The following is a 189,038-nucleotide window of genomic DNA, read 5'->3' as shown; positions in this document are numbered from 1 at the left end:
GAATGTCGATCAGTCCTAGTCCCCGTCCAGTTTCCCCAGACGCTGGCCGATCTCGCCGATCTCGCCCGACAACCGGTCAAGACGGCCAGACAGGCTGTCCCTGACCGCAGCCGCCGACGCCGGAAACTCGACCAGCACGCGCCGAACCATGTCGCGGGACAGAACCATCACCGTGGTTGCTTCTGCAGCCTCGGCCCGCACGGCGCGCTCCGTGTCCACATACATGGCCATTTCATCGAGCAGATCGCCAGGCCTCGCTTCCGCGCGAACATCCAGAGCCAGATCAGCAAGAATCACGCGGCCGGAGAGGATAGCGACGGCGCCCTCCGCCACTTCGCCCACGTCGAACAGCAGATCTCCTGGCTGAAGCGTGGCGTGCGTCGCCGCGAACGCCAGCAGACGCAGGGCGTCCGGCTCAAAACCATGCAGTGCAGGCATTCGCGCCAATATGGCGACGTCCTGGTCCAGTGACATCAGCTACCAGCCGCCCGCTTCCTGAAACTGCCACAGCCCGGGCAAAATCCGTTCAAGCCGGATGGGATTTTGCCCTATCTCTCTGACCGGATATTTTTTTGAATGCAAAGTTGCGTCAACCCTGCCGGATACCGCGCTCACTGCGCAGCCGGCATTCTCTCACATCGCCACTATGGCGCCAGCCTGTATCCCCCAGCTTCGGTGACAAGGATCCGCGCCCGCGCCGGATCTTCCTCAATTTTCTGACGCAACCGGTAAATGTGGGTTTCCAGAGTGTGCGTGGTGACGGTCGCATTGTAACCCCACACTTCCTGAAGCAGGGTCTCGCGGCTGACCACCTTGCGGTCGGCGCGATACAGGAACCGCAAAATCGCCGTCTCTTTCTCCGTCAGCTTCAGCTTGGAGCCGCGATTGTTGACCAGGAGCTTGGCGCTGGGCCGGAAGGTGTAAGGGCCGATGGTAAAAACCGCGTCCTCACTGGCCTCATGCTGTCGCAGCTGGGCCCGGATCCGCGCCAGCAGCACCGCGAACTTGAATGGCTTGACGACGAAGTCATTCGCGCCCGCGTCAAGGCTCAAAACCGTGTCGGTATCCGTATCGTAACCGGTGAGTACGATAATCGGGCTCTTGAACCCGTTCTGGCGCATCACCTTGACAGCATCGCGGCCGTCCATGTCGGGAAGCCCCAGATCCATGACGACGAGGTCGACCCGACGGTCCCTGACCCGTTCGATCGCGGCGCTGGCCGTTTCGGCGCCCTCCACGGTAAACTCGTCATTGAGCAGCAACTGCTCCGACAGGGTGTCCCGCAGATCCTTCTCGTCATCGACGATGAGAATGTGGCTACGATGGCTCAAACGATTCTCTCCCAGACGGCGTCAGCCCACAGGTAGACCAGGTGGCGACCTTCAGGCAACATCGTCCCCGCAGGTCAGCCGGGCTGCGGCTGTTGCTACTCAAGACGTCCAGCATGAAAAAAATTACGCGCGTCGTTGTTTATCAAACTCCAGGTAATCACAAAAACGCAACCCTGATTGCAGGTTTCATGCGCTTTCCATGCGTAATAGGCCGGCGCGGCCGGCGACCTCAGGCGCTGAAAACTGAAGGTGATGGCGTAACGCCCCAGGGACGCTTCCGCGCCCGCAAGATTTTCTACCGGGCCGATCGGGTCCAGAGACCCATTACCACCCTCCCCCTTGCCCCGTTGCGGCGGAGTGACGGCTGGTGCGATGCGGCGGGAGCCGGGGCCTACAACCGCCATGTCAGACTGCCATGCAGATATGGTTGTGAACAGATGTGGCGGGAGGATCATCTCTATGATCTTGTTGTTGAAATCGACCACAACCTGCGCCCGCGCGTCCAGGGAAGAGGCAGCGCCGTGTTCATCCACCTGATGCATCCGGAGCGATCGCCCACCCAGGGGTGCGTCGCCCTGCGTCCACGCGATCTGCGCCTGCTGTTACGCCTGATATCCCCGGAAACGGTGATTGAAATCCGCTAGTTCACCTGTCGACGGCCGCGGTGGTCGCCTGGTCCTTCATCGACAGGTGAATGTTCACATCTTCGCGAATCGGCTGGGGATAGCTGCTGCACGAACGAAAACGCTCAGCCCCTGGACCCGAAGATGGCGCTGCCAACGCGCACATGGGTCGCGCCAAGCATGATAGCCTGTTCGTAATCACCGCTCATGCCCATTGAGAGCCGGGACAGACCATTGCGCGCGGCAATCTTGCCGAGCAAGGCAAAGTGTGGGCTCGGCGGATCCTGCACCGGCGGTATGCACATCAGCCCGGCAACCTCCAGACCAAACTCCCCCCGGCAGCGGGCGATAAAGCTGTCAGCTTCGGCAGGCGTCACGCCGGCTTTCTGCGGCTCCTCGCCAGTGTTTACCTGGATGAACAATTCCGGCTTGCGGCCCGCCCGGTCGATTTCCCGCGCCAGCGCTTCAGCGAGACTTGGCCGGTCCAGGGTGTGAATGACATCGAACAACGCCACGGCTTCCCGCGCCTTGTTGCTCTGCAGCGGCCCGATCAGGTGAAGGGAAACGCCATCAAACTGTTCCCTGAGCGCCGGCCACTTGCCCTGGGCTTCCTGGACGCGATTTTCGCCGAACACGCGATGTCCGGCTTGCAGCACCGGAATGATCTCCCCCTGACCAAAGGTCTTGGAAACGCAGATCAGGGTGACGTCCTGCCTGTTGCGGCCGCTTTCCGCCGCGGCGCGGTCGCAGGCATGGCGGACGAACGCCAGACGCTCCGCCGCAGACTTGAGTGAAATGGAGGCCGGGGGTTCAGTGTTCATGAATGGTCTCTGGTCCGGTCTGAAGCGCCCTGGGACGCTACCTCCGCGATTGCGGCGGCTGCACCTGCGCGCGGGGTTGCAACAGATGTCGGGAACGGGGGACTCCCGCCAATACGCCAAGGCATGCCGGGAGCGCTGTGATCTTCGTACACCAGCCCCTCCCACGAGGGAAATATCGGGCCAGGCAAACGGACGTGTGGCGCCGGACGGGACCCGGCTGGCCTTTCCCTTGCAATCCCTGCAGCGCCTGTCGCGGCCTTGCGCCCGCGCCGCATTGACCCCTGCGTGCAATCATGTCCTAGTCCGCGCCAGTTTGACCCGAGCGCCCGTGAGCGCTTGCCGGGGCGGGACGCCGTCTCTGGCAGATGATGAACTGGACCAGGCTGCAAGATGACGCGCGAGCGCTACAACCCGAAGGAAACCGAACCACGCTGGCAGGCAGCCTGGGAAGAAAGACAGCTCTTCTCAACGTCGAACGACGACGGCCGCCCGGCGTATTACGTGCTCGAGATGTTCCCCTACCCTTCCGGGCGCATCCATATGGGCCACGTCCGGAACTACACGCTTGGCGATGTTCTGGCGCGTTACAAGCGCGCCAAAGGCTTTTCGGTGCTGCACCCGATGGGTTGGGACGCCTTTGGCATGCCGGCCGAAAACGCCGCGATGCAGAACAAGGTCCACCCCGGCGAGTGGACCTGGGCCAATATCGCCAGCATGCGCAACCAGCTGAAGCCAATAGGTCTGTCGCTCGACTGGGCGCGCGAGTTCGCCACCTGCGACCCCAGTTACTACAAGCACCAGCAGCGCCTGTTCATCGACTTCTACAAGGCCGGCCTGGTCGATCGCAAGACCGCCAAGGTCAACTGGGATCCGGTCGACCACACCGTGCTGGCCAATGAACAGGTCATTGATGGCCGTGGCTGGCGCTCCGGAGCCGTGGTCGAGCAGCGCGAACTGACGCAATGGTTCCTGCGCATCACAAAGTTTGCCGACCAACTGGATAGCGCCCTGGACAGCCTCGACCGCTGGCCCGAAAAGGTGCGCACCATGCAGCGCAACTGGATTGGCCGCTCGGAAGGTCTGCTGCTGCGCTTTGCCGTCGCCAATGCAGCAGCGACGCCGGGCGCGGAAGACCAGCGCGATCTGCAGGTTTATACAACCCGTCCTGACACGCTGTTTGGCGCCTCATTCATCGGCATCGCCGCCGACCATCCGCTGGCCAAGTCGCTGGCGGCGCAGAACCCGGCGCTGGCCAGCTTTATCGAAGATATCCGCAAGACCGGTACCGCCCAGGAGGCGATCGACAAGGCCGAGAAGCGCGGCTTCGACACCGGCCTGCGCGTCGCCCATCCGTTCGACCCCGATTGGACCCTGCCAGTTTACGTGGCCAATTTCGTCCTGCTGGAATACGGCACAGGCGCCATTTTCGGCTGCCCGGCCCATGACCAGCGCGACCTGGATTTCGCCCGCGCCTATGGCCTTCCGGTAACGCCAGTGGTTTGCCCACCAAACGTTGAGCCGGCTACGTTTATAATTGGGGCCGAAGCCTATGATGGCGAAGGCCGGCTGATCAATTCGCGTTTCCTTGACGGCATGTCGGCCCGCGACGCCTATGAAGAGGTAGCCCGACGCCTGGAGGCCACGCAGCTCGACGGCGCGCCAGTGGGCGAACGCAAGGTCAACTTCCGCCTGCGCGACTGGGGCATTTCCCGCCAGCGCTACTGGGGCTGCCCGATCCCGATGATCCACTGCGACGCCTGCGGCGTGACGCCAGTTCCGGTGGATCAGCTGCCAGTGACGCTGCCGGAGGACGTGAGCTTCGACAAGCCCGGCAATCCGCTCGACCGGCACCCGACCTGGGGCAAGGTTGACTGTCCGAACTGCGGCGCTCCCGCCCGTCGGGAAACCGACACCATGGACACCTTCGTTGACTCGTCCTGGTACTTTGCCCGCTTCACCGATCCCTGGAATGCTGGCGCGCCAACGACCGGGACCGCTGTGGCCAGGTTCATGCCCGTCGACCAGTACATTGGCGGCGTCGAGCATGCCATTTTGCACCTGCTGTATTCGCGCTTCTTCACCCGCGCGATGAAGGAAACCGGGCACGTCAACCTGGACGAACCGTTCACCGGCCTGTTCACCCAGGGCATGGTGGTGCATGAGACCTATCGCGACGCCAGCGGCGCCTGGACCGAGCCTGGCGACGTCCGCATTGAAGGCTCCGGCGCTGACCGCCACGCGATTCACGTGAAAACCGGCGAACCCGTCTCGATCGGCCCGATCGAGAAGATGTCCAAGTCCAAGAAGAACACGGTGGACCCGGACGACATTATCGCCGCCTATGGCGCCGATACGGCGCGCTGGTTCATGCTTTCGGACTCACCGCCCGAGCGCGATGTGATCTGGACCGATGATGGGGTGCAGGGCGCCTGGCGCTTCATCCAGCGGGTCTGGCGCGTCACCCAGGAGGTGGCTTCGCTGGACGCTGGAACCGGCACCGCCCCCTCCCCGGTCGCCAGGGCCCTGCGCAAGGCCGCCCACCATGCCATCGCCACGGTGAGCGATGACGTGGAGAAGTTGCGCTTCAACCGCTGCGTGGCCCAGATCTATGAACTTGCGAACGCAATTCAGGCGGCCATCAATAATGCCTCGGAAGCAGGCGATGGCTCGGCTGATGCGATCAATGCCCTGCGCGAAGCCAACACGGTTCTCATCCAGTTGCTGGCGCCGATGATGCCTCACCTGGCGGAAAGCTGCTGGGAGGCGCTGGGACATGAAGGGCTGGTGGCCACCGCCTCATGGCCGGTTCACGATCCGGCCATGTTGGTGGAGGATGAGATAACCTTGCCGGTCCAGGTAAACGGCAAGCGACGCGCCGACATCACCGTTGCCAGGGACGCAGACCGCGCTACCATCGAGCAGGCTGCGCTGGCGGAAGACGGGGTGAAGCGCGCCATAGGCGATGCCGCTGTGAAGAAGATCATCATCGTGCCGCAGAGGATTGTGAATGTCGTCATCTGATACCCGACGCACGGTTCGCAGCCGCCTTTGGCCCGCGCGCGCGCTGCCCTTGCTGGCGGTTGGCGTTTCCCTGGCGCTGGGCGGCTGCTTCCGTCCGCTCTACGGGACCTCAGCCACAGGCCAGAATGTCGCCGACAAACTGGCCTCCGTAGAGGTGGTGGTCGTGCCAAAAACCGCGCAGGAGCGCCTTGCCCATTACGTTGAGCAGGAATTGCGCTTCAACCTGAACGGCAGTGGACGCCCGGCCACCAAGGCATACCGGTTTGAACTGGACCTGAGCCAGGAGGTGCTGACCTCCTCGGTGAACCAGACAACAGGCCAGGCGGTCGCCGCGATTCTGCGCATCAAGGCCAACTACAAGCTGATCGAAGGCGGCTCCACCAAGGTGCTCGCCGAAGGCAGCGCCAGCGCTTCGGCCGGCTATGATCGCACGCCGCAGCGCTACTCCAACCTGCGGGCGGCGCGCGACGCGGAGATCCGGGCGTCGAAAGTTCTGGCCGAACAGTTGCAAACCAAACTGGCCGGATGGTTCGTTGCACGCCCCTGAAGGGCTTCAGGTCAGGGTGTGAACAGGTTTCGGATGGAAGCGCGCCAACAGATTGGCTGGTGCGCTTTCTCCGTGCTTAAAAGCTGTTGCGGGGGATGTTCGGGATCGACTTGCGCTGCTTTGGCGCTCCAGGAAAGTTCCTGCGCACAACCGGTCCGCTTTGGCAGTTCCTCCCTGCCCGCCCGGACCCAGATGCCCGCGATCCTGATTTCCAAAACGTTCAGACGCTTAAGACGCTGACCCGGCAGGCAGGTACTAATGGTTGCGGTCAAGCCAGCAGACATCAACGCCGTCCTGAGCCGCACGCCAGATGCCGCGGCAGTGCTTGTCTATGGTCCGGACGCAGGCCTTGTTGCCGAGCGCGTCAGCAGGCTGGTAGCTCTCGTCATCAATAATGACGACGACCCCTTTCGCCTGGTGCGTCTGGATGGGGAGACTGTTGCGGCTGATGCGATGCGGCTGGCTGATGAAGCCAATACCATCAGCCTCTTCGGCGGCAAGCGCGCTATCGTTGTTCGCGCCGGCTCAAAGAATATGGTTCCGTCCCTGAAGCCGGTTCTCGATGCGCCACCGTCCGACGCGCTGATTATTGTTCAGGCCGGAGACCTGGCGCGCACGTCACCGCTCAGAACGCTCTGTGAGCGCTCCAGAGCGGCTTTGGCCATTCCCTGCTACCCAGATGGCCCGCGCGAACTCGCTGCCCTTGTAGACGAGATTATGGCCGGCCATGGCCTGCGCATGCAAAGCGAAGCGCGGGCGCATCTTCTGTCCCTGCTGGGGGCTGACAGGCAAACTACGCGTAATGAAGTCGAGAAGTTGGCGCTCTACGCGCGCGGCGGCGGCAGCGTAAGCATCGAGGATGTTGATGCGATCTGTGGCGACGCGGCTTCACTAGCTGTCGATTCCCTTATCGACGCCACGTTTCTCGGCGATATCCAGCGTCTTGATGCGGACAGCGCCCGCCTGTTCGCAGATGGCAGTGATCCCGGCGTGCTGGTGGGTTTCCTGCTCAGGCACGGCCTGATGCTGCTGTCGGCCCGCACCCAGCTCGAGAATGGCGCTCCAGCCAGCCAGACACTTGACAGGATGCGCCTTCACTTCAAGCGCAAGGACGCCGTTGAGCGCCAGTTACGCACCTGGCCTGCCCGCGATCTGCTGCAGATTACGGGAGATCTGGGGCAGGCTGTTGCGAAATGCCGGCAGAACGCCCAGATGCGCCATGAGATCGCGCGTGTATCCATGTGGGCAGTCGCCATGCGGGCAGCGCGTCATCGTTCCCGAAACTGACAGCGCGGCTCCCGCGACCAATTCCCGGATATGCAGGGGCAGCATGCGAAAACGTGGGAACAGGTAGCTCCCGAGCCGTTCACCCCCGCAAGCGCTGGCAGATCATATCCAGCTGCTGCAACGAACTGTAGCGCAAGCGCAACTCGCCGTTATCACCATTGTGGGAAATACGGACGCGCGCGCCGAGAACATCCTCCAGAACCTTCTCAAGCGCCCGCGTATCGGCATCCTTGGGCGCGCGGGCCCGGGACCTCGCAGGGGTCGTTTCTGCCGCCTGTTCGGCCTCCTCTTGCGCGATGCGTTCCGCCTCGCGCACGTTCAGACCATTCTCGATGATTGTCTGGGCTACGGCTTCCGGATCGGCAACCGCCAGCAGGGCCCTTGCGTGCCCAGCTGTCAGATCGCCATTATTGACCAGCTTCTGGATGGAGTCAGGCAGCTTCAGCAACCGCAGCGTGTTCGCGACGTGGCTGCGGCTTTTGCCAATAATCTTGGCAAGATCGTTCTGGGTATAGCTGAAATCCTGCATGAGCTGATCGTAACCCATCGCTTCCTCGATGGGATTCAGATCGGAACGCTGCACGTTCTCGACAATGGCCAGCTCAAGCGACAGCTTGTCGTCGGCCTCAATGACGACAACGGGGATATCGCTCAGTCCGGCGCGCTGCGCCGCGCGCCCCCCCCCCCCCCCCCCCCCAGCGACGCTCACCGGCAATCAGCTCAAAAACATCGGGCAGGTTCGGCAGTTGCCGGACGACGACCGGCTGGATGACACCGCGCTCGGCAATCGAGGCGGCCAGTTCCTCCAGGTCACTTTCGGCAAAATTCCGTCGCGGATTGCGGGGATTCGGGCGCACAAATTCAATCGCGACCCGCCGCTGCCCGCGCACGCCGCTGACATCGCCCAGGGCCACGTCATTGCTGGCTTCACCGATCAGCGCCGCCAGACCACGGCCCAGCCGCGGGCGAGGTTCATCCGCCATTTCCGCCGTCCTGTAACATGTTCAAAAACCAACTGACAGCAGGCCGTCAAGCAGCCCGAATCAGACGCTCACGCGCAATCACTTCGGAAGCCAGCTTGAGATACGCCTGCGAACCTGCGCATTTGAAATCATACAGCAACGCAGGCTTGCCATGAGACGGTGCCTCGGACACGCGAACATTGCGCGGGATCACCGTGTCATAAACCTTCGGCCCCATATAGCGCCTTACGTCGTCGACCACCTGATTGGACAGATTGTTACGTGGATCGAACATGGTCAGCACAACGCCATGAATGGCCAGGCGCGGATTGAGCGCGGCCTTCACCTGCTCAACGGTTTTCAGCAACTGGCTCAATCCCTCAAGCGCAAAAAATTCGCACTGGAGGGGAACCACAACCGCATCGGACGCCGTCAGGGCATTGATGGTCAGCAGATTGAAGGACGGCGGACAATCGACCAACACATAGGTAAACGCTTCCGCGCCGTCGGCAACCACCATGGCGGCAATGGCATTCTTCAAACGCTGCGCGCGATCCCGTTCTGCGGCAATGCCAAGCTCCACGCCAAGCAGGTCCAGCGTAGAAGGAGCCACCCAAAGCCCTGGAACTGCGGTCTCCTGAGCACAATCGGACAGGGATACACCGTCCATCAGCACGTCATAGGTCGAAAGCCGCCGCGCCCGAACATCAATTCCGAGGCCGGTAGAGGCATTACCCTGGGGATCCAGATCAACAATCAGAACCCGCTCGCCGATAGCAGCAAGCGCCGTGCCAAGATTGATCGCGGTCGTCGTCTTGCCAACCCCACCCTTCTGGTTAGCCAAAGCAAGCACGCGTGGCATTGCTCGCGCACTGGAATCAGTCGTAGCCCCATCGGGCAGAGTGAGAGCTGGTTTATCCGAGACAACCGTCGTCATGGCGTCGTTTCCCTGATTGACCTGACCTGCACAATCCGCGCCGCACTGTCTGTCCGACTCGTAATCAAATCGTGCTCCATACTCCAGGATATGGATGCATGGGTCAACTCCGACACAACATCTTGTCCCTTTGGAAACAGTGCGATAGCGCCACTTCTCAACACGTCTTTCGACCATTCGATGAGTTGCGAGAGCGGCGCCAACGCCCGGGCGGTCACCACATCCGTGACGCCGACAAACTCCCCAATGCAGGCCTCAACCCGCTTCTGATGAACCGTAGCTGAAGCTCCGGTCAGCCTGATGACATGGCGCAGAAAGGCGCATTTTCTGGCGTTGGCCTCGACCAGGTGAATATGCCCGCCAGCCTCGGCAAGCAGAATCCCAAGCATCACGCCCGGGGCTCCACCTCCGGAACCAAGATCAATCCAACGTCGAGCATCTGGAGCCAGCGTGAACAGCTGTACTGAATCGATAACGTGGCGACGCCAGGCATCCTGGAGCGTCGAGTTGCTGACCAGATTCTTGGCCTTTTGCCACCGGAACAGTTCATCGACATAAATGCCGAACCTGGTTATCGTTTCACGTGAAACAATTCCAAGAGCAGACAACGCTTCAAGATCAGCTTCGCTAGCCTGATGAACTGGCGTCATGCAACTGGCCCCTGAGATGAAAACTTCCGGACCATAGCAGACAGCAACGTCAGCGCGGCAGGCGTAATGCCTTCAATACGGGCGGCCTGACCGATCGTCCCCGGCTTAACAGCATCCAGCTTCGCCTGAATTTCCGCTGACAGACCGGGAATGGAGAAGCTCATATCCCGAGGGATGACAATCGCCTCCGAACGTCGGAATGCCGAAATATCCGCCTGTTGCCGATCCAGATAGACCGCATAAGTCGCATCGGTCTTGAGACGTTCCCTTGATGCTTCCGGCGCTGTCAAAAGGCGGGAATCAATCGCAGCAATCTGTTCAAAAGAACAATCCGGCCGTGACAGAAGCTCCATGGCGCTTCGGCGAACACCGTCACGATTCACCCTGATGCCGATCTGTTCGGCCTCATTCGGCGTCAGGGTCGTCGCTTGCAATATCTGGCGAAGCTCATCCAGGCGTCGCTGCTTCTCGCCAAAATGCCGGGCTCTGCTTGCTCCCACACACCCAATTTCCATCCCAAACGACGTCAGCCGTTCATCGGCGTTGTCTGCCCGCAGGCTCAACCGATACTCCGCCCGGGACGTAAACATGCGATATGGCTCAGTGACCCCATTCGTCACAAGGTCATCTATGAGCACACCAATGTATGATCGACTGCGGTCAAAATACACAGGATCCAGAGCGCCAGCGGTACGCGCTGCATTGATACCAGCAACAAGCCCCTGCGCAGCTGCTTCCTCATACCCAGTCGTGCCGTTAATCTGTCCCGCAAGATAGAGACCCGGAACAGACCGAACGGCGAGCGTTGCATCCAGTGATCGTGGGTCGACAAAATCATACTCGACAGCATAGCCAGGCCGAACGATACGCGCCTGTTCCAGACCATCCATAGTGCGAATAAAGGCTTCCTGAACATCAGCAGGAAGCGAGGTGGAAATGCCGTTGGGATACACAAGGGGGCTATCAAGTCCTTCCGGCTCAAGAAAAACCTGATGGCTCTCCCGATCGCCAAAACGGACAACCTTGTCCTCGATTGATGGGCAGTACCGCGGTCCCCTACCGGTAATATCGCCGGAATACATCGGCGCCCGATGCAGGTTCTCCCGAATGAAATCGTGGGTCCGGCTATTTGTCCGGGTAACACCGCACGCCACCTGAGGATTGCGAATGGCCTCGGTCAGTTCGGAGAATGGCTCTGGCGGCGCATCCCCTTCCTGTAACTCCAGGTTATGCCATGCAATCGAACTGGTATCGATGCGGGCTGGCGTGCCAGTCTTGAGACGCCCCATCGACAATCCTAATGAGCGCAGGCTATCAGCCAGTGCGACAGACGGCTTCTCACCTATCCGGCCGGCGGCATGCTTCTCATCACCAATATGGATCCGCCCGTTCAGGAACGTCCCCGTCGTCAGGATGCAAGCTTCACAGCGAAGAGTCCGGCCATCAGCAAGCTGCACGCCAGCGACGCGCCCGTCACGAAGCAAGAGTTGACTCGCCTCGCCAATCACAACATCCAGATTGGATCCATAGGCGCCGAGCAGAGATCTCACAGCTTGTGAATACAACTTCCGGTCCGCCTGAGCACGGGGCCCACGCACGGCGGGACCTTTCCGTCGATTCAGGACGCGGAACTGAATGCCGCCAAGGTCAGCAGCCAAACCCATCAGACCGTCAAGGGCATCGATTTCGCGAACCAGATGTCCCTTGCCCAAACCGCCGATAGCCGGATTGCAGGACATGACGCCGATATTATCTTCGGCCAGCGTGACAATGGCGGTTCTTGCGCCTACGCGTGCAGAAGCTGCAGCAGCCTCCGCTCCCGCATGCCCTCCACCAATTACCAAAACATCATAGGAAACCGTATGCACGATAACTCCTGTTTCACGTGAAACACGTAAAACCACCTGAAAAACCTGAAGGACCTTATCACTTTCCGATGCAGAACGCTGTAAAAATTCGATCCAACACGTCATCGGGGCGTGCATGCCCTGTAATGCATCCGAGCTGAAATATCGATTGGCGCAAATCCTCAGCCCACAGTACGAGCGAGGACCAATCACCGGTCCCCTCCCCTGCAGCGCCCGGCAGCCGACCCAAAGCATCTACTGCCAACGTAAGCGCGTCCCTATGCCTGCGGCGGGTAATGCAAATCGACTCGGTCGAAACTGAATCGGGAAGCGTCTGTTGAATCAAAGATATAAGCGCATCTATGCCGTTGCCAGTAACAGCCGAGATCGAAACCGCGCCATCAGAAGTCAAGGTCAAGGGCTCCGGCGTCGGAACACGATCGATCTGGGTCAGAACACGAATAACTTTCGACCTTGAGATAACTTCCGGCTCAGGACCATCGAAATTCCTCTGTGCAACCGCCGATTGAAGCCAGAGAACGACGTCTGCCGCCGCAAGTTCGTCGTTGGCGCGCGCTATTCCCATCTGCTCCACGACGTCATCCGACTCATGCAATCCTGCCGTATCGAAAAGCCGAACAGGCAATCCGTCGAGATCCAGACGGACTTCCAGCACATCCCTGGTGGTGCCAGGAATGTCAGTGACGATTGCCACATCCCTACCCGAAAGACAGTTCAAAAGTGTCGACTTGCCCGCGTTGGGTGGACCAGCGATAACAACCCGAAAGCCGTCCCGCACCCGTTCACCTAACTGCTGATCCCGTAGCATCCCCCGAATTTCACTCCGGACATCGGATGCTGTTGCCAACGCGGAAACGTACTGTCCCTCGCCGACGTCATCTTCGTCTGAAAAGTCGATATCCGCTTCAATGAGCGCAAGCGCGTCCAGCAACTGATCCCGCCACTTCAGCACCGGATCCCCGAGAGATCCGTAGAGCTGGGACATTGCCTGCCGACGCTGGATGGTCGTTTCGGCCTCAACGAGATCGGCCAACGCCTCCGCCTGTGTCAGGTCAAGTTTTCCCGCCAGTACAGCGCGTCTCGTAAACTCGCCTGGCTGCGCCAGACGAAGGCCAAAATGCTCCAGCTCATGCGCCAATGCTTCCACCAGGAGCATGTTGCCATGCAGATGAAACTCTCCGGCCTCCTGACCCGTTGGGCTGCTTGCGGCAGGAAAATATAGCGCCAGCACCTGATCAATGGCAGCGCCTGCACTGTCCTTCAGAATCGCAAGGGTAGCTTGGCGTGGCTCTGGCGTACGTCCGCACAGCGCAGAGAAAACGTCGGGAACACGCGGACCTGACATTCGGACAATGGCCAGTGCGCTCTTTCCTGCCGGGGTAGCTGGCGCATAAATCGTGTCCGTCTTAGAACCATACGAGAATTTCATGCCTCGAAACCCATGATTACGTGTTTCACGTGAATCACATTTAACTCCGGCGGAGCGCGCCAGGTCCCGCTCTCCTGCCAGTGACGACTATACCGGAAGTTTCCAGCCCACATTGGCATCAGCCCAAACGCAAAAACGCCAGGCCGAAGCCTGGCGCTGTTTCACGTGAATCACACCGCCATGCTTCAGGTATTCATCGAATCGAAGAATTCCGAATTCGATTTTGTCTGACGCAGCTTGTCGAGCAGGAACTCAATGGCGTCCACCGTACCCATCGGGTTCAATATCCGCCGCAACACATACATCTTCTTCAGCACATCGGCGGGAACCAGCAGTTCCTCCTTACGCGTGCCAGAGCGGGTGATGTCGATCGCCGGGAAGACGCGCTTGTCGGAAACCTTCCGGTCAAGGATGATTTCGGAATTGCCCGTTCCCTTGAATTCTTCAAAGATGACCTCATCCATGCGGCTGCCGGTGTCAATCAGCGCTGTCGCAATGATGGTGAGTGATCCGCCTTCCTCGATATTACGGGCCGCGCCAAAAAAGCGCTTCGGCCGCTGCAGGGCATTGGCGTCCACGCCACCTGTCAGCACCTTACCAGATGACGGCACGACCGTGTTGTAAGCGCGACCAAGCCTGGTAATCGAGTCAAGCAGGATGACGACATCACGGCCATGCTCAACCAGACGCTTGGCCTTTTCAATCACCATCTCCGCAACCTGAACGTGGCGGGCTGCGGGTTCATCGAATGTCGAGGAAATAACCTCGCCATTCACTGAGCGCTGCATGTCCGTGACTTCTTCCGGCCGCTCGTCAATCAGCAGAACAATCAGATAGCATTCGGGATGATTGGTCGTAATCGCCTGCGCCACGTTCTGCAGCAGAACCGTTTTACCGGTGCGTGGCGGCGCCACAATCAGACCGCGCTGACCCTTGCCGATCGGCGAGACGATATCGATAATTCGCGCCGAATAGTCCTTGCGCGTCGGATCCTCGATCTCAAGGCGGAGGCGTTCCGACGGATACAGCGGCGTCAGGTTATCGAAATGAACCTTGTGCCGGATCTTCTCGGGATCCTCAAAATTGATCGTATTGACCTTCAGAAGCGCGAAGTACCGCTCACCCTCTTTCGGGCCACGAATGGGCCCTTCAACGGTGTCGCCGGTTCTCAAGCCAAAACGCCGTATCTGCGATGGCGAGATGTAGATATCGTCAGGACCCGGCAGATAGTTCGAATCTGGCGAGCGCAGGAAGCCAAATCCGTCCTGCAAAACCTCCACAACGCCCTCACCGATGATATCGGTTTCCTGTGCGGCCAGCTGCTTCAGGATCGCAAACATCAGCTCCTGCTTGCGCATGATTGATGCGTTTTCGACCTGAAGTTCTTCCGCAGAAGCAAGCAATTCAGTAGGGGTTTTGGATTTGAGATCCTGAAGCTTGATCTCCCGCATGGGGGAATCTCTCACGAATTACAACTCCGGATGGAGTTCTTTATGGAAGGAAAATTGGCCCGCCGCCAGGTGGCGCAGGCGTCGCGGCTCGCGAACATCAAGCCATGACGCAACAATTCGGATGGCCCGGATGCGCTGGATTTCCCGTGAAACCGGTACTCACTCACACGCTGCGCGGCTTGGAGAGGAGGCTATCCATAACGCAATGCCTTAACGATAACAAGCCCATCCAGCTCATTCAAAGCCACGGCTTGATGACGACCAGCGCGACGATGCCAAGCATCAGCACCGCGGGAAGTTCATTGATGAGACGATAGAACCGGCTGGAATGGTCGTTTCGGTCCTCCTGGAATGCCTTCACCTGACGGGAAAGGAACAGGTGGAAACCGAGCAACACAACCACCAATGCAACTTTCGCGTGAAACCAGCCGTCAGTCCAGAGTTTCGCGTCCCAGGCAAGCCATGCGCCGGCAAGAACCGACGCTGTGGCGGCGGGGTTCATGATGCCCCTCAGCAGCCTGCGCTCCATGACTTTGAACGTACCGGCAGCCTCCCCATTTCGTTCAGCGTCAGCGTGATAAACAAACAGGCGCGGCAGATAAAGCATGCCGGCCATCCACGAGATGACCGCAGCAATATGGAGCGTCTTGATCCAGAGATACAACACGGGATCCTCCGTATCAGGGGCTCCTGACCAGGCGAACGAGTTCCTCGACATGCGCCACGGGCGTTGCAGGCTGGATGCCGTGGCCAAGATTGAAGATGTGTGGACCATCCCCCAGGGCGCCAAGGATGCGCCTGACGCCCTCAGCCAGCGCCTCACCGCCCGCCATTAGCGCCAGAGGGTCGAGGTTGCCCTGCACTGTCTTCTTCGGCTGTAGAGCCTTCGCAGCCCAGTTCACGTCCACGCCCCAGTCGAGCCCTAGCGCATCAACCCCGGCGATGTCCGTGAACGCCGTCAGGTTCTGGCCGACGCCACGGGCAAACACGATCACCCGCGCATGGGGCCGCTGCGACTTCACGCTGCGGACGATCCGCGTAACCGGTTCATGGCACCAGCGCTGGAACAACGCTGGCGGCAGGGCGCCGCCAAAGCTTTCGAAAATCTGGACGGCCTGGGCGCCGGCATCAATCTGCGCAATGAGATAGTTGGTCGAGGCCTCGACCAGCAAATCGATCATTGCCTGCAGGAAGTCCGGATCCTGATAGGCGATCAATCTGATCGGCGCCTGGTCCGGGGTGCCCTTTCCGGCAATCATATAGCTGGCAACTGTCCAGGGCGCGCCGCAAAAGCCAATCAGGGCGGTTGCCGCGCCTGTTTCATCCAGAAGCTGTTTCCTGACGCGCACCACCGTCTCCAGAACCGGATCCAGCTTGCCAAGATTTGCCGGAGAACCGAGAGCCGACAATCCGCCATGCCCAACGACTGGCTCAAGACGCGGACCTTCTCCCTCAGCGAACCAGACATTTTGTCCAAGCGCATGGGGGATCACCAGGATGTCGCTGAACAGGATTGCCGCATCGAAGCCGAAGCGGCGAATCGGCTGCATCGTGACTTCGGCTGCAAGCGCTGGATTGTAGCAGAGATCAAGGAAACTGCCGGCGGTTGCCCGGATCTCGCGATACTCCGGCAGATAGCGGCCTGCCTGTCGCATGAGCCAGAGCGGGGGTCTTTGCGTTTTTGCTCCGGACAATGCCTGCATGAAGAGCGATGCATCCTGGCCCATGCGCACAGCGGTCCTTTAAAAAAGAGAGATATGAATCTTTGAATCTGTTTTTTCTTTTTGGGCAGGGGATTTCCGATGCCCAATCCCGTCCACATACCATCCCCAGGCCTGGCTCCAAAGCCATCGGGACCGGACAAATGGTTAATGCATCGTAAACCCAGACGCGTTAACGGTCCGTTAATAATTATGGCGCTTTCCAGGCAAAGTTATGCACCTCCCGCGATCGCGAGATGGATTCAGCGCACAGGCGGGGCGGTGTTGAGAAAAACGTGTATGGAATCGCGCGGTCGTCAGCGCGCCTGAAAAAATGCCCGTTCATGCACAGGCGTCCACATCTATCCCCGCCGGCTGGAGGCGTGGGGGGCCAGCGCGAGGGCTCCCGGTCAGGCGCAGGCGTTGAAGATTGCTGTGGCGTGGGGTTGCCGGCGCGGTCACAATGTCGCCGCCATCGAGATCGGGAGCAGTCAATTGGGCAACCGGAGCTTTTTCCACCTTCATCTGATATCGGATTCGACCGGCGAAACCCTTATAGCGGTGGCGCGGGCCGTTTCGGCCCAATACGACGGCATATCGGCGATAGAGCACGTTTACCCGCTGGTGCGTTCGCGCTCGCAACTGGAGCGCGTTACGGACGGCATTCAGGCCGCGCCGGGAATGGTGCTTTACACCCTCGTGGATCCTGATCTGGCGCTGGAAGTGGAGAAGGTCTGCCTCGAAACCGGTTCGCCGTGTCTCTCGGTCCTATCACCAGTGGTGAACATGTTTGAAGCCTATCTGGGCGCGGCCTCACGCGGGCGTCCAGGGGCGCAGCACACCCTCAACGCCGACTATTTCAAGCGCATCGACGCCATGAACTATACGATGATGCATGACGATGGTCAGTTGGTCAGCGGTCTTGCTGACGCAGACGTCATCCTGTTTGGCGTCAGCAGAACCTCAAAGACCCCAACAAGCATCTATCTGGCCAATCGCGGCGTTAAAACCGCCAACGTACCTTATGTGCCTGGCGTTCCGGTTCCCCAGGACATGACCGAATTCCGCGGGCCGCTGGTCGTCGGACTGGTGGCCAGCGCCGAGCGCATCGTCCAGATCCGCCAGAACCGGTTGCTCAGCCTGAACGCCTCTGACAGTTCGTCCTATGTGGATGAGGACGCGGTCGCCGCCGAGATCACCGAAACCCGCAGGATCTGTGCGCGGAACCGCTGGCCGGTGATTGACGTCACGCGCCGGTCAATTGAAGAGACGGCGGCGGCTATCATGGACCTGTATCGCGATCACCGGATGCGCCAGACAAGTTCGTGGGAAGCCCGGGGCAGGGGCGCTGCGACAGGACAGACCCCATGATGACACGAGGGAATGGATGACAAACGGGCTCTGGCTTGCTGACGCGCCGCTGGTGCTGGCGTCAGGCAGCGCAACGCGTCGCGAGATGCTGGAAGCGGCTGGCATCCCTGTGGAAACCAGCCCGGCCCTGATTGATGAGCGCGAGGTGGATGGCGCGGCGCGGCGCGCTGGCGCTTCGGCGGTGACCGTCGCGTCATTGCTGGCCCGGGCCAAGGCCATGGAGGTTTCGGCCCGTTATCCGGGACGGCTGGTGCTCGGCGCCGACCAGACCCTGGCGTGTGCGGGGCGGCAGTATGACAAGCCGGCGGATGCGGCTGAGGGGAGGGCGCATCTGGCCGCATTCTCCGGACGCGCCCATCAGCTCCATTCCGCTGCGGCTCTGGTCAAGGATGGCAAGGTTGTTGCAGAAGCCCGGTCATCTGCCGAATTGACCATGCGGCGCCTGGGGGCCGAATTCATTGCCGCTTACGTGGCTGCTGTTGGCCCGAAAGTCATGACGAGTGTTGGCGGTTATCAGCTGGAGGGACTTGGCTCCCAGCTGTTTGATCACATTGATGGTGATCATTTCACCATTCTTGGCCTGCCGCTGCTGCCCCTGATGGGGCATCTGCGGGCGGCGGGCTACCTGGCGGAGTAAGACGTGGAACAGGCAGACAATGTTGCGCGGGCATGCGTTATCGGCGACCCGATTTCCCATTCGCGCTCGCCGCTGATTCACGGCCACTGGCTGGAGCGCCTGGGGATTTCAGGCGCTTATGACCGGCGCCGCGTGGCCGTCGGCGAGGTCGCGGCATTTTTGCAGGAGGTCCGCGCCGGCAGGCTGCGCGGTGGCAACGTGACGGTTCCCAACAAGGAGGAGGCGGCGCGCCATGTCGACGCCCTCACAGAAACAGCCCGGCGTCTTGGCGCCGTCAATACCGTCTGGGAAGACAACGGCAAGGTTTGGGGTGACAACACCGATGTCACCGGCTTTCTCGCCAATCTTGATGAGCGCAGTCCTGGATGGGACCGCAAGCCGGAAAAAGCGATTGTGCTCGGCGCCGGGGGCGCGGCGCGCGCCATCATTTACGGATTGCAGACGCGCGGCTTTCGCGAGATCGGCATAGCCAACCGTTCGCTTTCGCGCGCCCGCGAAATAGCCGGCGAATTGCAGTCGCCAGGTGAACGGCAACTCGTCCCGATTGATTGGGAGGCGCGATCCGGCGCACTGGAAGGGGCGACTTTTCTGGTTAACACCACGTCGCTGGGCATGACCGGTCAGCCGCCGCTGGATATTTCCCTGGATGCCTTGCCCATCGGGGCGGTCGTGCACGATATCGTCTATGCGCCGCTGGAAACGGACCTGCTGCGCGCTGCGCGGCAGCGCGGCAATCCAGTCGTGGATGGCCTTGGCATGCTGTTGCATCAGGCCGCGCCTGGTTTCGCCCGCTGGTTTGGTCAGAAACCGCAGGTGACCGATGAACTTCGCCAGCTGATTATCAACGACGTGAACAGGAGCGCGGCATGACCTTCATTCTCGGACTCACCGGCTCAATTGGTATGGGCAAATCGGCGACCTCCGCCATGTTCCGTGAAATGGGCGCATGGGTGTACGATGCCGATGCGGCGGTGCACGCCATTTACGCCGGCCCGGCGACGCCGCTGGTTGAAGCCGCGTTTCCAGGTGTGGCCGATGCAAATGGCGTGGTGAATCGCGAGCGGCTTGGCGCCGCCGTTCTGGGTGATCCTGTGGCGCTGAAGCGTCTTGAGGGCATTGTCCATCCGCTATTGCGTCAACACCAGCTTGATCTGGTTCAGCAGGCTGTTGATGCCAGTGTCGCGGTGTTGGTGATGGATGTGCCGCTGCTGTTCGAGACTGGCGGAGACCGCCGCTGCGATGCGGTGGCCGTGGTCAGCGCCGATCCAGAAATCCAGCGCGAGCGGGTTCTGGCGCGTCCGGGCATGACAGCCGAAAAATTTGAAATGATTCACGTGAAACAGATGCCTGACGCCGAGAAGCGACGCAGGGCCCATTTCATCATCGACACAGGACATGGGTTCGACCATGCCCGGCTCCAGGTGAATGATATCCTCAAAGCCATCGCCGGACGCGAAGGCGCCGCAGCAAAGCAGTTGCTTGCCGCCGCCTGAGGTTAGCCGCCGCCGAAGGCCTTGAAGATGGACACGGGCGCGGGGCAGGCTTTCGCGAAGCCGCCGTCAGCGCCCTTCCGATCAGACGGGACCGTCTGATCGACCAGAATTTGCTCACAATAAGGATGCAGGAGCCTTTTCCGACCCATCCTCATCGGAAACGGCTCTAATGCCAGTTCGCAATCCGGAGATCAGCCTTGAAGCTCAGGGAGATCGTTTTCGATACGGAAACCACGGGCGTTGACCCCAACAAGGGCGATCGCATCGTCGAGATTGGCTGCGTTGAAATTCTCGATCATCTCCCGACCGGCAAGACCTATCATTGCTATATCAACCCGCAGCGTGACATGCCGGCCGAAGCGTTCGCCGTCCATGGATTGAGCGCGGAGTTTCTGTCGGACAAGCCGGTTTTCGCGCTGGTGGCCGACGATTTTCGCGCCTTCATTGGCGATGCGCCGCTGGTCGCCCACAACGCCCAGTTCGACGTGAATTTCATCAACGCCGAGTTTGCGAGACTCGGCGTTCCGGCGCTCGACCCGGGGCGCATTGTCGACACGCTGGTCATCGCCCGCCGCAAGCACCCAGGCGCCAACAACTCGCTTGATGGCCTCTGCTCGCGTTATGGCATCGATAATAGCCGGCGCACAAAACACGGCGCCTTGATGGACGCCGAAATCCTGGCGGAAGTATATCTGGAGTTGCGTGGCGGCCGGCAGACCGGTCTGGATCTCAGCGTGGCTGAGGTCTCGCCCCGCGCCAGAACTGTCATGCAGACGAGCGCTTCTGAAACGGAGCTTCTGGTGCGCAGCGCTCCATTGCCGTCCCTTCTCACAGAGGACGATGTCACGGCTCACCGCGCCCTCGTCGCCAGCATGAAGGACAAGGCCATCTGGCTGGACTATATCCAGCCAGATGAAGGAGCCTCTGAAAACTGACAGGAATTCCCCAGCCTGTTCTGCGAATTTTTCCGGCAAACAAAAAGGGCGGTGACCATGTCACCGCCCACTTCACTCTGATTTGAAAGACCGTTTGTCTTACTGGGCTTGCGCCGGAGCCTCGGCAAACTGCTGGGCGCGCTCGCGATACAGGGCGGCGAAGTCGATCGGATCAACGTACAGCGGCGGGAAGCCGCCGCCGCGCACCGCGTCAGCCACGATCTGGCGGGCGAACGGGAACAGCAGGCGCGGGCATTCGATCATGATAACCGGATGCAGGTCTTCCGCCGGAATGTTCTGGGCGCGGAAGATGCCGCAATAGGTCAGGTCGAAGGCGAACAGGGTCTCGTTGTCGATCTTGGCGTTGCCTTCGAGCTTGAGTTCGACCTCAAAGTCCGTTTCAGACAGCTGCTGGGCGCCGACGTTGACCTGAATGGAGATCTGCGGAGCCTTCTCCTGGGGCGTCAGGGACCGGGGAGCGTTCGGGTTTTCGAACGACAGGTCGCGGGTGTACTGCGCCAGGCCATTGAGCAGCGGGGCGCCGTCTTGCGGCTGCGGGCCGCCGTTTACAGACGTGTCTGACATGAAAGAACCCTCTCCAGGATGCGTCGCGTATACTCGGGGCGCCGGTTAACTGTCGGCGAATGATTCGTGACGGACGTCAGAAGCCATGACGCCATGCGGGCGGAAGCGGCGCGCTAACATGGAACTGGCTCCCATACAAGCGCGGCCTGTCCGTTGCCGAAATGATGAAAAGGCTAGATGTTCGAGGATAGCACACCATATTATCCGGAACATTCGCTAACACGGGGTTCTGGCGGTTCCCGATACCGCCAGCCGCGTCTTGAAGCAGTCCGCCGCAGGTTGCCCATCATGTGACCAGCGGCGGTTCTTACCGGCTAATTTTTACAGGCTTCCAGGGACCATGCAGGATTCGTTCGACCCGCTTACCATTATCTTTCTGGCCCTGGCGGTTTTCATTATCTGGAAACTCAGGTCAGTGCTCGGCCAGCGCACCGGCAGCGAGCGCCAGCCCTATGATCCGTTTACCCGCAAGGACGCGCCGAAACCGGATGAAAAAGTTTCGCAGCCGGATGGCGGCGGCAATATCATCCATCTGCCTGGCAGTGGTCCGGCATCGAGCAATAACCAGCCGTCGTTGGACCGCTGGGCGGGGATCGCCGAAAAGGGCACGCCGGTTGCCGCCGCTCTGGACAGCATTGTCGCTTCCGAACCCCAGTTCGACGCCAGACAATTTCTGGAAGGAGCCAAATCCGCTTACGAGACCATTGTTCTGGCATTTTCGCGGGGAGATCGCATCACGCTGAAATCTCTGCTGTCGCAGGATGTCTATGAGGGTTTTGAGCGGGTGATCGCCGAGCGCGAGAAAGAGGGCCAGCGGGCGGAAACGACATTTGTCGCCATCTCGCAGCCGGTGATCTCCGACGCTGAAGTCAGCGGCAAAAACGCCCAGCTGACGCTGCGCTTCACCTCAAAACTGATCGCCGCCACCCGTAACCGGGCCGGCGAGGTTGTTGATGGTGATCCGGAAGGCGTGGTCGATGTCACCGACGTCTGGACGTTCGCCCGCACCCTGGGCAGCCGCGATCCCAACTGGCGGCTGGTGGCGACCGAAGCCGGGGGCTGAGATTATTTGGCTGTCGCCGTGCGCGGCAGTGTGGCGCGCCAGTCGATTGACAGATTGAGTCGGGAGCGTTTCCAGGTCATGGAAGCGCTCCATTTCATTGGCGTGGTCCTGTGCCTGGAACCCCATGCAGGCGGTTGAAATGGTGAAGGCCGCCGTTCGGCGACCATGATTCACGTGAAGCATTCCTGTTGCGCGGGAAATGCCTGCTGGCGGACCAGGTGGTCCAGCTTTGGGCCGGCCGCACATGACCTGGCTGGAGTTCCGCATGACGCGCAAACGCTCACGGGAGCTTGACCGGCAGGAGCGCCTCCTGTGGGAAACTGTTGCGCGAACCGTGACGCCGCTCCCCGGCCGGACACAACTGGTGGCTCCGGTTGATCCGCCGCCTGCGGATCAGATCGATTCGTCGTCGTCACAGTCCCAGGAAACGACCTCGGGGCCCGCGAGAAAGACCAGGGGACGGCGCGATTCGCCCGCTGGAAAACTGGCGCAGACCCTGCCGCCCATGGTCGTCATGGCCCGCAAGGAGCGCCGGGCCGTGGTCCGGGGTGTGGCCCAGATTGACGCCAAGCTTGACCTGCATGGGGTGCGACAGGATGAAGCCCAGCATATTTTGCGAGCCTTTCTGCTGCGCTCCGCCGCCGCGGGTTGCCGCACTGTGCTGGTGGTCACCGGCAAGGGCGCGCCGGCCCGAGACGATGCGCCGCTTTGGCATGGCGATCGCAGCGAGCGCGGCGTATTGCGCCGGCTGGCCCCCTTCATTCTGGAATCCACCGAACTCAGGGACATCGTCCTGGGCTATGAGGCGGCGGACCAGCGCCATGGCGGCCTCGGAGCCTTGTATGTGCGTTTGCGCCGCCGCAGCCGCTGACGGACGATCCTTTATCTGTGGGGTCGCGCGCGGAGGCCCCATCCAGGAATGCCGCCGCCGATCCAGATAATCGCTCCATAAATCGCTGCGCCTGCGGCGCACGCCAACAGCAGGGCGGCGAGGCGGCGGAAGCCACTTTCGTGATCGAGCAACGGCCCATTTCCAACGAAAACCAGCACCGCCGTCATGATTGCCGTCGCCAGCCCCTGGACAAGAACGGGGCGGGCGATTGCCTGTGACGGCCGCCACCAGTTCCGGGATGCTAGGATCAGCGCAATGGCCGCGCATTGGGCCCACAGGCCCGCCGCGACCGCAGCGCTGGCGCCGCCAACGCCCCAGCGCGGCGTCAGCAGAACGGCAACTACGGCGGTGACCGCAATGCCGGCGAGACCACAAGCTGCCGACGCCCAGGCCTGCTCGCGAACCAGAAGCTCCTGCAACAGAACCCGCGCCACGACGCCAGCGGGCAGACCAGGCGCCATCGCCATCAGCGCCAGGGCCGTCCCTGTGACGTCGCTGGAGGAAAAGGCGCCGCGTCCGAATAGGATCCGGATGATTGGCTCGGCCAGCACAAATAGCGCCGCTGCCGCCGGCAAACCAATGGCAAGCGCAGAGGCAAGCGCATGGTTCAGCATTTGATCGCCCGGCGGCGCATGTGCTCCCGAAGCGCCAATTCGATTGGCCCCAAGCTCGGTTAGCACAACAGAGCCTATTACGACGCCGGCTAATGAGAGTGGTAGCTGGAACAGCCGATCCGCATAGTAGAACCAGGCCAAAGCCGCCGGCTCCTGGGAGGCAATCGCTGAAGCAACGATGGCGATGATCTGGAAACTTGCCGTTGCAACCAGCGCTGGCGCGGCAAGCCGCAGCGCTTTGCCGATGCCGGCCATGACGCCGGGCTGCCGGCTGCCTGAGGCGCGGCGCAGCACGGGCAGCAGCGGCCACAGGGCGAGCCCAAGCTGCAGCAACCCACCTACGCTGAGGGACAGCGCCATCAGTGTCCCCATGGTCTGGGGATTGCCGGTCATGTGCGGGATCGCCAGATAGGCCCCCACCAGCGCCGCGTTGACGATGGCGGGCGCCAGGGCCGCGATGACATAGCGCCGCTCGGCGTTGAGAAACGCGGCGGCAATTGACGCCAGCGATGCAGCGCCAATGAACGGCGTCATCAGCACGAACCACCAGCGCGCCAGCTCGAAATCCTGGGGGCGGCTTTCGAGACCAGGCGCGGACAGATGGATGACCGCGCCGGCCCCCAGCGCCAGCACGGCGCCGAGGACGCCCAGCGCCAGGGTTGCCAGCGCTAGCGTGGTCCGGGCGAAGGCGGCGGCGTGGGCCTGGCCCTCCTGCATGCGCAGGCGCAGATAAATCGGGGTGAAGGCCGCGTTGAGCCCGCCTTCGCCGAGCGTGCGGCGCAGGGCATTGGGCGCGCGCAGGGCAGCCAGCAATGCTTCAGCCATAGGCCCGGCGCCCAGCAGGTTCGCCACCAGCATATCGCGGGCATAGCCGAGCAGGCGGGAAATGATGGCGGCAAAACCCACCGCCGCCGCTGGTGACGCCAGTTTCATGCGAGCCCCGCCATGACATACTGCCTGCCGGCGCGAGAGTTGCGGCGCCCTGCAACGCATGACTGGGCTTCACGCCAGCGCTTGCATATGGTCGATTGACCTGAGGCCACTGCCCTTTGTGCAGACCTGCTCACCGAACGACCACCCCATCAGAACCTGCATTCATGACCGATATGGCTTCAGATCACCCGCAAGCGCCAGTCCACAATCCCGCACAACCCGCTGGCTCACCGTCCGCGCCGGGCCGGGCGATCCTGTTTCTCGCCATGGCGTCGTTCGTCAGCGCCGCAACCGCCCGCGTCGCCGATCCGCTGTTGCCGGAAATCGGCCGGGAATTCGGCGCCACGCCCGGCCAGGCCGGGCTGATTGTCGCCGCCTTCTCCATATCCTACGGGTTGCTTCAGGCTGTCTATGGTCCCGTGGGCGATGCCTTCGGCAAATATCGCCTGGTGGCCATCGCCACGTTCATGTCGTCGCTCGGGGTTATCGCCAGCGCCTTCGCTGGCTCGCTCCAGGTGCTGGCGTTGACCAGGCTGCTGTCCGGGGCCACCGCCGCCGCCATCATCCCGTTGTCGATGGCGTGGATTGGCGACGTCGTGCCCTATGAGCAGCGTCAGTCGGTGCTGGCGAAATTCATGAGCGGCCAGATTCTGGGGCTGGTGTTCGGCCAGGCGTTTGGCGGCATGCTCAGCGAGATCATGGGCTGGCGGCAGGTATTTGTGGTGCTGGCGCTGCTGTATGTGCTGGCCTCGGCCGGCCTGACCGCTGACATGTTCCGCAAGGACCACCCGCCGCCGGTGCGCTCGGGCAGTGGCGGGGTGGGGCGCGGCGTATTGCAGATGCTGGGGCTGCTGACGCGCCCCTGGCCGCGCACCGTCATCGTCATGGTGTTTCTTGAAGGGGCGATCGTCTTCGGCTGCTGGGCCTATGTCGGTTCGGAATTGCAACGCCGTTTCGCCATTGGTCCTGGAACCGCAGGCGCCATCCTCGCCGTTTTTGGTTTTGGCGGACTGGCTTATGCCCTGAACGCCCGGACCATGGTCAAACGCTTCGGTGAGCGTGGCCTGGTGATCTGGGGCGGCGTCGGCCTGGCCATCGCCTTCACGCTGATTGCCATCACGCCGGTGCTGTGGAGCGCCATCATCGCCTCAGCCATCTGCGGGCTGTCATTCTACATGCTCCACAACACCCTGCAGACCAACGCCACGCAGATGGCGCCGGAGGCGCGTGGATCGGCGGTGTCGCTGTTCGCTTCGGCGCTATTCATTGGCCAGACGGCGGGGGTGGCTGTTATCGGCCCGATGTTCGACCGCTGGGGCGGTCAGCCGGGACTGATCATTGCCGCCATTCTGACGCCGCTGTTGGTGGTTTGGTTTGCCGGGCGGCTGCGCTACCGCCCGGAGTGAGTCGCAACCGAAGCCGTTACAGGATGAAGCGGCTGAGATCGGTGTTGCGCGCCAGCTCGCCGAGGCGGGCTTCCACATAGGCGGCGTCGATCCGGACAGTTTCGCCGGCGCGATCTGCTGCAGTGAAGGAAATATCGTCGAGCACGCGTTCAACTACCGTTTGCAGACGCCGGGCGCCGATGTTCTCGACCGAAGCATTCACCTCCACCGCAATGCGCGCCAGCGCCTCAATGGCGTCGCCCGTGAACTCCAGGGTCACGCCCTCCGTCGCCATCATGGCGATGGACTGGCGGATGAGGTTGGCCTCGGTCTCGGTGAGAATGCGCCGGAAATCGCTCTCATCCAGCGAGGTCAGCTCAACGCGGATCGGCAGACGCCCCTGCAATTCCGGCAGCAGGTCAGACGGTTTGGCGACGTGGAAGGCGCCGGAGGCGATGAACAGGATATGATCCGTCTTCACTGGCCCGTGCTTGGTGGAGACGGTGGTGCCCTCAATCAGCGGCAGCAGATCGCGTTGCACGCCCTCTCGTGAAACATCGCCGCCGCCGCGATGTTCGCGCACGCAGATCTTGTCGATCTCGTCGAGGAAGACGATGCCGTCGTTCTCGACCTGGCGGATGGCTTCCTGGACCAGCTGTTCCTGATCGAGCAGCTTGTCGCTTTCCTCGCTCATCAGCGGCTCAAAGGCTTCGCGCACGGTGGTGCGGCGAGACCTGGTGCGGCCGCCCATGGCCTTGCCAAAGATGTCGCCGATATTGATGGCGCCGACGGAGGCGCCCGGCATGCCTGGCAATTCGAACATCGGCATTCCCCCAGAAGGGGCCTGCAACTCGATATCGATTTCCTTGTCATCGAGCAGGCCGTCGCGCAGCTTGCGGCGGAACGAATCGCGCGTGGCGGCGCCTGACGTGGAGCCGACCAGGGCGTCGAGCACCCGCTCTTCGGCGGCGAGTTGCGCCCGGGCCTGCACGTCCTTGCGCCGGGTTTCCCGCACCAGGGAAATTGCCACTTCCACCAGGTCGCGGACGATCTGCTCCACGTCGCGGCCGACATAGCCGACTTCGGTGAACTTGGTGGCTTCCACCTTGAGGAACGGCGCGCCGGCCAGCCGCGCCAGCCGGCGCGCAATCTCGGTCTTGCCGCAGCCGGTGGGGCCGATCATCAGGATATTCTTCGGCATCACTTCGTCACGTAACGCCGGGTCGAGTTGCTGTCGGCGCCAGCGGTTGCGCAGGGCGATGGCCACGGCGCGCTTGGCGTCGCGCTGGCCAACGATATGCCGGTCCAGCTCCGAAACGGTTTCACGGGGAGAAAAATTGGTCATGGCGGCATCATGCTAGGGCGCTTTCCAGAAAAGTGGACGCCACTTTGCGTCAGGAAAACGCGTTAAACCAACTGGAAAGGGCAAAATATCAGTTCAGTGCGAACGGATATTGCCCCAGGCATTCCCGGACGAAGCAGTGTCTGGTTCGCAGCGGAATGCGTGAATGGCGAAGCGAATAAACTGCTTAGCGCGCGGTCTCGAGGCTTTCGAGGACAAGGTTGCGATTGGTGTAAACGCAGATGTCGCCGGCAATCGCCATCGATTTGCGCACGATCGCCTCGGCGTCCCGGTCAGTGTCGAGCAGGGCGAGCGCCGCGGACAGGGCGAAATTGCCTCCCGAGCCGATCGCCATAACCGAACCTTCCGGGTGGGCTTCCGGCTCGACCACATCGCCGGTGCCCGACAGCAGCAGGCTGACGTTTTTGTCGGCGACCAGCATCATCGCCTCCAGCCGGCGCAGATAGCGGTCGGTGCGCCAGTCCTTGGCCAGTTCGACACAGGCGCGGGTAAGCTGCGCCGGGTATTGCTCCAGCTTCGCTTCAAGCCGCTCAAACAGGGTGAACGCATCAGCCGTCGCGCCGGCAAAGCCGCCGAGCACGCCGCCGCCGGCCAGACGCCGGACCTTGCGGGCGTTGCCCTTGATAACGGTTTGGCCAAGGCTGACCTGACCATCGCCGCCCATGACGACCCTGTCGCCCTTGCGGACCATGAGAATGGTGGTGGCGTGAAAAACGGCGGGGCCGTCACTGGGCATGGAAGCATCCGTCTGCATGCTGGAACATTGCTCCAGCATGTAGGACTTCCAGGGCCGGCAATCCAGTGTCGCGGGGGAATTGGGCTCGCCAGCTTCCCGGCGGGCCCCATGGTCTGCGGCGGCCGAGCCACGCCCGCGCCGCCTGCGGCGATTATTCCGCGGCCATCGGCAAGCGCTGGTAGCGGCTGGCGCGGGCATTCAGATCGGCCAGCGCAGCCGCGTACTCGCTGCGGAACCGGGCGATCAGTTCGCCGGCGCCGAGCACGTCCTTGATCGAACCAACGCCCTGGCCTGAGCCCCAGATGTCGCGCCATGGCTTCACCTGCTTGCCGTCGTCGCCGAAATTCATCTTCGACGGGTCGGAGGTCGGCAGATTGTCCGGATCAAGGCCGGCGCGCTCGATTGATTTGCGCAGGTAGTTGCCATGCACGCCGGTGAACAGGTTACTGTAGACGATGCCGGACGAGTCGGCGTCGACAATACCCTGCTTGTAGGCTTCGTTGGCGTTGGCCTCGCGCGTGGCGATGAATGCGGAGCCGATATAGGCGAGGTCCGCGCCCATGGCCTGCGCCGCCAGAATGGCCCGGCCGCTGGCAATGGCGCCCGACAGGGCCAGAGGACCGTCAAACCATTCGCGAATGTCCTGAATCAGCGCCATTGGCGAAATGGTTCCGGCGTGACCGCCAGCGCCAGCCGCCACGGCGATCAGGCCGTCGGCGCCCTTTTCCACCGCCTTGCGGGCGAAGCGATTGTCAATGACGTCATGCAGCGTCACGCCGCCATAGCCATGGATGGCCTGATTCAGGTCTTCCCTGGCGCCCAGCGAGGTGATGATGACCGGGACCTTGTGCTTCACGCACATTTCGACGTCGTGATCGAGCCGGTTGTTGGAGCGGTGGACGATCTGGTTGACTGCGAATGGCGCCGACGGCTGGTCCGGATGATCGCGGTCATGGGCGGCCAGTTCTTCGCGAATCTGGTGAAGCCATTCGTCGAGCAGCTCCTTGGGACGGGCGTTGAGCGCCGGAAAGCTGCCGACGATGCCGGCCTTGCACTGGGCGATGACCAGTTCGGGTCCCGAGACGATGAACAGGGGCGAGGCGATCGCCGGCAATGACAGGCGTTCCGACAGGACCTTGGGCAAACTCATTTATTCCTCCTGAACCGGCCGGTGGCGGCCAGTCTGTCTCTTGCCCGGGGAACAGGCGTCGAAGCGTGCGCTCCCCTGGCGCCGATATGCCGACAGCAAGCCCGCATAACGCGCTGGCGACAATGCGGGATTGCGCCACAGACTTGTCAGAATGCGCCATGCGGAGCCCTGTTGGACTGATGTCACAACCGTTTGACATTCCGCCGCCGACGCGAGAGCTTTTCCCAAACCAATATTGAATAAATCCGGGAGGGAACAAAAGATGGCGCATTGGCGCAAGAAAACACCTGTTCGGACAATATCTGCCGGGATGCGGCGAACCAGCGTCGCCGCGCTGGCGGCTGCGCTGCTCGCTCCGCTTGTCGTGCAGGGCGCGAAGGCCGAGGAAAAACCGGCGATCTCCGGCGACGCCGTCAAAATCGGGCTGCTGCTCGATATGTCCGGCCCCTATGCCGATATTACCGGTCCCAGCAGCGTCACCGCGGCGCAGATGGCCATTGATGATTTCGGCGGCAAGGTTCTCGGCAAGAACATCGAGCTTTTGAGCGCGGACACCCTCAACAAGCCCGACATCACCGCCGCGCTGGCGCGGGAGTGGTTCGATTCCAAAAACGTCGACGCCATCATGGACGTTGCCGCGACCGCGCCGTCGCTGGCAGTGCTGGAGGTTGCCCGGCCGCGCAACAAGATCGTAGTGCTGACCAGCCCGGCCTCGGCGCGTCTGACCAACGAAGCCTGCACACCCACGTCGATCCACTGGACCTACGACACCTATGCCCTGGCTCACGGCACCGGCAAGGCGGCCGTCAAACAGGGCTTCGACAGCTGGTTTTTCGTGACGGCTGACTACGCTTTCGGCACGGATCTGGAGAAGGACGTCACCCGGGTCGTCCGAGAGGGCGGCGGCAAGGTGCTCGGCTCGGTGCGGGCGCCGCTCAACACCCTCGATTTCTCGTCGTTCCTGCTGCAGGCGCAGGCCTCAAAAGCGAAGATCATCGCGCTGGCGAATGGCGGCAACGACACCGTAAACTCCATCAAGCAGGCGCAGGAGTTTGGCGTGGTTCAGGGCGGCCAGAAGCTCGCCGGCATGCTGATTTTCCTGTCCGACATCCACAGCCTTGGCATCGACAAGGCCCAGGGACTGGTGCTCACCACCGCATTCTACTGGGATCGCGACGAGGCTTCCCGCGCCTGGTCAAAGCGCTACTTCGAGAAGACCGGACGTATGCCCAGCATGTCCCAGGCGGGAACCTACTCGGCCACCATGCACTATCTGAAGGCGGTGCAGGCGGCCGGCACGGACGCGACCGACGCCGTGATGAAAAAAATGCGCGAGACGCCGGTCAATGATTTCTTCGCGACCAATGGCAAAATTCGCGAGGATGGCCGCATGGTGCATGACATGTACCTGGCCGAGGTGAAATCGCCATCCGGGAGCAAGGGACCGTGGGATTATTACAAGATCCTGCAGACCATTCCAGGCGACGAGGCGTTCCAGCCCCTGTCCGAATCGCGCTGCCCGCTGGTGAAGAAGCCATAGGCCCGCAGACCGGCAGCGATTGACCGTTGATGTGCGAGCATTCCATGCTTCCGCATCAACGCGTCGCTCGTCGCGGGACCGCCGTTACGAACGGTTTCTCCTGGACGGTGTTTCGCGTGAAACATAAAAAATCCGGGAGAGAAACGTCATGACGCAATCCAGCCGCTGGAAGCAGCGGCCTGAAGGCTCCACCTGGGGTGACTTCGGGCCGGACGATCAGCTGGGACGGCTGAACCTGATCACGCCGGAAAAGGTGAGGCAGGGTGCGGCGGAAATTCGCGAAGGCCTGTCATTCTGCTTGAGTCTGCCGCTGGAATATCCGGGTGGCAATGTGCTGAATCCGCGCCGCTTCCCACCCGTGCTGCGGCCGACGCGGCGCGGCGACGCCGTCAACATGAACTACCAGCTGGGTCGCGATCACGCTGGAGCCACCGACGTGTTGTGCGACGATCTGGTGCTTTTGCACCTGCAATATTCGACCCAATGGGACAGTTTCGCTCACGTCGGCTCCATGTTCGACGCCGATGGCGACGGCGTGCCGAAGCCTTTGTATTATAACGGCTTTCGCGCCGGGGAAGACGTGGTCGGCCCCAGGGATCTGGCGGACGCTGGCGCGCCAGAAGGATACGGGCCCAGCACGTCCGGAGCCCGACGCCTTGGGGTCGAGAACATGGCGGTGAAGGGCATGCAGGGCCGCGCCGTGATGATCGATCTGCACGCCCATGTCGGCCGGGCGCGCGAGATTATCGGTTATGACCAGCTGATGGCGATCCTTGAGAAGGATGGGGTCGAGATTGAAACCGGCGATATGGTCTGCCTGCATACAGGTTTCGCCGAGTTTCTGCTGGAGCTTGGCGGGGCGCCAACCCATTTCGCCGTCGAAAATGCCTGCGCCCTGCTCGATGGCCGCGACCAACGTCTGCTGCAATGGATTACGGACAGCGGTCTGGCTGCGCTGATCGCCGATAATTATTCCGTGGAGGCCTATCCGGCGCGTCCAGGGGGCGATTGCTGCGCGCAGTTGCCCTTGCACGAGCATTGTCTGTTCAAGCTCGGCGTGCATCTGGGCGAGCTATGGCATCTGACGCCGCTGGCCAGCTGGCTGCGCGAACATGGCCGTAACCGTTGCATGCTGACCGCGCCGCCCTTGCGACTGACCGGAGCCGTCGGTTCGCCGACGACGCCGGTCGCGACGGTCTGATCCCGCCCTGAGGTTGCGTCAGCCGGTTGAAACCACCGTCCCTGACGCCGCGCCGTCCGGGTTGCGCAGATAAGCCAGCATTGGCTCGGCATTGATGCGGATGTCCTCTTCCGCGCCCTGCCGCGCCAGTTCGGGGTTTTTCTGCCGCAGTCCGTCAAGCAGCGTGTGGTGCGGATGGCGGCGGGGCAGGGTCGTCGGGCGGTGAACCAGCAGCGCGTTCATCAGAGGGCCGATCTGCAACCACAGGGTTTCTGCAATGCGATAGTGCAGCGGCATGTCGGCGATGGCGCAGAACGCGGCGTGAAAGCGTTGGTTCTCCGCAAAAGATTCTTTGAAGTCGCGCGCTTTTTTCAGCGCGATCATGCGGTCATGGATCGCTTCCAGCTCCGCCACCTGGTCCTCGGAGGCGATTTCTGCGGCGCGCGCAGCGCAGCGGCCCTCTATATCCGTGCGCAACACGCAGATCTCGCTGAACCGCTCCGGATCAATATGCGGGATGCGCACCGAGCGGTGGTCAAGCTGGGCCACCGCCATATCGGCGACGAGCCGCGCCAGCGCCTCGCGCACCGGCGTCGGGCTGACGCCGAGTTCCGCCGCGATATCGCGGAGCTTCAGTTTTTCGCCTGGTGAGAACCGGCCGCTCATGATGTCGCGGCGCAGACGGAAATACGCCTGGTTGCTCAGGCTTTCCCGGGCCAAGGGTTCATCGGACTGCTTTTGGAGTGCGGACATCATGGCTTTTCTCCCGCCCGGTGGGCGGGATGTCATTTCATATATGCGATGCGAAGCGGGTGTGGGCGCTACATGCACCGCCACCGCCGCCAGCACAAGCCCTGGTCAGCGGGAAGCTGCAAGCAATGAAGAATTTTATAAGCTGTTACAATAATTGAAGGCCGCCGCCATCAGGCGCGACGAAGCCGCCGATCTGGAAAATTGCGCGCGCTAGCCCCGAAAGGCAACCAGGCGGAATTGCTACTTGGCATGATGCAAACCGCCGCTTAACACTGGCCCGCGCGCCTCATTCACGGTGCGCGACGGCAATTCCGCCCGCCGCCGCCTGTCGAAAAGGCGTCCCGGCCGTCCGGGGATGTTCTCCGGGACGGCAGGGCAACCTGGGCTCTCTCGCGTCACACAGGGAGAGAAGCGCAGCGGTGTTAGTCGGGCGTGATGAAATATGGGCGGAAAAGGTGTTTGACGGGCTGAACCTGCGGTTCGCCGCGGACAAACTCCCGCAACGGAATGCTCTTCTGGCGTGAGCCACAAGGGATGCAGAAACAGATTGCCGTTGCACTTGAGGCATGCGGCGACATGGCGCACGGGAAGGACAAGAGGATGGATCTGAGCTTTACCCCCGAAGAACAGGCCTTCCGCGAGGAAGTGCGGGCGTTTTTCCGGACGGCTCTGCCGGAACAGCTGCGCGCCAAGCTTCGCGCTGGCCATCACGTCAGCAAGGACGAGCAGGTGGCGTGGCAGCGCACCCTGAACAAAAAGGGTTGGGCTGTTCCGCACTGGCCGGTTGAGTGGGGCGGCACGGGTTGGGACCCGGTGCGCCAGTACATCTTCCGCGAAGAGCTGATGGCGGCCCCCGCGCCTGAGCCGCTGGCCTTCAACGCGAGCATGTGTGGCCCGGTCATCATCCAGTTTGGCTCGGAGAAGCAGAAGAAGCACTTCCTGCCGCGCATGGCCAATCTTGACGACTGGTGGTGTCAGGGTTTCTCCGAGCCTGGTTCCGGCTCCGACCTCGCCTCGCTGAAGACCTCGGCGCGCCGCGACGGCGATGTCTATGTGGTCAATGGCCAGAAAACCTGGACGACCCTCGCCCAGCACGCTGACTGGATCTTCTGCCTTGTCCGCACCGATCCGTCGGCCAAGCCCCAGCGCGGCATCAGCTTTCTGCTGATCGACATGAAGACGCCGGGCATCACCGTGCGCCCCATCATCACCATCGAGGGTGGCCACGAGGTCAACGAAGTCTTCTTTGACGATGTGCGCGTGCCAGCCGAAAATCTCGTTGGCGAAGAAAATCGCGGTTGGGACTACGCCAAGTTCCTGCTTGGCAACGAACGCGTCGGCATCGCCCGCGTCGGCGCCTCCAAGGAGCGCGTGCGCCGCATCAAGCTGCTTGCGTCTGAATCCCGCCACGGCAACCCGCCGATGATCGAAAACGCCCGTTTCCGCGAAAAGCTCGCCGCCGTTGAGGTGGAGCTGAAGGCGCTGGAAATGACCCAGATGCGCGTGGTCGCCAATATGGCGAACCTCGATGGCAAGCCCGACCCGGCCTCGTCGATTCTCAAGATCAAAGGCTCGGAAATCCAGCAGACGCTGACCGAGATGATGGTCGAGCTGGCTGGCCCGGAAGCCCTTGCCTACCAGCCTCATGGCGCGGATGGCCGCAACGAACCGGCGGCGGCGCCGGAATGGGCCCTGACCTCGGCGCCCAACTTCTTCAATTATCGCAAGGTCTCCATCTACGGCGGCTCGAACGAGATCCAGAAGAACATCATCAGCAAGCAGGTGCTGGGCCTCTGAGAGGCAGGCTCCGCTTCCCGGCCCTTCGTGGCCGGGGGGCTTCCGTTATTCAGGCTCCGGCGCGAAGGCGCTGTTGAGCCGGCGAAGGAATAGTCAGTCATGGATTTTGACCTCAGCGAAGAGCAGCGCCTGCTGAAGGACAGCGTCGACCGTCTGGTCGCCGACAAGTACGATTTCGAATCGCGCAAGCGTTATGGCGCCGAGCCGAAGGGCCACAGCGACGCGCTCTGGGCGCAATACGCTGAACTTGGCATTCTCGGCCTGCCATTCGCGGAAGAAGACGGCGGTTTTGGTGGTGGCGCCGTCGATACCATGATCGTCATGGAAGCGCTTGGCCGCGCCCTTGTGCTTGAGCCCTATCTGGCGACGGTCGTGCTGGGTGGCGGCGCCTTGCGGCGCGCCGGCAGCGCGGCGCAGAAGCAGAAATTCATCCCGCAGATTGCCGAGGGCAGCCTCAGGCTTGCTCTTGCACACGCCGAACCTCAGGCCCGCTATAACCTCGCCAATGTCGCGGCGACGGCGAAGCGTGATGGCGACGGCTGGGTGCTCAACGGAACCAAGTCCGGCATCCTGCATGGCGACAGCGCAGACCTGCTGGTGGTCAGCGCCCGCGTCTCCGGCGAGCAGACCGCGGAGAAGGGCGTCGCGCTGTTCCTCGTGCCTGCGGACGCCAGCGGGCTGACCCGCCGTGGTTACGCCACTCAGGATGGCCTGCGCGCCGCTGATATCGATCTGGCCAATGTCCGCGTTGGCGCAGACGCCCTGCTTGGCGGTGAGGACAACGGCCTTGCCGTTATCCGCCGCGTCTATGACGAGGCTGTCGCCGCGACGTCGGCGGAAGCGGTTGGCGCCATGCAGCGGGCGCTCGAACTGACGGTTGAGTACATCAAGACGCGCAACCAGTTTGGTCAGGCGATTGGCAACTTCCAGTCGCTGCAGCATCAGGCCGTTGACATGTTCACCGCGCTTGAGCAGGCGCGCAGCATGGCCATGTACGCCACGATGATGGCCCAGGAGGAGGATGCGAACGAACGCGCCCGCGCCATGGCCGCCACCCGCGTCCAGGTTGGCCGCTCAGGCCGCGTCGTCGGCAAGAATGGCGTGCAGCTTCATGGCGGCGTGGGCGTCACCATCGAGTTCGCCATCGGCCATTACTTCAAGCGCCTCACCATGATCGACGCCATGTTCGGCGACGCCGACCATCATCTCGGCATCCTGTCAGACCTCGGCGGTCTGCTTCCGGCCGCCTGAAACCGGCGGTAACGTCGACATTCTGAAACCCGGCCTGTCGCTCCGGCAGGCCGGGTTTTCCATTCTGGCGTCCGAAATCCGGTGAGCCTGGTTTCTTCATGCGCCCTGGCGCCGCCCAGCCGCTTTCCGGAATTGCGGGCCGCGAATGCGGCGTCATCTGCATGACCCGTCGCGCCGCCATGAATTCCCCGCCTTCTGGCGGCAACCTCCTGATCGTTTCCCTGCAGCAATTGTCCGGGCTGGTAGCGCGCCATGACTGACGTCCGTATGCTTCTGGCGGCTCTGTTGTTTTGCGTCGCCGCCATCAGCGGCGTCATCTACATCGCTATCCAGCCGACGCAGTTGCGGGTTGGCGTGACGGCGGACGACGCCATCAGCCGGCATGTCATGCAGATCGCTGATCAGGCGTTCCGCGAACGCAAGAAAGAAATCCGCCTGAAAACGGTGGTGTTGCGCAACGCGGCCGAGGTGGCGACGGCGCTGAACGCCGGCTCCATTGATCTGGGCGTGGCGCGCTCGGACAATATTGCCGTCACCGCCGCCGAGGCCGTGCTTGTGCTCCGCCGCGAAGCCCTGGTCATTGTCGCCCGCGGTGTGGACGACGTCACCGATGTCAGCGCTCTGGCTGGCAAACGCATCGGCATTCTGGCGTTCGGCGGCCCTGAGCCCGGCAACCGCCTGAATGCGCTCTTCGATTACTACGGCCTGGTGGGCGCCTCGCAGAAGAGCGCTGTCATTCAGCCGGCGGATCTGGCCGAGGCCCTGTCGTCCCGCCGGTTTGACGCGTTTGCATTGCTTGGTTCGGTAACCGCGCCGGCCGTTGCCGCCAGCGTGCGCCGCATAGCTGAAGGCAATCCCGGCGGCATTGCCATTATCGATATGGCGGAGGCCGAGGCTCTGGCGCAACGCGTCGGTGATCTGGAAACGGTGTCCATCCCCGCCGGCATTTTTCGCGGTAGCCCGCCGCTGCCCGCGAAAAAGAAGGACACCGTGGCCGCTCCGGTGCGGATGATGGCCCGGGCGGACCTGGATGAAGGCAAGGTTTCACTGCTGTTGCAGCAGTTTTTGTCCGTTCGCTCCGCCATTCGCCGCGCCGCGCCGGGCTATGACCACTATGAAGTTCCGGACCCGGAAGATTCGCCGGTGCTGGTGCATCAGGGCGCCCGGGCTTTTCGGGATGGTGAAAGCACCGGCCTGCTCGAGCGCTACAGCGACGTGCTCTATCTCGGCCTGTTTGTGATTGGCGGCGTCGCCTCCGTCGCCACCGCTATCGCCGCGCGGTTTGCACTGGGCCGCCGTCGCCGTCTGATGCAGGTGCTGGGCGAGCTCAGGGATATCGGCTCAAGCCTGGCGACCGCCACGTCCCTGCCGCAACTGGATCAGGCGGAGGCCCGGGTCGAGCACCTGCTGGCGTCGGTGTTCGAGCGCGCCGCCAATTGCGAACTGTCCGCCGACGATCTCGCCGCCATCAACCTGGCGTTTGACTGGTGGCGCACCCAGATCACGGATGCTCGCGCCCGCTTTTCAACCACCCGGACCGGAGGAGCCGGTGACCGATTCCAGCCGGCGCAGGCGTCTGGCAGTTGATCGGCGGCGGTTTATGCGTCAAACGAACCTGAACCGGCTGCAATGGCCCTGTCATTTCGCCGGCCATACCAGGTCACGAAGATGCTGACGCATCCGTAACCAGAAAAGCACAAGCGTCGCTTGGGCTTCACCCAAACCCGCTGGGTCGGACTCGTCGGGCCTGGGTATCAGTCATTGGGTAGCCGCTGAATAATGCGCAGGCTACGGGACAGGAGAACGCTCCATGCGTGCGGGCGAAGTTGCGCGATCGACCAACGAGACCAAAATCTCCGTTTCCATCAATCTGGACGGGGATGGCAAGGCCGACGTCGCCACTGGCGTTGGGTTCTTCGATCACATGCTGGACCTGTTTGCCCGTCATGGCCTGTTTGACGTCAGGGTTCACGCGGACGGCGACCTGCACGTCGATGACCATCACACCGTGGAAGATTGCGGCATTGCGCTTGGCGAAGCCTTCCGCAAGGCGTTGGGCGACAAGCGCGGCGTCGTGCGTTACGCCGACGCCCACGTTCCCATGGACGAAACCCTGTCCCGCGTCTGCGTCGACATTTCCGGTCGCCCGTTCCTGGTGTTCCGCACGGAATTCCCTGCCGGGAAGATCGGAACCTTCGATACCGAACTGGTGAGGGAGTTTTTTCAGGCTTTCGCCATGAATGCCGGACTCACGCTGCATGTCGAGACATTCTACGGTCTCAACAGCCACCATATCGCCGAGAGCTGCTTCAAGGGGCTCGGCCGCGCCCTGCGCAAGGCCGTGGCGATCGACGCCCGCGAAGGCGACCGGATTCCGTCCACCAAGGGCGCCCTCTGACGCGCCGCCGCGCGGGCGGAAATTCCATTTCGTGAGACGCCTGGGGTATTTTTCAGGCTGGGCAGGCGATATGCGTCCATGGACCGTTGCCGCTTCAGGTCTGGAAGGGAGCGCTCCCGGGATCTGCCGAAGCCAGGGATTTGCGCCTGTGCGCCATGGGTGACCTGACATGAAGTCGTTTCTGTTGTTTGCGCCGCAAGGCGCGATGCCCGGAGATGCCGGGGCGCTCGAGAATGCGGTGGTGGTCAGGGATGCATTCAGCTGGCTGGCGTTTCTCGCGCCGACGCTGTGGTTTCTCTATTTCCGGCTGTGGCTGGCGGCGCTCCTCGCCCTGCTCATCACGCCGGTGGTGCTGGCGCTGGCCCACTATACCCCTGTTGGATCAGGCGTCGTTCTGATGGTCCTGCTGGCGGTACGCCTGTTCATTGGGCTTGAGGCCGGGGCCCTGCGCGCGCGATCCTTGCGGGGCAGGGGCTATCGCCTGGCGGACGCCGTTGTCGCCCGCAATGGAGCGGAAGCGGAGAATCTGATGTTCAGGCGGTGGTTGTCACAGTCGGCGGACGTTTCCCCGACCATTGTCGCCGCGCCTGCCATGCAGCCGGAGCGTCGCGCCATGGCGGGTATTGTAGGTTTGTTCCCCGAGCCGGAGGGCGGTCGTTGAATACCGTTGTTGTCGTTGATTATGGCTCGGGCAATCTGCACTCCGCCTGCAAGGCCCTGGAGCGCGCTGGCAATGACGTCGCTGGCGAAGTCACCGTCCGGCTGTCGTCCGACCCTGGGGAAGTGCTGAAGGCCGATCGCGTGGTGTTGCCGGGCGTCGGCGCCTTCGCCGATTGCCGTCGCGGTCTCGATGCGGTTCCTGGTTTGACCGGGGCGCTGACCGAACTGGTGCGGGAGAAGGGCCGACCCTTCTTTGGCATCTGCGTCGGCATGCAACTGCTGGCCTCGCGCGGCCTGGAATATGAGACCACGGCTGGTCTCGACTGGATAGGCGGCGATGTGGCGCCGATCCGTCCGGCGGATCCGGCGCTGAAAATTCCCCACATGGGCTGGAATGATCTCACCCTGGTCCGCCCCCATCCGCTGCTGGATAATCTGCTGGGTTCCGATCGCAGCCGCGATGCGTATTTTGTCCATTCCTATGCACTGACTGCGGCCCGGTCCGAAGACGTTGTCGCCACGACCGACTACGGTGGACCGATCACCGCTTTCGTCGCCCGGGACAATGTGGCCGGCAGTCAGTTTCACCCCGAGAAAAGCCAGGGCTTCGGCCTTGCGCTGCTTTCCAATTTCATCAGGTGGCGTCCGTGATCCTGTTCCCCGCAATCGACCTCAAGGAAGGCCAGTGCGTCCGTCTGGTTCATGGCGACATGAATCAGGCCACCGTGTTCAACGATGATCCGGGAGCCCAGGCAGACGCGTTCCGCAGTCAGGGCTTCGAATGGCTCCATATCGTCGATCTGGACGGCGCCTTCGCCGGTCGGCCGGTTAATGCGGATGCGGTTGAATCGATCCTCGCCCGCACCCCTGGCATGTCCGTGCAACTCGGCGGCGGCATCCGCGACATGCGCACCGTTGATGGCTGGCTGTCGCGCGGCGTGTCGCGCGTCATCATCGGCACTGCCGCGGTGCGCGACCCGGCGTTCGTGCGTGAGGCGGCGCGGCTGCATCCGGGCCGCATCGCCGTCGGTATCGACGCGCGCGATGGCCGCGTGGCCGTCGAGGGCTGGGCCAGCCTGTCGGAGATCGGCGCGGAAGAGCTTGGCAAGAAGTTTGAGGACGCGGGCGTCGCTGCCATCATCTTCACCGACATCAGCCGCGACGGGGCCATGGGAGGTCTCAATATCGAGTCGACGCTTGCTTTGGCCCGCGCCGTATCGATTCCGGTGATTGCCTCCGGGGGGCTGGCGTCCATCGCCGACGTCCAGCGCCTGACGCAACCCGATTGCGCGATTCTGGAGGGCGCGATTTCCGGCCGCGCCCTGTATGACGGCCGTCTCGACCCGGCGGAAGCGCTGGCGTTGCTGAAGAACGCGGGACGTTGAGCCGATGTTGAAGGTTCGCATCATCCCTTGCCTCGACGTGAAGGACGGGCGGGTCGTCAAGGGCGTCAAGTTCGTCGATCTGGTCGACGCCGGCGATCCGGTTGAAGCGGCGCGCGCCTATGACGCGGCGGGCGCTGACGAACTCTGCTTCCTGGACATCACCGCCAGTCACGAAGCCCGCAGCACCTTGCTGGACGTGGTGCAGCGCACGGCGGAGGCCTGTTTTACGCCCCTGACCGTCGGCGGCGGTGTGCGCACTGTCGAGGATATCCGCAGGCTGTTGCTGGCTGGCGCCGACAAGGTGTCGATCAACACCGCGGCGGTGAACAACCGCCAGTTTGTTCGTGAAGCGGCGGAGAAATTTGGCGACCAGTGCATCGTCGTGGCCATCGACGCCAAACGGGTGTCGCCCGATGGCGCGCCGCCGCGCTGGGAGATCTTTACCCACGGCGGCCGACGTGAAACCGGCATCGACGCCATTGATTTTGCCCGTGAAGTTGTTTCGCTGGGCGCTGGCGAACTGCTGGTCACCTCGATGGATCGCGACGGCACCCGCGCCGGTTACGATCTGCCGCTGATGAAAGCGATTTCCAGTGCTGTCAGCGCGCCAGTGATTGCTTCTGGCGGCGTTGGCTCGCTGGACGATCTGGTCAATGGCGTGACGGAAGGCGGGGTCAGCGCTGTGCTGGCCGCGTCGATTTTTCATTTTGGGACCTACACGGTCAGCCAGGCCAAAGCACATATGGCCGCCGCCGGCATACCGGTGCGGATGGTCTGACATGGGCAAACACATGGGTGAATTGATGGGCAAATTCACGCTTGAGGATCTTGAAGCCATCGTGGCGACGCGCGCCGCCGCCAGTCCAGAGACGTCGTACACAGCGAAACTGCTTGCCGATGGCCCCATGAAAGCTGCAAAGAAGCTGGGGGAAGAGGGGGTGGAAGCCGCTCTCGCCGCCGTGGCGCGCGACAGGGAAAATCTGACGGGCGAAGCGGCCGATGTTCTCTACCACCTGCTGGTGGTGTTGCGTGGCGCCGATATTCCGCTCAGCGCTGTGATGGAGGAACTGCAACGCCGGACGGGTCAGTCCGGATTGCAGGAGAAGGCGTCCCGCCAGACCTGAACAACGCGGCGGGAGACAGGAACGATAATGACGCCAGCAGATTTCGCCATGCCGCTTGAGCTGATCGAGCGCTCCGTCTCTCCGTTCCGCGAATTCACCCGGGCGGAATGGGCGAGGTTGCGCGCCGATACGCCGTTAACGCTGACCGGCGATGAAGTCATGAAGCTGCAGTCGCTCAATGACCCGATTTCGCTCGAAGAGGTCATCGCGATCTATCTGCCTTTATCGCGTTTGCTGTCCTTGTATGTCGCGGCGACGCAGGGTCTGTTCAAGGCGACGCAACGGTTCCTGCTGGCCGAGCAGGAAACAAAGGCGCCCTATATCATTGGCATCGCCGGTTCGGTCGCCGTGGGCAAATCGACGACGGCCCGCATCCTGCAGGCCTTGCTGGCGCGCTGGCCCAATACGCCCAAGGTGGCGCTCGTGACGACTGACGGCTTCCTGTATCCCAACGCCGAACTGGAGCGTCAGGGATTGATGGAGCGCAAGGGCTTTCCGGAGAGCTATGACACGCAGCAGCTCCTGCATTTCCTCTCCGACATCAAGTCCGGCAAGCGCAATGTCGCGGGGCCAGTCTACTCCCACCTCGTTTATGACGTGGTGCCTGGCGAGCATGTCTATGTCGACCAGCCGGACATCCTCATCGTCGAGGGGCTGAATGTTCTGCAGCCGGCGCGTCTGCCGAAGGATGGCAGCGATATTCCGTTCGTGTCGGATTTCTTCGACTTTTCCATTTATCTGGATGCGGACGAGGACCTGCTGCACGAATGGTATGTGACGCGCTTCATGCGGCTGCGTGAAACGGCGTTCCGCGATCCCCAGTCCTATTTCCGCAAATACGCCAGCGTGACTGAGGGTGAGGCGTTGCAGATGGCCGAGCGGCTGTGGAGCCGCATCAATCTGACCAATTTGCGCGAGAACGTCCTGCCAACCCGCCGGCGCGCCGATCTGGTGCTGCGCAAGGGCGGCAGCCATCTGATCGAGGAAGTGTCGCTGCGCCGGCTGTAAGTTGTCCGCCACAGCTTTTCGCTGCAGCAAACGGGGCGGCCTGAACCGCCCCGATTTTTTCAGAGCTTCAGACCCGATTGCGCGACCAGCTGCCTGAGATCAGCCACAGGTCGCGCGCCCATGTGCTGGATGACCTCGGCGGCGGCGATGGCGCCGAGCTGTCCGCAGGTCTCAAGCGGCAAATTGCGGGCGAGACCGAACAGGAAGCCCGCGGCGAACAGATCGCCGGCGCCGGTGGTGTCGACAAGCGTCTCGATTGGCGCGGCAGGCACGGCGATGCGCTCGCCGCCGTTCAGAATAATGCAGCCCTTTTCCGAGCGGGTGACCACGCCCAGCACGTCGCGTTGCGCCAGCTCGGCCAGCGCCGTGTCGAAATCCGCCGTCTGATACAGGCTGATCAGCTCATGGGCATTGGCGAAAACGATATCGACCACCTTGCGGTCGATGAGGTCGTTGAATTCGTCACGATAGCGATCGACGCAGAATGCGTCCGACAGGGTCAAAGCGACGCGTCCGCCGTTGGCGTGCGCCACTTCAGCAGCGCGCAGGAACGCCGCCTTGGCCTGCGGCGGGTCCCAGAGATAACCTTCGAGATAGATGATGTCTGATGCGGCGATCATCGCCTCGTCCAGATCGGCCGGGCTGAGGTTCTGGCCGGCGCCCAGATAGGTGCTCATGCTGCGTTCGCCATCCGGCGTCACCAGCACGAAGCAGCGCCCGGTGCCTGGTCCATCACCAGCTGGCGCCGTTGGAAAGGCGACGCCCATGGCGCGCAGATCATGGGCAAAGGCTGCCCCGAGATCGTCCTGACGCACCCGGGCGATCAGGGCGCCGCGGCCGCCAAGGGCGGCGATGCCGGCGATGGTGTTGGAAGCCGAGCCGCCTGACACCGTGGTGGTGGGACCCATGGCCGCATACAGGGCGTCGGCGCGGGCTTCGTCCACGAGTTGCATGGCGCCCTTGGCGATGTGATGCCGGCCAAGGAAGGCCTCATCGGCGCGCGCCAGAATGTCGACGAGCGCATTGCCGATGCCAAGCACATCGTGCCGTTTTGCGGACATGGAGATCTCCTGATGGATGCGCCAGGATGCAGGCGTTCTGGCGGGCGGTTGGCCGGAATGCTGCTGGAGCGCTGTCCTGCTTCAATGAAACAGGGCAACGGCTTTGGGACAGCCCCGGAATAACGGTCAGCACCTGATACCAGAACGCGAGACATCCTGCTCGCCCGGATTTGGGCCAGACCGGGAGACGCAACGGCCCTTGATCGGCGCCTGAATCCCGTTGCGCTTGCGTGAAGGCGTGCCCGGCGTCATAACGCGCCCTTGCGACGCATGTTCACGCGGGGCGCTTCCCGATCCGGTTGGCGCTGTGCATCTGCCAGGAGCATGCCCGATCTTCCGACATGTGATTTACGTCCGTTCCGGCGCCGCCGCCCGGGCGACGCGGATCGCACCTGACGTCAACCACCGGGTGATGGTGAAGCAGTATGGCGACAATCGGCCAGCGCGTGTTCTCAGGCGTGCAACCCACGGGCAATCTGCACCTCGGCAATTATCTCGGCGCCATCCAGCGCTTTGTCGGGCTCCAGGACCAGTACGAGTGCATCTATTGCGTGGTGGACATGCATGCGATCACCGTCCCGCAGAAGCCGCAGGAACTGACGCGCCAGATTCGCGAGGTCACCGCCGCCTTTCTGGCCTGCGGCATCGACCCGAAGCGGCACATCGTTTTCAACCAGAGCCAGGTTAGCGGCCATGCTGAACTGGCGTGGGTGTTCAATTGCGTCGCCCGCATGGGGTGGCTCAACCGCATGACCCAGTTCAAGGAGAAGGCGGGCAAGGACCGGGAGAACGCCTCCGTTGGCCTGTTCACCTATCCGGACCTGATGGCCGCCGACATTCTCGTCTATCGCGCCACCCATGTGCCGGTGGGCGAGGACCAGAAGCAGCATCTGGAGCTGACCCGCGACATCGCCCAGAAGTTCAACAATGACTTCGCCGAATCGATCGCGCGCAATGGCTTCGGCGAGACCTATTTCCCGCTGGCCGAACCGCTGATCCAGGGGCCTGCCCGCCGCGTTATGAGCCTGCGCGACGGCGCGAAGAAAATGTCCAAGTCGGACCCGTCCGATTATTCGCGCATCAACCTCACCGACGGTCCGGACGCCATCGCCCAGAAGGTGCGCAAGGCCAAGACCGACGCCGAGCCGTTGCCCTCCGAGGAGGCGGGCCTTGCCAATCGCCCCGAGGCGGACAATCTGGTCGGCATCTACGCGGCGCTGTCCGGCCGCGCCAAAGCTGACGTCCTGTCCGAATTCGGCGGTTCGCAGTTCTCGATCTTCAAGAGCGCTCTGGTCGATCTCTCCGTATCGCATCTGGGACCAATCGGTTCCGAGATGCAGCGCCTGGTGGCGGATGCGGACTACATTGATTCCGTGCTGGTCGATGGCGCCGACCGGGCCCGCGTTCTGGCCGACCAGACCATGCGCGACGTCAAGGATATCCTGGGTTTTATCCGCGCCCGCTGATCCCGCGCCACATCAGCGACGCTCCGCCCTCATGTCAGGGCGGCGCCGCTGCTGTTTGTTGCCATTGCCAGGCGCCGCCGCCATATTTGGTCACAGGGCCGGCATGACTGGCCTGGAAAGCATTTTCGCGAACAGCGCATGCGCCGGAGCGAAAACACAGAGCGGAAACTCCGGGCAGTCCGGACGGATTTCGCTCCAGCCGACCCGCCGGCCTTGAACCGGCGCGTGAGGAGTTGACAATGTTTATCCAGACAGAAGCGACGCCCAATCCGGCAACGCTCAAGTTTTTGCCCGGTCGCACGGTGCTGGCCGATGGCACGCTCGATTTCCGTAGCCGTGATGATGCCTCGGCCTCGCCGCTGGCTGAACGGCTGTTCAATGTGGACGGCGTCGCGGCGGTGTTTTTCGGCAATGACTTCATCACCGTCACCAAGGCGGGCGGCGAGTGGGCGCACCTGAAGCCGGCGGTGCTGGGCGCGATCATGGAACATTTCATGTCCGGCGCGCCGGTGGTGGCGGACCGGGCGGCCCTGCCAGCGGATGATGGCGAAGAATTCTTTGATGAAAAGGACGCCGGCATCGTCGATACCATCAAGGACCTGCTGGAAACCCGCGTGCGGCCTGCTGTGGCCAATGATGGCGGCGACATCACCTTTGTCGGCTATCGCGACGGCACCGTTTATCTGTCCATGAAGGGCGCCTGCGCCGGTTGTCCGTCGTCAACCGCCACCCTGCAGCACGGCATCCAGAACCTGTTCCGGCACTTCCTGCCGGACGTTCAGGCCGTGGAAGCTGTATAAGCCTCCCGTGGGATATCGGGCGGCGAAGGGAGATGTGATTGCGCGTTCTGGCGATTGATACGGCCCTCGGCGCCTGCTCGGCATGCGTGGCTGAGCGTGGGGCTTCGACGGCGATTTCGACCGAAACCATGGTCATGGAGCGTGGCCATGCCGAGGCGTTGCTGCCGTTGCTGGAGCGCGTGATGGCCCATGCGCCGGGCGGGTTTGGCGCCATTGATCGCGTGGTGGTGACCGTCGGGCCTGGCAGCTTCACCGGGCTTCGCATTGGCATCTCGGCCGCAAGGGCCATCGGCCTTGCCCTCAAGGTTCCGGTTGTGGGCGTCACCAGCCTCTCGGCCCTGTTGAGCCCCATTGTCGCGACCGCCGGAGATCGGGTTGCCGTCGCCGCCATCGACGCTCGCCATGGTCAGGTTTTCATTCAGGCCGTGGCGCCCGGTGGCCGCGTCGTGGTGCCGGCGCGGCTGGCGCCCGCCCGCGAGGCGGCGCGTCTGCTTGGTTCCGGCAATATCATGATCGCAGGCTCGGGAGCTGGTTTGCTGGCGACAGAGGCGTGGTCTGTGGGCGTCAACGCCACGGTTGCGCCGGATGGCCTGTTTCCCGATCCGCTATGGGTGGCGCGATTGGGCGCATTGGCCGACCCTGAGACGGCGCTGCCCAAGCCTTACTATTTGCGCGCGCCAGACGCGAAGCCGCAGGAAGGCGGCGCGCTGCCGCGGGCCTGATATCCCGTCAATGGCTTCCGGAGGCCGTATGAGCGTGTTGCGATGGCCTTGGAGTGGTGGCGAGGATCTGACGGCGCAGCGGCTGCAGCCGGCCCACGCAGCGGCCCTGGCGCATATCCACGCCGCCAGCTTCGCCCATGGCTGGGATGAAGAAGCCATGGCGGCGATGATTCTCGACGACATGATCCAGAGTGACGGTCTGTTTGCCGCCGGCCAGCCTGGCGGCGCTCCCGTGGCGTTCGTGCTCAGCCGCTGCGTGCTCGATGAGGCCGAGATTCTCACCATCGCTGTTGCTGACCGCTGGCGCGGCCGCCGGGCTTCGCTCCGGCTGTTGCAGCATCACTTGCAGTGTCTGGCTGCAAGGGGCGTCAAAACGGTGCACCTTGAAGTCGAGGAGGGCAACGTCCCGGCTCTGCGCCTGTACGACCGTTTTGGCTTCATCAGGACGGGCGAACGCAAGGGGTACTACGCCAGGGCGGACGGCTCGCGCGCCACGGCGGCGCTGATGAGCCGGGATCTGTAAGACACTCCCGGCAGGGCAAGGCGCAGCCTTGCGTCAGGAGGGGGCGACAGATCAAAAAATATGCGGATTGTCACGTTCATCTGAGCAGCAGTCCGCCGGGCCGAGGTCATCCCCCCAAGTGGGCAAAAACACGGCATGCAGAAACAGGCACGGCCCGCGCCAGATCTGGCGCGGGCCGCTGCATTTTGGCGCTTCGGCAGGGCAAGGCGCCTGCCGGGATCATTGTGACTTACTTCTGGCCAGGGGCCGCCGCGCGGATTTCTGCGTCCACATGCGGCTCAAAAGTCTTGAAGTTGTCATGGAACATGCCGACGAGGCGCTGCGCCGTGGCGGCGAAATCCGCCTTGTCGGCCCATGTCTTCACCGGGTTGAGAATGTCGCCGTCGATGCCGGGCACAGCGACGGGAACCTCGAAGCCGAAGTTCTGATCGGTGCGGAACGCAACCTTGTTCAGCGAGCCGTCAAGGGCGGCGCCGAGCAGGGCGCGGGTGACGCGGATCGGCATGCGGCTGCCGACGCCAGGCTTGCCGCCCGTCCAGCCGGTGTTCACCAGCCAGCAGGTCACGCCGTACTTCGCGATCAGCTCACGCAGCAGATTGCCATATTCGGAAGGATGGCGCGGCATGAATGGGGCGCCGAAGCAGGTGGAGAAGGTTGCCTGCGGCTCGGTCACGCCCTTCTCGGTGCCGGCGACCTTGGCGGTGTAGCCGGACAGGAAGTGATACATGGCCTGGGCCGGCGTCATGCGGGCGATCGGCGGCATCACGCCGAAGGCGTCGGCCGTCAGCATGATGATGTTCTTCGGAATGCCGGCGCGGCCGGTGGCCGAGGCGTTCGGAATGAAATCCAGCGGATAGGCGCAGCGGGTGTTTTCCGTCTTCGACGTGTCGTCGAAGTCAGGCTCGCGGGTAAGCGGGTCAACGACCACGTTCTCCAGCACCGTGCCGAAGCGCTCGGTGGTGGCGTAGATCTCAGGCTCGGCCTCGCGCGACAGCCGCACGGTCTTGGCGTAGCAGCCGCCTTCGAAGTTGAACACGCCTTCGGGCGACCAGCCGTGCTCGTCGTCGCCGATCAGGGTGCGCTTCGGATCAGCCGACAGGGTGGTCTTGCCGGTGCCGGAAAGGCCGAAGAACACCGCCACATCGCCGTCAGGGCCAGCGTTGGCCGAGCAGTGCATCGGCATGACGCCGACGGTCGGCAGCACGTAGTTGAGGTAGGTGAACACCGACTTCTTCATCTCACCGGCGTAGCTGGTGCCGCCAATGAGCACGATCCTGCGCGTGAAGTCGATGGCGATGACGGTCTCGGTGCGCACGCCATGACGGGCCGGATCGGCCTTGAACGATGGCAGGTCGACAATCGTCATGTCGGGAACATAGCTGCTCACCTCACCGCGATCCGGGCGGATCAGCAGGTTGCGGATGAACAGGGAGTGCCAGGCAAACTCGGTGAAGACGCGGGCGCGCACGCGGTGGGCCGGGTCGGCGCCGCCGTAAAGGTCCTGCGCGAACAGTTCCTTGCCTTCGGCGTGGGCGAGAAAATCGGCGAGGAGCGTCTCGAACTGGGCCGGCGTGATGGCGCCGTTATTGTCCCACCACACCGCGTTTTCGGTGTTGGCGTCGCGGACGACAAACTTGTCCTTGGGGGAACGGCCGGTGTGCACGCCTGTTTCGGCGAGCAGGGCGCCGCCCCGAACCAGCTGCGCCTCATCCCTTTTCAGGGCTTCTTCATACAGGCGGGGGGCTTCGAGGTTCCAGTTTACCCGTTTGAGCTTGCGAAAACCGAAGCTCTCAGCGCCATGCGCTGCATTGAATACGCCCACGTTCTCCACGAAACGTCCTCCTTGGGGCCGTCCGGGGGGCTTGAGAAGCCTGCAACGGCCGCCAGCGGTCAATCAGATGTGCGGTTCCTATGACAGAAATCTGTCAGGGTTTCTACGTGGCAATGTAAGTACAATGCAACGGTGAGAAACGCGCGGATCGCGCGTTATCCCGGGAGACTGGCCCTTTCCGGGACATCGGACGCGTCGCCCGGCGGGCGGGCGCCTTCCGCGTCGCTTGGACGCATGGGCTCGCGCGCATGCCGGCCAGATCAGGTCAGGCTGGCTACTCTTCCTCGCCGAACCGGTCAGCCAGCAACGCTTCGATGGCGTTCAGGGCTTCTTCCGCATCATGGCCGCTGGCCGAAACGATAACGGATGTGCCCTTGGCGGCGGCGAGCGTCAGGAGGCCCATGATCGAGCGACCGCCCACTGTTTCTCCGCAACGCGTCACCATGACATCGGCTTCGTAGCGGTCGACGGTCTGGACAAATTTGGCGGACGCGCGGGCATGAAGCCCCTTGCGGTTAATAATCGGCAACTCGCGCGACAGCGCGCCCGGCGGCAGATCGGGAGGCGGGAAATCTGGCTCGCAGTCCAAGCGGCGCGCCTCCTACTTTCCAGCCAGAACGCGGCTGGCGACATTGATATATTTGCGTCCGGCCTCCTGCGCCTGAAGCACGGCGTCGGCCAGCGGCAGATCTTCACGAACGCTCGCGAGCTTGATCAGCATGGGCAGATTGATGCCGGCGATCACCTCGACCTGCAAACCCGCCATGCATGAGATGGCGAGATTGGAGGGCGTGCCGCCGAACATGTCCGTGAGGACAACCACGCCCGAGCCGCTGTCCACATGGCGCACCGCCGTCAGGATATCCTGGCGGCGACTGTCCATGTCGTCTTCCGGTCCGATGGTGATTGTTTCTACCTGTTGCTGTGGGCCGACGACATGCTCCAGTGCGGAGCGAAATTCCGTGGCCAGACACCCGTGCGTCACAAGCACAAGACCGATCATTTAGCTTCCCATTGACGACGCCGGTCCCTGGAGGTCTCTGCAGCCTCCGGAGCGTCCACAAGAGCAGTCATTTTGAGCATCATGCGCACAAGCGCAAGATGGGTGCGACCTTTTCGCTCAAAATACCGATGTTCCCCGGTCTTGCCCACCGGCGTCGTCCGCGCCGGAATGGTCCAGAAAAGCCATGACCAGCAATTCGCGCTGATGGTTTTGACCAAGACGGATCATTGGCAACGACATGGCGCCGTGACGCCATTGCAGGAGCGGATTTTCGGGGTGGCGGGGCCCATCATCCCTCTGGCACCACACGGCGGCGCGGATGACGGCGGCGCGTTCACAGACGGTTTTCCGGATCCCGTAGCCATACAGCTCGTAGTCGCCGGCGATGCGCGGGTGCGAACGTCCGAGCACCCGGCGCCCGGATGTCCACACCATGGTGCGATCATCGGCGACCAAACGGGCGAAGCGGCCAGCGCGCCGCCACCGGTCGACCAGCCCGAGCGCCAGCGTTGTCTTGCCGGCGCCGCTGTCGCCAAGGATAAGCAGGCCCCTGTCGTCCAGGAGCACGCAAGAGGCGTGAACCGACGCCATTTTATCAGCCGCGCCCCGCGTCGCCGGCGTGGGAAGGGGCGACATCAGGCCGCGACCAGCGCAGGCAGGCGGACAACGAAAGTTGCCCCCAGGAAAATGGGATCGTCGTCGTCCGCATCCGTGGGATCAAGCCGGTTGCGCGCGGTGATCGTGCCCTTGTGCGCCGAAATGATCTGACGGGAAATCGACAGGCCAAGACCGGAATTCTGCCCAAACCCCTGCTCGGGACGGTCCGTATAGAAGCGCTCGAAGATGCGCTCCAGCGCGTGTTCGGGAATGCCAGGGCCGTCATCCTCGACCCGAATTTCCACATCCTGCCTGAGGCGTCGCAAATGGATGCGCACGCTCGCCCCGTCTGGGGAGAACGAACGCGCATTGTCCACGAGATTGTTGATCACCTGGCTGAGGCGTCCGTCATGTCCCATGACAACGAAGGCGTCCTTGCCGAGGGGATGCGCATCAACCGTCACCTCGACCGGCGCCTGGCCCTCGCGGCGCACTTCGTTGGCGATGGACGAAACGCCCTGCACCAGGCGGGCGACGTCGACCGGCTCGGCGTCTTCGCGCGACAGCTCCGCATCAAGGCGCGAGGCGTCGGAAATGTCGCTGATAAGCCGGTCGAGCCGCTTTACGTCATGCTGGATGACTTCCATTAGCCGGCCGCGCGATTCGTCATTCTTCGCCAGCGGCAGGGTTTCCACGGCGCTGCGCAACGACGTCAGGGGGTTCTTCAGCTCATGGGCGACATCGGCGGCGAAGCTCTCGATCGCGTCGATGCGGTTGTACATGGCCGTGGTCATGTCGCGCAGGGCGCCTGACAGGTGGCCAATTTCATCCGCCCTGTTGGTGAAATCAGGAATGCTGTGGCGCGACCTGGCCCCCTTGCGCACCCGGTCGGCCGCCTCGGCCAGACGTCGCATCGGGCCGGCGATGGCGCCGGCCAGCAGGAATGACAGCAATACCATGACGAGGGCGGCGATCAGGAACACCTGCAAAAGCCCGAGGCGCTCCTTGGCGATGATCTGGTCGATGTCGCCGCCCTGGGTCGACAGCAGCAGAACGCCGCGCACGGACTTGAGCCGCTGGATTGGCACGGCCACCGAGACAATCGTTTCGCCATTGCTGTTGACGCGAACGACAGAGGCAGGCTTGCCGGCAATGGCGCTGGAAACCTCGGGCAAGGCGCGGCCGCTGCTTGTGGTGAGCACCTCCGCTGGAAGCCCCTTGGACTGCGTCCAGCGGCGCACGGTTTCCCACAGGCGTTCCAGCAGGCCAGGCGGCTCGCGCGGAATTGGCGGCAGGTCAAGCCGCAGCACGTCGCCACGCGCAAGGTGCGACTGGGAGTCCAGCAACAGCTGGCCTTCCCGGTCAAACACCCGCGCACGGGTGCCCGTCGGCGTCACCAGGTGGCGCAGCAACGGGGCGACGCGCTCCGGGTTGATCGAAAACTCAAGCGGCGACAGGGCCTCCTCGCCGAAGCCGGAGCTTTCCCCGGCCTGAAGCTGCAGCAGCTTGTCGGGGTCGATGAGAATCGCGTCGGTTTCGACCGTCGCCGAAGTGGCGATGGCGCCCGCGATAATCTCGCCCTGGGTCAGCAGGCTCTGAACCCGCGCCTCGATCAGCCCCTCGCGAAACTGGTTGAGGTACAGAAAGCCGATCAACAGGACGACGAGACCGGCGAGATTCAACATGACGATGCGGCGCGTCAGGCTGGATGACATGCGCGTCAGCATGACGCGTGCGAATCGCCTGATGCGCATTCCCAGACCCCGGGTGGCCTCTTCGGCGGCCGGATCAGCCTGGTCGTCAGATACAGTGTCAGTCATTCGCGCGCATCGCCCGCCCGGGCGTCTTGAGAGGCGGCTTTACCGCCTGCATCGAAAAAACGGCGCGCCTTCACAGGCGCGGCGTCAGGCTCCATTCCCACCCGGCATGGGTGTGATCAGGCTTCCTTGAAGCGATAACCAACGCCATACAGGGTTTCGATCATGTCGAAATTGTCGTCGACAGCCTTGAACTTCTTGCGCAGGCGCTTGATGTGGCTGTCGATGGTGCGGTCGTCCACATAGACCTGATCGTCATAGGCCGCGTCCATCAGGGCGTTGCGGCTCTTCACGACGCCCGGGCGCTGGGCCAGCGCCTGCAGGATGAGAAACTCCGTCACGGTCAGCGTCACGGGTTCGTTCCGCCACGTGCAGGTATGGCGCTCCGGGTCCATCTTGAGCGCGCCGCGCTCCAGGGCGCGCGCATCGCTCTCCCGCACCGCCGTCTGATCGCGAGGGCTGGCGCGCCGCAACACGGCCTTCACGCGCTCCACCAGCAGTCGCTGGGAAAACGGTTTGCGGATGAAATCATCGGCGCCCATCTTCAGGCCGAAAAGCTCGTCGATCTCCTCATCCTTCGAGGTGAGGAAGATAACCGGAAGATCGCTCTTCTGACGCAGCCGCCGCAACAGCTCCATGCCATCCATGCGGGGCATCTTGATGTCGAGGATGGCCAGGTCCGGCGGATTCGTCTTGAATCCGTCCAACGCTGAGGCGCCGTCCGTATAGGTGAGGATCCGATAGCCTTCCGATTCCAGGGCGATGGAAACGGAAGTCAAAATGTTCCGGTCGTCATCAACGAGAGCGATCGTTGGCATTGTGGCGTGGTTTTCCCGGATAGCGCGATGGCGACCATCACTGGCCGCATGCGGGTTGAACTCGGGTGAAGTCTGCTTCCCAACACGGCCGAATAATGGCGGCGGGCCGCAGCGAATGCTTTCATAGCATAATGTTTTCCCGAGAATTGCGCCAGCCTTCGCTTTGCCAGGCTGGTTCGTCGCGGCGGCGAAGTCCGGTTAACACAGGTTTGGGATCAGTCACGAAGGGCAGAAAAGCTTGAGCGTCGCGCCCGTTGCGGAACCTGGAGCGTCATGGAGCGGCAATGCAACCCCAGAGTTTTGCCGGTGGTTGCGCGGTATCAGCGGACCACGTCAGGCGGGTTCTTCGCATCACCAGCATCACCGGGTGGGCGCCAGAACGGCGGACGCCGCTTTGCCGCGACATGGAGCCTGAGCCGGAAAATTCTGGCGCTGGAAACAGGCAAGCCGCCCAGGGATCACCGGGCGGCTCGTTTTCTCGACAGGCGACATGAAGGAGCGACGCGTGCGCATCGCTCCGAAATATCAGTCGTTGGATTCAGCCTTCTCGGCCTTCTGCTTCGCCTCGAGGTCTTCGCCGGTGGTCTGGTCGACCACGCGCATCGACAGGCGCACCTTGCCGCGGTCGTCGAAGCCCAGCAGCTTCACCTTGACCTTCTGGCCTTCCTTGACCACGTCCGTCACCTTGGCGACGCGCTGCTGCGCCAGCTGCGAGATGTGGACCAGACCGTCCTTGGCGCCAAAGAAATTGACGAAGGCGCCGAAGTCGGTGGTCTTCACGACGGTGCCGTCATAGATCACGCCGACTTCCGGCTCGGAGGCGATCGACTTGATCCAGTTCATGGCCGCTTCGATCGACTTCAGGTCGGCCGAGGCGATCTTGATGGTGCCATCGTCGCTGATGTCCACCTTGGCGCCGGTCTTTTCGACGATCTCGCGGATGACCTTGCCGCCCGAACCGATGACTTCGCGGATCTTGTCCTGCGGAATCTTCATGGTCTCGATGCGCGGCGCGTACTGGCCGAGCTCGCTGCGCGCCGAGGTCAGGGCGTTGGCCATTTCGCCGAGGATGTGGTCACGGCCGCCCTTCGCCTGATCAAGCGCCACGCGCATGATTTCTTCGGTGATGCCGGCGATCTTGATGTCCATCTGCAGCGAGGTGATGCCCGACGCCGAGCCGGCCACCTTGAAGTCCATGTCGCCGAGGTGGTCCTCGTCGCCCAGGATGTCCGAGAGAACGGCGAAACGGTCGCCTTCCAGGATCAGACCCATGGCGATGCCGGCCACCGGCGCGCGCAGCGGCACGCCCGCGTCCATCAGCGCCAGCGATGAACCGCACACGGTGGCCATCGACGACGAGCCATTGGACTCGGTGATCTCCGACACCAGACGGATGGTGTAGGGGAACTCGTGCTTGGCCGGCAGCATCGGACGCACGGCGCGCCAGGCGAGCTTGCCGTGACCGATCTCGCGACGGCCCGGCGAACCCATGCGGCCGGTCTCGCCGACGGAGTAGGGCGGGAAGTTGTAGTGGAGCAGGAAGTGCTCCTTGTAGGTGCCTTCCAGCGAGTCGATGAACTGCTCGTCATCGGCGGTGCCCAGCGTGGCCACGACCATGGCCTGGGTCTCGCCGCGGGTGAACAGCGCCGAACCGTGGGTGCGCGGCAGGAAGCCGACTTCCGAGACGATCGGGCGGACGGTGCGCACATCGCGACCATCAATACGGACGCCGGTGTCCAGGATGTTCCAGCGAACGATCTTGGCCTGCAGCTCCTTGAACACGCCCTTCACGGTCTCTGCCGGGAAGCGCGGCTCCTCGCCTTCAGGGAACAGGGCGGCGAACACGCGGCCCTTGACGGCGTCGACAGCGGCGTAGCGGGCCTGCTTGTCGGTGATCATGTAGGCCTTGCGCAGATCAGCCTCGGCGATCCCAAGCACAACCTTTTCGATATCGGACGTGTCAGCGACGACCAGGTCGCGCGGCTCCTTGGCGGCGCGCTCAGCCAGACGGATGATGGCCTCGATCACCGGCTGGAAGTGCTTGTGGCCGAACATCACGGCGCCAAGCATGACGTCCTCGGACAGTTCCTTCGCTTCCGATTCCACCATCAGCACGGCGTCGGTGGTGCCGGCGACGACGAGATCGAGTTCGGAGCCTTCACGCTCGGCGAAGGTCGGGTTCAGCTTGTACTGACCGTTGGCGTAACCGACGCGCGCGGCGCCGATCGGGCCCATGAAGGGCGCGCCGGACAGGGTAAGCGCGGCGGAAGCCGCGACCATGGAGACGATATCCGGATCGTTCTCCAGATCGTGCGACAGCACGGTGATGATAACCTGGGTGTCGCAGCGCCAGCCGTCAGCGAACAGCGGACGGATCGGACGGTCGATCAGACGGGAAACCAGGGTTTCCTTCTCGCTCGGACGGCCTTCGCGCTTGAAATAACCGCCAGGGATGCGGCCGGCGGCGAAGGTCTTTTCCTGGTAGTTGACCGTCAGCGGCATGAAGTCGATGCCAGGCTTCGGCTCTTTCGCGGCGACGACCGTGGCCAGCACGGTGGTTTCGCCATAGGTGGCGAGCACTGCGCCGTCGGCCTGGCGGGCGATGCGGCCGGTTTCAAGCGTCAGCTTCGAACCTGCCCAGATCAACTCTTCGCGTTGAATATCGAACATGTATTCTCTTTCCATGGGTATGCGGTCCGGCCACCGGGTACGCCATGAGCAAGATGGCGGGGGGCTCGCGCTTCAGGGCTGCGAGCCGCCGGCTATCCTGCTCCGGCCTGGCCGGAACATCATCTGTGGGACCTGGGTCCCGGCGTCGCCAGCCATTCCCTGGCTGACGTTGCTGAAGGGGCCTGGCCGCCTCTCTGGCGGCGGCAGTTCAGCGGGGGCGTGGCTTCAACTCCTGAAACCGCCCGGCGCTGGCGCCCTGCGCCAGCGCGTAAATCTGTTGTCGCCGCGCAACCTGGCGCTCGCACTCAGATCGCGCGGACGGCGATATGCGCCTTCGGTCAGAATGGCGGCGCCAGATAGCCGGCGCGCGCCTGTTTGCAAGGGCTGGCTGGCGGATGGCGCTCCTGGCGCCCATCCGGATCGCCGCCCGATGCCTGCAAAGCAATCAGCGGCGAATGCCGAGACGCTCGATCAGCGAACGGTAGCGGGCTTCGTCCTTGCCCTTGACGTAGTCAAGCAGCTTGCGACGCTGGGAAACCATCTTGAGCAGGCCACGACGGGAGTGGTTGTCCTTGTTGTGGGCCTTGAAGTGCTCGGTGAGGTTGACGATGCGCTCGGTGAGGATCGCCACCTGGACTTCCGGGGAACCGCTGTCGCCGTTCGACGTCGCGTATTCCTTGATCAGTTCCTGCTTGCGCTCAGGCGTAATCGACATCGGTATTTCCTTTCAGCTGGAATATGGCCCGGCCGGGATGTCGTCCAGCAGGGTCGGGAGGTGCGCGCCTGCCCACGGACAGGAGCGCACGGCGCGCTTATGCACCAATCGGGCTGATTTGGCCATAACATTTTCACGCCAGCAATGATCGCCTGCCGGGAAGAAATATCGTCAAATCAAACGGATAGGGCGTTATTACGTTGTGCGTTCACCCACCCGCGCGGATGGTGCGCAGGGGGCGTGGCCGCGCCGGCCGGCCCTAGCCGCGCTCGCCCAGATTAAAAATCCGCTTCGGATGCAGTTCGCCCCGGTCGAAATCCGCCAGCGCCACCAGCCGGCCAGCCAGCATCACGGCGACCGTGCCTTCGAACACTGGCGCGTCGCGACCGCGCAGCAACACGCTCTGCCCGCGCGTCAGACGACCGGCGCCGGTGCGATCGACGGCGACCGCAGGCAAATCGCACAGGGCGGTAGCGACCGGCAGCAAGGCTGCGTCAGGCAGTCCGTCCGGCGCTTCGGAGGCGAGGGCTTCTATCGCCTCAAGGGTTACTGAATTGCCGAGATTGAATGGTCCGACCCGGGTGCGCCGCAGCGCCGCCACATGGCCGAAGCAGCCGAGATTGCGTCCCAGATCGCGGGCAATGGCGCGCACATAGGTGCCCTTGCCGCATTCTGCCTCGAACAGGGCCCGCTCGTCGGTGCGGCCGACCAGCCGGAGTTGTTCAATGGTCACGGCGCGCGGTTGCAGTTCGACAGCCTCGCCCTCGCGCGCCCGGTCATAAGCGCGTTCGCCATCGATCTTGATGGCCGAGAACTTGGGGGGAACCTGCAGGATGGTGCCGGTGAAGCGCGGCAGCAGTTCAGCGATGGCGTCCGGTTCCGGCCGTTCGTCGGAGCTGGCGACCACATGGCCTTCGGCGTCGTCGGTATTGGTTTCCTCGCCCCAGGCGACGGTGAACGCATAAGCCTTGCGGCCATCCATGACGTAGGGAACCGTCTTGGTGGCTTCGCCAAGAGCGATGGGCAGGATGCCCGAGGCCAGCGGATCGAGCGTGCCGGCATGGCCGGCCTTGCGCGCCCGGAACAACCGCTTGATGACGGCGACGGCATGGGTCGACGTCATGCCGACGGGCTTGTCCAGCACCACCCAGCCGTTCACATCGCGTTTCTTCGGGCGCGGTGCGGCAGAGGCCACGATCCGGGCTTCAGCTTCCTCTGTCATTGGTCTTCCATTCCGGAGCATCCGGCAGTGCGGCCGGTCCGGCGTCGGGGTGGCGGCTATCCCGTCCGGGCGACAGGGCCCTGGACCGGAACGGTCATGGCAATCCCGGGGGGCATGGAGGCCCGGCGCGGGAATTGCATCAGATCAGGGCGATGGAGCGCTTCGCGTCCGGAATGGTGCGGAACCGTCCGGAGGCAATTGCGGGCGAAAGGGCAGGTCGCCGCGCTGAAACATCACCCGGCTGGTCACGTCTCGTCGTCGTCAGAGTCCTGCGGCCTGGCGAGATCGGCCTGAACCTTTTCAGACTGTAGCAACCGCTCAATGCGGCCAGCTTCATCAAAGGTTTCGTCGCGACGAAAGCGCAGGTCGGGCGCATAACGCAGGTTGATGCGCCGCGCCAGCTCCGTGCGGATATGCTTCTTGTGCCGGTCCAGCGCGGCGATCACTGGCTTCTCGTCCTTGCCGCCGAGCGGCATGACATAGCAGGTGGCCAGCTTGAGATCGGGCGACATGCGGACTTCCGGAACCGTCACGACATTGCCGCTGAGGGCATCGTCCTGGATCTCGCCGCGGGCAAGAATCTCCGCCAGGGCATGACGGACGAGTTCACCCACGCGCAACTGACGTTGCGAGGGACCGGAAGTGGGGGAGGCGGCGCGTTTTGCCATTGGGGTCACTGTCTTCGCAGGGCGGAGCCCGGTCAGATTGGGCCGGATCTTACCCTGTCGTTCTGAATTTACGCAGTTTCCTGACTCAGAGCGGCGGCCGCCCGGCTGGAAAATGCTCCACAACATGTCCGCCGAAGCAGACGTCAGCTCCTCCTGGCGACACGCCCGGGCCGGCGCCGCCGGTCAGCCTTTGCCCGGCTATCCGGGCGGCTGTCCAGAAGCGCGAAGACCACGCGAACGGGCGTGGTCGCGCTGGCGGATCTGGAGAGGCTGGCGCGCATGTGGTTCACGCGCGCCATGGCCATCACAGCGTGCGACGGATTTCCTCGACGCGGTAGCATTCGATGACGTCGCCCTTGCGCATGTCCTCGAAGCGCTCGAAGGACATACCGCACTCCTGGCCGGAGCCGACTTCCTTCGCGTCGTCCTTGAAGCGCTTGAGCTGGCTGAGCTTGCCTTCGTGGATGACGATGCTGTCGCGGATGATGCGCACATGGGCGCCGCGCTCGACCACGCCGTCCGTGACGCGGCAACCGGCGACCTTGCCAACCTTCGACACGTCGAAGACTTCCTGGACCACAGCTTCGCCAAGGCGGTGCTCGCGCAGGGTCGGCGCCAGCAGGCCCGACATCGCGTCACGCACATCATCAATGAGGTCATAGATGATGTTGTAGTAACGGATCTCGATGCCGGCCCGATCGGCCGCTTCCCGTGCTTCCTTGTTGGCGCGGACGTTGAAGCCCATGACGGTCGCCTTCGAGGCGCCGGCAAGGGTCACGTCGGACTCGGTGATGCCGCCGACGCCAGCGTGCAGGATGCGCGCGGTGACTTCGTCATTGCCAAGCTTTTCGACCGCGCCGCGAATGGCTTCGACCGAACCGTGCACGTCGCCCTTGACGACGAGCGCCAGTTCCTTCTTGCCGCCGCCTTCGCGCAGATCGCGCATCATGTCGGCCAGCGAGCGTCCAGCGCCGGCGCCGCGCGCCGCCAGCTTCTCGCGACGCTGACGCGTCCGGAAGTCGGTGATTTCACGGGCGCGGGCTTCGTTCTCGACCACGGCGACGCGATCGCCAGCTTCCGGCGTGCCGTTGAAGCCAAGCACCTCGGCCGGCACTGACGGGCCCGCCTCCTTGATCTGCGAACCGTTGTCGGCCACCAGCGCGCGCACGCGGCCCCATTCGCAACCGGCGACGACAATGTCGCCAACCCGCAGGGTGCCGCGGTCGACCAGCACGGTTGCCACCGGGCCACGACCACGATCAAGCTTGGCCTCGATCACGTTGCCTTCGGCCGAGCGCTCCGGGTTGGCGCGCAGGTCGAGGATTTCCGACTGCAGCTGCAGACCTTCGAGCAGCTTGTCGAGATTGGTTCCGGCCTTTGCGGAAACCTCAAACTCCAGCGTCTCGCCGCCCATGGACTCGACCACAACCTCGTGGCGCAGCAGTTCGGTGCGCACGCGCTGCGGATCTGCCGACGGCTTGTCGATCTTGTTGATGGCGACGATCAGCGGCACGCCAGCGGCGCGGGCATGGTCGATAGCCTCAATGGTCTGCGGCATGACGCCGTCATCGGCGGCGACAACCAGCACGACAATGTCCGTCACCTTGGCGCCGCGGGCGCGCATGGAGGTGAAGGCGGCGTGGCCGGGCGTGTCGATGAAGGTGATCTTGCCGCCGAGCGGCGAGGTCACCTGATAGGCGCCGATGTGCTGGGTGATGCCGCCGGCTTCGCCAGACACAACGGTGGTCTTGCGCAGGGCGTCGAGCAGCGAGGTCTTGCCGTGGTCGACGTGACCCATGATGGTCACAACCGGCGGACGGGGCAGCTTCACTTCATCCGCGTCGTCGGCGCTGAACAGGCCTTCCTCAACGTCGGATTCGGCAACGCGGCGAACCGTATGACCAAGTTCCTCAGCGATCAGCTGCGCGGTGTCAGCGTCGATCACGTCGGTGATCTTGTGCATCTGGCCCTGGCGCATGAGCAGACGGATGACGTCCACGCCGCGCTCGGACATGCGGTTGGCCAGTTCCTGAATCGTGATCGTCTCAGGAATGGTCACTTCGCGCGCCAGGCGCTCCTTCTGCTCGTTCGCCGCGCCGCGGTTCATACGCTGCATGCGGCGGCGGAAGGCGGCCACCGAGTGGGTCCGCTCCTCACCGGCGTTGTGCGCGGTGCTGATGGTCAGGCGGCCACGACGACGCTCGTCGCCAGCGCCGGACTTGCCGGGCTTTGGCGCAGCGGCCGGGCGCAGCGCGCCAGGACGACGGGCGCGGGGCGCATCGTCCTCGGTCGCAGCGGCGGGCCGTCCGGCCGGAGCAGCGGACGCGGGACGCGGACTGGCGGGCTGTGCGGTCGCCGTCGTTGCTGCGGGCTTGGCTGGCTCAGCCGGCTTGGGAGGCGCCGGCGGCCGCGGCGACAACAGGACAGGCGGCCGGGAGCCGGCGGGGCGGGGACGCGCCACGAGGGCGGTCGGCGTCGCCGGGCCGGTTTCATAACGGGGGGTAGGCTCTGGAGCCGGCGGCGCTTTCGCAGCCGGTTCCGCCTTCTGGGGCGCCGGCGCTACCTTTGAGACGGCCGCTGCGGCCTTGCTGGCCGCCTCTTCCTCGGCGCGCTGACGGGCGGCTTCCTCGCGCTGACGCGCTTCAGCGGCTTCACGCTCGGCCTTCTCGGCGGCTTCGCGCTCGGCGCGACGAAGCTCTTCCTGCTCGGCCTGCTTGCGTTCCTCGACTTCGCGGCCCTTGGCCAGAGCCAGGGCGCGGATGCGCGCCTCCCGCTCATCGTCGGTCAGCGTGCGCAAGACGACGCCAGTGGTGGGGCGCTGGCCCGCGGCCGGGCGCTTGGGGGCGGAGGTCGCAGACGCGGCGGGGCGCGGCGCGGCGGGGGCTGCAGGCGCGGCCTCTTTCGCCTCGCCCGGCCCGACGGCGCGACGCTTCACTTTCTCAACCACAACCGCCTTGCTGCGGCCGTGGGAGAAACTCTGCCTCACCGTCCCATGCTCGACCGGGCGCTTGAGCGTCAGCGTCTTGTTCTGTCCTCCGCTGATCGTCTTGTCGCCCGGGTTCTTGCTATCGCTCATTCCGTTCCTGCCGCTCGCATGCCGGATCAGCTGATCCGCATATACCTCGTGCAGGTCCATGGCGTTGAACCATGGGCCTGTCAATCTGCCGGACGCGTGGTCCGCGTGGGGACCGCCGGCAGGCTTCTCAAATCCGGCGGCTGACGGCGCTCATGCTGCGCGCCGTTCGGGCCTGCACGGTTGCTCCAGGGCATTGGGCCCAGGGGCGCATCAGGGGGAAAACGCTGCAATCAATCGGGCGCGCTGTCGCCCGGCTGGTCTGTCGGAAGCGTCGCCGCGCTGGCTGTTGCTCCCCGATACGCGTTCAACCTGCCCCAGCACGCCAGGAATCCTGTGCTGGCGGGACCGGCCTCCAGGGCAGCATGTATCACATGTACCCCACCTAATGCCAAACTCAAATCGTTTGAGTCAAATGCATCGATCACATGGACTGGCCGCTGGTCCGTCAGCTGGCGCCGGCGCAATACCTGTCCAACCTTGCGCACGCCGTCTGGCGCGGCGTCGCTCGCATGCAACAAAGCCACAATATTGGCCTTGTTTATTGCGCTTTCAACCTTTGTGAAGCCGGTGACAGCTTCGCCAGCCTTGCTCGTGAACGACAACGCCTGAATGGCGTCCTTCACGAGCAACGCGTCGATTTCCTGAACGAGGTCCGGCGAAACCTCAACGGTCTGCTTCAGGCTTCTGGCGAAGGCCTTCCGCTTCACCGCCTGCGCCACCAGGTCGCCGGACAGCGAAACCCAGACGCCGCGCCCCGGCAGCTTGCGCTTCAGATCAGGCGTCAGACGCCCGTCGGGAGCAGCGACAAAGCGCAGCATCTCTTCAGGCGGCCGCGAGCAGCGCGTCACGATGCAGAGCCGCTCCGGTCCCCGATCATCTTCTTCGCGCCGGTGCGCCACGGTGTCCTCATCCAGTCAAAAAATCGGGATCCCCGGCGAACCGGCCAGGGCCACGGTCGATCTGCCTGCCCGGCAGCCTGTCGCCCGCTTGCCACGCCGTCAGCGGCGCAGCAACTGTGGGACTTGCCCGCCGGGCCGGACGCCCGGACGTCGGTTCAGGCGCGTGCGTCTCTGCTCTGCCCTGCTTCGGTTGAAGCCCCGGCGTCATCACCAGTCTGATCGTCCGCCTCTTCCAGAGCATCGGCGGCTTCAGCCTCAATCTCCGGTTCAGGCGCCTCAATCCAGCCGGCGAGCACGCGGGCATCCATGATCATGGCTTCCGCTTCAACGCGCGAAACCTCGAAGCCATCCAGCGCGCCCTTGTGACGGACAACTTCGCCGTCCTTGCGCTCGGCCCAGCCGCAAAGATCGTCCGGCACGGCGCCGGCCAGGTCCTCCAGCGAACGGATGTCGTTCTCACCGAACGCGACCAGCATGGCGGTGGTCACGCCGTCGATCTGGCGCAGGTCTTCGGAAACGCCCAGCTCGGCGCGCCTGGCGTCCTGTTCGGCTTCCAGCTGGTCCAGGTATTCCTGGGCGCGAGTCTGGATTTCCTGGGCGGTGCCTTCGTCAAAGCCTTCGATCGACGCCAGTTCCGGCAGGTCGACGACGGCGAGTTCCTCCACCGAGCTGAAGCCTTCCGACGCCAGCAGCTGGCCGACGACCTCATCGACATCCAGGGCTTCCATGAACAGGGTCGTGCGCTCGGCGAACTCCTTCTGCCGGCGCTCGGATTCCTCGGCCTCGGTCATGATGTCGATGTCCCAGCCGGTCAGCTGGGAGGCGAGGCGCACGTTCTGGCCGCGCCGGCCGATCGCCAGCGACAGCTGGTCATCGGGGACCACAACCTCGATGCGCTCGCTCTCTTCGTCCAGAACGACCTTCACCACCTCGGCCGGCTGCAGGGCGTTGACGATGAACGTGGCGTTGTCGGGCGACCACGGGATGATGTCGATCTTCTCGCCCTGCAACTCGCCGACCACAGCCTGAACGCGCGAGCCGCGCATGCCGACGCAGGCGCCGACCGGATCGATCGAGCTGTCGCGCGAGACGACGGCGATCTTGGCGCGAGAGCCGGGGTCGCGCGCCACCGCCTTGATCTCGACGACGCCGTCATAGATCTCGGGAACTTCCTGGGCGAACAGTTTCGCCATGAACTGCGGATGGGTGCGCGACAGGAAAATCTGCGGGCCGCGGGTTTCGCGGCGCACGTCATAAACGTAGGCCCGCACGCGATCGCCGGGACGGAACGCCTCGCGCGGGATCAGTTCGTCGCGGCGGATGATGCCTTCGGTGCGACCCAGGTCGACAACGACGTTGCCATATTCGGCGCGCTTGACGAGGCCATTGATGATCTCGCCAATGCGGTCCTTGAATTCCTCGTATTGCCGGTCACGCTCGGCCTCGCGCACCTTCTGCACGATCACCTGCTTGGCCGACTGGGCGGCGATGCGGCCAAAATCGAAGGGCGGCAGCGTCTCGGCGATATAGTCGCCGGGCTGCGCGGCGGGATTGCGCTTGCGGGCGTCGGCGACCGAAATGTGGATGGCGTCGTTCTCGACCTCGTCGGTCACCAGCAACAGGCGCGACAGGCGGATTTCGCCGCTCTTGGGGTTGATCTCGGCCCGCACCTCGGTCTCGCTGCCATAGCGCGAGCGGGCGGCTTTCTGGATCGCGTCCTCCATGGCGGCGAGCACGATCTGACGATCAATAACCTTCTCGCGGGCCACAGCATCGGCGATCTGCAGCAATTCGAGCCTGTTGGCGCTGATGGCCATGGGTCTCTCCCTCTTTCAACCACCTGGAGCATTTCTGGCGAGGCGCGATCCGCCTGGCTTGCAGAAATGCGTCATCCCAAAAAACGAAACACCTTCATGGGAAGCCGCTGCTTCGCGTCAGGAAAATGCATCGCCCAAATCTGGCGGGAAAGAATCAAGGCCATGATGGCCGGCTTCCCGCCGCAAAAATCAGTGCGGACGGCCCTGACCGGACGTGTCCGTCAGGTCGTCGCCATCAAACCCCGCATCAACATCCGCGTCTTCTTCTTCATCGGCAGGTTCCCCGCGCGCATGGCGGGCGGCCTTGTCGCGCCGCAACGCCTCGGCAATGACCGCGTCGGTCAGCAGGAGGCGCGCTTCCAGGATATCGGACAGGGGCAGGCGCGCCATCCGGTCCTCGTCGGCCGCAGCATCCAGCCGTTCGATCAGCACATGGCCGTCGTCCACGCCGCGCAGCACGCCGCGATATTTGCGCCGGCCCGAGACAAGGGCATTGAGCTCCACCTTGGCTTCATAGTCGGCCCAGCGCGTGAAATCGGAGGCGCGCACCAGCGGACGGTCGATGCCCGGTGAGGAAATTTCCAGGTGATAGGCCCGGTCGACAGGATCATCCACGTCCAGCGCCAGCGACACTGCCCGGCTGATCGTTTCGCAATCGTCGACGGTCATTGTGCCGTCCGGCCGCTCCGCCATGATCTGCACCGTGCAGCCATTCAGACCCGTGACCTTCACGCGCACCAGCACGTATCCCAGGTCCTCAATAACCGGCTCGACGATCGCTGCGACCCGCGCCGCGACGCCAGATTCGGTGACAACCCGCCTGTCGGCTGTATCCGCCATGGAAACTGCGACCCCATGAAGCCCCCTGTCAGGCAAAGCCTGCCGGCCGGGCTGGCGCGCCTTCCCGCGAGGCAAAAGCTGCATCGCATCAGGAAAGCGCCTCATTGCAAACGATAGGGCGGAATCCGCCATTGCGGACTTCGCTCTGTGATCATGTGCGGACCATGCCGCACTGATAAGACAAAAAAGAGCGGACCCCGGCTGGAGCCCACTCTCCGGTCCGGTTTGTAACAAACCGTTCTGGAATGTCGGAATAACCGGAAGATAGCCTTCGCCGGCGTCATTGACAAGGCGCCGGCGGATTTTCTTCAGGTCTGGCTGCTGGCGTCGCGCCGGACGAAGGTCAGATAGGCCGGCGTTCGCCCTTCGCGAAACGCTTTCTGTTCGTAGCGGGTGCCCGGCCAGTCAGTCCACGGCAGCCGCCAGTCGTCAGCCCGTTCAGCCGTCCAGTCGAACTGACCCGAGGCCATCACCCGCGCCAGTGTCCACGCCGCGTAATCGTCGATGTCGGTGGCGAACCGGAAAATCGCGCCAGGCTTCAGCACGCGCGCCAGATTGCTGACGGTTTCGGGGGAGATAATGCGGCGTTTGCGCTGGCGGCGCTTCGGCCATGGATCGGGATAGAGGACGAAAGCGCGGTCGATGGAGGCTGCGGGAAGCCGGGGCAGCAATTCAGTAGCGTCTGCGTCGTGCAGGGCAAGGCACCGTGCATCCGGTTCACCGGCCAGCAGCTTGGCCATGCCGTTGATGAATGGCTCGCAGCCGATGAAGCCGACGTCCGGATTGAGCTGCATCTGGTGCAGGAGGTGCTCGCCGCCGCCAAAGCCGATCTCGAGCCAGACCTGTGAAACGGACCGGGCGAACAGGGCGTTGACGTCGCTCACGCTGTCAGGACCGATGCGCAGGCGCGGCAGCGTCTCCTCCATCAGGCGGGACTGCTGTTCGCGCAGGCGGTGTCCTTTCCTGCGGCCATAGAAGGAGCCGGCGCGGGGCTGTTCGGTCGTCATCGCCTGTCTGGTCTTTCAAAAACAAACGCCGCCCTGTCCAGGGCGGCGTAAAATAGCCTGTTGGTCCGGTTCAGCCAGCGACAGCCTTGCGGATGGCGTCGGCCAGATCGGTCCGCTCCCAGGAGAAGCCGCCATCGTCTTCCGGAGCGCGGCCGAAGTGACCATAAGCCGCTGTGCGCGCATAAATTGGGCGGTTCAGGCCAAGGTGCTGACGGATGCCGCGCGGCGACAGGTCCATCACGTCCATCAGCACGCTTTCCAGCTTCGCTTCATCCGCCTGTCCCGCGCCGTGCAGATCGACATAGAGCGACAGCGGACGCGACACGCCAATGGCGTAGGAAAGCTGAATGGTGCAACGGTCTGAGAGCCCGGCGGCCACTACGTTCTTGGCCAGATAGCGCGCGGCATAGGCAGCCGAGCGGTCAACCTTGGTCGGGTCCTTGCCCGAGAACGCGCCGCCGCCGTGCGGCGCCGCGCCGCCATAGGTGTCAACGATGATCTTGCGGCCGGTCAGGCCGCAGTCGCCGTCCGGACCGCCGATGACGAACTTTCCGGTCGGATTGACGTGCCAGATAGTCGAATCAGAGATCCAGCCTTCCGGCAGGGTTTCGCGCACATATGGTTCAACGATGGCCTGCACGTCATGCGAGGTCAGCGTGTCGTCCAGATGCTGGGTCGACACGACGATCTGCGTTGCGGCGACCGGCTTGCCGTTCTCATAACGGACTGTGACCTGGCTTTTGGCGTCTGGTCCCAGAACGCCTGATTCGCCTGATTTGCGCGCTTCGGTCAGACGCTTGAGGATTTTGTGCGCGTAATAGATCGGCGCCGGCATCAGCTCAGGCGTTTCCCGGCAGGCGTAACCGAACATGATGCCCTGGTCGCCAGCGCCTTCATCCTTGTTGCCCGCAGCGTCAACGCCAACGGCGATGTCGGCGGACTGGGCGTGCAACAGTACGTCGATCTGGCTTTTTTCCCAGTGGAAGCCGTCCTGCTCGTAGCCGATATCGCGGATGGCGAGACGGGCGAGATGAGCCAGATACTCAGGCGTCAGCGTCGCAGGACCACGGGTCTCGCCCGCAATCACCACCTGGTTCGTCGTGGCGAGCGTCTCGCAAGCGACGCGCGCTTCGGGGTCAGCGGCGAGGAAAGCGTCGACAATGGTGTCGGAGATGCGGTCACATACCTTGTCCGGATGACCTTCTGACACAGATTCACTGGTGAACAGGTAATTCTGACGCGACACCCGAGCCTCCGGACGAATAGATGAATAACAGCTTGCGCTTGCGTAGGTTACCGGCCTGCCGGCGTCAAGCGCCGGAACGGGGCTGGCGGATTCAGGATCATTCAGGGAAATTCAGTCTCCGCCGCCTTTGACCGTGGGCTGGGCGTTCGCCATGGCCTCGACAAGCGCCACCAGCTTCCGGCGCACGCCGGCGTCCTGGATGCGGACGAACGCCTTGTTGAGATGCAGCCCCTCGGAGGTGGCCAGAAAATCGGCGACATGATCCAGCACCGGCGCTTCCGCAAAGCCGGTAGTGACGCCTTCAGCTGGCGCCGCGCCATCGTAGAAGAACGAAACCGGCACCCCGAGCACCTGGGCGATCTGGTGCAGGCGGCTGGCGCCGATGCGATTGGCGCCTTTCTCGTATTTCTGGATCTGCTGGAATGTGACGCCCAGCGCGTCGCCCAGTTTTTCCTGGCTCAGGCCGACAAGCATGCGTCGCATGCGAACCCTGCCGCCGACGTACAGGTCTATGGGGTTGCGGGCCTTGCTCACTGTGAATCTCCGTTGGCATGGTCAACCAACTGTCTGCTGTCTGCTGTCTGTGGCGGCATCGCGGCGCCAACCGGCGCGCGCGCTGCAGCCAAAGCAGAAAATCAGAAGCAGGACAAAAAACAAGTCGCCGCTTTTGGCGTATACCGTTGGCTGAAGCGCTGATGGCAAGGCTGAATCGGCGTAACCAACTTTTCCCAATGGAAGGAAAGTATTCGTCCGGCCCCATGAGTCAACTACAACCGATATGCCGGTATTGGCCACGCGCACCAGCGGCAAACCCTGCTCGATGGCGCGCAATCGCGCCTGGGCCAGATGCTGCCAGGGGCCTGGCGTCTGCCCAAACCAGCCATCGTTGGTGACATTCAGGATCACGCCGCGCGCGCTTCTGGCCGGCCCGAAGCCAGGAAAAATTGCTTCATAGCAAATCAGCGGCGTCACCGGGGGCAGGCCAGGAACATCAAGGCCGCCGCCGGGCGCCCCTGGGGCGAAACCGCCGGGGATATGGACGAATTGCCTCAGACCGAGAGCATCCAGAGCGCCGGAAAACGGCAGGTATTCGCCAAACGGCACCAGATGGGATTTGTCGTAGACGGCGGTAATCCGCCCCTGGTGATCAACAACCTGCATCGAATTGTAGAAGCGGTTGGGACGCCCGCCTGGGGCAAGCGCCTCCCCACGGGCGGCGCCGGTTATCAGCACCGCGCCCGGGGGCAACATGTCGCCGATGGCGGCCAGCGCTTGCGGATGATCCGCCAGCAGGAATGGCAAGGCTGATTCGGGCCAGATAACGTGGGTGATGTTCTGTTGCGCCAGGCCCGTCTCCGCACCTTGACCGGCCCCCTGGCTCGCCGTCGGGCCCGCGCCTTCGCCCTCACTCAGCCTGATGTACTGGCTGAGTATTTTTTCGCGATTTTCCCAGTTGAATACGGTCGTGTCCTGGGAAACCCCAGGCTGCACGAGGCGAAGTCTTATGCCTGGCTCCACCATCGCGGGGGCGCCAGGAATTCTGCCATGGCCGTAAACAACGAGCGCGGCGAGGGCAATGGCCGCCATGCCCGTCGGAGCGAGGCGACGCAGCCAGCTGTCGCGTGGGGCTCCCGTCGTTTCGCCTGCAGCCGGCGCCAGGGTGGCCGGGGCGGCGCAGATGGCCACCGTGAGGACGGTCAGCCCATACATGCCAACGATCGAGGCGATCTGCGCCGTCAGCGAATGTCCGCCAAGGGCCATGCCAAACGTGTTCCAGGGAAAGCCGGAAAACAGGACGCCGCGCAGATATTCAGAGACGCCGAGAGCGCCGGCCAGGGTCAGGATGCGGACCGGGCCCCGGCTCCACAGCGCCCCGGCCAGGCCAAAGCCGGCTGCGGTGAAAAACGCCAGGCCAGCGGGCAGCCCAAGCACGCCCAGCGGCAGGGCCCAGGCGAATTCGTCTGCTTCGACCAGAAAAGCTGCGCCAAGCCACCACAGGCCCGCGACGAAATAGCCAAAACCGAACCACCAGCCCAGGGCGGCGGCGGCGCGGGCGCGCTGGCCGGCGCGGCGCCCGGGGCTGCCTTCCCCCGATGCGCTGCCCTGGACAGCAGCATCCACAAGCCACACAGCCGTGGTCAGGGCGATGAACATGGCGGGCAGGAAATCGACTGGCGCCAGTGACAACGCCCCAATGGCGCCAGCGACAAGCGCGGTCATGCGCCGGCGCCAGCGCCCGCCCATGAAAATATGGGCGGCGGCGCGAAATCCGCGCCCCTGCTCCAAAGGCCCACCCACCTGTCGCGTCATCTGGCGTCAGGTTCGCGTGGAGAAAGCGATCGCGGGTCGCCCGGCGCCGACGCAACGTCGTCAGTGGACGAAGGCCGGAAGATGCGGATGCGCTTCAGGCGGCGGGGGTCGGCTTCCAGCACCTCGAAGACCAGTCCCTGCGGGCCGTCGATCCGTTCGCCCGTTGCGGGAACGCGCCCCGCGAGGTGCGCCACCAACCCGCCGATGGTGTCGATCTCGTCCGCCAGGGTGTCGTCGACCAGCGGGCCTCCCAGGGCTTGCGCCACATCTTCCAGATCAGCCCGGGCGTTGGCGTCGAAAGCGTTGTGACCGGCCGGGGCGATCATTGGCCCGGCGTCGTGGTCATGCTCGTCCTCAATATCTCCGACGATCAGCTCCACCACGTCTTCCATGGAGACGATGCCGTCCGTGCCGCCATATTCATCAATGACCAGCGCCATATGGGTGCGGCTGGCCTGCATGCGCGCCAGCAGGTCGATGGCCGGCATGGACGGCGGCACGAACAGCACCGGGCGCAGGATGTCCGCTTCATTCAGCGGCAGCGACAGGTCGACGCCGGAAAAGCTGGGCATGGAATTCGTTTCATCGATCACGACGCGGGGCGTGCAGCCCGCCAGATAGTCCAGAAAGTCCCGGATATGGACCATGCCGCGCGGATCATCGAGTGATTCGCCGTAGACCGGCAGGCGCGAGTGTCCCGCCGACCGGAACAGGTCGAGGACGTCGGCAAGCTGGGCGTCCTCGCGAATCGCGACAATATCGGCGCGCGGCACCATCGCATCTTCAACGCGGCGTTCATGCAGCGCCAGGACGTTGCGGACAAGCGACCGCTCTGTTGCGGAAAATTCTTCTGTCGGCGCGCTGTGTTCCAGAACGTCTTCCAGGTCATGGCGCACGGAGGCGCCATTGCGCGGCCGGGTCAGCGCCAGCAGGCGGTCAAACCATCCCGGGGCATCCTGCCTGCCTGTCGATGACTGGGGCTGACGCCCAGGGCGCGTACTTCGATCCTCGCTCATCTCTCCAGCGCTTCCCCCGCCACATTGTTCACGCTGGCGCCATCCGCTCCATAAGGGTCGGCGACGCCGAGGCCGGCCAGAATTTCCGTCTCCAGCGCCTCCATTTCCTCCGCCTCGTCGTCGGTCTCATGATCGTAGCCAAGCAGATGCAGCACGCCATGAACCACGAGATGGGTAAAATGATCCGCGACCGTTTTTCCCTCGTCTGCGGCCTCGCGCGCAAGGGTTTCGTAGGCGACGGCGATGTCGCCGCAGTGCGGCGAGCGGGCGAGATCGTCCGGATCCGCCGCTGGCCACGACAGTACGTTGGTCGGCTTGTCCTTGTCGCGCCACGTGCGGTTCAGCTCCCGCACGGCCGCATCGTCGGCCAGCATCAGCGACAGCTCGGCGCCATCCATCACGGCGACGCCGCCAGCGGCGACGGCGGCCAGCGCCGCCCGTCCAGCCAGGGTCTCCGCCTCCGGCAGCGCCTCCCACAAGGGGCTTTCGATCACCACGTCAACGAATGGAGAAGCGCTCATTCCCGGGTTCCGGTGAGAGTGACGGGCCTGCCGGCTGGCCTGGCGCCGCCGCTGGCGTCGCGCTCGGCCAAAGCGCGGGTTTCGGCGTCATAGGCGGCGACGATCCGGCGCACCAGATCGTGACGCACCACGTCGCCCTCGGCGAAGCGCACATGGCCGACGCTCTCGACGCCGCGCAGGATGCGCGAGGCCTGAATGAGGCCGGACTGCTGGCCTGGCGGCAGATCAATCTGCGACGGGTCGCCGGTAACGATCATCCGCGATCCCTCGCCGAGGCGGGTCAGGAACATCTTCATCTGCATGGTGGTGGTGTTCTGCGCTTCGTCCAGCAGCACGGCGGCGCGGGTGAGGGTGCGGCCGCGCATGAAGGCGAGGGGGGCGATCTCGATCATGCCGGTGGCGAGGCCGCGTTCGACCGTGCGCGCCTCCATGAAATCGTAAAGCGCGTCGTAGACCGGGCGCAGGTAGGGATCGATCTTCTCGCGCATGTCGCCAGGCAGGAAGCCGAGGCGCTCGCCCGCTTCAACAGCTGGTCGCGACAGCACCAGCCGCTCCACCACGCCCTGCTCGAGCAGCGAAACCGCGTGACCGACGGCCAGCCAGGTTTTGCCCGTGCCCGCCGGGCCTTCGGCGATCACCAGTTCATTGGTCTGCAACGTGCGCAGGTAATCATCCTGCGCCTTGTTGCGGGCGCGCACGCCGCCGCGCTTGCGGGTGACAATCTGGCGGAAGTTGCCAGGCGCGACCGAGCTGTCGTCGCCCGGGAAAAGATTGCCCTGCAGGGCGATTTCCTGAATGACGCCATCAATGTCGCCGGGCGTGATGGCCTCGCCGGCCCGGGCGCGCTCATACAGGGCCAGAATCACCTGACGGGCCTTGGCCGCAGCCGGCTGTTCGCCATGGATGATCACCCGGTTGCCCCGCGCCGTCGCCAGCACGTCGAGCCTGCGCTCGATATGGGCGAGGTGCTGGTCGAACTGGCCGAAAACCAGGCCGGCCAGCCGGTTGTCATCCAGCGTCAGCACCAGTTCGGTTTGCGACGGCGCATGGCGTGCTGGCTGTGCGCCGCGGCCGCCCGGTTTTGCCGGGCCGGAGCCGCGAAACTGTTCGGGGGAGAGCTCGCCTTCGTCACGCGGCATTCGCGTTCCTTTGTTGCGGGGAGAGAGGCTGTTCCGCCGGCGTCGGGAGAGCCCCCGCGGCGTGGCCAGAGGCAGATTGGGCCAGGCCCAGATAACGGCCAAGCAGACTGCCTGCGGTGGCCTCAATCACTTCCACGGTCGCCATCTGGCCCAGGATGTCGGCCGGCGCGTCGAAATGTACGCCCTGCAAATAAGGCGACTTGCCGGCCATCTGCCCTGGCTGGCGCCCCTGGCGCTCGACCAGCACGTCGATGACGCGGCCCGCCATGGCCTTGTTGAACGCGGCGCGGTCCCGCTCCAGCGCCGCCTGCAACTGGGCCAGCCGGTCGGCTTTCACCTGCTCGGGGATCTGGTCGGCCTGTTCGGCGGCGGGGGTGCCGGGCCGCGGGCTGTATTTGAAGGAGAACGCGCTGGCGAAACCAATATCGTCGACAAGGCGCATGGTCGCGGCGAAGTCGGCGTCGGTCTCGCCAGGGAAGCCGACAATGAAATCGGACGACAGGGCGATATCCGGGCGGGCGTCGCGCATGCGGTCGATGATCCGCCGGTATTCGTCAGCGGTATGGCGCCGGTTCATGGCGGCGAGGATGCGGTCGGAGCCAGCCTGCACCGGCAGGTGCAGATAAGGCATCACCTGCGGCAGGTCGCGATGGGCGGCGATCAGCTCGTCATCCATGTCGCGCGGGTGGCTGGTGGTATAGCGCAGGCGCTCCACCCCATCCATTTCGGCCAGATGGCGCAACAGGCGGCCCAGCGTCCAGGTTTTGCCATCAGGGCCTTCGCCGTGCCAGGCGTTGACGTTCTGGCCGAGCAGCGTGAACTCGCGCACTCCGAGGCCTGCGAGCCGGCGCGCTTCCTTCATCAGCGCCTCGACGGAGCGGGAGCTTTCCGCGCCCCGGGTATAGGGCACGACGCAAAATGTGCAGAACTTGTCGCAGCCTTCCTGGATGGTCAGGAAGGCAGAAATATTGCGTTGCGGCGCGATGCGCCGCGCCGGCAGCTGCCGGAACTTGTCCTCGACGGGAAATTCCGTATCGACCGCCTGGTCGCGGCTTTTCGCGGCGAGCAGCTCCGGCAGGCGGTGATAGCTCTGCGGACCAACCACCACGTCGACCACCGGGGCGCGGCGCATGATCTCGGCGCCTTCCGCCTGGGCGACGCATCCGGCCACCACGACCCGCGTCTCCTTGCCGTCGCGGGCGCGCTCCGCCTTGTTCTCGCGCACCCGGCCGAGTTCGGAATAGACCTTCTCGACGGCTTTCTCGCGGATGTGGCAGGTGTTGAGAATCACCAGATCGGCGTCATCGATACTGGGGGTCTCCACGTACCCCTGGTCCGCCAGCACGTCCGCCATGCGTTCGGCGTCGTAGACGTTCATCTGGCAGCCGTATGATTTGACGTGAACCTTTTTCACGTTGGTCCGACACTTTCACCTGGGCCGGCGCACCCTGAAGTCCCATGGGAAATCGTGGTCACGCCATCAATTGATACACAGACGGCGCCCTTCCGTGGGGAAAGGCGCGCCAACAAACCATTCTAGCGCATTTCGGGACGGAAGGCACAGGGCTTCGCGCCGCATCTTCCCGTCATGCATACCGCTTCGCGTGCAAGCATACCGCTTCGCGTGAAAGAAATACGACGGCGCGAGCCCGGTCAGAGTCAGGGTCATGATCGCCGCAACCGCCGGACGGCGGCGCGGGCAAAATTCTCGGCCATGCGCGTGGCGATCTTGCGATTGACGTCGTTCCCCAGCATTGGCTCACCGAACGAAATCACCGCTTCATAGCGGTCGCCGCTGCGCAGCAGCTCCATCAAATGCGGCGCCAGGTCCATATCGCCATACCAGGCGATCTGCGGCAGGCCATTGCGTCCCAATGGCAGTCCGTTGCGCGCCACGTAGCAGATGCACATCGGTTGCAGGCGCACCGTCTGTGCGCCCGCCGCGTCCTTCACCGCGCCCACCAGCGCCGAGCGGAACGGCAGCACCCGCAGGCCTTCGCCGGTGGTGCCTTCGGCGAACAGCACCATCGCCTCATTGTCGGCGAGCCGCCTGGCGATGGCGCCGTTGACCTCCGCCGTGGCGGTGCGCCGGGCGCGGTCAACGAACACCGAGCGTTGCAGACGGGCGAACGCGCCGAATACCGGCCAGCCTCCCACCTCGGATTTGGCGATGAATGACAGGGGCGTGACGCTGGCGATGGCGGTGATGTCCGCCCAGGAAACGTGGTTGGAGACCAGTAGCGTCGGCTGGCCGCGCGGCGGCTCGCCCTCGACCCGCACGCGCACGCCGATGATCCGGCAGACCAGCCGGTGGAACAGCACAGGGAGGCGTTGATAGACTGGCCGCGCGCCGACGCGCAGCGCCGCCCATTGCACGGGCACGCCGACCAGCGTGATGATGGTCAGGGCGCCGATGCGGCTCCAGGCGCGCAGATTGCCCCGCAGACTTTCCATGATCAGCTGGTCGCGCTGTCGTCGGGCGTCTCGCCGTCCACCGGACCGTCGTCGCCAAGCGGCGCCCCATACAGTTCCAGCCGGTGGCGCACCAGACGATAACCGAGCTTGCGGGCAATTTCGGCTTGCAGGCGTTCGATTTCCTCGGACTGGAACTCGATCACCGCGCCGGTGCGCACGTCGATCAGGTGGTCATGGTGCTGGCGCTCGGCCCGCTCGTAGCGGGCGCGGCCGTCTCCGAATTCGTGCCGGGCCAGAATGCCCTCGTCCTCGAGCAGGCGCACGGTGCGGTAGACGGTGGAAAGCGAAATGCGCGGATCGATCAGCGCCGCCCGCCGGTGCAGTTCCTCCACGTCCGGATGATCGTCCAGATTGCCCAGAACCTGCGCGATGGTGCGTCGCTGCCCGGTCATGCGCAGGCCGCGCTCCTTGCAGGCGCGTTCGATATCGGACGTTCGCGCGCGCCTGGGCTGGCCTTTCTGCATCTGCGCCACGTCAACTCCTCCATGGGCCTCAGGCCAGGCGCCGTGGTCCCGCCTGAAGAACGCGCGTCACCAAAAACGCCAGGGCGTTCCGCCTGTCTGGAGGGGAGCGCCAGCATTACCTTGCGGGTTCGCCCGATGGGGCGGGGCCAGGCTGTCTCCAGGTATGCGTCACGCCATGGCGTCAGCCGGTTGGCTGGCGTCGGGCCGGCCTGCCACCGCAGGATTTACATGCCCTGGCATATCCGGGGCAAGCGCGCCAGAACCACGATCAGGCGCGTCCGTCCGCTCCGCACGGCCAACCAGTTCACAGGCCGCGATGCGTTCGCTGGCTCCGCGCACGCCCGCGAGGCCCACATCATGGAAAATGAACCCATCGCCGGCGCCGTCCCGGACGGCGCTGGAGGCCAGGATCGTGGTGCCGAATTCCTTGTTCAGCGCTTCAAGACGGGAGGCGATGTTCACCGTATGACCCAGCACGGTATAGCTCAGGCGGTCGAAGGAGCCGACATGGCCGATTACCGCCTCGCCGGTGTGCACGCCGAAACGGGTGTGCAGTTCCGGCAGGCCCTCGCTGCGGAAGGTCGCGTTCAGTTCTTCGAGGCTCCGCGCCGCGTCAAGCACGCCGTTGCAAGCCCGGGCCACATGGTCCGGCTGTGGATCGGGCGCGTTCCAGAACGCCATGACGCTGTCGCCGATAAATTTGTCGATGGTGGCGCCTGAATCCACCAGGGCGCTGCTGATGACCGCGAAGTAGCGCGACACCAGACCGGTGAGCGCCTCGGGCGGCAACTGCTCGGCGATGCCGGTGAAATTGGCGATATCGGAGAAAACCACCGTGGTCTGCTGGCGGACCCCGCCCAGGCTGGGCTGGACGCCGTCCCTGACGATGCCGCGCACAATCTGCTGTGGCACGTAGCGCATGAAATTGTTCATCGCCAGCTGCAGCCCGCCAACCGCGCCGGAGAGCGCGTCGATCTCGGTGATGTGCGAGGGCGGCGGCCGGGCGCCGTCGCCCTGGAACGAAACAATCCTGCTGACCGCGCCGGTGAGGGTGTGGAGCGGCCGGGTGATCCTGCGCGCCGCCAGCGCCACGATTGGCAGGGCGATGAGCAGCGCCAGGAGGCCCATGGTCAGCAACCGGCGCGCCATGTCGTTGGCCGCGCCCATGATCGCTGATTGCGGAATGGCGATTGCCGTTATCATGCCGGTGTCAGCAAGGCCGGGCTCATACCGGACCAGATAGTCTTCGCTGCCGGTGTGAACGATGCGGCTGCCGGCCTTGCCGTCCTGCTGATAGGCCTCGGCGATCGCCCGCAGCAGGGGCGAGGGCAGGCCCGACATCAGGGGCAGCCCATGGGGACCGACCGGCCCATCCCCCTGTCGGTAGCGCCGTCCATCGGGATGGGCGGCAAGTTCGCCCTCGGCGGTGAACAGCACCAGCTCCTGACGAGGATGCGTGCGCATCCGGCTCAAGACGTCATCGAGATCGGAGAGCAGGACATCAATGCCGAAAACGACGCCAGGATTGACGGCGGAGCGCTGCGCGACAGTCACGCCGATTTCCGGAAAAGTGGCGAAACGGTAGGGCGCCGGCGTTACCGGTTGCCGGCTTTCGACGGCCATCTGGTACCAGGTGCGCTTGCGCGCGTCATAGTCCGACAATACGGGCGCGTTGCGCCGGATCACTTCTCCCTGGGCGTTCAGAAAAATCGACCGGCGAAGAAACCGCCCCGATCCGCCGTCTGGCGTGCTGACAACGATCTCATAGGCGGCGCCAGGCGCTGCGGCGTCATTCACCAGGCGCTGGCTGAGAACCAGGGACCCGTCAGGCCAGCCCGCCAGAACGCCCAGCACCGAAGGCGTGGTTTCCTGCAGCGTGCGCAGCAGGGTGACGAGCAGGCGTCCCATGTCGTCGTCGGGGCGCGATGGCGTCGCGGTTTCGCCGATGGTTTTCAGGAAAATATGGGCGCTTGCCAGCTGGTCGCGCGCCTCATCGCGAATCTGGCGGGCCAGATCGGTAAAGCGCTCCTGGGCCTCGCGATGGGCGAGCTGGGCCATGCTCCGGTGATTGAACCAGGTCAGGCCGCCCAGAATCAGCGCGATGATGGCCACGAACGTCACCGCCACAACGATTTGCAGGCTGTATCTGTGTGGTGTCGGCTTGGCCATTCTGTCCGGCGCTGTTTGCAACGGTTCGCGACGCCGTCGCAGGACACGTCTGTGATCGCGACTCCCCTTGTATGGCCAGTCTGGCGCTTTGAAAACCTGGGGGCGGGACGGCGCCTGCCGTTGCGGCGGTCACCCGCTCCCGCGCCGCGTTGTCGTCGGCGGGCGACGTCGCATCGTCCCGGCGCCGACGGCAGGCGTTTGGCGCGGGCGTCTCAGGGTTCGCGGGAAATCGTCACCGGCGGCGGCGTCTCGCCATTCTGCAGCACCAGCTTCACCGAAACGCTGCGGGCATCGTGGGGGGCCGGCAAGCTGTTCTGGGCTCCGGTGGGTGGCGGCGCATTGTCGTCGCAGCCCTCCGCCGGCAGGGGCAGGGCGATGTCCGGATCGGCGCCGTCGAACCCGACATGGGCGCTGCGGATGGCGCAGCGGTAGGTGAGCAGATACGGAAAATAAATCTCATCCCGGTCCGTCGCCCACGTCAGCCACGAACCCGATGTGGTCATCAGGATGCTGCGTTGCCGCTCGCTGTTAAGCTCCGCGGAATCGAACCGGTAGGCGAACGGGCCGGCGGTGAGACCAGCCGAATCCACGTAGCTGACATAGATGTTGGTCTTGCCGGCCCGCGACGGGATGGTGAAGGCGGCGGCGCGGGCCGTTTTGCCGTCTCCGGACAGGTTGAGTTCAGCGCGCGAGAAACCGCCCCGGTCGCCCAGGCGGTATTGCGCCGCCGTGGCGTCCTCGGGCAGGGCGATGTTCACTGTCCAGTGGCTTGAACCGGCCTGATAGGTCAGCAACGGCCGGGTCTGACGGCTGGTGAAGGCGGCGTCGATTTCCGGGACGCGCCGCCCGGCGCGCTCCACCCACTCCTGAAGCACGGCGGAATCGATGAAAAACCGTTTCAGCGCGCCGGTCTTGTTCGCCGTGAGGAACTGGTCCAGGGCGGCGTGCTCGGCCCGCAGCCGCGTCAGCGTCTCGCGGCCCGCGCGGGTATCGCCGAGCGCTTGCGCCAGCGCATACCATGCGGGCGCAAAGGCGGGGGTCTCATCGAGCAGCCGCCGAAGCCGCGTGGTCTGCTCCGCCTGGCCGAGTTGCTGGGCGTAAACCATCCGGATCGCCGGGCCTGGCGCTACCGTATTCAGGTCTGCGAACAGATCGCGGGCGGCGGAAGAGCCATCCTGCAATCGCACCAGCGCGGCCAGGCGCAGGAGCGGATCGATGAAGCCCGCGCCGGCGCGCGCGGCTTCCACATAAGCGGTGCGGGCGCCAGCCAGATCTCCGCTGGCTTCGAGGGCGCGCCCCTTCTGGTACAGATCCCGCGCTCCCGCCGCCGCATCCGGCGCCGTGGAATCGGGAAGGGCGCCAATGGCCCGTTGCGCTGGCGTCTTCACGGCCTGCTCTGGCGGCGGCGCAGGGAGTTTCAGGCCAAGCTGGGCTTCCAGCAAACGCTTGGCGTGCCGCACGGTTGGCGCCACGATTATAATGGCCAGGGTGATCAGGATAATCCGCACCCAGCGTCGCCGTCGCCGCGCCGCGCGGTCCGGCCTGTCGCCACGTCGGCCGCGTCCACTGTCTTGCGCGGGCTCCCGCCGTTCGCCGGTTTCAGCGGAGTCAGCGGAGAGGGTCACCAGGAACGCTTCAACTGGCGCAGGGATATTCTTGAGCGTCTGGGGACCGATGCTGCGGAATGACGCCGACACCTTGCCCGCCACCGCGTCGTGGACGATCCGCGACACGCACACGCCGCCGGGGTGAGCGACCGATTCCAGACGGGCGGCAATGTTGACGCCATCGCCAAGCAGATCGCCATCGCGTTCGATGACATCGCCGATGGTAACGCCAATGCGAAAGCGCACGCGCCGGTCCTCCGGCCAGGGCTGGTTGACGGCCTGGAGCGCATGCTGGATGGCGATGGCCGCCCGCACCGCTTCCACCGCCGAGGCGAATTCGGACATGACCGAATCGCCAGCGGTATTGAAAATCCGCCCACCATATCGCGCCACTTCCGCGTCGAAGACGCTCCGGCACTGGTGAAACAGCTGCAGGGCGTCCTCTTCGCCGGTGGCGAGCAGGCGTGAGTAGCCGGCAACGTCCGCCGCCATGATAACGGCCATCCGGCGCCGGAACATGCTCGGACCATCGGGCTCTTCGGAACGGGCGCCCGACGTTTCAGTCATACTGGTCATCCGCCATAGCCATGTGGGCCCAGATATCTGCAGCCGCCATCAGCCAGGAAGTCACACCCGCAATCATCGATCAAGCCCTGTTCATGTGGCGCCTGCCATCCGGCTGGCGTCGCCCTGTTGATCTGGGCATCGCGACATCGATACGCCAAATTGGGCGATACAAAGTCATGTCAACGCGTGGTCGGCCCTGTTGGTCCGTCTGGCGCGGCGCAAACCCGTCCCGCCGGACGACAGGAAACCGCAAGCAAAGCCGTTCATGCCATTTCCGGGCCTCCGTAGTATCGTTGCCCGCAAGTGGGGCCTGATCCCGGCAAACAGGCAAGGGAGTTCAGTTCATGTCCATGCAGGACAAAATTTATCCCGTCCAGCACACGGACGCGGAGTGGCGGCGGCTCCTGACGCCGGACCAGTACGCTGTGCTGCGTGGTCACGGCACGGAGCGCCCAGGCAGTTGCGCCTTGCTCCATGAGACGCGGGACGGCGCATTTGTCTGCGCTGGATGCGGCCAAAAATTGTTCTCATCAGCAAAAAAGTTTGACAGCGGCACGGGATGGCCGAGTTTTGACAGTCCTGAGCCAGATTCCATCGATATCAGCCGCGATGAAAGCTATGGAATGGTGCGAACTGAAGTGCATTGCAGCAGATGTGGCGGTCATCTTGGGCACGTTTTTCCTGATGGACCGCCGCCGACCGGCCTGAGATACTGTATAAATGGCGTCGCCACGACCTTCGTGCCGGACTGACGCGCCATTTGGCCCGCTTGTCTGTGGCCAATGGCTGGAGGCTGCCGCGAGATCTGGAGCCAAAATTTGCGGCGGGTGGCGGCGGCGTTGCTGCCCGCCCCGCCGCGCGCCCCCATGGCGGTGGGGACGACCAGGAATATTTTCAGCAATGGCAGGCGAGCCATAAAATACAAATTTATTAAGTATAATTATATATGTTACCGATTCGCTGCTGCCGGGTTGGCGATGGCAAATGGCCAGAGGCGGTGCGCCTGAACTTTGTGCGACCGGCGGGAGCCGCCTCAAGGTAATGCCGCGCGGGCAACAACAGGTCTGAGCCTGGCTCCAGCACGCCATGCGTATTCTGGATGCGCATCCTGGAGCCGATGCGCCGTGTGCCTCGTCGCATGTCAGCCGTGAACTTTTCCGGATCTCGTGCGTTCAACGAAACGTGAACTGGCGCGATGGGCGCCGGTTGCGGATGGCGACCGCACATCATGTCGGGGGCGAGGCATTGAACAATTTTGACATGCGCATTCCTGTCCGGGAGCTGAAAGTGCTGCGATGGCAGGATGGGCGCGTCGTACTGGAATTGCGTTCAGCTTTTGGGTCGGTTGATCCGATCGTCATTGAGGTTTCCGAGGCTGCGATGTCCAGCTTCCGTGAGGAAATAGCTGCTTTCCAACGCCCTGCGCCGGAACGCGCCTCCCTGGCGCCTGCCGCCCGGTCGCTTCCGGCGCAGCCGCCTTCCGGTCAGGCAAGCCATGATGGCGATGGCGAGGCCGGCGCCGATCGGGCCCACCGGGCGCCGTTGGGCGACAGCCGCTTTACCTGGGGCGAGGCGGGCGCCACTGTCCCGGGGACGCCGCCTGATGACAATGATCTCACCGAAGAAGAACTGAACTGGCTGGCCCGTTCAGCGGGCTGATTTTGGCGGGGCCATGTGCGCTGCCGCGCGCGCCCCTGATCCACGCCGCCTGAAAGCGGCCCGCCCAATGTCTCGAAAGCCGTTCCGCGCCAGGCGAGACAATGTTTTCGTGGAGTTGCCCGGAAACCAGGATGCAACGCGCCGCAGCCCACGCCAGCGGCTGCGCGCCAGCGGATCTTCACGCTCCCGACCCGGTTCCCGTGATCTCTGGCCTGTCGCCGGAAATGACGCATGACACTGAAACGCCAGTCTCATGCGCCGGACATTGTCGGGGTCTTACTCGTCCATCTTGAGCGCGGCGATGAAGGCTTCCTGCGGAATCTCCACCTTGCCGAACTGGCGCATGCGCTTTTTGCCTTCCTTCTGCTTGTCGAGCAGCTTGCGCTTGCGCGAGGCGTCGCCGCCATAGCACTTCGCCGTCACGTCCTTGCGCAGGGCGCGGATGGTTTCGCGGGCGATGATCTTGCCGCCGATCGCCGCCTGGATGGGGATCTGGAACAGGTGCTGCGGAATGAGTTCGCGCAGTTTCTCGCACATGGCGCGGCCGCGCATTTCCGCCCGGGTGCGGTGCACCAGCATGGCCAGGGCGTCCACCGGCTCGGCGTTGACCAGCAGCGACATCTTGACCAGATCGCCCTGGCGGTATCCGGAAATGGCGTAGTCGAACGAGGCGTAGCCCTTCGACACGGACTTCAGCCGGTCGTAGAAGTCGAACACCACTTCGTTCAGGGGCAGGTCGTAGACGACCATGGCGCGCTTGCCGACGTAGTTCAGATCCACCTGTTCGCCGCGCCGGTCCTGACACAGCTTGATGATGGCGCCGAGATAGTCGTCAGGCGTCATGATGGTGGCGCGGATCCACGGCTCCTCGATCGACGAGATTTTCATCACGTCGGGCATGTCGGCCGGGTTGTGCAGCTCGATCTGCTCTCCGTCCGCCATGTTGAGCTTGTAGACCACCGACGGCGCCGTCGAGATCAGATCGAGATTGAATTCGCGCTCCAGCCGCTCCTGGATGATCTCCAGGTGGAGCAGGCCCAGGAAGCCGCAGCGGAAGCCGAAGCCCAGCGCCGCCGAGGTTTCCATCTCATAGGAGAAGCTGGCGTCGTTGAGGCGCAGCTTGCCCATGGCGGCGCGCAGGTTTTCAAAATCGGCGGCGTCAACCGGGAACAGGCCGCAGAACACCACCGGCTGCGCCGGTTTGAAGCCGGGCAGGGCGGCCGCCGTCAGGCGGCGCTCCTCGGTGATGGTGTCGCCGACGCGGGTGTCGGCCACCTCCTTGATCGAGCCGGTGAAGAAGCCGACCTCGCCGGGGCCGAGCTGGGCCATGTCGGTCATTTTCGGGCGGAACACGCCGACCTTGTCGACGCCGTAATTCGCGCCCGAGCCCATCATGCGGATGGTCATGCCCTTCTTCAGCACGCCGTCGATGATGCGCACCAGCACAACCACGCCGAGATAGGAATCATACCAGCTGTCGACCAGCATCGCCTTCAGCGGAGCCGTCTCGTCGCCCTTCGGCGGCGGCAGCCTTTTGACGATGGCTTCGAGCACGTCCGGAATGCCAAGGCCGGTCTTGGCCGAGACCGGGATCGCCTCCGAGGCGTCGATGCCGATGACGTCCTCGATCTGCTCCTTGACGCGCTCCGGTTCGGCGGCGGGCAGGTCGATCTTGTTCAGAACCGGCACAATCTCATGGTTGGCGTCGAGCGCCTGATAGACGTTGGCCAGGGTCTGCGCCTCGACTCCCTGGGAGGCGTCGACCACCAGGATGGAGCCCTCGCAGGCAGCCAGCGAACGCGACACTTCGTAAGCGAAGTCAACGTGGCCGGGGGTGTCCATCAGGTTGAGGATGTAATCGCGACCGTCCTGCGCCTTGTACTCCAGCCGCACGGTCTGCGCCTTGATGGTGATGCCGCGCTCTTTCTCGATATCCATGGAATCGAGCATCTGCTCGCCCATGTCGCGCGCCGCCACCGTGCCGGTTTCCTGGATCAACCGGTCCGCGAGCGTGGATTTGCCATGGTCGATGTGCGCAACGATCGAGAAGTTGCGAATGTTGTCAAAGGGATGCGTCGCCATGCTCTCTCTGGGGCGGCTGTCCCGGCGGCAAAAACGCGCCGGCCGGCAATGCGGGGCTCGATGGCCTTTGCATGGGCAATACCAGCGTCGGGCGGCTTCGCCAAGGGCCGCCGCACCAGACGCGCGGCAAAAGAGACCTGGTCAAAGGAGATCTGCCAAAACCGGATGTTACGCCGGTGGCGCGGCTGGAAGGCGTTTGCGCCCCGGGCGGAAACGCTGCTGCGCTTCCGCCCGGGACATCCGGCGCAAGGCGGGCGCTGGCTGCTTACCAGCGGTACTGCAGCGCGAGCGCGCCCTGCCAGGAGGCCAGGCGGTGGGAGAGGGTCGCGCCGCCGCGCAGGTTCAGCGACAACGCGTCGCCAAATTGCGCCGTCACGCCCATCTCGATGCGCGCCTGGTCCTTTGCCGCCGCCGCGCCGATCGCGCCGAAACCGAAGCCGGGCGCGCTGCGGAATGCCGCCGCAAGGTTGCGCCGGGGCGAGAACTCGTGCGCCCACGTCGCCCGCAGCCAGGGCGTCAGCACGCCATTGCCTCCCATGGGCAGGCTGGCGCTGAACTGAAGTCCCGCCAGGCTTTCCATTGAGCGACTCCACTGGCTGCGCACCGCCAGGGCCATGGGCCCGGGCTGACCGTCCAGCAGCGTGGCGCGCTCCCGGAAGGCGTCCACATGCAGCAGCTTGTAGTCGACCCCGACGAATGGCGAGACGCGCAATGCTTCGGTTCCGAAGTTGTAACCGGCTTCGGTTCGCAGATTCAGGCTTTCGGCGTTGAACCTGGCCTGAGCCCGCTCCGTCGGACCGATGCCGGCGAGTGTGCGCTGGCTCTGGAACTGGTGCGCGCCGGCCGAAGCCGTTGCCGCCAGCCAGGCGTCGCCGCGCGCCACGCGGCCATAGATGGCGCCCTGGATGTGCTGGCTGCTGGCGGAGCCGCCCCGTTCGCGCACGCTGAAGCCACCCTGGGCGCTGTTCACCGCCACGCCAAGCAGCCCGCCATTGCCAAACTGGCAGTCGACGCCAGCCGAGAGCGCGCTGTGAAAATTGCGCTGGCTGGCGCTCCCGCCATGGACCCGGTCGCCAGCCTGGCGCGCGCCGCCGCCGCCGGCGCTGGCCCATATCCGGCCGCCGGCGCGCACGCCATGCGCCGCCTGGCCAGCGTCCGTTACGGGGTTGCCGCCGCCAGCGCTGTTTTGCGCCGCCGCCAGCACCTGCTCGCCAAAACCGCTCATGGTCGTGAAGGCGGCCGACTGGCTTGCCGTCAGACTTTCGCCAGACAGGGCGCCGTAGGCCGAGGCCAGTCGCGACAGGGTGGGAATGACGAACAGGCCCGCGGTCACCGGCGAGAATGGCGACCGGTTGGCCTCTGCCTGGATGCGGTTGACCGTCGCGCCGATGGCCTGCTGGTTGAGCGCCAGGCCGCCGGGGAGGAAGTCCACGTCATAGGCGATCGCCATGTCGCCTGTGGCGGGGCGGGTCATACGGAACGCGGCCACCGCGCTGGGGATCGGCTCCAGCGTCAGATCCGTCGCGTCGGAATTGCCCTCCACATGCAGCACGGGCGGCGTCTCGAAGGTTCCAGGACGCGCCGCGCCCGGGTCAAACGGCAAGAGCCGTATGGCGCCCTGCAAGTGAGCCTGGCCTTTCACGTTGATGCGGTCCGCCGCAGCGTCGCCGGGCGACAGCTTGGCGGCGATCAGGCCGCCCTGCATCTGCTCCAGATCGGCGATCAGGTCGGTTGTCATCAACTGGCCAGGGCCGCCCGGCATGATCTCGCCCTGGTTGACCAGGGTTGAACCGGCCGGCATGGCGATGCTGCGCCCTGACCGGAGCACGCCGCTGGCCGCATTCTCAAGCAGGACGGCGCCGCCCTTCAGGTCAATGCTGCCGGTGATGGTTCCGTGGTTGGCGAATTTCAGGTCGCTGGCGTCAATGGAGATCGCGACCCCAGCCGCGCCGTCGCGGGTGAGCAGGTGACCGGCGTTCACGAGCTTGCCGACGCCGCGCGTCGCAATTTCGATGGCCCGGCCGCCCGCGCCGCCTTCGACAGTTCCGCGATCAATGGTGACCGCGACATCGCCGTCAACGCCCGCCCCGCCCTGCGAGATGGCGCGGATGGCAACGCCGCCCGCGCCGGTTGCGCGCACGTCGGCGCTGGTTGTCACGTCGACCGCCGCCGCTCCGGTTCCGCCGGCGCTCTGGGCGAAAATGCCCGTGGCGTCAGCGCCGGTGACGGCGATGGCGCCGCTGTTGCGCACGATGACATCGCCGCCGCTCCCCGCGCCGCCGACGCTGCCGGCGAACCCCGCCGCCAGGCCGCCGCCGCCGCCTGCAGACTGGGCGACAATGCCGTCGCTCCGGTTGCCGGCGGCGCTTATGGCGCCAGCGTTGGCGATGCTGACCGCGCCGCCGTTACCGGCGAGTTGTGCGCCCGTCGCGGCGACGGGTTTTAGTGACGCGACGTCGCGCGACAGGTGCAGGCCGCCGCCGCCGCCGATGGACTGGGCGATGAGGCCGGCGGCCCTGTCGCCAAGGGTGGCGATGGTTGCGGCGTTGTTCACGCTGACCGCGCCGCCGTCGCCACCGCCATTGCCGGTTGCGCCAATCCGCCAGCCAGCCATGGAGGTCGCGCCGGTGGCGACGAGCAGGCCGCCGCCGCCGCCGATCGACTGGGCGAGCAATCCGGTGGCCGCGAAGCCGTCCGTTGCGATGGCGCCGCCCTGAACGATGCTGACCGCGCCGCCCGCGCCGCGCACGCCATCCGCGCCGAGGCGGGCAATGGCCAGCGTCATGTCGCTGCCAGCATGGGTCATTCCAATGACGCCGCCGCCGCCGCCGATGGATTGGGCGATGACGCCCATGGCGCCGGCGCCGGTTGTGCGGATGCGGTTGGCGCTGCGCAGGTCGACGGTCCCGCCGTCCTGCGATCCGGCGGCGGTGCGTCCATCGCTGCCTTCGCCGCCGCCCGCGACCAGATACAGCTCCTGGGCCTCCAGCGTCTGGCTGGCGGTGAGCGCGGTGACGCCGCCGCCGCCGCCGATGGATTGGGCAACAAGGCCGTGGGCCAGCGCGCCGCTGGTATCGAGCGCGCCATTGCCCGGCTCGGCTGTTACCTTGCCGCCGGCGCCGCTGCTGACGCCTTCGCCGCCCGCGAGCAGGACGCCGCCGGACATCAGCGATTTGAGATCAAGGGTATGGGAATTCACCCCGCCGCCGCCGCCGATCGACTGGGCGATCATGGCGGGCGCGTTGTCGCCACTGGTTGTGACGTTGCCGTCGCCGCTGAGCGAAACGCCGCCGCCGTTGCCGCCGGCGCCGCCCTTCCCGCCGGTCGCGCCGGTCAGCAGGCCATTGCTCCCCAGGGAAAGGCCGCCGGTGAAGCTGGCAACTCCACCACCGCCGCCAATGGATTGCGCCATGACGCCGGCAGCGCCTTTTCCGGCCGTCCTGACTGTTCCGCCAAGGTGCAGCGCGACATCGCCGCCACTGCCGCCGACTGCTCCCGAGCCGCCGGTGGTGGAGGTTTCGCCCTTGTCGCCAGTGCTGAGACCGCCAGCGACGGCCACGCCGCCACTGCCGCCGCCGCCGCCGATGGACTGGGCCATCAGCCCCCATGCGATGTCGCCGCTGGTGACAATGCGGCCGGAATTGCGCACCGTGACCGCGGCCGCGTCTCCGCCTGCGCCGCCGGTTCCACCGACGCTGTTCGCCGCGCCTTCCCCGGCCGAGATCGCGCCGGCAACCGTCAGCCCGCCCTGACCGCCGCCGCCGCCAATCGATTGGGCAATGACGCCAGCGCTGGCGGCCCCGGCTGTGGTGATTGCTCCGCTGTTTTCGACATCAACCACGCCGCCGCCGCCGCCCGCGCCGCTGGCCCCGCCGGTAATCTGGCTGAGACTCTTGCCCGCGGCGATGCTGAGACCGCTCGCGAAGCCGCCACTTCCACCGCCCGCGCCGACCGATTGCGCCAGCAGGGCAGTGGCGTGATTGCCTGACGTGATGATGGCGCCGGCGTTGGCGACATTGACAGCATCGCCGTGGCCGCCGCGCCCGGCGGCGCCGCCGCCAACTTCGTTTCTGACGTCGCCGGATGTATTGAATGCCGCCCCGAGGGCAAAGCCGCCGTCGCCGCCGCCGCCGCCAATCGATTGGGCGACCAGCCCTCTGGCCATGTCGCCGTGGGTTTCGATCTGGCCATCGGCGTCCTGAACCACCCGGACCGCGCCAGCATTGCCGCCGCTGGATCCCGCGCCGCCGACCACGCCGTGCGCGTCGCCTGCGAGATTGCCGGCGCCGGCGATGACAAAGCCGCCCTGACCGCCGCCGCCGCCGATGGATTGCGCCATCAGTCCGGTGGCGGCTTTGCCACGGGTGAGAATGTGGCCGCCGTTGCGCGCCAGCACGGCTCCGCCCTGGCCACCGCCGCCGCCGGCCCCCCCGACGCGGGCGGTTGCGGCGTCCTGTTTTGCTTCGCCGTTCTGTTCGCTGGCGGCTGCCTTGCCTCCATGGTCGGCGCCGGACCGCCCGTCCGCATGGGCATCCTGGGGACCGTCAGCTGGCGCGTCATGGCTGGCGCTGGAAAACGCGCCGCTGATGACAAAGCCGCCCGCCCCGCCGGCGCCGCCGATGGATTGCGCCAGCACTCCCATGGAGCCGTCGCCAGTCGTGACGATCCGGGCTGTGTTGATGAGGTTTGCCGCGCCGCCATCGCCGCTGGCGCCGCCAGCGCCAGCCCCCGCGCTGGCGTTCGCCGCCCCATCAAGCGCGACACTGGCGTTGATGACGAAGCCGCCTTTGCCGCCGCCGCCGCCAATCGACTGCGCCATGGCGCCGTGGGCGAGCGCCCCATGGGTTTCGATGCTTCCGCCCGGCAGGTTGAGCGTGACGACGCCCCCCTGGCCGCCGCTTCCGCCGGCGCCGCCTGTCGTGGCGGCGGCCGATTCCGCCGCGAAGGCGAGGCCACCGCCAATGGCGAAGCCGCCCACGCCGCCGCCGCCGCCGATGGACTGGGCGATGACGCCGCCGCCATTGTCGCCGCGCGCCAGCAGCTCCCCGGTGCTGGTGAGCGTGACGGCGCCGCCGTCATTGCCTGCGCCGCCCTGGCCGCCCGTTGTGTCGGTCACGCCCTTTTTGGCGCTGCTGACGGCAAGAGCGCCGGCAAACCCGCCAGCACCGCCGCCGCCGCCGATGGATTGGGCCATGATGGCGGCGGCTCCCGCGCCGGCCACGTTGACATTGCCGGCATTGGCGACGTCAACCGCGCCGCCACGCTGGCCCTGGCCGCCGGCGCCGCCAGTGGCGTTGCTCGCCGCGTCGTCGCCGAGCGACAGGGTTCCGGCGATGGCCAGACCACCCGCGCCGCCGCCGCCGCCGATGGATTGGGCCATAATTCCGTGTGAGGCCTGGCCCAGGGTCGCAATCGTTGCCGCGTTGTCAACGCTGACGTTGCCGCCGTGGCCGCCACTGCCGCCAATTCCGCCGGTGGCGTTGCTGGCGCCCTTCGCCGATGAACTGAAGCCGGCGGCAATGGCCATGGCGCCCGCGCCGCCGCCGCCGCCAATGGACTGGGCCATCACGCCGGATGCATTGGCGCCCCGGGTGTTGACCGCGCCGCGCGTCGAGACGGTGACCGCCTCGCCGCTCGAGCCAGCGCCGCCCTTGCCGCCGGTGGCGTTGGCGGTTCCATCGCCATCGCGACCAAACGCCAGCGCCGCGGCGAAGCCGCCCGCGCCGCCGCCGCCGCCGATCGACTGGGCGAGGACGCCTGCGGCGCCATCGCCTGCGGTCTGGATGGTTCCCTCATGCGTCAGCGTCACCACGCCGCCGCTGCTGTCGGTGACGCCGTCGCCGCCCGTGACTTTGGCCATGCCCTTGCCGCTGGGCGATAGCGCGCCGGCGAGGCTGAGGCCGCCGTCGCCGCCGCCGCCGCCGATGGATTGCGCCGCCACGCCCCACGACAGCGCGCCCTGGGTGCTGATGTTCGCAGTGTTGTTGACAGCAACGCGTCCGCCCCTGCCGCCGCTGACGCCGGAGCCGCCGACATTGTAGGTCATGGCGTTCTGACCGGCGCCGGTGACATTGACAGCCACGCCGCCGCTGCCGCCGCCGCCGCCGATGGACTGGGCCAGAATGCCCGCCGACTGGGCGCCTTCGGTGCTGATGGCGCCGGAGGTGGAGATGGTGACGTCTGAGCTGGCGCCGCCAGCGCCGCCCTTGCCGCCCAAATTCAGCGATATGGCGCGATATTCGCCGCCGCTTCCCGAGCCGGTGAGCCCGCCCGCGCCGCCGCCGCCGCCAATGGATTGCGCCATGACCCCGTGGGCGCGTGCGCCACGCGTGACGAGGACGCCATCTGACGAAACGCTGACGGCGCCGCCCAGGCCACCGGCGCCGCCGGCGCCGCCCAGGTTGAGCGTGACGGCCGTTTCACCGCCGGTCGCGGTGATGGTGAAGGCGCCATTGCCGCCGCCGCCGCCAACCGATTGGGCGAGAATCGCGCCGGAGGCATCGCCGCGCGTGACGATCCGGCCGAAGCTGCTGACAGCGGTCTTGCCGGCGTCGCCGCCCGATCCGCCGGCGCCGCCGAGCGAGACGGACAGGGCGGCGTTTGAACCGAAGCCGCCGGTGCCAGAAAATGCGCCGTTGCCGCCGCCGCCGCCGACGGACTGGGCCAGGATGCCGGCGGCGTTCGGCCCCGCCGTGGCGATCATGTTGTCCATGTGCGCGGCGTCATTGCTGGTGACGCTGACGTCGCCGCCGGCCGCGCCGGTCGCGCCCGCGCCCCCAAGCGACAGCTGTGCGCCAGCCAGCGTGCTGGCGCCTGCGGCCACGCTGAAACCGCCATTGCCGCCGCCGCCGCCAACCGACTGGGCGAGAATGCCGGTGGAACCCGCGCCCGCGCCAGCTTCCACGACGCCGGTGCGGATCGAGCCGGTATTGCGAACCTGCACGGCGCCGCTTGTGTCGCCGGCGCCGCCAGCCGCGCCGAAGGACAGGGCGACCGCCGGACCAGCGGCCAGCGCGGCATCGACCGAAAAGCCGGCGTTGCCGCCGCCGCCGCCAATGCTGGCGGCGGAAATGCCCGCAGCGTGATCGCCTCGCGTGACGATGTCGAGGCGCGTGTTCATGGTGACGGCGCCGGCGCGCCCGCCAGCGCCGCCCTTGCCGCCGAGCGAAACGGCGATGGCCCCGAGGTCTGTCGCCGCCGCCGCCGCGACGGAAAATCCGCCCCGTCCGCCGCCGCCGCCAATCGAGCTGGCGTCTACGCCAGTTGAAAAGGCGCCGGAGGTGAAGATCGTTCCTTGTGAGCCGACAAAGATATCGCCGCCCGCGCCGCCCACGCCGCCATTGGCGCCCAGCGCCACGGCGATTGCCGGCAGCTTGACGCCCGCCGCCGCCGCGATGGCGAAGCCGCCGGCGCCGCCGCCGCCGCCGATCGATTGGGCGGTGACGCCAGCTGAACGGTCCCCGCTGGTGCGGATGGCGGCAATGGCCGCCCCGGCCGGGGCCGAGCAGGTTGCATCGCCGTTGATGCAGACGGCGCCGGCCGACCCGCCGTTGCCGCCCTGGCCGCCCATGGCGATGGCGCCGAGCAGGTTGACGGATATGGCGGCGCCGCCCGCGCCGCCGCCGCCGCCAATCGACTGGGCGGTGACGCCGCCGGAATCGTCGCCGCCGGTGGTGATGTCGCCGGCGTTGGTCACCCAGACCTTGCCACCCTGGCCGCCGTCGCCGCCCGCGCCGCCACGGGGGAAAATGAGACCGCCCGCCGCGCCGCCACTGCCGCCGCCGCCGCCAATTGACTGGGCGACAAGTCCGCCGGCGCCCGCGCCGGTGGTTGTCAGCGTCGCCGCGTTATTGACAATGACGCTGCCAGTCGCGCTGCCGTCCGCGCCGCCGCCGCCGGAGGGAATGACGCCGCCGGCGCTGCCGCCGCTCCCGGCTTTTCCACTGGCGCTTTGCGCCAGGATCGCGGAGGCGCCGGCGCCGGATGTGCTGATGCTGCTGCCCTTTTGGGTATGCACGACCACGGACGAGCCGCGGCTGGCGTCCGCCCCGCGTCCGCCTGTCGGGACGAAGCTGCTGGCGCCGCCGCCGTCGCCGGCGCGTCCGCCCCGGCTGCGCGCCAGGATGCCATAGGCGTTGTCGCCGGAGGTCGTGATCCGGCCCGCATGGCGCACGGTGACGGCGCCGCCGTCTGTCGCCCCGGCGCCGGCGCCGCCGAAGCTGGCGACGCTGAAGCCGGAAGCCTTGCCGCCGGCGCCGCCATCGCCGCCGGCGCTTTCGGCCCAGATGCCGGCGCTGTTGGCCCCGGTGGTGGTGATATCGAATTCATTGTTGACGGCAACGTCGCCCGCCGCGCCGCCGGCGCCGCCATTGCCCGCCTTGTTCAGCCCCAGACCAAGCGAAAAGATGTCGCCGCCATCGCCGCCATTGCCGCCGGCGCTGACGGCAACAATGCCGTGATGGCCATCGCCGTTGACCGTGATGGAGCCCCGGCCCGTTGTGGTCACAGTGACAGCGCCGCCCTTGCCGCCGGCTCCGCCATCGCCGCCGCTGGCGGTAAACATGCCATGTGCGCCGTTGCCGCCGCGGCCGCCCGCCTGGCCCAGATTGCGCGCCTCGACGCCATGGCCGTCGCTGACAATGTGCACGGGCGCCTCGGGAGACCCGTCAAGCCCGATCTGCAGGTCCTGCGCCGTTGTCGCGCCATCGGCTCCGGCGCGGCCCCACAGCAGGAACAGCCCGCCATCCGCCGCCGCCTGCGGCGCGATGACCTTCGAAATGCTGGCGGTTGTTTTCGGGATGGCGGCGCTGACGTTCTCCGGCGTTACGAGCACCGCGCCCAGAACGACAGATGCAACGTGCTTGCGCCCGCGACCGCGCCGCGACTTGCCGGAATTGCTGCCCATGCCAGAACTCTTTCCAGAATACGGGCAGCGACGGGTGAGTGACGAAGATCAGCGTCTCACGTCATCCCGAGTATTTCGCGTGGCCGTAGTATGAATTAAATAAAAGGAATATTTTCTTACAATTTGAACAGTCGATTTTCGCAAATATATTTTGTAAATCATCATGATAATTACTAAATGGATACTATTATTTATTTGATGCTCCGGCGTGACGTTGCGCGACTTCCGGATCACTCTGGAGGTTCTGGCGCCGTGAGGCGTTGTGACATCACGCAAACAAAACGGGCGGGGACATGCCCCGCCCGCGCTGTTGCGCCATGATTTCCGTTGTTTCTCTGGAAACGGCCGGGTTGTCTCGCCGCAGCCATCGCCCGCTTGGGGGCGCGCTGGCCCGCCGCCGGCGCCTTCCAGGTTTCAGCTGTCCTCAGACCAGCTGTCGCCCTCAAAACCTGGGCGGGCGAAGGCGACGCCGCCGTCAACGGTCAGCGTCGAGCCCACCACATAATCGCCGGCGCGCGACGCCAGAAAGATGGCGGCGCCGGCCATGTCGTCGTCATCGCCAATGCGGCCGGCGGGCACGCGCCTGGCCACGCCCTCGGCGCTGTCGCGCGCGGCGGTGTTCATGTTGGAGCTGAACGGGCCAGGCGCGATGGCCGTGACGACGACATGATCGGCGATGAGCTGCGCCGCCATCCGCCGGGTGAGGTGAATCAGGCCGGCCTTGGAGGCGGCGTAGGGATACGTCTCCAGCGGATTGACGAAAATGCCGTCGATGGAGGCGATGTTGATGACCTTTGCCGGCTTTTCTGCGCTGGCGGCCTTGCGCAGCAGCGGCGCCAGCGCCTGTGTCAGGAAGAACGGCGTTTTCAGGTTGAGGTCCACCACCTTGTCCCAGCCGCTCTCCGGGAACGTATCGAACTCCGCCGCCCACGCGGCGCCAGCGTTGTTCACCAGGATATCAAGCCTGTCCTCGCGTCCGGCGATCTGCTGCGCCAGCGCCTGCGCCCCTTCGACGGTGGAGATGTCGCCAGGCAGCGAGATGCACTGGCCGCCGTTCTGCGACAGCTCGGCCGCCGTGGCGTCGCAGGCGGCGGCCTTGCGCGCGGTGATATAGACCTTCGCGCCGCTGTCGATATAACCGCGCGCGATCATCTTGCCGATGCCGCGCGAGCCGCCGGTGATCAGGGCCACGCGACCTTCGAGTGAAAACAGTCCGCTCATGTGTCCTCCCGCCCTTCACCTCCTGGTTTTGCGCCGGGCGAGGGGCCGTCTGTATTGGCGATTTGTTGGCGGCGGCAATGTTCGCCGTTCGGTACCCGGGGTTCAAGCCCGTTTGCGTTGCCGCAAACCGCTGGCGCGGGTTTTTCTGGTGGTTTGTCGGGAAAGCGCGGCCAGATCATCGCCCGGGGGGCGCCATGCGGCTGCACAATGCCTCTTGCGAACTGGCGCTGGCCGGAGGCAGATGGCCCGCGTCAACGGTGGAAGGAGCAGGCGATGGCGGAGGCACGGGCGGCGGAGGAACAGGCGGCGGCGGGACGTGAGGCGCCCAGGGTGCGGCCAGCCACAACGGCGGACGCTCCAGCCATTCTCGACATCTATAATTACGCGGTGCGCGAAACCACCGCCGTCTGGACCGAGACGCCGGCCTCGCTCGACAACCGGCTGGCGCTGATGGCTGAGCGGGCCGCGCGCGGCTATCCGTTTCTGGTGGCCGAACTGGCTGACGGCGCCGTTGCCGGCTACGCCACCTTCGGCGATTTCCGCCATTTCGACGGCTACGCCGCCACCGTCGAGCACTCGGTTTATGTCGGGCCGCAGTTTCACCGGCGCGGCGTCGCCCGGGCGCTGATGCCGCCGCTGATCGACGCCGCCCGCGCCTGCGGCAAGCATGTCATGGTCGGCGCCATCGCCGCTGACAACGACGCCTCGATCCGCCTGCATGCGGCGTTTGGCTTTGAGAAAACCGGCCTGATGCCCCAGGTTGGCCGCAAGTTCGGCCGCTGGCTCGATCTGCTGTGGATGCAGAAAATCCTCGCGGAGGACTGAGCCGGCGGCCGCCGGGCCTCAGCGTCGCCGGTAAAGCTGCGACACCACCCGCGCCGTGTAATCGACCATCGGAATGATGCGCGAATAGTTGAGCCGCGTCGGGCCGATGACGCCGACGACGCCGACGATGCGCTCCTCAGCGTCGCGAAATGGCGCGGCAATGGTTGAGGAGCCGGACAGCGAGAACAGCTGGTTCTCCGAGCCGATGTAGATGCGCACGCCTTCGCCGTCCTCGGCGCGGGACAGCAGGTCGATGACTTCTTTTTGGGTTTCCAGATCGGCGAACAGCAGCCGCATGCGCTCCAGGTCAGCGCCGACGCTGACATCTTCCAGCAGGTTGGCCTGGCCGCGCACGATGAGCTGGCGGGTATCCGATGAGCCGCCGACAGCGATGGCCAGTCCGGCTTCCACCAGCCGCGCCGTCAGCACGTCCAGTTCCCGCTCCATGGCGGTGCGCTGGCTGGCCACGTCCTGGCGCAACTCGTCCAGGGTGCGGCCGCTGATGCGGGCGTTGAGGAAGTTCGCCGCCTCGACCAGCGCCGAGGAGGGCAGACCGGCGGGCAAATCGAGCAGCCGGTTTTCCACATTGCCGTCGTCGCTGACCAGGACTACCAGGCCGCGTTGCGGGCCGAGCCGCACGAATTCGATCTGCCGCAGCCGGGCGTTGGTCTTGGTAGTCAGCACCACGCCGGCGCCGCGCGACAGGCCGGAGAGCAGTTGCGTTGCCTGGGCCAGCGCCGTGTCGAGCGAGCTGTCGGCGGCGGCGGCGCGCATTTCCGTCTCGATGCGCCGGCGCTCCTCATCGGCCAGATGGCCGGTCTCCAGCATGGCGTCGACGAAAAACCGCAGGCCGGTTTCGGTGGGCAGGCGGCCGGCCGATGTATGCGGCGCATAGATCAGCCCGGCGTGCTCCAGGTCCGACATCACATTGCGAATGGAGGCCGGCGACAGGTGCATGGGAATGATGCGCGACAGGTTGCGCGAGCCGACGGGTTCGCCCGTGGCCAGATAACTCTCGACGATCTGGCGGAAAATTTCGCGAGACCGTTCGTTCAGGGTCGTGTGCGCGCCCCTTTCCTGGAATGGCCCCAATGCTGTCGCGCTCCTGTCGATGCGGGGGCTGGCTGCCCCTGCCGCATAATGTAGCGGGCCCCCGTTCGCCTTGCCAGAGGCGGCGCTGCGCTGGCCTGGGCCAAAGCACTGGCCTGGGGCAAAGCACTGGTCTGGGGCAAACGCCGTACCGCGCTCCGATACATTCTGGCCGCTGCGGACGCGCCTGGCCGGCGCCGCCCCTGCGCCGGTGAAGGCCGCGCAGGGGCTTACGCCTCGCGCCTGGATCGTTATAGCTCTCTGCAACGTCTCAAACCGACATTTTGAACCCACACAACCCAGGACAGACAGATGCGCCCTTCAAAACGCGCCCCTGATGAAATGCGCAAGGTCACGCTGGAGCGCGGCGTGGCGCGCTACGCGGAAGGCTCCTGCCTCGTGCGCTTCGGCGACACCCATGTGTTCTGCACCGCCTCGCTCGAGGATCGCGCCCCAGGCTGGCTGCGCGGCCAGGGCCGGGGCTGGGTCACGGCGGAATATTCCATGCTGCCCCGCGCCACCGCCGAACGCACCCGGCGCGAGGTCAATTCCGGCAAGCCGTCTGGCCGCACCCAGGAGATCCAGCGCCTGATCGGCCGTTCGCTGCGCGCCGTGGTTGATCTGCCGGCCCTCGGCGAGCGGCAGATTTCCATCGATTGCGACGTGCTCCAGGCCGACGGCGGCACCCGCACCGCCGCCATCACCGGCGCCTGGGTCGCCCTGCACGATTGCATCGCCTGGATGCGCGCCCGCTCGATCATCAACACCCATCCGCTGAAGGACCATGTCTCCGCCGTTTCCTGCGGCATCGTTCAGGGCGCGCCCGTGCTCGATCTCGACTATGCGGAAGATTCCACCGCCGAGACCGACGCCAATTTCGTGTTGACCGGCTCCGGCGGCATCGTCGAGGTGCAGGGCACGGCGGAAGGCAAGCCATTCAGCGATGAAGAGCTGCTGGAACTGCTGCGTCTCGCCCGCGTCGGCGCCAATGGCCTCGTGGCGCTGCAGAAGCAGGCGGTTGGCCAGTGAGCGCCCCGGTGAACGCGTCGCGGCGCCTGTCGGGCAAGGTGGTGATCGCCACCCATAACTCCGGCAAGCTGGTGGAAATGCGCGAACTGCTGGCGCCGTTTGGCGTCGCGGCGGTGTCGGCGGGCGAGCTTGGCCTGGCGGAGCCGGAGGAAACCGGAACCACGTTTGCCGAGAACGCGGCGATCAAGGCCCATGCGGCGGCAAAGGCGTCAGGCCTGCCGGCGCTGGCCGATGATTCGGGCATCTGCGTCGCGGCGCTGGATGGCGCGCCGGGCATTTTCTCGGCGCGCTGGGGCGGCCCCGCGAAGGATTTCCCGGGCGCCATGGCGCGCATCAATGACGAACTGAACCTGCGCGGCGTTGGCCCTGACGCGCGCCGCCGCGGCCATTTTGTCTCCGCCCTGGTGGTGGCCTGGCCCGATGGCGCGGAGGCGCTGTTCGAGGGGCGGGTGTTCGGCGATCTGGTCTGGCCGCCGCGCGGCGATCGCGGCTTTGGCTACGATCCGATCTTCCGGCCCGATGGTCACGAACTGACGTTCGGCGAGATGGATTCCGACGCCAAGCACGGCGTCGACTGGGACGCGGCGGCGCAGGGCGGCGCCGGCGGCCTGTCGCACCGGGCCCGCGCTTTTGTCACTTTGGCCAAGGCGCTGTTGCAAAAAGCCTGACGGCGCTGAACGAAACAAAAAAGCCCGGGCGCGAACCCGGGCTTTTCTTTTGTCATGACGCTGGCCCACGTCACCAGGACCACGTCGCCAGGAGCCGGTCATCAGACCCAGATCTTCGGGCCTCAGACCTCGGTCGTCGGGCTCACGGACCGGCGCTTGCGCATGTAGGCGTCAAACTCCTCGCGGTCCTTGGCGCGCTTCAGCTCTTCAACGAACGCGCCAAACTCGCGGACCTCATCGTCAAGGCGGCGGCGCTCGGCTTCAAGGCGCTCGATCTCGGCGCGGCGATAGTCATCAAAATGACTGTTGCCGGTGGGGCCGTTGGCCGGGCGCGCATCCGCGCTCCGTCCGCCGCCGAAGGGAAAGTCGCCGAGGCGGGTAAAATTGCGCTCCATGAACGCCCGGAATTCATTCGGCACGGGGTATCCCATCAGTTTCCACGCGATATAGGCCACGGCAAGCGGCCAGAACCAGATAAAGGCAAAGACAATGCCGACGATTTCCAGCGCGCGCCGGGGCGGGCGCCCGCATTTGCCTCCGGCCCGCGCGCCATCCCACTGGGGCGAGGTGGTGGAGGTCGAGGCGGTGTGGGACATCTTCATCTCCAGAGACAGTCTCCGCGTCAGGACACCGCGTCCCGCCGCAGGTAAAACGTTGCCCAAGGCCTGGCCATGGACATCGGTCTCTCCGGAAAGCGCGCATGCTTCCCGGTCCGAAACATTAACATCGAAACGGCGCCGGGCGGATTCAAGGCGTTGATTTCAAAAAACATTGTCGGACAATTGTTCGGCAAAGCGGGGGGCGGCCGTCTGGTGCGCGCGAGCCGTTGTGCCAGCGCCATCTCCGGGCCGGCGCGGCCCGCATACGCGGAACGCCCTGTGCGGACGGGTGATTTGGCGCTATAACCCCGACGCCTGAAAACTGGCGCTCACGATCCAGGACGACGCAGTGACCACCGCCCCGTTGCCGATTTCCCCATCCGACTGTCCCGCCGGTCTTCCGGCGACGCAGGATCCCGATATCGCAGGTCCCGCGCCGCGCCGGCCGACGGTCGGCGTCATGGTGGGCGACGTCCAGGTTGGCGGCGGCGCGCCCATCGTTGTCCAGTCGATGACCAATACGGACACGGCTGATATCGACGCCACGGTTCGCCAGGTGGCGGCGCTCGCCAACGCCGGCTCGGAGCTGGTGCGCATCACCGTCGACCGCGACGAGGCCGCCGCCGCCGTGCCGCGCATCCGCGACCGGCTGGCGCGCATCGGCGTCACCGTGCCGCTGGTCGGCGATTTCCATTATATCGGTCACAAGCTGCTGGCTGATCATCCGGCCTGCGCCGAGGCGCTGGCCAAATACCGCATCAATCCGGGCAATGTTGGTTTCAAGGACAAGCGGGACCGGCAGTTCGGCGCCATCATCGAAATGGCGATGCGTTTTGACAAGCCCGTGCGCATCGGCGCCAACTGGGGTTCGCTGGACCAGGAGCTGCTGACGGCGCTGATGGACGAAAACGCCGCATCGGCCACGCCGCGCGACGCCCGGGCCATCACCCGCGAGGCGATGATCCAGTCGGCGCTGCGCTCCGCCGAACGGGCGGAGGAGATGGGGCTTGGCCGCGACCGCATCATCCTGTCGGCCAAGGTATCGGCGGTGCAGGACCTGATCGCCGTCTACCGCGAGCTGTCGCGCCGCGCCGATTACGCCATTCACCTCGGTCTCACCGAGGCGGGCATGGGCAGCAAGGGCATCGTCGCCTCGTCCGCCGCCATTGGCATCCTGCTGCAGGAGGGCATCGGCGACACCATCCGCTTCTCGCTGACGCCGGAGCCGGGCGGCGACCGTACGGTTGAGGTGCGCACCGCCCAGGAACTGCTTCAGACCATGGGCTTCCGCACCTTCGTGCCGCTGGTGGCCGCTTGTCCAGGCTGCGGCCGCACCACCTCCACCGTGTTCCAGGAGCTGGCCCGCGATATCCAGGACTGGATCGTCACTTCGATGCCGGCGTGGAAGCAGAGCTATCCGGGCGTTGAGAATCTGAACGTCGCGGTGATGGGCTGCATCGTCAACGGCCCGGGCGAATCCAAGCACGCCGACATCGGCATTTCCCTGCCGGGCACCGGCGAGAGCCCGGCGGCGCCGGTGTTCATCGACGGCGCCAAGGCAACCACGTTGCGCGGCCCCGGCATCGCCACGGATTTCCGGGTGATGGTCGAGGATTATATCGAGCGGCGGTTTGGCGCCGGCGCCAGGGCATCTTCGGGCTGAGGCGCCTGTGGGCTGACTGGCGGAAACCGCGTCCCGGGTTCTGACGTCGTCATGGGGCGCCAAGCCAGCCATGACATGCCATGGCGCCGGGCCGCCAATTGCGCGGGCGGCGCGCCGCGTCTCCTGATCTGGCGATCAAAGATCAAAAAGGCCCGGAGCAACTGCCCCGGGCCAGAGTGTCTTTGTGTGGTTTGGCCCTTGCCTTGCCTTGCCTTGCCTTGCCTTGCGTGGCTTGGCCTGGCGCGGGCGCTTTCGCGCCCTGTCGCCTCAGGCGTTGCCGGTCTGCGGCGGCTCGGCGCCGGCTTTCGGCCCACCCTTGGAAACGCCCACCAGCGCCGGGCGCAGCACCCGGTCGCCGATGCTGAAGCCGACTTGCAGCACCTGCACCACCGTGCCGTTTGGCACGGACGGATCGGGCGCCTCGAACATCGCCTGATGCAGATTGGGATCGAAACGCTCGCCAAGCGGCGACACCAGCTTCACGCCATGCCGCTCCAGGGTCTTCAGCATGTCGCGCTGGGTCAGCTCGATGCCCTCGATCAGGCCGCGCGCCCGCTCGTCCAGCGCCGCCCGGTCGGCCTCCGGCACAGCTTCAAGCGCCCGGCTGATATTGTCGACGACCGTCAGCATGTCGCGGGCAAAGTTGGTCGCGCCATAGGCGCGGGCGTCCGCCACCTCTTTCTGGGTGCGGCGGCGCATGTTTTCCACGTCCGCCAGGGCGCGCAGCGACCTGTCCTTCAGTTCGGCGTTCTCTGCGGCCAGGGCGGCGATCACCTCGCCCGGGTCGCGTTGCGCGCCTTCGGCGCCGGCTTCGGCGGAGACGGGGATTTCCTGATCTGGCGTGGCGACCGGATCATCGCGGTCTTCATTCGGCTTCTGGTTCATGTCACCCGGCTGGTTGAAAAGGGAAAAGGAATTGACAGCCATATCAGATGGCCTGCCCGCAAAATCAAGGCGCGGCCGTGCGGCCGCCGGTTTTGCGCGGCCCCTGGCCACCTGCCGCCCCAGGCGCCTTCAACGCCTCCAGCAGCCGGCGCCGGATGGCTGTCTGGCGTGATGGCGCAACGATTTTGGCGTTGGTCAGGTCGGTGACATAGAAGGTGTCGACCGCATGCTCGCCGAAGGTGACAATGTGGGCGGATGAAATGTTGAGGTTGAGGCCGCCGATCGCCGTGGTCAGGTCGTAGAGCAGGCCGGTGCGGTCCAGGCAGGACACCTCCAGCACCGTCTCGCGGTTCGACAGGCTGTTGTCGATGATGACCTCCGGGTCGATGTGGAACGGTCGGGTGCGGGTTTTCGAACCGCGCGCCGCCACCAGATCGGCTATCTTCACCTCGCCCTTCAGCGCCCGCACCATGGCCTCGCCAATCCGTTCGCCGCGCCGCAATTCATCCGCGTCCTCGACAAAGGCCCGCGAGATGAAAATCGTGTCGAGGGCGATGCCGTCGGCGGTGGTGAAAATCTGCGCGTCGACGATATTGCCGCCCGCCGCGGCGCAGGCGCCGGTGATAATCGCCAGCAGGCGCGGGTGGTCCGGCGCCATGACCGTGAGTTCGGTGACGCCGCGAAACTGGTCGGTGACCACGGCGGTGGCGGTGGTATGGCCGTCCGCCGCCGTCTTGCGGAACAGCTCCGCCTGGCGCGCCTTGCGCTCGGGGTTCACCTTCAGCCAGTAAGCGGGATAATGTCGGGCGGCGTAGGCCTCGAAGTCCGCGTCGCTCCACGCTGGCAGCAGCATGCGCAGCGCCTCCTGGGCATTGCGCATGCGCTCGCTGCGCGCCGCGTCGCCATGACCGCCGGTGATGTAGCTCTCGGTTTCGAAATACAGCGTCCGCAACAGCTCGCCCTTCCAGCCGTTCCAGACGCCTGGCCCCACCGCCTTGATGTCGGCGACGGTCAGGATCATCAGCAGCTTCAGGCGCTCCATGGTCTGGACGACCTTGCCGAAGGTGTCGATGGTCACCGGGTCGGCGAGGTCGCGGCTCTGCGCCGTCATCGACATCAGCAGATGATGCTCGATCAACCAGGCGACCAGTTCGGTTTCCGTGCGCGTCAGGCCGAGGCGCGGACACAGCCGCCGGGCGACGCGCGCCCCGGCGATGGAGTGGTCCTCCGGCCGGCCCTTGGCGATATCGTGCAGGAACACCGCCACATACAGCACGCGCCGGTGCTGCAGCGCGCCGATGATGCGGTTGGACACCGGGTGCTCGTCCTGCATGCGCCCCGCGTCGATCTCCGCCAGCACGCCCACCGCCCGCAGCAGATGCTCATCCACCGTGTAATGGTGATACATGTTGAACTGCATCATCGCGACGACCCGGCCGAACTCCGGGATGAACCGGCCGAGCACGCCGGTTTCATTCATGGCGCGCAACACCGCTTCTGGTGAGTTTTTTGACGTCAGGATGTCAAGGAACAGCCGGTTGGCCTCCCTGTCCTCGCGGATCGCCTTGGTCATCAGCTTCAGCGAGCGGGTGACGAGGCGGCTGGCGTGGGGGTGCAGCGGCAGGTCGTACTGCTGCGCCAGCCAGAACAGCCGCACCAGATTGACCGGGTCGTTGCGGAACACGTCCTCGGAACGGACGGTGATGCGGTCGCCTTCCAGCAGGAAGTCGGTGGATTTCAGCCGCGCCGCCGGCTTCAGCCGCTTTATGAAGCGGTCCAGCATCGGCCGCTTCTTGGCGTGCTGCGCCTCCATGGCGGCGCAGACGATGGCGGTGAGATCGCCCACGTCCTTGGCGATGAGGAAGTAGCGCTTCATGAAGCGCTCGACGCCGGAGAGGGCGCCGTGGTCGGTGTAGCCGAGCTCCGCCGCCAGCTGGGGTTGCAGATCGAACGACAGCCGCTCCTCGGCGCGGCCGGTGATGAAGTGCATGTGGCAGCGCACCCGCCACAGAAATTCCTCGCACTCGTTGAAGCGGGCGTACTCCTGGCGCAGGAACAGCCCCGCCCGCACCAGCTCGCGCGCGTCGCGGACGCGGTAGACATATTTGCCGATCCAGAACAGCGTGTTCAGATCGCGCAGGCCGCCCTTGCCTTCCTTGACGTTGGGCTCGACCACATAGCGCGACGCGCCGCCAAGCTGGCGCAGGCGGGCGTCCCGCTCGCCGAGCTTGCCCTCGACGAACTCCGCCGCCGTGCCTTCCACCACCTCGGCGTCGAACCGCCGGGCCATGTCGTCGAACAGCGCCGCGTCGCCGGCCACCAGCCGCGCCTCAAGCACCGAGGTGCGGATGGTCAGATCGCCGCGGCTCTCCCGGATGCACTCGTCGATGGAGCGGGTGGCGTGGCCGACCTTCAGCTTCAGGTCCCACAGCAGGTAGAGCACCGCCTCGACAATGCTCTCGCTCCACGGCGTCGGCTTCCACGGCGTCAGGAACAGCAGGTCCACGTCGGAGCCGGGCGCCATGGTGCCCCGGCCGTAGCCGCCGGTGGCGACGATGGCCAGCCGCTCGCTGGTAGAGGGGTTGCTGACCGGGAAAAACCGCCGGGTGAACACCGCGTGCAGCGCCTGCACGATGGAATCCATCAGCCATGACAGCCGGCGGGCGCAGCGCAGTCCGTCTCGCTCCTCCAGCAGCTTGACCCGCGCCGCCGCGCGCCCGTCCGCCAGCGTCTGCCGCAGCAGGGCCAGCAGGGCGCGGCGCAGGCGGTCGAGGTCGTCGCTGTGTGCATCGGCCAGCGCCATCACGGCTTCGGTCAGCGCCGCGCCATCCGCCGGCGCGTCGGGCAGGGCTGGAACAGCAACGGTTTCGGCGGCCTGGTTCAAGCGAAAGCTCCCACGACAGGTCGCGACGCGACGCGCCGCGACCGACCATGCATTCCTGACAGGCCGGACCTGATCGTCAGGCCCGGCGCGCCTCAATGGCGTCCCACATGGCGGAAGCAAGATCCGGGCCGCCGATGCGGCGGATCGCCCGGATGCCGGTGGGCGAGGTGACGTTGATTTCGGTGAGATTGCCGTCGATCACATCGATGCCGACAAAGATCAGGCCGCGTTTCGCCAACTCGGGTCCGATGGTCTCGCAGATCTCACGTTCGCGCCCGGTCAGTTCGGTGGCGTTGGCGGCGCCGCCGCGCACCATGTTGGAGCGGATGTCATTGGCGGCGGGCACCCGGTTGACCGCGCCCAGCGCTTTGCCCTCGACGAGGATGATGCGCTTGTCGCCCTGGACGACCTCCGGCAGGAAGCGCTGGATCACCCATGGCTCGCGGAACGTCACCGAAAACAGGTCGAACATCGAGCCGAAGTTCGGGTCCTCCGGCAGCACGCGCAGCACCGCCGCGCCGCCGTGGCCGTGCAGCGGCTTCATGACGATGGCGCCGTATTCGCGACGGAACGCCTCAATTTCCGCCTTGTCGCGGCTGATCAGCGTCGGCGGCATCAGCTGCGGAAAATGTGTGACGAAGAGCTTTTCCGGCGCATTGCGCACCTCGGCCGGGTTGTTGACCACCAGCACCTTCGGGTGAATGCGCTCCAGCAGGTGCGTCGCGGTGATGTAGGCCAGGTCGAACGGCGGGTCCTGGCGCATCAGCACCACGTCCATCTGCTCCAGCGGCGTGCGTTCGGCGTCGCCGACGGTGAAATGGTCGCCGGCCACATCGCGCACCTGCAGCGTGCGCATCGGCGCGCTGACTTCGCCATTGCGCATCGAGAGCTGGTCCGGCGTGTAGTAGAACAGCCGGTGCCCCCGGGCCTGCGCTTCAAGCAGCATGGCGAAGGTGGAGTCGCCGGTGATGTTGATGCGCGCGATCGGGTCCATCTGGACCGCAACATTCAGGACCATGGGGGCCTCGTCTCAGGGCGCATCCGGCCAGGCGACCTGCACGGCGCCGGAAACGCGACAATTCAGGATGCCGGAGACCTGTGATGTCCGTCTGACTGCGGACCCGCTCCGGCGGCGCGAGAACCGCCCCTGCCCAACAGGGCCTGGGCGGTTTCCCATCGTGCCCGGGTCTGGCGCGGCCAGACCCCTGCGCCTGTCAATTTATGGCGGCGAGGGGCCCGGGCGCAACGGCGCGCATTGGCGTTCTGCAATGCGTTTTACAGCATTAGCGGCGCGATATTGCTGAGATGCCGCGGCCAACTGGAAGCGCCGCGGCGCGAGCCGCGCCAGAAGACGCCCCAAATGGCTCCCCAAAAGCCCTCTCTGGACATCTCGCCGATGAACACCGCGTCCAGCCGCAGGGTGCGCCCGGCGAAGCCCGGGTGGCGCGCCAGCCAGATGCGGGCGGCGCTGGCGATGCGCCGCTGCTTGTCGGGCGTGATGGCGACCACCGCGTCGTCCATGCGCCGGCGCGCCTTCACTTCCACAAAGGCGATGACATCGCCGCGCGCCGCGATCAGGTCGATTTCCCCGGCGCCGGCGCGAAACCGCCGCGCCAGGATGCGATAACCTTTCAGGCGCAGCAGCCACGCCGCCATTGCCTCGGCGCGGTTGCCGCGCGCGCTGCTGGCCAGATGGCGGTTGGGGGGCGGGACGCCGTGCATGCGCCGGCGCTCAGCCGTCGCTGTCGGCGCGGCCCAGCAGCAGGGCGCGGGCGTAGACCTCCTTGCGCGGCAGGCCGGTTTGCGCCGTCACCAGCGCCACCGCCTCCTTCATGGAATGGGCCGGGAGCAGGGCGCGCAGGCGCTCGTCAACCGTGGCGCCGGCGTCGGCGGCGGCCTGGGCCCGGTCCGGTCCGCCAATCATCACCACGATCTCGCCGCGCGGCGGTCCTTCCTGCGCATATTGCGCAGCCAGTTCGCTGAGCGAGCCGCGCCGCACATTCTCGAACATCTTGGTCAGTTCGCGGGCCACGGCGGCCGGGCGATCGCCGAGCACCTCGGCGGCGTCGGCCAGCATGTCGCCGACCCGCTGGGGTGATTCGAAGAACGCCAGCGTGCCCGGCACATGGGCCAGCTCAAGCAAACGATGTTTGCGCGCCGCCTGTTTCGTGGGCAGGAAGCCGCCGAAAAAGAAGGCGTCCATCGGCAGGCCGGAGAGCACCAGCCCGGTGAGCACCGCAGAGGGGCCGGGGGCGGTGGTGATGGCATGGCCATGCGCCAGCGCCTCCTCCACCAGCTTGTGGCCGGGGTCGGACACCAGCGGCGTGCCGGCGTCGGAAACCAGCGCCAGCGCCTGCCCCTCCGCCAGCCGCGCCATGATTTTGGGGCGCATCTGGGCGGCGTTGTGCTCGTGATAGTTCAGCAGCGGCGTGGTCACGCCATAATGGGCCAGCAGCACGCGGGTGACGCGGGTGTCCTCGGCGAGGATGGCGTCGGCGGCGGCCAGCGTCGACAGGGCGCGGAAGGAAATGTCCTTCAGGTTGCCAATTGGCGTCGCCACCAGATGCAGGCCGGGCGCGATGCGCTCCGCCTCCGCCGCCATGCCGAAGGCGGTGAAGCGGGAGGGCTGCGCCTCGCGTCGCCCGGAACCGCCATGGCCGCCAGATCCGCCCTGCTGTCGGTGCTCCTGGTCCGGCCGCCGGTTTTTGAGCGTCTCAGCCATTGTCCAGCTCCCCCGCCGCGTTACGTCGTATCTCAAAGCAGTTTCCGGCGAAGTCAAAACCGCTTCGCCTGAAGAAATGCGCCAGCCAAAAAATGGATTGTTTCCGCAATCCGTACGGAAACGCCGCCGCCATTATAGCACGCCGCCCCGGGAACGCCGTCTCATGACAGGCGGAGCGACGACAATTTCCGGTTGGCGACAGAAAATGTCAGGAAATTTTACGCCGCCAGCTGGCTGATCACGGCGTTGAGCACCGGAAAGCCGGCGGGCGTGATGGCCAGCCGTTCGCCGTCGCGGCGGATCAGACCGTGCTCCGTGAGGTCGCGAATGCGGCCAGCGTCGAGCGGCCGGCCGGCAAGGGCTGCATAGCGGGCCGGAACAATGCCCTCGGCAAGGCGCAGGCCCATCACCAGATATTCGTCGCCCTGGGCCTCAGCCGTCAGGCTTTCCGTTTCGGTGAGGCCGTGACCCTGGCGCTCCACCTGCTCCAGCCATTTCTCCGGCGCCAGTTCGGTGGCCATGGCCAGGCGTCCGTCCGGGCCAACCAGCCGGCCGTGGGCGCCCGGGCCGACGCCAGCGTATTCGCCATAGCGCCAGTACACCAGGTTGTGCCGGCTTTCCGCCCCGGGGCGCGCATGGTTCGACACCTCATAGGCCGGCATGCCGTGGCGGTCGCAAACCTCCTGGGTCACGTCCCACAGCGCCCGCGCCAGATCCTCGTCCGGCGTCGTCAGCTTGCCGGCGCGATACAGCCGGTCGAACCAGGTGCCGGGTTCGATGGTCAGCTGGTACAGCGACAGGTGCTCGACGGCGCGCGCGATCGCCTGTTCCAGCTCGGCCCGCCAGGCGGCTGCGGTCTGGTGCGGGCGGGCGTAGATCAGGTCGAACGAATAGCGCTCGAAAATTTCCCCGGCCACGCGCACAGCCGCCAGCGCTTCTTCAGCGCTGTGCAGGCGGCCAAGCCGTTTCAGGTCGGGATCATTGAGCGCCTGGACGCCGAGCGAGACGCGGTTGACCCCGGCGGCGCGGTAATCGCGGAACCGGCCGGCCTCGACGCTGGTGGGGTTGGCCTCCAGGGTGATTTCCGCATCCGGCGCCACCGGCCACAAACCCGCGATGGCGTCGAGGATGGCGCCAACCGTCGCGCCCTGCATCAGCGACGGGGTGCCGCCGCCGAAGAAGATGCTGGTCACCGTGCGGTCCGGGGCGATGGCGGCGCGATGCGCCAGCTCGGTCCTGAACGCCGCCACATAACGCGCCTCATCCACGGGCGCTCGGCGCACATGGCTGTTGAAGTCGCAATAGGGGCATTTGGAGGCGCAGAACGGCCAGTGCACATAAACGCCGAAGCCGGCGTCAAACGGCGCGCGCGCGGGAACGGCGGGGACAGCGGCGGGCGCCTGGGAGGCAGGGGACTGTTGCATGATGTGGTGTGGGCCTGAATGCGTTATGCCGCGCCGCCCGGCGTCCCGGCCGATCCGTGGCAATGGGCGCAGATGCCGTCAATCTCGACGATCTTCGCCGCCGGCGTGAATTGCGAGGTCTTCAGCAGGTCGCCGATCGCCGTATTGATCGCCGGGGATTCCAGCTCATCGACCCCGCCGCAGCGGGCGCAGATCAGGAACACGGTGACGTCGCCGGCGTCGTGCTGGTGTGGGCAGGCGATGAAGGCGTTGCGCGTCACCAGCCGGTGCACGAATCCCTGCCCGGTCAAAAATTCGAGCACCCGGTAGACGGTCACCGGAGCGATCCGCTTGCCCGACTGGCCGGCCAGGATCTCGGCCAGGTCATAGGCGCCCAGCGGCCGGTGGGTTTCATACAGGGCCGCCAGCACCGAGCGGCGCAGATCGGTCAGCCGCACGCCGCGCTCGCGGCACAGGCGGTCAGCCTCGGCCATGGCGATGGGCGCCTGCCTGCGGCGGGCGTCGGCATGGGCGCACTGCGCGTGATCATGCGCGCCGTGCGCATGCTGTGCGTGCGTCGGCTGGCCATGGTCGTGGCGGCCATCATCGCCCTGCTGGTGGGCGCCGTGCTGTGCGTGGCCGTGCCTGATGGTCATGATCCTGGTCCTGGCGAACCCTCCGTCGCCGCTCCATCCGTATTGTGGGCGCCGGCGCCCGCCGGCGCAACCCGGCGAGGGTTGCGATGGCCCGCCGGCCGTCCGCAAATGTTTCAGTTCCGCCGCAGCCGCCAGACGCAGGTGCGCTTCACCTCGCTGTCCTCCAGCTCCCGCGTCACCGGCACCTCATAGACAGCGATCTGGGTGAGACGGGCTTTCGGCAGGTAGCTGCGGCCCGGATCGCCAATCACCACGGCGGCGCCGCGCCCGGCCAGGGCTTCCAGCCAGCTGATGACCCGCGCCGCCAGATCGCGCTCATAGCAGATATCGCCGGCAAGCACGACGTCCCAGCCCTCATCGCGCCAGTCACTGGCGGGCCATGCGCCGTCCTGCTGTTCGCCAAGCAGATTGTCGGTCCGCACCGCGATGCGGGCGTTGTTGAGCGCCGCGTTGATGCCGATGGCGCTGGCGGAAAACGGATCGATGTCCACCGCTTCCACATGCGCCGCGCCGGCCCGCGCCGCCGCGATGGCCACCAGACCGGAGCCGGAGGCAAAATCCAGAACCCGTTTGCCGGCTACCGTTTCAGGGTTGTCGAGGATGTAGCGCGCCAGCGCCTGGCCGCCGGCCCAGGCAAAGGCCCAAAATGGCGGAGGCAGCCCGATTTCGCCCAGCTCTTCCTCGGTTTTCTTCCACAACTCCGTCGCTTCGGTGGCGAGGCAAAGGGAAATCTCCGGGGCGTGCGGCGTCGCCGTGATGGCGGTGTGGGCGCGAATGAAGGCGTCGTGGTCGTCGATCATTTCAGCGGGCGTCCAGCAGGCTGGCGTACATGGCTTTGACGCGCGCCATCACATGCCGTTCGGTAAAGCCGGACAGCAGGCGGGCGCGCGCCGCTTCGCCACAGGCAAGGACGAGGTCGCGGTCACTGGCAAGGCGCACGAGAACATCGGCCAGCGCAGCCGCATCGTCGGGCGGGGCGATGAAGCCGTCAACGCCGTCGCGGGCGAAATGGCGGCAGCCTGGCACGTCGGTGGTGACGATGGCGCGGCCGCAGGCCGCCGCCTCCAGCAGGGTGCGCGGCAGGCCCTCGCCACCGCGCGACGGCAGCAGCGCCACATGGTGATCGCGCCAGACGCCGGCGATGTCGCTGGTGCGGCCATGCCAGGTCACGCCGGGGCGCGCGTTCCATTCACGCAGCGTGTTTTCCGGAATGGCGCGCGGATTGGACGGATCGGGCGCGCCAAACAGCGACAGGCTGACGTCGGCCCCGCGCGCCCGGGCGAGCCGCACCGCTTCCACCGCCAGATCGACGCCCTTCGACCACAACATCCGCGCCACCACGGCGACGCGTAGCGTCGGGCCTTGCGGTTGTGGCGCCGGGGTAAACTGCTCCGGGTCGACGCCGGCGCCGCCAACGATCACCACGCGCGGATCGTCCGGCGCCAGATCGAGGCCGGCGGCGTCGTCCGGGTTCTCGAACAGATAACGGGTGGTGGCGTTCTCCAGCGGCCCGCGCACGAAGGCGCGGATTGCCCGCGCCGCGTTGGCGCCCAGCGCATCCTTGCGGGCGCCGAGGAAGCCGAGGCCGGTCAGGGCGAACACCCGGCGGGCGATGCCGGCGCGGCGCGCCGCGACGCCGCCGATCAGGATCGGCCGCAGCGCCACCATATGCAGGATGTCGGGCTGCTCGCGTTTCAGGATGGCGGCGAGGCGCGCCACATTGGCCAGCACGGCGAACGGGTTCAGGCTCTTGCGCTCGGCCTCCAGGGCGATGACGCGCGCCCCGGTTGCCTCAAGCACGCCCTGGTGCTCGCGGACCCGGGTGATGATGACCACGTCGAGGCCCATCTCCCGCGCCGCCCGCGCCATGGGCAGGAAGTGCGAGGCGAAAAACCAGTCCTCGGTGATCAGGAAGGCGAGCAGCGGCGCGCGCCGGGCGGGCGCCGCGCCGGCGGTCACGGACGTCGCTGCCATGGCGGCGGCGATGTCAGAACGCCTTGAAGGTGATGAGCGTCCGGGTGTCGGCGATGCCGGGGATCGGCTGCACCTTCTCGGCGACGAAATGGCCGATGTCCACGTCCCGGTCCACATGGAATTTGGCGATAATGTCGAAGTCGCCGGCGATCGAATAGATCTCGGAGGCGATCTCGCGGTCGGCGAGGGCGCTGGCCACGGCGTAGGTCTGGCCGAGTTTGCACTTGATCTGGACGAAGAAGGTCTGCATGGGCGCCGCTCATACCGGAGCGTCTTCCAGAAAGGCGGAGGCCGCCTTACGTCAGGAAAACGCACCCAATCAAAGGGATGAAGCAAAATTCCGGTTCAGCGTGAACCGATCCTGCCACAAGCCGTTTCAAGGAAAATGTCCGCCACTTTCCCGGAGAAATGCGGCGGGAGCGCGCCAGGCCCTGAGGCGCGGACAGGCTCCCGCTCCGCTCCGCTTGTTAGCACGCCGGCGCGCCGCGCCCAAACGCCTTCTGGGCCCGCGTGAAACTCACGTCCGTTCGAGCGCGTCCGTGAGGTCGGCGATCAGGTCGTCGGCATGCTCGAGGCCGACCGAAAGCCGCAACAGGCCGTCGGAGACGCCCATGGCCGCCCGCGCCGCGTCGTCGAAACGCTGGTGCGTGGTGGTGGCGGGATGGGTGATCAGGCTTTTGGCGTCGCCCAGATTGTTGGAAATCTTCACCAGCGACAGGGCGTTCATGAAGCGGAACGCCGCCGCCTTGCCGCCTTTCACCTCCAGCGCCACCAGCGTCGAGCCGGCCCGCATCTGCCGGGCGATCAGCTCCGCCTGCGGATGGTCGGCGCGGCCGGGATAGATCAGCTTCGACACCCTGGGGTGACTCGCCAAAGCGTCGGCGACAGCGCCGGCGTTGGCGGTCTGCTGGCGCACGCGCACGGCGAGCGTCTCAAGCCCCTTCAGCATCACCCAGGCGTTGAACGGCGACATCGCCGGCCCGGTCTGGCGCAGGAAGTTGAAGATGTGGGCCTGGATGAAGGCCTGGCTGCCCAGAATGACGCCGCCAAGACAGCGCCCCTGGCCGTCGATGTGCTTGGTGGTCGAATAGACCACGCAATCGGCGCCCAGTTCCAGCGGGCTTTGCCACAGCGGCGTGGCGAACACATTGTCCACCACCAGCGAGGCGCCGACGGAATGCACGATCTCCGCCACGCCGGCGATGTCGACAATGCTCAGGGTCGGGTTGGCCGGGCTCTCGATCAGCGCCGTCCTGGTGTTGGGTCGCACGGCGGCGCGCCACTGGTCGAGGTCCTCGCCGTCGACCAGCGTCGTTTCCACGCCATAGCGCGGCAGCAACTCATCGGTCAGCCAGCGCGAGGAGCCGAACAGCGCCCGGGCGGCCACCACATGGTCGCCAGCGCTGACCTGGGCGAGAATGGCGGCGGTGACGGCGGCCATGCCGGAGGCGGTGGCGCGCGCCGCCTCGGCGCCTTCCAGCGCCGCCATGCGCTGCTCGAACATCTCGACCGTGGGATTGGAAAACCGCGAGTAGAGATAGCCTGGTGATTCACCCTTGAAGCGGGCTTCGCATTCCTCGGCGGTTTCGTAGACATGCCCCTGGGTGAGGAACATGGCTTCCGAGGTCTCGCCGAACTGCGAGCGCAGCGAACCGGCGTGAACCAGACGTGATTCCGGATGAAGAGGGCGGTTGATGGCCACGATCGTCTCCCCGACAACAGCGCCGCGCGGCGGCGCGTCATGCCCCACGCCGGCGATCCGGGCGGACATGAAAAAACCCGGCCAGAAAGCCGGGTCGCTCAAAAAACGTCCGCGGCCCTTTAGCGAATTATTTAACGTGGCTGCAAGCCGGCCGGCCAAATCACCACGGATGTGAAAGACTTACGCCCGGGTTTCCCGTCCGTCAAGCCGCCGCGTCGCCCCGGCGGGAGACGCGGCGGGCCCTGTCCTGAAAACGGGCCGGGGCGCGCCGTGCAGGCGATCCGCTCCGGCCCGTCTGGTCAATAGGCCGGCGCCGAGATCACGCCCCTGTCGGTGGTGACGACCCAGCGCTGCCCGCGTCGCTCGATGCCGGCGATGCGGCCGAGCCCCGGCACGCTCTGGCCGCGCCGCACCTCGACGACGCCAGCGCTGCGGCCTTCCAGCACCGCGACGCCGCCATAGACATTATGCAGCACCCAGCCCCGCACCGGACCCGTCGGCCGGGGCGGTTGCGCCGGTTCCGGAATCAGTCCTGGAGGACGCAGGCCGTCCTGGGGCTCATCGTTTGGCGCATAGGCCTGCTGCGCCGGCTCCTGACGCAAGGGCGCTTCCTGACGCGGCGCCCGCTCCGCCGGCATCGCGGAGCTTACGGACGGATCAATCTGGCTCCGTCCGCCGCCGTTCGCGGCAAGACGCTGTTCGAGGCCGGCGATGCGGCGCTCGAGGCCGGCAACCGCCGCATCCTCGCGTCCGTTCGCGGCGGTCTGCGGGCGGCCAGCCTGGGCGGCGTCCAGACCGGCGATTTTCTGCTCAAGCGTCTTGAGGCGGTTCTCGACAGCGTCCGGCAGAACGGTGGAGGCGCCAGCCTTCTGCTCCAGGGCGTCCAGGCGGGCGCTCAAGCCGGCGGCGGCTTTTTCCACTGTTTCAACAGCCGAGCTGCGGGCGGTCGCGGCGGCGCGCTCCTTTTCCAGTTCTTCCATCGCTGTGGCGATCTTGCCGTCGCTGGCGGCCGGGGCCGGGGGGCCGCCGGTTCTGGACCCGGTTCCGGCAATGGCGACAACCAGCAGCGCGGCAAACGCGCCGCCGGCCGCGCCCAGCAGCAGCGGGCGCAGGGCGGATGGCTTTGTTGGCGTGGCGGCGCCATCGGGCCGCCAGTCCGATTTTGGCTGGCGGGGCTGGTATGCGGAGGTGGTTGCGGCGGCTGCGGGCGTCGGGCCAGCGCCAGCCGCGGCCGCAGCGGTGGTCGTCGCTGTTCCTGCGGCCGGCCTGTCTGGCTGCGCCGCCGTGGCGCCAACCCTGTCAGAAGGCGAGGCCACCGGCGTGGGCGCGCTTCTGGCGATCGCGGACGTGGCCGCGGTGGATTGCGTGACGGCCGCGCCAGCTCCAGGCGCGCCAGATGCAGGGGTCCCCGGGCCGGTCGTCTTTCCTGCGTCAGAATTGCCTGCGCCAGAATTGCCGGCGCCAGAGCTGCCGTTACCTGGATTGCCGTCGCCCGGATTGCCGTTCGCCGTCGTCGCGGCCGCCAGGGGCGCGCTGTCTTTCACCGGCTGCGAAGCGGCTGTCTGCACGGGCATCTTGCCAGCGGTTCCTGTGGCGGTTGCGGCTGCCTTTCCGGCCTTCGCCGCGACTGGCGCAACCGCGGGGGGCTCAGGCGCTTTCGGCGTGGCGGCGCCCGGCGCAGGATCGCCTTTTGGCGGAGCTTTTGTATCCGCAGGCGTCTGTTTCCCGGGGCCCGCGTCGGTCTTGCCGGTTTTGGGCGCATTTGCATCCGGCCTGGCGGCGTCTGCCATGTCGCAATCCTTTCGAGACTGGTCGAGCCTTCATTCTGGAGCGCAGTTAGAGGCACATCATGATGATGACGTGGCGGCGCTGTGACCTGGCCCGGGCAAAAAGTGCAAGCCGTCAGAATGTCGAATTGTGGCAAACATCAAAAAGCGACAGCATGTTGACACTTCGTAGGAGGCGTCGCTCCGATTCGCGTGAACAGCCTTGACAAGTCGCTGTAGGGCAAGGTCATTAGCGTTCAGAGCGAAAAATTGACCTATGCACTGAAAGCATCGCAGGGCAGACTGTAGCGATGGACACAGTGTGTTCAGGAGGCGAAATATGGCTGGAATTGTGACGATACGCGGCCGAATCAGGCGCGTCGCCATGGCCGCCGCGGCGGTCTCGGCGCTTGTCGCCAATGGCGCCCATGCGCAGGAAAAGCCGGGCGCCGCCCCAGGCAAGATTTCGGATGGCGTCGTCCGTATCGGCGTACTCAACGACCAGTCAGGCGTTTACGCCGACTTCGGCGGCAAGGGCTCGGTCGCCGCCGCCCGTCTCGCCATCGAGGATTTCGGCGGCAAGGTGCTGGGCGCGCCGGTGGAGCTGATCGACGCCGACCACCAGAACAAGGCCGACATCGCCGCCGGCATCGCCCGCCGCTGGTATGACGCTGACAAGGTCGACGCCATTGTCGAGTTGACCTCCTCGTCCGCCGCTCTCGCCGTGCAGCAGCTCACGCGTGAGAAAAAACGCATCAATATCGTCACCGGCGCCGCCACCTCGGAACTGACCGGCAAGCAGTGCTCGCCCTATGGCTTCCACTGGGCGTTCGACACCCACGCCATGGCCAAGGCTGTCGGCGGCGCGCTGGTCGAGCAGGGCGGCAAGGACTGGTTCTTCCTGACCGCGGACTATGCTTTCGGTCATTCGCTTGAGGAACAGACCGCGAAATTCGTCAAATCAAAGGGCGGCAATGTCATTGGCCAGGTGCGGCATCCGCTGAACGCCTCCGATTTCTCGTCCTTCCTGCTTCAGGCCCAGAATTCCGGCGCCAAGGTCATTGGTCTGGCCAACGCCGGCATGGACACCTCCAACGCCATCAAGCAGGCGGCCGAGTTTGGCATCGTCCAGGGCGGCCAGCGCCTGGCGTCGCTGCTGATCACCCTGTCGGAAGTACATGGCCTCGGTCTGCCGGCCGCCAACGGGCTGGTGCTGAGCGAGGGCTTCTACTGGGACCTGGACGACAAGGCGCGCGCCTTCGGCCAGCGTTACCAGAAGGTGACAGGCCGGATGCCCAACATGATCCAGGCCGGCACCTATTCCGCCGTGCTGCAGTACCTGAAGGCCATCGAGGCGGCGGGTACGGATGACGCCGACGCCGTGGCGGCGAAGCTGCGCGCCATGCCTGTCGAGGACGCCTTCAGCCGCAAGGGCAAGGTCCTCGCCAACGGGCGCATGATCCACGACATGTACCTGTTTGAAGTCAAGAAGCCCTCGGAGAGCAAGCAAGCTTTTGATTACTATAAACTCCTGGCCACCATCCCCGGGAACCAGGCCTTCATGACCGTAGAGGAAAGCGGTTGCCCGCTGGCGAACTGAAAATGACAATGCCAACAAATCAAAATACTGGCGCCCCGGCCTCCGGCGGCGCCGCCGGAGGGAGCATCGTCCTGTCCGCGAAGGGACTGACCAAGGAGTTCAAGGGCTTCGTGGCGGTCAAGGACGTCGATCTGTCGGTGCGCGAAGGTTCGATCCACGCCCTGATTGGACCAAACGGCGCCGGCAAGACCACCTGCTTCAATCTGCTGACGAAATTCCTGCAGCCGACGCGCGGCGTGATCACCTATCGCGGCAAGGACATCACAGGCCTGGCCCCGGCGGAGATCGCCCGTCTCGGCGTGGTGCGTTCGTTCCAGATTTCAGCGGTGTTTCCGAGCCTGTCAGTGCTGGAGAACGTGCGCATCGCCCTGCAGCGTCCCCGGCATCTGGCGACGCAGTTCTGGAAGCCGGACACCGCCCTTTCCGTGCTGAACGACCGCGCCGCCGACCTGATCCGTTCGGTTGGTCTCGACGCGTTCATCAATCACACGGCTGGCGAGTTGCCCTATGGCCGCAAACGCGCCCTGGAGCTGGCCGCCACCCTGGCGCTGGAGCCGGACGTGATGCTGCTCGATGAGCCCATGGCCGGCATGGCCCATGAGGACATCGGCCACATCGCCGACCTGATCCGCCAGGCCGCCGCCGGCCGCACCGTCGTCATGGTCGAGCACAACCTTCACGTGGTGGAAGACCTGTGCGACGCGGTGACCGTGCTGCAGCGCGGCGAAATTCTCGCCGAAGGCGATTACCAGACCGTCAGCCAGGACCCGCGCGTCCGCGAAGCATACATGGGGTCCGAACATGACTGAGCCATTGCTCGAGGTGAAGGGCCTCCAGGCCTGGTATGGCGAGAGCCATGTGCTGCATGGCGTCGACCTTCAGGTTCACAGGGGCGAGACGGTGACGCTGCTTGGCCGCAATGGGGCCGGCAAGACCACCACCCTCAAGTCGATCATGGGCGTGCTGCGCAAGCGCCAGGGCGAGATCCGCCTCAGCGGCAAGGATCTGATGAGCCTGCCGCTGCATCATATCGCTTACGCCGGCCTTGGTTTCGTGCCGGAAGAGCGCGGCATTTTCTCCGGACTGAGCGTCCACGAGAACCTGATGCTGCCGCCGAAGGTCGCTGATGGCGGCTTTACCCTGGACGAGATCTATCACCTGTTCCCCAATCTGGCGGAGCGGCGCAACAGCCAGGGCACCAAGCTTTCCGGCGGCGAGCAGCAGATGCTGGCCATCGCGCGCATCCTGCGCACCGGCGCCAATATCCTGCTGCTGGACGAGCCCACCGAAGGCCTCGCGCCGGTGATCGTGCAGCGCATCGGCGACGTCATTCGCGCCCTCAAGGCGAAGGGCATGACCATCCTCCTCGTTGAGCAGAATTTCCGTTTTGCCCGCAAGGTGGCTGACCGCTTCTATGTGATGGAAGACGGCCACATGATCGATACGTTCCGCGCGGACGAACTCGAGGGCCGGATGGACAGCCTCAACGAAACTCTCGGTCTGTAAGGCGCTTCCGCATGGTCACCGTCTTTGGAATCTCATTGCCGGCCCTGATGGGCCAGCTCCTCATCGGGCTGATCAACGGCTCGTTCTACGCCATGCTGAGCCTCGGCCTCGCCGTCATTTTCGGCATGCTGCGGGTCATCAACTTCGCCCATGGCGCGCAATACATGCTGGGCGCGTTCTTCGCCTGGTTCCTGCTGCGTTACGCCGGCATCGGCTTCTGGCCGGCGCTGGTGCTGGCGCCGCTTGGCGTCGCCCTTGTCGGCGTGGTTATCGAGAAGGTGCTGCTGTCGCGCATCTATAACCTCGATCACCTCTACGGCCTGCTGCTCACCTTCGGCCTCGCCCTGGTGATCGAAGGCCTGTTCCGCCACTGGTATGGCACTTCGGGTCAGCCCTATTCGATCCCCTCGACCTTCCAGGGTGCGTTCAACCTCGGCTTCATGATCCTGCCGAAGTACCGCGCTTTCGTGATTGTCGCGTCGGTTGTCGTCTGTCTGGCGACGTGGCTGCTGATCGAGAAGACCAAGTTCGGCGCCTATCTGCGCGCCGCCACCGAGAACCCCACCCTGGTCCAGGCCTTCGGCGTCAACGTGCCCCGGCTGCTCACCCTGACCTACGCCATTGGCGCCGGTCTCGCCGGCCTTGCCGGCGTGCTCGCCGCTCCGGTCTACCAGGTCAGCCCGTTGATGGGACAGAACATCGTCATCATCGTCTTCGCGGTGGTGGTGATTGGCGGCATGGGCTCGATCATGGGCGCTGTCGTCACAGGTTACGTGCTGGGTCTCGTTGAAGGCCTGACCAAGGTTTTCTACCCGGAAGCTTCGAGCACGGTCATCTTCGTCATCATGGTGCTGGTGCTGCTCGTGCGCCCGGCCGGCCTGTTCGGGAAGGAATAAACCATGGCTACAAAAGCCGCTTCACCGAACGTCGCTGACGTGACCGTCGGTCACAAGACGTCGCCGCGCACCATCGCGCTGATGATCATCGGCCTCGCGCTGATCCTTGTCGCGCCGTTCCTGATCTACCCCGTCTTCGTCATGAAGGTGTTGTGCTTCGCCCTGTTCGCGGCGGCGTTCAATCTGCTTCTTGGCTACGTGGGCCTGCTCTCCTTCGGCCACGCCGCCTTCTTCGGCGGCGCCGCTTACATCACCGCTTACGCCATCAAGGCGTGGGGCTATCCGCCGGAGCTGGCGATCCTGCTCGGCACCGCCTTCGCGGCGGTGATGGGCCTGGTGTTCGGCTATGTGGCGATCAAGCGGCAGGGCATCTACTTCGCCATGATCACCATGGCGCTGGCGCAGATGTTCTTCTTCTTCTGCCTGCAGGCCCCGTTCACCGGCGGCGAGGATGGCATCCAGGGCGTGCCGCGCGGCAAGCTGTTCGGTTTCATCGACCTGTCGAACTCGCTGAACATGTATTACTTCGTGGCGGCGGTGTTCATTATCGGCTTCCTGTTCATCTGGCGGGTGGTGCATTCGCCCTTCGGCTCGATCCTGAAGGCGATCCGCGAGAACGAGCAGCGGGCCATTTCGCTTGGCTACCGCGTTTCCCGCTACAAGCTGGGCGCCTTCGTGATCTCGGCGTCGCTGGCGGGTCTCGCCGGTTCGGTGAAGGCCATCGTCTTCCAGCTCGCCTCGCTGACCGACGTGGGCTTCCAGATGTCCGGCGAAGTTGTGCTGATGACGCTGCTCGGCGGCATTGGCACCCTGATGGGCCCGGTTGTCGGCGCCGTGCTGGTGGTGAGCCTGGAGAATTATCTGGCGACCTCCTCGCTGCCGGTCCCGGTGGTCATCGGCTCCATCTTCGTGGCGTGCGTGCTGCTGTTCCGTCGCGGCATCGTTGGCGAGTTCAACGCCTGGATGGACCGCAAGCGCGGCTGAAGTCGCCGGTCAATCCGGCCTGAGACAAACGAAGCCCGGCGGCGACGCCGGGCTTTTTTCATGTCCCCGAGCCGCCTCAAGGCAGGCCTGAGCCAGGTGGGATCCGCGCCAGGTCAGGCGCGGCCCCGGAGGTGGCCGGGGCAGGGGCCATGGCCTGCTCCAGACGCACACGTTCTATTGCGTTGACGCAAGATGCGCCCCCTTCCATCCACATTCGTACATGCGCATATGCCGGCAAGACGATATGCGGCCGGCGCGACCGGTTCGCATCACAGGGGGTTCGGGGGGCTTGCCCGGAGCGCCCGACAGGAGATGCGCCATGACCTTCAACGGCATCCATCATGTCACCGCAATTGCCGGCGACGCCGCCCGTAACCGCGGCTTTTATGCCGACGTTCTGGGCCTGCGGCTGGTGAAGCGGACGGTCAATTTCGACGATCCGGGAACCTGGCACCTGTACTTTGGCGACGATGCCGGCGCGCCGGGTTCGCTGATCACCTTCTTCCCCTGGCCGCACGCGACGAAGGGGCGGGCCGGCGTTGGCGACGTCCTGCGCACCACCTTCCGGGTTCCGGCCGGATCGATCGGCTTCTGGGCGCATCGCTTCGTTGAGAAGGGCGTGCGCCATGACGGCGTCGCCCGCAGGTTCGGCGACAGCGTCATCGATTTCGAAGATCCGGACGGGACCCTGCTGTCGCTAGTCGCTTTCGGGGATGCGCCGCCGCCCGCCGATGGCGCCAGGGGAGCCGGCGCGGGCGTTCCGGCAGCGCAGGCCATCACCGGGATCGACGGCGTGACCTTGCTGCTGCGCGAAGCCGGGCCCACTGCCGCCATCCTGACCTCGGCGTTCGGCTTCCAGGAAAGAGGTCGCGAGGGCGCCGTCACCCGGCTGGCGCTGGGCGACGGGGCCGGCCGTTCGGTGGTTGACCTGCATGTCGCGGGCAATTTTCCGGGTGGTCACCTGGGACGCGGCAGCGTCCACCACGTGGCGTTCCGGGCGGCGGGCGACGCCGAGCAGGCGGAACTGGCCGCCCGGCTGCTCCAGGATCACGGCCTCAGGCCGACGGAGCAGCGCGACCGGCAGTACTTCCGCTCGATCTACTTTCGCGAGCCGGGCGGCGTGCTGTTCGAAATCGCCACTGATGAGCCCGGCTTTGCCATCGATGAGCCGGCGGGAAGCATGGGCGAGCATCTGAAGCTGCCGCCCCAGTACGAGGCGCATCGCGCCCAGATTGAAGCGGCCCTGCCGCCGCTCGGAGACTGAGCGCCATCAAACCAGACTGTCGCCGCCCGCGCGCGGCGGCGACAGGGGAAGGGAGACAGGCCATGACTGGTGTTTCCATCACCGATTTTGTTCACCGCTTCGAGCCAGGCCGCAATCAGGCCGGGCGGCCGCTGCTGCTGCTGCATGGCACCGGCGGCGACGAAAACGACCTCGTGCCGCTGGGCCGCATGCTGGCGCCGGACGCGCCCTTGCTCTCCGTGCGCGGCAAGGTGCTGGAAGGCGGCGCCCGCCGCTTCTTCCGCCGCTTCGCCGAAGGGGTGCTGGACGAGGACGATCTGCGCTTCCGGACTGACGAACTGGCGGAATTTATCGCCGCGGCGCGGGACCACTATGGCCTCGCCGCCCCGGTGGCGCTGGGCTTTTCCAACGGCGCCAATATCGCCGCCGCCATGCTGCTGCGGCGGCCCGGCGCCCTTGCTGGCGCGGCGCTGTTCCGCGCCATGGCGCCGTTCACGGGCCCGGCCTTTGCGCCGGGCGAGCCGGCTCCGCCTCTGGCGTCACAGGGCCATCCGCTCCGGGCGCTGGTGGCGTCAGGCGCCATGGATCCGGTGGTCACGTCCGACAGCCGGCAGCGGCTGGCGCGGGACCTGCGGGCCGCCGGCGTCGCGGTGCGGGATGAAACCGTGCTGGCCGGCCACGGCCTCGTCAAGGCCGATCTTGATATCGCGGGCCCCTGGCTGGCGGAAGCTCTGAAGACCTGAGGTTCAGGCTGGCGGCGGCGGCAGGCGCGCCACGCCGCCGCGGCGGAACGCCATCGGCGTCTGCGCCCAGGGAATGACGCCGTCCGGCGTCCGGGCATAAATCAGGGCGGCGTCGACAATGGCGTCGACGTCGCCCGCCAGGGTCAGATCGCCAATGATCTGGCTCCATTTGCCAGGCGCCTGCAGGGCGATCGTGCAGGGGCGGTTGCAGACGGCGAAGCACTGCACGCCGCGCACGACGATGTCGCCGCCCGCCAGACGCTGCTCCAGCGCCGCAAGCAGCGCCCGGCCCGGTTCGACATAACCCGGCGCGACGTTGACGCGCTGCCGGCAGGTCACGCAGACGGACAGGGTCGTCGCGGGCCGCGCGGCGGCGGGGGAGGGGGCGATAGCGCTCATGTCCCCGCCATAGAACATTTTTCGGTGAAACCGAACGCCGCTTTTGTCCTGACGGGTGTGCGCCAGACCCCGGGCGGCGCTTCCGTCGACGCCCTGTCCACATCATCGGGCGCAGGATCGTGTGCCCAGGATCGTGTGACAAAGCCGCTTGAGCGGCGACGGCTGGCGCCTATCATGGCGGGCAACGACAGAGCGACAGGGATGGAACATGCCTCACTTCGGCGACTTTCAGAACGAGATTTACTTCGGCGGCCTGCATGGGCACATGCCGAAATTCCCCATGTGCTACCGCGATCTGGAAGCGCGGGCCGCGCAGGCCATGTCGCCTGGCATACTGTCCTATGTGGCTGGCGGTTGTGGCGATGAACGCACCCAGGACCTGAACGCCGAAGCCTTCAACCATTGGGGCGTCATTCCGCGCATGTTCGTCGGCGCGGCGAAGCGCGACCTGTCCGTCAACCTGTTCGGCATGCAAATGCCGTCGCCGCTGTTCCTGTCGCCGGTCGGCGTCATCGGCATCTGCGATCAGGACGGCCATGGCGACATCGCCACGGCGAAAGCTGCGGCGCAGAGCAAGGTGACCATGATCAGCTCCACGCTGATGCAGGACCCCATGGAGCGCGTGGCGCAGGAGTTCGGCGACACGCCCAATTTCTTCCAGCTGTACACGCCCACCAATCGCGAGTTCGCCGCCAGCCTCGTCTCCCGCGCCGAGGCGGCGGGCTACAAGGCGATTGTCGTCACCCTCGACACCTGGGTCACCGGCTGGCGGCCGCGTGATCTCACCACGTCGAACTTCCCGCAGCTGCGCGGCCTTTGCCTGGCCAATTATTTCTCCGATCCGGTGTTCCGCAAGCTGCTGGACAGGCCGGTGGAGGAGGATCCGGTCGCCGCCGTGCAGATGTTCGGCCGCGTCTTTGGCAATCCGCTGACATGGGAGGATCTGCCCTGGCTGCGCTCGCTGACGAAGCTGCCGTTGATCTTCAAGGGCATCTGCCATCCTGATGACGCCCGTCGCGCCATCGATGGCGGCGCCGACGGCATCTACTGCTCCAACCACGGCGGCCGCCAGGCCAACGGCGGCATCGCCGCCATCGACATGCTGCCGGCGGTGGTGAAGGCCTCGGGCAATACGCCGGTGCTGTTCGATTCCGGCGTGCGCAGCGGCTCGGACGTGGCCAAGGCGCTGGCGCTGGGCGCGGCGGCGGTCGGCATTGGCCGACCCTACGCCTATGGCCTGGCCATCGGCGGCGCGGCCGGCGTTTCCCATGTCATTCGCTGCATCCTGGCCGAGGCCGACCTGCTGATGGCGGTGAATGGTTTCCCCACCATCGCCGATCTGCGCGGCGCGGCGATCCCGGCGCCGCCTTACGGGCGGATTGGCTGAGATCCGGCCGCATCGGCAACCACCGGCTCCGGCGCGGTCAAAATGGCGAGGCAGGCCATGACCACGTCGGCGACGGCGTGGGGATCGCGCCACATATGTTCGGGCGGCGCCGCGCCGGCCAGCGCCGTCTCACGCAGCGACAGCATGGCGCCGAGCGATGCCTCGATGAATACCAGCCGCCGGTTGCGCAGCCGCTCGTCCATGCCAGGCGTCAGCCGCCGCAGCAGATCGAGGCAGCGCAGATAGCCGGAGTTGAGGTCGCCGGCCAGGGAGGCCATGAACAGGCGCCGGTGCGTCAGCGACAGCAGGGTGATGAAGCGCATGTAGCTGCCGGCCCCGTCCTCCGAATCACCGGACGGGACGAACGACGGCAGCACCAGCGCCTGCATCGCCTCATGCAGGGTTGGCCCTTCCGGCCTGCGCTCCAGCGCATCAAGCATGGCGTTGCGCGCTTCATTGATGGCGCGCGCGCCCTCCGCCACCAGCTCGCGCACCAGCTCTTCCTTCGAGCCGAAATAATAGGTGAGCGAGCCGTGATTCTTCTGTCCCGAAGCCGCGACAATCTCGCGAACGGTCACGCCGTCGACGCCACGCCGCGCGAACAGGTCGCGCGCTGATCGCTTGATTGCCTCGCGGGCGCCTTCCCGCGCCGCTTCCGACGCCTGGTCCTGCTTCTCCGCCATCTTGACGACTGCCCCCACTCGCGTTTAGGTCATCTGGATAAACCATTTGACGCCGTCTGTCGTTGCGTCAAAAGTCACATACAACAGACACGGGGCCACCAGGCTGTCCCCGACGGGAGCGGACGCGTGAGCGGATTTGATTTTTCAGGACGCAATGTGCTGGTTGTCGGCGGCTCCAGCGGCATCGGCAATGGCGTCGCCCAGCAGTTCCGGGCGCATGGCGCCAATGTGCATGTGTGGGGCACGCGCGCCAGCGCCGCTGACTACGCGAAGGAAGACGGCTCCGACCTTGAGGGGCTGGGTTATACAAAGGTTGACGTGTCAGACCCGGCTGCCGTGGACGCGGCGCCGGCGCCGTTCGCGAAACTGGATGTGCTGGTGCTCTGTCAGGGCATCGTCGCCTACAAGCGCGCCGAGTTCGAGCGTGACGGCTGGGATCGCGTCATGAACGTCAATATCGACAGCGTCATGGACTGCTCCCGCAAGTTCCGCCAGACCCTGGGCGAGAACGCCGGCAGCCTGATCATCGTCAGCTCGGTTTCCGGCCAGCGCGCCAATATTGGCAATCCGGCCTACGCCGCCTCCAAGGCGGCGGCCATCAGCCTCACCAAGACGCTGGGCGCCGCCTGGGCGCCGGAGGGCATCCGCGTCAACGGCATCGCCCCTGGCCTGGTCGACACCAAGCTGACCCATGTCACCACGCGCAATCCGAAGCGTCTGGAAGCGTCGCTGGCCAAAATTCCCGCCGGCCGCATGGGCCAGCCGGAGGATATGGCGGGCGCGGCCCTGTTCCTGGCCTCGCCTTACGCATCCTATGTCTGCGGCCAGACGCTCACCGTCGACGGCGGCCTGACGCTTTATTGAGCCGGCTTATTTGACGCAGATGGATGCGGCCGCCGCCTCGCGCGTCCGCATCCGGCCGGAGCAACCGGCGCGCACGGGAGGATGAAACGTGGAACACGGCATTGATCTGGCGGCGCTCGCCGGATGGATGGACAGCCAGGGTCTTGGCTCTGGCCCCCTGACGGATGTGACCAGCCTGAGCGGCGGCACGCAGAACATTCTGTTGCGGTTCCAGCGCGATGGCAGGGGCTATGTGTTGCGCCGGCCGCCGCTGCATCTGCGCGGCAATTCCAACAAGACCATGCAGCGCGAGGCGCGCATGCTGGCGGCGATCGCCGACAGCGATGTTCCGCATCCGCGCTTCATCGCCGCCTGCGCCGACGACACCGTGCTGGGGGCGTTTTTCTACCTGATGCAGCCAATCGATGGCTTCAACGCCACCACCGGCCTGCCGCCGTTTCACGCGGGCTCGGAGGCGGTGCGCCGCCGCATGGGCTTCTCCATGGTTGAAGCCGTGGCCAAACTCGGCGCGCTCGACTATCGCGCCCTTGGCCTCGCGGATTTCGGCAAGGTCGACAACTACCTGGAGCGCCAGGTCGACCGCTGGCGCTCGCAGCTGGAAAGCTACCGCGAATATGTCGGCTGGCCCGGGCCGGAGTGCCTGCCAGGGGTTGACCGCGTGGCCGCGTGGCTGGCCGCCAATGTGCCGCCGGTGTTCGAGCCAGGCATCATCCACGGCGACTACCACCTCGCCAATGTCATGTTCCGCAACGACAGCCCGGAAATGGCGGCGATCATCGACTGGGAGCTGACCACCATCGGCGACCCGCTGCTCGATCTTGGCTGGATGATGGCCACCTGGTCCGAAACCGAAACGCCGCGCCCGGACGATATCGCCGTGCAGCCATGGACGGGCTTCCCGACCATCCCGGAACTGGTCGGGCACTACGGCAAGCATTCACGCCGCGATCTCACGCACATCAAATGGTACGGCGTGCTGGCCTGCTACAAGCTGGCGCTGATTATTGAAGGCACCCACGCCCGCGCCTGCGCCGGCAAGGCTCCGGTGGAAACCGGCGACAAGCTGCATGCCCACGCCGTCAGCCTGCTGGCCCGCGCCCTGCGCTGGATCGACGGGGAATAGGGCATGATGCGGACAGGTGGATGCCGCTTGTCCGATAAAAATCATGCGAAACCAAAAGCTGGAGCGGGGTTCATTTCTGTTTGAAGCCATCCCGCTCCAGGCGGCGGCCGTCGCCGGGGCGGCATGGCGCATGACACCCTGTACGTTCGCCCCTTCATCCCCTCCTCAATTCTCGGGGGCATGAATTCCCGGGGGGCATCCCCGGACCTGCGCCGGGCATTCACGCCTTCACGTCCCGATCCATCGCAAGACGCGGAGAAAACGGGAAACGGAAGGCAACCGGCCGCAACCGCGCGCCTTCAGATAAACGCCTCTCATCCTGTCGCTTGCCGCCGCCCGCCTGCCGGAAGCGCCTCAGCCCGCGAATTCCGCCCGCAGCGCCGGACCCTGCTCATCAACCTCCGGCACCCGGGCCGCGACGGGCGAGACGCCGTCGTGCAGCGCGCCGGGGCCGAGCAGGGTCACGCGGCCTTTCGGGGTCTCCACTTCCACGAAGCGCGCCTGGGCGTGGCTGGCCAGATCGTCGAGGCCGTTGATGCGGCCCCAGGCGATGCGCGCCGCCTCCAGCCGCTCCGAGACATCCGCGCGGGACAAATTGCCGAACACGGCGTTGATCGCCGCATCCAGCGCCGGGCGGTTGTGCACGCGGGCGGTGTTGTCGGCGAAGCGCGGATCGTCGGCCAGCGCCGGCTGGCCGAGCACCTCGTCGCACAGCTTGCGCCATTCCCGCTCGTTCTGGATGGAGAACAGGATTTCCTTGCCGCCGGCGCAGGCGTAGGCCCCATAAGGCGCGATGGTGGGGTGGTTGAGCCCCATGCGCGTTGGCGCCGCGCCGCCCATGACGAACTGCAGATAGGGCACGTTCATCCAGTCGGCGAGGGCGTGGAACAGCGAGACGGCGATGTGCCGGCCCTTGCCGGTGCGGTAACGGCCGATCAGCGCCTGCAGGATCGCCTGGTGCGCGGTCATGCCGGCGGCAATGTCGCAGACCGAAACGCCAACGCGGCCGGAGCCTTCCGGTGTGCCGGTGATGGCGGCGAGTCCGGTCTCGCCCTGCACCAGCAGATCGTAGGCCTTCAGGTCCTTCAGCGGCCCATCCTCGCCATAGCCGGAGATGGAGCAGGTGATGAGGCGCGGATTGGCGGCGCGCAACTCCGCCATGTCGAGGCCGAGACTGGCCAGCACGCCTGGCGCGGCGTTCTGGATGAACACGTCGGCCCGCAGCGCCATGCGGCGGATCAGGGCGATGTCGTCCGCATCGCGCAGATCGACGGCGATCGATTCCTTGCCCCGGTTCAACCAGACGAAATAGCTGCTCTGGCCATTGACGCACCGGTCATAGCGGCGGGCGAAATCGCCTTCGCGCCGCTCGATCTTGAGGACGCGCGCGCCCGCGTCGGCAAGCCGTGAGGAGGCATAGGGCGCGGCGACCGCCTGCTCGACTGATACCACCAGCACCCCGTCCAGATCGCCCATTGCCGCGCCTTTCCTGTCATTGCCGGCGGTTCGGCCGGCGCGTCGTTGCATCTGGCGGCATCTGGCACGCCTGGGCGGTCGCGTCAAAGGCGCGGGTCGCCATTGTGGCGTCTGGAGCACGCGTGACGGGGACGTCGCAAATGGCCGGATCCCTTGTGTGCAAAGGCGCACGATTGTCACAATTAGGCTCAGGGAATATGATTATAAGCGCATCGCCCTCAACGCGCGCATGGGCGCGCGATTGGGTGAGGGGCACGTGATGCGATCAAGAGGCGTGTCTGCATGAGCAACGACTGGCGCGAGGGCCGGCATACCGCCCGCGGCAATCCGCTTCTCAACCGTTTTGCCCCGATGGCGGCTGCGGCCATGCTGTATCCGGCGCGGCGCGCGGGCAATGGCGCGCTGAGGCTGATTCCCGGCCACGTCCCGCTGCCCGATGTCGTCGCCGACCTTGGCGGTATTTCGCCGGTGTTGGGACGCATTGGCCCGCTGGAAGTGCGGCTTGCCACCACGCGCAAGCAGATCAAGCAGGCGCAGCGCCTGCGCTACCGGGTCTTCTACGAGGAAATGTCGGCGGTTCCCAATCCCGCCGCGCGCCTCGCCCGACGCGACATGGATGGTTTCGACGCCATTTGCGATCATTTGCTGGTGATCGATAATGGCGAGGCTGGCGGCGCCGAGAAGCGCAGGCCAAAAGTGGTTGGCACCTATCGCCTGCTGCGTCAGGAGGTGGCGGAGCGCCATTCCGGCTTCTACACCGCCAGCGAATTCGACATCGCGCCGCTGCTGGCCCGCCATCGCGGCAAGCGTTTTCTGGAGCTGGGGCGCTCCTGCGTGCTGAAGGAATACCGGACCAAGCGCACGGTGGAATTGCTGTGGCAGGGCATCTGGAACTACGTGCAGCATCACCGCATCGACGCCATGTTCGGTTGCGCCAGCCTTGACGGCGTCGATCCTGAAAAACTGGCCCTGCCGCTGAGCTTCCTGCACCATTTCGCCGCGCCGCCGGAGGACTGGGCCGTGCAGGCGTTGCCCGCCTGCCGCATCGACATGAACCGCATGCCGAAAGACGCGGTCGAACCCCGGAAGGCGATGCACGCGCTGCCGCCGCTCATCAAGGGCTATCTGCGCCTCGGCGCCTCATTCGGCGCGGAGGCGGTTGTCGACCGCCAGTTCGGCACCACTGACGTGCTGGTGCTGCTGCCGGTGTCCGTCATCAGCAAGCGCTACGTCAATCATTTCACTGGCGGCGAGGCCTGAGGCAGCGCCTCAGCGCCCCTCGCCGGCGGCGGCCAGTGCGGCGAGGCCCTCGCGATAGCCTGGATAGGCCAGCGTCACGCCCAGTTCCTCGCGCATGCGGCGGTTGGAGACGCGCTTGTTCTCGCCCCAGAAGCTGCGCGCCATGGGCGTCAGCTCGGCTTCCTCAAAGGGGATGGCTGGGGGCGGCGCGACGCCAAGCAGTTCCGCCGCGTATTCAATCGGCAGTTGCGGCGCGCAGGGCTCGCTGTCGGTAACGTTCCAGACGCGCTGCTCAACCTGGGGGCGGCTGAAGGCGGCGTCGATGGCAGCCGCGATATCATCCACATGGATGCGGTTGAACACCTGGCCGGCGCGAATCAGCCGGTGGGCCATGCCGTCGCGGATCTTGACCAGCTGGTTGCGGCCTGGCCCGTAGATGCCCGACAGGCGCAGCACGTGCACGGACTTGCCGGACGCCCGGCCCAGCTCCAGCCAGGCCTGCTCCACGGCGACGCGCTGCCGGTTGCGGGCGCTGCCTGGCCGGAGCTCAGCGTCTTCCTCAATCACCGCGCCCTGGTGGTCGCCATAAACCCCGATGGTGGAAAGATAAACGATGTGCGTCAGCCCGGCGGCGCCGGCGATGCGATGGCCAAAATGGCGCAGGGCCGGATCGCCCGCCTGGTCCGGCGGCGCTGAAACCAGCAGATGGCTGGCGCGGCCAAGCGCGGCGGCGAGCGCCGGATCGGGCGGGGGCGTCGCGGAGCCGTCAAAGGCGTGCATGACCACGCCGTCTGCCGCCGTCCCGCCAGCCAACGGCTCGCGCAACTGCCGGCGGGTGGCCGTGATGCGCTGGTAGCCGGCGCCGTGGCGGCGGACATAACCTTGCGCTGAAAACCCCAGCCCAAACACAAACAGCTCTGTCATCACGCCTGCTCCGCTTCCGACGTCTGCGTTGGGAGGCCTGCCGCAAGCTCCCATTCGGCCAGAACGTCCGGGTCGGTTTCGGCGACGCGCTGGCGCCGCAACTTGCCAAGACTGGTCGCATCCAGCAACTGGCCGAGCGCCCAGACCGCCGCGCCGCGCACCAGCGCCGAGGCATCGTCGAGCAGCCGCGCCGCCGGCTCCGCCAGCCCGCGATCGCCGGAGTTTCCGGTGGCGATCAGCACATTGCGCAAAAACCGGTCGCGCCCGGCGCGTCGCACCGGCGTCCCGGCGAAGCGGGTTCTGAACGCCGCGTCATCCAGCGACAGCAACCCAGCCAGGGCCGGCCGGTCGTTTTCCGCGCGCGCCGCCAGCTTCGCGTCGCGGCCGGCCTGCGCGAACTTGTTCCACGGGCAGACGGCGAGGCAGTCGTCACAGCCAAAAATCCGGTTGCCGATCGCCTTGCGGAAGGCATGGGGAACCGGCCCGGCGTGCTCGATGGTCAGATAGGAGATGCAGCGGCGTGAATCGAGTTGATACGGCGCTGGAAATGCGCTGGTCGGACAGATGTCGAGGCAGGCGCGGCACGAGCCGCAACTCGGCCGGCCTGGCGGATCGGGCGGCAACTCGGCGGTGGTGAGAATGACGCCGAGAAACAGCCAGTTGCCCAGGCTGCGCGACACCAGCACGCTGTGCTTGCCCTGCCAACCGACGCCGGCGAGGGCGGCCAGCGGCTTTTCCATCAGGGGGGCGGTGTCGACAAACACCTTGACGTCGGCGCCGCCGCGCGAGGCCAGGAAGCCGGCGACCTGCTTCAGCCGCCCCTTGATGACCTCGTGATAGTCGCGCCCCTGGGCATAGACGGAAATCAGGCCGCGATCGCGCGCCGCCAGATGATCGAGGGGATTGTGGTCAGGGCCGTAGTTCAGGCCGAGAACCAGGGCGGATCTGGCTTCCGGCCACATGGCCTGCGGGCTGGCGCGCCGCTCCGCGCCGTCGCGCATCCATTCCATGTCGCCGTGATAGCCGGCGTCGAGCCAGTCCAGCAGCCGCGCGCCGGTTTCCGGCAAGGCGGCGGCTGGCGCAACGCGGGCCACGTCGAACCCTTCAGCCAGGGCGCGCGCCACCACGGCCTTGCGCAGCGCGGCGCCGCTCAGGCCAGCCGGACCGGCTGCGGCCTTGCGACTGGCGGGCGCTTTCTGGCGGGCGCCGGGAGGAGAAGAGCCGGGCCGGGAAGCGTCGTGTATTGTCATTCCGTCGCCGGCTTCTGGTCCTGCGTTGTCGCCGCGTGGCCCCTTGCGAAAACCGGGGCAAAGCCTGTTCAGGCTGAGGCGGGGTTCTGCCCCATGCCTTTGTTCTGACGCATGTTCTTTGCACAAGCGGCGGCCGCTTGCCACACGCGTTCTAGACGTTCAGCCGCGTATAGCTGGCCGCGGGAGCCATGCCGGGCACCATGTCCTGGAGCAGGGTGCGGAATGACGGCCGCGACTTGATGCGACCATACCACGCCGCCGCCGCCTCGTCCTCGCCCCACGGCACGTCGCCGAGATAGTCGACGCAGGACAGGTGCGCCGCCGCCGCCAGATCGGCGCTGGTGAGGCGCCCGCCGGCGAGAAACGGCGCATCGCGCAGCAGAAAGCCGATGTAGCGCAGGTGATAGCGGACGTTGGCGCGGGCCGCGCGCACGCCGTTCATGTCGGGCGGGCCGCCGCCCAGCTCCGTCGCCATGAAGCGCTTGTAGATCTTCTCGGTGCACAGGTAAGTGGTAACTTCCGCGAAGAATTTTTCATTGAACCAGGCCGTGAGGCGCCGGGCCTCTGCGCGCTCTGCAATGCCCCCAGGCAGCAGACGCCGGTCGGCGTGGCGCGCGCCCAGCAGTTCGTCGACATATTCGTTGATGACGGCGGCGCCGGAGAGCGTCAGCGACGCGGCGCCGTCGGGGGCGACGCCCTCAGCGTCGCTGTCCGGATGCAGCGCTCCGTCAGCCTCCAGCACCGGCGCTTCGCCAGCGGGATTGAGCATCAGGAACTCCTGACGCCGCTCCCACGGCCGCACCTCGACCAGTTCCGGTTCAAGGTCGAACTCGCCCAGCACCAGGCGGACAAAGCGGGAGTGCGGACAGAAGGCGTGATGGTGCAGGGTGGCCATCAGGGGCAGATCCACTCAGGCGTCAGGCGGCGGCCGGACCAGGATTTCTCGGGAAAGGCTCCCGTATAGTCAGGAGCGCATCTGGCGACAATCATTGTCTTTTGCGCCGCGCCGGCAGTGCCTGTGATGAGTGGGGGCATTAACCGTCCATTCAGTGATGCGGATATACCTGCTTGAGCCTTTCGCCGTCGAAGGGCCAGCCGTTGCCGTTAACGTCTGTCGACGTTCCGACGTCATGATTCGACCTGTATCACTGCGGAATGTGGCGACCATCCGGCGCGGTTGCCGCAATTGGCGGAGGGAGCCGGGAGCGCGCCGCGCGAGGGCGGCTGGCAGGGCGGACGCAACAGGCGTGAAAACAACGGCATAGGGCAACATCTGGCGGCGGCCGGGCATGGGTCCGCATCACAAGCAATTGTTGACCGTCGTGCGGAAATCATGGCGGACAGTCTGGAGCAATACGAATGGGCATCATCGAGGCGTTCCAGGCCGGGGTCCTGGGTCTGGTGGAAGGGCTGACCGAGTTTCTTCCAGTGTCGTCGACCGGCCATCTGCTGCTGCTGGGTCATTTTCTCGGCTTCAAATCGACCGGCCAGACATTCGAGGTGCTGGTGCAACTCGGCGCCATCCTCGCCATCGTCTCGGTCTATTTCGGCCGCATCATCTTCCTGCTCCGCACCCTGCGCACGCGGCCGGAGACCCAGCGTTTCGTCACCGGGGTGCTGGTCGGCTTCCTGCCGGCGGCGATTCTGGGGGCGCTGCTGCACGGCTTCATCAAGGGCGTGCTGTTCAATCCGTGGATTGTCTGCGTGGCGCTGATCGTTGGCGGCCTGGTGCTGCTGGTGGTGGACGGGCTGAAGCTGGAGCCGCGTTACGACAACGCCGAGACCTTTCCGCTGCGCACCTATCTGGCCATCGGCTGCGCCCAGTGCCTCGCCATGATCCCCGGCGTCTCGCGCTCCGGCGCCACCATTGTCAGCGCCATGTTCCTCGGCGCCACCAAGCGGGCGGCGGCGGAGTTCTCCTTCTGGCTGGCCATGCCGACCATGGCCGGCGCGTTCGCCTGGGACCTGCTGAAGAACTACAAGCTGCTGACCTTCAACGACGGCGGCCTGATCGTCATCGGCTTCACCATGGCGTTCGTCTCCGGCCTGTTCGTCGTGCGCAGCCTGCTCGGCTACGTCTCGCGCCACGGCTTCGCCCTGTTCGGCTGGTGGCGGCTGGTCGTTGGCGCCGCCGGCCTCGCCGGCCTGATGGTGTTTGGCTGAAGCAGCGGATGCGCGCGGTCCCGGCTCACCCCGGCGTGCTTTTGGGTTCGTACTGGCAGATATCGGCGATCAGGCAACGCCAGCACTCGGGCTTGCGCGCCTTGCAGACATAGCGCCCGTGCAGGATCAGCCAGTGATGGGCGTGCAGCAGGTACTGATCGGGAATGACGCGTAACAGGCCCTGCTCGACCTCCAGCGGCGTGCGGCCGGGCGCCAGCGGAATCCGGTTTGCCAACCGGAACAGGTGGGTGTCGACGGCGATGGTGGGCTGGCCGAAGAAAATGTTCAGCACCACATTGGCGGTCTTGCGCCCCACGCCGGGCAACTCTTCGAGCGCCGCGCGGTCCGCCGGAACCTCGCCGCCGTGACGGTCGATCAGCAGCTGCGACAGGGCGATGACATTGCGCGCCTTGGCGCGGAACAGGCCGATGGTCTTGATGTGATCGCGCACCGCGTCCTCGCCGAGCGCCAGCATTTTCTGCGGCGTGTCGGCCACGGCGAACAGGGCGCGCGTCGCCCTGTTGACGCCAACGTCCGTCGCCTGGGCTGACAGCACCACCGCCACCAGCAGCGTGTAGGCGTTGACATAATCCAGCTCGCCCTGCGGCTCCGGGTCCACCTTGTGGAAGCGGGCGAAAATTTCGGTGATCGCCGCTGGCGACAGCCGATGCGCCGGCGCGCGGCCGCTCTGGTCCGCAGTCTTGCCCGTCATCTTGTCCGTCACCTGGCCCGCCGCCTTGCCGGCGGCTTTGGCGACCGGCTTTTTAGCGGACGCGGCTTTTGCGGAAGAAGCGGATTTGCGGATGGTCATGAGGGGGTTATGGTGAAAGCCATCATGACAGGCAATCCACATAATGTTCAGCCGGCGCTGGCGCTTGCGCCGCTGGATGACGCGCTGGCGCCAGCCCGCTGGCCTGATCCGGCGGAGCGCGATGAGTTCCGCGTGCTGATCACGCCGCACCGTTCGCTGGGCGCGCGCGGCTTCCGGCTTGTCATGATGCTGGTTCTGGTTTGCAGCGTCGTCGCCAGCCTGCCGTTCGTCATCATGGGCGCCTGGCCGGTGGCCGGCTTCTTTGGCCTCGACGTGCTGGCCCTCTATGTCGCCTTCCGCCTCAGTTTCTCGCGCGCCGCGGCCTTCGAGGAAATTGCCGTCACCAGCGTCAGCCTGATGTTGCGCAAGGTGTCGCACACCGGCGCGCAGGCGGAGTGGCGCTTCAATCCGCTGTGGACCAGCCTGCTGCGCGAGAACGACGACGAGTTCGGCCTGCTGCGGCTCAGGCTTGCTTCGCGCGGTCAGGTGGTGCCGGTCGGCGACGCGCTGTCGGCGGCGGAGCGCGAGAGTTTCGCCGCCGCCCTGTCGGCGGCGCTGGGCGCGGCCCGGCGCGGCGAATTGCGTTACTGAAACCGTTCCGCGCTTTCACGCCGCAGCTGGCCTGAAATCTGGCCGAACCGGGACCGGCAGCAGCGGAGAGGTCTGTCGCGTCGCTTCAGTTCAACGATATTTCGCGTCAAACAACCGCCTGACCTGCCGACCGCGCGGATTTTGCCGGTTGCGCCTCTTGCAGGTGGGCATCTGGCCCGCCAACTGAGCGCCAGTGCTGGCGGCGTTGCATGCAATGCCGTTGCGGGAGCGCTTTGCGACCAGGCGGAACCGTCCGGTCGATCACAATGCGCTCAAAGCAGGAGGACCTCTTGAAACAGGAGGGCCTGGAGCAGCTTCCTCCCTGTTGGGTGGAAGCCAATCCAGGCGGGCGGTCCGCCGACAGGTTGCGGGCCATGAGCGGTTGTTATGCCAATGGCGCGGAGCTTGTGCCGCGACAGACGTCAGTCATGTGGATCATGCAGGTCTGAGGTTGGCTTGCGAGCCATGGGCCGGCCTCCTATATAGCGCGATAAGAACAGCGCGTTCAGTTTGCCGGACGGCGATCCGCCGCCCGCAAGCCGGCGCGTTCAAACCACCAGGATGCGGTTGCAAATCCAGCAGGCGGTCGCATTCAGTCTATCTGGTCTGTCATGCCGGCATGGATGACAGGCCGGGCCATGGCCGGGTCGCTTCGGGGCCTGGCGGTCTGCTTTGAAAGTGAGGGATCAATCATGGGTAAGGTCATTGGCATCGACCTCGGCACTACCAATTCCTGCGTCGCCGTCATGGACGGCTCGACGCCGAAAGTTATCGAGAACGCGGAAGGCGCGCGCACCACGCCGTCGATCGTTGCGTTCACCGACGATGGCGAGCGCCTCGTCGGCCAGCCGGCCAAGCGCCAGGCCGTCACCAATCCGGAAAAGACCTTCTTCGCCATCAAGCGCCTGATCGGCCGCTCCTTTGACGATCCGATGACCCAGAAGGACATCGGCCTTGTTCCGTACAAAATCGTCAAGGCAAAGAACGGCGACGCCTGGGTCGAGGCCGACGGCAAGGATTATTCTCCGTCGCAGATCTCGGCGTTCACGCTGCAGAAGATGAAGGAGACGGCGGAGGCCTTCCTGGGCCAGACCGTCGATCAGGCCGTCATCACCGTGCCGGCGTACTTCAACGACGCCCAGCGCCAGGCCACCAAGGACGCCGGCAAGATCGCCGGCCTTGAAGTGCTGCGCATCATCAACGAGCCGACCGCCGCGGCCCTGGCCTATGGCCTCGACAAGAAGGCGGCCGGCACCATCGCCGTCTACGACCTTGGCGGCGGCACCTTCGACGTCTCGATCCTCGAGATCGGCGACGGCGTGTTCGAGGTGAAGTCGACCAATGGCGACACCTTCCTCGGCGGCGAAGACTTCGACATGCGTCTGGTCGAGTACCTGGCGGACGAGTTCAAGAAGGAGCAGGGCATTGACCTGAAGAAGGACAAGCTCGCCCTGCAGCGCCTGAAGGAAGCCGCCGAGAAGGCCAAGATCGAGCTGTCGTCCGCTGCGCAGACCGAGATCAACCTGCCGTACATCACGGCGGACGCCTCCGGTCCGAAGCACCTGGCGCTCAAGCTGTCGCGCGCCAAGTTCGAGAGCCTGGTTGACGACCTGATCCAGCGCACCGTCGAGCCGTGCCGCAAGGCGCTGAAGGACGCTGGCCTCTCGGCTGGCCAGATCGACGAAGTGGTTCTGGTCGGCGGCATGACCCGCATGCCGAAGGTCCAGGAAGTCGTGAAGCAGTTCTTTGGCAAGGAGCCGCACAAGGGCGTCAACCCGGATGAGGTCGTCGCCATCGGCGCCGCTGTCCAGGCCGGCGTGCTGCAGGGCGACGTCAAGGACGTGCTGCTGCTCGACGTGACCCCGCTGTCGCTGGGCATCGAGACGCTGGGCGGCGTGTTCACGCGTCTCATCGACCGCAACACGACGATCCCGACCAAGAAGAGCCAGGTGTTCTCGACGGCTGAAGACAACCAGACCGCCGTGACCATCCGCGTCTTCCAGGGCGAGCGCGAGATGGCTGCCGACAACAAGGCGCTGGGCCAGTTCGATCTGGTTGGCATCCCGGCGGCGCCGCGCGGCGTGCCGCAGGTCGAGGTGACCTTCGACATCGACGCCAACGGCATCGTCAATGTCTCGGCCAGGGACAAGGCGACCGGCAAGGAACAGGCCATCCGCATCCAGGCCTCGGGCGGTCTGTCCGACGCCGACATCGACAAGATGGTCAAGGACGCCGAGGCGCATGCCGATGAGGACAAGAAGCGGCGCGCGCTGGTTGAAGCAAGGAACCAGGGCGAAGCGCTGATCAACTCCACCGAGAAGTCGGTGACGGAGTTCGGCGACAAGGTTTCGGCCGCCGACAAGACGGCGATCGAGACGGCTGTCGCCGCCCTGAAGACCGCGCTTGAGGGCGAGGACGTCGAGGCGATCACGGCGCGCACCAATGAGCTGATGCAGGCTTCCATGAAGCTGGGCCAGGCCATGTACGAAGCCCAGCAGGCTTCGGAAGGCGGCGACGCTGGCGCCGCCGGCGCCAAAAAGGATGACGACGTCATCGACGCCGACTTCCAGGAAGTCGACGACAAGAAGCGCAACTGAGCCGGTTGGCGCGGGGCCGCAATTTGCGGCCCCGTTGCCTTTGGCCGGGCCATTTCGGGCGGCGCGACGGTGCGTGCGCCCGGCGTCCGGGCGAAGGCTGGCGACAGGGCCGGCATCTGGCCCTGTCTGAATGGAAGTCATATCCTGGCGTGCGGCGGAAACGGCCTTGCCGGATGATGGCTTCAGTGATTTGGACGTTTTCTGGAAAAAGCTGCATCACCATATGACGCGCATGCCGGGGCGGGACCGGGCGGCGCTCTGGTTGTGCCCGGCTGAATGGTCATGACGCGCATGCGCATGGCTGACGATGAGAAGATGACAGGATCAGGTCTGGAATTTGCCCGATGACCAAGCGCTGCTACTACGAGGTCCTTGAGGTTGAACGGACCGCCTCTGACGGTGACCTGAAGGTCGCTTTTCGCAAGCTGGCCATGAAATGGCACCCGGACAAAAACCCCGGCGACGCCGCCGCCGAAGTGCGCTTCAAGGAAGTCGCCGAGGCGTATGAGGTGCTGAAGGACGGCCAGAAGCGCGCCGCTTACGACCGCTTCGGCCACGCCGCCTTCGAGCAGGGCGGCGTGGGCGGCGGCGGAGGCCCGGGCTTCGGCGCCGATTTCTCCGACTTCATGACCGACATCTTCGACAATTTCTTTGGCGACAGCCGCGCCCGCGGCGGCCGCCAGGGCCGCAATCGCGGCTCCGATGTCCGTTACAATCTCGAAATCACCCTGGAAGAGGCATTCGCCGGCAAGACCGCGGCGATCCGCGTGCCGACGGCGGTGCGCTGTGACAGCTGCGAGGGCACCGGGGCCAAGAGCGGTTCACGCTCCCGCACCTGCGGCACCTGCGGCGGCGCCGGCCAGGTGCGCGCCGCCCAGGGCTTTTTCGCCATCCAGCGCACCTGTCCCACCTGTGGCGGTCGCGGCGAGATCATCGACAATCCGTGCGACGTCTGCCATGGCGCCGGCCGCGTCACCCGTGAGCGCAACCTTTCGGTGAATGTGCCGGCCGGCGTTGAGGACGGCACGCGCATCCGCCTGTCCGGCGAGGGCGAGGCGGGCAGCAACGGCGGCCCTGCCGGCGATCTGTACATCTTCCTTGCCATCCAGCCGCACGCCATCTTCCAGCGCGACGGCGCCGACCTGTTCTGCCGCGCTCCGGTGTCGATGACCCTGGCGGCGCTTGGCGGCGAGTTCGAGGCTCCGACCCTCGACGGCGAACCGGCGAAAGTGTCGATTCCGGCCGGCACCCAGACCGGCCGCCAGCTGCGCCTGAAGGGCAAGGGCATGCCGGTGCTGCGCAGCCGCAATGTCGGCGACCTGTACATCCAGGTGGTGGTCGAGACGCCGCAGAACCTGTCGCGCCGCCAGCGCGAGCTGCTGCAGGAATTCGAGCGGGAGTCCTCGGGTGAAACGCACCCGGAGAGCGCCGGCTTCCTGTCCCGCGTCAAGGAGCTGTTCGGCGGCCTTGGCGGCTGAACGCGCCGCGCCGCCGCCCGGTCTGAACCCGGTTTTTTGGCGCGGACAGTCAGATCAAATCCAGTTGCGCTTGCCAGAATTTGATCTGAAGCCCTATGCGCCCAGGCGCAACAGGTGTAACCAGAAATAGTCTGTGCTGGCCTGGCCAGCGGCTGGACAATGCACCTATGGAAGGAATTCCATGTCAGTTGGCAATCATGCAGCAGCAATCGTGGGGCGCAGCGGCTTTGACCCGCGCGGCGCGTCTCTCCATCTCGCCGGAGCCCGCTGACCTTGCCGCGCCAACGCCAATCCGGGAAATCGCCTGCCGGAAAACCGCCCGTCCGCATCGAGGATGAGGCGCGGTTCCTGCGCTCGTGGGTGGAGCGTCCGCTCGTCACCGGGGCGGTGACGCCTTCGGGAAAAATGCTGGCCCGCACCATGGCCAGCTATCTTGATCCGGCGGCCCCGGGCCAGGTCATTGAGCTTGGGCCTGGCACAGGCCCGGTTACGGAGGCCATCCTGCGCCGCGGCGTGCCGGAGAACCGCCTGATCCTGGTGGAGTACAGCGCCGATTTCTGCAGCCTGCTGGCCAGGCGTTTTCCCGCCGCCACCATCCTGCAGGGCGACGCCTACAATTTCCCCGAGCTGCTGGCCGAACGTCTGCAGGGCGCGGCGGCGGCCACCGTCTCCAGCCTGCCGCTGTTCACCAAGCCGCTGCCCATGCGCATGAAGCTGCTGAACGACGCCTTCCATCTCATGCAGGCGGGCGCGCCGTTCGTGCAGTTCACCTATTCGCCGGTCTCGCCGATTCCGAAGTCAGAGGACTATACCTCGCAGCCCTCCGGCCGCGTCTGGTGGAACCTGCCGCCAGCGCGGGTCTGGGCTTACCGGCGCTGCCAGAACGCCAGCGGGCATGCCCAGCCGGCGCAGGCGCTTCCCAACGGCAAGCACCGGCCGCGTTGACCCGCCGCCGCCACGCTCCGGCTGGCCCTGGAGACGGATTCGTCGACTCCAGGGCTTGAGTGCGGCGCGGCGCCTGTGCGAAGAGGCGTCATGAACGCGCAAACTCCCTCCCGGCTGCCCCGCGCAGCCATTCCCGCCCGGGACCGTCTGATCGTCGCGCTGGATTTTCCGGATGTGGCGGCGGCGCGCGCCATGACCGCGCGCCTCGGCGACGCCGTCAGCTTCTACAAGGTTGGGATGGAGCTGGTTTATGGCGGCGGGCTGCCGTTCATCGGCGAACTGGCCAACCAGGGCAAGCAGGTATTCGTCGACCTGAAGCTGCACGACATTTCCAACACGGTCGAGAAGGCCACGGCGCGCATTGCCGGCCTCGGCGGCCGTTTCCTGACGGTGCACGCCTATCCGCAGACCATGCAGGCAGCCGCGCGCGGTCGCGGCGACAGCGCGCTGCAGATTCTTGGCGTCACCGTCATGACCTCCTATGACGACGCCGATCTCGCCGAGGCCGGCTACGCCGCCGGCGTGCATGACACCGTGGCCCGCCGCGCCGCCCAGGCGCGCGCCGCCGGCATCGACGGCCTCATTCTCTCGGCTGGGGAAACCCGGGCGATGCGCCCCATCGTCGGCGACGACATGCTGCTGGTGACGCCGGGCATCCGCCCCGCCGGCGCGGCGCTGGGCGACCAGAAGCGGGTGGTGACGCCAGCACAGGCCATCGCCAACGGCGCCGACTATCTGGTGGTCGGGCGTCCGGTGACAGAGGCGGCTGATCCCGTCGCCGTGGCGCGGGCCATCGTCCAGGATATCGAAACGGCGCTTTGACCGGATCAGCGCCTGGGAAAGGGACAGAGCATGGCGAAGGGTTACTGGATCGGACGCGTCGACGTGTCGGACGCCGACGCCTACAAGGCCTATGTGGCGGCCAACGCCGAGGCATTCGCCAAATATGGCGCCCGTTTCCTGGTGCGCGGCGGCGCTTTCGACACGGTGGAGGGCGACTCGCGCGCCCGCAACGTCGTGATTGAGTTTCCCAGCCGCCAGGCGGCGATCGATTGCTGGAATTCACCGGAATACAAGCGCGCCAAGGCGTTGCGCGATGGTCACGCCGTGGCCGACATGGTGGTCATCGACGGTTACGACGGCCCGCAACCGGGCGAGGGTTGAGAGCATGGGCGACATGAAGCTGGTCGTGGCCGGCGCCGCCGGGCGCATGGGCCGCATGTTGGTGACGACGATCGCCGACACGGCGGGCGCGGCGCTGCACGGCGCCACCGACCGTCCCGGCGCTGAAGCGCTTGGCAAGGACGCTGGCCTGCTGGCGGGCGTTGGCGCGAACGGCGTCATCATTACCGACGACGTGGCGGCGGCGCTTGCCGGCGCTGACGCCGTGATTGATTTCTCCGCCCCGGCGGCGACGGTCGCGCTCGCCGGGCTGGCGGCCGAGCGGGGCGTCGCCCACATCATAGGCACCACTGGCCTGTCGGAGGCTGATCTCGCCGCTTTGGCGCAGGCGGCGACGCGCAATGTGGTGGTCCGCTCCGGCAACATGAGCCTTGGCGTCAACCTGCTGGCGGCGCTGGTGCGCCAGGCGGCGGCGGCGCTCGGCGAGGATTTCGATATCGAGGTGCTGGAAATGCACCATCGCCACAAGGTTGACGCGCCGTCCGGCACGGCGCTGCTGCTCGGCGAGGCCGCCGCCGAAGGGCGCGGGATCAGCCTGGGCCAGCGCTCGGTGCGGGTGCGCGACGGTCACACCGGCCCGCGCACCCCTGGCGACATCGGCTTTGCCACCCTGCGCGGCGGTTCGGTGGTTGGCGATCACAGCGTTATCTACGCCGGTCCGCACGAGCGCATCACCCTGTCGCATCACGCGGAAGACCGGGGTATTTTCGCCCGCGGCGCCGTGCGCGCCGCCTTGTGGACGCGGGGCCGTGCGCCGGGGCTGTATTCCATGGCCGACGTGCTGGGCATCGGCTAAGGCGCTTTCCGATCAGACGGAACCGTCTGATCGACCGGAATTCGCCCGAAATCAGGGCGCAGGAGCCTTTTCGGATCCATTTTGACCGGAAAAGGCTCCTGGGCGCTTTCGGGAAAAGCGGGGTCCGCTTTTCGTGACGGGCGTGCGTAAAACCAGATCGCCAGAGCGGTTCCAGCGAACCTGTTTCGCCGGAGACGGTCTGGCGTCAGAGCCGTTTTCAATCTGACTGCCGGCGCGGCGCCGCAACAGCCGCCGCGTCGAAACCGGAGTTCACGCATGACCGAGCGTCTTCTTGTTCTCGCCCGTCACGGCCAGAGCGACTGGAACCTCAAGAACCTGTTCACAGGCTGGAAAGACCCGGATCTGACCGAGCTTGGCGTTTCGGAAGCGAAGGCCGCCGGCGACCGCCTGAAGGCGAAGGGCCTGTCGTTCGATCGCTGCTACACCTCGGGCCTGTCGCGCGCCCAGCGCACCGCCGGGCTCATTCTCGGCCAGCTCGGCCAGGACAACCTGCCGACCGTGCGCGACATCGCTCTCAACGAGCGCGACTATGGCGAACTCTCGGGCCTGAACAAGGACGACGCTCGGGCGAAGTGGGGCGAGGACCAGGTTCACGTCTGGCGCCGCTCCTATGACGTGCCGCCGCCCGGCGGCGAGAGCCTGAAGGACACCGCCGCCCGCGTGCTGCCCTATTACATCCGCGAGATCCTGCCGGCGGTGATGCGCGGCGAACGCGTGCTGGTCGCCGCCCACGGCAATTCGCTGCGCGCCCTCATCATGGTGCTGGACGGCCTGACCACCGACACCATCGCCGGCCTGGAGCTGGCTACCGGCGTGCCGCTGGTCTATCGCCTCAACGCCGACACCACCGTGGCGTCGAAGGAAATCCTCGCCGCCTGAGGACCTGACCCGGATGGGCTGGCCCAACCGGCTGCGGTGAGGGATTGGCAGGGCTCCTGCGCGATCCGGCTACGAAAAGCGGCCTGCCCCGAAGGGGGCAGGCCGTTTTTCATGCGATCATCCGGTCGCTGCGGGGCAGGTCATTTGCGGCGAGCCGGGGTTCACCGACAAATGATCTATCACCTTGATTTCAGGTGTTTTATTCACGAAAAGCGTCACGCGCTTTTCGTGATAGGCCCTAGAATGTGGCCGTCAGACCCGCCGTGAAGCTGTGCGCGGCGCGGGCGCTGTCGCGACTGCGCTCCCAGGCGGCGAACAGGCGGGTGTGAATCTCCTGCTCACCATTGGGGGCAATGCCAAGCCGCGCGCCCATGGCGCTGCCAGCCTGTTTCGCGGACATGGCCTCGTCCAGCGAAAAGCTGGCCGTTGGCGCGCCAGCCAGCGTGTGGCGCATGCGGTCGCTGCGGGCATGGGCCAGCTGGAAGCGCATCCACGCCGCCGGTTCCGCGACAATGCCGCCGAGGGCGAAGCGCCGCGAAACATCGACGTTGAGCGACGGCGTCAGCATCATTGCCGCGCGGCGGCCGGTCAGCACCGAGGCGGCGCCGGCGCCGGTTTCACGCAGGCCGCGCCTGGCCATCCGCACCCAGTCGAGGCCCGCGGACGGCTCGACTTTCAGGGAGCCGACGTCGAGCGTCATGCCGGCGCGGATGCTGGCGAACGTGTCCGTGGCCCGGTGGCGGGCGCGGGTGGCTTCACGCAGATCGCCAAAGGCGAAGCTCCGTCGCGTCCAGCCATCGGTGCGGCCGGCGCCGACAACCGCATCGGCGAAGTATGGCCCCGAGGTCAGCGTCGCATAGCCGGCGACGTGCAGCGAACTGGCGCTCATGCCGCGCAGCTCACCCTGCCAGGCGGCGTTCATCTGGCCATGGGTGACGGCAATGCCCGTGGTCAGCGGCAGGCCGTTGGCGATGGTCCACGCCTTCTCCAGGCCGGCCGACATGAAGGCGTCCTGACCGGCGCCGCTCCGGCGCGCGCCGCGCCAGGGTTGCGTCGACATCTGCGCCCGGATGCTGACGTCGCCGACCTGGCGCACGCCCGCCTCTGGTTGCGCCGGCGTCCGGCTGCCCCGGCGGCTGGCGGCGGCCATGGCGAGCACCGAGCGTTGCATGGCGCTGGCGTGGGTCGCGATGGCCTCATCGGCCTTGCCAAGGCTCGCGCCCGACAGGGCGTCGAGGGCGCGCTGTGCGTCCTCTCGGGGGCCGGCCAGGTCCAGCGCCAGCAGAACCCGGTCGAGATCGCCCTGGGCGGCTTCGCTATAAACGCCGTTGAGGAAGGTGGCAACGGCCTTCTGGTTGCCTGTCGTCGCCGGCAGGCTGAAGTTGCGGCTCAGGGTGGCGGTCACCGCCGTATCGTTCTGCGACAGGGCGATGCCGACGAACGGCGAGGAGGTTTCCGCCCCGCTGAAGGCGCCGCTGACGCCGCTGTCCGCCCGGATCACCGTGCGCTGCGAACTGAGGAATTTCTCGGCGCGGATCGCCGCGCTCACCACGCCGCCAAGGCGCGCGTGTCCCTGCACGTGGATAGAGGAGCGCGAACCTTCGCAACCGTTGCGGACCTGGGTCTTGCCGGTGGGCAGGATGATGGTTCCGCCCATGGTCTGCTGGAAATCGCCAAGCACGGTCAGGCTGCCGCCGCAACTGGTGGTGCGCACCTGGCCATTATTGTGGATGTCGCCCTTCACCCGGCCGCCGCCGCCGAGGCTGGCGCCGCTGGCGACGTTGATCACGCTGCTTTCATAGAGATCCGGGCTGTTGATCAGCAGCTCGCCGTCATGAATGTCGGTCCGCTCGCGGGCCGTCTCGATGCGGGAGCGGATGTCGAGCGCGCCAGGGCCGGTTTTGGCCAGATTGCCGTTGCCCGCCAGCATGGGGCCGACCAGGGTGAGGGTGTAGCCCCGGTCAACGGAAAATGCGCCCGAGACGCCATTCGTATCGCCGGATGCGGGCTGCGCGAGGCGCACGGTGTGGTGGAGCGTGACCGCGCCGCTTGCCCGCAGGGTTCCGCCGCGAAACACCAGATCGCCGTCTGGCGCGCCAAGATTGCGGGCGCTGAATACGCGGACGACGCCGTCGTCGAAACGCGTGCCGCCGGCGTAGGTGTTGTTCCCCGCCAGCGTCAGCATCGCCTCGCCGCGTTTGATCAGCCGGCCAGGACCAGAAATATCGCCGCCATAGGACAGGTCCCGCCATTCGACATTTGCGACGTGGGGCAGGGCGAGGCGCACTGACAGGCCGCTTTCCAGCCGGTCGGTGTTGGCGGAGAATTCGGCCAGCTGCGCGTGCACGTAAGTGGTGGGATGGAATTCATCCCAGTAGAGGTATGAATTGGCGTTCTGTGGATTGCAGGCGCCGACATACTCGCCGCTATCGGAGCTGATGCAGTTGTCGCGGGCGTTGATCAGGTTGAAGTCGGCGGGGTTGGCCATGATTTCTTCCATCATGGCGGCGGTGTCGACGATGACGATGCGCCCGGGCGTCCGGTCGCTGGCGAGCTGGTCGCCAAGCCGGATCAGCCTGAGCTTCAACTCCCGGTTGGTCATGCCGATGACCTCCGACAGCTCTTTCTTGCTGGCGGCGTCGAGCCCGGCGAACTTCGGCGTGAGGCTCACGTCCGGCGTGGTCGGCGTGTAATAGGTGATCGAAGCGGGTCTCTCGCCGTTGGCCCGGTTGGCATTGTTGACAAACGCCTGGTGAATTGTCTTCAGCGCCGCCGGCACATTGTTGATGATGAAATCCCGCGCCATGAGATAGCCGTCGCGGGCGCTGCCCGAGGGGGCGGATTCACCAGGAACGCGGAAATTGTTGCCGCCGATCCACAGGGTCACCAGCGGGTTCGATCCAAAGCAGGTCTGGCAAACCGGGGCGCCGCTGGCCTGTGGCTGCGCTGCGCCAATGGCCGGCAGCATGTAATTGTCCACCTGCTTTTCCAGCGATGGAATCATCCAGTTGGCGAATTTGTTCGAGAACCAGGACATGCCGCTGCCAGCAGTCGTGCCGGTGATGGCGCCGCCCCAGGCATAGTTCACGCCAGGGCCGCCCTGACCCTTCTCGCCGCCAAGATACTCCGTCCACACCGGGCCGTTCGAAAAGCGGCCGTTGTGATAATGCGGACCATAGGGCTTGCGCGTCCAGCGCAGATACCAGGACGACAGATAGCCATATGTCCGCCCGGTGTCGCTCAGGCTATCGCCAAGGCTCCAGACTGAAGTATAATTCGCAGCCGCAACAGCAATTGGCGATGCGGATATCAATAACGCCGACAGCAAGCCGGCCCTTGCAAATCTGTTCATTATTAATCCATGACGTGAAAATCTTGCGCCGTGGATAGAAAAATTATGAATAAATAATATATCCAAATATGGACATGAGTAATTGTCAAAGAATAACTGTTGTATTCTTGCGTGACGGGCCGGGCCAACTGGAGCGCCGGCAAGCCGGTGCGCCCGCCGCGTCGGCGCCGTATCCGCCGGGCAGGCTGGCGATGGCAAGCTGGCCAGGGCCCTTTGCCGGCCAGGTCTCATAGAAAGGGACGTCTGCAGGTCTGGCGGCCTGATGTCGGCCTCTGCCTCCCGCGCCGCCGGGCGGCGAGGCGAATGCCGGCATCCGCAAGGCCTCGGGCAATTTGCTGATCTGCGGCGGCGCCTGTGACTTTGCGGTTTGCGCGACGCGCGACCGGGGGGCCGCGGTTGCCGGCATTCACGTCGCCGGTCCGGGCTGATCTGGCCCGGGGGACCTCCCTCCCGTCAGGGGGGCGCCTCCCGCCAGGCAGGCGCCAGATGGCGAAGCGCGTGATGCATCGGCATTCCGCAACGTCCAGGGCCACGGGACGGATGGCCTGGCGGGCGCGCTGCGCGCCGCTCCGGCTTCACCCAGGCCAACCTTATCCAGGCCAACTCACCCTGGCCAAATTTCTCTCTGGCCAGGGGGGCAGGGGGGCTTGGCCGGCGGGATTGGCGTCAGCTGCGGCGGGCGCCGACAAACCGGGCGGCGTCGCGCAGGATGTCCCCTTCCGGGCCGAAGCAGTCGAGCGCGGCGATGGCGTCGTCGATCAGCCGGTCGCAGACGGCGCGGGCTTCGGCGAGGCCCAGCGCCGTGACCAGCGTGCCCTTGCCCTTTTCCGCATCCTTGCCGGCGCGCTTGCCCAGGGTCGCCGCATCGGCCTCGTGGTCGAGAATGTCGTCGGCGACCTGGAAGGCGCCGCCCACCGCCTTGCCATAGCGGGCGAGCCGCGCCTGCAGATCGGCGCTGGCGCCGGCGGCAAGCCCGCCAGCCTCCACCGAGAACGCCAGCAACGCCCCGGTCTTCAACGCCTGCAGATGCAGGATGTCGTCCGGCGTCAGCCGCGCGGCGCCCCAGCGCCCCTCGGCGGCGAGGTCGAGCATCTGGCCGCCCACCATGCCGGTCATGCCCCCGGCGCGGGCGAGGCCCAGCATCAGCGTGGCGCGGGTTTCCGGGAGCGGATGCGCGTCCCCGTCGGCGATCGTCTCGAAGGCCAGCGTCAGCAGGGCGTCGCCGGCCAGGATGGCCGTGGCCTCGTCGAACGCCTTGTGGACCGTTGGCTGGCCCCGGCGCAGATCGTCGTCATCCATCGGCGGAAGGTCGTCATGCACCAGCGAATAGCAGTGCAGCAACTCAATGGCGGCGGCGGCGGGGGTGGCGATGGCCGCGTCCGCGCCGCACAGCACCGCGGTTTCGACCGTCAGGAACGGCCGCAGCCGCTTGCCGCCGCCCAGCGTCGCGTGGCGCATGGCGGCCAGAAGGCGCTGCGGCGCGGCGCTGCGGCGATCGAGAAGCTGCGCCAGCGTCGTTTCCATGGCGGCGGCCCGGCTGGCCAGCCGGGCCTGGAACGCTGCGGCGCTATCTGTCTTGCTGGCGAACACCTGAATGTCTCCGGTTTGGCGCCATGGCGCGGAGCGACCTGCAACCAGCGGCTTGCCGGAGCCGCGCCGGCGGGTCAAGTGTCGCGACGCAAGGGGCCCGCTGGGGCGGACAGGCCCGCCGGGGCGAGACATCCGCCGCGACATCATCGTATGCTGGCGCGCTCCGTTATACGTTGGCGTGTTTTTGCGCCGGCGGTGGGCGCGGACGCCATCCGGTCTGGTGGCGCGCGGCGCATGGCGCGCGGTGATGTGTGCGATGGGGTGCGTGCGGTTGGGGTGCTAAAGAAAGGCGCAGGGCTTGTGGGGATTCCGGCAGGCGGCAGGATCAGGTCCGGGAAACGCTCCGGGGCGGGGCCCGGCGGGCGTTCCGGCGACAGCGGCGCGACGCGGCCGGATCAGCCTGAAATGGACGACATGGAGCCGTCGCCGGCTGGCGCATCCGCCGTGAGCGCCAGGCCAAAGCGCCGGTTTTTGCGAAGGCTGGTCAATCGTTTCATTCTGCTTTTGCTGCTGCTGGCGGCCATACCGTTGGGGCTGATGCTGCTCTATGCGGTCGCGCCGCCGGTCTCCAACCTGATGCTGGCCCGCTGGCTGACTGGCGAACCCGTCACCCGCATCTGGACGCCGCTTGAGCGCATTGCCCCTTCGCTGCCGCTGGCGGTCGCCGCCTCGGAAGATTCGCGCTTCTGCCAGCATCATGGCGTCGACTGGGTGGAGCTGCGCGCCGCCATCCGGGACACTGACGAGGATGGCCTGCCGACGCGCGGCGCTTCGACGCTGACCATGCAGACCGTGAAAAACCTGCTGCTCTGGCAGGGACGCTCCCCCATCCGCAAGGGACTGGAGCTGCCGCTGGCGGCGCTCGCCGATATCGTCTGGTCCAAGCGCCGCACCATGGAGCTGTATCTGAACGTGGCCGAATGGGGCGACGGAATTTTTGGCGCCGAGGCGGCGGCGCAGCGTTATTTTCGCAAGAGCGCCGCCAGGCTCACGCCGGCGGAATCGGCGCGCCTGGCGGCGGTTTTGCCCAATCCCCTCCGCTATGACGCGGAGAAGCCATCGCGTTATGTGGCGACGCGCGCCGGACGGATCGCGGCGCGGGCGCGGCAACAGTCCTTGCCCTGTCTGTAGCCAGGCGCCGGCGACAGGCATAAAACGGGGGCGCCGGCTGTCCGCGACGGAAAAAACAGGGGCGATCGCGCCGCCGGCGGCCAGGAAAGGCCGTCCGGAACGTCCTGTTCGCCGCCAACGCGTTTCCGGGGCTGGTCAAGGCGGCGGGAACCCTGTATAAGCCCGCATCCCCAACGAAACGGGTTCTGATCGCGGTCGCTGTAGCGTGAACCGCACGGGCCGACGTTACAGCAACGCTTCGAGAGACAGACATGGCCGTTCCAAAACGCAAGACCTCGCCGATGAAGCGCGGTTTCCGCCGCTCCGCCGACGCCCTCGCTGCCCCGACCTACGTCGAGGACAAGGATTCCGGCGAACTGCGCCGTCCGCACCACATTGACCTGAAGACCGGCATGTACCGTGGTCGCCAGGTGCTGAAGCCCCGCGCTGACGCCTGATCCCGCCCGCTGGCCGACCGGCCGGCGCGCGTGAATGAATGCGAACCCCGCATGCGCCGCATGCGGGGTTTTTTCTTGCCCGGATCACCAGCAACTGGCCGCCAGCAATCACCAGGCGCCGGATGCGCCAATTGTGGCCCCACGATGGCGCGTGGATCAGCAGCTTGTGAAATTGGCGGAGCCTGGGAAGCACGGTGACAACCGCCTCTTTTCCTCCAGCTTTTACCGGCTGTTAGCAATGCGCCGGTCAACATGCCCCGAACACATGACGTAGCGGCGCGCTGCCGGTTTCACCGGCCCGGATGGGTTGACCCGGAGCGCGTGAGCGCTTTCCGGCCAGGCGCCTGGCTTCAGGAAAGCTGCGTCAGACAGGTCAGGGCATTCCGCATTCCAGCCGGAGGCGCCCTGCCGTTGCGGCGGGATGCGGTGATGCGCGGCTTGATTGGGAAATTCAGCGAGACATTTCAGGCCCGCAGGTCCGGACGTCACGCAGGGGCAGGCCCCGGGATGGCGGCTGCTGGCCATGCGACGTCCGCGGCTGCGCCAGTGGAGCGCGCCCTTGACCCGGCCCAGGGCCTTCTCGCCTGCCATATGGCCGCGTGGACATGGGATCTTGCCAGCGATCGTCTGGCCTGGGGGCCAACGGCCATGGCCGCCCTGGGGTTTGACCGTCGCCGGCATCTGTCATCCGGCAAGGCCTGGGCGTCGCTGGTGGCGCCAGGTTCTGGCGAAAGCCGCGCCGACGTCATTCACGCCGCCGCTGGCGCCGATCATGGCGAGGGCGCGCCGTTTCGCTGCCGCTATGTGGTCAACGCCGGTCGCGGCCTTTGCGTCATCGAGGAGCGGGGCCGCTGGCATGCGGGGCCGGATGGCCGTCCCGCCCGGGCGGAAGGCGTGATGCGGGTGTGCCCCATCGACGGACGGCAGCCGGATGTTCCCGTGGCTGGCCGCCGCATGGAGCCGGCGCGCGATATCGTCACGCGCACGCTGACGGCGATGCTGCATGATCCGGCGCGTGGGCTACGCTCCGTGTCGGTGGGCGTTTGCCTGATCGCGCCGCAGGAGCCAGGCGTCTCGGCGTCGGATCCGGCGCTGATGGATCTGGCGGCTGCGGCGATCGCGCGCCGGCTGCGCCGCACCGACGTGGTCGCCGTTCTCGATCCAGGCCAGTTCGCCATCATTCTCAACGGGTGCGACGACGCCCAGGGCCGTCAGGCCGCGGCGGCGGTGGCGCGCAACGTCGCGCGCGCCTGCGCCGGCATTCAGGCCCATGTCGGGCTGGTGACGGCGTCGGATGGCGTCGGCGACGCCGGCTCGCTGCTCGAACGGGCCGGTGAGGCGGCGCGCCAGGCGGTGGAGGCCGGCGAGATGGTGGTCGCACTGGCCCCGCGCGTCAGGCGGCGCCCGGTTGCGCGCGCCCCCGTCATGTCCATGCCCGATGTGGTGGCTTTGCTGAACAGCCGTGACATCGCCCTGCGTCGTCGGCGCCTGGTCGATCTCGACGGCGCCGGCCTGAAGCTTGAGGAAGTGCTGCCGGTCGCGGCCTGTGCTGGCGGGGCTGGCATGATGGGCCCAGGGCTGCTGGCGCCGGTGGCGGCGCGGGCGGGTCTCTGCGGTCTGCTCGACCAGCGGATGCTGGAGCAGACCGTGCGTCTGCTGGCGGCCGATCCGGCTGCTCATGTGATGCTGCGCATTGCCCCGGCCACGCTGGTCAGTCCCGCGTGGCGCGGCGCTGTCGCCGCATGGCTGTCGGCGCATCCGGGCGTGTCGGCGCGGCTGGTCATCGCGCTTGATGAGGCGGCGTTCGCTCCCGCCGATGCGGGGCCGGCGCACAGCGATGCGTTGAAGGATGCGGCTGCGCATGAGCACCCGGCAAGACCTGGGGGCGATCCCCGCGGCGACGGGGAGCGGCAGGCTGGCGAAGGCATGCCGCCGGATGTGGCGCAATGCCATGACCCGCGCGCCATCGGCCAGCATCTGGCGATGATGAAGGCGCTGGGCGTCAGCGTCGGCGTGACCGGTTTCGGCCTTGGCTGGCTGAAGCTGGAGGATCTGTCGGCCATGGCTGTGGACGTGGTCTGCATGAGCGGGCTGTTCGTCAACGAGAGCCTGTCGCTGGTTGGGCCGGACCGCTTTGTCGTGCGCGCCCTTGTCGACGGCGCGCGGGAAGTTGGCGCGGCTGTCGTGGCGCCCGCCCCCTGACAGCAGGGCGCCGGCAGGCGCGTCAAGCCGTCGCTGTGGGAAATGCCCCCCCGGCGCGCCACGGGCCCGCCAGGGGCCTTGCCAGCCCGCAAACGCTCGTGTACGAACCGCCCACCACAGGAGCTGACCTCGTGATTGCGGAGAGGTGGCAGAGTGGTTGAATGCACCGCACTCGAAATGCGGCATAGGGGCAACCCTATCGGGAGTTCGAATCTCCCCCTCTCCGCCATAAAATATCTTTATCTCATTGTTTTTAAATATTTTCGATTGGTCCGCTTTGCGGCCACACTAATGGCCCCACTTTCGACATGGGAACTGACGCTACGCTCTGGGTCCGCTGGCGCCGGAGCCAATTGCTATTCATATGCAGACAGAAGCCAGACTCGTTTCAACGGCTGATTTGCCTTGAATAGCCCCGGGTTTCGTGGACGCCCTCGGGTTACATTTCCTGCTGCCGTTCGAACTCGACGGGTGACAACATCCCGTTCTTGGCGTGCTTGCGCTCTGGGTTGTAGAATATCCCGATGCAGTCGAAGACGTCCTGCCTTGCCCCTTCGCGCGTCCGGTAGATATTGCGGCGGCTTCGGTCGCGCTTGAGCAGATTGAAGTAGCTCTCTGCCTCGGCGTTGTCGTGGCAGTTCCCGCGCCGGCTCATCGAATGCTCAAGATTGTGGTGCTTCAGGAAGGCTGCCCAATTCATGCTGGTAAACTGGGAGCCCTGATCCGGGTGAACCAGGTCCGTGGTCGGGGGTTTCCGTCGCCATGTCGCCATGAGCAATACTTGCAGCGCGACATCAGTGATCTGCCGGCTCTGCAGGGACCAGCCAGTGACGCGGGGGAGAACAGGTCGATCGCCACGGCCAGACAGGCGAAGCCTTCCCGGGTCCTGATGTAGGTGATGTCCGTCACCCACGCCTTCCCCTGCGCATCCGCATCGAACTGTCGGGCCAGGGTGTTGTCGATCACGACTGACGGCTTGCCGCCATGAGATCCCGGCCGCTCTTCTTCCAGGCCTTATCGAGAAGCGCGATCTGGCGCGCATCCTCCCGGGCTCGCCGGCTCAATGGGTTCTTCAGCCAGGCATGGAAACCGCTGGGCTGGATGCGCAGACAGCGACACATCGCCCGCACCGGGAATTGGCGGCGATGCCCGGCCACAAACGCGTATCTCACTTTGCATCCCTGGCGAAATACGCGGTGGCTTTTTTTGGATGTCGCGCGCCTCGGCGTCCCGCGCCAGCTCCGCCTTCAGGCGGCGGATCTCCGCGGCCTGGTCAACGCCAGCCGGAGCCGGTGACTTCGAAAACTTCCGCTTCCAGGCGTACAACGCGTGCTGGCTCACCCCGAGCCGCCTGGGCGCCTCTGCAACCGGTCGCCCCGCTCGGTGATCTGCGCGACCGCGTCACGCTTGAAATCGTCCGTGAAATGTCCGGGCCCCATCATGGCCTCCTTGCTTCAAAATTGGGGAAGAAGGCGTCCACAAATCTTGGGGCTATTCAGTGGCGATGAGGTTGTTATTGGTCGGTGATGGCAAGTCGTTGCAACAAAACCTTAATGGGCGCAAACGTTGCAAATAGCTCCAAAATGTTTCAGCTCGCAGTATCCAAGTTCTCTTTGGGGACATAAACTCGAGGCCGCGGTCAACTCCAATTCGTATCTGACAGGCTGTCCACCGTCGGAGTTTCCTGGAGTTCAGGCGGCTGGGTTTTGAGGCTTGGGGGGCTAATTGTGAGAAGGTATCCGGAAGAGCGTCGCTCTGCGGCAAGGGTAGCAGTATTGCTTCTGGGAGGAGCCAGCGTAGCAGCGTTCACAGCGGCATCCCCTGAGGTAAATGCAAGCGAGACGCTCCCGTATGTCATCCGGAACGGAGCGAATGGTCAGGATGGCGTGGCGCCGCCCAAGTATTGGCCATGGGGAACGTCGAAAGCGCCGACGTCGGGCATCTCCGCAGAAAATCTCATTTACGGCAACACCGCGCCCCGTGGCGATTTCCGTGTTGACCGGCGGAGCGCGATCCTGCTCGGGGCGGTTGGCGGCAACGGCGGCGATGGAAAGTCAGTCGAACAGGAGCGGGGACAGCCATATCGTCAGCCCGGTGGTCGGGGCGGCGATGGCGGCAGGGTGTCCTACACCCTCGACACACCCTCAGGAACCGGCGTCACGCGTATTCAGGGATATGGCGGCGGGTCGCCAATCGCCATCTTCCAGCTTTATTCGGTCGGTGGCGCCGGCGGCTATGGCATGACCACGCCCGGCCAGGGTGGCGAGGGCGCAAAGGTAGAACTACGCCTCGGAGACGGTGCGCCGGTTGGCGCTGCAACCCAACTGGTCTTTACCACTGAAGGCTCGAATATGGCCGGCGCGTGGGTCGTGTCACAAGGCGGCAAGGGCGGCGACGGCGGGTCAACCTCAAGGTGGAACAACGGCGGCAACGGCGGCAGTGTTGACGTCAAAATTGGCGGGTCGGTCAGCATGAGGACTGCAGGAACGTCCTCTGCAGTCGTCGCGCTGCAATCACTCGGCGGCGCCGGAGGCTCCCATGACGATCAGGGTCTCTGGCATCCGCCTTCGGGCGGTGGCAATGGCGGCGGCGCATTTTTGACCATGTCCGGAAACCTGGCCAGCACGGGCGCAAACTCCGCTGGCGCCCTTGTCCAGTCAGTTGGTGGCGCCGGCGGAACAAATTCCGCGATTGTCGGCGGCGCCGGGGGATCGCGCGGCGGCAATGGCGGCGCCGCTCAGGCGCTGCTGTATGGAACGATCACGACAACGGGCGCCAATGCGCCTGGCGTGATCGTCCAGTCTGTCGGTGGTGTCGGCGGCTTTGGTGGCGGCGGCATTTTCTCCGGTGGCTCGGGCGGCAATGCCGGCGATGGCGGAACCGCAAAGGTTGAAACAACGGGAGCCATCAGCACTGCCGGAAAAAGCTCCTTCGGCGTGGTTGCGCAAAGCATCGGCGGTGGCAAGGCCGGCAATGCTTTCCAGAGCGGCCTCGTGAGCCCGGGCGGGGGCGGAGCCGGCGGCAGTCCGCTTTCTCCATTCTTCAGCTCAGGCGGTCAGGGCGGCACCGGTGGCGTTGGCGGATCGGTATCCGTGACCAATCGTGGAACGATCACGACAACTGGCGACGATGCTTCCGGAATTTTGGCCCAGAGCATCGGCGGCGGCGGTGGAGCCGGTGGCGATGCCCGGGCATTTGGCATCGGCGGGGCTGTGGCCCTGGGCGGCGACGGCGGCAATGGCGCGCGCGGCGGCGCGGTCGAGGTCAACAATATTGCCCGCGACCTCAACAATACCGGAGGCTGGATCAGCACCTCAGGCGCTCATGCCGCCGGCATCGTTGCTCAGTCCGTTGGCGGCGGCGGCGGCAATGGCGGTGATGCCACCGCCGTGAGCATTGGTCCCCACATCTCTTATGCGCGGGCAATCGGCGGCGCGGGGGGCAAGGGCGCAACCGGCGGCAGTGTCACCGTTCTCAACGGGCTCAACGTCGTCACCGGCGGACTGCAGGCGCCTGGTGTGCTGGCGATGAGCATCGGCGGCGGCGGCGGCAATGGCGGCTCGGCAACGGCAAAGGCAACAGCAGTTGCCATCGATCCGCGCATCCCCGGCCTGACCATCACCAGTGGCGTCGGCGGTCAGGGAGGAGATGGCAACGCCGGCGGCGCGGTGAAGGTCACGAACACCGCCGCCGTCGTCACGTCCGGTTATGGGTCGGCCGGCGTCATGGGCATGAGCGTGGGCGGCGGCGGCGGCGCGGGCGGCGGCGTCATTCCGCTTCCCACGTTCAGCGTTGCGGGGCTGACCTCATGGCTGGCCGGCCTCCGTTCCGGCTCAGTCGATTTCTCGTTCAACAATGCGACCGGTGGCAAGGGCGGCGCCGGCGGTACGGGCGGATTGGTCGAGATCAACAACAGTGGGTCGATCATAACCTACGGTCAGGGAGCCTCCGGCGTCGTCGCCATGAGCGTCGGCGGCGGCGGCGGAGCCGGGGGAACCGCAGTGCTGAACGCGGCGGCGAACCTGACGGTCAATGACTCGGTCGGCGGCAATGGCGGCTCGGGCAATCACGGTGGGCGCGTCAAGGTGACGAACGCCGCCGACGCTTCCATCGTGACCACCGGGGCCGGCTCATACGCCATTCACGCCCTGTCGGTGGGCGGTGGCGGCGGCATTGGCGGCGGGGCCATGGCGACCTCCGGCGGCAACGAGGTTTATGACACCTATGATGCGTCCCAAGCCAAAGCGCAGATTGTCAATGTGGCCAAGGCAGCGCTTCCGCAACTGAAGGAGTGGGTGGCGCAGTACAAGAACGCCAACATCGCCGGCAAGGCTGGCGATGCGCTCATTGGCTTCCTCGCCAAGAATTTTGGAACGACCGCTGAAAAATTTGCCAGCAACAAGGGTATTTACAGCAGGCTGAAGCCCTCGGTTCCGCTGTCGCTGGCGTGGGAGACCGCCGTCGGCGGCAAGGGCGGCGCCAGCGGCGACGGCGGCGGAACCGCCGACGCGCCAACGGGCGTGTGGGCGAACGGAACACTGACCACGTCGGGCGCGGCGGCGACAGCCATCGTCGCGCAGTCCGTGGGCGGCGGTGGCGGCAAGGGGGGCGGCGCCGCCGCAGGCGCCGGCAAGATGTGGAGCAGCAAAACCGCCGTGGGCGGCGATGGCGGCGGCGGCGGAGCAGGCGGCGTTGTCCGGGTTGAACTGGGTGAGACCGCCAAAGTCAGCACCTATGGCAACGCCGCGTTCGGCGTGCTGGCGCAATCGATTGGCGGCGGCGGCGGCGTCACGACGACCGGACGGGACTTGCAGGCCGGCGAACTCGTTCTCGCCAGCGTCAAAGCGCTCGGCGGCTCCAATGGCGCGGCGGGCAACGGCGGCAATGTCTCCGTCTCCCACGCCGGATCAATCGTAACCACCGGCGGCCAGGCGCACGGGATCGTCGCCCAGTCGGTGGGCGGCGGCGGCGGCGTCATCGCCGACGCCAGCTTCGACCAGCAGGGCCTGCTGGAAATCAGCAAGGCGCTTGGGGAGCAGACAACAATCGACATGTTCGACGCCGCCGGCATCGATATTCGCGGGGATCTGGCAAAAGCCAAAACAATGAGCGCCCGCAGCCTGCGAGGCGTGGAGCAGGCGCGCCTTGGCGCGGATGGCGCCTCAGGCAACGCCGGCGAGGTGAGCCTCACCATTGGCGGATCGATCAGCACCTCCGGCGTCGGCTCCTTTGGCGTCATCGCCCAGTCGATCGGCGGCGGCGGCGGGCTGGTCGCCGACGGGGCCACAGCCCTTCCGGTCAATGGCGCGGTGCTCCTGGGCGGCGCCCATGGCGCCAAAGGCGACGGCGGCGACGTAAAGCTGCGCTTCGACAATGCGGCGCGCATCACCACCTCCGGCGACCATGCCGTCGGCGTACTGGCGCAGTCGATTGGCGGCGGCGGCGGTTTTGGCGGCGGCGGGTTGCTCACTGGCGCGGCGCAGGGACTGGTGTCGGGGCGCGGCGGCTCCATCGGCAATGGCGGCGCGGTCCTGATCGGCAATGCCGGCTCTGGCATGACCATCGAAACCTCCGGCCGGAGCGCCCATGGCGTCGTCGCCCAGTCGCTCGGCGGCGGCGGCGGTTACCTCGGCCGGGGCATCCAGGACGCCCCGTCGGTGAAGGGCTTTTACGACGCGATGGTCTATACGGGCCGGCCCACGAACTGGGCCGAACAGTATGACGATCCGCCGGAGGCGCAGCGGATGGCCTCTTTCCTGTGGCGCGAGATGGAAGCGGAGTTGGCAAAGGCCAACGTCAAGAAATCAGAAGACGAACTGTTGCGCCAAAACGAGAGTGAGTTGAAGGCGATGGCGGCGGCGCGTCTCAACTCCAGGGGGACGGGAGAGCGGATCGCGATTGAGTTGAGTGGCGCGACGATCCGCACCACCGGAGCCAATGCTATTGGCATTTTTGCCCGGAGCGGCTTCCAGGACGTCATGGGAATGCTCGACCCCTCCCGGCTGGGCGGCAACATCTCCATCAATTTCGCTGGAAAAATCGAAGGCGGATCTGGGGAAGGCGCGGCGATCGCCGTGGATGGAGGCCGGGTCAACGCCATCACCATCAACCCGGGATCAACAGTTAGCGCCGCCTCTGGCAAGGCGATCCTTGCGTCGTTTGGCTCGGACCATGTCGCCAACCACGGCAAACTCATCGGCGATGTGAACCTCAGCGTTCGCGGCGTCCGGAAGGACGAGGTGAACTCCTTCGACAACCACGGAACCTACCAGACCGCCGGCAGCGGCCTGATCAATCTCTCCAATCCGGCGGCGACGGGCCGGAGCGTTTTCACCAACTATGGCGTTCTGGATGTGGGCGGCGTCGGCAATATCGCCACGGCCGAGGTCCGCAATGGCAAAACAGACCTGCGCGGAACGCTGTTGGTTGACGTCAAAGGCGTGGCGCCTGCCGGAGCCCCGGCGAACGATATTTTGAAGACGACGGAATTGGTCGTCCGACGCGTGGCGGTGAAACCCTACGCAATAGAGGGATTGCTGCCTTCCAACAGCTTCAGGGTGGTGGAGGCCACCGCAGTGACCGTTGATTCAGACTGGCTGTTGGGCCCCCACAATGCGGTTTCGGGCGCCAGCGAAGCCAGCCCGATTTCCTGGAATGTCTCGACAACCGGAAACGGCATCACGATTTCGCCAGGCGCGGCCAATTTCGCGGGCAAGGCCCCAGGCAACGTCACGGCCACCGAGATGTCGTTCCTCAACAGCCTGCAGTCTGCCTGGGATACCGGCGCGCGCGGCATGGCGGGCGCTTTTGCCGACATGGCCAACGTATCATCGGCCAATGACTATGACCGGATGATCAACAGCATGACGCTGTCGGAAGGTCTTGGCCAGCCGGCTGCCGGTCAGACGTTGGCCAGCTCGAAGGCGCATGGATACGCCATGAGTTGTCCGGCCTTTGCCGGTGGCGGCGTCATGATCCGTGAGGGAAGTTGTGTCTGGGGCCAGGTTATTGGCTCTCGCACCGCGGCCACTGCAGGCCGCGATACGGACGGCTTCAGCCAGACGGGAACGAGCTACCGGCTTGGCGGCCAGTGGGAGGTGTCTCCCGGCTGGTTTGTCGGCGCAACTGGCGGATACAATACCAGCCAGGTGTCGACCAAAGACCGCAACAGCCGCATCGAGGGCGACAGTGGCGACATCGCCATCGCGTTGAAGCGTCAGCTCGGCCCGTGGCTCTTCGCCGGCGCGGTCAGCTTTGGCTATGGCAGTTATGATTCAGCCAGCCTTTTCCAGATGGGCGACAGCAGCTGGCAGGCGCTCAATACCTCTAACGTCTGGACAGCGGGCCTGCGGCTGCGCGGCGCCTATGAGTTCGCCTTCACCAACTGGTATGTGCGCCCGTTCGCGGATCTGGACCTGGTGCAGACCATTATGCCGGGTTACCGGCTATCCGGCGACGGCGCGGTTCTGAGCGCCCAGGGCTTGCGGTCGTGGACAACCGCGTTCAAACCGGGCGTCGAGTTCGGCGCCAGGATTAATCTGGACGATGCCAGCTGGCTGCGTCCTTACGCCAGCGTTGGAATGACATTGAACAGCGGCAGCGGTCTGCGTCAGCGGGTGTCCTTTAGCGAAGACGGAGCCCCCGGGGTCACGTTCACGTCCAGTTCGGAGATTCCGGATCGTCTGCTGGATCTGGCCGCCGGCGTCCAGTTCCTTGCGCACGGCGTCTACGAGCTGCGCGGAGAGTACAAGGCCCAGCTGGGCAAGGATTTCGTCAACCAGGAATTCAGCCTCAGAGCCGCCATGCGTTTCTGAGCTTTGGCGATGCGGACACAAGTGACCGCTGCCGGCCTTTTGGCCGGCGGCAAAGGATCGCGCGGGGAGTTGAAAGGTACGGCGACGCAGGGCAAGGCCTGAGCGCCGGGGGAAACTTGCGAGCTCGCCGCCTGGGAAGGCAGGGGAGCATCTGTCGTCGACAGCTCTTTTAACTGGACGGACCAAAAGAGGATGTTGTCATGTCCTCAAACGTCAGCAGGCGTAACTTCCTTATATAGGGCGTGGCTTTGGGGGCAACGTCAGCGCCTCACGCGGCCTGGGCTGTCAGAATGGCGTGGGCGGCGCTGGCGTCCCGCGCCCGCCGCAGCTGCGTCAGAACTGGCTCCGCACGGGTTTTGCGCGCGACCGCAGCCAGAATCTTGAGATGTTCGCCTGATCCACCCGCCGCCGGGAGCAGCAGGAACACGATATCGACCGGGCGATCGTCGACGGCGTCAAAGTCGATCGGCTTTTTGAGAATGGCCAGGGCAGCGAATGGCTTCTCGAGGCCGGCGATGGGCGCGTGCGGCAGGGCGACGCCATTGCCGACGCCGGTGGAGCCAAGTCGCTCCCGCCCAAGCAGCGCGGCTTCTATCGCTCCGGCGTCAAGGCCGGTGCGCGCGGCGGCGTGGGCGGCCAGCTTCCTGATCAGGTCGGCCTTTGTGGGCGCGGGCAGGGCGAGGAGCACATCCTCGGGGCCCAGGACAGATGCGAGATTCATGACGCCACCCGCGTTGGAGCCGTTTTTGATCAATCCGGATCGCAAACTGCTGCAACGCTCCCTGTTTTGAGCGAAGTGTGATCGATCAGCCGGTTCCGGCTGGCCGGAAAGCGCTCTGGATCAATCATGGGTTTGCGGGCCTGTCCATCATTGGTCCTGCTCGCGAAGACGGTAGCCGACGCCGGTTTCCGTAAGGATGTAATGGGGCTGGTCCGGCTTCGCCTCGATTTTCTGGCGCAGCTGCCGCACATAGACCCGCAGATACTGGACGTCCGTGACGCCGCCCCACACCTGCCTGAGAATGTGCTGGTGGGTGATGACCTTGCCCGCGTGCTGCACGAGGATGCGCAGGATGTCGTACTCCTTCGGCGAAAGCTTCACCTCCCTGCCGGCCACCCTGACGATCCGCTTCACGAGATCCACGGACAGGTCGTCAACCTGGAATACCGGGCGCTCGCCCTGCTGCTGCAGCCGGTGCCTCAGGGCGACGCGAATGCGGGCGGCAAGCTCGCGCATGCCGAACGGCTTGGTAACATAATCGTCCGCGCCAAGCTCCAGGGCCCTGACGATGCCGGCCTCGTCCGTCCTGCTCGACAGGATGACAACCGGCAGCTCCATGCTTGCGGCGCGCCAGCGCTCGAGCAGTTCGTGACCGGAGATATCGGGCAGCCCCAGATCAAGCAGGATCAGGTCCGGCTTCTCCCCGGCGATGCGCGCCATGGCCTCCTGGGCGCTCGCGGCCTCCAGTATGGCGTAGCCCTCGGCGGTCAGGCCGACGCGCAGCAGCTTCCGGATTGGCGGCTCGTCATCAACGACGAGTATCCTGATGGTGGCGGCGCTCATGTCTTGCCTTCCAGATGTGCTGGTTCCTGCCCGGCCGGGAAGCGCAGGGTGAAGACGGCGCCAGGGCGGTCGTCCCGGTTGGCCGCCGTGATCGTTCCGCCCATCGCCTCAACGAAACCCTTGCAGATCGACAGCCCAAGGCCGGTTCCGGCCTGAACCTGATCCGTTTTGCGGACGCGGTAGAAACTGTCGAAAATCTTGCCCAGATCCCCGGGTGGAACGCCGGGCCCCTCATCAATGATCTGCAGCAGCACCGAAGCGTCTTCCGCCCATGCCCGGATGAGGATCCGGGAGCCGGCTGGGGCGTATTTGCGGGCGTTGTCGAGCAGGTTGAACAGCACCTGCTCGAACAGCACCGGATCAAGCCCGACCATTGGCAGATCGGCGGCCACCGCCAGTTCGACCTCATGACGGGCGAGGATGGCCTCGGCGCGGCGCAGGGCGCTGCCGATGCTGTCTCCAATGAACAGGGGACTGAGGGATACCGCCGCCGCGCCCGATTCCAGCCGGGTCATGTCCAGCAGGTTGGCGATGAAGCGGTTCAGCCGCTCCGCTTCCTCCACGATCGTCGCCAGCAGCTCGGCGCGGCCACTGTCGGAGAGCGACGCCGAATAGTCCTTCAGCGCGCCCGCAGAACCGAGAATCGACGCCAGCGGCGTTTTGAGGTCATGCGACAGGGAGGTGAGCAGCGCCGAGCGCAGCTTGTCCGCCTCAGCGGCGAGGCGCGCATTGTCCACGTCCGCCGCCAGCTGGATCCGCTCGAGCGCCAGGGCGGCCTGGTCCGCCAGCGAGTCGAACAGCCGCTGTTCGCCTGGGGTCAGGACAGGTCCCTGCCGGTCATTGTCGAGGCCGACCACGCCCAGCTGGGCCCGGCCGGTCTTCAGCGGCAGGTACAGCCGCCGGGCGCCTGGCAGCGTATCGGCGCCGCGCCCGGCCGCGTGGTCGTGCTCCCAGGCCCAATGGGCGGCGGCGATGTCAGCCTCATCCAGCGTGTCATCGGGCGGATAGGCGGCCTGCACGGTGAGGCGGCCGTGCTCCGGCAACAGCACCACCACGCGCACGTGAAGCATGGAGGCGATCTGGTAGACGCTCGCCCACAGCACGTCCTCGCGCGTGCCGGCGCTGGAGAGCTTCTTGCTGAACAGGTAGAGGCCTTCAGTGGTTTTGGCGCGCAGCCGCGCGGTTGCGGCCTGGCGCTGCACCCGGCCCGCCAGATTGCTGGCGGCAATGGCGACCACAAGGAAAAACGTGAAGGCAACCACCGATTCCGGGTCGCCGATATCCAGCGTGTACAGGGGGCTGAGGAAAAAGAAATTGAAGGCCAGCGCGCCCGCCGCCGAGGCGAACAGGGCGGGCCACAGTCCGCCGCCCATCGCCGAGGCGAGAACCGCCATGAGAAACGCCAGGGCGATGTTGCGGACATCGAGAACGCGCGACAGCAGCATGCCGGCGCCGACCGCAAGCGCCACGTAAGCGGCGCTCCACAGATAGGGCCGGGGCTCGAAGCGAAACGGCGCGCTTTCGTCCCCGGTCACGGCCGGCGTCGCCTCGCTGTTATGACGCGCCGAAATCACGTGCACGCTGACGCCATTCGCCGCGCGGATCAGGTCGTGGGAGACGGAGCCGAACAGCAGTTCGCGCCAGCGCGGGCCCGTCGGCATGCCGACGATGACGTGGGTGTAGTTGTTGGCGGTTGCGTAGGCGAGGATCTCCTGCGCCACGTCCTCGCCCGGCAGCGTCGCGGTTTCGGCGCCGAGCTGTTCGGCGAGGCGCAGCGCCGCAGCGATCCTGAATTTGCCGGCTTCCGGCAACCGCGCATCCCGGCTGGTTTCGATATGAACCGCAGCCCAGGGCGCGCGCATCCTGTCGGCCTGCCGCCGGCCATGGCGGACCAGCGCCCGCGCCCCGGGACGTTCGTTGACGCATACCAGAACCCGTTCTCCGGCCGGCCACGGCCCGGGGATGGCGTGCGCCTGCATGTGGGTGACAAGCTGGTCATCGACGCGTTGCGCCGTCAGCCGCAGCGCCAGCTCGCGCAGGGCCGTGAGGTTGCTGGGCGAGAAATAGTTCTGCGTCGCCCGCCGGGCGGTTTTGGGCAGGTAGACCTTGCCTTCGTTCAGCCGCTTGATCAGGTCGCCTGGCGTGATGTCGATGATTTCGATGTCGTCGGCCCGGTCGATGATCGAATCCGGCACGGTTTCGCGCACGCGGATGCGGGTGATCCGGGCGACGATGTCGTTCAGGCTTTCGACATGCTGGATGTTGAGGGTGGTATAGACGTTGATGCCGCTGGCGAGCAGTTCCTCGACGTCGAGGTAGCGCTTCGGATGCCGGCTGCCGGGCGCGTTGGTGTGGGCGAGTTCATCAACAAGCACCAGTTGCGGGCGCCGCGCCAGCACCGCGTCGATGTCCATCTCGTCGAGCAACTGGCCACGATAGGCAACCTGCCGGCGCGGAATGATCTCGAACCCGTGGACCAGCGCCCCGGTTTCAGCCCGGCCGTGGGTTTCGACCAGACCAATCGCCACGTCGACGCCTTCCGCCAGGCGGCGCCGGCCGGCCATCAGCATTTCACAGGTCTTGCCGACGCCTGGGGCTGCGCCGAGGAAGATTTTGAGCTGCCCGCGTCCTTCCCGGCGCGCGCTCTCCAGCAGCGCATCGGGGGAAGGTCGGCCTGGCTCGCGGGTTGGGTCGTCTGACACTCGATAGCTCCAGTCCCGGCGCATGGCGCGCTGGCGCCGCGCGCCGGTCTTGTCACGTCGCGTGCGGCGCTCCTGGCGAACCGGCCGGCGCCGGAAATGCTCAGCTGGCCGCGTCCAGCGCCAGATTCAGCTTCAGCACATTGACCACGGGTTCGCCCAGGAAGCCAAGTATGCGCGGTTCGATATGGCGCGCGACAGCGGCCCGCACGGCCTCCGTCTCCATGCCGCGCGCCCGGGCGACGCGCGCCGCCTGAAAGTATGCGGCGTCGGGACTGATGTGCGGGTCAAGGCCACTGCCGGAGGTGGTGACCAGATCCATCGGCGCCGGCGCATGAGGGTTTTCCTCCTTCAGGGCTTTGGCGTCTTTGGCGACCCGCTCAACGAGCGTTTTGCTCGTCGGGCCAAGGTTGGAGCCGCCGGACGCGGCGGCGTCATAGCCTTTGGCCCCGGCCGCGGACGGGCGCGGGTGGAAATAGCGCGCGCCGGTGAAGTTCTGGCCAATCAGCTCCGAACCGACAACGGTTCCGTTGCGCGTGATCAGGCTGCCGTTGGCCTGTTGCGGAAACACCGCCTGGGCAATGCCCGTGACGCCGAGCGGATAGATGAAGCCTGTCAGGACGGTGAGGGCGAGGATCATGACGATCGCGGGCCGGATGTGTCTGGGCATGCTGCTGCTCCCTTATGCCAGTCCAATGGCGGTGACCGCCATGTCAATGAGCTTGATGCCGATGAACGGGGCGATGACGCCGCCCAGCCCGTAGACCAGCAGGTTGCGCGACAGCAGCGCCCCGGCGCCGGCGGCGCGGTATTTGACGCCCTTCAGCGACAGCGGAATCAGCGCGACGATAATCAGGGCGTTGAAGATGATCGCCGACAGGATGGCGCTTTGCGGCGTGGCGAGCCCCATGACGTTGAGCGCGCCCAGTTGCGGATAGAACGCCAGGAACATCGCCGGGATGATGGCGAAGTATTTGGCGATGTCGTTGGCGATCGAGAAGGTCGTCAGCGCGCCCCGCGTCATCAGCAGTTGCTTGCCGATTTCGACGATCTCGATGAGCTTGGTGGGATCGCTGTCGAGGTCGACCATGTTGCCGGCTTCGCGCGCGGCCACCGTTCCGGTGTTCATGGCGACGCCGACATCCGCCTGGGCGAGGGCGGGGGCGTCGTTGGTGCCGTCGCCACACATGGCGACAAGCTTGCCCCTGGCCTGCTCGTCGCGGATGAGCTGCAGTTTGTTTTCCGGCGTCGCCTGGGCGAGGAAGTCGTCGACCCCGGCCTCGGCGGCGATGGCGGCGGCGGTCATCGGGTTGTCGCCGGTGATCATCACGGTGCGGATGCCCATCCGGCGCAGTTCGGCGAAGCGCTCGCGGATGCCGCCCTTGACGATGTCCTTCAGGTAGATGACCCCGAGCAGCCTGCCGTCCCTGACCACGGCCAGCGGCGTGCCGCCAGCTTTGGCGACGTCATCCGCGATCGCCTGCAGCGCGCGCACGTCCTCCGCATGCGGCCGGGGGTTGGCTGACGTCTCGGCGGTTGCCGCCACATATTTCAGCACCGCGTCGACGGCGCCCTTGCGAATGGACGATCCTTCCAGATCGACGCCGCTCATCCGCGTCTGGGCGGTGAACGGGGCGAAGGTGGCGTGCAGGCTCACCATGTCGCGTGCGCGGATGCCGTATTTTTCCTTGGCGAGCACGACGATCGAGCGCCCCTCCGGCGTTTCATCGGCCAGGGACGCCAGTTGGGCCGCATCGGCCAGCTCCTGTTCGCTGACGCCCCGGATCGGGAGGAACGCGCTGGCCTGGCGATTGCCGAGCGTGATCGTGCCGGTCTTGTCTAGCAGCAGCGTATCCACGTCGCCAGCGGCCTCGACCGCGCGCCCGGACATGGCCAGGACGTTGAAGCGCACCAGCCGGTCCATGCCGGCGATGCCGATGGCCGACAGCAGGGCGCCGATTGTCGTCGGAATCAGCGTCACGAACAGCGCCACCAGCACGATCACCGGCACATGGCCCCCGGCGTAGCTCACGAAGCCCGGAATGGTGACGACAGCCATCAGGAAAATCAGGGTCATGCCCGCGAGCAGGATGTTGAGCGCGATCTCGTTTGGCGTCTTCTGGCGCTCGGCGCCTTCGACAAGCGCGATCATCCTGTCGATGAAGGTGGAGCCGGCCGCGGCGGTGATGCGGACCCTGATCCAGTCGGACAGCACCTGGGTGCCGCCGGTCACGGCGGAGCGGTCGCCGCCGGACTCGCGGATCACCGGCGCGGATTCACCGGTAATGGCGGCTTCGTTGACCGATGCGACGCCGGCGATCACCTCGCCGTCCGAGGGGATGATGTCGCCGGCCTCGACGAGGACGATATCGCCGACCCGGAGGCTGTTGCCCGGCGTCATCACGTAACCGCCATCGTCCGAAAGCAGCTTCGCCTGGGTTTCGCTGCGGGTGCGGCGCAGGGATTCCGCCTGCGCCTTGCCGCGCCCTTCCGCCACCGCCTCGGCGAAATTGGCGAACAGGACCGTGAACCACAGCCACAGCACCAATTGGAGCGAGAAGCCGACGCCGGCCGCCCCGGCGAGGGCGTCCCGCAGCAGCACGACGGTTGTCAGCAGCGAAACCACCGCCACCACGAACATCACCGGGTTTTTGGCGAGGCTGCGCGGATCAAGCTTCCGGAAGGCGCCGCCGATGGCCGGGACGAGTATGCGAGCGTCGAGGATGCTCGCGGATCTGGACTGGTTCATCAAAGACTCCAGCGAAACGCGCTCTGGCGGGGTCACGCCGCCACAAACAATTCAGCGATCAGCGTGATCAGCGCCGCGACGGCCGCCGCCGCGAAGGTCATGCCGGGAATGGTGGTCGATACCGCGGGCCTTGCCGCGCCCCGCCCCGTTCCTCCCCGCACCTGCGATGCGGGGCCGGGAGGAACGGCTCTGGCGGGGGGATTTTCGCGGGCTGCCCATCGCCATGAACCTCAGAACATCTGCCCCTTCAGCATGGCGAGGTGCTCGACGACGGGCCCCAGCGCCAGGGCGGGGAAGAAGGTCAGGCCGCCGACCACCAGGATGACGCCCACCAGCAGGCCGATGAAAAGCGGGCCGGTGGTCGGCAGCGTGCCGCTGGATTCCGGGACGGTTTTCTTCGCCGCCAGCGAGCCGGCGATGGCCAGGGCGGGAACAATCACCATGAACCGCCCCATCAGCATCGCGAGCCCGATGGTGATGTTGTACCAGGGCGTGTTGGCGGAGAGGCCGGCGAAGGCGGAGCCATTGTTCGCGGTCCCCGAGGTATAGGCGTAGAGCGCCTCGGAGAACCCGTGGGGGCCGGCGTGCGCCAGCGAGGCCAGCCCCGCCGGGATCACCACGGCGACCGACGTGAAGCCCAGAATGGACAGCGGCAGGCACAGCACCGCCAGCATCGCCATCTTCACTTCCCTGGCTTCGATCTTCTTGCCGAGATACTCGGGCGTGCGCCCAACCATCAGCCCGGCGACGAAGATGGCCACGACGACAAACAGGATGATGCCGTAGAAGCCCGCGCCAACGCCGCCGATGATGATCTCGCCGAGCATCATGTTGAGCATCGCGACCAGGCCGCCGAGGGGCATGAAGCTGGCGTGCATGGCGATCACGGCGCCGCACGAGGCGGCGGTGGTGACCACGGCGAAGAGCGCCGAGGTCGCGATGCCAAAGCGGGTCTCCTTGCCCTCCATGTTGCCGCCTTCAGGGCCCAGCGCATGGAGAAGCGGGTTGCCGGCCGCTTCCGCCCAATACGCGACGGCCACGCCGGCCAGAAACAGCACGCCCATGGCGATGAAAATGGCCCAGCCCTTTTTCTCATTGCCGGTCATGCGGCCGAAGACATTGGTCAGGGCCGCGCCAATGGCGAAGATCGAGACCATATGGATGAGGTTCGTCAGCGCATTCGGATTTTCGAAGGGGTGCGCCGCATTGGCGTTAAAAAAGCCGCCGCCATTGGTGCCCAGATGCTTGATCATCATCTGCGAGGCCACCGGCCCCTGGGCGATGGTTTGCTGCGCGCCTTCGACGGTTGCGGCGAGCGCGTAAGGGTTCAGGTTCTGGGGAACGCCCTGCCATACGAGCACGAGGCTGCCGACGAGGCAGACCGGCAGCAGGACGTAGAGCGTGACGCGGGTCAAATCGACCCAGAAATTGCCGACCGTTTTGGCGGAGGCGCGCGCGAAGCCGCGGATCAACGCCGCCGCGATCGCGACGCCAGTCGCCGCGGAAACGAAGTTCTGCACGGTGAGACCGGCCATCTGGGTCAGATAGCTCATGGTCGTTTCGCCGGCGTAACCCTGCCAGTTGGTGTTGGTGATGAAGCTCACGGCCGTGTTGAAGGCGCTGGTCGCCTCAACCTGGCCAAAGCCCTGCGGGTTGAAGGGCAGGGCTCCCTGAAGCCGCTGGATCAGGTAAAGCATCGCGAAGCCGGCCAGGTTGAACAGCAGCATGGCCGCCGCATAACTTGCCCAGTGCTGTTCTTCCCTCTCGTTCACCCCGGCGAGCCGGTACAGGCCGCGCTCAAGCGGGCCGAGCGCGACTGACAGGATCGTGCGCTCGCCATTCAGGACGCGGGTCAGATAGCCGCCAAGCGGCCTCACCAGCGCGACAATGATCCCCACAAAGACGAGGATCTGTATCCATCCGTTGATAGTCATTGGCCGTCTTTCCCCCGGGCCGGCGCCCTGGTCAGAATTTTTCCGGGCGCGCGAGGGCGTACAGCAGGTATGCGGCGATGAACGCCGCAACGCCTGCTCCCAGGATGTATTCAGTCATCATGGTTGCGATTCCTGGTCAGAGTTTTTCGCACAATTTGATGTATCCAAGCATCAGCGCGAAAAATCCGAACCCGACGCCCGTTACGATAAGGTCCATTATGTGCCTGCGATTGCTGTGCGTGGCGCGCGTAAGACCGGGATTTCGGACCATCACAACCGAAAGTATCCAGATATCCCCGTGCGTATGCGCGCCACGGGAGAACTTTGGCGGAACTATGGATCTGAACCGCATATAGGTTCGAGAGGGGGCCGGGCGTCGCGATATAGGAATTTAATAGTGGCGGCGGCCCCGGGCCTGGACGGCGCAAACAAAAAGCCCGCCGGCTGGGGCCGGCGGGCGCGGATCGTGCGGGTTCACGTTCTGGCGCGGAAAGGGCTGGCCAGAAGGTGCGGGCGCGGCAGATCCCGGCTTCAGAGGGTTCTGGCGATCAGCTCTTTCATGATCTCGTTGGCGCCGCCGTAAATGCGGGTGACGCGGGCCGCCGTATACATGCGGGCGATCGGGTATTCTTCCATGTAACCATAGCCGCCGAAGACCTGCAGGCAGCGGTCGATAATCTGGCCCTGTTTGTCGGTCGCCAGATACTTCGCCATCGATGCGGTGGCCGCGTCCAGCTTGCCTTCCAGGTGCAGGCCGATGCAGTGATCGACAAACGTCCGGATCGCGTAAGCTTCCGTCCGGCATTCGGCCAGCACGAAGCGGGTGTTCTGGAACGACAGCAGGTTCTGGCCGAACGCCGAGCGCTCTTTCGCGTATTGAACCGCGAGATCCACCGCGCGCTCACAGGCGGCGGCGGCGAGCACGGCGATGGACAGGCGCTCCTGCGGCAGCTGGTTCATCAGTTGCACGAAGCCCTGGCCTTCTACGCCGCCGAGCACATTCGCGGCCGGAATACGCATGTCCTCGAAGAACAGTTCGCGCAGGTCGCCGCCCTTGGCGCCAATTTTTTCCAGCTCCCGCCCACGGGAGAAGCCCGGAAGATCGCGGGTTTCCGCCACCAGCAGGGAGAGGCCCTTGCCGCCGGGCGCATCCGTGGTGCGGGCGACGATGATCAGCAGGTCGCAGTGCGTGCCGTTGCTGATGAAGGTCTTGGCGCCATTGACCACAAACGCGTCGCCCTCGCGACGGGCATGGGTGCGCACGCCCTGCAGGTCGCTGCCGGTTCCAGGCTCGGTCATGGCGATGGCGCCGACGAATTCGCCGGAGGCCAGCCTGGGCAGCCAGCGTCGCTTCTGCTCTTCCGTGCCATAGGCGGCGAAATAATGGGCGACGATGGTGCTGTGCACGGAATAGTTCCAGGCGTCATCGCCGACGCGCGCCTGCTCCTCCATCACCACGGCCTCATGGGCGAAGGTGCCGCCGCCGCCGCCGTATTCCGTCGGGCAGCTCACGCACAGCAGCCCCAGATCGCCGGCGGCGTTCCAGAACGAGCGGTCGATCATGTGCTGCTTCGCCCAGCGGGCGTGATGGGGCGCTGACTCAGCCTCCAGAAACTTGCGGGCGGTTTCCCGCACCTGGTCGAGTTCCTCGTTCATCCACGGGGAGCGGTAGGACATGGGTGGTTTCTCCCTGGGGCGCGCTCCGGCTCACGGGCCAGGTCGCGGCGCCTGTTCTTGTCGGCATCGCGGCGCTTCCGGGGGGCGGGCCGCCCTGGAAGCCGATATCTGGGTGTTCTCACGCGGGCTCTCAGGGCGTGCGGGTTCCGCCTGCCCTGAGGGCGCGCTGGGGCTACTTGCCGGTGAAGCCGGGTTTGCGCTTTTCCAGAAAAGCGCTGACGCCTTCCTGCTTGTCGGCGGTGCCGAACAGCAGCATGAAGTTGCGGCGCTCCATGGCGAGGCCCTGGGTCAGGCCCATCTCCAGGGCGGCGCGGGCGCTGTCCTTGGCCAGTTGCACCGCCAGCGGGCCGTTGCGGCCGATGCGCGCGGCGATGGCGAGCGCCCGCTCCATGCAGTCTGCGTCGGCGACGAGATCGCTGGCGAGGCCAGCCGCGTAAGCCTCCTGCGCGGTGATGGGGTCGCCGGTGAGCAGCATTTTCATGGCTTTCTGCTTGCCCATGGCGTGGATCAGCCTCTGGGTGCCGCCGCCGCCCGGCAGCAGGCCAAGCGCCACCTCCGGCACGCCGAAGCGGGCGTTCTCGCCAGCCACGACAATGTCGCAGGCCAGCGCCAGTTCACAGCCGCCGCCAAACGCCAGGCCGCGCACCGCCGCGATCAGCGGCTTGCGATAGGCGGTCAGGATGTCGAACATGCCGCGCCCGAAGCCGTTGGGGTCCAGCACGTCATTGACCGAGACGCCATCCAGGCCGGTGATGTCGGCGCCGGCGCAGAATGCGCGCTCCGAGCCGGCGATGACCACCGCGCGAATGGCGTCGTCCTGGTCCGCTTCCTGCAGCGCGGCCGCCATCTCGCCCATCAGCTGGTCATTCAGCGCATTCAGCGCCCTGGGCCGGTTGAGGGTAAAGATGGCGGTGTCGCCCCGGAATTCCTTCAGGACTGTCGGCTCCCTCACGGTTCGCTCCCTTCGTAAACATGCGCGTAGTCGGCGCGCATCCGTTTCTTGTCCGCCTTGCCGACGCTGGTGCGGGCCACGCTGGCGGAGAACACCACCGTTTCCGGCAGCTGCCATTTGGCGAAACCGGCGGCCAGATGGGCGCGCAGTTCATCGGCGGTGAGGCCCTGCCCGGCGCGCAGCACGACAATGGCCACGGGACGCTCCTGCCATTTGGGATGCGGCACGCCGATGACGGCGGCCTCCAGCACCGCTGGATGCGCCATGATGGCGTTCTCCATGTCGATGGAGGAGATCCACTCGCCGCCGCTCTTGATCACGTCCTTGATGCGGTCAGTGAGTTTCAGATAGCCATTGCCGTCGATGGCGCCGGCGTCGCCGCTGCGCCAGTAGCCGTCCGGCGTGAAGCGGTCCTCGCTGTCGGGCATGTCGTGATAGCGCGTGGTGATCCATGGCCCGCGCACGCAGATCTCGCCCACATGGGCGCCGTCATGCGGCAGGTCGTTGATATCCTGATCGTCGGACAGGCGCACGTCGACGCCAACCATCGGCAGGCCCTGCTTGCGCTTCAGGTCCCACAGCTGCTCCGGGTCCATTGACCGGCGCAGGCCGCGCTTGAAACGGTTGACCGTCACCAGCGGCGTGGTTTCGGTCGCGCCATAGGCGTGGATCACCTCGGCGCCGGTCTCCTCGTAGAAGCCGCGCATCATCGCCAGCGGCGGCTCCGTCGCGCCCGACATCAGCCGCAGCCTGCTGAAGTCCGGCTTCAGCCCGCTGGCGCGGATATGCTCGAGCATCGGCTGGAAGATCGCCGGCGCGCCGTTGGTGATGGTGACCTCCTCCCGGATGATCGCCTCGGTGAGCGGCCCCGTGTCTTCCGCCATGTAGCGGCCGGGCAGCACGATCTTGTTGGCCATCATCGTCGCCATCTGCGGCAGCCCCCAGCACTGGCCGTGGAACATGGGGGTAATCAGCATGGTGCAGTCGTCGAACGTCGCGCCGACGGCCGAGGCCATGGCCATGGAATGCAGGTAAATGGCGCGGTGCGAGTAATAGACGCCCTTGGGGCGGCCTGTGGTGCCGGTGGTGTAGCAGGCGCTGTAGGCGGAGGTTTCGTCGATCAGCGGCCAGTCGATGTCGCCGGCGTCCGCCGCCAGCAGGTCTTCATAGTGATGCAGCGGCGCCAGCGAGGTGCTGATCTGCGACAGGGGCTTGCCGGTCATGACGATCCAGCCCTTCACGCCAGGGCACAGCGGCGCGATGGCTTCGGCCACCGGCAGCAGCGTCTCGTCGACGGCGATGAAGGCGGCGTCGCTGTGGCGCACCACATAGGCCAGATCCTCCGGGCCGAGCCGCAGGTTCATCTGCAGCATGACGGCGGCGAGGCCGGGGATCGCCCAGTACAGTTCGAAATGGCGCAGGCTGTTCCAGTCGAGAATGCCGACGCGGTCGCCCGGGTTGACGCCGAGCCGGCGCAGGGCGCCGGCGGCCTGGCGGATGCGCCGGTAGGTGCTGGCATAGTCGGTGCGGGCCCAGCCGCCGTCGGGCGTGCGATAGACGATTTCCTGCTCGCCATGGGTGCGCGCGGCGTGGCGGATGAGGGTGGTGGTGTTGAGGGGGTAGGCGTCGCCCATGGTGGACGGGCATCCCTTGACGAGATTGAGCGTCATGATGTCCTCCCGGCGCCGCGCTGGCGGCGTCCTCGATGTCATTATCGTTGGCGGCGCCCGCCGGTTCGCAGGCGGGCGCCGGATCAGGTCACGCTCTGGCGGCGTTTATCTGGCGGCGGTTGTCCGGCGGCTCAGTGCGTCTGGTCGATGCGCTCGAGGATTGTGGCGTTGGCCATGCCGCCGCCCTCGCAGATGGTGAGCAGGCCGTAGCGCTCGCCGCTGCGCTGCAGTTCATGGGCCAGGTCGCACATCAGGCGGGCGCCGGTGGAGCCGATGGGGTGCCCCATGGCGACGGAGCCGCCATTGACGTTAAGCCGGGCCGGATCGACGTCGAACTCACGCGCGAAGATCAGCGGAACGCAGGCGAAGGCCTCGTTGATCTCGACGCGGCCGATGTCGTGAATGCTGAGGCCGGCCTGGGCCAGCGCCTTGCGCGCCGCTGGCAGGATGGCGGTGAACTGCAGCCGGGCGTCGTCGGCGGCCACCGCCATGGAGCGGATCACCGCGAGCGGGCGCAGACCCATGGCTTCCGCCGTGGCCCGGTCGGCGACCAGCACGGCCGCCGCGCCATCGCTGATCTGCGATGAATTGCCAGCGGTGATGAGGCCATCCGGCGCGAACACCGGCTTCAGTTGCGCCAGGCGCTCCATGGTGGTTTCGGGGCGGATGCCTTCATCGCGGCGCATGGGGGCGGGGCCGCCTTCCGGGCGCCGGCCGTCAATGTTGACAAGTTGCCCGTCGAAGTTGCCGGCGTCCCAGGCGGCCTTGGCCCGCTGGTGACTGCGCACGCTGTAGGCGTCGAGTTCTTCACGGGTCAGGCCCCACTGGCGGGTGACCAGCTCCGCCGAGGGACCCTGGGCCATCAGATTGCCCTCGAAGCGGGCGAGGGCGCGCTCGCCATACCAGGGCCCGAGACCGCCCGCCGGATTGAATGACGCCCCCAGATCGATGCGCGACATGGTTTCCACGCCGCAGCCAATGGCGAAGTTGAATTCGCCGCTGCGGACGCCCTGGGCCGCCAGATGCACCGCCTGCTGGCCGGAGCCGCACTGCCGGTCGATGGTCATGCCGGGGAGCTTTTCCGGCAGCCCGGCGCCGAGGCTTGCCCACCGCGCCACATTGCCGGCCTGCTCGCCGTTCTGCAGGCCACAACCGGCGATGACGTCATCAAGCTGGTCCGGGGCGACGCCCGAGCGTTCCACCAGCTGTTGCAGGGTGACGGCCAGCAGGTCCGTAGCTTTCCAGTCCGCAAGGGCGCCGCCGCGTCTGCCAACCGGCGTCCGCATGGCGTCAACGATCACAGCCTCACGCAATGCCGTTTCCTTTCCCGCTCGCGCCAGATCATGAAAAGTGGCGCGGTTTGTCATTTATCCATTTGTACCGTTTGCTATCCATTTGGTCAATCGCCCTGTTTCAGGTAGAGATGCGTCATGACCTCGATCCAGAAAGCCGGCGACGCCCAGCGTCCCGACGCCGACCTCACCGCCCGGGCGCGTATTCGCAACGCCGCCCTGGCCCTGTTCGCGCGCAAGGGCGCGCGGGGGGCCACCTTGCGGGAGATCGCCGAAGCGGCGGGCGTGACCCACGGGCTCGTGGTCCATCACTTTCGCAACAAGGATGGTCTGCGGCTGGCGGTGCAGGAGCACGTTATGGCGATGATCACCGACACCCTGAACGCCGTGCCCGTCACGGGCGGCGCGGCTGAATTCGGCCGCGCCCGCGATGCGAGCATCGCCAGGATGTATGCGGCGAACCCTGATCTGGCGCTGTATGTCCGCCGGGAAACGGCGGAGCTTGAACTGGGGGCGGGCGATCCGGAATTCATGCGCCAGCTGGCCGAAATGACGCTGAACCAGGTGCGGGGCCTGCGGGCGGCTGGCGCGGCGCGCAGCCAGGCTCCGGAGCACGAACAGGCCTTCGCCATCCTGCTCAGGCAGATGACGATCCAGCTGGTGCAGCCGCTCGGCGAGCGGCTGTGGGAGCATTTCCGGCAACGGGCCGATGAGGCGCCGCCAGAGGTCTCGGTGAAATTTGTGACGCCGCGCTAGATCGGCTTCCGGCCAGCGTGGACCGGAGAGGCTCAGCTATTCCGCCTCAGGTTCTCGCCTCTTGGGCGCGCCGCTGTCGCGGCTCCGTCTGGTCACCCGTCTCGCGACGCTGGCGCGCGGCCTGGGCGATGCGCCCGTCACATCACCGCCGGACGTCCGGCGGTGAAATCCTCGTCTGGCGGCCGTACGGGCCGCGCGCGGGACTGTCGCGCTTATTTAAGCCATTTGTCGATAATGGCCTGCCGCTCTTCGGGCTTCAGCTCGGTGGTCAGATATTTGTCCACGTCCTCCCGCAGCTTGCTGCCCTTGGGGAAAGCGAAGCCGAAGCGGTCGAAGCCGGTGAAGACATAGCTGTCCTGGATCGGCATGGTCTTGCGGTAGACCGAGGCGACGGTGCCATCAAGGAAGGCAAGGTCCAGATTGCCGTTGCGCAGGTCGGCCAGCACCTCGTTGTAGGAGGGATAAACCTTGACCTGGTCGAGCTTGTACTGGCCCTTCGGCTCAAGCGTGTTCTTGATGAAGTCGCTGTAGGCCATGCCGCGCGGATAGCCGATGCTGTACTTTTTCAGGTCATCGAGGTTGTCGATCTTGATATTGCGGTTCTTGAGGCTGACGAGGTTCCAGGTGTTGTCCATGTAAGGAATGGAGAAATCCATCACTTCCTTGCGCTTGTCCGTGATGGAGATGCCCGAGAACGCGATGTCGGCCTGGCCGGCGACCACCGCGCCCAGCATGCCCTGCCAGTCATAGGGGGTCAGCTTGATGGTGCAGCCGCGCTTCTTGCAGTAGCCCTCGATCAGTTCGAGATCGAGGCCGGTGGTCTTGCCGTTTTCCTCGTAGAGATTGGGCGGCGACGCCGGCGTCACCGCCGCGCGGATCACCTTGCCCTGCTCCTCCGATGAGCAGCCGGCGAGAACGAGAAGACACAGACCGGCAAGAACGGTGATTCCACGCATGTTGGCGTCGCTTTCAGACATGCGGCGTTGCGCCGCAACCCATGACGCCGAATCGTAACAAACAGGGCGCTGACCGGCAAGGCGGCGCGCGCGGCCAGGGTCACCCCGCCGCCCGGCGCAACGCGGGGCGCCGCCCCTCCGGCCGCGCCAGGCCAAAATGCGCGCGCAGGGTTGAGCCCGCATAGGCCTCGCGAAAAATCCCCTTCCGGCGCAGCAGCGGAACCACCTCGTCGACGAATACGTCGAGGCCATCGGGAACCACGTCTGGCATCAGGTTGAAGCCGTCGGCGGCGCCGGCGTGGAACCAGGCGGCGATATCGCCGGCGATCTGTTCGGGCGTTCCGACGATCAGCCGGTGGCCGATGCCGCCGCCGATGCGGCGGATGAGCTGGCGCACCGTCAGCCTGTGGGTCACCGACAATTCGATGAGGGCGCGCGAAAATGTTTGCCAGCCTTTGGCGTCGGTGAGCAGGGAGCCGGGCAGCGGCTGGTCCAGATCAAGGGTTTCCGGCTCCACGCCCAGCATCTTGGCGACGCGCTGCACGGCGAACTCCGGGGGGACCAGCGACCAAAGCCAGTCCTCGCGGCGGCGCGCCTCTTCTTCTGTCGCGCCGATCACCGTGGCGAGGCCCGGCAAAACGACGATCTCATCGCCGCGCCTGCCATATCGCGCCGCCCTGGCGCGAATGTCATCGGCGAACGCTTTGCCTTCGGGAATCGTATTGGCCACCGAGAACACGGCCTCGGCGTGACGCGCCGCCAGCTCGCGGCCGTCGTCCGAGCCGCCGGCCTGGACAATGACCGGATGCCCCTGCGGCGATCGCGGCACATTGAGCGCACCCTGGACGCTGTAGTGGCGCCCCACGTGATTCAGGTCGTGGATGCGGCTTTCGTCAGCGAAAACGCCGCTGGCCTGGTCGCCGACCAGGGCGCCGTCCTCCCAGCTGTTCCAGAGGCCCTTGACCACTTCGGTGAATTCGGCGGCGCGGGCGTAGCGCGCGCCATGTTCCGCCACGTCGTCGAAGCCGAAATTGCGCGAGGCGCGGGGATCGGCGGTCGTCACCACGTTGAGGCCGGCCCGGCCGCCGCTGACCAGGTCGAGGCTCGCGAAACGGCGGGCGATATTATAGGGCTCGTTATAGGACGTGGAGGCGGTGGCGATCAGGCCAATGTGGCTGGTGGCGCGGGCTACCGCCGCCAGAATCACCGTGGGTTCAAGGGCATAGAACGGCCTGTAGGCCGGCCGCTCGGTGATGGCCGGCACGTCGGCCAGGAAGATCGCGTCAAGGGTTCCGCGCTCCGCCGCCTGGGCCACGCGCACGTAATGGTCGGCGCTGATGAAGGCCTCCGCGCCCTGGGGCGTCGCCCGCCAGGCGGAGTTGAAGAAGCCGGCGGTGAGGATGTTGACGTTGAGGTGCAGCTGCCGTGCGCTCATGGAACTGGCTCCGGTGCGGGGGCGATCAGAAGAAGCCGAGTTTCGGCAATGGCGTTCCCGTCAGCTCCCATGCGCCGAGCGCCTGGGCTTTCAGGGTAGTGGGATTGTGGGAGGCCAGGGTGCGGGCGTTGCGCCAGTGCCGGTCGAGATTTTTGCCGCGCTGGGTGGCGGAGGCGCCGCCCACATCGAACAGGCGGGTGGCGCTGCGCAGGGTCAGTTCGTCCACCACCAGCTTGGCGCGCGCCGTCAGCACGGCGGCGTGGTGCGCCAGCTCCTCATCCGGTTCGCCGCGCACGCGGGCGCCGGAGAGAGCGTCATGGGCGTCGGCGGCGGCGAGGATCAGGGTTTCCGCCGTCCAGGCGTCGGCGCCGATGCGCCCGACGACTTCCTGCAACAGCGGATCGTCCTCCGGGCGTTCGGCGCTGGAGTAGTAGAAATTGCGGTCGCGCCGGCTGCGCACCAGATCGCCCGCGTCGGTCGCCACATTGCGCAGGATGCCGGCGACAATGGCCGTCACCAGCAGCTGGGCAAGGGTGTTGCTGTATGGCAGGCCAAAGCCGGAGCCGGGCTCATCCGGAAGAACCTCGTCGGCTTCGACGCGGACATTGTGCAGCACGGTGGAGCCTGAACCCGTGAGTCGCTGGCCCGCGCCATCCCAGTCATCCACCAGTTCGACGCCATCGCGGCGGGTCGGGAGCAGCACCGAAAGATTGCGGCCGTCCGGCCCGGCGGCGCGCACCAGCAGGATGTCGGAGAACAGCGCTCCGGTGCTGTAGAACTTGCGGCCATTGAGGCGGAAACCGGCGCCATCCGGCGTCAGCGCGGTGGCGTAGGTGCTGACGCCTCCGCCAACCTTGCCGGCGCCCTGTTCGGTCATGGCCAGGCCGACAATGGCGCCGGCGGCAATATCCGGCAGCCATTTCAGGGCGGCCCCCCGCGCCCCGGCGGGAAGGGCGAAGCGGTCCACGAACGACAGGTGGTTGCGCAGGATGTGGGCGACGTTCGGGTCGGCCGCCGCCAGGTCGAGCACAACGCGGAACAGGTCGCGGCTGCTGACGCCGAAGCCGCCGCTGGCGCGCGGCAGGCGCAGGGCGCCAAGACGGCTTTCCCGGACCCGGCGGATGACGTCGAAGGGCAGGATGCGGCCATGGTCGCGGTCGGCGGCGCCGGCGCGAATCCACGCGAACAGCTCGCTGAAGTCCGGCTTCACGGTTTCAAGCGAATGGATGGAGGAATGGGCAAGCTGGGACATGAGGGGGCCTGTCTGGATCGAAGCGCGCGGCGAACGGATCATTCCGCCGCATGGCGGCTGGAGCGGGCAAACTGGTTTTCTGGCCGTTTCAGGCCAAGGTTCTCGCGGAGGGTCTGGCCTTCGTATTCGGTGCGGAACAGGCCGCGGCGGCGCAGCTCGGGCACGACGCCTTCAATGAAATCGATCAGGCCGCCGGGCAGCGTCGGGGCCATGACGTTGAAGCCGTCGGCGCCGTAACCGGCGAAACGCTCCTCGAGCTGGTCGGCGATGTCCGCGGCGGTTCCAACCAGTTGCCAGTGGCCGCGCGCCCCGGCGATGCGCTCGTAAAGCTGGCGGATCGACAGGTTTTCGCGGTGCGCCAGTTCGGCCACGAGGGCCTGGCGGCTCTGGCTGGCGAGGGTTGGCGGCAATTCCGGCAGCGGACCGTCGGGGTCGCATCCGCGCAGATCAACGCCAAGCTGCACGCGCAGAAGTTCGAAACCGACCTCCGGCTGGAGCAGCGCCTGCAATTCATCGAACTTCGCCTGGGCTTCGGCGCGGGTGCGGCCGACCACCGGAAACACGCCGGGCATGATCTTCAGGTCTTCCGGGGCGCGCCCGTAACGGGCGAGCCGGCCCTTGACGTCGGCATGGAACGCCTGGGATTCGGCCAGGGTCTGCTGGGCGGTGAAGATCACCTCCGCCGTGCGCGCCGCCAGCTCCTTGCCAGGCCCCGACGAACCGGCCTGCACGACTACCGGATGGCCTTGGGGGGAGCGCGGAACGTTCAGCGGCCCCCTGACCCGGAAATGCGCGCCCTCATGCGCGAGAACGTGCATCTTCTCCAGATCGACATAGACGCCGCTCTCGCGGTCGCGCCGGAAGGCGTCGTCGTCGAAACTGTCCCAGAGGCCGCGCACCACGTCGGCGAACTCTTCGGCGCGCTGGTAGCGGCGGGCGTGTGGAACGGGCTCGGCGTGGCCGAAGTTGAGCGCCGCCTCCGGATCGTTCGAGGTCACCAGATTCCAGCCGGCGCGGCCGCTGCTGATGTGGTCGAGCGACGCGAACTGGCGGGCGAGGTTGAACGGATCGCTGAACGTGGTCGAGGCGGTGCCGATGAGGCCGATGCGGCTGGTGACCGCCGCGAGGGCAGAAAGAATGGTCAGCGGCTCGAACGGGGTTACGCCCGTATGGGCCTTGCGCGCCGCGCCATCGGGATGCAGCAGCCGCACATCGACGCTGTCGGCGAGGAACACCGCGTCGAACCTGGCTTCTTCGGCCAGCCGGGCAAAGCGGACATAATCCTCAAGCCTGTCGTCGCGCGCCGCCTCCGGATGACGCCACGCGGCGACGTGATGTCCGGAAATGTAATGGAACGCGTTCAGTCTGATGCGTTCGCCACGCCTGCCCATCGCCATACTCCAGCTGGTGCGGGCGATCCGGCTGGTGGCTCGCCCACGGGAACGCTCATGTTCCGGAAACGATGGTGCGGGGCGCGGAGGATGTTAGACAAGTAGTTGAAATAAATAATAAAAATATTCTGACGATCACGCTGGTGACAGAAAACTGTGCTGCCGGCGCTGCTCTGCGGGCAAGTTTTCGCCTCCAGATTTTCGCCGTCAGATTTTTGTCCCGCTACCCCGGGCGGGAAACCGGGCCGGCGCACCATGTCGCCGCCCCGCGCCAGAAACCGGCTCTCAGCATTCGACCACGTTGACCGCGAGGCCGCCGAGCGAGGTTTCCTTGTAGGTGGACTTCATGTCCTCGCCGGTCTGTTTCATGGTGCGGATCACCGCATCGAGGGAGACATGGTGAGCCCCGTCGCCGCGCAGGGCCATGCGGGCGGCGTTGATCGCCTTCACCGCACCCATGGCGTTGCGCTCGATACAGGGGATCTGCACCAGCCCGCCGACCGGATCGCAGGTCAGGCCCAGATTGTGCTCCATGCCGATTTCCGCGGCGTTCTCGATCTGCCCTGGCGCGCCGCCGAGAATGGCGGCGAGGCCGCCGGCGGCCATGGAACAGGCCACCCCGACCTCTCCCTGGCAACCGACCTCCGCCCCCGAGATCGAGGCGTTGGCCTTGTAAAGCAGGCCGATCGCCGCCGCCGTCAGCAGGTAGGCGACAACCTGATCGTCCGTGGCGCCGCCAGAAAATTTGTCGTGATAGTGCAGCACGGCCGGAATAATGCCGGCGGCGCCATTGGTCGGCGCCGTGACGACGCGGCCGCCGGCGGCGTTTTCCTCGTTCACCGCCATGGCGAAGGCGTTCACCCAGTCCATCGCCGCCAGCGGGTCGTCGCCGGTTGCCTCACGGCAGCCAGGCAGTTCGCGCGCCGTCAGCTTGCGATACAGCGCCGGCGCCCGGCGGCGCACCCGGAAGGGGCCAGGCAAATGGGGATCTTGCGGCTCGCCGCCGCCATTGTCATCGAGGCCGAAGCCGCGTCGCACGCAGGCCTGCATGACGCGCCAGAGGTGCAGCAGGTTGTCGCGCACCTCTGCTTCAGTGCGCCAGACGCTTTCGTTGGCCAGCATCACCCCGGCGATGCTCAGGCCGCTGGCGTGCGTCTGTGCCAGCAGGTCGGCGCCGCTGTGGAACGGGTAGGGCCAGCCGGCGGCGGCCGGCGGCTCCGTCGCCAGACCCGCGTCGCCGCCTTCGACGACGAAGCCGCCGCCGACGGAGAAATAGCAGCGGTCGGCAAGCATCTCGCCATCGTCGTCCGTGGCGACGAGGCGCATGGCGTTCGGGTGGTCTGGCAACGACTGCTCGCCCAGAAACACGATGTCGCGCTGGCGTTCAAAGGCGATGTCGCGGGCGCCGGCGAGTGGCAGGCGGCCGCTCTGGCGGATGTCGGCGAGCAGCAGCCTGACGCGCGCCGGATCGACCGTATCCGGCGCTTCGCCACACAGGCCCAGCATGGCGCCGACGTCGGTGGCGTGGCCGCGCCCGGTGGCGCCGAGCGAGCCGTAAAGGCAGACCTGCACCCGCCCGGTGCGGGACAGCAGGTTATCCCGGTCCAGCATCTCCACGAACAGCCTGGCGGCGCGCATGGGCCCCACCGTGTGTGAGCTCGAGGGGCCAATGCCGATCTTGAAGATGTCGAAGACCGACAGCATCAGCCAGCCGGAAGCTGCTGCTGCACGAGCTGCACCCAGAAGGCGGCGCCCATGGGCAGGATCGCGTCGTTGAAGTCGTAATAGGGATTGTGCAGCGCCGGATCGGATCCGGTTTCGCCGGCGCCGATGCAGATGTAGGCGCCAGGACGCTTCTGCAGCATGAAGGAGAAGTCTTCCGAACCCATCGACGGCTTGATGTTGGTGAGCACCTTGTCCCCGCCCACCAGCGCCGCTGCGGCGCGCGCGGCGGCGGCGGTTTCGTCAGCGGTGTTCACGACGCCCGGATAGCCGCGCATGTAGGTCAGATCGACGCGCGCGCCATGGGTCTGGCCGACGCCGGCGCAGATGTCGTTCATGATCGCCTCGACCCGGTCCTGAACCGCGGCGTCGAGCGTGCGCACGGTGCCGCGCAGCACCACGTTTTCGGGAATGACGTTCCAGGTGTCGCCGCCGTGGATCTGGGTGACCGTGACGACGGCTGAATCGATGGCGCCGATGCGGCGGCTGACGATGGTCTGCAGGGCGTTGATCAGGTTCGCGGCGATGACGATGGTGTCGATGCCGGTCTCAGGCGCGGCGGCGTGGCTGCCCTTGCCGGTGAGGCGGATCTCGAAACGGTCGAGGAAGGCGGTGGCGACGCCCTCGCGCACGGCGAACAGGCCGCGCGGGATCTGGGGGATATTGTGCATGCCGTAGACGGCGTCGGCCGGGAATTTCTCGAACAGCCCGTCCTCGACCATCTTCTTGCCGCCGCCCTCGTTTTCTTCGGCCGGCTGGAAAACGAAGTGGACCGTGCCCCTGAAGGCGCGGGTGCGGGCCAGATGGTGCGCCGCGCCCAGCAGCATCGAGGTGTGGCCGTCGTGGCCGCAGCCATGCATCTTGCCGGGCTTCAGCGACTTCCAGGCCGGATCACCCAGTTCCTCCAGGTCAAGGGCATCCATGTCGGCGCGCAGGGCGATGGACGGTCCTTCGCCATTCCTCAACGTGCCGACGACGCCCGTGCCGCCGAGGCCGCGATGCACCGGAATCTGCATCTCCTCCAGCGCGTCCGCGACGACCTGGGCGGTGCGGTGCTCCTCGAAGGCGGTCTCGGGATTGGCGTGCAGGTCATGCCGCCAAGCAAGCATGCGGGCGTGGATATCGTCGGCGATCCTGATGTCCTGGGGCATGTCTGGTCCTTTTGTCTGGGCAGAGCGAGCCGCCTGCCTGCAATCATCTTCCTGGCGTCGACCCCGGTGGCGGCGCAGCCAGGGCTGCCTTCGCGCAAGACATTTCACAAGACATTCCCATCTGGCGCCCGCCATGGAAACGCCTGTTGTCCCGTTATCTCAACGACACCCTGGGGGAGGCGCCAGCTTCCTGCGCGAGGCGCGGCTGGGGCCGGACGGGCCGCGCCGGGTCCCGCCCGGAGATTTCGATGTTCAGTGGAAGAACTCCGCCACCACCGTCGCGCCGAGGAAGGTGCCGGCGGCGGCGGTCAGCGACACCACGACGATACGCCAGCTCAGTTGCCGGAAAATCGGCAGGTCCCTGGCGACGGAGTAGCCGGCCAGCGCCAGCACCGGCGTGGTAAAGGCCATGAAGTTCAGCTTCTCGGTGTTTTCCACCAGGATGTGAGAGAACGGCAGCACGCCTGGAATGCCCAGCGGCGTGGTCAGCGCCACCATCAGGATGATGTGCGGCGCCTTCGGCAGCAGGCGGGCGACCAGCTCGACCAGGAAGATGACCACCAGCACGATGGCCAGGCCAATGAGCGACGCGCCGACCGGAACCTTGTAGGTGAGGGTATTGCCGATGAGCACGCCGCCAGCCACGATCAGCCAGGCCAGGATCCTGTCCTGCAGGCCAAACGGCGCCGGCTTCAGGTCTACGTCAGCGGCGCTGACCGTCGGGCCGACCTTGTCGGACTGGAACTTCGAGAACCGGCCGAGCACTGGCTCCAGCCTGTCGTAGAGCCACGAACACACCGGCAGGGTGACGAACAGCGCCACATAGAAGCCCATGACCGCGGTCATCAGGTTCGCCGCCGAGGCGATGGCGTGCAGCTCCTTGGTCATCGTGGCCGGATATTGGGCCGAAATCGCGCCAATGGCGGCGGCCATCATGCTGCCGGAGCCGACGCCGGCGCCCATGGCGAGGGAGCGGGGGTCGAAAATGTTCAGGCTGGTGATGAAGCCGGCCAGCAGGGCGATGAACAGGGCGCCGAGCACGGTGCCGGTGATGTATTCCGCCAGCACGCCGCGACCTTCCGGCGAAGCCATGCCGTATTTGTCGCCGATGATGACGAGATTGCCCTCGCGGCCAATCGAGAAGGTGGCGCCGACCGCCTCACGCTTGACGCCAAGCAGCAAGGCGAGCGGCAGACCGAGCACCAGGGTGCCGAAGCTGTGGCCAAGCTCCTGGAACAGCAGCGCCCAGCCGGCCTGACGTACGGCCGGCAGCGCGCCGCCGACGGTGAAAGCCATCTTGACGATGAACAGCAGCAGGCCCGCGTTCAGCAACTGGCCGGCGTAACCCTGGAGGCTGGTTCCGATGCGCAGGGGCGCCGGCAGGTAACGCCAGGCCACGCCCCAGATGGCGGCGAGCAGCAGCGCCCAGACCATGGGCTGCAGCAACACCATGCCGGGGCCCAGTTTGAACTTCACGACGCCGATCGTCTCCGCCAGGGCGACAACGATGAGCACTGCGGCAAGGATCTTGCCCTTGCTGAAGAAATCCCGCTCCGCCGGAATGTTTGCCGGAGCGGCGGTGACAGGCGTCGTCGTCATGTCTCTGAAATCCCGCGCTTGATGCTGCAGGCCCAGCGGAAAGCATGGCCGCAGTAAGTCCCGATTTCAGCTTCAAAGAAAGATGGTCTTGCATCAATGACGATGGATGTCAGATTATGTTGCAATTAATGCAACATTAACCAGGCCCTTCCGCCATGGACGCCAGGCTCGAATCACGGCGGACGCACTATTTTCTGCAGGTGCTGGACAGCGGCTCCGTGCGCGGCGCCGCCAGCGCCCTGGGCATGGACCCCTCAGCGATCAGCCGCGCGGTCAGCCAGCTGGAGCAGGAGTGCGGCGTCGCGCTCATCGAGCGCAAGGGCCGCGGCGTGGCCCCGACTGATGCAGGCCGGCTGCTGGCGGATTTCCTGCGCCGGCAAATCAGCGAGAAGCAGGGCCTGCTCGCCCAGATGGACAGCATCCGCAAGGTGGAGAGCGGGCATGTCGACATTATGACGGGTGAGGGCTATGTGCGCTGGCTGATGCGCGGCAGCCTGCGGCGCTTCATGCAGCAACACCCCCAAATATCCATCAGCCTGAACATTGGCGGCACGGACGAGATTGTCCGCGACGTCATTGATGAGCGGGCCCATATCGGCCTGATGTTCCATCCGCCCAAAGATGGCCGGCTACGCTCGCACCACGCCTTTTCGAACCCGATCCAGACCATGACGCTGCGCTCGCACCCGCTGGCCAGCCTGAACCGGCCGTTGCGGCTGGCGGATCTGGCGCCGTGGCCGGGCGCCATGCTGCACCCCAGCTTCGGCCTGCGCCAGCACATCCAGGCGGCCGAAGTCAGCGAAGGCGTGCGCCTGAATGTGGCGTTCACCACCGCGTCTTTTGAAGCGCTGGGGCAGTTTGTGCTGGGGGGACACGGCTATTCGCTGGCGTCGCGGCTCTCCATGTCGCCGGGCGACCGGGAGCGGGTGGCTTTCCTGCCGATGAAGAACGCCCTGCTGCAACGCGGCCGCTCGCACGTTATCACCCGCGAGGGCCGTCTTTTGCCGCCAGCAGCCGTGGCCTTGCTGCGCCATATCGTCGGGGACATGAAGTCCGCCTGAAGTTCGCCACGGCCAGAGCGCCTTATGGCCAGGGCGCTTTCCGGTCCGCAATCCCGGTTGCCGGCGATGGGCGGGCCGCACAAGGCAAACGGTTTCTTAACGCGAAGCAGTGTTCCATTTACCCTGAATCGCATGGGGCCTGTCGCGTTCATGCGGAACTGGACGAATGGTTCCCACATGCACGCACCTCCAGCCTCCCCGATGAGAGCAGGTTTCGCCGTCGACGCGGGCCCCCGCGACGGGCTGGTCCCGCCCGTGCGCTCCGGGTTCGCCGCATGAGCTTCCTGCAAATCCTGCTCCAGCTCGCCGGCGGCGTTGGCTACACCATCATGGTGACGGTGGCCTGCAGCCTCACCGGCGTCGTCGTCGGTCTCGGCGTCGCCATGCTCAGCCGGCTCGGCCTGCCCTGGCCCAGCGCCGCGCTCGGCGTCTTCACCTTCATCTTCCGCGCCGTGCCGGTGCTGGTGCTGCTGTTCATCGTGTTCTTCGGCCTGCCCAACGCCGGCCTGCGCGTGCCGCCGCTGGTCGCCATGATGCTGAGCCTCGGGGTGATCGCCGGCGCCTATCTGGCGGAGGTATTTCGCGGCGCCTTCGATTCGGTCGACGCCAGCGAGGTGCTGGCGGCGGAAGCCATGGGCCTCAGCCGGTTCCAGATCCTGCGGCTGATTGAAATTCCGCAAATGCTGCGTTTCGCCGTGCCCGGCATGATCAATGAATTCACCACGGTGCTGAAGTACTCGCCCTTCGCCTACACGGTCGGCATCCCCGACGTGATGAAGGAGGCCATGTCGCTGTCGGCGACGACCCTGCGCGGCGTCGAGATCTATCTGGCGGTGGGGATCATCTATTTCCTGATTTACAAACTCCTGGTCACGGGCGTCTGGGCGCTGGAGAAGCGCACGCGCATTCCTGGCCTGACGGGATAAAAACGCCATGACGCTGCTGTCGGTCCAGGACCTGAAGATGGAATATGACGGGCGGACGATCCTCGACGGCGTCAGTTTCGACCTGGCCGAGGGCGAGCTGAAGGTCATCATGGGCCCGTCCGGCTCTGGCAAATCCACATTGCTGCGCTGCCTCAACCGCCTGGCGACGCCAACAGGCGGGCGCGTGGTGTTCGAGGGCCGCGACGTGCTCGGCCCAGGCGTCGATGAGCGGGCCCTGCGCCAGCGCATTGGCTTCGTCTTCCAGAATTTCGCGCTCTACCGCCACCTGACGGCGTTGCAGAACGTCACCCTGGCGCTGCGCCACCTGCGCGGCCTGTCGGCGCCGGAGGCGGACGAACGGGCGCTGCGCCAGCTCGCCCGCATGAACATGCAGGCGCACGCCCACAAATATCCCGCGCAATTGTCCGGCGGCCAGAAGCAGCGCGTCGCCATCGCCCGCGCCCTGGCCATGGACCCGGCGGTGCTGTTCTTCGACGAGCCGACCTCGGCGCTCGATCCGCTGATGTCGCGCGAGGTGGTGAACATCCTGCACCAGCTGCGCCAGGAGCGGGTGTCGATGCTGTGTGTCACCCACGATCTTTATCTGGCGCGCGCCGCCGGCGGCCGGGTGATGTTCCTGGATGAGGGGCGCGTGCACGCCGAGGGCGAGGTGGACGAGTTGTTCGGTCCCAACGCCGACCCGCGCGTCCGCGCCTTCTTCCATCAGGAGTTGCAGCAGGCGCAAGCGGCGCAGCCCGTATTTCCGGCGCAGCCCAACCTGGCGGGGCAAGTTGACCTGGCGGGGGAAGCTGACCAGACGGGGCAATCCAACCTGGCGGGGCCTGCGGGCTCGCCGGAGCGCTGAGCGATGATCTCCTTTCTCGCCCAGATGCTGGAATACTGGCCGCAGGTGCTGGCGGGCCTCGGCAACACGCTGCTGCTGGCGGCGGTGATCAGCGTCACCGGCCTCGCCGGCGGCGTCGTGGTGTTCTACCTGGCGATCAGCGGTGGCCAGTTACGCCGGCGCCTGACGGAAGGCTACATCTCCTTCTTCATCGGCACGCCGCTGATCGTGCTGTTGTTCCTGATGTATTACGGCCTGCCGCAATGGGGGCTGAAGCTGACGCCGTTCACCGTGGCGGTCATCGGCTTCACCCTGAACGTCGCCGCCTACAACGCCCGCTATCTGATGACGGCGTTTCGCGGGCTCGATCCGGACGAACTGCAGGCGGCGCGCGCCCAGGGCTTCAGCGACATGCAGATCTTCCGGCTGGTAATCCTGCCGCAGGTCCTGCGCCTGTCGGTGCCGGCGCTGACCAATCAGGTGATTCTCAACCTCAAGGACAGCTCGATCGCCTTCCTGATCCAGTACGCGGAATTCTTCGCCCAGATGCAGGATCTCGCCATCCGCAGCTTCCGCTTCCTCGACGCCTACCTGGTCGCCGGCGCGGTCTATCTGGCGCTGGTCTCGGTGGTGGTCATCGCCGCCCGCTGGCTGGAGCGCCGCTATGTGCTGCCTGGCGTGCGCCGGGCGCGGTGACGCAAGACGGCCGGGTCATGCCCCGGCGCGGGCGCCCGCGCAGGCCTCACGCCCACAACGGCGGCCAGTGATCCGCCGCCAAAGACGCGAATGCCCGGGACAGGCCCGGGCATGACGTTGTTGTGCGTCTGTACGGTTGTGCGGCTTTGCGGTTGGGGTCGCTGGCGGGCGACTGAGACGCCGGGGCGAGGCCAGGGGCTCCCCAGCCTCGCGTCTGCGCCTATTCCAGCAGCAGCAGCAGGTCGCGCGCCTCCACATTGTCGCGCACGGCCACGGCCACATCGGTGACGACGCCGGCCCGGGGGGCGGCGAGGGTGGTTTCCATCTTCATGGCCTCGAGGGTCAGCAGCGGCGCGCCGGCCTCCACCTTCTGGCCCTTGCGCACGGCGATGGACGACACGGCGCCGGCCATCGGCGCCGCCACGTGGCTGGGGTCGCCGTCATCTGCCTTGCGCCGCGCCGTGGCGACGACGCGGCTGCGGTCGGCGACGCGGATGACGCGCGGCTGGCCGTTCAGTTCGAAGAACAGCTTCACATGCCCATCCGGCTCCGCCTCGCCAATGGCCTGGAGCAGAATGATCAGCGTCTTGCCCGGTTCGATCTCGGCGACGATCTCGTCGCCCGCCTTCATGCCGTTGAAAAACACCGGCGTCGGCAGCGACGCCAGCGGTCCGTAAGCGTCTGCCATCCGGGCATAATCGGCGAACACCTTCGGATACATCAGCCAGGAGGCCAGCTCCTGATCGTCGATCTGCCGGCCGACCTCGGCTTCCGCCTGCTTGCGCACGGCCTCAAGGTCCGCCTCGCCCAGCAGTGAAGCGGGGCGCACGGTGACCGGCTGCTGGCCGCGCAGGGCCTTTTTCTGCAGGGCTTCCGGCCAGCCGCCAACTGGCTGGCCAAGATCGCCCTTCAGCATCTCCACCACCGAGGCGGGGAAGGCGATCTCCCGCTCAGGATCAAGCACGTCGGCCGGGGTCAGCCCCTGGGCGACCATCATCAGGGCCATGTCGCCGACGACTTTCGACGACGGCGTCACCTTGATGATGTCGCCAAACAGGTCGTTGGCCTCGCGATAGGCCCGCGCCACCTCGTGCCAGCGCGTGTCCAGCCCCAGCGAGCGCGCCTGCTCCTTCAGATTAGTGAACTGGCCGCCAGGCATCTCGTGCAGATAGACCTCGGAGGCGCCAGCGCGCAGGTCGCTCTCGAATGGCGCGTACAGCGCCCGCACGCCCTCCCAATAGAAGCTGATGCGGCGGATGGCGTCGGCGTCGAGGCCGGAATCGCGCTCCGTGCCGCGCACCGCCTCCACCACCGAGCCGAGGCAGGGCTGCGAGGTCGCGCCCGACATGGCGTCGGTGGCGAGGTCCACCGCGTCCACCCCCGCCTCGATGGCGGTGATCACCGTGGCGCTGGCCGCGCCGGAGGTGTCGTGGGTGTGCAAATGGATCGGCAGGTCGGTGACGTCGCGCAGCGCCTTGATCAGGGCGCGCGCCGCCGGCGGCCGCAGCAGGCCGGCCATGTCCTTGATGGCCAGCACATGGCAGCCCGCCGCCTCCAGCTCCTTCGCCAGGCCGGCGTAATAGTTAAGGGAATATTTGGCCCGGTCCGGGTCGAACACGTCGCCGGTGTAGCAGATGGCGCCCTCGGCGATCTTGCCGGCCTCCGCCACGGCGTCGATGGCGACGCGCATGTTCTCCACCCAGTTCAGGCAGTCGAAAATGCGGAACAGGTCGACGCCGCCCTCCGCCGCCTGGCGGATGAAGTGGCGCACGACGTTGTCGGGATAATTGGTGTAGCCGACGCCATTGGCCCCGCGCAGCAGCATCTGCAGCAGCAGGTTGGGCGCGCGCTGGCGAATGCCGGCGAGGCGCTCCCACGGGTCCTCGGTGAGGAAGCGCATGGCCACGTCGAAGGTGGCGCCGCCCCAGCACTCCAGCGACAGCAGGCCGGGCAGGCCGCTGGCGTAAGAACTGGCGGCGGGCAGCAGGTCGGCGCTGCGCATGCGCGTCGCCAGCAGCGACTGGTGGGCGTCGCGCATGGTGGTGTCGGTGATGAGCACCCGCTGCTGTTCGCGCATCCAGCGGCCGAAGTCGCGCGGGCCCAGCCGGTCAAGCAACTGCTTCGTCCCGTCGGGAATGGCGCCGCTGAACGTGGGCGCTTCGGGCGTGCGCAGGTCAGTGGCGACGCCGCTGCGACCCTTCATCTCCGGGTGGCCGTTGACGGTCACGTCGGCGATGGAGCGCAGCAGCTTGGTGGCGCGGTCGCGGCGCGGCGTCAGGTTGAACAGTTCCGGCGTGTTGTCGATGAACCGGGTGGTGTAGTTCATCGCCCGGAAATCGGGGTGGGCCAGCACGGCCTCGAGGAACGGCAGATTGGTGGCGACGCCGCGAATGCGATACTCGCGCAACGTGCGGTCCATGCGGGCGATCACTTCGTCCGGCTTTGGCGCCCAGACGGTGACCTTCTCCAGCATGGCGTCATAGAACGGCGTTACCACGGCGCCGGAATAGGCGGTGCCGCCGTCAACGCGCACGCCGAAGCCGGAAGCGCCGCGATAGGCGGTGATGCGGCCATAGTCCGGCGCGAAGCCGCGCTCCGGGTCCTCGGTGGTGACGCGGCACTGCATGGCGTGGCCGGCGAGGCGGATTTTCTCCTGGGGCGGAATTCCCGTCTCTTCCATCACGCCGATGCGGCCGCCCTCGGCGATGCGGATCTGCGCCTTGACGAT

Annotated in this window: 151 protein-coding genes, 1 tRNA gene, 2 pseudogenes and 1 riboswitch (1 of these 155 only partly in view); of the genes and pseudogenes, 64 read left to right on the top strand and 90 right to left on the bottom strand. The window is 65.9% G+C overall.

What is annotated here, in order from left to right:
* Positions 1-15: 15 nt before the first annotated feature.
* Entirely contained in the window at positions 16-438 is a 423-nt protein-coding gene (locus tag ACERNI_RS04980) for a cyclic nucleotide-binding domain-containing protein (RefSeq protein WP_448832140.1), read from the bottom strand.
* Between the two features lie 206 nt (positions 439-644).
* Positions 645-1,331 (bottom strand): response regulator transcription factor, encoded by a 687-nt coding sequence (locus ACERNI_RS04975; RefSeq protein ID WP_448832139.1) that lies wholly within the window; start codon positions 1,329-1,331, stop codon positions 645-647.
* Between the two features lie 113 nt (positions 1,332-1,444).
* On the opposite strand from ACERNI_RS04975, the gene ACERNI_RS04970 reads away from it, so the two are divergent.
* Positions 1,445-1,975, top strand: coding sequence for a L,D-transpeptidase family protein (locus ACERNI_RS04970; RefSeq protein ID WP_448832138.1), 531 nt, complete (start codon positions 1,445-1,447; stop codon positions 1,973-1,975).
* A gap of 104 nt (positions 1,976-2,079) precedes the next feature.
* Here the strand turns inward: ACERNI_RS04970 and ACERNI_RS04965 are convergent, their stop codons facing one another.
* The gene (locus ACERNI_RS04965; RefSeq protein ID WP_448832137.1) at positions 2,080-2,775 is read right to left on the bottom strand and encodes a YggS family pyridoxal phosphate-dependent enzyme; all 696 of its coding nucleotides are present in this window, start codon (positions 2,773-2,775) and stop codon (positions 2,080-2,082) included.
* Between the two features lie 390 nt (positions 2,776-3,165).
* Between ACERNI_RS04965 and leuS the strand changes: the two genes are divergently transcribed.
* The 3 genes from leuS to holA all read left to right on the top strand — a co-directional run bounded on the left by leuS (position 3,166) and on the right by holA (position 7,630).
* On the top strand, positions 3,166-5,796 hold the full coding sequence (leuS, locus tag ACERNI_RS04960) for a leucine--tRNA ligase (RefSeq protein ID WP_448832136.1): 2,631 nt from the start codon (positions 3,166-3,168) through the stop codon (positions 5,794-5,796).
* Positions 5,783-6,343, top strand: coding sequence for an LPS assembly lipoprotein LptE (lptE, locus tag ACERNI_RS04955; RefSeq protein WP_448832135.1), 561 nt, complete (start codon positions 5,783-5,785; stop codon positions 6,341-6,343). The genes leuS and lptE overlap by 14 nt, the downstream gene beginning before the upstream one ends.
* A 258-nt stretch (positions 6,344-6,601) precedes the next feature.
* A complete protein-coding gene (gene holA / locus ACERNI_RS04950; protein WP_448832134.1) occupies positions 6,602-7,630 on the top strand; it encodes a DNA polymerase III subunit delta in 1,029 nt (342 codons plus the stop codon).
* Between the two features lie 79 nt (positions 7,631-7,709).
* Here holA and ACERNI_RS04945 read toward each other — a convergent pair.
* The 8 genes and pseudogenes from ACERNI_RS04945 to hemE form a co-directional block, all read right to left on the bottom strand.
* Positions 7,710-8,613: pseudogene (locus ACERNI_RS04945) on the bottom strand (ParB/RepB/Spo0J family partition protein).
* A gap of 46 nt (positions 8,614-8,659) precedes the next feature.
* A complete protein-coding gene (locus ACERNI_RS04940) occupies positions 8,660-9,454 on the bottom strand; it encodes a ParA family protein (RefSeq protein ID WP_448832176.1) in 795 nt (264 codons plus the stop codon).
* Between the two features lie 71 nt (positions 9,455-9,525).
* Positions 9,526-10,179, bottom strand: a complete 654-nt coding sequence (rsmG, locus tag ACERNI_RS04935; RefSeq protein ID WP_448832133.1) for a 16S rRNA (guanine(527)-N(7))-methyltransferase RsmG — start codon at positions 10,177-10,179, stop codon at positions 9,526-9,528.
* A complete protein-coding gene (mnmG, locus tag ACERNI_RS04930; protein WP_448832132.1) occupies positions 10,176-12,164 on the bottom strand; it encodes a tRNA uridine-5-carboxymethylaminomethyl(34) synthesis enzyme MnmG in 1,989 nt (662 codons plus the stop codon). Before mnmG ends, rsmG begins: the two co-directional genes overlap by 4 nt.
* Entirely contained in the window at positions 12,106-13,476 is a 1,371-nt protein-coding gene (gene mnmE, locus ACERNI_RS04925; protein WP_448832131.1) for a tRNA uridine-5-carboxymethylaminomethyl(34) synthesis GTPase MnmE, read from the bottom strand. The genes mnmG and mnmE overlap by 59 nt, the downstream gene beginning before the upstream one ends.
* 185 nt (positions 13,477-13,661) lie before the next feature.
* On the bottom strand, positions 13,662-14,927 hold the full coding sequence (gene rho, locus ACERNI_RS04920) for a transcription termination factor Rho (protein WP_448832130.1): 1,266 nt from the start codon (positions 14,925-14,927) through the stop codon (positions 13,662-13,664).
* 238 nt (positions 14,928-15,165) lie between these two features.
* Complete coding sequence (hemJ, locus tag ACERNI_RS04915; protein WP_448832129.1) at positions 15,166-15,591, bottom strand: protoporphyrinogen oxidase HemJ; 426 nt, start codon at positions 15,589-15,591, stop codon at positions 15,166-15,168.
* Positions 15,592-15,607: 16 nt separating this feature from the next.
* Positions 15,608-16,582 carry a uroporphyrinogen decarboxylase gene (gene hemE, locus ACERNI_RS04910; RefSeq protein WP_448832128.1) on the bottom strand — a complete coding sequence of 325 codons (975 nt, stop codon included), beginning with the start codon at positions 16,580-16,582 and terminating at the stop codon, positions 15,608-15,610.
* A gap of 540 nt (positions 16,583-17,122) precedes the next feature.
* On the opposite strand from hemE, the gene ACERNI_RS04905 reads away from it, so the two are divergent.
* The 5 genes from ACERNI_RS04905 (at position 17,123) to dnaQ (ending at position 21,063) form a co-directional block, all read left to right on the top strand.
* Positions 17,123-17,998 carry a pyruvate, water dikinase regulatory protein gene (locus tag ACERNI_RS04905; RefSeq protein ID WP_448832175.1) on the top strand — a complete coding sequence of 292 codons (876 nt, stop codon included), beginning with the start codon at positions 17,123-17,125 and terminating at the stop codon, positions 17,996-17,998.
* A 16-nt stretch (positions 17,999-18,014) separates the two neighbouring features.
* Complete coding sequence (locus tag ACERNI_RS04900) at positions 18,015-18,635, top strand: Maf family protein (protein ID WP_448832127.1); 621 nt, start codon at positions 18,015-18,017, stop codon at positions 18,633-18,635.
* A gap of 3 nt (positions 18,636-18,638) precedes the next feature.
* Positions 18,639-19,505: a shikimate dehydrogenase gene (locus ACERNI_RS04895; RefSeq protein WP_448832126.1), complete on the top strand. Its 867-nt coding sequence runs from the start codon at positions 18,639-18,641 to the stop codon at positions 19,503-19,505.
* Positions 19,502-20,128 carry a dephospho-CoA kinase gene (gene coaE / locus ACERNI_RS04890; protein ID WP_448832125.1) on the top strand — a complete coding sequence of 209 codons (627 nt, stop codon included), beginning with the start codon at positions 19,502-19,504 and terminating at the stop codon, positions 20,126-20,128. Before ACERNI_RS04895 ends, coaE begins: the two co-directional genes overlap by 4 nt.
* A 197-nt stretch (positions 20,129-20,325) precedes the next feature.
* Positions 20,326-21,063, top strand: coding sequence for a DNA polymerase III subunit epsilon (dnaQ, locus tag ACERNI_RS04885; RefSeq protein ID WP_448832124.1), 738 nt, complete (start codon positions 20,326-20,328; stop codon positions 21,061-21,063).
* A 99-nt stretch (positions 21,064-21,162) separates the two neighbouring features.
* Here dnaQ and secB read toward each other — a convergent pair whose 3' ends face one another.
* Positions 21,163-21,648, bottom strand: a complete 486-nt coding sequence (secB, locus tag ACERNI_RS04880) for a protein-export chaperone SecB (RefSeq protein WP_448832123.1) — start codon at positions 21,646-21,648, stop codon at positions 21,163-21,165.
* Between the two features lie 340 nt (positions 21,649-21,988).
* Between secB and ACERNI_RS04875 the strand changes: the two genes are divergently transcribed.
* Complete coding sequence (locus tag ACERNI_RS04875; RefSeq protein ID WP_448832122.1) at positions 21,989-22,711, top strand: Tim44/TimA family putative adaptor protein; 723 nt, start codon at positions 21,989-21,991, stop codon at positions 22,709-22,711.
* Positions 22,712-22,976: 265 nt separating this feature from the next.
* Positions 22,977-23,582 (top strand): Smr/MutS family protein, encoded by a 606-nt coding sequence (locus ACERNI_RS04870; RefSeq protein WP_448832121.1) that lies wholly within the window; start codon positions 22,977-22,979, stop codon positions 23,580-23,582.
* A gap of 11 nt (positions 23,583-23,593) precedes the next feature.
* Here ACERNI_RS04870 and murJ read toward each other — a convergent pair whose 3' ends face one another.
* Positions 23,594-25,150 carry a murein biosynthesis integral membrane protein MurJ gene (murJ, locus tag ACERNI_RS04865; RefSeq protein ID WP_448832120.1) on the bottom strand — a complete coding sequence of 519 codons (1,557 nt, stop codon included), beginning with the start codon at positions 25,148-25,150 and terminating at the stop codon, positions 23,594-23,596.
* Between the two features lie 164 nt (positions 25,151-25,314).
* Between murJ and ACERNI_RS04860 the strand changes: the two genes are divergently transcribed.
* Positions 25,315-26,556 (top strand): MFS transporter, encoded by a 1,242-nt coding sequence (locus ACERNI_RS04860; protein WP_448832119.1) that lies wholly within the window; start codon positions 25,315-25,317, stop codon positions 26,554-26,556.
* A 16-nt stretch (positions 26,557-26,572) separates the two neighbouring features.
* Here the strand turns inward: ACERNI_RS04860 and hslU are convergent, their stop codons facing one another.
* The 3 genes from hslU to ACERNI_RS04845 all read right to left on the bottom strand — a co-directional run bounded on the left by hslU (position 26,573) and on the right by ACERNI_RS04845 (position 29,784).
* Positions 26,573-27,880: an ATP-dependent protease ATPase subunit HslU gene (hslU, locus tag ACERNI_RS04855; protein ID WP_448832118.1), complete on the bottom strand. Its 1,308-nt coding sequence runs from the start codon at positions 27,878-27,880 to the stop codon at positions 26,573-26,575.
* Between the two features lie 184 nt (positions 27,881-28,064).
* Complete coding sequence (gene hslV / locus ACERNI_RS04850; RefSeq protein WP_448832174.1) at positions 28,065-28,652, bottom strand: ATP-dependent protease subunit HslV; 588 nt, start codon at positions 28,650-28,652, stop codon at positions 28,065-28,067.
* A 133-nt stretch (positions 28,653-28,785) separates the two neighbouring features.
* Complete coding sequence (locus ACERNI_RS04845; protein ID WP_448832117.1) at positions 28,786-29,784, bottom strand: NAD(P)H-dependent flavin oxidoreductase; 999 nt, start codon at positions 29,782-29,784, stop codon at positions 28,786-28,788.
* A gap of 310 nt (positions 29,785-30,094) precedes the next feature.
* Between ACERNI_RS04845 and ACERNI_RS04840 the strand changes: the two genes are divergently transcribed.
* Complete coding sequence (locus ACERNI_RS04840; protein WP_448832116.1) at positions 30,095-31,324, top strand: ABC transporter substrate-binding protein; 1,230 nt, start codon at positions 30,095-30,097, stop codon at positions 31,322-31,324.
* A 148-nt stretch (positions 31,325-31,472) separates the two neighbouring features.
* Positions 31,473-32,525: a cyclase family protein gene (locus ACERNI_RS04835; RefSeq protein ID WP_448832115.1), complete on the top strand. Its 1,053-nt coding sequence runs from the start codon at positions 31,473-31,475 to the stop codon at positions 32,523-32,525.
* 18 nt (positions 32,526-32,543) lie between these two features.
* On the opposite strand, the gene ACERNI_RS04830 is transcribed toward ACERNI_RS04835, so the two are convergent.
* Positions 32,544-33,353, bottom strand: coding sequence for a GntR family transcriptional regulator (locus ACERNI_RS04830; protein ID WP_448832114.1), 810 nt, complete (start codon positions 33,351-33,353; stop codon positions 32,544-32,546).
* A 504-nt stretch (positions 33,354-33,857) separates the two neighbouring features.
* Between ACERNI_RS04830 and pimC the strand changes: the two genes are divergently transcribed.
* The 10 genes from pimC to coaA all read left to right on the top strand — a co-directional run bounded on the left by pimC (position 33,858) and on the right by coaA (position 42,880).
* On the top strand, positions 33,858-35,054 hold the full coding sequence (gene pimC / locus ACERNI_RS04825) for a pimeloyl-CoA dehydrogenase large subunit (protein ID WP_448832113.1): 1,197 nt from the start codon (positions 33,858-33,860) through the stop codon (positions 35,052-35,054).
* Positions 35,055-35,153: 99 nt separating this feature from the next.
* The gene (locus ACERNI_RS04820) at positions 35,154-36,305 is read left to right on the top strand and encodes an acyl-CoA dehydrogenase family protein (protein WP_448832112.1); all 1,152 of its coding nucleotides are present in this window, start codon (positions 35,154-35,156) and stop codon (positions 36,303-36,305) included.
* Positions 36,306-36,557: 252 nt separating this feature from the next.
* Complete coding sequence (locus tag ACERNI_RS04815; RefSeq protein WP_448832111.1) at positions 36,558-37,892, top strand: TAXI family TRAP transporter solute-binding subunit; 1,335 nt, start codon at positions 36,558-36,560, stop codon at positions 37,890-37,892.
* Positions 37,893-38,115: 223 nt separating this feature from the next.
* Positions 38,116-38,703 carry an imidazoleglycerol-phosphate dehydratase HisB gene (gene hisB / locus ACERNI_RS04810; protein ID WP_448832110.1) on the top strand — a complete coding sequence of 196 codons (588 nt, stop codon included), beginning with the start codon at positions 38,116-38,118 and terminating at the stop codon, positions 38,701-38,703.
* Between the two features lie 169 nt (positions 38,704-38,872).
* Positions 38,873-39,364, top strand: coding sequence for a DUF2628 domain-containing protein (locus tag ACERNI_RS04805; protein ID WP_448832109.1), 492 nt, complete (start codon positions 38,873-38,875; stop codon positions 39,362-39,364).
* A complete protein-coding gene (gene hisH / locus ACERNI_RS04800) occupies positions 39,361-40,014 on the top strand; it encodes an imidazole glycerol phosphate synthase subunit HisH (protein ID WP_448832108.1) in 654 nt (217 codons plus the stop codon). The genes ACERNI_RS04805 and hisH overlap by 4 nt, the downstream gene beginning before the upstream one ends.
* Positions 40,002-40,748, top strand: a complete 747-nt coding sequence (gene hisA / locus ACERNI_RS04795) for a 1-(5-phosphoribosyl)-5-[(5-phosphoribosylamino)methylideneamino]imidazole-4-carboxamide isomerase (RefSeq protein ID WP_448832107.1) — start codon at positions 40,002-40,004, stop codon at positions 40,746-40,748. The genes hisH and hisA overlap by 13 nt, the downstream gene beginning before the upstream one ends.
* 4 nt (positions 40,749-40,752) lie before the next feature.
* Positions 40,753-41,526 (top strand): imidazole glycerol phosphate synthase subunit HisF, encoded by a 774-nt coding sequence (gene hisF / locus ACERNI_RS04790; RefSeq protein WP_448832106.1) that lies wholly within the window; start codon positions 40,753-40,755, stop codon positions 41,524-41,526.
* Between the two features lie 25 nt (positions 41,527-41,551).
* Positions 41,552-41,872 (top strand): phosphoribosyl-ATP diphosphatase, encoded by a 321-nt coding sequence (locus tag ACERNI_RS04785; protein ID WP_448832173.1) that lies wholly within the window; start codon positions 41,552-41,554, stop codon positions 41,870-41,872.
* A gap of 27 nt (positions 41,873-41,899) precedes the next feature.
* Positions 41,900-42,880: a type I pantothenate kinase gene (gene coaA, locus ACERNI_RS04780; RefSeq protein WP_448832105.1), complete on the top strand. Its 981-nt coding sequence runs from the start codon at positions 41,900-41,902 to the stop codon at positions 42,878-42,880.
* 59 nt (positions 42,881-42,939) lie between these two features.
* Here coaA and ACERNI_RS04775 read toward each other — a convergent pair whose 3' ends face one another.
* Positions 42,940-43,941, bottom strand: a complete 1,002-nt coding sequence (locus tag ACERNI_RS04775; protein ID WP_448832104.1) for an adenosine kinase — start codon at positions 43,939-43,941, stop codon at positions 42,940-42,942.
* A gap of 425 nt (positions 43,942-44,366) precedes the next feature.
* On the opposite strand from ACERNI_RS04775, the gene trpS reads away from it, so the two are divergent.
* The 4 genes from trpS (at position 44,367) to ACERNI_RS04755 (ending at position 47,452) form a co-directional block, all read left to right on the top strand.
* Positions 44,367-45,407 carry a tryptophan--tRNA ligase gene (gene trpS / locus ACERNI_RS04770; RefSeq protein WP_448832103.1) on the top strand — a complete coding sequence of 347 codons (1,041 nt, stop codon included), beginning with the start codon at positions 44,367-44,369 and terminating at the stop codon, positions 45,405-45,407.
* Between the two features lie 239 nt (positions 45,408-45,646).
* Positions 45,647-46,207, top strand: a complete 561-nt coding sequence (locus ACERNI_RS04765) for a NifU family protein (protein WP_448832102.1) — start codon at positions 45,647-45,649, stop codon at positions 46,205-46,207.
* Between the two features lie 38 nt (positions 46,208-46,245).
* Positions 46,246-46,929 carry a tRNA (adenosine(37)-N6)-threonylcarbamoyltransferase complex dimerization subunit type 1 TsaB gene (tsaB, locus tag ACERNI_RS04760; protein ID WP_448832101.1) on the top strand — a complete coding sequence of 228 codons (684 nt, stop codon included), beginning with the start codon at positions 46,246-46,248 and terminating at the stop codon, positions 46,927-46,929.
* A gap of 28 nt (positions 46,930-46,957) precedes the next feature.
* Complete coding sequence (locus ACERNI_RS04755; RefSeq protein ID WP_448832100.1) at positions 46,958-47,452, top strand: GNAT family N-acetyltransferase; 495 nt, start codon at positions 46,958-46,960, stop codon at positions 47,450-47,452.
* Positions 47,453-47,681: 229 nt separating this feature from the next.
* Here ACERNI_RS04755 and ACERNI_RS04750 read toward each other — a convergent pair whose 3' ends face one another.
* The 26 genes from ACERNI_RS04750 to ACERNI_RS04625 form a co-directional block, all read right to left on the bottom strand.
* Positions 47,682-49,283, bottom strand: coding sequence for a phosphoenolpyruvate carboxykinase (locus tag ACERNI_RS04750; protein ID WP_448832099.1), 1,602 nt, complete (start codon positions 49,281-49,283; stop codon positions 47,682-47,684).
* Positions 49,284-49,557: 274 nt separating this feature from the next.
* Complete coding sequence (locus tag ACERNI_RS04745) at positions 49,558-49,872, bottom strand: HPr family phosphocarrier protein (RefSeq protein ID WP_448832098.1); 315 nt, start codon at positions 49,870-49,872, stop codon at positions 49,558-49,560.
* Positions 49,873-49,884: 12 nt separating this feature from the next.
* Entirely contained in the window at positions 49,885-50,286 is a 402-nt protein-coding gene (locus ACERNI_RS04740; RefSeq protein WP_132004340.1) for a PTS sugar transporter subunit IIA, read from the bottom strand.
* A 117-nt stretch (positions 50,287-50,403) separates the two neighbouring features.
* A complete protein-coding gene (locus ACERNI_RS04735; RefSeq protein ID WP_448832097.1) occupies positions 50,404-50,877 on the bottom strand; it encodes an HPr kinase/phosphorylase in 474 nt (157 codons plus the stop codon).
* A 44-nt stretch (positions 50,878-50,921) separates the two neighbouring features.
* Positions 50,922-52,637 (bottom strand): stimulus-sensing domain-containing protein, encoded by a 1,716-nt coding sequence (locus ACERNI_RS04730; RefSeq protein ID WP_448832172.1) that lies wholly within the window; start codon positions 52,635-52,637, stop codon positions 50,922-50,924.
* A 182-nt stretch (positions 52,638-52,819) separates the two neighbouring features.
* Positions 52,820-53,518: a response regulator transcription factor gene (locus ACERNI_RS04725; RefSeq protein ID WP_191318452.1), complete on the bottom strand. Its 699-nt coding sequence runs from the start codon at positions 53,516-53,518 to the stop codon at positions 52,820-52,822.
* 525 nt (positions 53,519-54,043) lie between these two features.
* Complete coding sequence (gene pnp / locus ACERNI_RS04720) at positions 54,044-56,188, bottom strand: polyribonucleotide nucleotidyltransferase (protein WP_448832096.1); 2,145 nt, start codon at positions 56,186-56,188, stop codon at positions 54,044-54,046.
* A gap of 445 nt (positions 56,189-56,633) precedes the next feature.
* On the bottom strand, positions 56,634-56,903 hold the full coding sequence (gene rpsO / locus ACERNI_RS04715) for a 30S ribosomal protein S15 (RefSeq protein ID WP_191318450.1): 270 nt from the start codon (positions 56,901-56,903) through the stop codon (positions 56,634-56,636).
* Positions 56,904-57,162: 259 nt separating this feature from the next.
* A complete protein-coding gene (gene truB / locus ACERNI_RS04710; RefSeq protein WP_448832095.1) occupies positions 57,163-58,125 on the bottom strand; it encodes a tRNA pseudouridine(55) synthase TruB in 963 nt (320 codons plus the stop codon).
* 245 nt (positions 58,126-58,370) lie between these two features.
* On the bottom strand, positions 58,371-58,793 hold the full coding sequence (gene rbfA / locus ACERNI_RS04705; RefSeq protein WP_448832171.1) for a 30S ribosome-binding factor RbfA: 423 nt from the start codon (positions 58,791-58,793) through the stop codon (positions 58,371-58,373).
* A 304-nt stretch (positions 58,794-59,097) separates the two neighbouring features.
* Positions 59,098-61,869, bottom strand: coding sequence for a translation initiation factor IF-2 (gene infB / locus ACERNI_RS04700; protein WP_448832094.1), 2,772 nt, complete (start codon positions 61,867-61,869; stop codon positions 59,098-59,100).
* Between the two features lie 230 nt (positions 61,870-62,099).
* Entirely contained in the window at positions 62,100-62,768 is a 669-nt protein-coding gene (locus ACERNI_RS04695; protein WP_448832093.1) for an RNA-binding protein, read from the bottom strand.
* Between the two features lie 155 nt (positions 62,769-62,923).
* Complete coding sequence (gene nusA / locus ACERNI_RS04690; protein WP_448832092.1) at positions 62,924-64,585, bottom strand: transcription termination factor NusA; 1,662 nt, start codon at positions 64,583-64,585, stop codon at positions 62,924-62,926.
* A gap of 189 nt (positions 64,586-64,774) precedes the next feature.
* The gene (rimP, locus tag ACERNI_RS04685; RefSeq protein WP_448832091.1) at positions 64,775-65,425 is read right to left on the bottom strand and encodes a ribosome maturation factor RimP; all 651 of its coding nucleotides are present in this window, start codon (positions 65,423-65,425) and stop codon (positions 64,775-64,777) included.
* A gap of 308 nt (positions 65,426-65,733) precedes the next feature.
* Positions 65,734-66,432 carry a tRNA (guanine(46)-N(7))-methyltransferase TrmB gene (trmB, locus tag ACERNI_RS04680; RefSeq protein ID WP_448832090.1) on the bottom strand — a complete coding sequence of 233 codons (699 nt, stop codon included), beginning with the start codon at positions 66,430-66,432 and terminating at the stop codon, positions 65,734-65,736.
* Between the two features lie 70 nt (positions 66,433-66,502).
* The gene (metK, locus tag ACERNI_RS04675; RefSeq protein ID WP_448832089.1) at positions 66,503-67,678 is read right to left on the bottom strand and encodes a methionine adenosyltransferase; all 1,176 of its coding nucleotides are present in this window, start codon (positions 67,676-67,678) and stop codon (positions 66,503-66,505) included.
* A gap of 111 nt (positions 67,679-67,789) precedes the next feature.
* Positions 67,790-68,212, bottom strand: a complete 423-nt coding sequence (locus ACERNI_RS04670) for a helix-turn-helix domain-containing protein (RefSeq protein ID WP_448832088.1) — start codon at positions 68,210-68,212, stop codon at positions 67,790-67,792.
* 21 nt (positions 68,213-68,233) lie between these two features.
* On the bottom strand, positions 68,234-69,898 hold the full coding sequence (gene lnt, locus ACERNI_RS04665) for an apolipoprotein N-acyltransferase (RefSeq protein ID WP_448832087.1): 1,665 nt from the start codon (positions 69,896-69,898) through the stop codon (positions 68,234-68,236).
* 86 nt (positions 69,899-69,984) lie between these two features.
* Positions 69,985-71,004 carry a hemolysin family protein gene (locus ACERNI_RS04660; RefSeq protein WP_448832086.1) on the bottom strand — a complete coding sequence of 340 codons (1,020 nt, stop codon included), beginning with the start codon at positions 71,002-71,004 and terminating at the stop codon, positions 69,985-69,987.
* Positions 71,001-71,525 (bottom strand): rRNA maturation RNase YbeY, encoded by a 525-nt coding sequence (gene ybeY, locus ACERNI_RS04655; RefSeq protein WP_448832085.1) that lies wholly within the window; start codon positions 71,523-71,525, stop codon positions 71,001-71,003. The genes ACERNI_RS04660 and ybeY overlap by 4 nt, the downstream gene beginning before the upstream one ends.
* Positions 71,522-72,664 (bottom strand): PhoH family protein, encoded by a 1,143-nt coding sequence (locus ACERNI_RS04650; protein ID WP_448832084.1) that lies wholly within the window; start codon positions 72,662-72,664, stop codon positions 71,522-71,524. Before ACERNI_RS04650 ends, ybeY begins: the two co-directional genes overlap by 4 nt.
* Positions 72,654-74,078, bottom strand: a complete 1,425-nt coding sequence (gene miaB, locus ACERNI_RS04645; protein WP_448832083.1) for a tRNA (N6-isopentenyl adenosine(37)-C2)-methylthiotransferase MiaB — start codon at positions 74,076-74,078, stop codon at positions 72,654-72,656. Before miaB ends, ACERNI_RS04650 begins: the two co-directional genes overlap by 11 nt.
* A gap of 251 nt (positions 74,079-74,329) precedes the next feature.
* Positions 74,330-75,118: a lysophospholipid acyltransferase family protein gene (locus ACERNI_RS04640; protein ID WP_448832082.1), complete on the bottom strand. Its 789-nt coding sequence runs from the start codon at positions 75,116-75,118 to the stop codon at positions 74,330-74,332.
* A gap of 2 nt (positions 75,119-75,120) precedes the next feature.
* Positions 75,121-75,603: a Fur family transcriptional regulator gene (locus ACERNI_RS04635; protein WP_448832170.1), complete on the bottom strand. Its 483-nt coding sequence runs from the start codon at positions 75,601-75,603 to the stop codon at positions 75,121-75,123.
* A 168-nt stretch (positions 75,604-75,771) separates the two neighbouring features.
* Positions 75,772-77,772 carry an adenylate/guanylate cyclase domain-containing protein gene (locus tag ACERNI_RS04630; RefSeq protein ID WP_448832081.1) on the bottom strand — a complete coding sequence of 667 codons (2,001 nt, stop codon included), beginning with the start codon at positions 77,770-77,772 and terminating at the stop codon, positions 75,772-75,774.
* Positions 77,773-77,984: 212 nt separating this feature from the next.
* Entirely contained in the window at positions 77,985-79,946 is a 1,962-nt protein-coding gene (locus ACERNI_RS04625) for an adenylate/guanylate cyclase domain-containing protein (protein ID WP_448832080.1), read from the bottom strand.
* Between the two features lie 350 nt (positions 79,947-80,296).
* On the opposite strand from ACERNI_RS04625, the gene msrB reads away from it, so the two are divergent.
* Positions 80,297-80,698, top strand: a complete 402-nt coding sequence (msrB, locus tag ACERNI_RS04620) for a peptide-methionine (R)-S-oxide reductase MsrB (protein WP_448832169.1) — start codon at positions 80,297-80,299, stop codon at positions 80,696-80,698.
* Positions 80,699-81,206: 508 nt separating this feature from the next.
* Positions 81,207-81,605 (top strand): hypothetical protein, encoded by a 399-nt coding sequence (locus ACERNI_RS04615; protein ID WP_448832079.1) that lies wholly within the window; start codon positions 81,207-81,209, stop codon positions 81,603-81,605.
* Between the two features lie 276 nt (positions 81,606-81,881).
* On the opposite strand, the gene lepA is transcribed toward ACERNI_RS04615, so the two are convergent.
* The 3 genes from lepA to ACERNI_RS04600 form a co-directional block, all read right to left on the bottom strand.
* On the bottom strand, positions 81,882-83,687 hold the full coding sequence (gene lepA / locus ACERNI_RS04610; RefSeq protein WP_448832078.1) for a translation elongation factor 4: 1,806 nt from the start codon (positions 83,685-83,687) through the stop codon (positions 81,882-81,884).
* 265 nt (positions 83,688-83,952) lie between these two features.
* Complete coding sequence (locus ACERNI_RS04605; RefSeq protein WP_448832077.1) at positions 83,953-92,592, bottom strand: hypothetical protein; 8,640 nt, start codon at positions 92,590-92,592, stop codon at positions 83,953-83,955.
* A gap of 414 nt (positions 92,593-93,006) precedes the next feature.
* Complete coding sequence (locus ACERNI_RS04600) at positions 93,007-93,813, bottom strand: SDR family oxidoreductase (RefSeq protein ID WP_448832076.1); 807 nt, start codon at positions 93,811-93,813, stop codon at positions 93,007-93,009.
* A gap of 273 nt (positions 93,814-94,086) precedes the next feature.
* Between ACERNI_RS04600 and ACERNI_RS04595 the strand changes: the two genes are divergently transcribed.
* Positions 94,087-94,638: an N-acetyltransferase family protein gene (locus tag ACERNI_RS04595; protein ID WP_448832075.1), complete on the top strand. Its 552-nt coding sequence runs from the start codon at positions 94,087-94,089 to the stop codon at positions 94,636-94,638.
* An 18-nt stretch (positions 94,639-94,656) separates the two neighbouring features.
* On the opposite strand, the gene hrcA is transcribed toward ACERNI_RS04595, so the two are convergent.
* Positions 94,657-95,730: a heat-inducible transcriptional repressor HrcA gene (gene hrcA / locus ACERNI_RS04590; RefSeq protein WP_448832074.1), complete on the bottom strand. Its 1,074-nt coding sequence runs from the start codon at positions 95,728-95,730 to the stop codon at positions 94,657-94,659.
* 309 nt (positions 95,731-96,039) lie between these two features.
* Between hrcA and rph the strand changes: the two genes are divergently transcribed.
* Complete coding sequence (gene rph / locus ACERNI_RS04585) at positions 96,040-96,756, top strand: ribonuclease PH (RefSeq protein WP_448832073.1); 717 nt, start codon at positions 96,040-96,042, stop codon at positions 96,754-96,756.
* Between the two features lie 8 nt (positions 96,757-96,764).
* Entirely contained in the window at positions 96,765-97,424 is a 660-nt protein-coding gene (locus ACERNI_RS04580; protein WP_448832072.1) for a non-canonical purine NTP pyrophosphatase, read from the top strand.
* A gap of 122 nt (positions 97,425-97,546) precedes the next feature.
* Here ACERNI_RS04580 and ACERNI_RS04575 read toward each other — a convergent pair whose 3' ends face one another.
* Complete coding sequence (locus tag ACERNI_RS04575) at positions 97,547-98,020, bottom strand: DUF2852 domain-containing protein (protein WP_448832071.1); 474 nt, start codon at positions 98,018-98,020, stop codon at positions 97,547-97,549.
* A gap of 367 nt (positions 98,021-98,387) precedes the next feature.
* Here ACERNI_RS04575 and ispG point away from each other — a divergent pair, with 367 nt between their 5' ends.
* Positions 98,388-99,686: a flavodoxin-dependent (E)-4-hydroxy-3-methylbut-2-enyl-diphosphate synthase gene (gene ispG, locus ACERNI_RS04570; RefSeq protein WP_448832168.1), complete on the top strand. Its 1,299-nt coding sequence runs from the start codon at positions 98,388-98,390 to the stop codon at positions 99,684-99,686.
* A 267-nt stretch (positions 99,687-99,953) separates the two neighbouring features.
* On the opposite strand, the gene grpE is transcribed toward ispG, so the two are convergent.
* The 12 genes from grpE to ACERNI_RS04510 form a co-directional block, all read right to left on the bottom strand.
* Positions 99,954-100,571 carry a nucleotide exchange factor GrpE gene (gene grpE / locus ACERNI_RS04565; protein ID WP_448832070.1) on the bottom strand — a complete coding sequence of 206 codons (618 nt, stop codon included), beginning with the start codon at positions 100,569-100,571 and terminating at the stop codon, positions 99,954-99,956.
* A gap of 64 nt (positions 100,572-100,635) precedes the next feature.
* Entirely contained in the window at positions 100,636-103,374 is a 2,739-nt protein-coding gene (locus ACERNI_RS04560) for a [protein-PII] uridylyltransferase (RefSeq protein WP_448832167.1), read from the bottom strand.
* 157 nt (positions 103,375-103,531) lie between these two features.
* Complete coding sequence (gshB, locus tag ACERNI_RS04555; RefSeq protein WP_448832069.1) at positions 103,532-104,473, bottom strand: glutathione synthase; 942 nt, start codon at positions 104,471-104,473, stop codon at positions 103,532-103,534.
* Between the two features lie 257 nt (positions 104,474-104,730).
* The gene (locus ACERNI_RS04550) at positions 104,731-105,177 is read right to left on the bottom strand and encodes a YraN family protein (protein ID WP_448832068.1); all 447 of its coding nucleotides are present in this window, start codon (positions 105,175-105,177) and stop codon (positions 104,731-104,733) included.
* A 10-nt stretch (positions 105,178-105,187) separates the two neighbouring features.
* Positions 105,188-106,057 carry a 16S rRNA (cytidine(1402)-2'-O)-methyltransferase gene (rsmI, locus tag ACERNI_RS04545; RefSeq protein WP_448832166.1) on the bottom strand — a complete coding sequence of 290 codons (870 nt, stop codon included), beginning with the start codon at positions 106,055-106,057 and terminating at the stop codon, positions 105,188-105,190.
* A 338-nt stretch (positions 106,058-106,395) separates the two neighbouring features.
* Complete coding sequence (gene hemW / locus ACERNI_RS04540; RefSeq protein WP_448832067.1) at positions 106,396-107,601, bottom strand: radical SAM family heme chaperone HemW; 1,206 nt, start codon at positions 107,599-107,601, stop codon at positions 106,396-106,398.
* A 23-nt stretch (positions 107,602-107,624) separates the two neighbouring features.
* Positions 107,625-108,236: a Fur family transcriptional regulator gene (locus ACERNI_RS04535; RefSeq protein WP_448832066.1), complete on the bottom strand. Its 612-nt coding sequence runs from the start codon at positions 108,234-108,236 to the stop codon at positions 107,625-107,627.
* A 113-nt stretch (positions 108,237-108,349) separates the two neighbouring features.
* The gene (locus ACERNI_RS04530; RefSeq protein ID WP_448832065.1) at positions 108,350-109,036 is read right to left on the bottom strand and encodes a class I SAM-dependent methyltransferase; all 687 of its coding nucleotides are present in this window, start codon (positions 109,034-109,036) and stop codon (positions 108,350-108,352) included.
* 1 nt (position 109,037) lies between these two features.
* The gene (locus ACERNI_RS04525) at positions 109,038-110,210 is read right to left on the bottom strand and encodes a glycosyltransferase family 4 protein (RefSeq protein WP_448832064.1); all 1,173 of its coding nucleotides are present in this window, start codon (positions 110,208-110,210) and stop codon (positions 109,038-109,040) included.
* A gap of 13 nt (positions 110,211-110,223) precedes the next feature.
* The gene (locus tag ACERNI_RS04520) at positions 110,224-110,460 is read right to left on the bottom strand and encodes an Lrp/AsnC ligand binding domain-containing protein (RefSeq protein ID WP_191318417.1); all 237 of its coding nucleotides are present in this window, start codon (positions 110,458-110,460) and stop codon (positions 110,224-110,226) included.
* Positions 110,461-110,727: 267 nt separating this feature from the next.
* Positions 110,728-111,981, bottom strand: coding sequence for an O-succinylhomoserine sulfhydrylase (locus ACERNI_RS04515; RefSeq protein WP_448832063.1), 1,254 nt, complete (start codon positions 111,979-111,981; stop codon positions 110,728-110,730).
* A gap of 30 nt (positions 111,982-112,011) precedes the next feature.
* Positions 112,012-112,089, bottom strand: a riboswitch (SAM riboswitch).
* Positions 112,090-112,211: 122 nt separating this feature from the next.
* A complete protein-coding gene (locus tag ACERNI_RS04510) occupies positions 112,212-113,486 on the bottom strand; it encodes a hypothetical protein (RefSeq protein WP_448832062.1) in 1,275 nt (424 codons plus the stop codon).
* 532 nt (positions 113,487-114,018) lie between these two features.
* On the opposite strand from ACERNI_RS04510, the gene ACERNI_RS04505 reads away from it, so the two are divergent.
* The 7 genes from ACERNI_RS04505 to ACERNI_RS04475 all read left to right on the top strand — a co-directional run bounded on the left by ACERNI_RS04505 (position 114,019) and on the right by ACERNI_RS04475 (position 120,650).
* Positions 114,019-115,278: an ABC transporter substrate-binding protein gene (locus ACERNI_RS04505; RefSeq protein ID WP_448832061.1), complete on the top strand. Its 1,260-nt coding sequence runs from the start codon at positions 114,019-114,021 to the stop codon at positions 115,276-115,278.
* A 2-nt stretch (positions 115,279-115,280) separates the two neighbouring features.
* Entirely contained in the window at positions 115,281-116,087 is an 807-nt protein-coding gene (locus tag ACERNI_RS04500; RefSeq protein ID WP_448832060.1) for an ABC transporter ATP-binding protein, read from the top strand.
* Positions 116,080-116,784 carry an ABC transporter ATP-binding protein gene (locus ACERNI_RS04495; RefSeq protein ID WP_448832059.1) on the top strand — a complete coding sequence of 235 codons (705 nt, stop codon included), beginning with the start codon at positions 116,080-116,082 and terminating at the stop codon, positions 116,782-116,784. The genes ACERNI_RS04500 and ACERNI_RS04495 overlap by 8 nt, the downstream gene beginning before the upstream one ends.
* 11 nt (positions 116,785-116,795) lie before the next feature.
* A complete protein-coding gene (locus ACERNI_RS04490; RefSeq protein WP_448832058.1) occupies positions 116,796-117,680 on the top strand; it encodes a branched-chain amino acid ABC transporter permease in 885 nt (294 codons plus the stop codon).
* Between the two features lie 81 nt (positions 117,681-117,761).
* Positions 117,762-118,664: a branched-chain amino acid ABC transporter permease gene (locus ACERNI_RS04485; protein ID WP_448832165.1), complete on the top strand. Its 903-nt coding sequence runs from the start codon at positions 117,762-117,764 to the stop codon at positions 118,662-118,664.
* A 319-nt stretch (positions 118,665-118,983) separates the two neighbouring features.
* Positions 118,984-119,928 carry a ring-cleaving dioxygenase gene (locus ACERNI_RS04480; protein WP_448832057.1) on the top strand — a complete coding sequence of 315 codons (945 nt, stop codon included), beginning with the start codon at positions 118,984-118,986 and terminating at the stop codon, positions 119,926-119,928.
* Between the two features lie 62 nt (positions 119,929-119,990).
* Positions 119,991-120,650: an alpha/beta hydrolase gene (locus ACERNI_RS04475; protein WP_448832056.1), complete on the top strand. Its 660-nt coding sequence runs from the start codon at positions 119,991-119,993 to the stop codon at positions 120,648-120,650.
* A gap of 3 nt (positions 120,651-120,653) precedes the next feature.
* Here ACERNI_RS04475 and ACERNI_RS04470 read toward each other — a convergent pair whose 3' ends face one another.
* Positions 120,654-121,049, bottom strand: coding sequence for a DUF1636 family protein (locus ACERNI_RS04470; protein ID WP_448832055.1), 396 nt, complete (start codon positions 121,047-121,049; stop codon positions 120,654-120,656).
* A 208-nt stretch (positions 121,050-121,257) separates the two neighbouring features.
* Here ACERNI_RS04470 and ACERNI_RS04465 point away from each other — a divergent pair, with 208 nt between their 5' ends.
* Positions 121,258-122,436: an alpha-hydroxy-acid oxidizing protein gene (locus ACERNI_RS04465; protein ID WP_448832054.1), complete on the top strand. Its 1,179-nt coding sequence runs from the start codon at positions 121,258-121,260 to the stop codon at positions 122,434-122,436.
* On the opposite strand, the gene ACERNI_RS04460 is transcribed toward ACERNI_RS04465, so the two are convergent.
* Positions 122,418-123,119 carry a TetR/AcrR family transcriptional regulator gene (locus tag ACERNI_RS04460; RefSeq protein ID WP_448832053.1) on the bottom strand — a complete coding sequence of 234 codons (702 nt, stop codon included), beginning with the start codon at positions 123,117-123,119 and terminating at the stop codon, positions 122,418-122,420. The genes ACERNI_RS04465 and ACERNI_RS04460 overlap by 19 nt on opposite strands.
* A 126-nt stretch (positions 123,120-123,245) precedes the next feature.
* On the opposite strand from ACERNI_RS04460, the gene ACERNI_RS04455 reads away from it, so the two are divergent.
* Positions 123,246-123,983 (top strand): SDR family NAD(P)-dependent oxidoreductase, encoded by a 738-nt coding sequence (locus ACERNI_RS04455; RefSeq protein WP_448832052.1) that lies wholly within the window; start codon positions 123,246-123,248, stop codon positions 123,981-123,983.
* 88 nt (positions 123,984-124,071) lie between these two features.
* Positions 124,072-125,106, top strand: coding sequence for a phosphotransferase family protein (locus ACERNI_RS04450; RefSeq protein ID WP_448832051.1), 1,035 nt, complete (start codon positions 124,072-124,074; stop codon positions 125,104-125,106).
* A gap of 354 nt (positions 125,107-125,460) precedes the next feature.
* Here the strand turns inward: ACERNI_RS04450 and ACERNI_RS04445 are convergent, their stop codons facing one another.
* Positions 125,461-126,582 (bottom strand): CaiB/BaiF CoA transferase family protein, encoded by a 1,122-nt coding sequence (locus tag ACERNI_RS04445; protein ID WP_448832050.1) that lies wholly within the window; start codon positions 126,580-126,582, stop codon positions 125,461-125,463.
* 366 nt (positions 126,583-126,948) lie between these two features.
* On the opposite strand from ACERNI_RS04445, the gene ACERNI_RS04440 reads away from it, so the two are divergent.
* Complete coding sequence (locus tag ACERNI_RS04440) at positions 126,949-127,842, top strand: GNAT family N-acetyltransferase (protein WP_448832164.1); 894 nt, start codon at positions 126,949-126,951, stop codon at positions 127,840-127,842.
* 9 nt (positions 127,843-127,851) lie between these two features.
* Here the strand turns inward: ACERNI_RS04440 and ACERNI_RS04435 are convergent, their stop codons facing one another.
* From ACERNI_RS04435 to ACERNI_RS04425, 3 genes are all read right to left on the bottom strand, one after another.
* Positions 127,852-128,745, bottom strand: coding sequence for an NAD-dependent epimerase/dehydratase family protein (locus tag ACERNI_RS04435; protein ID WP_448832049.1), 894 nt, complete (start codon positions 128,743-128,745; stop codon positions 127,852-127,854).
* Positions 128,745-129,995 carry a tRNA epoxyqueuosine(34) reductase QueG gene (gene queG / locus ACERNI_RS04430; protein WP_448832048.1) on the bottom strand — a complete coding sequence of 417 codons (1,251 nt, stop codon included), beginning with the start codon at positions 129,993-129,995 and terminating at the stop codon, positions 128,745-128,747. Before queG ends, ACERNI_RS04435 begins: the two co-directional genes overlap by 1 nt.
* 151 nt (positions 129,996-130,146) lie before the next feature.
* Positions 130,147-130,890: a glutathione S-transferase family protein gene (locus tag ACERNI_RS04425; protein WP_448832163.1), complete on the bottom strand. Its 744-nt coding sequence runs from the start codon at positions 130,888-130,890 to the stop codon at positions 130,147-130,149.
* 464 nt (positions 130,891-131,354) lie between these two features.
* On the opposite strand from ACERNI_RS04425, the gene ACERNI_RS04420 reads away from it, so the two are divergent.
* Entirely contained in the window at positions 131,355-132,158 is an 804-nt protein-coding gene (locus tag ACERNI_RS04420; RefSeq protein ID WP_448832047.1) for an undecaprenyl-diphosphate phosphatase, read from the top strand.
* Positions 132,159-132,183: 25 nt separating this feature from the next.
* Here ACERNI_RS04420 and nth read toward each other — a convergent pair whose 3' ends face one another.
* Positions 132,184-132,969 (bottom strand): endonuclease III, encoded by a 786-nt coding sequence (gene nth, locus ACERNI_RS04415; RefSeq protein ID WP_448832046.1) that lies wholly within the window; start codon positions 132,967-132,969, stop codon positions 132,184-132,186.
* 24 nt (positions 132,970-132,993) lie between these two features.
* Here nth and ACERNI_RS04410 point away from each other — a divergent pair, with 24 nt between their 5' ends.
* From ACERNI_RS04410 to ACERNI_RS04375, 8 genes are all read left to right on the top strand, one after another.
* Positions 132,994-133,560: a DUF2244 domain-containing protein gene (locus tag ACERNI_RS04410; protein ID WP_448832045.1), complete on the top strand. Its 567-nt coding sequence runs from the start codon at positions 132,994-132,996 to the stop codon at positions 133,558-133,560.
* A 692-nt stretch (positions 133,561-134,252) separates the two neighbouring features.
* The gene (dnaK, locus tag ACERNI_RS04405) at positions 134,253-136,157 is read left to right on the top strand and encodes a molecular chaperone DnaK (RefSeq protein WP_448832044.1); all 1,905 of its coding nucleotides are present in this window, start codon (positions 134,253-134,255) and stop codon (positions 136,155-136,157) included.
* A 344-nt stretch (positions 136,158-136,501) separates the two neighbouring features.
* Entirely contained in the window at positions 136,502-137,635 is a 1,134-nt protein-coding gene (gene dnaJ, locus ACERNI_RS04400; protein WP_448832043.1) for a molecular chaperone DnaJ, read from the top strand.
* Between the two features lie 267 nt (positions 137,636-137,902).
* Positions 137,903-138,580, top strand: a complete 678-nt coding sequence (locus tag ACERNI_RS04395; RefSeq protein WP_448832162.1) for a class I SAM-dependent methyltransferase — start codon at positions 137,903-137,905, stop codon at positions 138,578-138,580.
* A 90-nt stretch (positions 138,581-138,670) separates the two neighbouring features.
* Positions 138,671-139,402: an orotidine-5'-phosphate decarboxylase gene (pyrF, locus tag ACERNI_RS04390; RefSeq protein ID WP_448832042.1), complete on the top strand. Its 732-nt coding sequence runs from the start codon at positions 138,671-138,673 to the stop codon at positions 139,400-139,402.
* 30 nt (positions 139,403-139,432) lie between these two features.
* Complete coding sequence (locus tag ACERNI_RS04385) at positions 139,433-139,744, top strand: DUF1330 domain-containing protein (RefSeq protein WP_448832041.1); 312 nt, start codon at positions 139,433-139,435, stop codon at positions 139,742-139,744.
* Positions 139,745-139,748: 4 nt separating this feature from the next.
* Positions 139,749-140,558: a 4-hydroxy-tetrahydrodipicolinate reductase gene (dapB, locus tag ACERNI_RS04380; protein ID WP_448832040.1), complete on the top strand. Its 810-nt coding sequence runs from the start codon at positions 139,749-139,751 to the stop codon at positions 140,556-140,558.
* Between the two features lie 276 nt (positions 140,559-140,834).
* Entirely contained in the window at positions 140,835-141,458 is a 624-nt protein-coding gene (locus ACERNI_RS04375) for a 2,3-bisphosphoglycerate-dependent phosphoglycerate mutase (protein ID WP_448832039.1), read from the top strand.
* A gap of 238 nt (positions 141,459-141,696) precedes the next feature.
* On the opposite strand, the gene ACERNI_RS04370 is transcribed toward ACERNI_RS04375, so the two are convergent.
* Both ACERNI_RS04370 and ACERNI_RS04365 read right to left on the bottom strand, forming a co-directional pair.
* Positions 141,697-144,810 (bottom strand): autotransporter domain-containing protein, encoded by a 3,114-nt coding sequence (locus tag ACERNI_RS04370; RefSeq protein ID WP_448832038.1) that lies wholly within the window; start codon positions 144,808-144,810, stop codon positions 141,697-141,699.
* 666 nt (positions 144,811-145,476) lie between these two features.
* Positions 145,477-146,334: a polyprenyl synthetase family protein gene (locus ACERNI_RS04365; RefSeq protein WP_448832161.1), complete on the bottom strand. Its 858-nt coding sequence runs from the start codon at positions 146,332-146,334 to the stop codon at positions 145,477-145,479.
* Positions 146,335-146,844: 510 nt separating this feature from the next.
* On the opposite strand from ACERNI_RS04365, the gene mtgA reads away from it, so the two are divergent.
* The 4 genes from mtgA (at position 146,845) to ACERNI_RS04345 (ending at position 150,399) form a co-directional block, all read left to right on the top strand.
* Positions 146,845-147,531, top strand: a complete 687-nt coding sequence (gene mtgA / locus ACERNI_RS04360; protein ID WP_448832037.1) for a monofunctional biosynthetic peptidoglycan transglycosylase — start codon at positions 146,845-146,847, stop codon at positions 147,529-147,531.
* A 251-nt stretch (positions 147,532-147,782) separates the two neighbouring features.
* Positions 147,783-147,968, top strand: a complete 186-nt coding sequence (rpmF, locus tag ACERNI_RS04355; RefSeq protein WP_132004532.1) for a 50S ribosomal protein L32 — start codon at positions 147,783-147,785, stop codon at positions 147,966-147,968.
* Between the two features lie 507 nt (positions 147,969-148,475).
* Entirely contained in the window at positions 148,476-150,170 is a 1,695-nt protein-coding gene (locus tag ACERNI_RS04350) for a hypothetical protein (RefSeq protein ID WP_448832036.1), read from the top strand.
* A gap of 139 nt (positions 150,171-150,309) precedes the next feature.
* Positions 150,310-150,399 (top strand) — tRNA-Ser (locus tag ACERNI_RS04345).
* A gap of 210 nt (positions 150,400-150,609) precedes the next feature.
* On the opposite strand, the pseudogene ACERNI_RS04340 reads toward ACERNI_RS04345, so the two are convergent.
* Positions 150,610-151,609 (bottom strand): annotated as a pseudogene (locus ACERNI_RS04340) (IS3 family transposase).
* 447 nt (positions 151,610-152,056) lie between these two features.
* Here ACERNI_RS04340 and ACERNI_RS04335 point away from each other — a divergent pair.
* Positions 152,057-157,984: a hypothetical protein gene (locus tag ACERNI_RS04335; protein ID WP_448832035.1), complete on the top strand. Its 5,928-nt coding sequence runs from the start codon at positions 152,057-152,059 to the stop codon at positions 157,982-157,984.
* Positions 157,985-158,252: 268 nt separating this feature from the next.
* Here ACERNI_RS04335 and ACERNI_RS04330 read toward each other — a convergent pair whose 3' ends face one another.
* From ACERNI_RS04330 to ACERNI_RS04280, 11 genes are all read right to left on the bottom strand, one after another.
* Complete coding sequence (locus ACERNI_RS04330; protein WP_448832034.1) at positions 158,253-158,705, bottom strand: PTS sugar transporter subunit IIA; 453 nt, start codon at positions 158,703-158,705, stop codon at positions 158,253-158,255.
* 147 nt (positions 158,706-158,852) lie between these two features.
* A complete protein-coding gene (locus ACERNI_RS04325; RefSeq protein WP_448832033.1) occupies positions 158,853-159,548 on the bottom strand; it encodes a response regulator transcription factor in 696 nt (231 codons plus the stop codon).
* The gene (locus ACERNI_RS04320; RefSeq protein ID WP_448832032.1) at positions 159,545-162,250 is read right to left on the bottom strand and encodes a DUF4118 domain-containing protein; all 2,706 of its coding nucleotides are present in this window, start codon (positions 162,248-162,250) and stop codon (positions 159,545-159,547) included. The genes ACERNI_RS04325 and ACERNI_RS04320 overlap by 4 nt, the downstream gene beginning before the upstream one ends.
* A gap of 100 nt (positions 162,251-162,350) precedes the next feature.
* Positions 162,351-162,917, bottom strand: a complete 567-nt coding sequence (kdpC, locus tag ACERNI_RS04315; RefSeq protein ID WP_448832031.1) for a potassium-transporting ATPase subunit KdpC — start codon at positions 162,915-162,917, stop codon at positions 162,351-162,353.
* Between the two features lie 12 nt (positions 162,918-162,929).
* Positions 162,930-164,996 (bottom strand): potassium-transporting ATPase subunit KdpB, encoded by a 2,067-nt coding sequence (kdpB, locus tag ACERNI_RS04310; protein WP_448832030.1) that lies wholly within the window; start codon positions 164,994-164,996, stop codon positions 162,930-162,932.
* A 230-nt stretch (positions 164,997-165,226) separates the two neighbouring features.
* Entirely contained in the window at positions 165,227-166,930 is a 1,704-nt protein-coding gene (gene kdpA / locus ACERNI_RS04305; protein WP_448832029.1) for a potassium-transporting ATPase subunit KdpA, read from the bottom strand.
* 31 nt (positions 166,931-166,961) lie between these two features.
* Positions 166,962-167,051 carry a K(+)-transporting ATPase subunit F gene (locus ACERNI_RS04300; RefSeq protein WP_448832028.1) on the bottom strand — a complete coding sequence of 30 codons (90 nt, stop codon included), beginning with the start codon at positions 167,049-167,051 and terminating at the stop codon, positions 166,962-166,964.
* A 410-nt stretch (positions 167,052-167,461) separates the two neighbouring features.
* Positions 167,462-168,607 carry an acyl-CoA dehydrogenase family protein gene (locus ACERNI_RS04295; protein WP_448832027.1) on the bottom strand — a complete coding sequence of 382 codons (1,146 nt, stop codon included), beginning with the start codon at positions 168,605-168,607 and terminating at the stop codon, positions 167,462-167,464.
* A 172-nt stretch (positions 168,608-168,779) separates the two neighbouring features.
* On the bottom strand, positions 168,780-169,559 hold the full coding sequence (locus ACERNI_RS04290; RefSeq protein ID WP_448832026.1) for an enoyl-CoA hydratase/isomerase family protein: 780 nt from the start codon (positions 169,557-169,559) through the stop codon (positions 168,780-168,782).
* Positions 169,556-171,229 (bottom strand): long-chain-fatty-acid--CoA ligase, encoded by a 1,674-nt coding sequence (locus tag ACERNI_RS04285; RefSeq protein WP_448832025.1) that lies wholly within the window; start codon positions 171,227-171,229, stop codon positions 169,556-169,558. The genes ACERNI_RS04290 and ACERNI_RS04285 overlap by 4 nt, the downstream gene beginning before the upstream one ends.
* 131 nt (positions 171,230-171,360) lie before the next feature.
* Positions 171,361-172,542: a thiolase family protein gene (locus ACERNI_RS04280; protein ID WP_448832024.1), complete on the bottom strand. Its 1,182-nt coding sequence runs from the start codon at positions 172,540-172,542 to the stop codon at positions 171,361-171,363.
* A 117-nt stretch (positions 172,543-172,659) separates the two neighbouring features.
* On the opposite strand from ACERNI_RS04280, the gene ACERNI_RS04275 reads away from it, so the two are divergent.
* On the top strand, positions 172,660-173,277 hold the full coding sequence (locus tag ACERNI_RS04275) for a TetR/AcrR family transcriptional regulator (protein ID WP_448832023.1): 618 nt from the start codon (positions 172,660-172,662) through the stop codon (positions 173,275-173,277).
* A 212-nt stretch (positions 173,278-173,489) separates the two neighbouring features.
* Here the strand turns inward: ACERNI_RS04275 and ACERNI_RS04270 are convergent, their stop codons facing one another.
* From ACERNI_RS04270 to ACERNI_RS04240, 7 genes are all read right to left on the bottom strand, one after another.
* Complete coding sequence (locus ACERNI_RS04270) at positions 173,490-174,254, bottom strand: transporter substrate-binding domain-containing protein (RefSeq protein WP_448832022.1); 765 nt, start codon at positions 174,252-174,254, stop codon at positions 173,490-173,492.
* Positions 174,255-174,333: 79 nt separating this feature from the next.
* Positions 174,334-175,668, bottom strand: a complete 1,335-nt coding sequence (locus ACERNI_RS04265; RefSeq protein ID WP_448832021.1) for an LLM class flavin-dependent oxidoreductase — start codon at positions 175,666-175,668, stop codon at positions 174,334-174,336.
* A gap of 25 nt (positions 175,669-175,693) precedes the next feature.
* On the bottom strand, positions 175,694-176,920 hold the full coding sequence (locus ACERNI_RS04260; RefSeq protein WP_448832020.1) for an acyl-CoA dehydrogenase family protein: 1,227 nt from the start codon (positions 176,918-176,920) through the stop codon (positions 175,694-175,696).
* Between the two features lie 38 nt (positions 176,921-176,958).
* Positions 176,959-178,311 carry an LLM class flavin-dependent oxidoreductase gene (locus ACERNI_RS04255; protein WP_448832019.1) on the bottom strand — a complete coding sequence of 451 codons (1,353 nt, stop codon included), beginning with the start codon at positions 178,309-178,311 and terminating at the stop codon, positions 176,959-176,961.
* A gap of 285 nt (positions 178,312-178,596) precedes the next feature.
* Positions 178,597-180,015, bottom strand: a complete 1,419-nt coding sequence (locus ACERNI_RS04250; RefSeq protein ID WP_448832018.1) for an L-serine ammonia-lyase — start codon at positions 180,013-180,015, stop codon at positions 178,597-178,599.
* Positions 180,015-181,184, bottom strand: coding sequence for a M20 aminoacylase family protein (locus tag ACERNI_RS04245; protein WP_448832017.1), 1,170 nt, complete (start codon positions 181,182-181,184; stop codon positions 180,015-180,017). Before ACERNI_RS04245 ends, ACERNI_RS04250 begins: the two co-directional genes overlap by 1 nt.
* 252 nt (positions 181,185-181,436) lie before the next feature.
* Complete coding sequence (locus ACERNI_RS04240) at positions 181,437-182,783, bottom strand: DUF3100 domain-containing protein (protein WP_448832016.1); 1,347 nt, start codon at positions 182,781-182,783, stop codon at positions 181,437-181,439.
* 155 nt (positions 182,784-182,938) lie between these two features.
* On the opposite strand from ACERNI_RS04240, the gene ACERNI_RS04235 reads away from it, so the two are divergent.
* The 4 genes from ACERNI_RS04235 to ACERNI_RS04220 all read left to right on the top strand — a co-directional run bounded on the left by ACERNI_RS04235 (position 182,939) and on the right by ACERNI_RS04220 (position 186,310).
* Positions 182,939-183,844, top strand: coding sequence for a LysR family transcriptional regulator (locus ACERNI_RS04235; protein ID WP_448832015.1), 906 nt, complete (start codon positions 182,939-182,941; stop codon positions 183,842-183,844).
* A 275-nt stretch (positions 183,845-184,119) separates the two neighbouring features.
* Positions 184,120-184,770 (top strand): amino acid ABC transporter permease, encoded by a 651-nt coding sequence (locus ACERNI_RS04230; RefSeq protein ID WP_448832014.1) that lies wholly within the window; start codon positions 184,120-184,122, stop codon positions 184,768-184,770.
* 7 nt (positions 184,771-184,777) lie between these two features.
* On the top strand, positions 184,778-185,635 hold the full coding sequence (locus tag ACERNI_RS04225) for an amino acid ABC transporter ATP-binding protein (RefSeq protein WP_448832013.1): 858 nt from the start codon (positions 184,778-184,780) through the stop codon (positions 185,633-185,635).
* Between the two features lie 3 nt (positions 185,636-185,638).
* The gene (locus ACERNI_RS04220; RefSeq protein ID WP_448832012.1) at positions 185,639-186,310 is read left to right on the top strand and encodes an amino acid ABC transporter permease; all 672 of its coding nucleotides are present in this window, start codon (positions 185,639-185,641) and stop codon (positions 186,308-186,310) included.
* A gap of 220 nt (positions 186,311-186,530) precedes the next feature.
* On the opposite strand, the gene pyc is transcribed toward ACERNI_RS04220, so the two are convergent.
* A protein-coding gene (pyc, locus tag ACERNI_RS04215) for a pyruvate carboxylase (RefSeq protein WP_448832011.1) crosses the window boundary here: on the bottom strand, positions 186,531-189,038 show its 3' portion. Its footprint extends 936 nt past the window's final position; the window shows 2,508 of its 3,444 coding nt (coding positions 937-3,444); its start codon lies off the right edge, out of view; the stop codon is at positions 186,531-186,533.

The organism is Camelimonas sp. ID_303_24, from assembly GCF_053543495.1.
The sequence above is the reverse complement of the archived record's forward strand: the minus strand, read 5'-3'. Positions and strand labels throughout refer to the sequence as shown.

Excerpts from the sequence above, each read along its gene's own strand:
- ACERNI_RS04485 (WP_448832165.1), top strand. The coding sequence starts at position 117,762 with ATGATCATCGGCCTCGCGCTGATCCTTGTCGCGCCGTTCCTGATCTAC.
- hisF (WP_448832106.1), top strand. The coding sequence starts at position 40,753 with ATGTTGAAGGTTCGCATCATCCCTTGCCTCGACGTGAAGGACGGGCGG.
- ACERNI_RS04965 (WP_448832137.1), bottom strand. The coding sequence starts at position 2,775 with ATGAACACTGAACCCCCGGCCTCCATTTCACTCAAGTCTGCGGCGGAG.
- lptE (WP_448832135.1), top strand. The coding sequence starts at position 5,783 with ATGTCGTCATCTGATACCCGACGCACGGTTCGCAGCCGCCTTTGGCCC.
- kdpB (WP_448832030.1), bottom strand. The coding sequence starts at position 164,996 with ATGAACCAGTCCAGATCCGCGAGCATCCTCGACGCTCGCATACTCGTC.
- ACERNI_RS04470 (WP_448832055.1), bottom strand. The coding sequence starts at position 121,049 with ATGAGCGCTATCGCCCCCTCCCCCGCCGCCGCGCGGCCCGCGACGACC.
- ybeY (WP_448832085.1), bottom strand. The coding sequence starts at position 71,525 with ATGAGCGCTTCTCCATTCGTTGACGTGGTGATCGAAAGCCCCTTGTGG.
- ACERNI_RS04240 (WP_448832016.1), bottom strand. The coding sequence starts at position 182,783 with ATGACGACGACGCCTGTCACCGCCGCTCCGGCAAACATTCCGGCGGAG.
- dnaJ (WP_448832043.1), top strand. The coding sequence starts at position 136,502 with ATGACCAAGCGCTGCTACTACGAGGTCCTTGAGGTTGAACGGACCGCC.
- ACERNI_RS04595 (WP_448832075.1), top strand. The coding sequence starts at position 94,087 with ATGGCGGAGGCACGGGCGGCGGAGGAACAGGCGGCGGCGGGACGTGAG.
- ACERNI_RS04490 (WP_448832058.1), top strand. The coding sequence starts at position 116,796 with ATGGTCACCGTCTTTGGAATCTCATTGCCGGCCCTGATGGGCCAGCTC.
- trmB (WP_448832090.1), bottom strand. The coding sequence starts at position 66,432 with ATGACGACCGAACAGCCCCGCGCCGGCTCCTTCTATGGCCGCAGGAAA.
- ACERNI_RS04840 (WP_448832116.1), top strand. The coding sequence starts at position 30,095 with ATGCGGCGAACCAGCGTCGCCGCGCTGGCGGCTGCGCTGCTCGCTCCG.
- ACERNI_RS04805 (WP_448832109.1), top strand. The coding sequence starts at position 38,873 with ATGAAGTCGTTTCTGTTGTTTGCGCCGCAAGGCGCGATGCCCGGAGAT.
- rsmI (WP_448832166.1), bottom strand. The coding sequence starts at position 106,057 with ATGGCGGCGGAGGCGGAGCGCATCGCGCCCGGCCTGCATCTGGTGGCG.
- mnmG (WP_448832132.1), bottom strand. The coding sequence starts at position 12,164 with ATGCACGCCCCGATGACGTGTTGGATCGAATTTTTACAGCGTTCTGCA.
- gshB (WP_448832069.1), bottom strand. The coding sequence starts at position 104,473 with ATGGTCCTGAATGTTGCGGTCCAGATGGACCCGATCGCGCGCATCAAC.
- ACERNI_RS04370 (WP_448832038.1), bottom strand. The coding sequence starts at position 144,810 with ATGAACAGATTTGCAAGGGCCGGCTTGCTGTCGGCGTTATTGATATCC.
- ACERNI_RS04860 (WP_448832119.1), top strand. The coding sequence starts at position 25,315 with ATGACCGATATGGCTTCAGATCACCCGCAAGCGCCAGTCCACAATCCC.
- ACERNI_RS04530 (WP_448832065.1), bottom strand. The coding sequence starts at position 109,036 with ATGATCGACGACCACGACGCCTTCATTCGCGCCCACACCGCCATCACG.
- ACERNI_RS04285 (WP_448832025.1), bottom strand. The coding sequence starts at position 171,229 with ATGACGCTCAATCTCGTCAAGGGATGCCCGTCCACCATGGGCGACGCC.
- kdpA (WP_448832029.1), bottom strand. The coding sequence starts at position 166,930 with ATGACTATCAACGGATGGATACAGATCCTCGTCTTTGTGGGGATCATT.
- hisB (WP_448832110.1), top strand. The coding sequence starts at position 38,116 with ATGCGTGCGGGCGAAGTTGCGCGATCGACCAACGAGACCAAAATCTCC.
- ACERNI_RS04375 (WP_448832039.1), top strand. The coding sequence starts at position 140,835 with ATGACCGAGCGTCTTCTTGTTCTCGCCCGTCACGGCCAGAGCGACTGG.
- queG (WP_448832048.1), bottom strand. The coding sequence starts at position 129,995 with ATGACAATACACGACGCTTCCCGGCCCGGCTCTTCTCCTCCCGGCGCC.
- kdpC (WP_448832031.1), bottom strand. The coding sequence starts at position 162,917 with ATGCCCAGACACATCCGGCCCGCGATCGTCATGATCCTCGCCCTCACC.
- infB (WP_448832094.1), bottom strand. The coding sequence starts at position 61,869 with ATGAGCGATAGCAAGAACCCGGGCGACAAGACGATCAGCGGAGGACAG.
- holA (WP_448832134.1), top strand. The coding sequence starts at position 6,602 with ATGGTTGCGGTCAAGCCAGCAGACATCAACGCCGTCCTGAGCCGCACG.
- ACERNI_RS04330 (WP_448832034.1), bottom strand. The coding sequence starts at position 158,705 with ATGAATCTCGCATCTGTCCTGGGCCCCGAGGATGTGCTCCTCGCCCTG.
- ACERNI_RS04270 (WP_448832022.1), bottom strand. The coding sequence starts at position 174,254 with ATGTCTGAAAGCGACGCCAACATGCGTGGAATCACCGTTCTTGCCGGT.
- ACERNI_RS04550 (WP_448832068.1), bottom strand. The coding sequence starts at position 105,177 with ATGCACGGCGTCCCGCCCCCCAACCGCCATCTGGCCAGCAGCGCGCGC.
- ACERNI_RS04460 (WP_448832053.1), bottom strand. The coding sequence starts at position 123,119 with ATGGCGGAGAAGCAGGACCAGGCGTCGGAAGCGGCGCGGGAAGGCGCC.
- secB (WP_448832123.1), bottom strand. The coding sequence starts at position 21,648 with ATGTCAGACACGTCTGTAAACGGCGGCCCGCAGCCGCAAGACGGCGCC.
- coaA (WP_448832105.1), top strand. The coding sequence starts at position 41,900 with ATGACGCCAGCAGATTTCGCCATGCCGCTTGAGCTGATCGAGCGCTCC.
- ACERNI_RS04820 (WP_448832112.1), top strand. The coding sequence starts at position 35,154 with ATGGATTTTGACCTCAGCGAAGAGCAGCGCCTGCTGAAGGACAGCGTC.
- ACERNI_RS04730 (WP_448832172.1), bottom strand. The coding sequence starts at position 52,637 with ATGCGCATCAGGCGATTCGCACGCGTCATGCTGACGCGCATGTCATCC.
- ACERNI_RS04440 (WP_448832164.1), top strand. The coding sequence starts at position 126,949 with ATGCTGTATCCGGCGCGGCGCGCGGGCAATGGCGCGCTGAGGCTGATT.
- ACERNI_RS04445 (WP_448832050.1), bottom strand. The coding sequence starts at position 126,582 with ATGGGCGATCTGGACGGGGTGCTGGTGGTATCAGTCGAGCAGGCGGTC.
- ACERNI_RS04230 (WP_448832014.1), top strand. The coding sequence starts at position 184,120 with ATGAGCTTCCTGCAAATCCTGCTCCAGCTCGCCGGCGGCGTTGGCTAC.
- ACERNI_RS04630 (WP_448832081.1), bottom strand. The coding sequence starts at position 77,772 with ATGGCCAAGCCGACACCACACAGATACAGCCTGCAAATCGTTGTGGCG.
- ACERNI_RS04660 (WP_448832086.1), bottom strand. The coding sequence starts at position 71,004 with ATGAGCGAGGATCGAAGTACGCGCCCTGGGCGTCAGCCCCAGTCATCG.
- ACERNI_RS04295 (WP_448832027.1), bottom strand. The coding sequence starts at position 168,607 with ATGTCCTACCGCTCCCCGTGGATGAACGAGGAACTCGACCAGGTGCGG.
- pyrF (WP_448832042.1), top strand. The coding sequence starts at position 138,671 with ATGAACGCGCAAACTCCCTCCCGGCTGCCCCGCGCAGCCATTCCCGCC.
- ACERNI_RS04275 (WP_448832023.1), top strand. The coding sequence starts at position 172,660 with ATGACCTCGATCCAGAAAGCCGGCGACGCCCAGCGTCCCGACGCCGAC.
- nusA (WP_448832092.1), bottom strand. The coding sequence starts at position 64,585 with ATGGCCATCAGCGCCAACAGGCTCGAATTGCTGCAGATCGCCGATGCT.
- ACERNI_RS04725 (WP_191318452.1), bottom strand. The coding sequence starts at position 53,518 with ATGCCAACGATCGCTCTCGTTGATGACGACCGGAACATTTTGACTTCC.
- ACERNI_RS04325 (WP_448832033.1), bottom strand. The coding sequence starts at position 159,548 with ATGAGCGCCGCCACCATCAGGATACTCGTCGTTGATGACGAGCCGCCA.
- ACERNI_RS04515 (WP_448832063.1), bottom strand. The coding sequence starts at position 111,981 with ATGTCCGCCCGGATCGCCGGCGTGGGGCATGACGCGCCGCCGCGCGGC.
- grpE (WP_448832070.1), bottom strand. The coding sequence starts at position 100,571 with ATGAACCAGAAGCCGAATGAAGACCGCGATGATCCGGTCGCCACGCCA.
- dapB (WP_448832040.1), top strand. The coding sequence starts at position 139,749 with ATGGGCGACATGAAGCTGGTCGTGGCCGGCGCCGCCGGGCGCATGGGC.
- pnp (WP_448832096.1), bottom strand. The coding sequence starts at position 56,188 with ATGTTCGATATTCAACGCGAAGAGTTGATCTGGGCAGGTTCGAAGCTG.
- rph (WP_448832073.1), top strand. The coding sequence starts at position 96,040 with ATGCGCCCTTCAAAACGCGCCCCTGATGAAATGCGCAAGGTCACGCTG.
- ACERNI_RS04420 (WP_448832047.1), top strand. The coding sequence starts at position 131,355 with ATGGGCATCATCGAGGCGTTCCAGGCCGGGGTCCTGGGTCTGGTGGAA.
- truB (WP_448832095.1), bottom strand. The coding sequence starts at position 58,125 with ATGACAGAGGAAGCTGAAGCCCGGATCGTGGCCTCTGCCGCACCGCGC.
- ACERNI_RS04605 (WP_448832077.1), bottom strand. The coding sequence starts at position 92,592 with ATGGGCAGCAATTCCGGCAAGTCGCGGCGCGGTCGCGGGCGCAAGCAC.
- ACERNI_RS04970 (WP_448832138.1), top strand. The coding sequence starts at position 1,445 with ATGAAAAAAATTACGCGCGTCGTTGTTTATCAAACTCCAGGTAATCAC.
- ACERNI_RS04635 (WP_448832170.1), bottom strand. The coding sequence starts at position 75,603 with ATGCAGAAAGGCCAGCCCAGGCGCGCGCGAACGTCCGATATCGAACGC.
- nth (WP_448832046.1), bottom strand. The coding sequence starts at position 132,969 with ATGACCATCCGCAAATCCGCTTCTTCCGCAAAAGCCGCGTCCGCTAAA.
- ACERNI_RS04255 (WP_448832019.1), bottom strand. The coding sequence starts at position 178,311 with ATGGGCAGGCGTGGCGAACGCATCAGACTGAACGCGTTCCATTACATT.
- hslU (WP_448832118.1), bottom strand. The coding sequence starts at position 27,880 with ATGACCAATTTTTCTCCCCGTGAAACCGTTTCGGAGCTGGACCGGCAT.
- ACERNI_RS04425 (WP_448832163.1), bottom strand. The coding sequence starts at position 130,890 with ATGGCCACCCTGCACCATCACGCCTTCTGTCCGCACTCCCGCTTTGTC.
- ACERNI_RS04365 (WP_448832161.1), bottom strand. The coding sequence starts at position 146,334 with ATGGAAACGACGCTGGCGCAGCTTCTCGATCGCCGCAGCGCCGCGCCG.
- hemW (WP_448832067.1), bottom strand. The coding sequence starts at position 107,601 with ATGCAACAGTCCCCTGCCTCCCAGGCGCCCGCCGCTGTCCCCGCCGTT.
- ACERNI_RS04495 (WP_448832059.1), top strand. The coding sequence starts at position 116,080 with ATGACTGAGCCATTGCTCGAGGTGAAGGGCCTCCAGGCCTGGTATGGC.
- ACERNI_RS04940 (WP_448832176.1), bottom strand. The coding sequence starts at position 9,454 with ATGCCACGCGTGCTTGCTTTGGCTAACCAGAAGGGTGGGGTTGGCAAG.
- ACERNI_RS04640 (WP_448832082.1), bottom strand. The coding sequence starts at position 75,118 with ATGGAAAGTCTGCGGGGCAATCTGCGCGCCTGGAGCCGCATCGGCGCC.
- rho (WP_448832130.1), bottom strand. The coding sequence starts at position 14,927 with ATGCGGGAGATCAAGCTTCAGGATCTCAAATCCAAAACCCCTACTGAA.
- ACERNI_RS04835 (WP_448832115.1), top strand. The coding sequence starts at position 31,473 with ATGACGCAATCCAGCCGCTGGAAGCAGCGGCCTGAAGGCTCCACCTGG.
- ACERNI_RS04225 (WP_448832013.1), top strand. The coding sequence starts at position 184,778 with ATGACGCTGCTGTCGGTCCAGGACCTGAAGATGGAATATGACGGGCGG.
- ACERNI_RS04755 (WP_448832100.1), top strand. The coding sequence starts at position 46,958 with ATGAGCGTGTTGCGATGGCCTTGGAGTGGTGGCGAGGATCTGACGGCG.
- ACERNI_RS04435 (WP_448832049.1), bottom strand. The coding sequence starts at position 128,745 with ATGACAGAGCTGTTTGTGTTTGGGCTGGGGTTTTCAGCGCAAGGTTAT.
- ACERNI_RS04900 (WP_448832127.1), top strand. The coding sequence starts at position 18,015 with ATGACAAACGGGCTCTGGCTTGCTGACGCGCCGCTGGTGCTGGCGTCA.
- ACERNI_RS04535 (WP_448832066.1), bottom strand. The coding sequence starts at position 108,236 with ATGACCATCAGGCACGGCCACGCACAGCACGGCGCCCACCAGCAGGGC.
- ACERNI_RS04465 (WP_448832054.1), top strand. The coding sequence starts at position 121,258 with ATGCCTCACTTCGGCGACTTTCAGAACGAGATTTACTTCGGCGGCCTG.
- rbfA (WP_448832171.1), bottom strand. The coding sequence starts at position 58,793 with ATGGCAAAACGCGCCGCCTCCCCCACTTCCGGTCCCTCGCAACGTCAG.
- ACERNI_RS04815 (WP_448832111.1), top strand. The coding sequence starts at position 36,558 with ATGACTGACGTCCGTATGCTTCTGGCGGCTCTGTTGTTTTGCGTCGCC.
- ACERNI_RS04735 (WP_448832097.1), bottom strand. The coding sequence starts at position 50,877 with ATGGCGTCGGTTCACGCCTCTTGCGTGCTCCTGGACGACAGGGGCCTG.
- leuS (WP_448832136.1), top strand. The coding sequence starts at position 3,166 with ATGACGCGCGAGCGCTACAACCCGAAGGAAACCGAACCACGCTGGCAG.
- ACERNI_RS04300 (WP_448832028.1), bottom strand. The coding sequence starts at position 167,051 with ATGATGACTGAATACATCCTGGGAGCAGGCGTTGCGGCGTTCATCGCC.
- ACERNI_RS04525 (WP_448832064.1), bottom strand. The coding sequence starts at position 110,210 with ATGGCAGCGACGTCCGTGACCGCCGGCGCGGCGCCCGCCCGGCGCGCG.
- rsmG (WP_448832133.1), bottom strand. The coding sequence starts at position 10,179 with ATGACGCCAGTTCATCAGGCTAGCGAAGCTGATCTTGAAGCGTTGTCT.
- ACERNI_RS04845 (WP_448832117.1), bottom strand. The coding sequence starts at position 29,784 with ATGAGTTTGCCCAAGGTCCTGTCGGAACGCCTGTCATTGCCGGCGATC.
- pimC (WP_448832113.1), top strand. The coding sequence starts at position 33,858 with ATGGATCTGAGCTTTACCCCCGAAGAACAGGCCTTCCGCGAGGAAGTG.
- ACERNI_RS04510 (WP_448832062.1), bottom strand. The coding sequence starts at position 113,486 with ATGCCCGTGCAGACAGCCGCTTCGCAGCCGGTGAAAGACAGCGCGCCC.
- hemE (WP_448832128.1), bottom strand. The coding sequence starts at position 16,582 with ATGCGACAGGCAGGCCGCTATCTGCCGGAGTATCGCGAGATCCGGGCA.
- ACERNI_RS04245 (WP_448832017.1), bottom strand. The coding sequence starts at position 181,184 with ATGCCCCAGGACATCAGGATCGCCGACGATATCCACGCCCGCATGCTT.
- murJ (WP_448832120.1), bottom strand. The coding sequence starts at position 25,150 with ATGAAACTGGCGTCACCAGCGGCGGCGGTGGGTTTTGCCGCCATCATT.
- ACERNI_RS04350 (WP_448832036.1), top strand. The coding sequence starts at position 148,476 with ATGGCGGCTGCTGGCCATGCGACGTCCGCGGCTGCGCCAGTGGAGCGC.
- ACERNI_RS04740 (WP_132004340.1), bottom strand. The coding sequence starts at position 50,286 with ATGATCGGTCTTGTGCTTGTGACGCACGGGTGTCTGGCCACGGAATTT.
- ACERNI_RS04385 (WP_448832041.1), top strand. The coding sequence starts at position 139,433 with ATGGCGAAGGGTTACTGGATCGGACGCGTCGACGTGTCGGACGCCGAC.
- ACERNI_RS04875 (WP_448832122.1), top strand. The coding sequence starts at position 21,989 with ATGCAGGATTCGTTCGACCCGCTTACCATTATCTTTCTGGCCCTGGCG.
- ACERNI_RS04560 (WP_448832167.1), bottom strand. The coding sequence starts at position 103,374 with ATGGCGCTGGCCGATGCACACAGCGACGACCTCGACCGCCTGCGCCGC.
- ACERNI_RS04410 (WP_448832045.1), top strand. The coding sequence starts at position 132,994 with ATGACAGGCAATCCACATAATGTTCAGCCGGCGCTGGCGCTTGCGCCG.
- lnt (WP_448832087.1), bottom strand. The coding sequence starts at position 69,898 with ATGACCGCGCTTGTCGCTGGCGCCATTGGGGCGTTGTCACTGGCGCCA.
- ACERNI_RS04575 (WP_448832071.1), bottom strand. The coding sequence starts at position 98,020 with ATGTCCCACACCGCCTCGACCTCCACCACCTCGCCCCAGTGGGATGGC.
- dnaK (WP_448832044.1), top strand. The coding sequence starts at position 134,253 with ATGGGTAAGGTCATTGGCATCGACCTCGGCACTACCAATTCCTGCGTC.
- ACERNI_RS04625 (WP_448832080.1), bottom strand. The coding sequence starts at position 79,946 with ATGACTGAAACGTCGGGCGCCCGTTCCGAAGAGCCCGATGGTCCGAGC.
- rpsO (WP_191318450.1), bottom strand. The coding sequence starts at position 56,903 with ATGTCGATTACGCCTGAGCGCAAGCAGGAACTGATCAAGGAATACGCG.
- ACERNI_RS04265 (WP_448832021.1), bottom strand. The coding sequence starts at position 175,668 with ATGAGCGCACGGCAGCTGCACCTCAACGTCAACATCCTCACCGCCGGC.
- ACERNI_RS04785 (WP_448832173.1), top strand. The coding sequence starts at position 41,552 with ATGGGCAAATTCACGCTTGAGGATCTTGAAGCCATCGTGGCGACGCGC.
- lepA (WP_448832078.1), bottom strand. The coding sequence starts at position 83,687 with ATGGCGACGCATCCCTTTGACAACATTCGCAACTTCTCGATCGTTGCG.
- ACERNI_RS04600 (WP_448832076.1), bottom strand. The coding sequence starts at position 93,813 with ATGAGCGGACTGTTTTCACTCGAAGGTCGCGTGGCCCTGATCACCGGC.
- ACERNI_RS04250 (WP_448832018.1), bottom strand. The coding sequence starts at position 180,015 with ATGCTGTCGGTCTTCGACATCTTCAAGATCGGCATTGGCCCCTCGAGC.
- coaE (WP_448832125.1), top strand. The coding sequence starts at position 19,502 with ATGACCTTCATTCTCGGACTCACCGGCTCAATTGGTATGGGCAAATCG.
- ACERNI_RS04480 (WP_448832057.1), top strand. The coding sequence starts at position 118,984 with ATGACCTTCAACGGCATCCATCATGTCACCGCAATTGCCGGCGACGCC.
- ACERNI_RS04765 (WP_448832102.1), top strand. The coding sequence starts at position 45,647 with ATGTTTATCCAGACAGAAGCGACGCCCAATCCGGCAACGCTCAAGTTT.
- ACERNI_RS04505 (WP_448832061.1), top strand. The coding sequence starts at position 114,019 with ATGGCTGGAATTGTGACGATACGCGGCCGAATCAGGCGCGTCGCCATG.
- ACERNI_RS04235 (WP_448832015.1), top strand. The coding sequence starts at position 182,939 with ATGGACGCCAGGCTCGAATCACGGCGGACGCACTATTTTCTGCAGGTG.
- ACERNI_RS04220 (WP_448832012.1), top strand. The coding sequence starts at position 185,639 with ATGATCTCCTTTCTCGCCCAGATGCTGGAATACTGGCCGCAGGTGCTG.
- ACERNI_RS04500 (WP_448832060.1), top strand. The coding sequence starts at position 115,281 with ATGACAATGCCAACAAATCAAAATACTGGCGCCCCGGCCTCCGGCGGC.
- ACERNI_RS04980 (WP_448832140.1), bottom strand. The coding sequence starts at position 438 with ATGCCTGCACTGCATGGTTTTGAGCCGGACGCCCTGCGTCTGCTGGCG.
- mnmE (WP_448832131.1), bottom strand. The coding sequence starts at position 13,476 with ATGAAATTCTCGTATGGTTCTAAGACGGACACGATTTATGCGCCAGCT.
- ACERNI_RS04475 (WP_448832056.1), top strand. The coding sequence starts at position 119,991 with ATGACTGGTGTTTCCATCACCGATTTTGTTCACCGCTTCGAGCCAGGC.
- hslV (WP_448832174.1), bottom strand. The coding sequence starts at position 28,652 with ATGCAGACGGATGCTTCCATGCCCAGTGACGGCCCCGCCGTTTTTCAC.
- ACERNI_RS04615 (WP_448832079.1), top strand. The coding sequence starts at position 81,207 with ATGCGCATTCCTGTCCGGGAGCTGAAAGTGCTGCGATGGCAGGATGGG.
- ACERNI_RS04775 (WP_448832104.1), bottom strand. The coding sequence starts at position 43,941 with ATGTCCGCAAAACGGCACGATGTGCTTGGCATCGGCAATGCGCTCGTC.
- trpS (WP_448832103.1), top strand. The coding sequence starts at position 44,367 with ATGGCGACAATCGGCCAGCGCGTGTTCTCAGGCGTGCAACCCACGGGC.
- rimP (WP_448832091.1), bottom strand. The coding sequence starts at position 65,425 with ATGGCGGATACAGCCGACAGGCGGGTTGTCACCGAATCTGGCGTCGCG.
- ACERNI_RS04260 (WP_448832020.1), bottom strand. The coding sequence starts at position 176,920 with ATGTCCCAGCTTGCCCATTCCTCCATCCATTCGCTTGAAACCGTGAAG.
- msrB (WP_448832169.1), top strand. The coding sequence starts at position 80,297 with ATGCAGGACAAAATTTATCCCGTCCAGCACACGGACGCGGAGTGGCGG.
- ACERNI_RS04870 (WP_448832121.1), top strand. The coding sequence starts at position 22,977 with ATGACGCGCAAACGCTCACGGGAGCTTGACCGGCAGGAGCGCCTCCTG.
- ACERNI_RS04650 (WP_448832084.1), bottom strand. The coding sequence starts at position 72,664 with ATGCCGCGTGACGAAGGCGAGCTCTCCCCCGAACAGTTTCGCGGCTCC.
- rpmF (WP_132004532.1), top strand. The coding sequence starts at position 147,783 with ATGGCCGTTCCAAAACGCAAGACCTCGCCGATGAAGCGCGGTTTCCGC.
- ACERNI_RS04520 (WP_191318417.1), bottom strand. The coding sequence starts at position 110,460 with ATGCAGACCTTCTTCGTCCAGATCAAGTGCAAACTCGGCCAGACCTAC.